This window comes from Psychrobacter sp. CX18 (assembly GCF_057396215.1).
Window position 1 is genome coordinate 115,344 of the sequence record NZ_JBXYJH010000005.1, and the last position, 190,559, is coordinate 305,902.

Below are 190,559 nucleotides of genomic sequence, written 5' to 3' on the forward strand. Positions count from 1 at the left end.
GACAACACACCTCGTTTTGATATCTTGATAGGTGCTGAAGGCGGGCTTTCTGAAGCTGAATATAAACAAGCCCGTAGCAGTGGCTATCTACCTTGGCAATTGGGATCCCGAATCCTGCGTACTGAAACGGCTCCAGTCGTTGCCCTGTCTACCCTCCTTTACATCAGCTCATACGTCCACTCACTTTAATTAATCTACAATAATTAACCTGCAATTTAAAATCCGTTATCCGACCTTTTGATTAAAACCCTGAATATATGGACTTTCTTATTTCAATATCCTTTTTGTGACCCATAAGTCTCTGCAAGTGCTTGTAAATTAACGGCTGACACTCTATCTTTTAAGTCGTTGAATTTACAGTGACAGCAATATTTTAAATGAGTTTTAACGTTTTCATTCCTTTGTATACCAAATCTATAAATTAACCTATTCATAAAAGCAAATACAACTGCTCACCATAGTAGCTTTAATAAGCTTAACTGAGCCTAATAAGGATAGGTTATTTTGAGAAAAGGTATGATATTGCCGTTCACTGCTTTCAAGACAAGTGTTACTGTTGCTCCTTGACCCTGCCTCATTTTAAAGTCAATTATGACTTCACAGTTGTGGTTACCAATGTCTACGTTATCTCAAGATACGTTGACGAACAACGAATGGGCAAATTGTCTCACTTGTTCAGCTCAAGTCAAAATCTATAAATAATCCTTAAGTCATAGGCAGATAATACCAAATCTAACCATTAATCTATCAAGAAATTCAAAGACTTCTTATAGTAGGTTCAATGAGTCAGACAAAGATACGTTATTTTATATAAGATACGTTATTTTATAGAAATCTATCGATTAAAGTTAAGGCAACCGAGAGCAAGTATGCCACTAGCAGACTTAACGAGGTGAACGCCGTGGCTTTTTCATCTAACTATGACCATACAAAACTACTAAACTAATAAAAGGACAATCAGATGCAATATAAAGCCCCCATTCGTGACATGCAGTTTGTATTACATGAGCTTTTGGACAGTACCACCCATTATAAAAGCTTAACGGAGTACCAAGAAGTCGAGAGCGATATCATTGACAGCTACATTGAAGCAGCGGCAAGCTTTGCTGAAAATGAACTGGCCCCTTTGAACCGCACTGGTGATGAAGAAGGCTGTCACTTTGATAATGGTGTCGTGACCACTCCAAAAGGGTTTAAAGAAGCTTACAAACAATACTGCGAGCTTGGCTTTCCAGCACTAGCAGCGGATGAAGAGTTTGGCGGACAAGCGATGCCATTTTCACTCAGTACCGTGGTAAATGAGATCGTTGGTACTGCTAACTGGTCTTTTTCAATGTACCCAGGCTTATCACATGGCGCCATTGCCACCCTTGAACATCATGGCACCGATGAACAAAAAGCGACTTATTTAGAAAAAATGGTGACTGGTGAATGGTCTGGTACCATGTGTTTAACAGAAGCACATGCAGGGTCTGACCTAGGTATCATTCGGACTAAAGCTGAGCCAAATGAGGATGGCTCATATAGCATTACTGGTCAGAAAATCTTCATCTCAGCGGGTGAACACGATATGACGGATAACATTATCCATATCGTATTGGCTCGCCTACCAGGAGCCCCTGCAGGTACTAAAGGTATCTCATTATTTATCGTACCGAAATTTAATATCAATGAAGATGGCAGCTTAGGAGACCGTAACACCGTCACTTGTGGATCTATCGAACACAAAATGGGTATCAAAGCGTCAGCCACGTGTGTCATGAACTTCGATGGGGCTAAAGGATTCTTAATTGGGCCTGAAAACCGTGGTCTTAACTGTATGTTCACCTTTATGAATGTTGCTCGTATCGGTACTGCGGTACAAGGTGTAACGGCGGCAGAGCTTGCCTTCCAAGGCTCTCTTGAATATGCCAAAGAGCGTTTGGCAATGCGGTCATTATCCGGTGCTAAAGCGCCAGATAAAGTGGCTGACCCTATCATCGTTCATCCCGCCGTACGCAATATGCTATTAACCGAAAAAGCGTTTGCTGAAGGTGGCCGCGCACTCGTGTACTACCTCTCAATGTTTGCCGATACCGTCTCAAAAGGCTCTGGTGAAGAACAAAAATATGCAGACCAAATGCTATCATTGTTGACACCTATCGCAAAAGCCTTCTTAACAGAAACGGGGTATGAAGCGGCTAATCAAGGTGTACAAGTTTATGGTGGACATGGTTTCATTCGTGAATGGGGTATGGAACAAAACGTTCGTGACACGCGTATTGCCTGCTTATACGAAGGTACGACTGAAATTCAAGCTTTAGACTTATTAGGTCGTAAAGTATTAGGTTCACAAGGTAAAATGCTTGCTAACTTTACTAAGGTAATTCACAAATTCTGCGAAGAACATGCTGAAGATGACGCTATGGGCGAGTTTGTACGTCCTCTAGCGAAATTAAATAAAGAATGGGCTGATTTAACGGCTCGTATCGGTATGCAAGCCACTCAAAACCCTGACTCAGTGGGCGCCGCTGCTGTCGATTATTTATATTTTAGTGGTTATGTGACCTTGGCTTATTTATGGGCACGTATGGCAGCGGTTTCTAAGCAAGCATTGGCAGGTGATACTACTGAAACAGAATTCTACGATGCCAAAATCAAAACAGCTCAATTCTACTTCAGTAAATTATTACCGCGTACTCGTACCTACTTAGCCCGTATTGATTCAGGTGCTGAGCCATATATGAGTATGACTGTCGAGCAGTTTGCTTTTTAATGACCCCGCTAATCGTTACCCCTGTCTAGCTAGCTTTATAAGTGCTACTATTATCAGTAGCACTTATATTTTAAACAAGTTTATCTTAACCTTAGTGACCAATTTAACCATCCGTTTGAAATAAAGTTATTCAAAATAAAGTCATTTAGAATAAACAACCAAACACCCTCTTTTATAACTTAAGGACTAATTATGGCAGTTTATAATCCACCTTTAGACGAAATGCGTTTCATGCTAAATGACGTATTTGATGTAGAGAAGTTTTGGCAAGCCAATGAAAATCTTGCCCATGTTGATATGGATACTGTCAACATGGTATTAGAAGAGATGGCTAAGCTTTCTAAAAATGTCCTACTTCCGCTCAACCGCTCGGGAGATGAAGAAGGCGCTACCTATCAAGGTGACGGTGTTGTGACAACGCCTGCCGGCTTTAAAGACGCCTTTAAGCAGTATGCTGAAGCAGGCTGGATTGGTTTAGGCGGTGATCCTGAGTACGGCGGTCAGGGTTTTCCTAAAATGGTCACTATGTTGACTGAAGAAATGGTCTTTACCACCAACCAAGCCTTTGCGTTATACCCTAACCTTAGCGTGGGTGCTTCTCTGTGTCTGTTGGCGTCAGCGTCAGAGGAGCAAAAGCAGACTTATCTTGAAAAAATCTATACTGGTCAGTGGGCAGGTACCATGTGTCTCACTGAACCCCATGCAGGAACTGATTTAGGTATCATTAAAACCAAAGCAGTGCCTAATGAGGATGGTAGCTACGCTATCTCTGGTACCAAAATATTCATTACGGGTGGTGAGCATGATCTGACTGAAAATATCATCCACTTGGTACTTGCTAAAACCCCTAATGCGCCAGAAGGCTCTAAAGGCATTTCATTATTTATCGTGCCTAAATTTATCGTCAATGATGATGGCAGCATCGGTGAACGCAATACCTTAGCAGCCGGCTCAATAGAACACAAAATGGGTATCAAAGGCTCAGCCACCTGTGTAATGAACTTTGATAACGCTAAAGGCTGGATGGTTGGTGAAGAAAACACAGGTCTGGCCTCTATGTTTGTGATGATGAACTACGAGCGAGTCACCATGGGCTTACAAGGCCTAGGGGGAACTGAACTGGCGTATCAAAATGCTGCTGCGTATGCCATAGATCGTGCTCAAGGTCGTAGTGATACACAGATCCAAAGTCCAGAACAACCTGCTGATAAAATCATCCATCATGCCGATGTACGCCGTATGCTGCTGAATGCACGCGCTAATGCTGAAGCGTCTCGTTGCTTTGCAATGTACGTAGCCAAGCAACTGGATGAGTCAAAATTCAGTGTAGACGCTGAAAATGCCAAAGCAGCGGCTGCTCGTGTTGCGTTATTAACTCCGATTGCTAAAGCGTTCTTAACCGATAAAGCGTTAGAGGCGACTATTGACAGTCAGCAAGTATTTGGCGGCCATGGTTATATCCGTGAATGGGGAATGGAGCAGATCGTTCGTGATACTCGTATAGCCCAAATCTATGAAGGTGCAAACGGTATTCAGGCGCTTGATTTGTTAGGTCGTAAGATCGCACGTAATCAAGGCAAATATTTAGAGAACTTCCTAGCTGAAATCCGTGACTTCGTGGCTAACATGAAAGCGGAGCATAAGATCAAACAAGCCACATTAGATGCTGCTAGCACCATTGAAGAGCTGACGACTACTGTATTGACTAATATTTCTACTCGTAAGAGTGAAATCAATGGCTGTGCAGTAGATTATCTACATGCAATGGGCTATCTGTGCTACTCATTCATGTTTGCTATGATGGTAGAAGCAGCTCATGATAAAGAAGGTGAGTTTTATGCTAATAAGCTAAAACTAGCGGATTATTTCGTAGGCCGTATCTTGCCACGTATTAAAGCCCATGCTGAAATGGTCAAAACAGGTAGTGACCCTATCATGGAGTTTGATATCAGTTATTTTGAGCAAACTATTAGTTAATAATTTATGACGGATATTGTAATTGACCTATCCACTTTAGGCTCGCTTAAGCACACTTAACCTACAATTCGTAGCGTTTGATTTGGAGTAGAGACTTGCCTTTCACGATAGGTGAATGTCTAGATTGGTTATTACCTTATTTAACATTATAATTAAAATTGTATTAAAGATATGCCAGACAATATTGTCTGGCATTTTTATTGCTTCATTTTATCAATTTAATTATTGGTCTATAGTCAAAGAACTCTAAAATGGTTACACGGTAACCGAGTGCAAGTACTACTGGAGTAAACTTAATGAGGTTAAAACCGTACCCTTTTAGTAGTTCGCTGACTATACTTATTGCATGATTTATTAGAGGCTGTTGCATAAATATTTTTTTATTCCGTAAACTTAAAAAAAATTTATATTTTAGTAAAACTTAGGATATGTTTGCAATTTTTAAAAAATTAGACACAATATAAATACGGTCATATGCCTTTATCTTATTAGGGTAAAAGGGTTTAAAATTATGACTACATCATCTTATAAATAAATGTTGTAAGTTATCATTAAAGTTATTGTATTTAGAACCAGTTTCAGATAAATTCTCAATATTCAAACTCTGAAGGGCTATAACGTGGCAGATTTACGAGATATTTTGGGCAAAATAAATGCACTTAGCGAAAGCCCTGAACCTTATTTACTAAAAAGACTGATTGATACCTTACGTGTATCAGAGACAGAGTATAAAAAAAATCCAGACTTTACTAATGAGCAAATACGGTCTTTAAATGCAATACTAAGAAATCATCCTGAATACGCCAATGGCTTGGCCGTGTTCGTTTTAAATTTGCTTAATCAATTTCACCGTATGTCGTTGTATACGGACACCGGCATATTCTCAGACCAAACCTTTTCAAGCAGCTTAATGCGCTTAATTGGTCATAGATTCGTGCCCCTTTTACCCGAAGAAGACTCTATTGTAGAGCTAGTCAACTATTTGTTTGACGGCAAACACGATGAATACTGGCTAGCTAGTATCGACAAAAGCTTATGGGATGAATTGGTAGACTTAATTAAGGTCGATCCTGCTCACTCAAACTTAGTAGCTACGGCAAAAAATAATATTTTAAATGCGATGGTTATTTTATCTTATCGCATTAGCGGTATTGGTCTGCATCCTGACTTAATGAGAGGGTATCCGCAGATGCTGGATTACTCAGCTGCCTTTGTCGCTCAAAATCAGGAGGCCGTTTTATTTGCCAATAATTACCGCGAGGCACATCAGTTAGATGATCATAAAGACATCACCCCTAGCCAAGATATAAATCTTGGTCCCCTATTGGTGATGTTAGAGCAGTGTGACAATATCGTAAATACGGTACGCAAACGTATTTATAAAACGGGTATTTCAATTCGTCTTACCAATATGTTATTGCGTTTAGAACAAAGTATAAAACGCATGCGTATCTTGAGTGAGCTGCTCGCTGACAATCACAAAAATCGTGACAAAGCATTAATCGAGTTAACCCAAGCGATTATTATCAGTGTTAAAAGACGCTATAGTATTGGTTATCTTATCAATAACAACACCAAGCTTTTGTCGCGTAAAGTGACAGAGAACTCTGGTAGGGTTGGTGAACATTATATAAGTACTGATAAGTCCGGCTATTTAAAAATGTTAAAAATGGCTGCCATAGGTGGATTCGTTATTGCCTTTATGGCAACTACAAAAATTTTGTTTTCTGACTTCGACCTAGCTCCAATGAGTCGAGCCTTTGTAAACAGCATGATATACGGTTTAGGCTTCGTATTTATTCATATTATCCATGGTACAGTTGCCACTAAGCAGCCCGCCATGACTGCTGCAGCTATTGCATCCACAATATCCGATATTTCAGGAAAGAAATCTCATCAATTAACAAAGTTATCTGAACTCATTGTTGATATTATTAGAACTCAATTTATTGCCATCATTGGTAACGTTTTTATTGCGATGCCATTGGCTTTTATTATCTCTATTATATGGATGAATTATAGTGGTACACCTATGATTACCACTGATAAAGCAGATCATCTGTTACATGACCTTGATCCATTCCATTCACTTGCGCTCTTCCATGCGGCTATTGCAGGTGTCTACCTATTCCTATCAGGTTTAATAACGGGTTATTATGATAACTTAGCGCTTTTTAATAAAATTGGCGAACGTATCGCGCGTCACAAGTATTTGTTAAAGATTTTTCCAGCCTATTGGCTAGAACGTTTTGGCGCATTTATTGATAAAAACCTAGGCGCAATAATGGGTAATTTCTTATTTGGTGTTTTCCTAGGTAGTACCGCAACTATTGGCTATATATTTGGTTTACCATTGGACATTCGCCATATTGCCTTCGCTTCTGCAAATTTTGCCCATGGTATTTTTAATATGTCCGCTGATGATTTTAGCGTTACTATCGTATTGATATCTCTTCTTGGGGTAGCTTCGATTGGTGTTATTAACTTATTGGTCAGTTTCTTCCTTGCCATGTTTGTTGCGTTACGATCTAAAGGTGTTAAATTCCCAGAATGGAAAACGATTGCTAAGCTGTTGTTTACCCATTTAATGACACAACCTAAAGACTTCTTCCTCCCTCGTTCTAAACCTATGAAATACGCTAAGATTGATAGTCAAGGGTACTTGATTTATGAAGATATCAATAAAGTGCCTAAAAACAAATTTTTCCCAAAGTACTTTGCAGTTCGTCGTTTAAATACGCTAACTGTTATTCCTGAAGGTGTCACTGTTGCTGCTAATAAAGAAGACGGATCGTCTAAACATTTAGATCGTCGAAGTTTAACAGGCTCTCAAATTGTTATTTATAGCAAAAAAACAGGTCAAAACAACTTGGTTATATTGAGTGAACTACAGTTTAAACCATTACGCGTTATTAAACCGTCTAATGAAGCTGATACTGAAACTGGTAAACCCGATAAGGTTGAAGCTTCTGAAAATAATGCTAAGACTGATAGCCAAAACAAAACTAAAAATGCAAAAACGCCGTTACCTAAGCCTGAAAAGCCGCCTAAATTACCTGAGTAGTTTTATCTAGACTTATTGATACCTACTCTAAAAAAATAACTTATGAATCAAGGTGGCTTGGTGTTGAGGAATAATACCTAATAAATTTATACTTTATAATCTTTATACCTTTTAATCATTCTGCAAAAAAACCAGCCAATAAAATATTGGCTGGTTTTATTATGCTGGTTTTGTTATGGGAGAATGATACTTTATCAAAAACCTTTATAAGGTCTAGATATTTATAAATTCTAGTTGTTAGTACAATGATCTGATGAGGTAAATATCTCACCATCTGATAGTCGGTAGGCGACCATACAGTTACCCCACACGCATCCACCGTCCAGCGCCCTAGCATAAGGTAAATCAATTTCAGCCTTTAGTGCTGCCCAATGACCAAAAAGTACTTTACGTTTTCTAGGGACGTGCCACTCAAACCAAGGTAGGAAGCCATCTGGCATTTCATCCGACAAACTAGATTTAAAGTTAAACTCAAGACTACCATCTTCTTTACACAGTCGCATACGGGTAAAATAATTGGTAATGGCTCGAATACGCGTAAAGCCATGTAAATCATCGGACCATAAATCCGCCTCACCATTGTAAAGCTTCGGCAACACTCTATCTAATTGATGCAGACTACTGCGTAGCTGAACTTCGACTTCCTGAGCATAGCCTTGCGCTTGTTTGATGCTCCAATGTGGTGGAATACCGGCATGAACCATCACTGTGTCGTCACTTGGGTAAACCATTAAAGGCTGTCGACGGAGCCAATTTAATAACTCATCGCAGTCTTCTGCCTCAAAGATTGACTCAGTATTGTCTTTCTTCTTAAGTGGGGCAAAGCCTCGCCAAACGGCAATTAAATTTATATCATGATTACCAAGTACGGTCTCTGCAGCGCCTTGCTCACATAAAGATTTGACATGGCGCAATGTGGATAATGAGTCTTCACCTCGCGCGACAATATCTCCGACAAACCATAGTTTGTCTTGCTTAGGATCAAAATCAATTATCTTTAATAAATCCTGATATGCAGCATAACATCCTTGCAAGTCTCCGATCACATATTCGGCTCGGTAATTCATATAGTTACTCAATCAGTTATCCAAATTTATTTAATTTATTGTTGTTGATTGGCAATGACTAAATTACTTAAATCCACGAACTCTTTTACTGATAAGGTTTCTGGTCGTGCATTGCCATCTATACCAATAGTTGCCAAGTCGTCATCTGTCAATGTCGGCATTAATGTTGACTGCTTAAAAATAGCTCGTAGGGTCTTACGACGATGGTTAAACGTTTCGCGGACAACTAAGGCAAACAGTTTTTCATCTTCCGCTTTAACGGGTTTAACTTGATGAGGGCGCAAGCGAAACACGGCACTCGTCACCTTCGGTGGAGGGTTGAACGCACCTCTGGGCACGGTTAACAGGTATTCAGTGTCACAGAAATACTGCATGATAACAGACAAACGTCCGTATATTTTACTGCCGACATCAGCGGTGATGCGCTGTACCACCTCTTTTTGCAACATAAAATGCATATCTTCAATGATATCAGCATATTCTAGCAAGGTGAACAGTAAGGGCGTCGAAATATTGTAGGGTAAATTACCGACAATACGCAATTTTTTTCCATGACTACCTGCTTCATTGCCAGCATGGGCAGTACTAACCACCTTTTCAGATTCTGCGTCTTCAGATTCTGGGTGGTTGTATAAAGTCGCATAATCAAACTGCATCGCGTTGGCATTGATAATGGTAAAGTTCGGATGGCTGTTAGCACCGATACGAATGCGTAAGCTACTCGCTAAGTCTCGATCCAGCTCAATCACGGTCATGGCATCCACTTGTTTGAGCATTGGCTCTGTCAAGGCGCCCATACCCGGACCAATCTCGACCAAATTGTCATCTCGATTGAGTCCGATTGAATCCACAATTTGGCTAATGATACTCTCATCGTGCAAAAAGTTTTGTCCGAACCTTTTTCTAGGCTGATGTTTCGCTCGTTTTATGGCGTCATTTAAGGGGTGCTTGCTAGAGTTTGATTGTGTCATAAGTGGATATATATCGCTTAGTGAAAAAGTTTATAATAATACCTATTCTATAAAATAACCTATCCTTGTTAAACTCGGTCAGGCTCACTGAACCTACTATTTGTAGCGTTTGTATTCGCCTTCCTCGATAGGTAAATTTCTAGATTTGGTATAACAAATTAGTTTAGCATAATTAGGGGTTAGACTTAGCCTTTAAGTCTTCTGTTTATTTGAGCCGCCATATAGATCTATTTTTAGAGAGCTTATCTACTTTTAGAGCAAAGAGCTACTATTAGAGCAAAGAGCGACTTATAGAAGCCACCATTTCATCTGCCATTGTTAACGCTTGCCACAGACTGCTACTACTTGCTTTAGCACTTGCGAGGTTGTTATCTGTATCATTGATGATGGATTGTCCAGCAAGATCTAAAGCAGTACCATGATCTACTGAGGTTCTAATATAAGGTAGTCCCAAAGTTAGATTGACTGTATCCCCAAACCCATGCGACTTAAGAACCGGTAATCCCTGATCATGAAACATGGCAATGACGACATCGCAGTCTTGCAAATGTCGGGGCGTAAATAAAGTATCCGCTGGCATGGCAGATGAGATATTAACGCCCTGATCTTGGAATGTTTTTAAAACCGGATTTATAATATCAATCTCCTCATGCCCCAAATGCCCACCTTCACCCGCGTGCGGGTTTAACCCGCAAACCAGTATACGCGGATTATCCAAACCAAATTTGGCCTGCATATCATCTAATACGATTTGTACTGTTTGACGCACATTGTCTGAGGTAATGGCATCAGCGACCTCTCTTAGCGGTAAATGGGTAGTCACCAGTGCCACTTTCATTGCCGTATTGGCTAGCATCATTACTACTTTGTCACAGCCACTTTGTTGCATAAAAAATTCAGTATGGCCGGTAAACATGGTGCCGTCTGCTAAGGTCAATCCTGCCTCTATCAGTATTGACTTTTGTAGCGGTCCGGTAATGATCGCCGAAGCGCAACCAGCGTAAGCCAGTTTATGCGCCAACTCCAACTGAGTAATGACCATACCCGCATTCTCAACATTGAGCTCGCCTGCCACTACTGGACTTGGACAATCTACCTGTATGAGATAAAACTGTGTACTTTGTGGTAACGTGTCACTATTCACTATCTGATTGCTTAATTGGCTGTTTAACTGACTGTTTAATAGTTTGTTTAAAACGGAATTATCTAGCGCCTGCTCTTCAAGAGTCATTAACTCATCTGCTGTCGCAATACGATGCCAAAGATCAGCATGATGCTCATGGAAATCTGAACCATATAGGCTATTTGCCCGTTGTATGAGAGCCTCTTCATTCGCTAACACTACCACCGGTCGATTGAGTGTCGTCAGCGAGCCCTGTATAGCCAGTTGTAATATAATATCCATACCTATTCCAGCCGGCTCACCGGTAGTGACTAAAAAGGGCGCATTTGAAGACGCATTTAAGGGCAAGTTCAAAGAGGACTTTAAAGGTTTCTCACCCTTATTATTCATTAAGATTTGCGGGTTTGGTGTCTGCTGCATCATTAAACTTATCCTTTTAAAGTTAATAATTTTTATTTTTTAGTCCACGATGTCATCTGTGCAATATGATAAACTTCTTAATACTATAATCTCAATGACGTTATAACGAATATCCGACAACTACCCTAGTTTCTTACTCAATCTCGAAATCAACCTATCGAGAAAGACAAGCACAAACAAAACAAACTAAAGTCATCAAATAGTAGGTCAAATTTGTCTGACAAAGAAAGGTTGTTTTGTAGAAATAGATTGCTTTGTGGAAAAGGTATTAAACCAATCGTTTTGACATCATTCTATATAGGCTAATTGTCTATAGGTTATTTGGCCTATAAGCTTTAAAAACTATAAGCTATTTGAAAAATATAATCGCCACCTTATAAACGTGCCACCTTATATAGATCGGCCACTCACCTTAAATATTTTGACATCCGATAAAGATACTAAAATTATGGCAGAAAGTAAGAAAAAAAATGAAAAAAATACCAATAATGATGCCGGCTTAACCGACTTATTAAGTCAGCAACCGCCTCATAATATTGATATTGAAAAAGCCTTAATTGCCTCTTTAATGAGTATTGAGGAGTCGTATGAAAAAGTCTCAGATATCGTCTCTAAAGACGACTTCTATGCAGGTCGCCACCAACATATATTTGCCGCTATCTCACACCTTGCCACGGTCGGTGAACCCTATGATACCGTTATGGTACATGATTGGCTAAGTGCTCAAAAGCTACTTAAACAGGCAGGCGGTGAAAGTTATTTGGCTGATATTTTAACTCAAAGTCCAGGTACTTTATTTAATTTAACCGCATATGCACAGCGAGTGCGTGAGCTGTCCACACTTCGCCAATTAATTACTACCGGTAATGAGATGCTAGCCCTCGCTTATGATCCCAGAGAGCGAGGTATCAGTGATATCTTGGATACTGTCGAGTCAAAAATATTTGCCATTAATGAGCAGCATAACAAACGAGCTGCGCAGCGTGGGCCAGTCGAGGTCAATGACGTCTTAGCCAATGTGATCGAACAAATCGATGAGCTTAAAAACAATCCCGATGGCATGATCGGTCTACAAACGCCCTTTACAGAACTCAATAATAAGACGCAGGGACTACAATCAGGTGATCTTATTATTGTCGCTGCTCGTCCCTCAATGGGTAAGACTACCTTTGCTATGAATTTAGCAGAAGGGGTACTATTTCATGAAAATCTGCCTGTGGTAGTATTTTCAATGGAAATGCCAGCCGAATCTATCGTAATGCGTTTGCTGTCATCATGGGGTCAAATCAACCAAACCAGTTTAAGATCGGGTCAAATGAACGAAGATGAATGGGCACGTATGATGAATGCGGTCACCCATTTGCAAGAAAAGCACTTATACATTGATGACAGTACGGCCCTACCCCCCTCTGAGTTACGCTCACGCTGTCGCCGTATTGCCAAAAATCATGATGGTCAGCTGGGTATGGTCGTCGTCGATTATCTACAACTGATGAAAGTACCTAGCTTAAGTGGCAACCGCGTTGAAGAAATTTCAGAGATTTCCCGTAGTTTAAAAGCCTTAGCCCGTGAATTAAACTGCCCTGTGGTAGCACTCTCTCAGCTGAACCGAAGTCTAGAAAATCGACCGAATAAACGCCCTATTATGTCTGACTTACGTGAATCAGGCGCTATTGAACAAGATGCGGATTTGATCACCTTTATCTATCGTGATGAGGTTTATAATGAAAACTCAGATCTTAAAGGTGTGGCGGAAATTATTATAGGTAAACAACGTAATGGGCCTATTGGTACAGTACGACTTGCCTTTGAAGGTCAGTATACCCGATTTATTAACTTAACTCCTGATCACTTTATGGCGGATGCCAGCTTTGAGAATGACGAATAGCCTGTTAAAGACCTGTATTTAAATAAAAAAACATAGAAACCTATTTTTATATACAGTCTGACCTTTAAATATGACTATCATAGTCAGTAACACATACTAAGCTACTTAATTCGTCCTTAAGTGGCTTATTTTTATTATAGGGCTTCATTATAGGGTTTTAAGATAGCCTTTTATTATACGGTTCGCGGTTTAAGGTGTTATACCACATTCAGCATTATCGTGCTTTATTACATAAGCCTCTATATCGAATCTTAAGGCCACGACTTTTGTTATTAAAATATAAAACCCTGTTCTCAACTTCTTAAAACTCATTGTAGGCTGGTGCTTTTAGCCCAGTAAATCAAAACCTTTAATCAAAAATGCTGGGCTAAAGCCATAGCCTACGTTAAGAGTTGAGAATGGGATATAAAGTAAGTCATTAAGTTAATAAGAGTGAAATACCATTATGTTCCAATTTTTAAACGATTATAGCGAAACGGCTCATCCTGATATCATTGCCGCACTACAAGACTCTCACTTAAAACAGCATAAAGGCTATGGCTTTGATGACTATTCGGAAAAAGTACGCCGTGACATTCAAGCTCAACTTGGCGATGACGATATAGCGGTACACTTTGGCATTACAGGTACTCAAGCTAATTTGGTGTGTATTGATGCCTTACTGTCCCCCATTGATGGGATTGTCGCTTGTGATACTGGGCATATCGCGGTAAATGAAGCAGGAGCGATCGAAGCCACGGGTCACAAAGTCATCGTTGCACCTTCTCAAGATGGCAAACTCACCGTTGAGGCTTTAGATAAAGTCAGAATACGCCATACTTTTGCGCCCCATGTGGTGAGAGCCAAAGCCGTCTATATCTCAAACGCCACTGAGCTGGGGACAGTGTATAGCTATGATGAGTTAAAAAGTCTATCTGACTATTGCCGTAAGCATGATATGTATTTATTTATGGATGGGGCACGTTTGGGTGCTGCGATTGCCAGCACAACTCATGCTAACCATGAAAACACTAACTCTAACACCAAAACTGGTATAACCCTAGCGGACTTTGTCGAGCTGACCGATATATTTTGGTTGGGCGGTACAAAAATGGGAGCTATGTTTGGTGAAGTACTTATTATCCCCAATAAAAAAATCGCAACTGATTTTAATATCTATTTGAAGCGTCATGGCGGACTAATGGCAAAAGGTTATTTGTTAGCACTACAATTTGAAGTGCTTTTGAAAGATAATAAATATCTAGAGCTATGTCATCATGCCAATACTATGGCAAAGAAACTAGCCAGCGGTCTACAGGACTGCGGCTTTGAGCTATTTGTGCCTACCGAAAGCAATCAAGTGTTCGCGGTACTGCCACAGTCAGTGATAGAGACCTTGAAGTCAGAGTTTGAATTTTATGAATGGGAACCGCTTGAAAACGATCGTAGTATTGTTCGACTGGTGACTTCTTGGGCTACCCCAGAGACTCAAGTGAATCGCTTTATAGAACTTGCTAAACAAAATTGACCTAATGCGACACCTTTACTTAATACCTAACTGTCTTTTATTGATTAGAATGAGATGACCTTTAATGAATTATGCTGGGCTAAGGTCACAGCCTACGTGAAGCGCATAGAATGATGAATGATGAATGATGAATGATGAATAATTAATGACGAATGACAAATGAGCTAAAATTCATTAATCTAACCCCCTAAAACCCAACTAGGACCACTACTATGACTCAGCCTCAAGAGCTTGTTATATATCGTGTTGAAAATAATGTCGCCACCATTACCTTGAATGATCCAAAAAGCCTTAACGCCTTTAGCACTCAAATGAAAAATAGTGTACTAAAAGCATTAGAAGATGCTGAAGACAACGACGAGGTGCGCGTTATTATATTGCAAGGCGCAGGCGGCAACTTCTCAAGTGGTGGCGATATCAAAGAAATGCTGTCAGATGGAGTCACCAAAGAAGCGGTCTCTAATAAACTAAAAAGCATGGTTGAGGGTGCGGGTGAAGTCAGTCTTATGCTGCGAAAAATTCACAAGCCAATTATCGCCAAACTCGAAGGCGCGGTTGCTGGTGCGGGTATGAACTTAGCCTTAACCTGCGACTTTCGTATTGCCGCTGACAACGCTAAGTTTGTACAGGCATTTGTACACATTGGCTTAGTACCTGATGCAGGCGGTGTTTATTTATTAAATACCTTGATTGGTCCGGCTAAGACCACGGAGCTGATTATGCTGGGTGATAAAATTAGCGCACAGGATATGGCGAACTTACATCTAGTAAATAAAGTGGTTCCAAGCGAGGAATTAGAAGAAGCTGTCATGACCCTTGCCAATCGCCTTGCCTCCCTACCTTCTGAAGCCTTAGCAACCATGAAAAATATGCTCAATGTGCATGCATATACCGGCCTTAATGAAGCCCTTGATATGGAAGTCCATCAGCAAGCGCGCATGGCTAAAACAGATGACTTTATTGAAGGGGTTACCGCCTTTATTGAAAAGCGTAAGCCCATTTATAATAAATAGTGGCAATTAAATGAATTGACTATTAAATGAATGGGTTGTGAAATATATTACCCCGTTCTCAACTTATTAAAACTCATTGTAGGCTGGTGCTTTTAGCCCAGCAAATCAAAACCTTTAATCAAAAATGCTAGGTCAAAGCCACAGCCTACGTTAAGCGTTGAGAATGGAATATATATTGATTGTGAAAAAAACTGACATGATGACATCATTCAATAATCGTAAGAATGCGATGTCAGCCGCTAGCCTTGACTGTAGCGGTATCCTTCTAAGATTGGTGGCTTTACAGGGGTTAGGTTGGGGGAGTCGACGCGGAGCAAGCGACTACCCCAACCCTAGCCCCTGTGCCGTCAAGCTTGGAAGATACAAGCGTAAGGCGAGAATAGCTACTAAATTATCTATTTATAGCTAAACCTGAATTGTAAAAGACATCTAGAAATCCGTGGGTTACGCTTCGTTACACCACACGCTACCGCTAAAAAAAGCCCCGCATCTTTCGATACGGGGCTTTTTGCAGAATAAAACTAGTCGTCTACAAGGTCAAATTATGACAGTTGTGCCACGTTAATTTTGTCCGCTTCATCAGAATAGGTGTCCATTCTATCGAAATTCATATAGCGATATACTTCATCGCCCATGCTGTTTAGCATGCCAGCGTATTGCTGATATTCTTCGTTAGTAGGCAGTTTGCCAAGTACAGCAGCCACCGCAGCAAGCTCTGCTGACGCAAGGTAAACGTTTGCACCTTGACCGAGACGGTTCGGGAAGTTACGGGTAGAGGTCGATACCGCAGTTGACTTAGGTGCGATACGCGCCTGGTTACCCATACAGAGTGAACAGCCTGGCATCTCAGTACGTGCGCCCGCTTGTGCGTAGACGTTGTAATAGCCTTCTTCCATCAATTGGCGTGCATCCATCTTAGTCGGTGGTGCAATCCATAGACGGGTTTTTAGACTACCTGATGGTACTTCTTGAAGCAGCTTACCGGCGGCACGGAAATGACCAATGTTCGTCATACATGACCCGATGAATACTTCGTCAATCTTGTCGCCTGCTACGTCAGATAAGGTTTTGGCATCATCTGGATCGTTTGGACAGCACAGCACAGGCTCTTTGATTTGACTCATATCAATAGTCATATCAATGGCATATTCTGCATCTTCGTCAGCACGCATTAAGCTTGGGTTTTTGAGCCACTCTTGCATGGCTTCGATACGACGGCTTAGCGTACGGGCATCGCCATAGCCTTCAGAGATCATCCACTTAAGTAGTGTAATATTTGAGTTTAGATACTCAGTGACTGATTCTTCAGATAAGGTGATGGTACAGCCTGCCGCACTACGCTCAGCTGAGGCATCTGATAGCTCAAACGCTTGCTCAACGGTTAAGTCTTCTAAGCCTTCAATCTCAAGAATACGACCGTTGAATTCGTTAATCTTACCTTTTTTATCAACGGTTAAGTAACCTTCTTTGATCGCTTGCAATGGAATAGCATGAACGAGGTCACGTAGAGTGATACCTGGCTGACGCTCACCAACGAAGCGAACCCGTACAGATTCAGGCATATCAAGTGGCATGACACCAGTCGCGGCAGCGAAAGCCACCAAACCAGAGCCTGCTGGGAATGAGATACCCATTGGGAAACGCGTATGTGAGTCACCACCAGTACCGACTGTATCCGGAAGAAGCATACGGTTTAGCCATGAATGGATAATACCATCACCTGGACGTAAGCTGACACCACCACGGTTCATGATAAAGTCAGGAAGCGTGTGCTGAGTTTCAACGTCAACAGGCTTTGGATAAGCGGCCGTGTGACAGAAAGACTGCATGACTAAATCAGCTTGGAATCCAAGGCAAGCTAAGTCTTTAAGCTCATCACGGGTCATAGGACCAGTGGTATCTTGTGAGCCGACAGTGGTCATCTTAGGCTCGCAGTACATACCTGGGCGAACGCCTTCCATACCACAAGCTTTACCAACCATTTTTTGAGCTAGGGTAAAGCCTTTATCTGACCCAGCTGGTTGTTCTGGTTTTGCAAATACATCTGAATGCGGCAGACCTAAGTAGTCACGAGCACGATTGGTCAACGCACGACCCACGATCAATGGAATACGACCACCGGCACGAACTTCGTCTAACAGGGTGTTTGAGTTAAGCTTGAAGGTTGATAAGACTTCGTCAGAATCATGCTTAGTGATTTTGCCTTCATAGGGATAAACATCAAAGATATCGCCCATGTTGATGTTATCAACTTGCACATTTTCAATTGGCAAAGCGCCTGAGTCTTCCATAGTGTTATAGAAGATAGGGGCAATTTTGCCGCCTAGTACTAGGCCGCCAGCTCGTTTGTTTGGCACGTTAGGGATGTCATCGCCCATTAACCAAAGTACAGAGTTGGTCGCAGACTTACGGCTTGAACCGGTACCGACCACGTCACCGACATACGCTAATGGATAGCCTTTTTCTTTTAGCTCATCAATCAGCTTCATTGGACCACGTACACCCTCTTCGTCGGCTTGAATGCCGTCACGAGAGTTTTTGTGCATGGCTAATGAATGTAGTGGGATATCAGGACGGCTCCATGCGTCTTGTGCAGGTGACAAGTCGTCTGTGTTGGTCTCGCCCGTTACTTTGAAGGCGGTATACGTGGTCTTTTGTGGGACTTCTGGACGGTTTAAGAACCATTCCGCATCCGCCCAAGACTGAATAATTTCTTTTGCTTTCTCGTTACCCGCTTCTGCTTTGTCCGTGACGTCATTAAACGCATCGAATACTAATAGGGTTTTCTTCAAAGCAGTGGCTGCATTATCAGCGACTTCTTCATCGTCTAATGCTTCAACAAGAGGCAGTACGTTATAGCCACCTTGCATGGTACCTAGGATATCAACTGCTTTCTTTTTATCAATCAAAGGAGACGTTGCTTCACCCTTTACAATAGCCGCTAAGAAGGCAGCTTTAACATAGGCTGCTTGGTCAACACCGGCTGGAACACGGTTGATCAACAAGTCCAATAAGAACTCTTCTTCACCCGCTGGTGGGTTTTTTAACAGCTCAACAAGATCAGCAGTCTGATGCTCAGAAAGTGGTAAAGGTACTGTACCTAACTGGGCACGTTCTTCGACATGTTTACGATATGCGTCTAACACAATAAGCGTCCTCTTTGATTATTATTTGCAGGTTGGGGGGCTGCCACATAGTTTGATAAAGCTTACGAGCATTGGCGTCTTAAATCTTGGCAAATCTTGGCAAAAACCAGTTCTGTATAATACCTACTGGATTTATAAAATATGCCATTCATGCTCGCTGGCGATATTATCAGCGACTTAATTTGTAGCGACGTTGCCAAATGCTCGTTTAAAAAGCGTATATTATCAAAAATGGTGGTGGCTTCCGTTACCTTGCAGGTGGGTTTAACTATCGCCACTAATATAGCCTAAAATGGCAAAAAAGTTAATCACCAAACTAAAATGACTGAGTCATTAAAAGCCATAATCACCATTTATTTTAAAAATGAGGTTTTGAATGAATAACTTTGGGAGATATTTAATAAGTTAATTAGGAATTACGCAAGCATACGTGATGTCACTATTAAAAAGTCGTTTTAGTCAATTTTGACTTAAGGTAGCCAAAGTTTAATAATGCGTCAGTTTTATCTTAATTTATTAATCCTGCTTTTTACGTATTCAAGCTTTAAACGTTTCCTTTTTCTAGAATTGATTCTGTCTATAATGACTTCTGCCTATAATAGCCTCTTTCTTTGATATCTTCTCTAAAGCAAATATACTAAGTCGTTGATACAGCAAACCGCTCAAACCAGACAGCTCAAACCAAACCACTTTATTTAAGGAAACCGTACTATGTCAGACAACAACTATGAAAATGGTCTAAAAGTCAGAACGGAGGTTATGGGAGAAGCGCATGTCAAACGCTCGCTCGATGCTGCTACGCCGTTTACCCAGCCTTTGCAGGACTGGATTATAGAGCACGCTTGGGGCAGCACATGGCGAGATGATCAAATCCTACCACGTAAATATCGCTCATTAATCACCCTCGCCTTTTTGATCGCGCAAAAAAGTCCCAACGAATTAAAAGGTCATGTCAGAGGCGCGATTAATAATGGGGCAACAGTCGAAGAGATTCGTGAAGTCCTGATGCACAGTCTACCCTATTGTGGTGCCCCTGCAACGCAAGAAGCATTTCGTGCCGCCATTGCCGCTTTGGAGGAGATGGGCATTGATCTGGATAAAGAGTAAGATGCTTAATGAATCATAAAGAATAAGGGTAATATTTAATTAGTCGCTCTAAAAAGGCATACAGAAATGCCAATCTCAACTTAAAGTATAAGTTGTAGCTTTTGCAAGGTTTAGCTCCCTTCCTTTTTCAAAGGAAGGGTTGGGGATGGATTTTCAGTAAAAATCCCCCTTTGAAAAAGGAGGACTTGCCACCCCTTATAGTATCTTTCAATAGATTGCATAATAAAGGTAAAATTTATGAAGGATAAAGGTTAAAGAAAATAATAGTTTGATTAATTTAGTCAGACACTAGACAAATACTAGATACACTCAGCGCCATTCAACACAGTTGATACGTTGAAGTATCCGATTTAAACCTCATATCTGATATAATAACCCACCAATTCTATTATTCATTCGACTAAGAAACCCCTTGCGAGTCATTGCCATAGATTTGACAAACTCTCGCAAGGGTTGGGACAGAAGCTGATTATGACGACAACAGTAGAAACTTTCGTACCAGAGGCCAAACCTAAGCCCAAAAAAGCAGTAAAAGGTGAGAAACTTCGTGGCTATGACAAAGTTGCGCGCATCCCAATTAAGGTCATTCCCACCGTTGAAGCGCCGAAAAAGCCTGACTGGATTCGGGTAAAAATGTCCTCGCCAGCGGAAGTTGACCGTATCAAGAAAACCCTTCGCAAACAAAAGCTATACACCGTTTGCGAAGAGGCGGCCTGCCCTAACCTACCTCAGTGCTTTGGCGATGGTACCGCAACCTTTATGATTATGGGCGATATCTGTACCCGTCGTTGCCCATTTTGTGATGTGGCACACGGTCGTCCTAATGAGTTAGATAAAGATGAGCCACGCCATACCGCCGAAACCATCTTAGGCTTAGGTCTTAAGTATGCGGTTATCACCTCGGTTGATCGAGATGACTTAAAAGATGGCGGCGCTCAGCATTTCGTCGACGTGATTAACGAATCAAAAGCGTTAAGTCCAAATTGTCTCATTGAAATCCTCGTCCCTGACTTCCGTGGACGTATGGAGGTCGCACTCGACTTATTGACCGAGACCGCGCCAGATGTATTCAACCATAATATCGAAACCGTACCTCGTTTGTATAAGGCATTCCGCCCAGGCTCAGACTATCAGCACTCACTAGATTTGCTCAAACAATACAAAGCCCGTCGCCCAGATATTGCGACCAAATGTGGCTTTATGGTGGGACTGGGTGAAACCGAAGAAGAGGTTTACACCTTACTAGATGACCTAAAAGCTCACGATGTTGACATGATTACCATTGGCCAATATTTACAGCCTAGTAAAAACCACGCCCCTGTCGACCGCTATGTGCATCCTGATGAATTCCAACGCTACATGGACTACGGCAAAAAGATTGGCTTCTTTAGTATTTGGGCCGGTCCTATGGTTCGCTCAAGCTATTTTGCCGACCGTCAGTTCTATGGCGAGGACTGCCCTGCCCCAATACGCAGTAAAAAAGCATTAGAGGCAGAAGGTAAACTTGGCTGCTAGCGCTAAAATGAAGTTTTAACTATTAACTAGCATATATGTGGAGCTGATCCAGCTTTACGCTACTATCTCCTTGGGTGAGCAAGGCAGGTGGCTAACGTATGTACTGTCTCCTGCTTCGCGAGTCAGTACATCCTAAGCCCCTGCAACTTGCTCACCCAAGCAGTATATCCGCTTCAATCTGGGCTAAACCGCTTTTAGCTCAACGTTCATAGTCAAATTTACACGATTTGCTGATAAGCACTAATTAAAGTTAAAGAGGTCTAATACTTGAGTATTAGATCTCTTTGTCTTTAACCGCAACAACGACAATTTATAATTTATAACGTTTGTACTTACCTTCCTCGATAAGCCTCGATAGGTTGCTTTTTAGCATTAATGGTAAACCAACCGAGCGTTAAATCGTTGTCACCATCACCGGCTTTTGCTTGTCCTTATTGGCCATACTATTCATCACAAAAATACCGACCACAATTACCCCTCCGATAATATCCGTCATTAATTCAGGATAAATGAGCAGTATAGCGCCAACGGCCAGTATCAGTCGGGTAATGGAATTCATTGGGCCTTTAAAGTAGCCTTCAACAGCGGCACTCAGACCTATAACACCTGTTACCGAAGTAAAGACCACGGTCACGATCTCAATGATTGGCGGTAAAGGAAACTCTTTAGCAGTAACCGCTAATCCAGCAGGGTCAATCATTAACATCGTCGGATTATAAATAAACATAAACGGCACGATAAATCCTGCCAATGCCAGTCTTAACGACTGAAAGCCTGTCTTCATCGGATCGCCACCGGCGATACCAGCCCCTGCAAATGCTGCCAAACATACAGGCGGGGTAATATTTGCAAAGATACCAAAATAGAAGACAAACATATGCGCCGCTAAAATAGGAATATCAAACCCTGCTAAAGCGGGGGCCGCCATCGTAGCCGTGATAATATAGGCAGGAATAGAAGGCAGTCCCATACCCAGTACCATTGACGCAAGCATCGTCAAAATAAGGGTTAGAAATAACGAACCCGCCCCTAGAGTCACAATAGATGACGTCATCACAGAGCCAAAGCTGGTTAAACTAACCACGCCTATTATTATCCCTACTACCGCACAAGCCGCCATCACCGCTAATGATTGACGTGTACCATCCTCCAACGCGCCTAGGACATCCTTAAAGCTCATACGGGTTTCAGCTCTCAGCATACTCATTACTACCGTAAAACCGATCGTATAGGCAGCCGCAAAGCCTACAGGAACAGACTTACCTAATAAGAAGACTAGAAATACAATGGGCAATAGCATATGACCTCGCGCTTTCATCACATCTTTTATGCGAGGTAAGCTCTCTTTGGCAATGCCTTTTAAGTCGCGACGACCTGCTCTAAAATGGACCTGTGCAATAACTCCTAAGTAATACAATACCGCAGGCAGTAAGGCGGCTAAAGCGATAGTGCTATATTTAACCCCTGTTGTCTCTGCCATAATAAAGGCACTAGCTCCCATAATCGGCGGTAATACCTGCCCGCCCACTGAAGCACTCGCCTCGACTGCCCCCGCAAAGTTTTTGTGATAGCCAACTTTTTTCATCAAAGGAATGGTAAAAGCACCAGTACCCACCACATTCGCCACAGCAGCCCCATTAATACTGCCCATAAAGCCACTAGATATCACCGCGACTTTGGCCGGACCGCCTTGTTTATGTCCTGCTATTGCAAGAGCCAAATCGTTAAATAACTGTCCCATTCCCGATCGAGACAAAAAGGCACCAAATAAGATAAATAAGAAGATAAAGGTGACAGACGCGCCAATAGCTGTTGAGTATAGACCTTCTGTTTTTAAATATAATTGACCAAAAATATCACCAATATCGTAAGCCCGTGTCAACAATCTATCCGGCATAAAGTCCAAATGGCTAAAGAAAGGGTATGCTAAGAATACCAATGCGAATAACGGTAAAATAAATCCAGTAATACGGCGTGTACCTTCTAATACACATAGCACCGTAATGATTGCAAAGATGATATCTAATTGGTTGGGTATGCCACCACGTATCGTCACAATGTCTTGGTATTCTGCCATCAAATAGACGACACCAGATAAGGACATGAGAAACAATACCCAATCATACCAAGCAATTCTCACTCTAGAAGATTTCTTAGTGGCAGGATAAATGACAAAAATCAGAGCAAAACCGACGCCAACATGAATGGCACGCTGCAATAAGGCTGGCATGGGGTTAAAAGTGATAAATAAATGGAACAACGCATAGGCTATCGCAATGGCACTAATTATCCATCCTGCTTTATGATGGCTTAATTTTCGGGTGATTGATTCACGATCAAATTTCTCGAGTATCTCTTGCTGTTTCTCAGCTGAAGGCGCATCTGACTCTATGATTTGAGAGTGAGTATCTGATTGGGACAACTTAGCGTCTATTGTATCAGACGATATCTTTTGATCGGCGTTGGGCGTATTCATTGCATGACTCCTGTCGTAGTAGCGTCCATAAACTTTGCGTCCCGGCAAAGATATAAATATTGGTATAGTCGGTTACCCACTGATGAATTGGTAAGGTTTTTTGTTCGGTAATGATTTCAGCATTAATATTGCGAGAAATCATCCAATTTAAATAAGGCAGTTGTATATTGACTTTATAATGAACATAGTCTGGGTAAAGCTCATTTTTTTCACCTATCGTGCCAGTAGAAGGCGTGCCAGCCCCAAAGGTTTGCAAGTAAGTATCCGTCAACAGTAACTGAGCTTTTTTTACTTGATATGATTCTATCCATGATTGCTTTTCAACGGAGTGCATCCACTTTAAGTCAAAATGGTCGCGTATGACACACTGTTGTTGATTAAATTGCACCGTTACAACGGAATAAGGTTTAAAAAATAAGGCTCTTACACCTAACACTATTGCTATAACAATAGCTGCAATTACAATGCCAAAAAAAAGACCAGATAAGCGAGACTGCTTACCCTGATCTTTTATCTTTACCAAAAAATGACTATCTCTCACTATTGACTAACTTTTACTATTTAGCAACGGCTTGCTCATCGTAGTATTTTTTCGCACCAGGATGAATCGGTGCAACCATCCCAGATTGCGCTGTCTCTAAACTAATATCAGCGGCTGCTTGGTGGGCTGTTTTTAGTTTATCTAAGCTCTCAAAAAATGTTTTGGTTAACTTGTAAACGTCATCTTCTGATAAGTCTGAGCTTACCACAAAGGCATTCATAATAGCGGCAGTAGGTATGGCCTCTTCATTACCGTAAGTACCTGCTGGTATTTCCTTAGCCGTAAAGTAAGTTTCATTTTTAGCAATTTCTGCCACTTTAGTTGGGTCAATACTCACTAATTGAAGGTCAAAACCTTGTTCTAGCTCCATCAGTGAAGAGTTCGGTAATCCGCTCGTTAAAAATGCAGCATCTAATTTACCAGACTTTAAGGCATCAGCAGCTTCTGCATATCCTAAATAATCCACATCAACGTCATCATAAGTCATTCCAAAACCTTGAAGTAGATTACGGGCGTTGACCTCGACGCCAGAGTTTTGCGCACCAACTGCGATACGCTTGCCTTTTAAGTCTTCGAAGTTTTTGATACCTGATTTCTTAGAGGTCACAATCTGAACATAGTTAGGGTAAAGTGCAGCGATTTGCTGAACTTTCGTGATAGGCGCGGTAAAGTTATTACGACCCAATACAGCATCATTAACCACATCACTCATTGCAAATGCCATTTCCACCTTGCCCTGATCAATTAGGTTCATGTTTTCAACAGAAGCACCCGTAGTTTGGGTTTTTGAGTTCACACCATAAGTTGAGTTGTAGGCTTCGGTCAATGACGTTCCGATTATATTGTAAGGACCTGAAGCACCCCCAGTCGCTAGCGTCGCAAATTTAGTTTCAAGCTTATCGCTTGAGGCAGCAGCTGTTGTATCGCCACCTTCAGTTGATGCTGTATCGTTTTTATCTGTGCAGGCTGTCATACCTAGGCATGACAGTAGAATGATTGATGCTAGAAGTGATTTTTTGGTAGTGCCAGTTTTAGTAAATGAAGAAGTGAATGACATAGCTATATCCTTATAAGTTTGATAATAATTCCATTTAAATGGATCCATGAATGATTATATCGTAACTGTGCAAAGGCACAATTTAATGAATGAAAGATCTTAAATGCATTCTTTAAGTATTCAATTGAAAGACTTAACATGTATTATAGTCACATTTATAACATAAAACTTAACATCCTGATACAACTTAAACCGCTAGTAACTAAATATTTCTCATTTTTACAATGTTATGACTCTCTTTTAATATTGAATTTCACTTAATTTATAGCGAGATTTATGACTGAATTAGACTATGTGTTAACGATAGGTATTATTTTTCAAAATCACGCCAGTATTCTATATAATGGAGATAATACTAAGAGTGCTAAATGGACTTAAAAATAAATAAATTGGACTCTTAAAATATCATTTTATATCTAAGATTCTAATTCATAATCTTATTCTAAAGGACGCATCATGGCTAAGACTTTGCTTTCATCTGACCACATTCATACGTTACATCATACCTTGTATGAGCCTGAACAAGAGGCAAAAGCAACCTTGCTTATTTTACATGGCATGTGTGAACACAGAGGTCGATATGATAAGTTTGCACAATTTCTTGCCGACCAAGGTATTGTTGTCATGACCTATGATCAACTCGGTCATGGTCATAGTATTCGAAATGCGGATGAACTTGGCTATTTTGCGCCGTCGCATCCAGTTCAGACTGTTCTGAAAGACGTGATCATCATGGCAAATAGTTTAATGCGACAGTACCCAGATCTGCCGCATTTTATTATGGGTCATTCGATGGGTTCATTTATAGTCCGTAATGTATTACAGGTACACAGTAGTGAGTTTGCAGGCGCTATTCTCATGGGCACTAGTGACTATAATCCGTTACTTAAAGTCGTTTTACCCCTGTCTAAAGTGCTCAATAAAGTTCAACCTAAGCGTCCTAACCCTGCCTTCTCAAAGGTAATGAACAGGCTTTTAAATAGTCAACTAAAAAGCAAATCCATCAATTCTGAATATGCATGGTTATGTGCCAATCCAGAGGCAGTGGCTGACTATGAAAAAGATCCGCTTTGTGGCTTTGACTTTACCAATAATGGCTTCTGGACTTTATTTAGCTTAATGGATACCGGGCTCTCAAAAGACTGGGCTGATACCATAGACCACGACTTCCCTATGTTATTCATTAGTGGTGAAAACGACCCTGTTGGAGATATGGGCAAAGGCATACGTAAGCTGAATAAGCGACTAAATAAACAGGGTTTTCATCATGTCGAGCAGCAGCTTTACCCATTAATGCGCCATGAGCCACTACATGAAGTTGACAATCAACAAGTCTATCAAGATATTGTAAACTGGATTGAAAATCGACTTAAATAGCCACTTTTTTTATAAGACTGACTTTAATAGGATTAACGTTAATAGTGTCATTTATAATAGTGTCATTTAGTGGTTTTCAATCTTGTTATTGGTTATTGGGCGAGTTAGATTCTAAATTGAAAATTTTAATTATTAAAAACTAACACGTTAATTTGCTAAATAAGTAGAAATTAGCGACAATATGTACCGCGAAAGCCTGACACTATCTTGCGTTTATATTCACTTTCATTAACTTATTTCGGGTAAAAATATGTCTTTAGAACAAATTATTGAACAAGCTTTTGAGAAACGTGCGGAATACAGCCCAACCACCATGCCCCAAGATGTCAAAGACGCTGTCAACAGTGTACTAGACCAGTTGGATAATGGCACTTTACGTGTGGCTGAAAAGAAGGATGGAGAATGGGTTGTCAATCAGTGGGCTAAAAAAGCAGTCTTGTTATCGTTCCGTTTAAATGACAATTACCCTATGCAAACCGGTGATCACCTGCAGTTTTATGACAAAGTCCCGACTAAGTTTGCCGATTGGACTGAACAACAGTTTGCAGAAGCTGGTGTTCGCGTTGTACCGCCCGCAGTAGCCCGTCGTGGCTCTTTTATTGCTAAAGGCGTTGTATTAATGCCAAGCTATACCAATATCGGTGCCTATGTTGACGAAGGTGCGATGGTTGACACTTGGGCAACAGTTGGCTCCTGTGCTCAAATCGGTAAAAACGTGCATCTATCAGGTGGTGTTGGTATTGGCGGTGTTTTAGAGCCATTGCAAGCTAACCCAACTATTATCGAAAACAACTGCTTTATTGGCGCGCGTTCTGAGATCGTCGAAGGGGTTATTGTTGAAGAAGGGTCAGTGATTTCTATGGGTGTTTATATCGGTCAGTCTACCAAGATTTATGACCGTGAAACGGGTGAGATCATGTATGGTCGTGTACCAGCTGGATCAGTCGTTGTTTCTGGTAGTCTGCCATCAAAAGACGGTTCACACAGCTTATATTGTGCAGTAATTGTTAAGAAAGTTGATGCCCAAACCCGTTCTAAAACCAGTATAAATGAGTTATTGCGTCTGGCCTAATCAGAACTGATTCAACGGTTTAATAAGTCGTAAAGCCGCTTTTATAATTTGGCTAGAATTAAGGAGCTAAATTGAAGGGCTAGACTAATAACATTTAAATAAGGTGCTTAGAAAATTTCTAAGCACCTTATTCGTTATATTTATTTACTCTATTAATTTTTATTCTTAATTAACTCTATTTATTCCTACTATTTAATACCCATTTAAAAATCAACCTATCGAAATAGACGAGTGCAAACACGACAAAGAGTACGTTTAATGAATCTGACCGAGTCTAAAAATATAGGTTGTTTTATAGAAAACGTATCTGAGAAAATGTATCAGTATCGCATCCCTTTAAAGGCATATCCTTATGACTGACAATGAGCCTATGAGTGAAAAAACGGTATTCCCAAACCTACGCAATACAGCCATTCCAGTAACTGATCCAGAGTCAGGTCTGCGTATGACAGAGATATTCTACTCTTTGCAAGGAGAAGCACTAACCTCAGGATTGCCGACGGTGTTCGTCCGCTTAACAGGTTGTCCTCTGCGCTGTGTCTATTGTGATACTACGTATTCCTTCACGGGTGGGGAGAGATTATCCCTTGATGCCATTGTAGAGGATATTGCTCAGTATCCATGTAAGCGGGTATGTATAACCGGTGGTGAGCCTTTAGCTCAGCCTAATTGCATCGCCTTAATACATCGATTACTTAACGATGATTATGAAATTTCACTCGAGACGGCTGGCGCATTATCTATCGCTAAAGTGCCAAATGAAGTCAGTACGGTGATGGATATCAAAACGCCAAGTAGTGGTGAGGCCGATAAAAACTTATGGTTCAATTTGAACTATCTGACGCAGCATGATCAACTTAAATTTGTGATTATGAACCGGCATGACTATGACTGGGCGAAAGAGAAATTAGCTCAATACGAGCTTGATAAAAAGGTCGGTACGGTTTGGTTTTCACCGATGTTCAATGTTTATGATTCTACTAGTGATGATGATATTACTGTTGGCGATAGTGATGGCTATAAAAATACTAGCCCTAATGTAGAGGTGCCGAATTTAGCTCGTGAGTTAGCAGAATGGATCTTAGCAGATGCGTTACCGGTGCGGTTGCAATTACAACTACACAAGATCATTTGGGCTGATGCGAAAGGTAAATGATGTGATAGGTTAATAAGGTGATTTACAATGCTATTCTTTATCCAGTGACTGATCTGTATTAAATAAAGTCATAATATAATGAATATGCTTATCGACTACCGCTTTAGAAAAGGGGTCAGTGCCTGACAATCTCTTATATTGAGGGGCAAAGGTAAAAATAGAGGTAACCGCACCAATAAATAAATAACGTATATGCAAGCTGTCCCCTTTGGGTATCAAGCCTAACCTTTGAGCTTGCTTTAATATATCGAGCTCTGTATCCGAGTAAGGACTGATATATTCGTCAGTAAACCAATTTAACAAAGCTAAATCTCCTCGATTTGCTTGAATCATAAACCGATGAAACTCAGGGAACTCGGCGCTAAATTCTACATAATGTTTGAGAAGTTCACGAACCACCTCATATTGATCAACCTCCCCTAACTCCTTAAGTCGTATTTTTGACTGTTCTGTATAGGTATCGAATATGGCTTTGGCAGCAGCCTTCCATAACTCCTCTTTAGAACCAAAATGATGAGTAATTAAAGTATGATTAACCCCTGCCTGACTGGCTATCGATCTCGTTGACACCCCTTCAAAACCTGCAGTAGAAAATTCAGAAATTGCTGCTTTAAGAATCTTACACTTGGTTTGTTTTGAACGTTTTTGTTCGGATCGTTTTTCGACTTTTATGGTCATCTTTTTTCAGTCCTGACTTTCTACCCATACTCAATGTTGGTTGCTAAATCTTGTGTTAATGAATCACAACTTATGATTATAGCAATAACTAACGGTGTAATCTTTACTCTTAACGTGCCTTGTGACTAAAAACTCTTAGGTCACTCTTAGCACAAAAAAACCCAAGCAGGTTGCTTGGGATTTTTAAACTTCTTGGGACTGATTACGTAACTTTATAAAATTACTGTTTTAATTTACTATTTTAAGTTACTGATTTCAAGTTACTGTTTATGAATAACAATCATAGGCAAACTTAGTTTTACTGATTAATGATATCGACGCCTTTAGGAGGTGTGAATTTGAACTGGCTACTTGGAATGCTGGTATTCATTTTAACATTGTTAAATTTGATCGACGTTACCTGCCCTAAAGAATCGTTCAACACCATCATCACCGGCTTTCCCCCATTGAAGCTTACTGATAAGCTTTTAAAGTTACCAGCACTACTTTTAGGATATAAGACATAGTAGTTTTTGCTCGCATTCGGTTGAGTAATTTTAAAGTTTTGAGCAATTTTACTTGGATCACCAGATAACAATAAGGCTGGCGTATCCCCTAACTGCTGACTGGCACTTTGTTTAGTAACTTGTTCTAAATCCTTATCATACACCCATAATGCACTACCATCGGTTACTATTAATTGCTCAAATGGAGAGGTAATATTCCAGCGGAAGTTATTTGGACGCTGCAAGCTCATATTTCCTGAGAATGTCCCATTTTTTGCACTTAATCTACTTTGATTACCATTTGCCCCTTTGGTAGTTTGGGTAAAATTAGCAGTCATACTTTTCGTTGCACTAAGTAATGTATTGAGACGTTTAGCAGCGGTTAGATTATCTGCAGCGCTAGCCGCCTGAGCAGCTTGTGATATCGCCATCATCGGCATACCCAATATAAGCGATGCAGACAATGCTGTGCCCATCACTGTTTTTAAGATAGGCGTTACTTTATTATTTGATTTTGAATGATTCGATTTTGTCGGGGTTTGCATAGTATTTTTTAAATTATTTAGCATAATTGGATTTTCCTTAAAGTATGACTTACCTCAAGATAGAGGTAATAGAGTAAAAATAAATTATCTAACTAAGTGTTTAACTTGCTAACTAGTGTGCCACTTCTTTTATTACGTGACTAGACGATTATTGCAAAAAAAACTTCTGGCTTGTTACACAGTTATACACTCCGCTTTAAAATTCACCTTTTATGTCATAAACGGATTTTTGAGACATTAATCTGTGATAAATAGCCATAAAGTTTGGCTAGTATTATTTTGAAATAAGTTTAAATCAACCTATTTGCAATCATGATAATGTCAAAAAGCCCTGATATTTCTATCAGGGCTTTTAAAACAATCAACGTGTTTTAGGACGGGACATTTAAATAGTTACCTAAATAAAATTACCTAAATAAAGTCACCGAGTTTCATTTTAAAAAACTAAACCTGTTAGTTATTAGGCTTCTTGAACAGAAACATAACGACGGTTAAATTTACCTTTTGTGTCGAACTTAACCACACCATCCGTTAAAGCGAATAAAGTATGATCACGGCCCATACCTACGCCAGTACCAGCGTGAAATTCAGTACCACGTTGACGGACAATGATATTACCAGCCACAACATCTTGACCACCAAATACTTTTACACCAAGCATTTTTGGGTTAGAGTCACGACCGTTACGAGTTGAACCAGCGGCTTTTTTATGTGCCATGAGAAATCTCCTTACTGAGACTAATTTATAAAACTTTATATTAACCAGAATATTACGAATAACTCATCATAAATCACTTATCAAGTGCTGTAAAATAATATCTGTTACTATTATCTATTAAAAATGGTATCCGAATATCTGTAAAGGTGACAACCAGCTATTAAGCAGCTATTAAGCATTAATCGCTTTAATTTTAAGCAATGTATACCACTGACGGTGGCCTTGCTCTTTATGATAATGCTTACGACGTTTATGCTTAACGATACGGATTTTTTTACCACGTCCGTGCTCTACCACTTCAGCTTCAACACTTGCGCCTTCAACAACGGGTTGACCGATTTTATAATTATCGCCATCAACAACCATTAAAACATCATCAATTTTAATCGTTTCGCCTTGCTCAGCTTTAAGAAGCTCTACTTTTAGTAGCTCATCAACGCTTACACGGTGTTGTTTACCACCACTTTTAATAACTGCGTACATCTTATGACTCCGTTTAACCCGTGTGCCGTGGTCCTTAAATTTGCAAAGTTAACCCAGTTTTAAAAAGGTTACTTCACAATTTAATGACACTTCAGCTTTTGCCTGATCAACGGTCACGACAGGGAAAGTTACAGAAAAATAGCCATCAAACAATTGAATACTGTTAATAGAGAAAATCACCTCTATTGTAATAGCATTTAACTCATTGTCATTAGCTTTGAATATGAAGACGGAATTCTACGCATTTATTCAATAAATTGCAAGGGATGATTGCAAATTAAGGCTATGTTATTATTCAGCTTACAGTTCATTTAAAAAAGTCAGTTCATATAAAGGTTGACTTAGTTGGCTGCCCTGTTCAATACTCATCATTGGCCTTACAAAACCTTATCTGATAAATAACCTTTATCTGTTAAATCCAATTAGGTTGCACTCATGAGTTTAATCCTTAAATAAGCATACCTAATTTTATAAAGCTTTATAATCTTCCATAACATACAGCTTTTCAATTATTTTAATTTTAGTTGATAATAATATGACCTCATTAAATACCGATATGTCCTCAAATCGTAGTACCAGTAATAATACTACTAGCACTAATGATATAAATTACAAAGATCATAGCAGTCATAATACCAATAGCTCCTCCCCTACTGCTACACTAACCTATTCCGATATACAACAAATTATTGCCAATGACTTTGAGATTATGGATAAGCAGGTTTTTGGTAGCTTAAACTCAAAAGTTCAGTTGGTCATGAATGTGTCTCAACATGTTATTAATGCTGGCGGCAAACGTATGCGACCTCTCATTACCTTGCTTTGTTCACGCTTATGTGTGGATGAGCAGTCGCAGAATGCGATGCATTTAGCAGCGATTACAGAGATGCTACACACTGCGACATTAGTGCATGATGATGTGATAGACGAGTCAGGTCTACGGCGTGGACGTCCTACTGCTAATGCAACGTGGGACAATCCAACGGCCGTGTTGGTAGGTGACTATCTGATAGCGCGCGCTTTTAACTTATTGGTAGGCTTTCAAAGCTTACCCTTATTGAAGCTGTTCTCTGACGGTACCTGTGATATTGCTGAAGGTGAGGTATTGCAGTTACAACATCAGCACAACCCTGAGGCCACTGAAGATGATTATATGCGTATCATTGATGGCAAAACCTCTCGCTTGTTTATGATGGCAACTTGTGGGGTCGCCATTTTACAAGATCGTCCTGAGTTTATGCAGCCCTTTAGCGACTTTGGTCAACACTTTGGTAATGCCTTTCAAATTATTGACGATGTTCTTGACTACAGTGGTGATAGTGAGGTGATGGGTAAGAATCTTGGGGACGATCTTGCTGAAGGAAAGCCAACTTTACCTACCATTATTGCTCTACAGTTATATAAAGAAAAAGATGAGGCAAAATATAACACTTTAAGAATTGCCGTACAGACAGGCAAAGTAGAGAATCCTGATGAACTCATCAAGCTGGTTCAAGAGTCTGGAGCATTAGAGTATTGTCGTGAACGTGCTTTAGAAGAGACACGTTTGGCTCAACATGCCTTAAAACAATTACCTGAAAATATTTATAGTCAAGGTCTGTGGCAACTAACTGAGCTTGCCAGCTCCCGTTTGGCCTAACCGTTTAGTTTGTAGATAGTTTAGTATTAAAAAAGAGATACAGAAATAAAAAAGAGACACATAAAATGTGTCTCTTTTTATTTAAGCCCTATTTCTATCTAACGACTGTCACCTAACGTTTCTTAAAAAGTATCGAGGCGATGAAAGCATCAATAAGAAAGTTATATTTCTAATTGTTATATTTTACACTTGTAATATATAATAGCTTTAAATTCTTCTATTAAAAGTTCTTCTATCAATATTTAAAAATAGAATATGAAATTATTTTTTAAATATTGAATTTTACAATTATAAAACAAGCAATAACTATTACATTGCTAAAGTACTCATATTTGTATTACCTTTTCGATAAAATTACCTCTCTGTTTCGGACTTATTGAGAGTATCATTAGTAGCGTTTGTAGTCGTCTCCCTGTCCGCACTCGCCTTTATTGATAAGTTAAATTATTGATAGGTTAATTTTAAGATTTGGTATATGGTTAATCTTTCTAATCAGCAATCCGCATCCTACTTATTACGCTATTAATTAATGCTTGTGATGACCCATAAATAAGGTTTTTTCATGAAACACACTCCTCTTTTTATCGCTGTTAGTTTGGCTGTATCAAGCCTATTTATAGCAGGCTGTGATAACAGAAATAATGACTCGCAACAAGCCTCAGAGCAGCAGAAAATGCCGCCAGCTGTCGTGAATGTTATGCCAGTCACCTTTCAGTCTGTGCCTTTAGTGCAAGAGTTTTCAGGGCGTACAGCAGCGTATGAAGTTGCTGATATAAGACCTCAAATTACGGGTGTCATCGAGGAGATCAGATATAAACAAGGCAGTATGGTGCAAAAAGGACAGCCTCTTTACAAAATAAGCCCAGAAAATTACCAGTCTAATGAGTATGCCAACCAAGCAGCGGTTAAACAAGCCATTGCAAATGTTGAGACTGCTAAAGCCAGTTATAACAATGCCGTTGCTAACGTTAAATCTCGTGAGGCTGAGTATGAGCAAGCGATAGCGGATCTAAATCGTATCCGTCCTCTATTAGACTTAAATGCCATCTCTGAGCAACAAGTTCAGCAAGCGGATACCCGTGTCAAAACAGCCGCTGCTGCTTTGGCAAGCTCCCAAGCAGCCGCCCAACAGGCTCAAGCTAATATAGGTAGTGCACAAGCTGCAGTCGACACAGCGCGCGCTCAGTTAACCAGTAGTGAGTTAGATATCAGTCGTACCATAGTGAGGGCACCTATTGATGGCATGACAGAACGCTCTAATGTCACCGCTGGCGCACTGGTTAATGCCAATCAAGCCGAGCCTTTGGTGACTATTTCTAAGATAAATCCCATTTATGTTGATATTAGCCAGTCGTCATCAGATCTGCTAAAGCTTAAACAGCAGCAAGCAAAGGGTGAGCTTCAGCCCGGCTCAAGTAAGGTTCAGTTGGTATTAGAAGATGGTAGCACTTACCCTGTTATTGGTCAGTTGTCATTAGCAGAGGCAAAAGTTGACGAATCAACTGGTTCTGTGACGTTACGTGCGATATTCAAAAATGACAACCAAACCCTATTGCCTGGGATGTATGTGCAGGCACGCTTAATACAAGGGGTTGTCAATAACGCCGTCTTGCTGCCACAAAGTGCAATGATTCGTACACCAAAAGGTGACACTCAAGTATATATTGTCAATGAAGACAATAAAATTGAAACCCGAAATGTTACGGTAAATGGCACTTATCAAGGCAATTGGATCGTCACTGATGGCTTACTGTCAGGCGAGAATGTGGTCATTATCGGTGGCTCTAAAGTTAAGCCTGAACAAGAAGTTGTCAGTAAACCCTATCAACCGACATTGAGTAACGGTGCTAACAATGCCGCAAAAGGTTCTAATGCCGGTCCAGCTCAAGGCCCTATAGCACCTAGATCAGCGATGCCAAAAGGACAAGGTCCTGTTGCACCTCCTAAAGCGTCACAATCAGCTGAAACTCAAAACGCAAACTAACTCAAAAATAGGCAGACTAGGAAATAATCATGTCACGATTTTTTATTAACCGCCCTATTTTTGCTTGGGTGATTGCAATTTTAATCATGCTAGTCGGTGTGATTTCGGTTATTAACTTACCCATTGAGCAATATCCACGCATTGCACCCCCAACTATTAATGTCAGTGCCAACTATCCGGGCGCCAATGCCCAAACTGTTGAAGACACAGTCGTTCAAGTTATTGAACAGCGTATGAAAGGGCTTGACGGACTGATGTATATGTCCTCAACAAGCTCTTCAAATGGCAGTGGTTCGGTAACCTTAACGTTTGAGAATGGTACAGATCCTGATACCGCCCAAGTTCAAGTTCAAAACAAGCTGCAATCGGCGATGAGTTCACTACCTGAGCCCGTTCAGCGGCAAGGGGTTAATGTCAACAAATCTTCCAGTAGTTTTTTGATGGTACAGGCCTTTATTTCTGAAGATGGCAGTATGGATCGGGTAGATATCGCGGACTATGTCGCCTCCAACATTGTTGATCAAATTAGCCGTGTAGAAGGTGTGGGTGAGGTGCGCTTATTTGGGTCTTCTTATGCCATGCGCATTTGGCTCGATCCGGCGCGTCTACGTAGCTATAACCTTGTGCCTAGCGATGTGGTCAATGCCATTCGTGCGCAAAATGCTCAGGTATCAGCAGGACAGCTAGGTCAGGCGCCCGCAAACAGTGAAGAACAGGTGATCAGTGCCACGGTTACTGTTCAAAGTTATCTACAAACGCCTGAAGAGTTTAGTAATATCTTACTGAAAACGGACAGTTCTGGTGCTCAGGTTCGAGTTGGCGATGTGGCAAAAGTAGAGCTTGGTAGTGAAAATTATAGTACCAATGCGCTATATAATGGTAAAGAATCAGCCGGTCTTGGTATTTCACTGGCGCCAGGGTCTAACGCTCTTGAGACCAGAACCCTAGTTGGTGAGCGTATGGCGCAACTGGAAGCGAACTTCCCACCTGGATTGACAACGGTCGTCCCTTATGACACGACGCCATTTGTGAAGCTGTCCATTGAGCAGGTTGTGCAAACGCTTATAGAGGCGATCGCGTTAGTATTCGTGGTTATGTTTTTATTCCTACAGAATTGGCGAGCAACCCTTATCCCAACCTTGGCCGTACCCGTTGTCTTGTTAGGTACTTTTGCCGTACTTTATATGGCAGGCTTTAGCATAAACGTTTTGACCATGTTTGCTATGGTTCTCTCCATTGGTCTTTTGGTCGATGATGCCATTGTTGTGGTGGAAAACGTAGAACGTATCTTAGAGGAATATCCAGAGATATCCGTCAAAGATGCCACCATTAAATCTATGGTTGAGATCAGTAAAGTGGTTATTGGTATCGCCTTGATTTTATCCGCTGTATTTGTACCCATGGCATTCTTTGGCGGCTCAACAGGGGTTATTTATCGTCAGTTCTCCATTACCCTAATCACAAGTATGGTACTGTCTGCTATCGTAGCGTTAGTCTTTACCCCTGCGTTGTGTGTTACTTTATTAAAACGTAATAAAAACCATGATAAATCTCATAAAAGAACGGGTTTTTTCGGTTGGTTCAATCGCTCGTTTGAAAAATTAAGTCATTCATACGAAAGCTTTATTGGTAAAAGCATCAACGTTAAATGGTTGTATTTACTAGGTTATCTGGCCATTATTGGTCTAATGTCTGCTATATTTCTGCGAATTCCCGGCTCATTTTTACCTGAAGAAGACCAAGGGATTATGATTACCCTCGTTCAACTTCCTGCCGGTTCAACCTTAGATGACACCCAACAAGTATTGGATAAAGTCCGAGGCTATTATGACAGCGAAGAGCCGGATAATGTCGATGCGGTGTTTACTATTGCAGGATTTAGCTTTGCAGGTCAAGGTCAAAATATGGGACTTGCCTTTATCCGATTATCCGATTGGGAAAACCGTACAGGAGCTGAAAACTCTGCGCAAGCTGTCTCCAAAAGAGCGATGGGCTATTTTTTCACCCAGATTAATGAAGCGCAGGTGTTTGCTATCGTACCCCCTGCAATTACCGAGCTTGGCAATGCCAGTGGTTTTGACATGATGCTACAGGACGTTGGTAATATCGGTCATGAAGGGCTACTTGCCGCACGAAATCAGCTTATTGGTATGGCGGCCCAAAGTGATCAAGTCACTGGGGTTCGCCCGAACGGTCAAGAAGATGCCCCTCAATTAAAAGTAAATATTGATCAAGAACAAGCCGCTGCTTATGGATTATCACTGTCGTCTATAAACAGTGTTATTTCGACAGCGTGGGGCTCAGCTTACGTTAATGATTTCGTAGATAGAGGTCGTATTAAGCGGGTATTTGTACAAGGCGAACCTGATAGTCGTACCAATCCTGAAGATATCAATAAGTGGTATGTGCGTAATGACTCTGGTCAAATGATATCTTTTGATGCATTCTCAAGCAGCGAGTGGGCATATGCCTCCCCTCAATTAAACCGCTATAACAGCTTGCCATCTATGAATATTCAAGGTAATGCAGCTCCAGGTTTAAGTACTGGAGAGGCCATGGCGGCTATGGAGGAAATGGTCAATCAACTTCCAGAAGGTGTTGGACTAGAATGGACAGGTATGTCCCTTGAAGAGCAAAAATCAGGTGCTCAAGCCCCTATACTATATGCCCTTTCAATTTTAGTTGTGTTCTTATGTTTAGCCGCATTATACGAAAGCTGGTCTATACCATTTGCTGTGCTATTAGTGGTACCATTAGGGGTATTAGGTGCTGTTTTATTCACTTGGTTTAGAGACTTTGCAAATGATATATACTTGCAGGTAGGCTTACTCACCGTGGTAGGCTTGTCCGCTAAGAACGCCATCTTAATTATTGAGTTTGCCAAAGATCACCAAGAAGAAGGCTACACCTTACGAGAAGCGGTAATGACAGCCGCAAGGCAGCGGTTGCGTCCTATCATTATGACGTCACTTGCCTTCGGATTTGGTGTTGTTCCTTTATACTTAGCGACAGGGCCAGGCGCTGGTAGTCAAAATGCCATTGGTACTAGTGTCGTTGGCGGCGTATTAACAGCGACCTTTTTAGGTATTTTCTTTATTCCGATGTTCTATGTTTGGGTTCGCTCTATATTCAAAATAAATAATTCTGGCGATGGTGACTCTCATAGTAACCCGAAAAATCTAGACAAAGGGACATCACTACCCGAGCAGAACGGCGCTGTCGTCACCACTACCCCATCGAATTTTGGAGACAATACTCAATGAGGACCTCTTCACTTTTACAGATGACTAAAAATAATCGAAACGCGAGTGCACCTTCTATGAACACGAGTAAACAATGGTCACGTCTGGTCGGATTATCTGCTTTAGCAGTTGCACTTAGTGCTTGTCAAAGTATCCCAACGTCTCAAAGCAACCCAGCAGTAGCTCGTCCCAATATTCCTTTAAATCCTGGTGATGGGTATGAATTATATGGTGATGTTCAAATGCCCTCTTCATTAGCAGGTGTTGGTTGGCAGAGCTTTTACACAGATCCGAAGTTAAAAGCCTTAATACAGTTGGGTCTGAATAATAATAAGGATGTTAAACAAGCGGTATTAGCCATTCAAAAAGCACAAGCTCAGTATCGAATCACTGACAGCAATGATGCGCCCAACGTTGGACTTAATGGCGGTTACTCACGTGGTGCTAACAATGTGCAAGATAGAAACCCAAGCGATAGCTACAATGTAGGATTGGGTTTGGCAAGCTATGAGCTTGATTTTTGGGGTAAGATTGCAAGCTTAAAAGAGCAGGCGTTACAAAGTTATCTTGCGACATCTGCGGCCAAAGATACAGCGCAAGTCAGCTTGATTGCAAATATTGCAAAGAGCTATGTCAACTATAGTTATCAACTAAAGCAACTTGAGCTTGCCGTGGGAACATTACAAACTCGTGAAAAAGCACTTCAAATCACGCAAGCTCGGCTTAACGCTGGCATTGACTCAAAAGCTCCTTCGCTTCAAGCCGCCGCTTCGTTGGAAACCGCTCGTATTGCCGCTTCAAACGCTCAAAGCAATGTCTTAAAAGCGCGAAATGCCCTTAAATACCTTGTAGGTGCGCCAATCACAGAGGATATGTTGCCATCGCCAGCCGTCACTTCCATTACCTCAAGTCAAGTCCTTAGCGCGGGTGTTCCAAGTGAGTTATTACGCTACCGTCCCGATGTGTTGCAAGCTGAACATCAGCTTAAAGCAGCAGGGGCAAATATCGAAGTGGCGCGTGCTGCTTACTATCCTAGTATTAGTTTGACGGGTAACTTAGGCTATCGAAGTAATGACCTATCAGACCTCTTTAAGTCCAGCGCTGCAAGTTGGTCCTTTGGTCCATCCATAAGTTTACCTTTGTTTGACGCTGGGCAACGTGATGCCAACTATCAAGTGGCTCAAATTGAACGTGATCAAGCAGTGGCAAATTATGAAAGTACAGTTGAGTCTGCATTCAGAGAAGTCAATGATGCATTAGTGGATCGGGCAACCTTAGATCAAAGATTGGCTTCTCAATATCGTTTACAAGACTATTATCAGGGCCTACTGGATATCTCTAATGCGCGCTACAAAGCTCAAGTCGATGATTACTTGGCAGTATTAGATGCTGAGCGCTCTTTATTCTCTACGCAACAATCTTTATTAGCTTTAGAACAAGAAAAACTGAATAATCAAATTGAGCTATATCAAGCCTTAGGCGGAGGTGTCAATCTTGATCCTATAGCTCTACCTGAGTCGCAGCATCGTAACCTGGTCAATGTACTTGATAATAAAGCTAATGCTAATGACTCAGCAAGAGCCGTACACGTAAATACTGGCCCAACTATCTTGACGCCAGCACAATCGTATTATCTAGAGAACAGTACCAATGACAGCCATGATACTAATACCGGTCTGCCCTTAAAGCAAATTGAACCTAGACAGATGGATGAAGAAGATCGTAACAGTGATGAGTATATCCCAGTAAATAAGTCAACTGAGGAGAAATCCTCACCTACTCCGCAAGGTCTTAACCCAACACCAAATAAATATGGCTTATTAGTACCGACACCCCAATAACTCTGTGTCGACTAAAAAATATGGCGCTAGTTAATAGCGCCATATTTTTATGAGAGATGATTAGCATTGTTGCAACTTAAATATCCTATCAAGTATAGGATTTACAAACTAAACCAATCTATTCTAACACCCTCACCTAATCAGGCAGTTCATGTTTAACATGATCTGGACTTAAGCCAAAAGAAAATACAAAAGTTGCCACTAAGCTATTAACGATGATAAAAGCGATATCTAGACTGTCATGACCCATGAGAAACCTACCGATTAAGGCAGATATTACCATCATAATGACAAAAAATATCGCCAAACAGGTCAATACTTTAGGATGCTTTAGGTTATAGGGCTGCTCGGGTTTTGGTCCACTTTCAAGATAGTATATTCTTACCGCCCAGCCAGCGGCATAAGCCAAAGCACCCATCAGTAAGTAATTTAAGAATCCCATTTATTGCTTCCTATTTATGGTTTACCTGACTTATAGAGTTTTAGCAGAGCAGGTTCTAAGGTTTTTCAGTATCAAGCGTATCATTTCTATTCGAGCAGTCTTTTATAGTGTACTGACTTCACAGCTCTGCAGTTTTAATCACTATGTTACTCAGACTTTCAGAGTTTTGATGTGGGTCTTGACTCGGCTCCCCAATCGGAGTGTCATCACACGCTACTTTATAAATCGTATTTGAGCCTTGCATAATATAACCAAGATACGGGCTGTCTAATAACGGATTGATATTGGCATAAGCTTGTTTGACTTGAGCCAACACGAATAAACGATCAGGGCGACCGACCATCGCGGAGATATTATGGTCATCAATTGAAAAATACTCAGGAACTTGATCAAGTCCCATTGGCTCTAACGGCTCAGGGTCGTCCCACACCCGCTTCGCAGACTTAGGCTCTTTCATTTGCATGACTAATTTATCTTGCTTCAGGCTTACTTTAATTTGTGCAGGTTCATCTTGACTGACTGTATAACAGCCCGAAAATAAGGCAGCGTGTTGTTGTATCACCTCGACCGAGTTAAGATTCCCAGATTTTAGTTCGGCCAGATCCGTTGGCGTCCGGCTAGCATCTTTACAGCTTGTTACGCTAAGGCTTGCTCCAGTGAGCATGATAGCTAAGGCGAAGTTTGTTACGTTGAATCTTTTCAATAGTGTTATCCATTCAGTAGTTAGATTAGATGGTGTTGAACCATGTGAGCCTGACACTCAATGTTAATAATCAGACCGTTTATATGAGTGACTTACATGTTTAAGTGACATTCATTTGTAGTGTCATTCATTTGTAAGTGGCAATCACTCTAGTTTAGCTTAGCGTATTACCAAGCCTCTATTTTAACAAAATTGATTTGCTAAAGGGCGATCTTATTCATTATAAATTGACTTCTGTTACGCATCAGCAATCTAAATTATCATGCTATTATTTGCTATACTAGTACAATTAACGACACACTATTGCAAAAGCGAGCTTTTATGTCCGTTCTACACCCCAAACCCAATACAACTCTTGCCTTTACAGACGGTGCTTGTAAAGGTAATCCCGGGCCAGGTGGTTGGGGCACCCTTTTGGTCAGTAGTGATGGTCAACATCATGAATTTTTTGGTGGTGAGACCCTAACTACCAATAACAAGATGGAGCTAATGGGTGCTATTATGGCACTTGAGAAAAGCTCAGATGACGACCATTTAGAAATATGGACCGACTCAAGCTATGTTAAAAATGGTATCACCTCATGGATTGATGGTTGGAAAAAGAAAGGCTGGAAAACGTCATCGAATAAGCCCGTTAAAAACCAAGAGTTATGGCAACGATTAGATGACTTACGACAAGGTCGAAATGTAAGTTGGCACTGGGTAAAAGGTCATGCCGGCCATGAAGGAAATGAAAAAGCAGATGAACTTGCCAATAGAGGTATATTGTCCACATCCGAGGGGGGCAAAATTGATGAGCCAACAGCCAACGACACGCCAATAAGTCATGATTTAAGTTTAAAAAAAAACTAAATAATTTATCAGAATCAGACATTGATCTTAATAAAGAACCGTCATCTATTCAATCAGATTCTGACCCTTTAATTGACTCTGACTCACACCCTCAACCCATTATAGCGACTGAAAACCTATCCTCAACACATTCTAAAAATACAGTTATTGTTGACATTAAGCAAAATTTGCAAAGCATGGATACTATGGAAAATACAGCAAACCACTCTGATGACTGGCTCCTTGATGATCCTTTAGGATTTAATGACTTGTCGCCTGAAGAAGACTCAGAATTAGACAAAACTCTACCATCGACTGCCAAACCAACTGTTAATGAGACAACTGAAAGGGGTGTCGCGTCAGGTATAGAGACTGACATTGAATTTGATGGCGATACCAGCCGAGCAAATCCTCATTTTAAGCCTTTATTGCCAGATCCTATTAACAAAGGAGAGTCAGGTCGCCAGCTAATTATGGATACCGAAACGACTGGTCTTGATGCACTCAAGGGAGATCGTATTATCGAGGTAGGTATCATTGAGCTGGTAGATCGTAAGTTCACCGGTGAAAAACTGCATGTCTATATCAACCCTGAAAGAGGCATGGATGAGGAAGCCATTCGAATACATGGTATCTCCGAGGCTTTTTTAGCAGATAAGCCTACCTTCGATAAAGTCGCACAAAAGCTTTATGATTTCATGCTGGGTGCAGAAGTTATCGCCCACAATGCCCCATTTGACATTAGCTTCTTAAGCATGGAGTTTGATAAAGTTGGTTTAAAAGGCTTTGCTGATCAGATCAAAGTCACCGACTCATTAGTATTAGCAAAGCAGCAGTATCCAGGACAAAAGAACACTTTGGATGCTTTGGTACGTCGTTTGAACGTCGGAAAAATGGACCGTACGTTCCATGGCGCTTTACTCGACTCCGAAATCTTAGCTGAAGTATATTTGGCCATGACCGGTGGTCAGGTAGCCCTCGCTATTGACGAAGACATTCAGACTGAGGGTGCGGGATCACATACTGATTTTAGTCACTTGGCTAGTAAAATCTTGACAGCCCAAGCTTCCTACGAGGATCATTTAAACTGGGTTGCAAAAATAATGAAAAAATACCCTAATGTTGCTAAAAATCAAGGCATAACTTGCTTTTACCAAACCAGTGAGGCGCCTAATTTAATTTTGCAAAAACAGGCTACAACCCTTCGTAGTGACGGTGACTTGCCATTTAACACTATCAATTTAGCGCAAGATTTGTTTATTGCGTCTTAAATTAAACAATTTAATTGAGATTATTTATAAATTGATTGATAGTCTCGATTATAATACAGTGAACACTATCTAATTAAAGTACGTTAATAAATTGACGTTTACCTATATCATTTAACTTAATCCTCGGTTCATTATAACTTGGTAACTCCTATGATCTCAGTAGCTCAAAACAGTACTACACCACAGGCGATCAGCGTCACTAACTTTGATTTATCTTCACTGTATTTGCTGCGCCCAGAAATAATGGTTACCTTGGACAATGCTGAAAAACATTTAAGTGAGTTTAATGATGACAATGAGCAAGCCCCGCTACTACTTGACTCAGTCGCTATGCTCAACCAATTGGCAAACGTGTTGACCTTAATTTCTCTATCTGGTGCGAGTGATTTAGCAGAAGTGTTGGCGATCAGTATGCAGCATCTTTATGATAGCGGTAATAATAGGGATGAAAAACTTATTTTAAGTATTTCTCAAGGGGTTATGACGCTGTCACGTTATATTGAGTTTGTATTATTGCAAGAGACTTTAGAGCCCTCCTTACTCCTACCCGTTATTAATCAAATGAAAACAACGCTTGGTCAAAAAGAGTTAGACCAAACTGAACTGATTGCCCATGATTTTACTTATATTACCCTAGCCAACCCTACTCGCAACTTTCAGCCCCTTTCAAGCTTAGATTTAGACAGTAGTTTATTAGCAACTGCGTATAGAGCTGGTCTGGCTGTGGCTCTATCTGCTCCAACCAATCAGGTAAGTGAGTCTGACCTACTCAAGATTAAAGCGATGCATCAAGCCTGTTCGATCATCGCAAAAGAATCTGACGCTTTATTTTGGCATGCCGCTGAAGCAGCCACTAAAGACCTACAGAAGCTATTACCTCTTGATGAAAAACATAAGCGTATATTTATTTTCTTAGATCAGCAATTTCATAACTACTTGCCAGCAGATGACAGTCGCTTCGCTGATTTAGTGAGCTTTGCCTGTTTACAAGACCATGAACTGGCAGCGCAAGTAAAGAAGCAACTGAATGATAATCAGCTTGATGACTCTCAGCTAATAGACTTCAAACGCTTTATGTTTGGACCTGATCAAGAAATAGTTACTACCTTGAATGACTTGATCCAATACGAGATTGACGCTATCAAATCCGACGTCAATGGTTTGGTAAATCATACTTCTGATGAAGACCGTACTGAACAGCTATCCTCAAAACTCGATTTTAGCTCTATTTCAAACAAACTTAATGCGCTGTCGTCTACTTTTTCACTATTGGACTTATCACAATCTGCGGAAACACTTAGTAAAAGCGCTGCTATCGTTGCTAATTGGCAGCATCCAAATTCAGAGGATTTAGATCAGCTTTTAGCGCATCTTATGGTCGCCGAAAACGCGGCTATCACCTTAGCAAAATCGCATACTCCAGGCGCTGAAGCTTGGGAGTTGACGAATGATAGTCTCTCAATTTACCAGCTTGATACTGCGTATCAACATCTCATGATTGAAATCCGTAATTTAATCAAACAACTTGAACGTAGCGCCAGTGACTATTTAGATAGCTTTGATTTAACGCATGTGGACGAGGATGTGCAAAATGAAGCCTTTATGCACGACGACATTCTAAATAATATCCCTCAAGTATTGAGTCAGATTGCAGGAACCTTAAGGTTTTTAGAGATGACCGATGCTGCCAATATTATCAGACGGTTATCATCGCATCTTAGCGCCAGTCTTAGTTTTGATGAAAACGGTCTACTGCACAAAGACGAAACAACCCATATTCAATTTTCCAAAGTAGCTGATATTTTACTCGCTGTTGATCATCAGTTGAGTGCACGACAAAAGCAGCATCCGCTTAGCAAGCATGCGTTGTATGTTGGTAATACCAGCTTATACAATCTTTTGAAAAGCGCCTAAACAACTTTAACCGTTTTTTATCCCTATTTAATAACACGAGAGGTATTTGTGAGCACTCATCGATTAAACGATTTACCCATTTTATTTAATCGCTTACAACTTGATAGCCTTACAAATACTCAACGTGAAAAAATAGTCGCCATAGATGCCACACTTCCTCAAACACAATGCGGCCTTTGTGACCATCCTGATGGCTGTCTGCCCTATGCGGCCGCAATCGTTGTTGACGGTGAGCCCCATAATAAATGTGTCCCTGGAGGACAGCCAGTCAGTGACCATATTGCCGAAATTCTAAATCGTGACCGACTGATAGCACGAGAGTCACAATGGCCTATTGATCCTAATACTCAGCGTCCTACAGAAGTAAGGGCTATTATCCGTGAGGATGACTGCATCGGCTGTACCAAGTGTATTCCAGCTTGTCCAGTGGATGCCATCGTGGGAACAGGTAAGCATATGCACACTGTTTTTACAGACTTATGTACTGGTTGCGAGTTATGCTTGCCTCCCTGCCCAGTAGACTGTATAGATCTGATTGAAATGCCACGTGATCCTTCATTTGAGACGCCGGAACATAGAGCCGATGAACAGTCTCATCTTAGAAAGCGCTATCATACTCACTTAAATCGCGTCGCCCATCAGATGTCTGACAACACCCATGCTAAACCTGTTACCAGTATGGTTGAAACGCTACTGGGCAATGCTTCACATCAAAGTTTAGATATTAATGAAGCTCAAGCGAAAGCCACCATTGCGGTCGCCAAGCTACGGACTAAAATTAAAAAGCTTGAGAAACAGCTCAGCGTTCGTCATCATGAGGCTAAACAGGCTGAACTTGATGAGTTAAAACAACAGCTAGAACAATTATCTGATTAATTCATTTTGAATGACGTCGAGACTCATTAAAACCAGACACCTATTAAAACCAGACACCTATTAAAACCAGACACTTATCAAAGCCAAACGCGCATTAAAACCAGACGTTATAAAACCTAACATTCATTGAAACCAGCTATTTATTAGAGCCAGACCAAAACCCTATGAGTAAAGTTGTTAAACACAAAACGGCAGAAACCCCACCTTCAAGACGACTGCCAAATAAAAATGTGCCAATATTTTTTGAAAAGCTAGCGGCAGCCATTGATGAGCCGGTGACTGAACTTGAATACAGTAGCAACTTTGAGCTGCTGATTGCCGTAATGTTGTCTGCTCAGGCCACTGATGTGAGTGTTAACCTTGCGACCCGTAAGCTATTTTCAGTAGCAAATACACCTGAAGCCATCTATGAGCTTGGCGAAGACGGCCTAAAAGACTATATCAAAACCATTGGATTGTATAACTCAAAAGCGAAAAACGTCATTAAGACGTGCAAAGACTTAATTGATAAACATAACAGTCAAGTACCAGATAATCGCAAAGATTTAGAAGCGCTGGCAGGCGTGGGACGTAAAACCGCTAATGTGGTTTTAAATACCGCATTTGGTCAGCCCACGATGGCAGTGGATACTCACATATTTCGTGTGAGTAATCGCACTGGATTGGCCACAGGAAAAACCGTATTAGCGGTAGAAAAGAAACTTATTGAGCGTATTCCTGATAAATATATCGTTGACGCCCATCATTATTTGATTTTACATGGTCGGTATACCTGTCAAGCACGAACCCCAAAATGTGATGCCTGCCCCGTTTATAATGAGTGTATGTTTAAAGACAAACATAAATTTGCAGAGTTATAAGGTCATCACAATGTTTATACCGCTGCTAACAAAATTTTAAATTTTATAACCCGTCGTTAATCTCTTTTTTGAGCCATAAAACTACTTAGTATAGTTAACTCAGTTTATTATGCCCTGTATCACTAGAGTTTTAGCTGACTTAAGGGTAAAATACTCTCTAATTCCAAGTTTACCTTGCTAGATTTTATCGGTGTTCGGCTATTAAAAAGCTTAGCACGGGTTTTATAAGCTTAATTGAATGTCTAAAAAGCTTAATAAATCAAATCGCAAGTTTCTGAATATAAGCTCCTGAATATAAGTGACTCCCTTGTTATGCATGACTATCAACTATTTACCTCAGAATCAGTCAGTGAAGGCCATCCCGATAAGATGGCAGACCAAATTTCAGATGCCTTACTTGATGCTATTATGCGTGAAGATTTACACGCGCGTGTGGCCTGTGAGACCTTAGTCAAAACAGGGGCAGTCATATTAGCCGGTGAAATCTCAACCACTGCCAATGTGGATATCGAGCGTATCGTCCGTGATACTGTCAATGGTATTGGCTACCATCATTCTGATTTAGGATTTGATGGCGACACCTGTGCTGTCATCAATATGATCGGTAAACAGTCACCTGAGATTGCTCAAGGTGTTGACCGCATGAATCCTGAGGATCAGGGCGCTGGAGACCAAGGGCTCATGTTTGGCTATGCCAGCAATGAAACAGAGGTCTTAATGCCAGCGCCTATTGAGTACGCACATCGATTGATGGAGCGCCAATCAGTATTACGCCGCTCTGGAGATCTGCCATGGCTACGTCCTGATGCTAAAGCTCAGGTGACCTTGCGATATAATGATGGTCTTCCTGCTGCCATTGATGCTGTAGTATTATCGACCCAACATGATCCGAGCATCTCTCAGTCTGAGCTAAAAGAAGCGGTGATGGAGGAGATCATTCAGCAGGTATTACCCGCTAATTTACTGCATAAGGATACCCGTTACCATATTAATCCTACTGGTAAATTTGTGATTGGTGGACCAGTTGGTGATGCGGGATTGACAGGTCGTAAAATCATTGTGGATACTTATGGCGGTATGGCGCGTCATGGTGGCGGTGCCTTCAGTGGTAAGGATCCTTCTAAAGTCGACCGCAGCGCCGCGTATGCCGGTCGTTATGTCGCTAAAAATATTGTAGCGGCAGGACTGGCTGAACGCTGTGAAGTCCAGATTAGTTATGCCATTGGCGTGGCAGAACCTACCTCAATTTCAGTGAATACCTTTGGTACCTCTAAGGTGAGTCGTGAGGTGATCATTGAGCTAATACGTACCCACTTTGACTTGCGTCCTTATGGTATTACTCATATGCTAAATTTGTTACAGCCTATGTACCAGCAGACGGCAACTTATGGTCACTTTGGGCGTCCAGGCAGTGAAACGGCATTTACTTGGGAAAAAACTGATAAAGCAGATATTCTACGGGCGGATGCCAATATTTAAACTTGAGCTTATGCCTGTTGACTAATTAAATGGTTAGCAGGTTGATTCGTTAACTGGGCATTTCTACTCCCCTTTCTAGCCAACATTCGAACCCAAATATTAACCAATTTTTTAAGCTAAATAGTTGAAAACTTATGACGACACCTCCGAATAACGCCGAAAATCAAAGTCCAGAACTGTCAAAAGACATAGAAGCATTTTATAAGCGCGCTGATGCCATTATTGAGCTTGCCAATAGCCAGTTAGGTCCTGAAGCACATTCAGGTCAAGTAGGAGCGTCATTACTTTATGCGGCAGCTCGCTATAGCTCTTCAGTGGCATCCATTGGCTTTGTTAAAGGCAGCGACTTAGCAAAAGAGAAGAATGAAATTATTGAGTTCTATGCCAAACAGTATCGTCAGATGTTAAGTGATAACTTAGATGATTATGCTGAGAACTTCGATAAGTATGTGCAAATCAATAAAGATGAGCAGTCATAACACGGCATAATAAAATATAGGTACAGTAAAAATTTAACTTTATTAAGATTCATCTTTATTAAATAATACCAATAAATACAACCTTAATTATAAAGACCAATAAAAAAGCCCCATAAGTTAGGTTAACTTATGGGGCTTACTTTTATTACTATAATAGACTCAAATAACGTTAGTGATGACCTATAGACAGCGAACTACTAAACGCTTACAGTGTTAACCTCGTTAAGCCTACTCCAGTAGTACTTTCACTCAGTTGCCTTGTAACCATTTTAGACTTCTTTGACTATAATTTATAGCTTGGTGAACACTAATGTATCGTTTTCATCCACATCAACTTTAATAGTATCACCCGCTACAAATTCGCCTGAGAGCAGCTTCAGTGACAGTGGGTTTTCTATCTGTTGCTGGATAGCACGTTTTAAAGGACGTGCGCCATAGACAGGATCATAACCCACAGCGACTAACATGTTCATTGCATCGGGCGATAACTTGATGTTCATTTCACGCTCTTTTAAGCGATCTCTTAAACGATCAAGCTGAATGTCAGCAATACCTGCCATTTGTGACATACCTAATGGATGGAATACCACTATCTCATCAATACGGTTCACAAACTCTGGACGGAAATGCTGACCTACTGACTCCATCACTGATGCCTTTATTTCTTCATAATCATCACCTGCCATCTCTTGAATCTTATGTGACCCTAAGTTACTGGTCATGATGATAACGGTATTCTTAAAGTCTACCACGCGACCTTGAGAGTCGGTTAGGCGACCATCATCTAGTACTTGCAGCAGAATATTGAACACATCGGGGTGTGCTTTTTCTACCTCATCAAATAAGAGGACACTATAAGGCTTACGACGAACCGCTTCGGTCAATACCCCGCCTTCTTCATAACCGACGTAACCAGGAGGAGCGCCAACTAAACGACTAACACTATGCTTCTCCATAAATTCACTCATATCGATACGAATCATCGCATCCTCTGAGTCAAACAAGAAGTTAGCCAATGATTTTGTCAGCTCGGTTTTACCCACACCTGTTGGGCCTAAAAATAAGAATGAGCCTGAGGGACGGTTGGGATCTGACAAGCCTGCACGGCTTCGACGTACCGCATTGGCAACCGATTGAACCGCTTCGTCTTGACCTATTACCCGTTCATGCAAGGCGTCTTCCATTGCCAGCATTTTCTCACGTTCACCTTGTAGCATTCTATTGACTGGAATACCGGTTGCTGCAGCAACCACCTCAGCGATTTCGTTATCAGTGACTTTATTGCGAAGCAGCTTGATACCACTTCCCTCACCTGACTGTTCTTTTTGTTCTGCAAGATCAGATTCAGTGATTCGTTTTTCTAATTGCGGTATGGTCTCATACTGCAGTTTACTCATTGTTTCATAATCACCTTCGCGGCTCGCTTTTTCATAAGCAATACGGGCTTTATCAAGCTCATCTTTAAGCTGCTGACTGCCTTTAACTAAGGCTTTCTCAGCCTGCCAAATTTCATTTAAATCAGCATATTCTTTTTCAAGCTCTTCGATTTGCTCGTCCAGCAAATTACGTTCAGCCACGGCACCTGCATCTTCTTCATTTTTAAGCACTTCACGCTGCATTTTTAGCTGAATTAAGCGGCTGTCAAGTTTGCCTAGTGACTCAGGTTTACTGTCCATCTCCATACGCAGACGGCTAGCCGCTTCATCAATTAAGTCAATCGCTTTATCGGGTAACTTACGATCGGTAATATAACGATGACTCATACGCGCCGCCGCAATAATGGCACTGTCTTGGATGTCTACCCCGTGATGAAGCTCATAGCGCTCTTTAAGACCTCGTAAAATAGCAATGGTATCTTCAACCGTAGGCTCGTCAACCAAAACCTTCTGGAATCGACGCTCAAGTGCCGCATCTTTTTCGATATATTGACGGTACTCATCCAGGGTAGTTGCGCCTACACAATGAAGCTCACCACGTGCCAACGCAGGCTTAAGCATATTACCTGCATCCATAGCACCATCTGTTTTTCCGGCACCTACCATCGTATGCAACTCATCAATGAATAAGATGACATTGCCTTCTTGTTTCGCTAAGTCGTTTAGAACCCCTTTTAGACGCTCTTCAAACTCACCACGATATTTAGCACCAGCAATTAAAGCACCCAGATCAAGAGATAATACTTCCTTGTTACGTAGTCCCTCTGGCACATCACCGTTGACAATCTTTTGAGCAAGCCCTTCGACGATGGCGGTCTTACCTACCCCTGGCTCACCGATTAAAACAGGGTTGTTCTTAGTACGACGTGATAGCACTTGTATTGTACGACGTATCTCTTCATCACGGCCAATAACGGGATCAAGCTTACCCATTTCAGCACGCTCAGTTAAATTAATGGTATATTTATTAAGCGCATCACGTTGATCTTCTGCATTTTGATCATTGACAGTTTGATTGCCTCGAAGCTGTTCAATAACAGCCTTCAGCTTAACCGCAGTAACCCCTGCTTGCTCGAAGATTTTTTTAGTTTCTCCTTGCTCAGCCAAAGCCAACATGACCCATTCAGTCGCAATATAGTCATCACCCGCTTTTTGCGCCTGACGATCAGCAAGATTAAGAACTTTGACTGAGTCTGGATTCAAACTGACTTCGCCAGTCGGATTAGCAATAGTCGCTTGGTTATCAAGCGCTTTGGCCACCCCATTTTTAAGGGCAGGAATACTGGCTCCTGCTTGTTGGCATACAGATAGGTTAGACTCATCTTCCAACAAGGTTGCCATTAAATGCAATGGACTTATACCCGTATGATCTCGCCCTATTGCTAAGCTCTGAGCTTGTTGCAGAGCGGCTTGTAATTTTTGTGTAAATTTATCGAATCTCATTGATGTATCCTTTAATTATTTTAATTTTATCAGCAAGTTACCCATTATTTTAATCGGTATCACTCGCTGTGTTGTTGGTTTATATATGTAGGCTTGACCATACTATTTCAAGCTAATTTCGACATTTATTAGTAGTGTCAATTTTTTTACATGACTATAGGGTCTGTTGAACATTCAAATATTAACCTTAGGGCGTGTGGAACATTCGCAAATTAGCACTGCTGATAGCTAAGCTCGAGTGAGGGCGGGACTCTTTTTTGTCAACATATGGCGCTTTTAAAAATTTAGGGTTCTAACTTAGAATGACTAGGCGTCAAAAATTTCACTGCAAATTGACTAAAAAAATAGTCTCCGCCAATGCCATGGTCTAATGTTACACACGACCTAGCTTAAAGTTAATAAGATCTCAATTTTTTAATCTCAATAAGATCTATAGTCAAAGAAGTCTAAAATGGTTACAAGGCAACCGAGTGCAAGTTGCGAGTAATACGGTAGTAGGCTTAGCGAGGTTAACGCCTTAACCGTTTAGTAGTTCGCTGACTATAGCTCTCAAATAAAGCGCAATAAAAAAGCAAGTCAATGGTGCTTATCACACCATTAACTTGCTTTAGTAATATTTAAAATAGTTGACTCTATGGCATTGAACAATACACCAAATCGTCTTCGACATTGACGACCGCCCCAGCCAAATGGCACTCTTTAACTAAATAAGAGCGACTGGCTTGCCAACCTGCATAAAAACTAACCGCACATAGCAATAGTATAAACAGTTTTAACTTTCCATTTTTAAGAAGCTCAGGTTTTGCTGACTGATCGACATTATGACTGTCTGTAGATACACGACTTTCTGGTTGCCGGCCTTCTTTCTCACTGTTTCGAATGCTGTCTTGAGTCCTCTTTTGAGTGTCGTCATGACGTTTAGAACTCAAGCTTTCCCCCTTTTTCAACTGCAGCTTGATAAGCCGGACGTGCTTGACATCTTTTTAACCAATTTAATGTATTGGTATAGCGTACTTGATCTAAGCCTGATTGAGAGTTGGCAGCCTCTATAAAAAACGCCATCTGAATATCCGCCGCACTGAATTCAGATCCTGCAAACCATTTATGTTGACTCAATTGAGACTCCACCAAATCTAAAGCTTTGGTGATATTTTTACTAATCATAGAGGCTTCTACCTGTTTACGAATGCCTTTTGCAACAGGTTTTAGTAAAGCAGGAGAGCGTTCGACGACTTTTGAGAATACCAGGCGCATAACTAGTGGTGGCATAGCAGATGCTTCTGCATAGTGCATCCAAAAATCATAATCACGCCATTGTTCGCTATCTGCATCAACCTTGGGATGAAATTTATAATCCGTATCATATTTTGCCATAAGATAATCAATGATATGACCAGACTCGATCATCGACATTGGCTGAACAGCATCATCGCTCTCTTTGATTTGCAGAATGGGCGCTTTACCCGACGGATGAATGTTCTCTAAGCTTTTAGGTGCTAAATATGATTCAGTACGCTGATACTTGGTCAATTGGTAGTCCAAGCCCAATTCTTCTAAAAGCCAAACAATACGAAAAGATCTTGAGTTTTCTAAATGATGTAAATGCAAGATAGACATGTCAAACCTTATATAAATGAATAAAAAATGCCAGCAAGTTTACTTCTTGCTGGCATTTTAAATGCTAATACTCATTGCGCATAGAGGTCTTTTGTTATCCTTTCTTAAAGCTTTCTATGCAAATAAAGCAGTTAAGCTTCAAAATACTTTAAAAGTCTTAATGGTCAGTATTGTCGTCTTCGACGTCGTTTACGCTTGAGTGGCTTAAATCATGCTCGTCAACCGTGTCAGAGACGCTATCATCAGAACCTATCGCTGGTGAATCAAGCTTTATTTGATCAGTAGGTTCTTGATCCGTGAGCGCTTCAACACGCTCATCATCAGATGACAACGCATCAAGCAAAGCATCTTCTTCCGACGTATCTTCTACACGAGCCATAGCAACCAGCGACTCATCTTCTGCCAGACGAATTAAGGTGACACCCTGAGTATTTCTACCCGAGGTCGCCACTTGTGCAACAGGAGTACGAACTAAAGTTCCTTTATTTGATATCAAAATAACATCATCTTCAGGCTCAACTTTGGTTGCTCTTACTAATGCTCCATTCCGCTCACTGGTTTTAATGGCAATAACACCGCTACCGCCACGATTTTGAGCATTAAACTCATGAATCGATGTACGCTTTCCATAGCCATTTTCACAAGCGATCAACACTTCTTTTAGATCATCATCAACGACTACTAACGACTTGATAGTGTCATTTTTTGCAATACGCATCCCGCGTACCCCTTTAGCCGTTCGACCCATCACCCGTGCATCATTTTCATCAAAGCGAATGGCTTTACCACTTGAGGCAAACAGCATGACTTGCTGTTGACCAGTGGTAATGCGGGCAGAAATTAACTTATCCCCCTCTTCCAAACCAATAGCAATCAAACCATTTGAACGGATATTCGCAAAGTGTCTAAGCTCAACCCGTTTAACCGTGCCCTTCGCCGTTGCGAAAAATACGTATGGCGGTGTGGTATCACTCACCACATCAGCATCTTCATTGGTATCACTCGTATCATCGTCCACTTGTGCCGTAAGTTGCGCAGACTTTAACTGTTTTGGTATCGGTAAAATAGTCGTGACAACTTCATCAGTATCCAAGCCGATAATATTAACCAAAGGTCGACCACGGGCACCACGGCTCGCGATAGGCACTTCAAAACCGCGTAGACTAAATACTCGTCCATTGTCAGTAAAGCAAAGCACTGTCGCATGCGTTGAGGTAACGACAAGATGATCAATGACGTCGTCTTCTTTCATAGCCGTCGCTGATTTACCTCTACCGCCTCTGTTTTGAGCAACGTAATCACTAATTGGCTGAGTTTTTGCATAACCAGTACGGGATACAGTCAGTACAACGGTTTGCTCAGGAATAAGATCTTCACGGCTGAAATCAGATCGTGAGTCGACAATATCTGTCCGACGCTCATCACCAAAATCATCGCGAATTTGAATCAGCTCGTTTTTGATAACCATCATTAATTTATCAAAATCACCTAAGATAGATTCTAGTTCTGCGATTTGACGCAGCAGATCTTGATATTCTTCAGTGAGTTTTTCTTGTTCCAGACCCGTTAAACGATGCAGTTGCATCTCTAAAATAGCATTAACCTGCTCCAGTGATAAGCGGTAGTTATTGCCGTTGTCAATTAGCCCAAACGGATTTCTTAAATCCTCGCCCTCAATAAATTCAGGACGTACTGAGCGCAAATCGCCGCCTTCAAGGGTGCCCCGATCAGCCGCTGTCAACATTGCCACCACAGTACCTGAGTCCCAGGTTTGTACTAGTAACTTTTCACGAGCTTCACCGCGGTTTGCAGACTCTTTAATAGTCGTAATAATATCGTCAATATTGGCGAGTGCAACCGTTAGACCTTCTAATAAGTGACCCCGTGCTTTGGCTTTATTCAACTCATAAATAGTACGACGCGTCACCACTTCTTGACGGTGACGAATAAAGGCGGCAATAAGTTGACGCAATGTCATCAGCTTAGGCTGACCATTATCGAGCGCCACCATATTGATACTAAAGCTTGACTCAAGCGGCGTTTGTAGGAACAAGTTATTGACAATGACTTCCGCGACTTCACCACGGCGTAAGTCAATGGCAATGCGCATCCCATCTTTATCAGATTCATCCCGTATCTCTGAGATACCTTCGATTTTCTTATCTCGAACCAGCTCTGCTATGCGCTCTATAAGCTTCGCTTTGTTTGACTGGTAAGGTATTTCGGTAAACACAATGCGCTCGCGGTCACGGTTGGCGCCTGTTTCACTCATCGGCTCTATATGATAACGACCTCGAACATGCAAACGACCTTTACCCGTTCGATAAGCATCAACGATACCAGAGCGACCATAAATAATACCCCCAGTCGGGAAGTCGGGACCTGAAATGTAATTGGTCAACTCTTCACTTGATATATTCGAATTTTCCGCATACGCCAAACACGCGTTTAAGACTTCAGTCAGGTTATGGGGCGCCATATTGGTCGCCATACCGACGGCAATACCTGTCGCCCCATTCACTAATAGGTTGGGAATACGAGCAGGCAATACGCTTGGCATACGTTCAGAACCATCGTAGTTGTCTTCCCAATCGACCGTATCTTTATCAAGATCTGCCAACATCTGATGGGTCAGTTTGGTCATACGAACTTCGGTATAACGCATGGCTGCCGCTGGGTCATCATCGATAGAGCCGAAGTTACCCTGACCATCTACCATCGGATAGCGCAAACTAAAATCTTGAGCCATACGAACTATGGCATCATAAACCGCTGTATCGCCATGTGGGTGATATTTACCAATCACATCACCAACCACACGCGCAGACTTTTTATAAGGTTTATTATAGTCATTTGACAACTGATGCATGGCATACATGATTCGGCGATGCACAGGTTTCAGCCCGTCTCGTACATCAGGTAGCGCACGTGAGACAATAACGCTCATCGCATAATCTAGATAGGATTGCTTCATCTCTTCGATGATGGCAATAGGACTGACCGAATCACTCATAAATACGTCTCCATGTTGGCAATGGCCCTCTTAACGTGTAGAAATTACCTTTAATAGCATTCAATATGAACGCTATCAAATTAGGTGTTAATGACCTGAAAAATAAAGGTTATTTTGTCGCGGTCATTTGCTATTCTAAGATGGCTTACTGCGAACTTACTTTAAGTTGTTATACTGATACCAAATCTAGAAATTAATCTATCGAGGAAAGCGAGTGCAAACACTACAAATAGTAGGTTCAATGAGTCTGACAAAGATAGGTTGTTTTATAGAAAAGGCATAAAAATAATATGCCGCATTTTAGCATAAATAAGCCTTAAGCGGGCGTTTTGTCTGCCAGTAACTATAAACCCGTGTTTAATGTTCACTAGCACAAATAATTAAAATAAAGTGCCCTGTTATTGCCCTTAATACACACCCATTTATCTCGCTAAAGCATTCTATGGGACTGGCAATTTATGGATAATAATCGCCCGTGATTTAGCATTTATAAAAATTTACTGTATTTTGGATTTTGAAATGACCTCTCATGAAGATCGAAACTTTGACCCTATTACTGACCACTTCGCCAAAAAAGTATATGGTGGATTAAAGGGAGATATCCGCTTAGCCGTCTTAAAACAGGATCTTTACCCTATAATTAGTGAGATGGCATCGACGTTAAATCGTCCATTACGCATATTGGATGTGGGTGCAGGCTTAGCACAGATAGCCATAGAGCTAGCCACAAAAGGTCACTTATTAACCATTAATGATATCTCGCAAAATATGCTTGCCGAAGCAAAAATAGACGCCAAAGCGAAGGGAGTACTACAGGACATTAATTGGCTAGTCTGTCCCTACCAACACCTCAATGAGAAACTACAAAATCAGGGGAGTGACGGCTATGACCTAATATTATGTCACGCTCTACTAGAATGGTTGGCTGAACCCCAGCAAATCATGCCTTTTTGTGAGAGATGGCTTGTGCCAAATGGGAAATTATCGCTATGTTTTTATAATCCAGTTAGTTTTGTGTATCGCAACTTAATTATGGGGAACTTCAATCTACTGAATAATCCTGATTATCGAGCAGATAATAAAAAAAGCCTAACTCCTAACAACCCTGTCAGCTTCCATGATGTCGAAGGATGGCTTAAAAATGATGGATTTATGATTGACAAGGTGAGTGGTTTACGCGTCTTTCACGATTATGCACCGCTTAAACGAGGGGGCCATAACCACCCTGAGGCAGTCATCGAAATGGAGCTACGCTACTCATCACAAGAGCCTTACAAATGGTTAGGTCGCTATCTGCATATTTTAGCCTCTCGCCCCACCCTCACGACACAATAGCGATATCAATTAAGTAACCGTATTAAACATCGAGATTAAGAAAATAGGCCTAGATACGCTGCCAAGTCGTCACGTCTAAATCATCACCTTGGAATAGCACCACATGCGCCATGAGTGGTCGAAACCCAATCGAAGATCCTATAGGATGATCATGATGACTTGAGATCAGCGACAGTACCTCTTCTCCATTGTCTAGTCGTAGCCGATACAGAAAGTTGGCCCCTCTAAATACACGCTCAACCACTAAAGCTTTTTGCGAACTATGATCATCATGGATAATATCATCTGGACGTATTAATACTTTAATTTTGGTCCCATTCGGGAAGTCATACGCACATACTTCGCCTTGACTAAACGCGTTCTCACCATCAACTTGATGTTGATCTGCATGAATAGGCTCTGGTCTACGCTTGATGTCACCCAGAGCTGTTTTAATAACGCCTTGGTCAATGACGCCATCAATCATTGCCCCTTCACCGATAAACTCCGCCACAAAAGGACTGTTTGGCTCATGATATAGCACATCTGGCGTCGCCCATTGTTCAAGCCTACCTTTATACATCACGCCAATTTTATCTGCAATTGCAAAGGCCTCATGTTGATCATGAGTGACCAAAATTGCGGTCGTATGGGTGCGTTTTAAGATAGCACGAACCTTAGCCGCTAAGGACTCTCGAAGCATCATATCTAAATTTGAAAATGGCTCATCTAACAGTAGTAAGTCAGGTTTTGGCGCCAATGCACGAGCTAGTGCCACACGCTGCTGTTGACCACCTGACAGTTGGTTAATTTTTTTATCAGCATGACCGGTGAGCTCAACCAGTTCAAGCATTTCTTTTACCCGTGCCACTTTTTCGGACTTAGACCAACGATTGAGACCAAATCCAATATTTTCACTGACGGTTAAATGAGTAAACAAAGCATAGTCCTGAAAGACCATTCCCATGTCGCGTTTGGCAGGTACTACTTGTTTATTAATTTTGCCAGATGTCATCTCGGTCAAGACCTTTCCGTTTAAAAAGATGCTACCTTGCACTGGATGTTCAAGTCCTGCAATTGCCCGCAGTGCCGTTGTTTTGCCGCAGCCACTAAATCCTAACAAGCACCCTATTTCACCTTGTTCAAGTGTCATCGACAAGGATTTAACCACCTCAGTACTGCCAAAACTAACGCTGATATTCTCTAATGTAAGGTAGGCCACATTAGGGTTTGAGTGCTTATTGGAAGTTTTAGGTGTAGATTCGAATGTTTGTTGGTTTTGATTGGGTTGCATGTCGTTCCACCGTTTAACGCTTAGGCTATTTTATCACTTTCATAAAATAGACGGATTAAAATAATAAACTCTTAAAACCTTGTATTCTTAAGCTCACGTTAGGTAAATTTTAGATAATATGTGACTTATCAAAGGGAATAAGAATTGATTATAGGTTGTTAATACAAGGTATTAGCTTTTGTCCGACTGTCGAATTAATAAAATAACAGGTATTAAACCGACCAGTACAATCGTTAAACTTGGTAATGCGGCGCGTTCATACATACCCTCTGACGTCATTTCGAACACTCGAACGGCTAACGTATCCCAGCCTTGCCGACGGGTCATCAAGGTTATCGGCATCTCCTTGGTCACCTCGACAAATACCATTATCAAAGCAGTAAAGACCCCAGGACTGATCACCGGTAAATAAACCTCTCGCCATCGTTGCCAACGATTGGTCGTTAGTAGTTGAGCTGCCTGCTCTTGACTAGGCGTTAAACGATTCAATTGCCGATCAATAGGCTGAAAACCAACGGTCAAAAATCGAGTGGCTAACGCGGCCAACATCACGAGCACACTACCACTTAACACTTGTGAGGTCGTGATTTGGTTAGCGATTAAGGTATTGTCCATCCATGCAATCGGAATAAATACCCCGACGGCCAGCACCGTACCTGGCACGGCATACCCTAGATTCGATAAAGAGACCAATAGTTGATTGCCACGACTGGGGAACTGACGCAACAACCATGCCATCAGTAGGGTTATGAAACCAATAACCACAGCCGTAGAGCTCGCAATTACTAGAGTATTTGTCACAAATTCCCAGTAACGACTGTCTAGATCTATTTTATAATTGTCAATAACCCAAAGGATTAACTGAATCATAGGTAATAAAAAGGCTAACGTAAATATAAACCCGCAAAACAAAAATGCCCATAGATTACTCAGTCCTTTCAAGTCTTCACGTTGACGGTTGCCCTCACTAGGCAGATAACTGCGTTTATTTTGCCAGTAACGCTCTAACAATAAAATGACTAAAACAGTGACTATTAATAACGCCGCCAATTGAGCAGCCGTTGTTAGACTAAAAAATCCAAACCACGCTTTATAGATTGCCGTCGTAAAGGTGTCTAAATTAAAGACAGATACTGCCCCAAAGTCTGCTAAGGTCTCCATCCATGTGAGTAGTAAGCCGCCCACTATCCATGGCATCGCTTGTGGTAACGCCACTTTAAAAAAAGCTCGCTGGCGAGTCAGACCCAGCATTTGACCGGCTTCAAGTGCCCGCCTTCCTTGAGATAAGAAAGCTTGACGAGCTAATAAATAAACATATGGATAAAAAACTAAAGATAAAATTAAGCCTGCGCCCCAAACACTTCGAATTTGAGTAAATGATCCGTTTATACCCAGATCACGAAGGCTTGATTGTATGACCCCACTATAATCAAACAGGCCAACACTCACAAAGGCTAAGACATAAGCCGGTATAGCAAATGGCAACATTAGGGCCCAGACAAAAAACGTTTGTCCGGTAAACCGATACATACTCGTCAACCACGCCAAGTAAGTACCAAGACTACCTGCAATAACAGTAACTAAAATAAGAATGAGGGCTGTATTTTTTAATACCGAAGGCAGGACATAATCTAATAAATGTCCCCAAATATCTGCCATAGGCTCAAGCCAAGAGCGCATGACGATAATAATAGGTATTAACATAAATAGCGAAATCAGCACAAAGACTGATTTCGCTACTAAAGAAGATTTAGAGTAATGATATTTCATAATGCCCTATTGCTAAGCGATAGGAAAGGGTATAAATAATGGATCATAAGGCTATGGTAATATTCACTAATTTTTATGAACTCGCACTAAAATTAAGTTATGCGTACTCAAAATTTATTCGTAACCCGCACGATCCATTAACTGTACGGCTTCCGCTTGACGTTGTCCAAATATGCTGACATTGATATCGTCTTGTTTAAAAGAACCCCATGACCGTAGCATTTCAGATTCATCAATACCTTCTTTAACCGGGTACTCTTTATCGCTGCTGGCATATTGACCCTGCGCCGTATCAGAGGACAACCATTCTATAAGTTTGCGTGCGCCCTCTACATTGTCCGAATTTTTAATAATTCCAGCACCAGATACATTGACATGTGTTCCTGTAGCGTCAGCACCTTCCCCTTGATTTGCCCAAAAGATTTTAACGGGAAAGTCAGGATTTTCATCTAGAATACGACCATAGTAATAGCTGTTCGCAATCCCTACTTCGCACTGTCCTGAAGCAATGGCTTCAAGCAGTTTGGTATCATTACTAAAGACTGGGGCGGCAAGGTTAGCAACCCATCCTTTTACAATTTCTTCAGTCTTTTCAGGACCATAATGCTCAATCATACTGGCAACCAGAGACTGATTATATACTTTTTTAGACGTACGTAGACATAATTTACCTTTCCATTTAGGATCGGCTAGGTCTGCATAAGTTGACAGATCCGAGGGTTCAACTTTTGCAGGATCATAAAAAATGGTACGCGCACGTAGTGATAATCCAGTCCATAAGTCTTTGGCTGAGCGATACTTTGCAGGCACATTCGTATTAACGACTTCTGAATTCAGCGGCTGAAGTAGACCTTGCTCGCCGGCTTGCCACAAGTTACCAGCATCAACAGTTAACAACATATCAGCAGGTGTGTTGGTGCTTTCAGCTTCTAATCTTGCGATTAACGGACCAGATTTATCGGTGACCAACTCTACTGGTATACCAGTTTCGGCGGTGAACTCATCTAAAAGAGGTTTGATAAGCTGCTCATTACGAGAAGAGTATATGGTTACTGGCTGAGCATTGGCAATTGGCGTTGCTTTAGTAGCTTCAGAGTCAGTCGCTTTAGCATCAGTGGTTTGAGCATCAGTGGCTACAGTGCTATCGGCTTCTGTTGTCTCAGTAGAATTATTACACGCTGTTAGTGCTAATGCGGTCGCTAGGGTTGTACTTAATAAAGTCAGCTTTTTAGTGATTGAATTTCCATTATTAAACAAAATTGTTGAAGCCATATATCCCTCAATAAGAGTTAAGCGTAAATGGATTAAGTACTAGGTTTTTGAAGGTTACAAAACTATAATACTTAACAGTAATACGCATCTTAATACAAATAATAATAATTATCAATACCAATTAAACACATCCTTAACATTCACATGACCCTATTCATCTCTTTGATTGCTTTGAGATTGTACCGCTTGTCGCGAATTAATAACCTGATCTCTACTTGGTTCTATGACTGTACGATTAGTAATAATATCTGATAATGGCGTGGCGTCTGCATCAAATATCGACCACTGAGGTCGAATCGCAGAAATATTGACACGGTTATCTTTGATCGTCACTACTGGAAAAGTACTGGTGTTAAATGCCAGTAAGGCTTGTCCTTCATCACTAGCTAACCACTCGATAAATCTTAATGCATTTCCGACATCTTCGCCTGCGTCAAGCAGACCAGCACTTATCACATTCGTAATAGCACCTCTGTTAATCTGATTGGCCCACATCATACGAATTGACGTCTGCGGATGTTGCTTGGCATAATGCCAGTACACATCGCTATCGACAATACCGACATCGCATTGTCCTTGTTCAATCTTAGTAATAATGGCTTCATTGCTGGCTGAAGGACTGCCCATATTTCTTTGCCAGTTTCTTAATACGTCAGGTGTTATTTTACTACCTCGGTAAGCCAGCATTATTTTGGCGATCGCCTGATTTTCAGGTGTATTAATATCTGTCATACACAGCCGGCCATACCACTTATCATCCGCTAAACCTGCATAATTGATCAGCTCCGCCTCATTGACCTTATTTTTATTATAAACCAACGTACGTGCATACATGCCTACACCGAACCAATAACCCTCTATATCTTGATACTGTAGAGGCACTGAAGTTGCTAATATCTCGGAGCCTACAGGCTGGAGTATATGTCTTCTTTTAGCATCATCAAGGGTATAAGCGCTGTGCATTAAAAGCATATCAAGCCCTGTGGGCAATGTTATTTCAGCTTGAGATGATGCCTCCTCATTGTCATCGATACTAAATAGTTCTGGTTTTATGGGTATCCACTCTACTTTAATGCCCGTTTCATCCTTATAAGTTTGGCTAATGGCATTTAACATTGAAACGTCTAAATCCGTACCCACTTGTACGCTTTCATGAAGCGTTATTGACTCACCTGATACAACTTCTTTGTGTTTAACGTCATCAGAGCACGCGGTTAAACTCAGACACACTAACCATAAAGTAGCGATGATTTTGACCATAAATTCAGAGTTTAAATCGGCATTATCTTGCATTGGTTTAACCTAAATATTTGAGATTAGCTATTGATGATACTAATTAAGAGGTTCCTGCTATATATACCGTCCGCATAATACATTGACGGCAGCTTCAGTACGCAAAATCCTATTGCCAAGATGAACCGCTTGACAGCCAATACTGGATAACAAATCGATTTCATAGTCAATCCATCCCCCTTCGGCGCCGATACAAAGAATGCTTGGTAATCCATGATTGTCTGTAAACTGTGAGAAAGATAGCTGTGCGTAAGGATGAGCAACTACAGCCTTTTGATGTGTAACGAGCAGACTTAGCTCATCTTGCACATAAGGCTTAAAGCGTTTTTTTAGAGTGACTAAAGGCGGTACCGTATCAATAGATTGTTGCAAGCCTTCTAGGATAAACTCGTCGATTCGATTTAGCATGGGACTTTGCCAATAGCTCTTATCGCTTCGATAGCTATTGACTAACACAATGTGACGCACCCCAATTGCCGTCATATCTATCATTAAACGACGCAATACTTTGGGTCTAGGCAGAGCTAACACTACCGTTAAATTCAACTTATCTGGCGCAAGGTGATTTAAGTCTAACTCTGAAAGCTCAATCTTATCCACCTGAACGTCCGAAATACGAGCCGTGCCGACCTTACCATATAAGCTACCAACCTTTAGCGTATCACCGACGCCTAATCCTAATACTTTTTGGATATGTTGAATCTGTGAAAGCGTTGATAGCACTACCTTGTCTTGTGTTGCCGCAGACTCATCTAGTAAAACTATATTCACGGCAAGCTGCCCTTATCTTCCTTGTTATAAGAGCTGTCACTGTCAAAAGAGCTGTTACTGTCAAAAGAGCTGTTACTGTCAAAAGAGTTATCAGACTTTTTATTTAGGTTGTTTTCTTTCGCATCGAGCGTTAACGGGTTATTAAACTTAACGCTACTATGAGAATCATTAGCATATGAGCGAACTTTGAAATGATCAAGATCTACTTCTTCTAATCTTGGATCATTTATTGTTTGTGGTCTTAAATGATCTAACAACAAAGCCTCAACCATCTCCATTTGCTTTTGCATCGCACTGCTTTTCTCGGCCACAAGACTTTTGCCTTGCTCACCTGCCTGCTGAGCAATATCAGGGTATCTAAGCCAAAACTCAATCGCCTTAGTAAGACTGTTGGAAGATGAATCTACATCATTGTTTAATCGTTTAATGGCTCTCTTGTCTTTATTAGTCTTATCTTTATTAGTCTTATCTTTATTAGTCTTGTTTTTACTTGGTAAGTCTTGAGAGCTCTCAACGACTTTCAGTGCACCGACCTCTTCTAACGCCGTGACAAGCTCCTGACAAGATTGAGTATAGACTCCCATGATAATAGGCTTCGCCAAACTTGCGGCTTCAACGGGATTATGCCCCCCAATATTGACTAAAGACCCACCAACAAAGGTCACGTCTGCCAACTCGTAACAGTCAATCAGCTCGCCCATGGTATCTGCTAAATATACTTGGGTAGCCGGTTCTATGAGCTGTCCGAGACTGCGTCGCTGGTAAGACAACCCAGACTGATCAATCAATTGAGCAACAGCATCGAAGCGTTCAGGATGGCGCGGTACGATAATGAGTAAGGTATCCGTCAGACCGGATATTTCAATCAACTGCTTGTGGGCCTGTAGCAGTAAACGCTCCTCTCCTTCATGAGTGCTACCCGCCACCCAAACTGGCCTATTTAGCGCCTCTGCTTGAGTGCAAAATTTAGTCTTTATTGCGTCTAAGTGTTTGGTGCGCTCGCTTGTTGATGAGTTGCTTATGTTAATGGGACTGGTAGACCACTTTAAAGAGTCAGCACGGCGAATCTTGGGGACATCAGTGCCAAGACGACGAAAACGTATGGCTGAGTCTGCATCTTGAGCGATAATCATCGTAATATTGTGCATCATACTTTTACTGATGGCTTCATATTTGGCATAGCCTTCAAAAGATTTTTGCGATAGCCGAGCATTGACCAATACAGATGGAATATCTTTGCCACTCAGAACGGCTAAGCTATTGGCCCATAATTCAGTTTCAACAAACATGGCTAAATCTGGTTGAACATGGCTTATGAATTTCTCAATAACCTCTTTGTCATCCACCGGCACAAAAGTATGCACCATTTGCTTCGATGAGATGACGTTAGTAAATAACTTTTCGGCACGAGCATACCCTGTTTGCGTGGTATTGGTCAGCCAAATCTTAGCCCCCTGTTCTAGCATGTTGGTGAGCATGGGTGCAATAGTATTGGTCTCACCTAAGGATACGGCATGACACCATATCGTGCTGTCTTTGAAAGGATTGTCTTCTATTAATGAGAGTTTCGCGGCGGGTAGCTCCGGAGAGTCAGGATATTCACGGCCAAATCTGACATCTATTTCTTGCTTATAATCTGCGATAGGTAATCCTAACTTTTTGGCTTTTTTATGCCGGCGCCATAATGCCACTCTGTACAAGGGCTTCAATACCTTAATAGCGAGTCTATAATACCAAGGCGGTTTAAAACCATGAGATGGTTTTGGTATATCAGACAGTAATACATAGGTTGATTCAGATGTATTGGTCGTGTTTTTATCTGGCATGGTCAACCTATTTGCACCTTGTTAAAATAGAATACGGAAATAAAAAATATCCTATTCTACCGCATTTCACCTCTTTAAAATAGTTTTGCCATTTATTGAATGATATGAAATAAAGGGGAAGCGTGTTGAATGTCATTGCCAATTAAGAATTTAGGCAGAATTAGAATTTGTTGCAGCTACAGGGTACAACATTTAAAGGCCGATATTTTCTAAAGTCCTATGATTAATTAATGTTCAGTAGTTATTGGATAAAACTTAATGATGAATAACACTTAACGGATAATCATTAATGAATAAAGGTGACCACCCTGATAGACATTATAATAACGGGCTAAATAAACGAAAGCCTGAATCAAAGAGCTTTTTATAATTGGGTCGACGATTCCATTGTGTTAAATCTAGCAGCTCACACTGTGACAGATAAGCCGCTTGACACGCACTAATTTGCTCAACTATTGCGGGGGTGTACAACGCCAAGCTAATCTCCATATTGAGATAAAAACTGCGCATGTCCATATTGACCGTACCAAATAAGCAATAATCATCATCAATAACGACCGTTTTAGCATGTAGTAACCCACCTTTAAATAGGGCAATTTTTACTCCCGCTTCCATCAAAATCGTATAGGATGCTTGCGAGGCATGTTGTACCAAAAATGAATCTACTTTTTTCGGCAGTATAATCGTCACATCAATACCGCGTTTTGCCGCAGTAGTAAGTGCTGCCAACAGCGCTTCATCGGGCACAAAATATGGCGTTGTGATTTGAATTCGGCGATTTGCTCGATGAAATACTGTCAATAAGGTATTATAAATAACATGGTCAGTAATGCGCGGTGCAGAGGGGATCAATTGAGCCATCACATTTTCAACTACTGGCATCTGCGCAATAGAGGTCATGTAATGATCTTTTGCCATACCGATTTCATTGTCTTCAGCCTCTACCGATACCTTCTTAAAGCCCGGCTTGAAATCGTGCCCATATTCATCACTTAAACTAAAAGAAGAAATTTGTCTGGCAAGATAGCCTGTTGGCTTGTCATTCACATCGTTTAATTTCGGCTTTGGTCGATACAACTTACGCGTATAAGTATTAATACTATCATCTATCAGTATGCCTAGCTCCTTTAGGTTGCGAGAGCTTTCTGCCCCTATGTCGGTGACATTAACAGCCGCCAAAGCAGTGACCACACTGACTTGCTTATCGCTTTGAATCCGCATAATAAGGTCAATCCACTGACCGACTGCTTTGTCTTGCTTAAAAAACTCAGGATCGACTAAATTAAAACTACCGGTATAGCCTATGTCATCGTCTATGACCACTATTTTACGATGATTCCGCAAGTCTGTACGCTGAAACAGCGTTTTGAATAAGCCGACCGGTAACGATTGATGAATGCTCACCCCAGCCTGTGTCAGCCTCTCGTGCCAATCATCGGTAAAAAAGCTAAAGCTGCCCACACTATCTGCTAATATCTGACATTCAACCCCTCTGTTAGCTGCCTCCATCAAAGCACGAAACACCTCTTGCACCCGCCCTTTAGGGTAAATAATATAAAACTCCATCAATATCAATGAAGTGGCGTTTGAAATGTCTTCAATAAGCGCATCAAATGTGCTTTGAGCAGAGGTCAATAGCTGCATTCTATGACTATCATATACCCCAAAGCCGGTATCGTAAGTCCCAATACGACTCACCCCTTGATAATGCACTGGCAATCTATCGTCAACTTTAGCTAACTGAATCGCCTCCCTTTCTGCAACGCTTCTTAATAGCTTTTGTGCTTCAGAATTACGGGTTTTATAACTTTTACCCAAATACGGTTCACCGACTAATATATAGGCCACTATACTAATAAATGGAATGGCAAATAAAAGAACCAACCAAGCGATTGCAATGCCGGTATTACGCTGCGTGGACAAAATACGCACAATCATAAATACCGTCAAGATCACATGAACCGTAACCCCCACCCATGCCCAATCCCCAGCTGACACACTGTCTAACCATGACAACTTACCCTCAAGCGTTTGCATGAAAGGTGAGTCAGAAACACTGGCAACAAGGACAACAGCTAGGGCGGTCATAATCTCATAACGTCATGGCTCAAGGATTTAGGGGTTAAATGATTTAAAGTTTTGGGGTTAAACAACTTAAGGCTTAAAGCTTAAAAGGTGCACGCTTCGATTAAAGTATCGATTAAAGTATAGGTATTTTAGATGACTGAATAACCAATAACGACAACGCTCAATAAAATAACACATCGTCACTCTTAGTTTTCTACTAGTCTTCTGTTAATCTTCTGCCGTTAAAAAACCTAACAAGGCTTTTTCACTGGGCTGTTGAAACTTTTGAGTACGTCCACGACGACCTGCTTGATAACGCTCACAAAACTCGCCTTCAAGAAAACTCTCGATTATTTTAGGATGAATATAGGAAGCACGGCAGACGCTCGGCGTATTGCCTAGATTTTCTGCCACCGCTTTGACCATATCGACGACCAATTGCTGGCGTTGTTTACTATTTGCTGCACTAGATAACACCTCTTCGCTCGCCTGCTCATATAGGCACTCGGCGGCAAGCACCGAGGCCATCCACGTTCTAAAATCTTTTGCGCTATATTCTTCGCCTGTATGCGCTCTTAAATACTCATTGATGTCTTGGCTTTCAACCACTTGTTTCTCGCCATTGTCATCAAAATATTTAAAAATTCGGTAGCCGGGTAGCTCTGAGCAGGCCTGTACTATTTCAATTAAACGCTCATCTTGCAGCTCGATATGATGCTCCTTAGCACTTTTTCCGACAAAGTCAAACGCTAAGCCCTCATCTGTTTCACTGACATGCTTACTACGTAAAGTACTCAGACCATAGCTCTTATTTTGTTTAGCGTAGCGATCATTACCGATACGAATAAGGGTTATTTCTAACAATTTAACCACAGCCGCCAACACATGATTTCGGCTTAGATGCTCCGAATCAAGATCTTTTTCAATCTGAGCTCTTAATTTTGGCAACTTTTTACCAAAGCCGATCATAGCATCAAACTTTGCCACTTCACGGGCTTGATTCCAAAGCTCATGATATAAATATTGCTTTCGACCTTTCTCATCTCGCCCTGTACACTGCAAATGACCATTGGCATATTGGCATATCCATACCTCAGACCACATGGGCGGAATAGCCAATGAGTCAAAACGCGCCTTTAACTTTTTATCCTTTACCGTATTGCCTAACGCATCTTTATAGCTAAAGCCTTTTCCCCAGCGTTTGCGTGAATAACCAGGCTCGTCATCACTGACATAACGTAGCTTGACACTTTTAGCAAGTGCCTCATAATCGTGACGAACATCGTCCTGGGTATCTTGATATTTTTGTGCTTGAGAGGGGGTTTGTTTTGAGTTACTCATGACACATCCTAAATGCACTGCCTAATAACAGTGTGATCTTAAATAAATCAATAAAACTACTATTAAAATATAATAATTACCCTAGTTTGCAAGTTCCGATTATAACCATTGCTTGCCCTGATGTGCCATAAAATTATGATTATTTAGGGTAGCACTGACAACCTAACTATTTAACCCATTTTATATGTTAATATTAATTTAATACTTTCTTTCATTTATATTAGGAAATATAAATAATGTCTTTTGTAAAGAATACGTTAGCATTATATGTTGCCTCTGGATTAGGCTGCTTAGTCACTGTCGGCTGTTCTAATACAGCTTCTAACTCAAGCCCTTCAGCCTCAACAACAGTAACTAAAAATACTAACTCTATATCGCAAATACTGGGATCGTCCAACTCAAGTACACATAATACTCGTAACTTTGAGCCCATTGAGAAACCTAAAAAACCCACTAAATATTCTCTTAAAAAAGAGACTCATCTTTTATTAGACACCATCAATCAAGCAAATGATGCCGTCATAGAACGCTATATTAAAGATCTTAATCCCTATTATATCTATTATGATGCGGTACCAGAGATTGTTGTAGATAGTGCCGAAGCCGTAGCCGCAGATGCATCTGAAACGATTAATGACGTGATGGCTACTAACACCGAGTTTTCTCAAACCAATCTTATTGAAAAAGACGTTGATGAGGCTGATTTTGTCAAACAAAATGCCCAATACATTTTTTTGTATGGTAATAAAGGCAATAATACTGAAACCACTGACAAAGATAATGATTTACGCATATATGACAAATCTAAACTTGCTCAGAACGCTATAAGCAAACCCCTCTCCGAAGGTGCGGGCAACGACACTCTCTCAAAGCATCTTGTGAGTAGTATCTCATTTCCCGATCACACCTATTTTGAAGGCTTATTTCTCACTGCAAATAAGCTTTATACCTTAAGTTTACCTGAGTTTGATCAAAGCAATAGCTATCAAAGACACTCTTTTAATGATAACTCATCAAACCCTATTAGGATTAATAGCTATAATATAACCGATATTAAATCCCCTAAGTTGACGGATACTTATGAGCTAGAAGGTGGTTATAAGCAAGCGCGTAAGGTAAAGGACAATTTATTTGTCGTCACCCAAAGCACTATTAATTCAGCAGACTCTATCGAGTGCGATAGTCATCTATCTCAAAAAAACCGTATTAAAAAATGGAAACAGAACCCAGAGGACTCTATCACCCAATGCCAAGCAGAATACAGACTGACCGAAGATGAGTTATTGAAGCGTATGCCAAAAGATGTCAATGGCAAACCCATAGACCCTGATGACTGCTATGTACCGCCTTTCGAGGAAGGTATTAGTCCTTTTTTACAGTCTGAAATTCAACTGACCTTGATTCATAACATCGATCTCAGTGGCAATAATCAGCAAACCACTTGTGTGGTCAGCGATACAAATGGCTTTTATATGAGCGATAAAGCAATGTATTTTGCAAAAGCTGATATTGACCCTGCTTATCTTAGTGAAACATTCAATAACGAGTCCATAGAGATAGCGGATACCGCTTCTTCAACCACACCCTCTGCTCCGATACAAAAATCTACTATCCATAAGTTTGGTATTAAAGGGGACAGCCTTACCTACGCCGGATCTGGCCGAGTGGAGGGGGTTATCAACCTTGACGTCCCAAGCTTTAGCATGAATGAGTACAAAGGCGTATTGAGGGTTGCCACCACTGCTCAAACCCAAGACGGCCAAAACGACATTATAAATATGCTTCACACACTAAAAGAGTCTGATGACCGCTTAGAGCTGGTCAAACTTGCCACCTTACCCAATCAAGACAATCCTCAATCCATTGGCAAACCTCAGGAACGAATTAAAGGGGTTCGTTTTATGGGAGATCAAGGTTATATCGTAACGTTTAAAAATGCAGATCCTCTTTATAAAATTGATCTGTCAGATGCCTACCACCCAAAAATGGTTGGCGAACTTGAAATGCCTGGCTATTCGGCCTACTTACATAGAGTCAATGACGATTATTTAATGGGTATTGGCTATACTGTCAATGAGCGTGCACAGCCCAATGGCATACAGACCACTTTATTTGATGTTACCGACGTACCCAAAATAGTGGCTCAAGACACTGTACCCATTAAAGATGGTGAGTTTCAGCCTGACTTTAAACTATTGGTAGATACTGACAATAAAGCCTTATCAACCGTATTTGATAAAGGCATCTTTAAGGTCACCATCCCCTACATCCAAACCCTTGATGACCTTCTTTATCAGGATGGACAGCCTCATTACAGCACACAAACTAAAGCGTTAGAGTATGAAGTTAATCCAAACACCGCTGAGTTTTTGCACCGATATCGCCGTGATGGACAAAAGATGCAAGCCAATATTTATCATCAACCTCGCTTTCGAGCTTTGGTAGATGGCAACGACGTATTTTACACCACCGATGATGGCAAAATTAATGCCTACCAATGGGGCAAACCATAATCCCTAATATAATCGCGAACAATAGCAAAAGACAAAAAAAGCTGTCGTCACCTAAAACGTGACGACAGCTTTTATAATCTTTAATGGATCCTAATAACGGCTATGGAGGGTATTAACCCCCCCTACTAAATTAGGTCATACGAATCGCGCCATCTAAACGGATCGTATCAGCGTTAAGATACGCATTTTCAATAATATGTGCTGCCAGATTAGCAAACTCAGCAGGCTCACCCAGACGCTTTGGATAAGGCACACTGGCTTCAAGTTCTTTACGAGCAGGCTCTGGAATTTGTGACATCATTGGAGTCGCAAAGACACCCGGCGCAATTGTCATCACACGGATGCCATGACGGGTCAGCTCACGAGCTAAGGGTAACATAAGACCAACAACCCCTGCTTTTGAAGAGCCATAGCTGCCCTGACCCACTTGGCCATCAAAAGCTGCAATAGAAGCTGTATTAATAATAATACCCTGATCTTTATTATTTGGACCCCCTTCTTCTTTAACGCGTTTAGCAATACTAGACGCCACAAGACGCGCCACATTGAAGCTACCGACTAAGTTCACTTGAATGCCCTTATTGAACTTATCAAGATCGGCAGGGTTGTTATCACGATCAAGTAGCTTCTGTACAATGGCGATACCGGCACAGTTAACACTACCTGATAAGCTACCAAACTCTTTTTCAGCGGTGTTTACAGCTTCTTGTACTTGCTCACCGCTGGTCACATCACAACGCACAAATCGTACAGTGTCACCAAGCTCTTTTGCTAAGGCTTGACCCGTTTCTTCATTTAAGTCTGCAATGATGACATTTGCGCCACGCTTCACCAATTCCCTCGTCGTCGCTTCACCCAGTCCTGATGCACCACCGGTAACGATAAATGTGTTTGATTCTATTTTCATATAAAAATCCTCTTGTTGATTTGGTTTATCATTTATGCTGCCAATCATTGACCGCTTTGTTTTTTATTATAAACATTATTCGCTTGATTGACGCAATAAAAAACGTTGTATTTTACCACTAGGTGTTTTCGGAAGGAGCTTTACAAACTCAACATAACGTGGATACGCATGCGCAGATAACCGCCGTTGGACTAAAGACTTAATCTGCTGTACAAGCTCTTCACTACCGTTAACACCCTCTTTCAGTACCACAAACGACTTAATAACCTGACCTCTCATCTCATCAGGCACTGCCACCGCCGCTGACTCCGCAACAGCTTCATGTTCCATCACACAGTTTTCAACCTCAGTCGGTCCAATACGGTAGCCTGCACTAATAATAATATCATCATCTCGTCCAGCAAACCAAAACGTACCATCTTCATGGCGCTCTACCATGTCTCCCGTGAGATAATAATCTTCAACAAACGCTTGTTTTTCATCCCAACTATAACCCTTAAAGTAGAAGGCAGGCGACTGACTAACCACAATAGCCAACTGTCCTTGCACCCCATCTGCCACAGGTTGAAAGTCATCATCGAGCACTATTAGCTGATGACCCGGTAATGGCAACCCCATGGATCCTGTTGGGGTGACGTGTTCTAGAGCATGGTGCATACAACAAGTCATGCCAGTCTCAGTTTGTCCATATTGGTCATAGACTGGACAACCGAGATTATCATTTATCCAGCTCACTACCTCTGTATTTAACGTCTCGCCAGCAGAATTGGCAACTCGCAGCGACAATCGGTCAGCTACGCCGTCAAACAGACCGCTGGATTTCATCATACGATACGCTGTAGGAGAGGAGGCAAGATTGGTTATCTTGTGACGGGTTAAGAAATCGAGCGTATTTTGGGCATCAAACCCTGATTCATTAAAATAAGTGGTGATCCCCATTAATAAAGGACCGGTAATCCCGTAATACAAACCATAAGCCCAACCGGGATCGGCCATATTCCAGAAGTGATCACTGTCTCGTAAATCTATGGCATAGCGCATGTATAAATAAAATGCCGATAAGGCGTTAAGCGGCACACTCACCCCTTTTGACTTGCCCACTGTGCCTGAGGTAAACATCTGCAAAAATGGATCGTCCGCTGACAAAGTCACTGGTTTTACAGATTTTGCATCTATAGTCTCACCTTGCTTAAACGCCTCGCTAAAGTTTGCATCCTCATAGTCATGACCAGTCCCACTTTGCTGTTTGGTGACCAATACCATCTTCGGTAAGTTATCTATGTCATTGAATTTATGACGATTGTCTATATTGGTAAAGACCACTTTGGTATGCGCTTTATCCAGTCTATAAGCAATTGACTCGACACCAAAAGCGGTAAATAAGGGTTGGTAAATGGCGCCAATTCGCCAAGCCGCTAATACGATAATCAATAGCTCAGGGGTGCGTGGCAGCATGGTAGCGACTCTATCGCCTTTGGTAACGCCATACTCTTTTAGCATATTAGCGACTTGATCACTTTGTTGATCCAAGTCATTAAAGGTCAGCTTGGTCACCACACGATGCGTATCTTCATGTACTAAGGCTATTTTATCGCCTAGTCCTTGTCGCACATGACGCCCGCAACACGCCATATAAGCATTGAGACGATCTTGTGGATTATCCTGAAAGATATCTTTCAATAGAGCCTCTTGATCAAAGTTTTGATAAAAATCTGCATAGCTTTGATTGACGGCGTCTGTATTAAGTGACTCTTTAGAAGGGGTAGAATGCTTAGTCGTGGCGGTGTTTGTGTTTGGCATGATCGCTATTCCTTTAGCTTGCACAAAAATGAGTATGAATGTCGTATGTTAATTTAAATGAGACGTTTATTCCGTTTTACGTCTGTTATTCGGCTTTAGGTTTTTAGCTTTACTGTTTAGCCTGTATTTTTTAACCCTTCTATTAATACCCGATTTTACTCACTTATTCAATACAAGTTGTATCACTTATTATGGCTATCCTATAAAACAACCTATTCGACTGAATAATCTATTTTGTCAGTCCCCCTAAAACTAAAAAAGCAGTAATAGAAAAACTATCACTGCTTTTGCTTAGGCTATTTAAATCTAATCGTAGCATCAACCCTTTAAATAATAGAGTTAACTTACTACGTTTAACTGATAGCTACTTGCCATAAGTACATAGATAAGCCGTTTCAACCTCTACTTTAACTTGAAACTTTTGATTTGCCTCAACTGTAAAGCTTTGACCGGCATCATAGGTTTTGAAGTCATCGGCATCGGGTAACTTAACCGTTAATGCCCCACTCACCACAGTCATGGTTTCAAACTCACTGGTACCGAATTCATACTCACCGATTTCCATTACGCCTACTGTGGCAGGTTTTGACGCTGTTTGAAAGGCGATTGAGGTTACTTTGTTATCGAAATATTGATTAACGCTTGGCATGGTTACTATCCCTTAGGTTGGTTTGAAAAAGTTTTGAAAGATTAGGATTTATTTAATTTTATTAAATTTAAAGATAAATTCACATTATCTCAGTAGACATTCTATTATACTGACGACTAAGCGTACTCAAAAGATATAATGTATCTTAAATTTGATAGCTTTTAAAACATCTGCTCTATTGTGTTATTTATGAATAAGATATTTATGAATAAGATATTTATGAATAAGATATTTATGAATGAGATATTTATGAATGAGATATTTATAAACGAGATATTTATAAACGAGATATTTATGAATGTGATATTTATGAATGTGATATTTATAAACGAGATATTTATGAATCTGATAATTAGAGTATTGCCCCATTTATATAGCACCTTTTTAGCCTAATGAAGCCTTTGGAGAGCTCTGTGTCTGAGTCTAAACCTATTTATACTGTGTTATTTGTCTGTAAAGAAAACTCTGCTCGTAGTTTAATGGCTGAAACCATTCTAAACCATCTCGGTGAAGGGCGTTTTGAGGCCTATAGCGCAGGCACTCATCCTGCTGAAACTGCCAATCCTATCGCATTAGAGATACTTGAAGAAGCTGGATTTTCAACTGAAACGCTTAAACCTAAGCATTACAGCGTATTCTTGGATGACGATGCCCCCTATTTGGATTTTGTGATCACGTTGACCACGGACATTAAAGAAGAAGCTGAATTAAATATTTGGCAGGAATTACCTAAGGGCAGCGTGACAGCTCACTGGCATTTTGATGATCCAAGTGAGCAACATCTCGATGATCGTACTGAACATGAAGAATTGAAACGAGTCGAATTAGAACTGACTCAGCGTCTGACGCTATTTATCATGTTGTCTGATGAGAAGTTGCGGGATTTGATAGATAATCCGCCAGCGAGACCACAAGCTTAAATACGATTTCACCATATAAAACCGATGCTCACTTTAGCTGAACATCGGTATTTCTTAAGTGTAACAAAGATCTATAGTCAAAGAAGTCTAAAATAGTTTCAAGGCAACCGAGCGCAAGTAGCAAGTAATACGAGAGTAGGCTTAACAAGGTTAACCCTCTAACCGTTTCATCGTTCGCTGACTATATCGTGATGTTCTCATCATAATAGCTAACGCTTAGACCGTGGGTTTTGCTTGGCTACACCGCACGCTACAACACTCATAACAAATTGTACCTACCAAAATATAGGTCTGACTATATCAGCTTATATTGCCTAATTTATCCATAAATCTGAGCGTTTGCCGAGGGACGAGGTGCGCGACACTGCGTAAAGAAACAAGGCGCATGAAGAGGCATATTTGGTAGGGCGTCAAGATTCCAGATGTTGCGGCCCTGCTTTTGCTCTTTATGCTTTGCTCATTATGCCATACAGTTTACCCCTTCATGCTGTTTATCCCTTGATGTACAATACTTGTTTTAGGGTATGTACTACTCCAACAAAGTCTATTTGGTTGTCTATAACCTCGTCAATGTCTTTGTATGCGCCGGGAATTTAGACAATTAAGCTCATGTCTTTGCGGCACTCTACCCCTCCACAACTTAAAAATGTTTTACACTCTTCAAATATTCAAAATCTAAATACCCATTGCCCATTTTATTAACTTAGCAATAGTGAGGATGGTAAGCAATCCAGCCAAATATAACCCAACAAACCATGCCCACTGAGATTGTTTCTTAGTGAGCCTTGTTTTGGTTTTATGCGGTTGAGAAGGCTGATTTCTATTGGTCTGACTCATAGGGTTAACCCCCTTATATGGCATTTAACACTGATTAAAGCCTAAAACGATTCAAAGCTAAGCCCTAATACTGGACACTTAATACATATGCTCGTGCGAGCTTTTACCTTTAAATACATAATAACCATACGCGGTATAACTTAAGATAATAGGCAACATAATGGCCGCACCAATGAGCATAAATGACAATGACGTATCTGCTGCTGCGGCTTCATGCATAGTCATCGCATAAGGCACGATGTAAGGAAAAACAGCGGAACAAATACCAATATAACCCATTAAAAATAATAATATGGTTAGCAAAAACGGTCGATATTCACGCTCACCATGCAAGTCTTTACGCATAAAGAAAAACAAAGCAATGGCAATAAGCGGAATAGGCGCTAGATACAACAAGGTTGGGAAGTTAAACCAGTGCGAGGTCGCTTCAACATCCAAAAAGTACATAAAGACAGTAACGACAGCCATGGCAGCCATTAGGGCAATCAGCAACCAATACGCTACTTTTCGCGCCCAATCCTGTAGTTTATCTTCAGACTTAATAATCATCCAAGTAGCGCCTAGAAGTGCATAGCCGATAATGACGGCGATACCGCAAACAAAGGCAAATGGGGTTAACCAATCAAATTGACCACCCGCAAACAATCTATCTTTTACTTCTAATCCTTGAACTAAAGCCGCCAGCATCACCCCTTGCATAAAAGCAGCCACTACTGAACCGAAATGGAAGCAGATATCCCAGATATAACGGCGCTGCTCCGCTTTAAAGCGAAACTCAAACGCTACCCCGCGCAATATCAGACCAAATAGCATGAAGGTCACTGGCAAATATAGTCCGGTCATAATGATGCCATACGCGGCTGGAAACGCGGCAAATAAACCACCGCCGCCCAGCACTAACCATGTCTCATTGCCATCCCAAAACGGTGCGATTGAGTTCATTATACGGCTGCGGTTTTTATCAGAGCCGGCAAAGGGAAAGAGGATACCACAGCCTAGATCGAAGCCATCTAACAATACATACACAAAGACAGCCAGAGCAATAAGGCCACCCCAAATGAGTGGCAAATCAAGTACGTCACCAAAATTCATCATTAGCGTAATCCTTTTTCAGAATCATCAGAAGGGGTAGATAAATCCTCGGACTCTTTAACATTGGCCTCTGGATTGCTATCACCACTCAACGAGCGACCTTGACCTTCAGTAACAGAGTGCTCAAAGAAGTTGTCATCATCCACCTCTTCAAAAGGCTGTGGCCCTTTAGCAATTAGGCGTAGGATATATATGGTAGCCGACCCAAAAATAAAGGTATAGACGACAATAAACCCAACCAAGGTGGTGGCAATTTGCGAACTTATCAAAGGCGATGCGCTATCAGCAGTACGTAGCACCCCATACACGGTGTAAGGTTGGCGCCCTGTTTCGGTCACAAACCAACCCGCCAGCAAGGCAATAAAGCCAAGTGGGGTCATCGCCATCCACGCATAATGAAACAGTTTATTATCAGTATCAAAGTGGCGTTTTTTATAGTAGTTATACGCACTCAAGATGCCAACAATAATCATGAGTAAACCGATGCCAACCATGATGCGAAATGCCCAGAATACAACAATCACCACGGGCTGATCCTCACGAGCCCAGTTTTTGAGCCCTTTCACCTCGCCATCTAGCGAATGGGTTAATATAAGCCCAGACACATAAGGAATGGATATCTCATAATCATTGCTTTGAGTTTCTTGATTAGGAATCGCAAACAGACGCAGCGCTGCCCCCCGCTCATCCTCCCAAATACCCTCCATCGCTGCTACTTTAGCAGGCTGATGCTCTAGCGTGTTTAAGCCATGTTCATCACCGATAAACGCTTGTATTGGTGCTACCACTGCTGCCATGATCATCGCCATACCCAGCATGACTTTGCCGTGTGACCGATGCTTGGCATGTTTTTTGGATTGCAGATAATAAGCGCCAATACCGCCAACCACAAAGGCAGTGGTTAAAAATGCGGCGGTCATCATATGCGCATAACGGAAGGGAAACGAAGGGTTAAAGATAATCTGCATCCAATTTTCAGGATATAGCAAGCCATCAGCACCGATCGAATAGCCTTGCGGGGTTTGCATAAAGCTGTTCGCTGACAGAATCCAAAAGCCAGATATCCAAGTCCCTATCGCGACAATAGTCGTGGATGCAACGTGCATTTTTTTACTAACCCGGCCCCAACCAAATAGCATGATGCCTAAAAACGAGGCTTCTAGGAAAAAGGCGGTTAGTACTTCATAAGCCAATAAAGGCCCTAACACGTTGCCCGTTTTGTCCGAAAATACTGCCCAGTTGGTACCAAACTGGTAAGACATGACAATGCCCGATACTACCCCCATACCAAATACGACGGCAAATATCTTTGACCAATGCTTATAGACTTCCGCATAAACGGGATTGCCTGTTTTTAACCAACGAAATTCAAGCACCGCAAGCCAACTGGCAAGCCCGATACTAAACGCGGGAAATACAATGTGGAAGGACACCACAAACGCAAACTGGATGCGTGCAAGAAGGATGGGGTCTAACTCTGTTAAAAAAGAGAACATGGTTATCACCGTTGTGCAAAATAAGTTGCAAATAAAAGTGAAATAAAATGTGCAATAGGATGGATGTCAACCTACTATTGATTATTTACCCTAATTCAGTTGCTCATTCGGTCGATCATTTAGTCAAGCCGATAGGAGTATGCTGACCGATAAATGAACTATAAATAAAGTTGGAGGGATAGAGGGTTTAATAATAATAGGATATGACACTGAGTCATTATTTAAAGAAATAGGATATAACAATAGGTGGATTTTAGATATTGGATATCGGTTGTAGACTCGTTACTAAATTGCAAACTCAAACGTTTAAAACTTTATTAGACATATGCCTGTAAAAATGGTAAACAAACTGGTGCTGGTGAGTCTACAGTTCATCGTATTGACCGACTTAAAATTCATCACCTAACTATCCTATGGACTGCTACCCTTTGGACTTCTAACTTGAAACGCTTAATATAAAAAAGCAACGGTCACTTTAATAACGTTCACTTTAATCATGGTTAGGTTAAATACGAGGTAAACCCATTTAACAGCATCTGCACTGAAATTGAGATCAGTATCATTCCCATCAAGCGTTCAATAGCTTTTAGACCGCGGTGACCTAATAGTTGGTATAACTTCGTCGATGATAGCAAAATGATAGAGGACACTAACCAAGCCAGTATCAAAGACATTAACGCTTTGAGTATGCTTTCTGGATTTTTTTCAGTTAATAATATTAGCGTTGCTAAAATAGAGGGGCCTGCAATCAGAGGTATGGCCAAAGGTACAATAAACGGCTCTCCCTCTTCATCGTCCTCATCGCTCATCACCCCGCCCCGATTGGGAAAAATCATTCGGATAGCGATAATCATCATGACCAAACCGCCACCAATAGCGACAGCTTCTGTCGTTAGGTCAAGCGTATGCAGAATACTTCCCCCTGCAAATAAGAACAAGACCATTAAACCAAGGGCAATAAGCAATTCTCTAATAATAATATAGCGACGACGCTCTTCAGACACTTTGTCCAACACGGACAAGAATATTGGAATATTCCCTAACGGGTCCATAATTAAAAACAAAGTGAGTGCAGTTGCGAATATTTCCATCAGTGATTGCCTTTTTAACTGAACAGCCGCTTTTTCTTAATGAAACGACTGTTAAAGAGTATCGGTTGATTAAATATGAATCATCTATTGTTATCAATAAAAATGGGCTTATTTTAACAACGTCAAACGTATAACGATACCCAATTACCCTATTTTTTAATTATGCGAAAGACTTATGGTTATCTATATTCTCTTTATTCAGCTTGCAGCTTAGCAAGTAATGTATCAATCTCTACCTTAAATTCTTTATCTTCAATCTTATTTGCACTGGTCTTTGCAAATTTTAAGCTTTCGATTGCCGCCTCTTTTTGACCTAACTTATGTTGCAGTTCAGCCATCGAAAAGGCAATGGAAGCCATATGATCTTTAGAATTTATCGCTTTGGCTTTCTCCATTGCCTTATCATAAATAACGAGTGCTTCTTCTAAATCTTCAGTAAAGTCTGCTAGCGTTTCCCACTGTTCGGGATGGTCTTTACCGTTACTTTCATTATCATAGCAGACCGATTTTAGCTCATTATACAGGGCATCAAACTCTGCTTGATTGCCTTTACTGTCTGCCTCTAATAGCTTTTCTGCTAGAACGTAAATGGACTTGTACAGTTTGGTATTTATCATGGGTGTGTCCTAAATCGTCAAGTTGGAAGTAAGTGTTAGAGTTGAGACTTGTTTGTAGGATTAAGGGAGAAGATAACTTTATTGAGAATTATAATAACTAACCCACTCTGAGCTTAATAGATGGCAATATTAATAACTGAATTATAAACAGCAATTTTAGTGTAGTTACTGAAATATACTGAAAAGGGTGACAAGTCCCCCTTTTGCAAAGGGGGATTTAGGGGGATTTTTACCGGAAATCCATCCCCAACCCTTCCTTTGAAAAAGGAAGGGAGCTAAACCTTGCCAAATCTACAGCTTATACTTAAAGTTGAGAAGGGAGCTAAACCTTGCAAAGTCTATAGATTATACTTTAAGTTGAGATTGGCGTAACAACTATCATTAATAATCAATCTTGCCCCGCAGTGCTTTTGTCCTTCCGCGCTGTACCTTACTATCCACCCGTTTACGTTTGGCATTGCGACTCGGTTTGGTGGGTCGTCTGGTGGGGTTTACATGCGTTGCTGACACGATAAACTGCTTTAGGCGCTCCATGGCGTCGATCTTATTCCGCTCTTGAGTACGGTGTTGTTGCGCCTTAATAATTAACACGCCCTCTTTGGTAATACGATTGTCTTTGCTGTCTAATAAGCGCTGTTTTAGCTCATCGCTTAAGCTTGAGGCATTAATATCAAAGCGTAGATGAATGGCAGAAGAGACTTTATTGACATTTTGCCCGCCAGCACCTTGCGCGCGTATAGCGGTCAGTTCCACATCGGTGTCATTGAGTGTAATGCTATTATTGGTACTTTCGATAGATATCATGGTTTTTAGTATTCATTTTAGTTATTTGAATTCTTTATAAACACTATGCCCAAAAATTAAGAAAGGTATATAAAACAACCTAAAAATATTTTCGCCTATATGTAATCAAGATTTGAGCAAATGCTAAGCGCTTAGCTTCTTATCAAGCATCAAACGAATAAACTGCTTAAATTTAGCAGGATTAGAGAGTAAATGTTCACTCATCCCTTGAAAGGTATCCTGCGCTTCAAACATTGCATCCATTGCTGCCGTTGGATAAGTACCTAGCATAATCTGATCGGTGGTATTATTTTCAAACTGCTTCACCACTATTTCGTTCTCATTGATCTTATCCCAAATAGTCTGTTGGAAATTTACCATATCATCATCAGTAAACCCTTCTCCTGCAAAAATATCATTGAGCTGGCGAATAATCTCTGACAGATAGTCTTCTTTAGAGTCTTTAGGTGCCGCTGTGCCAAGTCCGCTAGCAGGATCTAACTGATACTCCTCAGCATGCTCTTGTAGTTTTAAGTCTTGCTGTTTTAATTTAGACACACGGTAATGGGTCATCTCAATATTACTCAGGTCTATCTCATCCTCTACGTTAAAATCCTCTCGTAGCAGCGGCAACAAGTGACGGGCATATAAGCTTAACTTCTCTAAATCACGATCATCATAGTCAACAATCTGCGACATAAACTCATAGAAGCGAGCAAAGCTGCCTAAGTCTTTTTTAAATAGCACCAACTCGTCTTTAGCCTTCCTAGATTCTTTAAGCTCATTCTCAGCGTTGCCAACGAGTACGGCATCATTAGATTTCTTAGCACGCTCAAACAGTTCCTTAGTACGCTGTACGTTCTCACTGGCACGCTGATACTGATGGCGCCAGCGCTCAACGGCTGGCTTACAGATGTTACTGATAGCTGCCTGACTCTTATTCTTGCTATAAAAAGCGTCTGCTAGATTATTCACTTCACTCCATCGAATAATATCACTGGCACGCAGCCTTTCAGCCAAATCAAACACTTTATCAGGGTCGGTCACATCGGCCAGTTCTGCTGTCTCATAATACGGCTGGAAAGCAGCTAAGATATCTTCAGGGTCATTAAAGAAGTCGAGCACAAAGGTACCGGTTTCTTTTTTACCCGGATAAATTCGATTGAGTCGAGAAAGGGTCTGCACGCAGTCCACACCTGCCAGCTTCTTATCAACATACATCGCGCATAGCTTAGGTTGGTCAAAGCCTGTCTGAAACTTATTGGCCACTAGCATCACTTGATAGTCGTCAGAGTCAAAGGCTTTACGCATATCACGACCTTTAAGGTCTGGATTCATATTAGATTCAGTGAAGCTCTCTCCTAACAAACCACTGCTATCAGGATCAGACTCATTAAATTCTACCTCACCTGAGAAAGCCACCATAGCGTTGATGTTTTTGTAGCCTTGCTCTACCACATACTTATCGAACGCAAGCTTATAGCGCACCGCTTCTTTACGAGAGCCAGTAACCACCATAGCTTTGGCTTGACCACCCAGCAGTCCTTTAATATTTTTATTAAAGTGCTCAATAATTATTTTCACTTTTTGCGAGATATTATAATCATGCAAGCGCACCCAATTATTAAGCTTAATTTTGGCACGCTTCGCATCGACCTCTGTGTCTTTCTCAAGTTTTTGATTGAGCTGATAGGCCACTTTATAACTTGTATAGTTTTTGAGCACATCTAAAATAAAGCCTTCCTCTATCGCTTGGCGCATGGAGTACACATGGTACGCTTCAGGCTTGTTATCGATTGAGGCAGGCAAATCTGGATTGGGCAAGCGTCCAAACAGCTCTAAGGTCTTAGACTTAGGTGTGGCGGTAAACGCATAATAATTTAAATTATCACTACTCAATTTAGCTTCAATCTTGGCATCAATCAGCGCATCTGTGAAATCTTTGCTGGTGCTATCGGTATCACTATTAGTATCTTTAGCTGTATCATCGAAACCAGCAAGTACAGCTTTAAGCTTACCCGCAGTCGTACCCGACTGAGATGAGTGCGCCTCATCAGCGATAATGGCATAGCGCCGTTCTTTTAGTACGCTAGAGTCTTCAATGGCTTTAAGCACATAAGGGAAAGTTTGAATGGTCACGATGATAATGGGCTGAGAGTTCATTAAAGCTTCAGCCAGCTTCTCAGATTTAGACCCCTCACCTTCTTTACGGTTAATACGCCCTACCACCCCATCGGCATGTTCAAACTGATAAATGGTATCTTGTAGCTGATCATCTAGTACCGTTCTATCAGTCACCACAATCACCGAGTCAAACAGCTTAGATCCTGCATCGTTATATAGCGTAGATAGTTGGTGCGCCGTCCACGCAATCGAGTTTGATTTGCCTGAGCCGGCACTGTGCTGAATCAGGTAGCGGTTTTGAACCTTTTTATTTAAGTTCGGATTGTCTTTCTTCGCTTGTCTGACTTTATCTTGCAGCTGATACTGAGCCACGGCATCATTAACCAACTTAGTCACCACATCCCACTGATGATAACGAGGGAAAATCATGGTTTCTTTTTTGGTTTTGTGACCTAACGCATCCTCAACCTCTTCTATCTGTAGGTGCATAAAGCGACCTAAAATATTAAGTAAATTATCAGGCGTTAATACCTCGTTCCACAAATAATCGGTAGCATAGCGGCCTGGATCATCAGGTATGTCGTTACCTGCACCGCCATCACGAGTCCCTTTGTTAAAGGGTAAGAAAAAAGTATCATCACCTGCAAGCTTAGTGGTCATAAACACATCATATTGACTGACCGCAAAATGAACCAAAGCACCACGCTTAAAGCTAAGTAGTGGCTCAGGCTTACGGCTTACAGGATCAATAGGCAGTCTGTCACGCTTGTATTGTAGTTTAGCGTTTTCAACGGCTTGTTTAAATTCAGATTTAAGTTCCATGGTCACCACGGGCAATCCATTAACAAACAACACCAAATCGATGCGATGCCGTTTGGCAGACTTTCTAGTATTACCTGTCGCCTCATCAGCGTCTTTAGGGCTTAAATGAGCGCTATAGACTACCTCAGGCACGACACGACAGATATTCCCCTTATATCGAGCCAATACTTCGGGGTTTAGTCCATGCTCCGGCTTAAATTGACAGAGACTAAAACGAGTATTTCGAATCTTCAATCCATGACGCAGCACACCCAAAGTACCGTAAGTACGTGACGCTCGATCGGTTGTTTGTTCATTGACTTTGCCTAACTGTTTGACCAATTGCTTAATAAACTGACTTTCTGGATCTTGCGGAAACAGACGGCAAAACTTATCCCATTCATCCGCTTGCGTCTGCTGTACATAATCAAGCGCTTCCCGCTCATACAAGGCAGTCTCACGTTGATAATTGGCGTTTGTCCCTTGCACCCAGCCATTAGCCACCATCTCATTAATGATGTCGTTTTGAAAGGTTGATTCCCGCGTGATATCCGTCATGGTTCGTCCGTTTGGTTGTTTTGTTTATCGCAAATGCGTTAAATCGTATTTTCAAGTGACAGCATATTCATAATTAGCTTAATAAGCGTCTCTTTTTGGCCGGGGTCAGACTCTGCAACAAGTAATGTCAGTGCAGCAAGTCCTGTATCATTAATCACCATATCGCCCTGACTATTAAGCAGGCGATGATTGCGGTGTAAAAAGTCCACAAACATAAACGCACCACTTCGCTTGTTGCCATCGGTAAACGGATGATTCTTAACCATAAAATACAATAGATGTGCTGCCTTGCTCTCAATAGAGGGGTATGCAGGCTCGCCAAATACCGTTTGTTCAAGCGTACCTAGCACACTTGCCAGCCCATCACCCCGAGGGTTTGCAAATAGCTCGGTCGCCTCACCCTTATCTATAAGCTGTGCTTTTAACTCATTTAACATTTCCATTGACTCATTAGGGCTTGGCAACACACCGCCCACCTCAACATCTGGCTCATCAAGCAAACCCTCATCATAACGCTGCAACCACAAAAAGGTTTGGGTATAACGGCTGATAATCTCCACCAGCCCTCGCCCCTCATCCGTCTTTAACACTGGGCTTTGTGCTGTCTTCTTAATCAATGCCAACGCTTGCTGCAACTCATCTGCATTTTTCTCAAAGCGCTGTTTGTCTATGATATAACCTTGAATTAAATAATTACGCAACCGCTGCGTTGCCCAGCGTCTGAACTGCACGCCTTGTTGTGACTTTATTCGATAACCCACTGATATAACAACATCTAGGTCATAAAACACAACAGGTTTATCAGAATTTGCAATATGCATTTTTTGCATATTGCTTTTTTCAAAGATTTCTTCTTCTTTTAGAGCATTACGAATATGACGTGAAATAACAGACTGGTCTCGACCAAATAATTCAGTCATTTGAGCTTGGGATAACCATGCCGTATCTTTATCAAAGCGCACATTAACTTCAGTTTGCCCATCGTCCAGCTCATAAATTTCAATGCTTGCGCCATCCGTGTAATTGTTATTGATCATCCTTTACACCTTTTTTAGAAATTATAAATATTGTTCTGTCGACAGCTGTGATTTCATTGATAGTTATTGATACTTTTAAAAAGCCTTATCCGTAGCCAATCCCGCTTTTCGTTGCTATCTTGGCTAGCATGGGCGCAGGCACTACAGGCAATAGTCGTTCCTGTTACCTCGATAACGCCTCTTGCCAAGTGCCTGCAATCCCATGCGTTGCCAAGTATATCCACTGCAATCGGGGCTAAACCGCACCTTCAAGTAGAGGTTACTATAGTTGTAGGGTGCGCCATGCACACCAATGAAACCAATGTGGGTAATTGGTGCGCGGGGCGCACCCTACACCTACTCACTCAAACAACGTTCAAGTGTTTTTTTGCCAAAATCTTCTAAATATTGAAATTGCTCGTCGCTAAAATCACCATCGGGATTTATAGTTATATTAGGTAGTTCGTAAGCCTCATCTATCATGGACTTTAACTTTAACTCTAATGAATTATTTACGGCATATTCATTTGTAGTTAGCAGCCTTTCTCTTAAGTGTTCCTCTAACTCATCGGGCATATCACTGAAAGATTCAATCAGTTCTTGTTTACCCATACCATTAAAACGTCCCATTAAAATTTGAACGGCAATATTCGCTTGAGTATGGCACATTTTAAGCTTGTCTATATCTACCTGTTTAGGTGATTGGGTGTCTCTAGGTTGTGAAGACATGGAAGGTGTGGTTATAGAGCAAGCGCTTAACGCTAACATTGCAATGATGGATAAACGCTTCATAACGGTTCTCTCATATTTGATTTGTCTTTCATTGAGTCAATGCCCTTCTAATCCCGAACACCAATCTTACCCGTCACCATAGAATGCTTTTAAAGCATTAAAACTATAATTACTTAGTAAATTGACAGGGGTGTCAATAGTAGATATAATTATATTTAACAACTCCCCTAGTTTTACCAATCCATGTGGTTGGAGTCTAAGACTAGGGGCTTTTTAATGTCTAATTACTTTGCCATAATCTCCACAGCTTAGGGTCTCGCTCAACTCCCATTTGATTCAAAGTTACTGCACCATTTTCTACTTCTGGAAAATCACTTAATACTGCTAAAAAACGTTCGTTCCACCTCGAGTTAGGACAAATGACGTCTAACATCCTTTTCATCAAACAAAAATAAACAAATACTTTTTTGACCGATAAGTGTTGCCATTCTGCATCACTTAGTCCTTTCAGGCTTGCTTTAAATACTATTGCTTTATTCCATAATCGGCTATGATGTGCTGATACATTTCGAATAAAGTTAAAGGCATGCAAATGTGATTGTAAGTGACTGCCGCTTTTAAGATGATAAATTTTCGCAATTTTATCTTTGTCATTGTCTTTCATACCCTTAAACAACGTCGACATCGTACCAAAATCCCAGGTTTCACTACTCACCCATACAGGTAGTGCAGGATAATACTTTGAATGATGACTAACATAGGTGTTTTTCTTCTTTTTTTCACGTTCTATAACATCTAAATGTCGTTTAAGCCATTCATCATGTTTAAAGTCAGCATCAAAATAGTGACTATCAAGATAAGCCGTTGGACTATATTTTCCCAACTCATAAGCAATATTAACTCGTATTGCTATTTCAATTCTCTCCAAGGCATCTAAGGCAAGCTGTCTTAATTTTTTATCAAACATATACAACTCTTTAATATCTTCAAAACGACTGCCTTCAATGAAGCTATCTAGCTTGCGATTAGAGTTGTTTGAATCTATCTGCCTGAAAGAATAAAAATATCCACTCAGGCGGTAGTAACCAATGGTTTTTAAATAGCCAAGTGCATTTTGTTCATCATCAATAATCAGCCCACGTTTTTTAAGTAGCTCTAATTGTTGGTTAAAGCTTGTCCATTCTTTTATGGGCTTTTTATTATTCATGTAGACTTTATTCCATTTATTATATTTGATAAGGATTAGATTCAGGCTTCACCCAATCTCGAACATCAATCTTACCCGTTACAGCTGCGGAAATAAGGGCGGTACGGCGTTCTTGCATAAGTTGGATTTGTTGGTTAGCTTTAGATATTAATGTATCAAATCTTTTGTTATGTTTACTTAAATAGCTTGCGATTTTTTCTGCTTCTTTTAAGGGCGGTAAGGCAAACTGAAAGTTATTAATGAAATCAGTTGGTACTCTCTGTAATCCGCCTGCACCAGTCATTGCACCAATACCCATTTGCATAAAAATATTTTCTTGCAACCGATAGAACATAAAATAATTGAGCCCAATATTTTTGGTTCTTAAAACAAATATCTCAGATGAACCAAATCCAATTCCATTAACAAGATTCTTAGCAACAGCAATGTTTTGATTTTCAAAACATGGAGTTACTTTAGCTAATAAAAGGTCATTTTCCTTAAAATAGGTATAACCTTGATGAACATCTTTAACAACTCTAGTTTCATCTAAGGTTAGTGAGTCACGCTTTAACTTTTCCATTGGCACAAAACTACACTTCTCGTCTAAACGGGAAAGTGCTTCTGATTTAGATGGTGTTAATTCGGCAATATATTTTATCTTAGTTACCTCCCAATGCGCAGGAAGCTCACCCAACCATTCAACACCCGACTCTTTCATCGGTACATCAGGGTTTAACCCTTTGGTCACTGCATGGCTAATTACCGCTTGACGTTTTTCGGTTAATAACTCGATAAGGCATTGCTTTTTTTTGATAAGAGTATCTATTTTAGCGGTTTCGTAGTCTAGGAAGTTTACAACCTTTTTTTGCTCTTCTAAACTAGGTGTGCTTACTCGCAATGACGCCACTTTTTCCTGATTAATATTAGGCTGACCACCACCAGAAGAAAGCCTTACAATATCTTCTTTAAATGACTGTAACCAATAGAATAAGAATTTATTTAATAAAGTGTTTGAATTAGATAACACACAACAAGCTTGATTTGTTGTTGCTTCAACTCCTAATATACCTAACCTACCAATAGTTGCACCGTACATGGCTATGGCAATCGAGCCAGCAGGATGTTTTTTTAGTGCTGAGTATTTTTGTAATGTTCTATCTGAAACTTTTTTACTAGTGTCTAAAATAACTGTTTCTCTTAGCTCACCAGTCGTAATCCATGGTATATCACCGTCAAAAGCATTTTCATCATTAGTAGACGGTGTTGTTCCTGAGCCTATTGAATCGTATGCATGTGCTAACCTCCACATTCCCCAACCACTAGGTATCTTCCCCAACCACTCAACACCAGAGTCTTTATACTCAGGATACGCTTTATACCGCCCCACTTGTTCGACTTTATTACCATCAATCCTGTATTCAAATGCCACTTCATTAACCTGCTTACCCGCCATTACGAATGTACCTCGCTAAGCAGTTGCATAATCTCCGCACTCACCTTATCCAAATCGGCATCAATCTCGCTAAGTGGTCGTGGTGGCTTATACACATAAAAATGTCGGTTAAACGGTATCTCATAGCCAACAATACCAATCTCATCGTCAATCGCATCACGCTTGCCTGCGTCAATCCACGCATCCGCCACATGCGGTTGTACCTCACGTTTAAAATAGCTTTCAATCAGCGAATTGGTACTCACACTTGGGTCTAGTGGTATGTTTTCATAATCACGTAGGTCGCTATCCGTCTCATATTCGACGACTTTTAATTTACCCTTACCTTTTAAACCACTATCCGTAATCTCAAACGCTCCATATAATGGATTGGCTTCTTTAACCGTCTTTTTAATTACCCGCTTAGCATCAGGATTCTTCCATGTGACGGCGTCAATGATCTGCTTTTTAGTCTTACTATCTACGGCAAAGCCACTGTCTTTTATCGCTTGCTTAAATGCTTTATCAAACTCATTAAAGTCATCATATTTCTTAGCCCCCATCTCTTGTTGTAGAGATTTAGCCGTTTTCATAACCTCTAACTGATCTTGCCATAGCTTACTCGCCAGCACTGTTTTTACTTGAGCTTCTTTGAGTTCACTAAAGTCAGACTTTATCATCGCTCGAGCTTCGACCTGAATATCGCTATCTTTACTCCCGAAGTCGCCATAAGTCTCCTCTGTCCACTGTGAGCCAAAGGACTCATACAAGGCTTGCATCACCAACTCATACGGCTTATTAGCAAATCGCAACGTTTCAATATTGGCATCACTCATTTGTGCTGATAGTCGTAGCGGACGTTCGATGGTCACTCGGCGATAGCCAAACTCATGAGTGGCAAATATCTTACTGGCAAACGTTTTGGCACTCTCAGTTTTAGGAGTGGCCGATTGTCTGCCACGATTTGACTTCACATCGGCAGGCTTATCAAGCTCACGGGCATCGACCACCTCAAAGGCACCAAATGTGCGTGTGATAACCTTGATATCCTCGTCACTCATCTCGTTGCGCTTAGACCCAAGTGACTTGCGCATTTTGCTATATAAATTGCTACCGTCGATAAGTTGCACTTTGCCTTTTCGCTCTGGCGCTTTTTGATTGGTCAATATCCATACATAAGTCGCAATACCCGTGTTATAAAACATATCTGTTGGTAGCGCGACAATCGCCTCCAATAAGTCAGACTCAAGAATGTAACGACGAATTTCACTCTCACCACTACCCGCCCCACCGGTAAATAAAGGTGAACCATTTAAAATAATACCAATACGGCTGCCTGACTCTTTTGAAGAAGTAATGGGTCGATCCAATGATAGATTGGACGACAACGAATTATCGTCTTTTGATGTGACAGAGTTAGAAGTGGCTGACGTAAAAGTGATAGGACGCATTTTACTAATCAGGTGTAATAGAAATAATAGCGAACCATCTGACACCCGAGGTAAGCCCGCCCCAAAGCGACCATTAAAGCCTTTTTGCTCATGTTCACTTTTAACCTCTTGAGATATCTTTTTCCAGTCCACGCCAAATGGCGGATTTGACAACATATAGTCAAACTGTTGCCCTGCTAGCTGGTCATCCGACAAGGTATTTCCAAGCTTGATGCGGCTAACCTCTTGCCCTTTAATCAGCATATCTGCTTTACAAATAGCATAAGACTCAGGGTTAAGCTCCTGCCCAAAGGCACGCATGACCGCATTTGGGTTTAGCTCTAGCACATACTCCATCCCTGAGGATAAAAATCCGCCCGTTCCTGCTGTCGGGTCATAAATAGTACGGATAATGCCCTCCTTGCTTAGGACATCATCATCTTCCATAAATACAAGCGAGGTGGTTAGGCGTACGATATCGCGCGGGGTGAAATGCTCCCCTGCTGTTTCATTCGAGCTTTCTGCAAAGCGGCGGATGAGTTCTTCAAACACTAATCCCATCTCATGGTTAGAGACTGTCTCAGGACTTAAATCAATATTTTGAAACTTCTGAACCACTTTATAGAGCAAGTTCGCATCATTTAACTGACCAACAAACTCTTCAAATTTAAAGTGGGCAAATATTTCACGCGCATCTTTTGAGAATGACTGTACGTAATGACTTAAATTTGCCTCAATATCACTTTGTCCCATTTTCGCAAGCGTTAACGGTGAGGTGTTATAAAAGGCAAGGCCATCCGCCTTACGCAGTAAATAAACCGCTTCCGCTTCTTCAGTCTTTGGTTTTTTGTCATTAGGTAAGTCAGCCAGACGTTGCACCTCATTAAGGACATCATCCTTTGAATGTTCTAATACGCATTCTAATCGGCGTAGCAGGGTAAACGGCAAGATAATGCGACCATATTGCGATTGCTTAAAATCCCCGCGTAACAAGTCAGCGACTGACCAAATAAAGGCCGCTAGATTGGTAGAGGTACCAGTAGAGGTTGTAGTGGGCTGAGTATCTGAAGAGGTTAGAGTCATAGAAGTCTTATCGTTATATTATTCGTTTAAATAGGATTAAGTTTAATGGGTTTAAGTTCAATTGCTATACGTTCAATAGGGTTAAATAAAATGAAGAATAACCATTAAGTCTGTGATTAATGGCCATATTTAATAAATGCTTTGGTTAGAGTTTCAGTTTAGAGTTGTCCTACAATTTTGTCCATAGGTGGCATTTATCGCTTAGCTCAAGTGTATCAGATACCCAGACGGATAATAAATAAACAAACAAATTAATGAGGGGTTAAATGATGACTCACTACTGAACCCCTCAAAACCTATAAAACCAAGCCAACTGACGTTACCCAATCGCTCATGAAAAACATCTACTCATTGGATTGAGTTATACTTAAAGCATAGGTAATAAAAGTGATAATTTATTGATGTGTTTAAATATTTTGAATCGTCCATTAGATATAGTATCTTTTGATACAGTCTCTATTAATACAGTCTCTATTAATACAGTCACTATTGATAACCCCTTATGATAAGGACATTTACACTAACGTTCATTGTTACTTTCTCTATCCTGATATTAACTTGAGGAACCTTCTATGACTGACGCCATCTCAAAGGTTATGCTACCATTGTTAGCTGTATTCACCTTCTCTAGCATCGCCCTACCCGCTTATGCCGAATATGAGTGCCATCCTCCAAAAACAAATTATCCGAAAGTTAGCTGCACCAATGATGCTAACTATTTCGTTGCTCATGATAAAGACTATAACCTGCAAGGATTATTAAACGAGCAAGGAACGTTAATAGTGAATCTTAAAGGTTATGACTCTATAGATTTTTGGAACATAAGTGACGGTGTATTCGCAGTTAGTAAGAATGATAAAGTCGGTTATATGAATACTCAAGGTAAATTGGTGGTGCCTGTTATATATGATTATTTAATTGATCCTAATGACAAATATAATGAAACATGGGCTAATCCTGTCTCAGGCGGAAGAATACTCGTCGAAAAAAATGGCAAAGTAGGCATTATTGATACAAGCAATCGAGTTGTCATGCCTTTTACCTCCAAATATTTAAGAGTCGGTTCATTTAGTGAAGGTTTGGCTCCTGTCATGTCGATATCTGGCAAATGGGGCTTTATTAACCAAGACGGCCAAGAGGTCATTCCTACTAAATATGAAGGTATAGATGGTCACTTAGGGGGCCCCTACGGGTTTTCACAGGGTTTAGCCGGGATGTACAATGGTAGGAAATGGGGGTATATCACCAAGACTGGTAAAGTTGCGATACCTTTTATCTATGATGAAATTCGTCCCTTCAGTGAAAATCTCGCAGGGGTACTCAAGGATGGCAACTGGGGATTTATCGATGGTGCTAACCGGACGGTTATTCCTTTCAAATACTCTGATGAAAATGTCAAACGCTATAGTGTGAACTCTATGGGCGCAAATTACTTTGTCTTTATAGATGGCGTTGCAGAAGTCGCCACTATCAATAACAATAAACAGTGTATTAATAGATCAGGCAAGACTGTGGCTTGTCGTTATTAAAGTATCTTGGACTGACTGTATTAAGATAACGCTATTGTCTTTAGAATGCAGAGTCTATTAAAGTATTAAAAGCACAGCTATATTAAAAAGTTGTGCTTTTTTATTAACCTGTTTTTAATCCTGACGTTTAGCGTCACTATATAACTTTATGGCTATCTTTATCTACTAATGCTTGAGTTAAGGTTTCAGTTAGAGCTTAAGGTTTTTATATTAAAAGTCACCCATAGTCAGTCCACTTTTTCGCATCTTATGGTATGGTAGCGATTAACTATAGTTTGCTTATATAGCTAAACCTGAATTAAAAGAGACATCAAAAAATCCGTGGGTTACTACTTCGCTTCACCACACGTCACAACGATTGCTCATTAAAATACAGTTTTGACTATATATTGCATAAATGACAAATAGTTTGTTAAATAAGGTCTGAACATTCGTAATAGACCTTAACATTTGATTTTAGGAATGCCATGATTGAGACTGACATAAAATCCCCAGTGTTTAGACCGAAAGTTATCTTCTTTGATATTGACGATACCTTAAGTCGAGACGGTATTATCGCGCCGCATAACCAAGCGACATTAGAGAAACTTGCTGCCACTGATATTAAGCTAGTTATTGCCACTGGTCGCTCAAAGTCCATCATTCCTAAAGATATTTATCAGTTACTGGACGCAGACGTCCTCGATGCCATTGTCTGTACCAATGGTCAATATAGCTTTGATAAAAAAGGCATTATCAGTCACTATCCGCTGAGCCGTGATCAAGCCAGCCGAATACATGAGCTATGTATCCAAAAGGATGTAGTTCATAAGTTTGACTCTGACCGTCATCTGGCATGGTCGAATGATAACGCAGCGATACGTGCTTTTATTGCGAAAAATCCAAACGCCATCATAGATCCAGACTATTACCAATCTAATGATGTGTATCAATGCTCTGTATTTTTTAATAGTGAAACAGAAAGGCTGGAAGATGTTGACTTTGCTAAGCGGGGATTAAAGCTTGTCTATTGGCATCATGTTGGCGGAGATATTTTACCTATAGAAGCATCGAAAGCGCGCGGCATACAAGATATGTGTGAGTATTTAAATATTGATATCAAAGATGCCATGGCCATTGGCGATGGCTATAATGATTTGGAAATGTTTGATGCTGTGGGCTTTGCGGTCGCCATGGGTGACGCCCAGCCCACGTTGAAGCTTAAGGCAGATTTGATCACTGGTACTATTGAAGAGTATGGCATTCAAAGTGTGTTAGAGCCCTTATTATCAAATTAAAAACAGATAAAACCCATTTTTATTGATGTCGTTTTATCTGTTTTAACCGAGAAAGCTACAGTAATGCTACAGTATTATGGTCACTAAGCTAAAGACTATAATCCCGCCTTTAAGCTGGCTTCAATAAACTGATCCAGATCACCATCCAATACTGCTCCAGTATTAAAGGTCTCAACACCTGTGCGTAAGTCTTTAATGCGTGAATCATCGAGTACATAAGAGCGAATTTGACTGCCCCAACCGACATCAGACTTATTGTCCTCAACCGCTTGTTGTTTCTCCATACGCTTTTGCATCTCTAGCTCATACAGCTTAGCACGCAGCATCTTCATCGCGGTGGCTTTGTTGCCATGTTGGCTACGCTCATTCTGACACTGTACGACGATATTGGTCGGCTCATGGGTAATACGTACCGCAGAGTCAGTAGTATTAACGTGCTGACCACCGGCACCGCTTGAGCGGTAAGTATCAATACGCAGATCTGCAGGGTTGATATCAATGTCGATATCATCGTCAATTTCAGGCGACACAAATACCGCGGCAAACGAAGTATGACGACCATTATTGCTATCAAAAGGCGACTTACGGACTAAACGATGCACCCCCGTTTCGGTACGTAGCCAGCCAAATGCGTAATCGCCTGATACCTTAAAAGATGCCGACTTAATGCCCGCTACACTGCCCGCAGAGACTTCGGTGATATCGACCTTAAAGCCATGTGCTTCACACCAGCGCGTATACATTCTAAGTAGCATTTCTGCCCAATCTTGCGCCTCAGTACCGCCACTACCCGACTGAATATCAACGAAGCAGTTATTGGCATCCATCTCGCCGTTGAACATACGTTTGAATTCTAGATCTTCAACTTGAGCCTGGGCAGCATTTAATTCACTTTGCACATCGACAAGTAGACTCTCTTCATCGGCCTCTACTGCCAGATCTAGCATGGCGGCCGCATCTTCTAAGGTGGTTTCTAACCCTGTAATGGTATTAATCACGCTGTCTAACTGGCTTTTTTCTTTACTGATTTTGGTCGCCCGCTCTGGATCATTCCAAAGATCAGGGTTCTCCATTTCAAGGGTCACTTCCTCTAGACGCTCTGACTTCCCATCAAAGTCAAAGATACCTCCGCAGATCCTGCGAACGGTCGGTTAAGTCTTTGATTTGCTCGTGATATTGATTGATTTCCATTGATATTCCTAAGGTTATAACAAATTGTCAGGATTAAAACTTTGTAAAAAGATTATAAAAAGTACTTCATTCTCAACTCTTAACGTAGGCTGTGGCTTTAGCACAGCATATTTGATTAAAAGTCTTAATTTGCTGGGCTAACAACACCAGCCTACCGTGAACTTAATAAGTTAAGAACGGGGTAACAGAGTAATACATTAAAATAAGTCTAACGCTAATACATTAGAGGTTATGACTAGATATTCTTAATTTCGCTATTTAAAGTGACTAGTTTAAAGTGCCTAGTTTAAAGTGACCAGTCTTCAACCGCCCAGCGGTGCGCTAAGGCATGGGCATGAAGTACATCGTCTGGCGTGACTGCGATAGCCACATCCGCCCACTCAAGCAAGGGCAGATCATTTTTTGAATCGGAATAAGCATACGTTTTATCATAAGTGATGCCTTGCTCTTGCTGTCTATCCAGCCACTTTTTGAGATGATAGAGCTTACCATCTTTGAAGTTTGGCTTGTCCGTAAGCTTACCGGTATAGCGGTTATTTTTGACTTCAAGTGGCGTTGCCAATACATTTGCCTGCTCGATACCGAAGCGTTCAGCAATGGCACACACCACAAAGTCATTCGTCGCCGAAATGATAACCACATCATGACCAGCCTCCAAATGGTGACGCAAGGTACTGATCGCTTGGGGGCGCATATGTGGTTCGATCTCCGTTTTGATATAGTCTTCGCGTAGCTCACACAGTCTGTCCATCGGTAAGCTACTTAAAAACTGCGCCACAAATTCATTGTATTCTGTCGCATCTAAGGTGCCTTCGATATACTCTTCATAAAAGCGCTGGTTCGCGGTGCGATACTCGGCCTCATCAACCAAACCGTTTTTAACAATATATTCTCCCCAAAGATAATCACTATCGACATCCAATAACGTATGATCTAAGTCAAATAAAGCCAATTCTTTTGATTGCATAAAATACCTATTTAAAAACACTTTTATAAGTGATTAAAGTTTTAGGGTCTGTTAACCCTTAACCTGAGTGTGAAAGGGGTGCGGTTTAGCCGTGATTGCAGCGGATATACTTGGTGACGCATGAGGAAGAGGCGTGAGCTTTAGACCGTTCTCGCGGTAGCAGGAACGGGATAAAGCCACAAGCCTCGCCTTGTGCTAGCCAAGATAGTAGCGAAAAGCGCGATAAGCTCCAAACTCTAAGCGTGATATCTTTAAGCTTTAAAAAGATTAATACAATACGCCTAATCAGGCAGTGGCATCTCTTCAAGACCTGTCTTAAACTCTTGACACTTATGAGCGTAATGTAAGGCGGACATCTTAAGCATCGCCACTTGCGCATCACTTAATGTTTTGACGACTTTGGCCGGTGACCCCATCACCAGTGAGTTATCTGGAATCTCTTTGCCTTCAGTGACCAATGCTTTTGCGCCGATGATACAGTTTTTACCGATTTTCGCATTATTGAGTACCACGGAACCAATACCGATTAGGCTGTTTTCACCAATGCTACAGCCATGCAACATCGCCAAATGACCAATGGTCACATAATCGCCGATAGTCACTTCGATACCTGCATCGGTATGAATCACTACATTTTCTTGCACATTGCTAAAGTCGCCAATATTAATGCGCGCATTATCACCTCGAATCACCGCACCAAACCATACGCTGGCTTTATGACCGAGTGACACGTCGCCAATGACTCGGGCACTATCGGCAACCCAACCTTCAAAGGGTGTCGCAAACTGAGGGGCTTTATCCAAATACTTATATATCATGTTGAAAATCCTTTTAATTGCTTTATGACTTAATAGTTAGGTCTTAATTGCTTTACGTCTTAATAGTTGCGTATTAATAGTGAAGAGTCTCATTTGGTCATTTATTATATTGTATACTATCTTTTTATGAGCATTATCCAATCATTTGTCATAAAGTCAATTTATTGTCCGTTGTACTCGTGCTATTATCTGCTCCTTCTATCAAAACACTTTTTCATTGCCTTTTTATAGTCATATTTTTATAGTCATATTATTAATGTTTAAAACACTAAGAACTAAATTGCTCTAATTAGAACGGCTAAAACTTCTGGATACCCTATGCGTCATTTTTTATTCGATTTTATTTTTACTATTTTTTGTTTAATCGTCGCAGCGTGGTGGGGCTTCTCACATGGTGGCGTCCCCGGATTGGGTAAAGCGCTTGCCATAACGGTCATCTTAGCGATTATGGAAATATCGTTGTCTTTTGATAATGCGGTGGTCAATGCCTCTATTTTAAAAGGCTGGAATGACTTCTGGAAAAAGATATTTTTAACAATCGGCATTCTAGTAGCCGTCTTCGGTATGCGCTTGGTATTCCCTATCGTTATTGTAGCAGTGACCGCTAATTTAGGCTTCTTCGAGGTCATCCAACTTGCGTTAAATGAGCCTGCGCAATATGCAGAACATCTCAACGCACATCATGCTGAGATTTCTGCGTTTGGTGGTATGTTCTTGTTACTGGTCTTCTTAACCTTCCTGTTTGGAGATAAAGACGTCCTTTGGTTTAAATGGTTTGAGGGCAAACTGAGACGGTTTAGCAAAGTGGATGCCATGAGTACCTTTGTGGCCATAGTGGTATTGATGATCTCTTTAAGCTGGGTCGATGACGCCCATCAGTCGGTTATATTAATGGCCGGTATCTGGGGTATTTTGGTGTATTTGGGGGTCAATGTACTGTCAACCATGCTTGAGGGTAGCAGCGATATGGATGACGGCGAGGTGCTAACGGATGCGAAAGGCAACATTATTACCAATACCTCGGGCGTGTCATCGACAATATTGAAGGGCGGTATTGCAGGCTTTATTTATCTTGAAGTATTAGATGCTTCATTTAGTTTTGACGGGGTGATTGGTGCCTTTGCGATTACCAATGATGTAATCATCATCATGTTGGGCTTAGCAATTGGTGCGATGTTTGTACGCTCTATGACGATTTTCTTGGTTGATAAAGGCACGCTGAATGAATTTGTTTACTTAGAACATGGCGCCCATTATGCGATTGGGGCATTGGCAATTATCATGCTATTGTCCATGAAGTTTCATGTACCTGAGCTGGTAACTGGGCTTATTGGGGTGGCGTTTATTGGATTGTCATTATTTAATTCGATCCAATATCGCAAACATGAACAGGCCAATGATTAAAAAGTCTATCAAAATTTAAGCCAACCCTTTTAAGTTCGAGTCTTGTTGAGTTGACGAGCCTTCATTTTTGGAACGAGCCTTCATTTAGGAACGAGCCTTCTTTTAGAAACTAGTTTTTAGGAAATAGTTAATGCGTTACACATATTCTTCCGCCCTATTATTATCAGGTGCCATGATGGCGACTTGCCCTGCTCATGCCGGCAGCTCAGACATCGAAACGGCGGGTGATATCGTGATGGTTGCCATCCCTGCTGTCACCTATGGGTCGACCTTTTATATGAACGACGAAGAAGGACGCAACCAGTTTTATAAATCTTTTGCGACCAATGCGGTGGCGACCTATGGTCTAAAAGAGCTTGTTGATAAAGAACGTCCTGATCACAGTGATAATGACTCTTTTCCATCAGGTCACACCTCTATCGCCTTTCAGGGTGCCAGCTTTATTCATAAACGCTATGGCTGGGAAGTTAGTATTCCAGCCTACATTGGTGCAACCTTTGTCGGTTATAGCCGGGTTGAGGCAGATAAGCATCATACTTCTGACGTACTGGCTGGTGCAGCGCTAGGTGTGGCAAGTAGTCTTTATTTTACCAAAAGCTATGACAATGATAATCTACACATCAGTGCCAATCTCGCACCTGAGGCATACCAGCTAGCCGTACACTATAAATTTTAGCGCTCAAATTTTAAATTTAGAGTATAACGTTTAGTTTTAGAGCTCAGCTGTTAGCTTATGACGTCAGTCTTAAATCTTTTGATGGCTATGATTTATTCTTTAAATAACTAATTGAATAATTAATGTAGCCATTTAGGGTCAGTTTTTGTATAATATGCAAAATCTGTACCTAAGCGAGTAGACATGACACAGTTTGCAACACTCACTAATAACGTTACCTTTAGTGATATTGTTGTTTTCTGTTATTGGTCTACTCGCTTTTTTGTGACTAAATTTTGTTAGCCTCAAAGTCTCGATACAATTTTAAATAGTTAAATCGAGTAATTTTATCAGCAGTTAATAGCAGCAATTAAATAGTGGCACAGAACCCTATCCATAACTATATATCGAAGCTAAATAATCACTAGCAGTTTTAGCAAAATCAGGTCATGACAAATACGAATTATAAAGGTGAGAATATGGGCGCACATCAAGACACAGCAAACACAACCTCAAATGACGTTGAAGCCGTTTTAGCTTTGGCAAATGGTAATATTTTTCGTGGTATTTCAATCGGTGCCTCTGGCAATCGTGTTGGGGAAGTCGTCTTTAATACCTCAATGACCGGCTATCAAGAAATACTCACCGATCCCAGTTATGCCAAGCAAATCGTTACCCTCACCTACCCGCATATTGGTAATACAGGAACCAATAGCGAAGATGCAGAATCAGGCGATATTTATCAAAAGCATCAAATTTGGGCTGAAGGTTTGATTATTCGTGATGCGACCCTGACCACCTCAAACTTTCGAAATAGTGAAAGCTTATCCGATTACCTGATTCGCAATGAGACGGTTGCCATTGCAGAGATTGATACCCGCAAGCTGACCCGAATCCTACGCGATGAAGGCTCTCAAAATGGCTGTATACTGACTGCCAGTAATGGTGAATCCTTGACCGATGAGGATATCAATAAAGCGCTTGAGCTAGCCAAAGGCTTTGCCGGTCTAAAAGGAATGGATCTGGCAAAAGAGTGTTGCAATCAACAAGGCTTTGAATGGACTGAAGGCACATGGGAGCTTGCAGACCGCGGCGTACACGGTGTAACCGAAAGTGACACTGGCGGCTACTACAAACAACTAGGCGAGCACATCGAACATAAATATGATGTGGTGGCGTATGACTTCGGCACCAAGACCAATATCTTACGTATGTTGGTAGACACGGGTTGTAAAGTTACGGTCGTGCCTGCCACTACCCCGATTGCCGATGTATTAGCTATGAACCCAGACGGTATCTTCTTATCTAATGGTCCTGGTGACCCAGCTGCGTGTGGCTATGCCATCGATGCGGTGCGTCATATTATTGAAGAGACGGATATTCCAACCTTTGGTATTTGCTTAGGTCATCAGTTGGTTGGTCTTGCAAGCGGTGCACAAACCATGAAAATGAAGACCGGCCATCATGGTGCCAATCATCCTGTGCAGGATTTAGAGACTAAGCACGTAATGATTACCAGTCAGAACCACGGCTTTGCGGTCGATGAGTCGACGCTTCCTGATAATGTCAAACCAACTCATCGCTCTTTATTTGATGGCACTAATCAGGGTATTGAGCTGACCAATAAGCCCGTATTTAGCTTCCAAGGTCACCCAGAAGCCAGTCCTGGACCTCATGATGCTGCCGAATTATTTAATAAGTTTGCAGAAATGATGGCAGTGAAAATATAATAATTTTTTAGAACATTTATACCCATATCTTCAACTCCAACCACATTAAGGTGAAACTATGCGAAATTTTTTGACAGTGAGCTCTCTTCTTCTTTTAAGTGCTTGTGCATCAATAGTACCTGCAAGTAACTTTTATCAAGGTAATAGTACCACTTATGGTAATGATAATATTCTTCGCAACGATGTCGTGAACCAAATTAAGAAAATTGAGATGTTGGGTCACTCATGCCGTAATGTGGACTCAGTAAGTCCTAAGATTGTAGATCTTAAAGAAGTAAATGGCTTAAACCATGTTCAAGAAATATGGACGGTGCAAGCTTGTGGTAAAACACATCGTTACCCAGTATCTCTTCGAGAGTCTGCTTCTGGCGGTGTCGACTTTACCGTTACTTTCAACGGTAAAGAGCAATAATTAAGAATGGCAGCGGCTGATACATCAAGACTTTTGTTCAATTAATAATTTAAATTATATCAAGGCATACCAACAATTAGCGTGGGTTAATAATGGATAAACTATTTATCAATCATCGAGTCATTACATTCAATAATGAGCTTTACAAGAATGTTTTTTATCTTCTTTCTCAAAATGAAAGTCTTGAACAAAACTATCTGCTTTCTGAAAGACTCCGTGAGCAAATTCTAGATTTTGATTCTGAATAAATTGGTTTTGATGGGTTAAGCAGTACTTATTATGAGAATTTTGGAGACAACAGCTTATTAGCTGGAGTTATCGGAGAGGAAATCATAAAGTGTCTATAGTCTGAGATATATTATATCCATCCAGATATTCATTTATGATTCAGACATAATATACCATTATTCATTCAACTAATAATTCATCTAGGTTTAAAACTTATACAGAATCAAATGTTTGATAAAATACTTGTACCAAATTAGCTTTAATCCCGATTTTTAAGTTTTTATGATTAGCTATAACAGTTGATAGTATCAGCAAACAACAAAAACAAAGCATATGATAAGCAAGGTTATACATAATGAATGACTACCACAAAGCAAAACTTTTTTTGTTTAAGTACTTGTCTACTATTTGCCTTGTTACTACATGTTATTCTGCCATGGCGGCGCCATCATATTGTGAAAAAATCGATTTAGAAATAGCTGAAGCTTACGAATCAGTTTGGGATTACTCGACTTACGCTGGTCATGTCAGTGAAGACGGTGAATTCGAAGCAGCCACTGACAAATTTTATGATGCCATTGGGCGCTATAGTATGCTCAATGACGGTATCTCATGCCCGCTGCCCCTTGCACGTGAACAGGGCGTCCGTGTGCATACTTCAGATGATGGTAACTTTCGGGCTATTTCTTGGGATGAGTATACTGGCGGAACGATGCATTTTTATGATGGGTTGATTCAGTATCAGGATCCTGAAAATAAAGATGGTAGTACTTTACACACTCTTACCCACGGTGTGATATCAAACGTTTTAGGTATTTATACCATTGATTTACCTACAAATTCTTCAAGCAAAACAACTAAGCCCCGTAGATTATATTTGATTAATTACGCCTTTAGAGGCTCCAACATATATCACGCCCAATCGATAAGGTTATATGAAATAGCTGAAGATAAATTGTTGTACCCCAACTTAATTCAAACCTCAACCCAAAAAACTGACAGGTTAGAGTTTGAATACAATGCGTTTTCTTTGCATGACAAAAATCGCCATGCAGACTCGTTATTCCACATAGATAATCGCAACAAAACAATTCTTCTACCTGTGGTGATTAACACCAAAGACTATCCCTATGGAGAGGTTACCAACCGCAATATCCAATATCGATTCAGTAATGGTTACTTTAGGAAGGTAAATAAGTGATGATAGAGTATCCGAATAATAGAATCAGTTAGAAAATATTATTAAATAACTAATCAAAACTTAAATAGCTTTAAATTAAATGCTTCTAAATCAAAACACTCTCACTAAAAGAGTTTCAAAACCGTTAAACCATTGAATATATAGTTTATTTATACAATAAAATTTAAGGTCAACTTTATGCCAAAACGTACCGACATCAAAAGTATCCTAATCATCGGCGCAGGTCCCATCGTCATTGGGCAGGCGTGTGAGTTCGATTACTCAGGCGCTCAGGCGTGTAAAGCATTGCGGGAAGAAGGCTACCGAGTGATCTTGGTTAACTCTAACCCAGCCACCATCATGACCGATCCTGTGATGGCAGATGCCACATATATAGAGCCCATTACTTGGCAAACCGTCGAACAAATTATCGACAAAGAACGTCCAGACGCCATTTTGCCAACCATGGGTGGTCAAACGGCATTGAACTGCGCCTTAGACCTTGACAAACATGGGGTGTTAGAGAAATACAATGTTGAATTAATCGGGGCTACCAAAGACGCCATTGAGATGGCAGAAGACCGCGACCTATTTGACCAAGCGATGAAACGTATTGGTCTTGAGTGTCCGCGAGCTGAGATTGCCGAGACTATGGATCAAGCTTTTGAGATTCAAGCAAGCTTAGGCTTCCCCTGTATTATCCGTCCCTCGTTTACCATGGGTGGCTCTGGCGGCGGTATCGCCTACAATCGGGATGAGTTTATCGAAATTTGTGAGCGCGGTTTTGACCTATCCCCTACTCACCAGTTATTGATTGATGAATCGCTGATTGGTTGGAAAGAGTATGAAATGGAAGTGGTACGCGACAAAAATGACAACTGTATCATTATTTGTGCCATCGAAAACGTTGACCCGATGGGCGTGCACACTGGTGACTCAATCACTGTTGCCCCAGCACAAACGCTAACGGATAAAGAATATCAGATCATGCGTAACGCCTCTTTAGCGGTATTACGTGAGATCGGTGTCGAAACGGGCGGTTCTAACGTTCAGTTTGGGGTCAATCCGCAAACCGGTCGTATGGTCGTGATTGAGATGAACCCTCGGGTATCACGCTCCTCTGCGCTTGCTTCTAAAGCGACTGGTTTCCCAATTGCAAAAATTGCTGCAAAACTTGCAGTAGGCTATACCCTTGATGAGCTTAATAATGATATTACTGGTGGCAAAACGCCAGCAAGCTTTGAGCCATCTATTGATTATGTAGTGACTAAGATACCTCGGTTTAATTTCGAGAAGTTCCCTCAGGCAGAAAATATCTTATCCACTCAGATGAAATCTGTGGGTGAAGTCATGGCTATCGGCCGTAACTTCCAAGAGTCTATGCACAAAGCATTGCGCGGCTTAGAGACTGGTGCTGACGGCTTTGATGAGCAAATCGATTTCGCAGCGTTAAAAGCTGGTAAGATCAGCGAAGATAAAGTCAAAGCTGAGATTAAACAGCGTCTGACGGTACCGACACCTGAGCGTATCTTCTATTTAGCAGACGCTTTCCGTTTGGGTATGAGTGTTGATGACGTCTTTAAATTTACCAATATCGACCCCTGGTTCTTGGTACAGATAGAAGATATCGTCAACACTGAAAAACAAGTAAAACTTTTAGGATTTGGTGGATTGACTGCGAAAAACTTACGTCAGTTTAAACGTAAAGGATTATCAGATCTTCGTTTGGCTAAATTACTTGGCGTATCACAAAAACAGTTGCGTAAAAAACGTTGGGACCTTGACGTTTTCCCTGTGTATAAACGAGTAGATACTTGTGCGGCTGAATTTGCAACCTCTACCGCTTATATGTATTCAACCTATGATGACGAGTGTGAAGCTAATCCTACTGATAACAAAAAAATCATGGTTATCGGCGGTGGTCCAAACCGTATTGGTCAAGGTATTGAGTTTGATTACTGCTGTGTACATGCAGCTCTTGCCATGCGTGAAGATGGATATGAGACCATCATGGTCAACTGTAACCCTGAAACGGTATCGACAGATTATGACACCTCAGATCGCTTATATTTCGAATCTATCACGTTAGAGGATGTACTAGAAATCGTACGTATCGAAAAACCAGACGGTGTTATCGTGCAGTTTGGCGGTCAAACACCGCTTAAGCTTGCGCGTAGCTTAGAAGCTGCTGGCGTTAACATCATTGGTACCTCTCCTGACGCTATCGACCGTGCAGAAGACCGTGAGCGCTTCCAACATATGATACAGCAGCTTAATCTTATCCAGCCACCAAATGCACTTGCCACAAGTATGGAAGATGGACTGGTGAAAGCTAAAGATGTCGGCTATCCTTTGGTCGTCCGTCCCTCGTATGTACTAGGTGGCCGTGCGATGGAAATCGTCTATAATGAGGATGAGCTTAAGCACTATCTGCGTACCGCTGTCCAAGCGTCAAATGAAGCACCTGTATTGTTAGACCGCTTCTTAGATGACGCTATTGAGGTCGATGTTGACTGTGTTAGTGATGGCAATGAAGTCGTTATCGGCGGTATCATGCAGCACATTGAGCAAGCTGGTGTGCACTCTGGTGACTCAGCCTGCTCGCTACCCCCCTATTCACTGTCTCAAGAGATTTGTGATGAAATGCGGGTTCAGACTATTGCTATGGCTAAAGAGCTTGGCGTGGTCGGTCTGATGAACGTCCAGTTTGCAGTGAAGGATGGCACGGTTTATATTCTAGAAGTGAACCCTCGTGCAGCGCGTACAGTACCTTTTGTCTCTAAATGTATCGGTACATCATTGGCGCAAGTGGCAGCACGTTGTATGGCAGGCACATCGTTACAAGACCAGAAATTTACCAAAGAAATTAAGCCAGCCTTCTTTGCGGTTAAAGAATCGGTATTCCCCTTTGCTAAGTTCCCAGGAGTTGATCCAATCTTAAGCCCTGAAATGAAATCAACAGGTGAGGTTATGGGCGTCGGTAAGACCTTTGGGGAGGCCTTCTACAAAGGTATTATCGCCACCAATGAGCGTCTACCCGGATTGCCAAAAGAAGGCGAGACCAAAACGGCCTTTGTCTCTGTGCGCGACAGTGACAAACCAAACTTAGTGCCTATCGCTCAACAGCTTCTTGATTATGGATTTAAGCTGGTCGCGACGGCTGGGACACAACTGTATCTTAGCGAACAAGGTATTGAGTGTACTCGAGTCAACAAAGTGACAGAGGGTCGTCCTCATATTGTTGATGCCTTGAAAAATGGCGAAATTGACCTTATTATTAATACAACTGAAGGCAAACAGGCGCAAGAAGACTCATTTTCCATTCGCCGAAATGCCTTACAAAGTAAAGTATTCTATGTGACGACGCTTGGTGCGGCCAATGCGATATGTAAGTCTTACGCTATTGACTTACCCTTTGAGGTTTATAAACTACAGACCTTACATGAGCAAGCCGAACTTGCTAGATAGGAATATCCTTTCATTTAGAGTAAGCTTAAATACTTAGAGTTGTCTAAAAGAGTTAGTGCTCATAATGGCTATGTGATCTAAAGTATAAGGTATTTTTAATCATTTAAGGTTAGCGTTCATAGGATTTAAAACTCTGAACGCTAACTTATATCATTTGCTTTTTACTTTGATTTTAGATATTGTGAACATTAACTAAGTGTTTAATATGTCGGTCATTCTGATGAAACCGTACTTTTTTAAAGTCTTAAATGGTTTTGATTGGCTTTTATTATTTACATAGCCTCTTTTATATTTCATTAGCCAATTTATTTATATATTTAATCGGCTGAATTTAGTGAAAGTCAAAAGTAAAGCCAATAGTCTATTATATTTTATATTGCTAATCGACGATTTCGGTTAGCAATTTTTATTATAAGCAGGTTTTGTAAGCATTTTATTTGTTTAAGTTTTTATATAGTTATAGGTATCTAAATGAGATACAAGCCAACCAAGCCCAAGTACTACTCTAGTAGGCTTAGTAAGGTTAACGCTGTCGCTCTTTAGTTTGCCTAAGGCTATAGTGGTTAATTTTAGTACACTATCTTTAGTACGATAGTCATCACTTTCTTTATTCTTTATTTTTAATTCACATAGGACCCAAATGAAGGGTGCTGTGGGATTTTTTTACTTATTAATTTTGTTCATCTATATGTATATGAGGAAGATGATATGCAACGTTACCCTATGACACCCCAAGGTCATGCTGCGTTAGAAGCAGAGCTTAAACAACTTAAAACGGTTGATCGTCCCCGTATTACCGCCTCTATTGCAGAAGCTCGTGAACATGGCGATTTAAAAGAAAACGCTGAATATCATGCTGCTCGTGAGCAACAAGGATTTTGTGAAGCTCGTATTCGTGATATAGAAGCTAAGTTATCCGCCGCCCAAGTTATCGACCCTTCTACACTACCTCGTGAAGGTCGAGTTGTCTTCGGTGTGACTGTGGTGATTGAGAACTTAGATACTGAAGAAGAGAAACGCTATCAGATAGTCGGGGATGATGAAGCGGATTTTAAAAATAACAAAATCTCAGTTAACTCACCTATAGCTCGCGGCTTGATCGGCAAGTCCGAGGGTGATGAAGCCCGTATTCAAACGCCAAGCGGTGTCGTTGAGTTTGAAATTGTCGAAGTCATTTATGATTAATCTTATAAATATCGAAAATTTTGAACTAATTTAAAAATAAGGTATTTTTAACTTTTAATACCTGTTTCAATTACCTAGAGTTCAGTATTTTTATAGCCTGAAGCGGTATTTTTAAGTCATTAGTAAAGAGGGGCTGAACTCTAGCGTCACTTGCAATATTAGTGCCATTGATGTTAAGTTACAAAAACACAACACTGACACATTTCTTTGTGACACTTGTTGTGTATCTTTAGCACTCAAGGTTTTACAGTCAGTATTAATAATCTCTGTAATCTTTTATTCAATTAGTTTTAATCTTTAATTTATTTTTCAATTAAAGGTATATTTTAATAGTAAATGCATAATCTTTTGAGTTCTATGACATTAGATAAATGCTTACGAGGCAATTATGAAGAAATTCACATCAGCTTTATGTGCGCTAGCATGCATAGTAGGAGCGAGTAATTTAGCTCTTGCTACTGAAACTAAGCAAACTATCAGCGTTAAAAGCCCAAGCGATATCGACAGTGTACTCAATGAGTTAGCACGCAAACAAAACCAACCGACTTCTTTACTTCAAACATCTTTTGAACCTACTTCACTTGCTACCAATAGTGCTTTGATTAAATCAAACGCTAACATGGTAACTACAGATGATGAAGATGTGCTTTCACATCTTACTTTAGTGGCTTCAAACTCGGTCAATAATTTCAAACAAAGTGGTCGTGCTTCTTGGTATGGCGGCAAATTTCATGGCAGAAAAACTGCCAGTGGTGAACGTTTTGATATGCATTCCATGACTGCTGCACATCGCTCTTTACCTTTTAATACTTATTTAAAAGTAACCAATAAGTCTAATGGTAAAAGCGTTGTGGTTAAAGTAAATGATCGTGGTCCATTCCATGGTAACCGTGTTCTTGACTTATCTTACGGTGCTGCCAAAAAGATTGGTCTAGTTAGCCGCGGTATTACGAATGTTACGATTGAGAAAGTGGGTTCGCCATAGTTATTATTAATGGTATCTTTGACAATTAGTCATATTAAGACAACCTACTCTAAATCTACATTAAAATAAAATAATACACCCTTCTCTGTTTTCTAAAGAGTATGGATAAAAAAAGATCTGCATTGCAGGTCTTTTTTTTTGTCTTAATGTTAGGCACTTACATTCTAATTTCGTTTTTATAGTCTGCGAACTAAACGACTAAACGATTACAGTGTTAACCTCGTTAAGCCTACTGTAATAATACTTGCACTCGGTTGCGTTGAAAGTATTTTAAACTTCTTTGACTGTATATTCATCAATTAGTCGTTTCTTAGTTTTATAAAACGTAACCCCTTAATTTTCACTTAAATGACATTATAAGTTACTATACTTCGGTAACTTATTAATAATAAATAATTTTTTCTTAGCTATCGCATTATTTAAGGTTTTATGAGAAACTTATAAAAATACTGTTGACAGTATATTTTATCAATTAACAAACAAATGTCTTATTTTAATGTAAGATAGGTTTTATTTAACATGATATTAAGCGTATTCTTTGAGATAGACATGGGTCTGTAAATTAAAAGTTATTAAATAGCGCAGTCCGTCACTAACATGTGTTTAGCGAGACAATAAAACTATGAACTCTATTGATAGTAACCACCGATGTTTACCAATGTATCCAAAGGCTAAGAATGCTGATTCGCTGACATTGTATTTAGTTACTGATCATAATATGTGTCAAGGAAAAGGACTTATCGATACAGTGTGCGATGCCATAGAGGGCGGGGTGAGCTTCGTACAATTGCGGGACAAGATATCTGATGATGACACCTTGTATAAGGTAGCCTGTGAGCTCAAAGAAGCCATTGATGGCCGTGTACCATTGATCATGAATGATAAAGTTCATATCGCTAAAAAAGCCAAACTCGATGGCGCACATATCGGTCAGAGTGATCTGAACGTCATTGAAGCACGAGAGATTTTAGGGCCAGAGGCATGGTTAGGCCTGTCCATAAATACAATAGATCAATTGCAGTATGCTCATACTCACTACCTAGATCTGCTAGATTATTTTGGAGTTGGTCCAATTTTTGCTACAAATACCAAGAGTGATCACGCAGCACCTATTGGCATAGAGGGATTACGTCATCTGGTTGAGGTCAGTCAATTACCTACAGTCGCTATCGGGGGTATTAATCTTGATAACGCTCAAGCAGTTTACGGAACAGGATGCAACGGCATTGCGGTGGTGTCAGCGATATGTGCTACCAATAGTCCTAAAGACGCCTCAAAACGATTAATTTCTGCGCTAACGCCTAACCTTTAATTCATTTATATATTCTATAAACTTCAAACAGTAATAAATAAGTGTAAGAGTTGCCAAACACAATGTCATTGTTATTAATCTTCATAATAAATAAGACGATGATATAAATTATGTTGGTTTTTTTTGGTAAGACTTAAATAAGGAAAAATAAAATGATAACAAATATTCTCACTATAGCCGGCACAGATTGCACAGGCGGCGCAGGTATTCAAGCCGACATAAAAACCATCAGCGCTAATGGCAGTTATGCCCTGAGTATTATTACCTCAGTTGTCGCCCAAAACACCCAAGGTGTTCAGCAAGTTGAAATCATGCCGATTGATTTAATACGCGCACAAATCGATTCCGTGTTCAGTGATGTTAAGATTGATGCAGTCAAAATTGGTATGCTGGGTACAGCGGACGTGATTCAATGTGTCGCAGAAGCTATCGATAAGTACCAACCCAATAAGGTTGTCTTAGATCCAGTGATGGTGGCAAAAAGCGGTGACAGACTTTTAGATAGAGAGGCTATAACAGCGTTACGCGATATCCTAATCCCTAAAGTCGGTCTGATCACACCCAACTTACCGGAAGCAGCTGATTTACTTAGTGAAACCGAAGCCATTACTAGAGAAGATATGATTCACCAAGCTAAACTTTTGGTAGTACCAACCTTTTTAAAAGGAGGACATTTACAGCAGGATGAGTCGCCTGACTTACTGCGCATTGATGACAGTTATCAATGGTTTGAAGGCAAACGTATCAAGACTAAAAATAGCCATGGTACTGGGTGTACACTATCTGCCGCTATTGCCACTTATTGGGGTCAAGGTGATAGTCTTGATAAAGCCTGCTGCAAAGCAAAAGAGTACTTGACCGGTGCCTTAAGCCATGCCGATGATTTGCATGTGGGTAAAGGACATGGTCCTGTGCACCACTTCTATAAATATTACTAAACGGCAACGTTTTTAAATTAGCTTAATCAAATGACATGAGTAATAAAATTTTAACTTTTAACACCACATTTAAATAGTTGCTTTTAAATAGCTGCTTTTCAAGACTAAAGCTCAAAAGCTCTGTCAATGGCATCATCTAGACGATCTGCGGTAATAACGTTTATGCCCTTAAATTGTCCCATCAGACTTTTCGGGGCATTGGCTTTAGGTACGATAGCATGTGTAAAACCATGCTTCATCGCCTCTTTCAATCGCTCCTGTCCATTAGGAACTGGTCTAATCTCTCCAGACAATCCTACTTCTCCAAATACAGCCAATGAGGATGGAAGGGGCTTCTCTTTGATACTTGAGGCACACGCTAACAATACAGCCAAATCAGAACCGGTTTCCATCACTTTGACACCGCCAACCACATTGACATAGACATCTTGACCACTGGTGTGAATACCTCCATGACGATGCATGACAGCGAGTAGCATTGCCAATCGCTGCTGATCTAACCCTAACGCCATACGTCTTGGCTGACCGGTAGAGTCATCTACTAAAGCCTGTACCTCAACCAGTAAAGGCCTTGTACCCTCACGACTTACCATAACCACAGAACCTGATATCGGCTTGTCATAACGACTTAAAAATATGGCCGAAGGATTGGCGACTTCTTTTAAGCCTGTATCCGTCATACCAAAAATGCCTAGTTCATTCACTGCTCCAAAGCGATTTTTAACCGCCCGAATCATGCGAAACCTTGAGTCTGACTGCCCTTCAAAGTATAAGACAGTATCTACCATATGCTCTAATACACGAGGCCCTGCTAACGTGCCCTCTTTAGTCACATGACCCACTAAAAATAAAGCGGTGCCGGTTTGTTTGGCATAACGCGTCAACATCGCAGCCGACTCACGGATTTGGCTTACCCCACCAGGCGCAGAATTAATCGCATCCGTATATATCGTTTGAATAGAGTCAATAATGGCAACAGCGGGCTGTTCTTGAGTCAATGCAGAACATATGGTCTCAACATTGGTTTCGGTCATCACTTTTAGATAATCACTAGATAGACCCAACCGCTGAGCTCGCATTGCCACTTGTGACAACGACTCTTCTCCAGTGACGTACAATGCACTACCTGATAAAGATTCTGGTTCCGCCATATTTGCGGCAGTTTGCAATAGAATAGTTGACTTGCCTATACCGGGATCACCACCGATCAGTACTACCGAGCCTGCGACCAATCCGCCGCCTAATACCCGATCAAATTCGCTAATACCTGTTGGTAATCGGGTGTCAAATGTCACATTCACAGAGCCTAAAGACACTACCCCACTTTGTGATCCTGAATAATTAAGCCGATCCGAGCTACCTCCTCCTCCGCCCTTATTAGCACTCGTACCACCCACCGCAGCGCGAGATGAAGATACGGGTGACTTATTTGATGTCTTATGATGCGGTAAACTGACATTTGGCGCTTCTACTAGGGTATTCCATTCGCCACAATCCGAACATTGTCCAGACCATTTACCAAAGTATGCCCCGCAGTTTTGGCAAACGTAACTGGTTTTAGATTTTGACATAAATGGCGCCCCTGTTTAGACAGTTGATCAATAATACGAACGAATGGATAATTATAGTGCTGCTCTTAGTCGTTAAAGCTTACGGTAGTGGTCAAAGCTTACAGCGTTAATTTCGCTTCGCTCCAGCACAGGTAACATATTCTGCATAAACATTTGACTATAACAGTTGACAATATTTGAGGTGACTGGCTATTAATCTATTAATAGTAAGAGTAGTTTGAAAGTTAGGGGTTTAGGAGTCAATAATTAGGAAAAATGCAGTTGCGGTATCGCAGCGCTTGAAAACAAAAAGAAATAGCTAACCCATTTTAAAGTCGGCTAGCTATTTAGTCGGTATATCACTTAAAAAAATACAATAGTAAGAATTGAGGACACACCCTAACACAATGCTTGGAAATCTCTACCTAAATAAACCTCTTGTACCAACTCATTATTCAAGATTTCTTCAGAAGTCCCATGAGCAATGATCGATCCCTCACTGACAATATAAGCATGCTCACAAATTGCTAACGTTTCGCGCACGTTGTGATCAGTTATCAATACCCCTATACCGCGATATTTTAGAGCAATAATCACGTCTTTAATATCACTCACCGAGATAGGGTCTACCCCTGCGAATGGCTCATCGAGCAAAATAAATTTTGGATTAGCCGCCAGTGCACGTGCAATCTCACAGCGGCGACGCTCACCACCTGATACACTCATACCCAAAGAGTTCCGCACATGACTTAAGCTAAAGTCAGATATCAACTTTTCAAGCTCTTGTTGTTGAGCGGCTTTATTTAAATCACTACGGGTTTGCAATATCGCTAGGATATTATCCTCAACCGTTAATTTACGAAAAATGGAGGCTTCTTGTGGTAGATATCCAATACCGGCACGCGCGCGTTCATGCATCGCATATTTTGATAAATCTTGGCCGCCAAGTCTTACCACGCCTTTATCCATATTAACCAAACCCACGACCATATAAAAGCTGGTTGTTTTACCGGCGCCATTAGGACCTAACAGCCCTACCACTTGACCTGGTTCAACGCTAAAAGAAACGTCTTTTACAACCCATCGCTTACCATAGCGTTTGGCGAGATTTCGCATCGTCAAGGCAGTTTCAGAAGCTGAGGGAATATCACCTAAATCTGATACGTGTTCTAAGGATTGAAAACCCTCATCTACCTTATTATCTAAGCTTATGTCTGAGTCTGGGTTTGCATCTACCGTAACATTAACATCTGAATCAGGGTGTTCATTCTTTGGGTTACTCATGGCCTACCTAATTCCTGTTCTATTACCCGAGGTTGAACTGGGTGGGAAGATTAGCTCAACGCGTTGACTGCCGCCAGCAGTGGCTTCTACATCCCCCACCTTGAGACTATAACGTATCACGTTACCAGAAAAACTAGCGCCATTTTGAGTTAGCTTTGCATTCCCCGTCAACGTCACGATACCATTTTGTGCATTGTAATCAATTTTATTGGCTTGCCCTTTCGCCAACCCTTTTTCTTGAGTGACTATTTGTTGCATAGTGGCAGGACGACCAGTAGCAACTGCCGACTGAATACTACGACCGTTTGATAAGTTAACTGTTATATTGTCAGCAGCTAATTTTAAGGTTCCTTGGGTAATCGTTACATTTCCTGAATATGAGGTTACGCCCGTACGCTCACTATAGGTTGCCCTATCCGCTAACAATCTTATGGGTTGTTGGGCATCAGAAGGAAGAGCCGAGGCAGTTATCGAAACCGTTGATGCCGCAAAGGTCGCCGATAGTACTGCTAAAGCAGTTAACCCTTTCGAATATTTATTTGAACAAATTTGCGCTAGGATTTTAGAGCGTTGATTCACAGTATGTTTCCTAAAATTATGGCGTTAATGTATGGCTGATAATAGAAGCTTAAATAAGCTAATTGGGTTAAAGCTAATTAGGATCAAGCTATTAGGGGTTATAAAATCATTTTCTAGATAAACCGTAAGTTTAAGCAAGTATAGAAATTAACCTATCGAGTGAGGATACTGCAAACGCTACAAAAAGTAGGTTCATTTCAAAAGCCTGACCAAGTCTAATAAGGATAGGATAACTTGTATAAAAGGTATAAGTTCACTCAATATAATCCATTATATGGATATCTGTCAGTCTATTTTGTTAATAAACCTATCGGTTCGCAAACAATACTAGAAATTAAGTATTGATTCAATCAATCACTTAGGCTGTTCTTTATATCAAAAAAGTGGCTCATCTTTACGGGTTGGGGGCATAAAAGTGACCGCTACTTTTGCAAACTCATAGTCGCCAGTTGTTAAATCAGCGTTAAAGCTTTGCGATTCAAAGCTATTATCAGCTTGAGTTACCTCAATGGGTTTTTCGCTATAAACTCTTTTTTGTTCCAAATCACCAATTAATTCAGAAGCCACCAGCTTTAAGGGTGGTTTGACTGTTCGGGCGGTCTGATAACCATCCGTTAATGAAGGGTTCGCCTGACTTGAAAACATCACATTATTGGTCATCACTACTTTAGACAGCTCATGATACATTTTGGCTTCGTCTGCATTAATCACCACATTTTGTGAGGCACTAGGTCGCCAATTTAACGTCATAGAAACTAATTTATCAAGATTGTCATCCGAATAATGCGTTAAATTATCAGCAGTTAGAGAATACTCCGCCACCCCCTCATCATTCGTCTGGACCGCTAAAATATCGGTCGCTTCATATTCAATATTAGAGGTGGATAAATTTATTACAGAGTCAAGATCACCTTCATTACGATAAAACCATACCGCAAAAAGGGCAACAATCAAGGATAAAATAAATAAAAAACGAGTATTCATGACACCTCTTTATGCCCTTAAATAAAACTAGCGTAAATAATACTTAATATTCACTTAAAATTATGTTGCCAATGATAAATATGAGTATGACAATGAAAGCGTTCAAATACTACTTTGAATCACCCAATAACGACTATAAAATCATACTAAGCCGACACTATTTATCCAGTATATACTCGATAAGGTGTTGCTCATACTTACCATGACCCTTTAAGATTAAGTCACACACTTCTCGTACCGCTCCCTCACCGCCTGCTTTGGTTGTTACCATCATCACACGACTTAAGACTTCTTGATGAGCATTAGGAACGGTTGCCGAAAACCCGACTGACTGTAGTGCTTTAATATCAGGTAAGTCATCGCCCATATAAGCACATTCTTCTAGTTGGATAGATAAGTCAGACAATAATTGATTTAGAGCGTCAAGTTTATCATCTCGACCTTGAATAACGTAATCAATTTCCATCTCCTTGGCACGCTTACTCACCATAGGACTTGAACGACCAGTAATAATAGCCGTTTTCACGCCAGCTAATTTTACAGACTTTACCCCTATCCCATCTTTTACATTAAAAGACTTAGTCTCAATGCCATTGTCATCATAAGTAATATGACCATCAGATAAGATACCATCGACATCTAATACCAACAGTTTGACTTTACTTGCCGCTTTCACTAAATCTTGCATATTAAACCTCTAGTTTTTAATTATAATACGTACTTACCCACATGATTCTATTATTGACAGGCATTTCAGAAGCTTTGCGAAACTTCTAAATTTATATAATCTTGTAGACCCTGTGAAGACTCAACTAACCCCAGCTTGAAGTAAGTCATGAATGGTAATCACTCCTTCTAAATGCTGTCTGTCATCGACTATCAGTAACTGATTGATAGATTTCTCATTCATCACACTAAGCGCATCTGATGCACGCAAGTCCTTTGAAACTTGCTTGGGGTTAGGTGTCATAATTTCCGACATAGGGGTATCTAAGTCGATGTGTTTTTCTAAAGCGCGTCTAAGGTCACCATCTGTAAAGATACCAATGACTTTTTGTTGACTGTCCACAACCACTGCCATACCCAGACGACCACTGGTCATTACAAACAGTGCCTGATGTAAACGGGTATCTTTAGAGACAATGGGTAACTCTAAATTTGTTTCCGCTTGATGCATTAAATCACTGACTCGCATTAATAACTTACGGCCTAAAGTGCCAGCAGGATGTGATAATGCAAAATCTTCAGAGGTAAAATGACGAGAGTGAACTAAGGCTACCGCTATGGCATCTCCTAGTGCTAAAGTAGCCGTTGTACTTGATGTAGGTGCTAAACCCAGTGGACACGCCTCTTCGAATGCACCTAAGGTTAAGGCAACATCAGCTGACTTAGGCAACATACCTCGTTTATCACGGCTAATACTAATTAGGGGAATCTTTAGGTGCTTCACAACAGGCAATAATGTCTTAATCTCATCAGATTCACCCGAATTTGATATCGCTAGCAGTACATCTCCTGAAACTAACATGCCCAAGTCACCATGCCCAGCTTCACCAGGATGCATAAAGAATGCAGGAGTGCCAGTAGAGGCGAAAGTCGCGGCTATTTTTCGTCCGATATGTCCTGATTTTCCCATACCGGTTACGACTACTCGACCTTGACAGTTTAGGATAAGCTCGCAGGCTTGTACGAACCGCTCATCCAACTGTTCAATTAAGAGCTCTAAAGCCTCTTGTTCGGTACGTATGGCGTCAATTGCATATTGAATATACTGTTCGGGTGGCGATGAAGAAGTAGAAGGTTTCATAGATAGCTAGGTCTGTAGTATATGATTAGGGGCATTACAACGGATAATAGTTTAGCATATTTCGCATCATTCAGATGCATTCAGACATGTCATCATAACTTTTAAATCGTAAAAAAACCTGCATTTCAGCAGGCATAAATATATAAAATTAATCTAAACATTCGTCATATGTATAAGCGATAAAATGAATCCCTAGAAAGAAAGAGCTAAATTAACTCTAATTTTTAATCATCGCCAAAGTCATCATTACTATCGTCATTATGATGGGGTTGTGTCGGGGCATCAAACCCACCCTTTTCAAAGCTACGTTCCTCAAAGCCACGTTGTGGACGGTTTGCACCAAATGTTCTATCAGAGTCAAACGATCGATCGCCTTCAAAACCGCGCTCTACACCAAAGCCACGCTCTTGGATAAAACCTCCACGCTCTTGATTAAACCCTCTATCTGAAAATCCGCTACGGTTAAAACCTGTACGCTTGCTTGCAAACCCACCTGGCTCAAAACCGGGCGCACCGCGCTCAAAACCACCAGATACCGCTGGCGTAGCGCCAAACCCACCTTGGTATCCAGCCACTGGCTTAGACCCACTTGTAGAGGCACTACTACTGCGTGGATTTCGAGCAGGAACGACGGTTGAAATAGCATGCTTGTACACCATCTGACTGACAGTGTTTTTGAGTAAGACAACGTATTGATCAAATGACTCAATTTGACCTTGTAATTTGATACCATTGACTAAAAAAATAGAGACTGGAATACGGTCTTTTCGCAAAGAATTCAAAAATGGATCTTGTAATGTTTGTCCCTTGGACATGAGGTGTCTCCTTAATTTTAATTTATTATAAGTGGATGACAATAATAATTAGGGTATTACTTATAATTATACTTTTAATGTATTTTCCAATAATAATTTACGTTTACTTACTAATTAACAACATTAAATATATGAAAGTAGATACTCTTTTGCGTCATTAATTGATTTAAATTGTTGAATAGACTTGTTTCTCGTTTCACTCAAAGGAGCATGATATATCTTACGATCCCTCTGTGAATCACTGCTATCAAGCGTATTGCTATCAAGTGAATTGTTATCGAATAAAGCAGGGTCTGAATGAGTTGCCACTAGGTTTCTAAGCCATGTAAACTGCCTTTTTGCAAGTTGCCTTGTCGCATATAATGCCTTATTTTTCATGTCTTGACAAGCAAGGTCAAGGTCGGCCGCCTCCCATTGATGCCCACTATTTTCAACAGCTCGATGAGATAATACCATCCTATCTGTCATAGGATGAGCCGTTTCGATTAAATAGTCAATTACCTGTCTGTACCCGACACAGCGCATCGATGGCATATCTGGTGATAAAGGATATTTTTTTAATAAAGAGATAACCTCATCAAAGAAGCCTTCCTCCCACATGAGTTGTAACCGTCGTTCAATGCGTTGATGTAGCCATTGCCTATCAGGCATGACAGCTACTCCAAGCCAGTATTGATCTGGATTATCTGATAGCACCTGTTTAGGAAGTTGTTGCCAATAGCTTAGAGGCTTACCTGTTTGTTTATACACCTCTACTGCACGCGTAATTCTTTGGGTGTCACCTTCAGGTAACCGCTGCGCGATGACAGGGTCGACGTCGGTCAAGTAGTTATGCAATACCTCAATGCCCGCTTGTTGGCGCCAAGACTCGACCTCTTCTCGTACCTCAATGTCTGTGTCTGGCACTGGAGACAACCCTGTAAACAGCGCCATATAATACATCATCGTACCACCAACCAATAACGGTATTTTGCCTCGGTTATGTATCTCCTCAATTAAACGCTCTACATCTGCGACAAAGTTTGCAACACTGTAAGTATCGGTAGGATCTATAATATCGACCAAATGATGTGGATATTGTTCCAGCTCTTCAGAGGTAGGTTTTGCCGTGCCAATATTCATGTCACGATAAATCAGCGCTGAATCCACTGAGACAATTTCAAATCGACCAGTATCGTAAAGCTCATAAGCCAAAGACGTTTTACCACTGGCTGTTGGCGCCATCAAGCAAACCACAGCATTATCTGGTAGCTTAGACTGACTTAGAGGCTTTATGCTCAAATTTGGACTCATTGTATTAAACTCTTTTGGATAAGCGAATATAGGGACTGGTTAACATCAACTCAATAAGTTGTTTAAAAGACATCTGAGTGAGGGCATAATCACTTAATTGCTGCTTCAAATTTGACGCCTTATTTGAGAATATCCTATTCTCATCATTAACTTTTTGATCTATTTGTCGTGTTTCTATATTTTCATTTTCACTTTTGTCATGCAAATGACGATGTTCCAGTTGACTCTGTTGAATATGAGATAAGAGTGCCATATTTATCCAATTAATTTTGTCAGTAATATCTGTGCACTGATAATAGTCATTGATGTCCATTGATTGATCACTTGAATCTGTTTCTAACCAATCTTCTAACAGCAGATCTTCTAGCAAAGTTTGCTCTTCAATCACAAACACATCGCTTTTATACTGTATTAAAACTAAATTAAAGCTAGCTTGAGCCTCTAGCTGATCTTCTGCATCACTTTCTATCTGAGCTTCTAGCTGAACTTCTACCTGAACTTCTAATAGGCGCTTTTGACACTGTTTGAATAAGTGTTCATTTAATTCACTATTTTGAATTAACTCACTACTTTGAATAATATAAAGGCATTGTGCTTGTGAGCCTGTATGTACTAAATTTGACTCATCTTGTTTGTTATTCACCCTATAATAATGACGTGTATACGGGTTATTAGGGTGCCTGTTTTCGAAGCTACTGTTTTGAAAGCTGCTGTTTTTAAAACTGCTTATCTCAAAGCCGCTTAATTCGGGATTATGGACATTTCTTGATTCTAATTCATGCCCCTCACCAGTCGCTAAATAAGGACGGTGGCCTTTTGACTGACCGTCAGGCTCATAAGGGGTATACGATTCATTTACCCCCATATTAACTTTGCCAGCGTTTTCTATACCTTTAGAATCAATGCTGTGTGTTAATGAGCTTTGTTGCAATGTGCTGTGTTTTAACGAGCTTTGCTGAGGGGTTAATGACGACGAGCTTCTAGACTGGCTAGATCTCGTATTGGATTGTTGCGATTGTCTTTTTTGCCACAGTTGTAGAGCATCTCTAACCCCCACTTCTAAATGAGCTGTAATGTTAGCAAGATTCTGAATTTTGATGCACTGTTTTGAAGGATGAACGTTTAAGTTAAGCCAGTCCTTGGGAAGATTAAAGAACAGCACATATCCTAAGCTGCTTATAGTATTAGTATTAGCATTGGTTTCACTAAACATTGTCATTGACGCACTCTCTCGCAAGCTTTGCGAAATACGTCTGTCTTTTACCAATCGCCCATTGATATATATCAGCTTGTAAGCTGGGTTAATAATAGGCACAACACTGGGAATTAAAAAGCCATTAATACCCAGCTGTTGACTCTCATAGTCAACTGCTCCGTGTGATTGCAAGCCTTCAAGACTTATATCAATTGGTTGTAGGTTAGTATCATCAAGTAAGTTAGCTTGCTGATGTGACCCCGGTAATACCGCTTTTAATCGAGCCAGCACAGATTGCATTAGCGCTGACTTTAGGACCTCTGGCTGACTCGTATCATGTCCATGGCTAATATGCTGGGCAATATCCGTTGGATGAATCGCCGTAAAATTATAACGGCGCTTGTCATTGTGCCAAAGACTAAAGCTGACATCACTTGCCACTAACGCCAACTGCTTGACCACCATTTCAATATGGGCGTATTCAGTAGAAATAGACTTTAAGTTCCCACGCCGCGCAGGAACATTAAAATATAAGTCTTTGACGGTTACTGTCGTCCCTTGAGGATGAACCACCGGTATAAGCTCTGGGGTATCCTCTAATATTCCAGCGACATTCAACTCTCGACCGATACCCTGATGGTCACAGCAACTTTTCAAGGTCATTCTCGACACCGCTGCGGTGGCTGCTAATGCCTCCCCTCGAAAGCCTAACGTCGCTATGCCTTGTAAGTGTGCCACATCTGCTATCTTGCTGGTAGCAAAGCGCGTTACCGCCATTATCATGTCATCCGGATGAATGCCACATCCATTATCAGCCACCTCTATAATACCCATGCCCCCTTGAGTAATGCGAATATCAATAGAGGTTGCCCCCGCATCAATCGCATTTTCAATCAGTTCTTTCACTACTGACGCGGGGCGAGTGACCACTTCACCTGCAGCCAGTTGATTGACCAGTAGCGGCGGCAGTTTTCTAATCCGATTATTGGTTTGAGCAGAGTTTTCGCTGACGGTCATTAGTTACTTATATCTTATTGTTAAGGGAGTTTTATATTTATTAGGAGCGCTTAATAGTGGAAGAGAATGATAGGTTGGCATAGTCTATCACCACCTCTCTTACCTCAGCCCCATCCTGTAGCGCCACTGTGATATTAATCGTCATGACTGGATCTGGTAGGTAGTCCTGTGCACGACTTGCCCACTCTATAATGACCAAAGCTTGAGGGTCATCAAGATACTCTTCAAAGCCAATAAAAGACAATTCCTCAGGATCTTGTAAACGGTATAAATCTGCATGATAGACACGTCTAATCAGTGGATTGGTAGACTGCGCTAGCTCATAAGGCTCCACTAACGTATAAGTGGGACTTTTAACCGATCCCTCATGACCCAGTGCTCTGAGCCAGTAACGGGTTAAGGTCGTTTTTCCTGCACCCAAGTCACCTGATAGCCAGACACTCCCGCTTAAAGAGGACGTTGCTAATCGTTTGGCAAGTGCTTGCGTATCAGCCTCAGATTTTAAAATTAGGGTTTCAGTTTGGTTTGCCATATTACTTTGGTCACGAATCCATAAAATGAAGTTTATTAATAAAAGGGTTGAGCTTAAGGGTTGAAGCAAAAAAGACAGTTAAAACGGGTTAAACAAAAAGAGCGAGAACAAGATTGATGTGAAAAGAGGTCATTTTACTTGTAGAGTTACTTCTGGATTCTCAAAGCACTCGCCAGCGATAAGCTTATCGTACATTTTTGGATCATGCCACTCTTGACGTACTTGCTCGCTAAACTCAAACTGCTCTAATTGCAATTTACCCATATGTTCATTAGCAACATCTTCAGCGAAACACTGCGCGTATCCGGTTGCCGTTTCATGAGCAATGACCGAATACACCGATACATCTGCTTCCCCATTGGCCATTTTGGTTTGATTTAAAATACTTTGTGCCCAAAAAAATATAATTCGTGAGAACTGCTCAGCAGATGGAGAAACAGGCAGGCTGATCCAACGTGCACTAAATTTTTTGCACATTGCAATGTACTCTGGATCGTCTTTATTCCAAAAACAAATCGCATGATCAAAGCTGTCAATGATATCTTTTATAGATGATTTCAATAACCCAAAGTCATAGACCATCTGCCCATTGTCCAATCTATCGGCTTGCAATATCAGTTCAATTTGATAGCTATGACCATGTATTGAACGCTTACATCTATCTGAACTGCAGTTACGCACGATATGTGCGTTTTCGAATTTAAAAAGCTTACGTATACGCATGAATATTCCCACTACGACTAAAAATATTTGAACCAAATCTAGAGATTAACCTATCGAGTCAGGTAAGTCCAAACGCAATAAATCAAACGCTACAATACAATAGATTCAGCGAGCTTAACTAAAAACTGACAATGATAGGTTATTTTATAGAAAAGGCATTACTATCTGCTATAAGCATAGTTTAACACTATAGACAACAAACAAAATGGATAACACAATGCAGTGTTACCCATTTCTAATCAGAATAACAATAAGATCTCATTATTAATATTAAACGTTAATTGAGCGTTAACATAGTTGAGCACTAAATTGTAATCAGCAATCAATTAGGGGTCATATCGCTTATTAAAATTATAAAAGTTATTAAGGTTGTACACCATTTATTATAACGCTTACAGATTTCATAACGCTCATAAAAGCTTAATAATATCTGCCTCAATCGCTTCAGGCTTAGTTGTTGGGGCATACCGATCTATAACGTTACCGTCACGACTAATTAAGAATTTAGTAAAATTCCACTTAATACCATCGGTTAAAAAGCCGCCTTCTTGCTTCTTAAGCCAAGTATAAATAGGGTGCTCATTTTTACCATTGACGTCTACTTTCTCCATCATAAGAAAACTAACGCCATAATTTTTTTGACAAAATGCCCCAATCTCTTCGTTGCTACCCGGATCTTGAGCGCCAAATTGATTGCAAGGGAAGCCAATAACCACCAAGCCCTGATCTTTATACTGCTCGTGCAATTTCTCAAGCCCTTCAAATTGTGGGGTGAACCCGCACTTACTGGCCGTATTGACTATTAACAAGACCTTATCTTTAAAGGTACTAAACTCAACTGGCTTACCGTTTAAGTCATTGGCACTAAAATCATAAATACTCGTCATAATTCTTCCTTGATAGCGGTTAACTTAAGAATGTATGTATTATCTCGTTAATTAATTCATTAAAAGTTAAGAGATTAAAATGGGGTAATGATGTCTGTAATCTAAAATATTGTCTGTCGTCTAAGTCGATAGCTATTTAATCAAAAGCAAAAAACTACTTGTCATCTAAGCCTATGGCTACTGAATTGATACAATAACGAAGACCCGTCGTCTCTTTAGGTCCATCAGGGAACACATGACCTAAGTGACCGCCACAGTTGCTACAAGTCACTTCTACTCGGCGCATACCATGTGACGTATCTAAATGCTCATCTACCGCCGACTCATCCAATGTGGCATCAAAACTTGGCCAACCACAACCCGAATCAAACTTATTGTTCGAATCAAATAATTTGGCGCCACACCCTTTACAACGATACACCCCTTTTTCACTCATGTCATTATGAATACCGGTAAAGGGACGTTCGGTACCTTTTTGACGCAATACGGCATACTCTTCATCAGTCAGACGATCTCGCCAATCTGCTTCCGTTAGTTGTGCAATTTCTTCTTTGGTGAGCTGTGAATCTTGCATATTTTATCCTTAATGTGCCATTTTTACTCAGTCGTGTTTTGGCTCAAATATCATTACTTCAAAGCCTAAGTCAGTATTTCAAAAACCTAATATGTAGACTTGAATAACCATATGTCATTTGACCTGATATTAATTTATGAAGTGTTTTAATAAGTTATTTAATTATGCGGTTTAATAATAGTTATTCAAAGGATTAACCTAATCTACTTACCAAAAAGATAGCAAAGATTACATAACCTTAACTTATCTCAGTTTAATAAATTCAAGGTACCTTATTAAACATGCGTTATCTAGTAATCGGATTGCATAAAATCGAGTTATTTAATAATCGAGTTATCAAATACAGTTTGAATTTATAGTTAGAATTTAGATTCACAAAAAAAATGAACCAAATCAAAATAAAAATATAAGCACTAGCATAAATGCAAGTTATACTTGCATAAATATAAATTACATATAAAATCAAAATGCAATAATATCTTGCATTAAAGCAAACTCTTTTAGTAAACTATCTGGCATATTAGACCTTTATGAAAACCATACTATTTACAATTCATTTATTTCGTTTACGTTTTTAAGTCAGAACACCCGCAAAAAAACTAAATTTAATAGTCCATTTCGTTTAAGCAAAGTGAATCTAAATAATGAGTGAGCAATTAGAACATAAATCCCAAGGCGAACGGCTCAATAAATTGCGTAAAGCGAAAGGGCTGACCGCAGAGCAGCTTGCCAATGCCATGACGGAGGCTGGCTCTAAAGTCAGCCGTGGCGCCATCTCTAACTGGGAACGGGGTATTAATGGAATCGTTTCTTCAAAACTGCCGACCTTGGCCAAAATTTTAGGCTGTAGCGAAGGCTACTTATTGCGTGGTGAGAACACGGAGGTTAAATCAGATTATGAGCAATCTGACTTAGTTCAAAAAGATCAAGAACGCGCTCCTAACCCTAATCGTGTGAAAAGTGTAGACCAACCCCATTCAAAACACTCTGACCAGTTGAATCAGTCATACCAGAACCCTCAAGCAACTAGCCATCACAACACTTCTCCTATTTCATCAAGTATAAGCGATAGTACCATGACCCTTCCAACATCCCCACTTAACCGTAATCCTCTTAAAAAATCTGAAAAACTGCAAAATGTTTGTTATGACATCCGTGGCCCATTACTTAAAACTGCGATGCAGATGGAGGCTCAAGGGCAGCGAATCTTAAAGCTAAATGTCGGCAATCCTGCTCCGTTTAATCTTGAAGCACCGCATGAGATCCTACAAGATGTAGCATTGAACTTGCATAAAGCGACGGGCTATTCTGATTCACAAGGTATCTTCTCAGCTCGAAAAGCCATCTTACAATATTATCAATCAAAAGGCTTGTTATCGGCAGTCGATGTGCGTGATGTCTATCTGGGTAACGGGGTATCAGAGTTAATTGTTATGACCATGCAGGCCTTGATGAATGATGGGGATGAGGTCTTAATACCTATCCCTGATTATCCATTGTGGACTGCGGCCGCAAACCTCGCTGGCGGAACGGCAGTCCACTACCGCTGTAATGAAGAGAATAATTGGCAACCTGATATTGAGGATATTCGCTCAAAAATTACTGATAAAACCCGCGGCATCGTTGTGATAAATCCAAACAATCCAACGGGTGCTTTGTATTCTAATGAAGTACTTTTAGAGATTATTAAGCTTGCTCGCGAGCATGACTTAGTGCTGATGGCAGATGAGATATATGATCGTATTCTTTATGATGATGTGGTACACACCCCGTTGTGTACGTTGGCTCAAGATGTGCTCATCTTAACTTACAATGGCTTATCCAAGTCACACCGTATTGCAGGCTTTCGCGCAGGTTGGCTCATGTTATCAGGTAACAAGGAGCATGCCAGCGACTTTATTGAAGGCTTGGATATGTTAGCATCGATGCGCTTATGTGCCAACGTGCCAGCTCAATATGCGATTCAGACAGCAGTCGGTGGCTATCAAAGTATGCAAGAGTTGACCTCTGAATCAGGGCGTCTGTATAAGCAACGCCAATTAGCGGTCGAACGCTTAAATGCCATCCCTGGTGTTTCGTGCACCATGCCACAAGGGGCATTTTATTGCTTCCCAAAAATAGACCTTGATATTTATCCTATTGAAGATGATATGAAGCTAATGATGGACATGCTCATTGAAGAAAAAGTATTGATGGTCCAAGGTACTGGCTTTAATTGGGACAGGCCAGACCACTTTAGAGTAGTATTTTTACCAAATTTATTAGACTTAGAAAATGCCATGGATCGATTAGATCGCTTCTTTGCCAATAAACGCAAACAGTATGGTACAGAAGCCATTGCAAGCTAATTAACGTCATAGAAACATCTAGTAAATATAGACTAGAGTCTGTATTGATAAACCAACATTATCCTTATTCTCAACTATTAACGCAAGCTGTGGCTTTAGCCCAGTATTTTTGATTAAAGGTCTTGATCTGATGGGTTAAATGAACCAGCCTACTCTGAATTTTAATAAGTTTCGAGCGGGGTAACATTAGCAAAAGTTAGGCTAAGCGGCAGGGGTCACTTAGCCTAACAATCGCTTAGTCTAATAAACGGTTAATAAATCAATACACTTTTTTTCTACTCATAGCTACGATCTTAATTGCTGCATTTAACTATTATAATTGCCTTTCAGTTAAATAGTGCAATATCTCATTCTTATTAGGACGAGTCACCAGCCACTGCGCAAACGCTTCTGCTTTATCAAAGTCTTCACCTAATTTTTTTTGATATAAGCGTTTAAAGTTATTTTCACGCTCCTCAGCTTTTAAACGATTTTGCCAAGGGTCACTGATAACCTTAGTGAGTTTATTTTGCATTTTAAGATACTTAAGAAGTTGCCACTCTCCCTTGTCTAACCAAATATCATTACAAGTGTGGCAAACATTGATGGTGTTTTCATGTTCATTATCCATCAAATATTTAAGCGTATACCTACCACATCCCTGACAAATCAATGCGCCATCGGTGTTTTCTACTTCCATAAAATTAAACTCTGCAGGAAGTTCGGGCTTTCTTTGTCTTAGATTATTTATATGATTGATGGTTTGCTCTTCTAGCCATTCAGAATATGCAGAAAGATAGACATGCACACCATTACAAGTACGACATTTTAAAGCCTCTAAGCTACCATCGAGTAACGTGGGCTGTAAGGTATCCGTTTTACATTTATAGCAGTTCAATTGCATGAGATTTCCAATTTCCATATCTGTTATGTATAGAATACACGAAATGACGCTTAAGTATAAAAAAACCCACCTCTAAATTTAGAAATGGGTCTTTTGAGTGTTTGAATGTCAACTTACCTAATATCGAAACTTGAAATTAACCTTTCAAGGAAGTACCTACCATCTCTTCAGATAACGTCCTTACTATTCAGGTTTAAAGCTGTCTCGTAAAGTGACGGTACGGTTAAACACCGGCTTATCACTGTTGTGTTCAACTGCATCAGAGACAAAATAACCTTCACGTTCAAACTGGAAACGCGTTCCAGGTTCAGCATTTGCAAGAGACGGTTCAACCACCGCATCTAACTCAATTAACGAATCAGCATTTAAGGCATCATGCACATCGTCCACGGCACCAGGGTTATCGACACTAAATAAATGCTCATACAGACGAACTTTAGCAGGAATACCTTGATCGGCTGATACCCAGTGAATGACGCCTTTTACCTTACGGTCTTCAGGGTTATTACCTAAGGTGGTCTTATCAATAGTTGCTTTTAGCTCAACCACATTACCAGCGTCATCTAACACATGCTCTGTCACCGCAAGCACATAAGTATTGCGTAAGCGAATTTCAGACTTTTCTGGAGATAAGCGTTTATAGCCTTTTGGCGGCTCAAGCTCGTAATCGCTCTGATCAATATAGATGGTCTGCGTAAACGGTATTTCACGCTCTCCCATATCGATATTAGGATGGTTTGGCTGAGTAAGCCATAACGTTTTATTGGCATCATCCCAGCGCGCATTGACGCTATCTGCCTTTAAGCTTTCCCACTCACTCACTGCCTCTTCGAAGTTAGTAATGGTGACTTTTAGGGGTCTCAATACAGCCATCCCGCGAGCGGTAGTATTCTCTAAAGACTGCCGAATACTAAACTCAAGTAAACGAAAATCGACAACACTGTCCGCCTTGGTGACACCAACACGATCACAGAAGTCGCGAAGACCTTCAGGCGTATAGCCACGACGACGCATACCCGCGATAGTCGGCATACGCGGATCATCCCAACCTGTCACAACACCTTCATCGACCAGTTGCTTCAATTTACGTTTACTGGTCAAGGTATGATCAACATTTAAACGGCTAAACTCATATTGATGCGGCGGCAAGTCAAAGCCGATCTTCTCAATTGCCCAATCATAAAAAGGACGATGATCTTCAAACTCTAAGGTACATAGAGAATGGGTTACCCCCTCTATCGCATCTGATAACGGATGCGCATAGTCATACATCGGATAGATGCACCATTTATCGCCCGTTTGATGATGGGTTTGCTTCATGACGCGGTAAATAACAGGATCACGCATATTCATATTGGGGCTTGCCATATCAATTTTGGCACGTAACACTGCTTCACCTTCTGCATAATGACCGTTTTTCATATCTTCAAAGCGTTGTAGGTTTTCTGCTACGCTTGCATCTCGCTGAGGCGATGGTTTTCCCGGTTCATTAAACGAGCCACGGTTTTCTTTGATTTGCTCAGGCGTCTGTAAGTCAACGTAAGCATCGCCTTGCTCAATTAATTTAATGGCCCACGCATACAACTGGTCAAAATATCCAGACGCATGATGTGGCTCACCGCCCCATTCAAAGCCTAACCATGTCACATCATTTTCGATATTATCGAGGTAATCCTGTTTTTCTGCTGTGGGATTGGTATCATCAAAGCGCAAATTACAAACACCGCCAAACTCTTGCGCCACACCAAAGTTTAAACAAATAGACTTCACATGACCTAAATGCAAATAACCGTTTGGTTCGGGCGGGAAACGAGTGACAATCTGTTTATATTTATCTTGAGACAGATCTTCTCGAATAATATGACGAATAAAATCGTTTTTTTGATCGTCAGTATGTGCCGCTGCATCACTAACTGTATTATTGGCTTTATTATTGTTACTGCTCATTCAACTACTTCTCCTATGATAAAACCTGGTTAACCTATTATACTTTTGCCATAATTGCCATAATTTTGACCCATTCTATCAGGTTTACCAAATTCTGTAACAGCTAGACACATGACAACCTAAAAAAAAGAGGTTAGACTGACTAAAATTTTGATTATCCCGATTTGATCCCGATTCGATTGACTCGAATTTAAATCAACTAAGAAACGGGTCATTGGGTCGATAATATCTATAATTAGGTTGATTAATAAATTTTCATACCCATCTAAATGTGCAAGGAATTATTGTGAAATCTAGCCAAACACTTAAAACGATAGGATATGGTAGTTTGATATTGCCATTATTTTTAATGGGTTGTACCAATACTACGTCAACTCAAACGCCTAACACCACTATAAATAAACAAACTAAGGAAACACAAATGAGCGATATGCCAGTAGTTCAACTTAATACCTCAATGGGTGAGATCGTTATTGAGCTTAACAAAGAAAAAGCACCAAAAACGGTCGATAACTTCGTCTCATATGTTAAATCAGGTCAATATGATGGCACTATCTTCCATCGTGTTATTCCTAACTTTATGATTCAAGGTGGCGGGATGGACGCTGAGATGAATGAAAAGCCTACCAAAGCTCCTATCGAAAATGAAGCAGACAACGGTCTTAAAAATGACGAAGGTACGATTGCTATGGCACGTACTCAAGACCCTCATTCAGCGACCAGCCAATTTTTTATTAACACCACAGACAACGCTTTCCTAAACCATTCGGGTAAAAATATGCAAGGTTGGGGCTACACCGTATTTGGTAAAGTAACGAGTGGCATGGATGTGGTTAAGAAAATTGAAAGCGTCCCAACGGGCCGCTTTGGTATGCATGCTGATGTACCAAAAGAGCCTGTTATCATTAATTCTGCCGTCATGGTCGATGAATAATCGCTGTTTCCCGAGATAAACTATTTAAGAGCTGTTTAAGGTAATTAACGGAATAAGTCATAATAATGAATGACCAAGATGTCAGTACGACACTTCAACAGTATACCCACTTGATCACCACTCGCCCGCACGATATCACTCGAGTGGTGATCAGTGATTTACATTTGTCTGCCGACGAGCCTGCTTTAGTGCAGGCTTTTTTGGCTTTACTCGATGACTTAGTGGCACTGCCCAACCTTACCGAGCTATATATATTAGGCGACTGGTTTGATGCTTGGATTGGTGATGATGCCTATTTGACGCTCTCTGACTCTGAAAAACAAAGCCACTGGCTTACCCCGTTGATACATAAATTGACCCAGCTTACGGCTAAAAGTTGCCAAATTTTTGTCATGCATGGCAATCGCGACTTTCTAATTGGACAGCCTTTTTGTGATGCGTTTGGTGGCCAATTAATCTCTGAGCCTTATTTGATAAAGACGGGAGGATGTACCTTTCGCCTTGAGCATGGCGATGCCCTTTGTACTGATGATAAAGCTTATCAACGATTCCGTAAGATTATGCGTCAGCCCATTGTTCAATGGCTCATCCTCAAAAAGTCTTTAGACAAACGATTGGCACTGGCAAAACGTATTCGGCAACAAAGTGCACAGGGCAAATTGACCAAATCTATGACCATTATGGATGTCAATCAACCAGCGGTTCACAAAGCATTACAACAGGCCGACGGCTTATTACATGGTCATACCCATCGTCCAGCGATACACCCCGTTCGTCAAAATAGTGACAGCCCGGCAAAGTCACAAGATGAGATGCCTACATTAGATCAAAACGATGATTCTTTAACCAAAATACGATACGTTTTGGGGGATTGGCGGGTGCTAAATAGGTCGGGCTCAACCGAACAGGTGGAAGCTGTTATCGGAATCTTTATACATACTGAGCAAGCTTCTGCTCGCCACTCAATTTCTAGAAGTCTTGTAGATATTAATAAGACTGAAAACTTCCAATTGGTAACCTTTCAGTTTCCAGTCTAGAGGCTATTTATTAAACGTCTGTCTTTTTTTAACTCTGAGTTTTTAATTCTTCGGTTTTAATTCTGCGTAAGACTTAATATTTATGAAAAGCATCACTTATAAAAGCATCACTGTTAATCGAGCAGTTTAAAAAAGTGCTGACGATAATGCTTAAGCTCACGAATTGAATCTCGAATATCATCCATGGCTAAGTGACTGCCTGTTTTTTCAACGCCTTTTAGGATATCGGGGCGCCAGCGATAGCATAGCTCTTTAATAGAGGACACATCCAAATTCCGATAATGGAAGAACTTCTCTAATTGCGGCATCTGCCGTGCTAAAAAGCGGCGGTCTTGGCAAATAGAATTACCACACATTGGCGATTTTCCTTCATCTACCCATTTGCTTAAAAAGGCGATGGTTTCTTTTTCGGCTTCCTCTAGAGTGACACTACTCCGACGTACTCTATCTATTAAGCCAGACTGACCATGCTGTTTGGTATTCCAGTCATCCATCCCATTTAACTTTTGATCAGATACTTTAATCGCAAATACGGGACCTTCTGCCAATACATTTAAATCTTCATCTGTCACTATTGTCGCAATTTCAATAATATCGTCATTCATAGTATCCAATCCGGTCATTTCAAGATCAATCCAGATTAGACCTTTCTTACCTTGATTTTTAATTCTGATTTTATTGGGGTGATCACTCATATTTTTTCCTAAACAACTTGTAATACCGATTTATTGATAATACCCTTTTTTTAAATCAACCTATCTTTATTAAACACGCTTTGCCTATAAATATTAGGTTAAGGCAATTGACGCTCGGTAGATTAACTCTTAAAAACGGTAAATAATTAAATTAAATTCTAAAAACGTTCTTGACGTTATACACATTCAAAAAAGCGTATAGAGGCTATAAAAATCAAAGCCTATGTTAACAAATTTAAATACATTCGCAGCAACTATTACTGACATGGATGTCTTAAACTGTGACTATATTGTACACTCTACTATTTAATTTTATTCTATTAAGTAAACGATATCCTATTAAGCAATGATTGGTTGCTATTATAAACATGAAAAATGAATAAACATGAATGGACCACTTACTAATTTATACCAACCCTTTTTTGAACGTAATTTAAACAAAGGTAAACCATTTATATGGCTTTAATAAGACAACGTAAACTCACCAAACAACAATTAAGACGCATCGACAAACAGCAGGCTGAGCAACAAGAATCGCTTGACGGGAGTCTAATGGACGGGGTTGTCATGGCCCATTATGGCAAACAGCTGGAAGTACAAGTGACTTCCCTGCCCGCTATTATACCGGATCCACCGAGTGTCGCTGACGGTGATCCCGAGCCGTTTTGGCAGTCTATCGAATTGGGTGATATTTGGCGTTGTCATGTGCGTACCAACTTACCGATGATTGCGACTGGCGATAAAGTACGCTGGGTGGCAGACCCCAATACTGGATTTGGTCGTATAGAATCGGTGCAACCGAGAACCTCTTTAATTTCACGTCCTGATCGCTACCATAAGTTAAAACCGGTCGCTGCCAATGTGGATATTCTGGCAATTGTCTTTGCGCCTTTGCCTGCTGCTGCCCCCACTTTAATAGACCGTTATTTAGTCGTTTGTCACCATGCTGACGTACAGCCATTATTGGTGCTAAACAAAGCCGATTTATTATCGATAGAAAGCTATGCCTTTACCGAACAGTTATTAACCGATTACCAAAAACTTGGCTATGATACTGTGTTAACTTCTGCACCCTGCCCCGAGAATATTTTACAGTCTGATTATAATACCAAACGTACGACAGACGTAGAGCCTGCGCTCGGGTTGAATCATTTACAACGACACATTAAAGATAAGTTGGTCATATTCGCTGGACAATCAGGTGTGGGAAAAAGCACGCTTGTCAACGCGCTACTTCCTAACTCTGACCAAAGTGTTAATATCATTTCCACCAACTCAAAGCTTGGTCAGCATACCACGACGACCAGTCGACTATTGCCCTTTAATCCAGAAAATTTAACACAAGGCGGTATTGTCGATACGCCTGGCATTCGAGAATATGGCATTTGGCATCTAACCCCTGATGACATTGTAGCGGGATTTGTTGAGCTATATCCGCTCGCAGGCGATTGTCAATTTCGTGATTGTAGACATACCCATAACAGCAAAGGCTGTGCATTATGGGCAGCCGTTGCGGAGGGTAAAGTGCTACAGCGTCGTGTCGAAAGTTTGGTTACTTTGCAAGCAGAGGCGGATACGCCAAGTTATTAATGACGATACTGGGTTTAATGACATCGTAACCCCTTATTATCCACTTAATTAATATAGTCGGTTAATGCATTCCTAACGTTATCACGTTATAATATTCGTCATTAAAATTTTTATTGGAGAAGTGTTTTGTCACTAGATCGTTGGTTTGAATTTATGGGGCACCACCCTTTTTTATTCGGTATTTTGGCTGTCCTTATTGTATTGTTTTTTACGCTAGAAAATAGACGTAGTGGAAAAAAAGTCTCCCCCAATACGCTTGGGACTATGGTGAACTCGCAAAACGCAAAGATTATTGATATTCGTAGCAAAAAGAAATTCGAAACGGGCTACATCCCAGGTAGTCGTAACATACCTTTTACTCAGCTTAAAGACCACTTAACTGAGATTCAAGCCATTGAAGAACCTGTCGTGATTGTCTGTGATATGGGTGTACAAGCAGGCGCTGCTGTACAATTAATCAGTAAGCCCAACGTCTATCGTTTAGAAGGTGGTATTGGTGGCTGGCAAGCGGCAGGTATGCCTTTAGTTGGCGGTCCGAAGAAAAAAGGTAAAACCATCGATGGCAAAGCTAAAGCTCGTTAAGACTTTTAGTTAGAAGATTTTATAACGGCTTTTTTTATTCATCGTTTTACAACCTTATCACTTACCTTATCAATTAATAGCTCTTTGAATGAGTACACTTTCAACTAACAAGCTTTAAATTAGTACCCTTTTAATTAATAACCATAAGGAACCTTTATGACTGCTACAGTTACCGTTTATACCACGCCAATTTGCCCATATTGCTCAAATGCTAAACAACTTTTGAAATCGAAAGATGTCGCTTATGAAGAAATCGGCATGCACGATATCAGCTCTGATGAACGCATGGCATTAATGAAGAAAACCAATAATTATAGAACGGTGCCACAGATCTTTATTGGTGACACTTTCATTGGTGGGTTTGATGAACTCAATGCGCTAAATCAAAGTGGTAAACTTGACGAAATGCTTAACGCTTAATTTTTAAGCCTAAGATTTTATATCTTAGGATGTTTCAATTAAGCATTAGTGCTTATTCAATACAAATTAAGTGAGCATCTAAACTATCATTAACGACAAACATTAATTAAGGACAACGATTATGGCAGAACAACAAGCACAGCCTCAACTTGCTCTAGAACGCATCTACGTAAAAGATATGTCTCTTGAAGTACCTGGAGCTGAAGTATTTACTAAAGAATGGCAACCAGAGCTTGATATCAACTTAGCGACTAATGCTGAAAAACTTGACGACGATCATTATCAAGTGGTTTTAACGGTTACTGTAAACGCTAAAAACTCAAATGAACCAGCATTTATCGCTGAAGTTCATCAAGCGGGTATTTTCTTAATCAAAGACATTCCAGAAGATCAAATTGGCCAAATTTTAGGTGCTTATTGCCCTAATATCTTGTTCCCTTATGCCCGTGAAGTGATTAGTGACATCGTGACTCGTGGTAGCTTCCCTCAGCTATTATTAGCCCCTGTCAACTTTGATCAGGCTTATGCTCAAAGCCAACAGCAAGCCGCTGATGGTCAAGGAAACGCTTAATCGTTTCAGTGCTTATAACATAAGATATTTGATAGCTTAAAATTAACAAACCTCGATTCATAGGAATCGAGGTTTTTTTGACTGTTCACCACTCAAGAATATTTTAACACTCAAGGTTCAAAATCAGCCTTTTAATGACGTTAAGATTTTTTCTTTAACCACATCAATATCTTGAGTCCCATCGAACTGATGATACTTAGGGGCATTAACATCTTTTTGAGCTTTTTGCTGATAAAAATCTACCAAGGTAGAAGTCTGTTCATGATAAGTAGAAAGACGCTCTCGAATGGTCTCTTCTTTATCATCTTCACGCTGTATCAAAGGTTCACCCGTTACATCATCCACACCTTCTTGTTTAGGTGGATTGTATTTAAGGTGATACACACGTCCAGACCCTGGATGCTGACGACGGCCTGATAAGCGAGAAACGATTTCGTCGTCTGGCACACTAATTTCAACCACATGATCAATATCAACGCCCGCATCAACGAGCGCTTCTGCTTGAGGAATAGTGCGTGGAAAACCGTCAAATATACAGCCATTAACACAATCTGGCTTAGATATGCGTTCTTTTACCAGATTGATAATCAAATCATCTGATACTAAGCCACCTGCCTTCATGATGCTCTCTGCTTTTTTACCTAACTCAGAGCCTTCTTTAATAGCTGCACGAAGCATATCGCCGGTTGATATCTGTGGTATATCAAACTCTTTAGATATAAATTGCGCTTGGGTGCCTTTACCTGCCCCTGGAGGCCCTAGCAAAATAATACGCATCATAGTTATAATCCTCTTTAATTATGGAGATGAAAATAGTCATCCTTAAAAATATCAAAACTGCTTAAATAACTGCTTTAATAGGTATCACCCAAGACATTTAATGGGGTTTTATTTAAGGGTCATATAATACTAGCAGTAATTATAAACGTTTCTATAAAAATTCTGTCTTATCATTATTAAGCTCAAATACCTTACATTGTGAGGTAAAAAAGCTCAAGTCATTTTAATGATAAATACCTCTATTACGCAAACCTATGAGTCAAAATAAAGGCTATTTTATTTAAATTATTTAATCAGGGTACCTGTTGGTTTATCTCAATAGCAACGTTTAAGGTACCTGATTTGTTATTGTTGGTGACGGCCTCTTTATAATTTAAAGCAACCTCATTAGAGCTCAAGTCGCCTGCCGTAGCAATCGCGTCCCCTGATTTACTAACCCTTGCTTTAATGACTAATGATGCACCCTCATTCATCGCTTTAGAAAGGGTATGCGTCGGCATCATGGCATCACTATCTGATAGCATGATAGTAATACCTTTAGGGGCGTTTGCAAGCTGAGTCGCTGATATACGTTTCACTGCCAATGGCGCTCCACCCGCTGCTTGTTGAATAGTAACAAATAAAGTGTCACTTGAGGTGATCAGCGGGATTAAGCTACTATTTAAGCTGACGGTGACCGCGACTTCTTTTATGGATTCTGGACTATCACTTATTGGTCGTTTGTTGGCACTCATACTCGCTTCTTGTTGCGCGGCTATATTTTTACTCAGTTCATCCAAGCTATTTAATGCAGCCGTATGATCGCCTTCTCGTGCAGATATTCCTTCACGTAGTTTATTGACCCATGCCTGTGCTTGATCATAATTACCAGAACGCGCCTCTCCCATCGCCATCAACATTTGAGCTCCTTGATGATTAGGATTCGCTTGAAGTACGCTTTGTAGCGCTTGATAGCTTGAGCCATCTAAAAAGCCACCACTGGTAAAAAACTTAGTTTGTGCATAGCTTACCGCGATTTCTTCGTTATCAGGCTCTAAACGATAGGCTCTAGATAACGCCTCAAGTGCTTGATCTTTGGCATCAAACGCCAAAAATATATCAGCCAACCGCATCCACCTCATTGCATCATGAGCATGATGATGTACGTTTGCTTGGATGGCACCCATTAATCCTACAGTGTCCTTAGTCGCCCATTCTGGTGGCGCATCGATTTTACCGGTCAGTAAATCATCAGCAACTTGCGATACCTCATCTTGTGTTTGCCAGAAGTTGACAACAGGACTTCTATCTCCGGATAAAAAATATCCCAAAATAATTAATACCGGCACACAAACTAATATGGTCAAACGTGCCTTCGTACTTCGTGTGAACTGTAACTCTCGTCTCGCTTTATTAAGCGCCGTCGCTTCACCCTCATAATTGCTGTGGCTATTTATATTACCTTTAATAGCATTGTCTTTAATGGCATTGTCTGTACTGTTGCTGACTTTGGCTGAGGAATAATCGCCCGTCAGAGTCTTTTCGTCGATCACTTGGTTTTTATCATCGCTTGCTAAAAGCAGCTGACGTTCTAATTCCGTTTTTTGAGCATTAAACTCAGTCTCACTAATTTGTCCTTTACGATAATCCTCACCAAGCTCATCAAGACGCTGTTTGAATATCTCAACATTAAGCGCAATTAGCTGACTGTTTTGAGCGGATTTATTCACTCGCAGCCATGGCATCAAAACAATGATTGCCAAAATGATTGCTAATAAAATTGCCAGCGCGATAAAAATCACTAACGTTGGCATGATTTGACTCCTTACAAGTTGAGATACACACGGAATAATAAGGTCGGTATGAACAATCTAGCTTCTAATTTAAATCAATAACTTAAATCAATAAATTAAGCCAGTTAATTAAGCCAATAAATTATTTAAGAATTCAGGGCAATATAATGAGCGACAAAAACAGTGACTAGTCGCACACTTTGGGCTTTTAGCTATATTTAATTGACTTAGCTATATTAAATTGACTGAGCTATGTTCATTTATCTGATTTATGTTTATCTAATAAATTTTTGAGTTTTGCCGCTTCTTCACTAGATAAGTTAGCCCCTACTTTATCAAGGTCTTCATTTATGTGATTATTAGTCTTAGGATCGGATGACACTGATTGATGATTATGTCTTATCTTATTTCTAGCGTTGGTCCGCCACAACCATCCCGCAACCAACATAAGCAAAATTAAGGGTGGGAAATACCATAAAATCCAAGTAGAGGGACGTACAGGCGGCTTATAGCTAATAAAGTCTCCATAACGCTCATACATATACTCACGTATTTGGGCATCTGTTTGCCCCGCCTTGACCATTTCATAGGTTTTACGTTTTAAGTCTTGTGCAATCTGAGAATCTGAACCCGCTAAGTTTTGATTTTGGCACTTTGGACAACGAAACTCTTCTATTAAACCTCTATATTGCGCTTCTTGTTGTGGGCTATCAAACTCATAGACCTCTATGGCAGCATTTGCCACAGACGCCATTGAGGCGATAGAAAAAACCAGAGTTAGTATTCTTATCGTAATTTTAAAGAGTCTCAGCAATCGCTGTGAGCAAGTTAGAGAAGTCAGTCCATCTACATAATGTGCGTTCATTTGCATACCTCAGAAATCCTGTCAGTAGCTTCAGAGCTATTGAGTTTGGATTGTTGTACGCCTGATTGCTCGCTTAATTGAGTCAATAAAGACATACAAGGCTCAATTCTTGCTTGCCAATTTTCAGTATTCACCTCTCCGATAATATGCTGACGAATATTACCGTTAGAATCGACCACAAAGGTTTCAGGTGCACCGGTTAAACCTAAATCAATGGCGAAGCTACCACTAAAGTCTCGGAAACTAAATAAGAAAGGATCCCCACCATCCGCCAAATACTTGGCAGCATCTTCGACGTCATCTTTATAATTAACACCGACAATAGGCACACCTTGATCGTGCAGCGTCATTAAAAAGGGATGTTCAATAACACATGTCGGACACCACGAACCCCAGACGTTAATTAAATAAGGCGTATTTGGTAAATCTGCATTGGTTATATTTTTAGAGGGATCGGACAACAGTGGTAGCTCAAACTTTGGCACTGGCCTATTTAACGATTCATTTATGACCACTTCAGTAGGCTTGCCCAGTCTGGCAAAGAACATAATAATTAGCGCGGCAAACACAATGAGAGGAATTAAGAACCAAACCTTAAACTGTGATCGACGCATAATAGGATCTGACATCTTCTACTTCCTCCATAACCTTTTCGAATCAAAGGACAAGACCTTTCATACCCTTTTAAACTGCTTCAAGTCAAACAGTTAAAGTCAAACAGTTAACTTAGCTATTTATAATTCAACCTATTTACCAGTCAATTATAGAGTTTAATGATAACCTAACAGGGCAACTGGCAGTACTTAAATTTAAGCGTATCGAACAAGTTGTTTATGGTTTATTTAATCGATAACGTCGATCAGATATGCTGACTAGTGCGCCCAATGCCATAATAATTGCACCAAGCCATAACCAAGCAATCATAGGCTTAACATAAATACGCACCGCCCACGCACCATTTGGCTCATTGTCATTAATCGGCTCACCTAATGCCACATATAGATCACGCATTAATCGAGTATTGATCCCAGCTTCCGTCATCGGCATACTGCTTACCACGTAATTGCGTTTTTGCGGGTAAAGGGTGGTCACATATTTATCATTTTTCTCGACCCTGATTTCAGCTTGTGTGGCATCATAGTTTTGTCCACGCACCTCATCGAATGTGACCAACGTAAAGTTGTAGTTGTTTACCTGTACTGTCTCGCCCGCTTTCATCGCAACATCTTTTTCAACACTTAAGGCACTGGTTACTCCAATACCTAACGCTATAATTAAGATACCAATATGGGCAATATGCATCCCCCAGTAGTTTGGTTTAAGACGACTGACGCCTTGTAGCGTGCTCGGCGCATTACGCGTTTTATCTTTTATATCGTATCCTATCCAGCCCAACACCCAAAGGCACAATAAGCCAGTAATGATAATCTGCACATTTAGGCTATGTGTAATAAAATAAGTAAGAATCCCTGCTAATAACGCACTGCTTACTATTATCGTTAGCGCAACGCCTAATAAGGGTCTTTTTTCTTGTTTCCATCTTATATTTGAGCCCATGCCCATGACCAAAAGCAGCAACCAAGATAAGGGGACAAACAAAGCATTAAAATAAGGAGGCCCTACAGAGACTTGCCCTAAATTAAAGGAGTCGGCGATAATTGGGTAAAGTGTGCCCAGTAAAACCACTAACGTTGCCACTAAAATGACGATATTATTGATCACCAATAAAGTTTCGCGGGACTTCAAACCATACTGACTTTCAACCGTTAAGCGCCATCCTCGAATGGCAAACAGCAGTAAGCCTGACCCTATCACAATACCTAAAATAGCCAATATGGCTAAACCGCGAGTAGGATCTGCGGCAAATGAATGAACTGAGGTAATGACGCCAGAACGAACCAAAAAAGTACCAAGTAGGCTCAACGCAAAGGCAAAAATAGCCAGCATAATGGTCCAAGCTTTAAATACCCCTCGTTTTTCAGTGACAGCTAACGAGTGAATGAGGGCGGTACAGGCTAGCCAAGGCATTAATGAGGCATTTTCTACTGGGTCCCAAAACCACCATCCGCCCCAGCCTAGCTCGTAATATGCCCACCATGACCCAAGCGCAATACCTAACGTTAAAAATGACCAAGCTGCCAGCGCCCAAGGACGAGACCAACGCGTCCAAACAGCATCTAGTCGACCGGCCCATAACGCTGCCATACAAAAGGCAAAAGGCACAGACATACCGACATACCCCATATAAAGCATAGGGGGGTGGAAGATTAGACCAGGATCTTGCAATAGTGGATTTAAATCAGCCCCATCGACAGCCAAATTGGGTAGAGTACGGTCAAACGGTGATGAAGTGAAAATCAGCATCGCCAGCATCATAAACTGGATTGCCGCCATGATAACCAATACTCTGGCGCGCATATTTAGGGGTAGTCCACGACTGAACCATGCTACTGCCGCCGACCAAGCCGCCAAAATAGTCACCCACAGTAGCAATGATCCTTCATGCCCACCCCATGTGGCAGAAAGTTTATAATACCAAGGCAATAGCGAGTTTGACTGCTGAGTGACATATACCAAGCTAAAATCATTGTAATAAAAGCCTGCCATTAATGACAAAAAAGACACCAGTACAGCAACCAGTTGCGCCCATGCTAAACTAGGCGCCAACCGCTGTAAATGCGTTTGATTTCGCATGATGCCAAATGTCGGCAGTACGACTTGCAATAAAGCCAATATCAATGATGCAACTAATGCAAAATAACCTAGCTCGGTGATTAACATATTCGTTCGCCCTAAAACTACGTCACTATTGTTTGTTTCTTCGTAATGACGGTTATACAAAGCTATTGATGAATATAAACTGCCATTTACGAATGAAGCCACTCATGACTAGAGTGGCTTCAATGGTATCTATTACTTAAGAGGCATATTTTACCACTTTATCCACTAACTGGGTAAAAAACTAGTATTAAATGCAGCCAACCTGCCAAAAATCCCGTCACGCCTCCTAATATAATCAACGTCGTTTCATCTTCTCTGAACGCGGGACGGAGTAAGTTTTGAAACTCATGCGGAGTTAATGCTTTAATACGCTCACAGAATAAACCATATATTTTACTGGCTCGGCTCTCATTGAGCACAGGATCACGAATCGGAACCATGGTTGCGTCGATGGATTTATCGATAATGGTATTTTTAAGTTGACCAAATTCTCGTCTACCTAGCCCTACTCTTAGGGTTGTACTGACAATTGGCGACTCTAGTAGACCATATAAGTGTCGCTTCATGAGGTTTCGAGTTTCAGCAGCTTTATACCCATACATCATCTCATTCATAATATTTTCAAGCGTGACCAACTCTTTGACCACGATCCCTGCAAACACCTCGGAGACTTCAGGCTGGCGCTTCATAAAGCCGCCCTGCCAATTATAGTGACCGATATGAGGTATAACGGGTACGATAAATGGAAACGATTTTGTACGTTTAAATAGCTTTAAAAACTTGATGGGCACAGGTTCGACGGGATTGAACACCATCCATATGGCTATCCAATTGGTCAAAAACCCCCATATCGCTGCAAAAAATGGAACCGTCCAATGCTGAGGTACCAACAAATAGATAAACATTTGCAGTATGCCAAATACAAAGCCTATTAAGGCACTAATATGCCAAATGAAGTTGATTTCTTTTTGACCCACTTTTAAAAACATATTAACCATCAGGCGGCGGTCATTTTCCATCGTACGCACGATCATTTGACGCATATCGACTAAGTCTTCAACATTATGAGTCAGATCGACAACCAGTTCACGCATGATGGTGGGCAACTGCTCGTGACCATACGCATATATTCGTCGCTTTAGAGAATAAGGTAAATTGCTCCACAATGAGGCTGAACGCTCATTCATAATCTCGTCAATGAGTTGCTCTAAATTGACATCGACAGTATTGGTGATGAAGTCCGCCATCTCTTCAGGCTCCATTGCCTGAAAAAATTCATCTAAAGATCCAAGCTTTGACAAGGTTTGATCAACGATTACCCCTGAAATTTTACCTGCCTTTGCAGGCACAATGCCCTGCCAACCTATGCCTTGCCAACCATAAGGTAGGTTTGGAATTTTGATACCCCAAAACTTGATAGGGTAAAATAGCATCTTTAAAGCCATCCACACATGCGCCCATGTCACAAATGCGGTGACAAAAGGGATGGTCAGCATTGCTAAAAATTCTGGATGGGCGCTTAATATTTGCCAAATTGATGAGAACATGTCGGATATATCACTTATACTAAGGCTTGGGTAACCTATTTCCATGTTTGTTACACCATTCTCAACGCCTGCATTAAGGTTAAGGATGATGTGTTTATTGTCATTTTCGTGTGTTGGATTCTAACACACTCAATACAGATTTACTTAAAACCTGTATACACATCTTATAATTAGCTATTTCATCTACATTAAGCTTTTAGTTTGACAAGTAAGGATGCAACAATGCAAAGCTATCAATAATAGTTTGCGGATAATAACGTGATATTATCCGTTATTTCAATAGTCAGGATATCAATAACTAGGATGTCAATAGTTCGCTTCATATATTAAACGCTATTATTTAAGTCTGATGGTTTACTAAGCCAGTTTTTCAATATTCCAATTGGTTCATTAAGCCAATAGGTTCAATGATGACACTACCAGTGTGATATCTATGTCAAGATGTAGCGTTCATTGATGAGAAAATATTTCCTAAAGCCACAGCCAATTTGAAGCTATTTTAACTTGTTATGATATAATTCTTAAATTCGCTTGCTTAATCTTACGAGAGAAACTTTGACTACTTTAACGTTTATCAGGATAATCAAGATTATAAAAGTGTCATTTATGCGTTTATCGATATAACCCCGCCCTTTTTATTTCCTTCAAAGTATACTAATTTAATGAAACAACCCCTGTCGTCAGATATACGCCAAGAAAATCGGGTATTTATAAGCCGTATTTTATTTGCTGCCCTATTTATATTTATTGGGTTAGGTATTCTATTGGCTCGTTATTGGTATTTGCAGGTTTATTCGAATGATAAATATACCACTCAAGCAGAAAACAATAGGGTTAAGCTTATTTCTGATCCGCCGTCACGTGGCTATATTTATGATAGAAATGGTGTTTTATTAGCGGATAATAAGCCTGTATTTACAGCGATGCTGAGTCCTGATGAGGTAAAAGATCCAAAGCGCACTTTAACCTTGTTAGCGCCTATTTTCGACCTGACAGATGAAGATATTAACGATATTCTGGCACGTATAGATAAAAATAAAAACGACCCAGTGACAGTAAAAATCGACGTCAATGAGGAACAAATGGCGCAGTTTAGTGAGCGTCAACCCTTTTTTAGAGGGGTCAGTATTCAAAGCAAATTGACCCGTACCTACCCCTATGACGAGTTATTTGCACATGTCATTGGTTATGTCGGTCGCATTAATGATAAAGAATCTAAACAGATTGATAAAGAGCGATATGCAGGTACTGACCTTATTGGTAAAATTGGCATCGAGAAATATTATGAAGATCTGTTATTAGGTAAGCCCGGCTATCAAGCGGTTGAAACCAATGTGCATGGTGACATACTGCGTAAGCTTGAAAGCATTCCGCCTACGCCGGGCAATGATATTTACCTCAGTTTAGATTATGGCTTACAAAAAGTCGCTCAAGATCAATTAAACGGGCGTCGTGGTGCCATAGTTGCTATTGATCCTCAAAATGGTGATGTTCTCGCCTTTGTGAGTAACCCAAGCTTTGATCCCAATCCTTTTATTTCTGGAATTTCATTTAAGGATTATGCGGCGCTACGTGATGATCCTGATCAGCCGCTTTATAACCGTGCGCTGCAAGGTATGTATCCTCCAGCTTCTACCGTAAAACCCTTTGAAGGACTCGGTGCAATTCATTATGGGTTAATGAGGTGGGAGGATACGATATATGATCCTGGTTATTTCACCCTTCCAGGTGACAGTCACCGCTTTAGGGACTGGAAAAGAGGTGGGCATGGTACTGTTAATCTAACCAAATCAATCGTCATGTCGGTAGATACTTATTATTATAAACTGTCCTATCAAATGGGTATTGAACGCCTTCATGATTGGATGGTTCGTTTTGGTTTTGGTCAAAAAACGGGGATTGACTTACCGAGTGAGAAATCTGGGGTGATGCCGTCTCCAAAATGGAAGATGGATACCTATGGTAAAAAGTGGCTGCCGGGTGAGACCATTTCAGTGAGTATTGGTCAAGGTTATTTCCTAGCGACGCCTTTACAAGTTGCTAATGCCACCGCCATGACCTCAAACCTTGGCAAAAAGCTAACACCGCACATGCTCAAACGAACCGATGGTGCGGCTCAAGTTAACTTAATTGACAAGCCTACTGGTGAAATAGAGTTTAATGGCACATCTGCTGACTGGCTAAGAATGCGCAGTGCGATGGAGCAAACCGTTAAAAGTGGTACGGCGCGCCGCATTTATACGCCTAGATACCGTATGGGCGGAAAAACAGGAACTGCACAGGTAAAATCTATTGCTCAAGGTAAAAGCTATAATAAAAGCTTGCTCGATAAGCGTCATTGGGATCATGCGTGGTTTACCGGTTTTGCCCCGGTTGAAGACCCTCAAATTGCCATCGCTATCTTAGTTGAAAATGGGGGTGGCGGTAGTACTACAGCTGCCCCTATTGGCCGTGCTTTATTTGATTATTGGATGTTACAACGCCCTACCAATCCTATTTTGCCACCGACTGCTGAAGAGCTCGCTGAAATTAAATTAAAAAAAGCAGAAGAAAAAGCACGTTTGGACGCTGAACGTGATGCCGAAATGGCACAAGAAACTCAACAATCAGAGCAGCCTACTCAAAATGAAGCGCCCAGTGATTAAACCTAGTGATTAAACCTAGTGATTAAACCTAGTGATTAAATAAGCTTGTAATGTGGTCCAATAAACTAAGATCCTAATACAAACCAATTTATCAAAGTAGAGCCAAAAGGTAACCCAATGTGCGCCCAACGTCATCGACCTACTAATGCTAAACATGGCGCTAAAAAGACAAAACCCAAAGTAAATAAGAGCCCTAAGACAACCAAGTCTTCAAAGATGTCTCATAAAACATCCAATAAGGTTCGAATCATTGGCGGTCAGTTCAAACGCCAATGGGTTTCCTTTATTGATGCGGAAGGGTTACGTCCGAGTCCAGATAGATTAAGAGAAACCTTATTTAATTGGATACAATTTGAGTTATATGGTGCCAGGGTGTTAGACATCTGTGCTGGAAGTGGGGTATTGGGGTTTGAATCACTGTCTCGTGGTGCGGAGTTTGTGACGTTCATTGAGTTACAACCTAGCCAAGCGACATTAATCGCTGAAACGTCAAAAAATTTAAGGTTGCCCATCGATCGCTTTGAAATCCATATTGGGGATGCCCTACATATACTACCGAGCTTGACGTCAAAGTCAGACCGTCACTACACTTTAGTTTTTATTGACCCCCCTTATGACCTGAACTTATGGGTACCTTTGATAAATCACCTGATTGAACAGGATTTGATCACGAGTGAGACTCTATATTATATAGAAGACAGACGAGAGCTCTCTCAAACCTTGCAAGGTCTCACTCATAGTTATACGTGCTTAAAATCCACGAAAGTGGGGCAAATTTTTGCGAGCCTTATTCAAGTCAATATTTAAAATAAAGACTAGAGTGAATGAGTTGAGTTAAAGAGTTAAGGCATATTTAAACGATTTTAGGTCTGTTTGATTATGCATTTTCAAAGCAGAATTTAAGTGTTACTTTATTCTCACAGTCATACCCTTCATTACAAATATGGAAAATCTAAACAGACCTTAAATTAATTAAGAAATACTTTTGCATCTTTACATTATAAGGTTGCTTTTTTTCTGGCTTATGACTACAATGTGCGTCTGTTTTTTGAGAGCCCCGTTTCCCCTAACACTCTCAACGACAGTGAGGTAAAAGCCTCAATTGTTGGACTTTTATCTCACTCGATAACTTAAGGTTAAATCATGAAAACACAAAGTGCAAAGCCCGCTGAGGTCACTCACGACTGGTATATCGTCGATGCTGAAGGTAAAACTTTAGGACGTCTTGCCACTCAAATCGCTCATCGCCTACGCGGTAAGCATAAGCCTTCTTTTACGCCGCATGTCGATACTGGCGATTATATCGTTGTTATCAATGCAGACAAAATTACGGTGACTGGTAAGAAAGCTAAAGATAAAAAATACTATCGTCATAGTGGCTATCCTGGCGGCATTAAAGAGACTAACTTTACTAAGTTAATTGCTCATAAGCCTGAAGAAGTTCTTTTAAAAGCCGTTAAAGGCATGTTACCTAAAGGCCCTCTTGGTTATGCTACCATCAAGAAGTTGAAGCTATATGCTGGTACTGAGCATCCCCACGCCGCCCAGCAGCCTCAAGAACTAGACATTTAATCGCATAATCAGGAGTAACTTATGGAACGCAATTACGGAACTGGTCGTCGTAAAACGTCAACTGCCCGTGTCTTTTTATCTAAAGGTACTGGTAACATCGTTGTCAACGGCAAAACGCTAGATGAATATTTTGGTCGTGAAACTTCACGCATGGTTGTTCGCCAGCCACTAGAACTACTTGACGCCGCTGAAACTTATGATATCTACTGCACCGTAAAAGGTGGTGGTATCAATGGTCAAGCGGGTGCTATTCGCCACGGTATCACTCGTGCTTTAATTGAGTCTGATGAAACGTTAAAACCTGCCCTTAAAGAAGCCGGTTTCGTAACTCGTGACTCACGTCAAGTTGAGCGTAAGAAATTGGGTCTACGCAAAGCGCGTAAACGTCCACAATTCTCTAAGCGTTAATTTATATTTTAAGCGGAGTAAAAACCGCTTATTTGTATTAAAAACCCTTGTTGACTCAAGGGTTTTTTTATTTTTGCAGATGCGAATTTATTTTATTACTAAAATAGCTTAGAATAGACACAATTAGTAATATTAGGCAAAGCCAATGTAAACCAAATAATCATAATGTAAGTTGACATGATTCATCTAAGTCATTTGCATTTTTATTAAATTGGGTTTTACATACCAGTATGAAACGGCGTAGGTAACCTATATAGTAAGTAACTTATGCAAGCAAATACCCTGCAAATACATAGATACTTATCTTCATAATAAACCAACCAAGTTTCATGACTTTTATCTGGAGGAAGTTTTTAATGAGCCATGCCGAAGGCGTCAACATAAAACGCCGTAGAGTTCTGATCGCTTCTACTGCTGCCATAGGCGCAGTAGGGGTAGCTTCGGTGGCAACACCATTTGTACGCTCTTGGTACCCAAGTGCAAAAGCTGAAGCTGCAGGTGCTGCCGTCACTCAAGACATTAGTGCCATCGAAGATGGCCAAATGATTGTGGTTAAATACCGTGGTAAACCGATATTTGTGGTCAAACGTACGCAAGAGATGATCGCTAACTTAGAAAAAGTAGCTCCTCAACTAAGCGATCCACAATCAGAAGCGTCTGTGCAACCTGAGTATGCTAAGAACCCAACCCGTTCTCGCGAACCTACTGTATTAGTGGTAGAGGGTGTCTGTACCCACTTGGGATGTGCCCCTAACTATCGTCCAGAAGTTGGTGCAGCTGATCTAGGTGGTGATAGTTGGTTTGGGGGATTTTTCTGCCCCTGCCATGGTTCAAAATATGATTTAGCGGGTCGAGTTTACAAAGGCGTTCCTGCACCGCTGAATTTACCGATACCTGAGTACAGCGTCGATGGTCCTATCTTAACTGTTGGGGAGGCTTAATCATGAGTTTTGGTAAAAAGATGATGAGTTGGGTTGATGCCCGCTTCCCAGCTACTGAGACGTATGAATATCATATGTCAAAGTATTACGCGCCAAAAAACTTTAACTTTTGGTATTTCTTTGGTGTTTTATCGATGATTGTGTTGGTCAACCAGCTTGTTACTGGTATCTGGCTAACCATGATGTTTAACCCTAGTGCTGAAGGCGCTTTCGCTTCTGTCGAATACATCATGCGTGATGTGAAAGGCGGCTGGTTAATTCGCTATATGCACTCTACTGGCGCTTCGGCATTCTTTGTGGTGGTCTACCTACATATGTTCCGTGGTATGCTCTATGGCTCATATAAGAAGCCTCGTGAGCTTATTTGGCTTATCGGTATGGGTATCTACCTATGCTTGATGGCTGAAGGCTTCTTTGGTTATCTATTACCATGGGGTAATATGTCATTTTGGGGTGCTCAGGTTATTCTAAACTTGCCTGCTGCTATTCCTGTTATTGGTGACGGTCTTGCCGAATGGGTACGTGGTGACTATCTAATCTCTGGTATCACTTTAAACCGTTTCTTTGCGCTACATGTGGTTGCTATTCCATTGGTATTAGTAGGCTTAGTCTTTATTCACTTAGTTGCGCTTCACCATGTGGGTTCAAATAACCCAGATGGAATCGATATTAAGAAGCTTAAGGATAAAAACGGAGTGCCTTTAGATGGCGTACCATTCCACCCCTACTACACTGTACATGATATGGTCGGCATTGTTGTCTTCTTCATTATCTTCTTTGCAGTTGTCTTCTTCTTCCCAGAAGGCGGTGGTTTCTTCTTAGAGAAACCAAACTTTGAAGTCGCTAACTCATTGAAGACCCCACCCCATATTGCACCTGTTTGGTATTACACGCCTTTTTATGCCATTTTACGTGCAGTGCCTGATAAATTAGGTGGTGTCATTGCTATGGGTGGCGCTATTGCGGTATTGTTCTTATTGCCTTGGTTAGATCGTTCGCCAGTGAAGTCCATCCGCTATAAAGGGATTTTATCTAAGATTGCATTGGCTATTTTCGTTGTCAGCTTCGTTGTCCTAGGTTATTTAGGGGTTACTCCTTCTACACCAACAGCGGTTATCTTAGGCCGTATCTTTACTGTATTGTACTTCTTATATTTCCTATTGATGCCTATCTATACATCGATTGAGACTTGTAAGCAACCACCTGAACGCGTTACTGGAGGTCACTAATGAGTGCTTTAACTAAATCATTGACCGGATTTGGCTTTGGTGTTGCTATGGCACTTGCAGCCACCACCTCAGCTCAAGCAGCGGGTGGACATGGTTGTGGTACATTTACTAATGCAGAAGGTGTGGAAGAGCATCTAGCCTGTAGTACTGCTCCTATTGACTTCGGTAATAAAGGGTCATTACAACGTGGCGCTACGATGTTTATGAACTACTGTGCCGGCTGTCATACCGCAAAGTATGTGCGTCACTCTCGTATTGCTCAGGACCTAGAGATACCACCTGAATTAGTTGAGAAATACTTATTGGTCACCTCTGATCAAATTGGTGATCATATCGATAATGGTATTGATCCTGAAATTCAGGCTTCATGGTTTGGGGCGCCACCACCTGATTTGTCTTTAGAGACTCGCTTGCGTGGTGATGACTGGGTATATACTTATTTATTAAGCTTCTATGAGGACCCTAGTCGTCCATGGGGCGCCAATAATTTAGTGCTTCAAAATGCGGCTATGCCTCATGTTTTATTAAACTTACAAAATGAGCTAGGTGAAGAAGAGTATCGTAGCCGTGTTGGTGATTTAGTCAACTTTATGGCTTGGATGGCAGATCCTGTGCGTGAAGACCGTCATCGCTATGGATTTTTCGTTATCCTTTTCTTATTAGTATTGTTGATACCCGTCTATTTACTCAATAAAGAGTTCTGGAAAGACGTTAAATAGCAGATGTTAAATAGTCTGATTATTTAACTATAATTCAGGCATATTAATCCTAAAGAAAAAGGACGATAGACAATTCTATTGTCCTTTTTTAATACCTTTTATATTTATTCCTATCCGAGTTATCTTTTTAGGGTTCATTTATTTTTAGGGTAAGTTTATGCCTCTAAAAACCCCCTTCTAAATTTGGCCTTAATTGTTTAAACTAAAGAGGTTATTCTTACCGCTTTTATATCCCGCATTTGACATTCAACTGTTGATTAAACTCTACAGTTTAGTTACGATGCTAGTCTATTTTTAGTACTTTGTAGTCTATGATTGATCCCAATGACATTCCCGATAGCCAACTGGTATTGTATGCCGATGACGGCTATGATAGCCATGTTGTCAGATTTCTATTGGCTGAAAAGCAAGTGAAGTACTATTTGTCTATACTGGATAGCGAACGGCCAGAGGATTTAAGGGAATTAAATCCATATAACACCCTGCCCGTATTGGTACATCGTGACTTTAGCTTATATGAACTCAATGTCATATTTGAATATCTAGAAGATAGATATCATGGACATAAACTGTTACCTGATACTCCTAGGCTAAAGGCTATTCAGCGTCAATTAGCGTGGCGTATTCAACAGGACTGGCTTAAGTTAGGCCGTATCCTTCTCACCCATAAAGACAGTATGAATCCTAGTCAAGCAACATTAGCGCGACAAAAGCTATCAGATGCCTTGGTCACTTTATCACCAATATTTGGGCAGTCCTCATACTTTATGTCAGATGAGTTTGGGTGGTGCGATGTCTTACTAGGTTCGATGTTATATCGACTAGATGAGATGGGAATAGAATTACCGACACATCTATGTCGTCCTTTAATCGACTACCAAAAGCGGATATTCGAACGAGATAGTTTCATCAACTCAATCTCTTAAATCTACGCAAGGTTGATCTACTCATTGGCGCATTAAAATACATTTAAAATAACCCTGAGGTTATCATGTCAGAAGACTTACAATTAACACCTACCCGTCCTTATATGATACGAGCATTTTATGAGTGGCTGGAAGACAATGCATTAACACCTTACTTACTCGTGGATGCCACACAAGATAATTTAATTATACCGACTGAGTACGTTCAAAACGGACAAATCGTATTAAATATCGCCAGTAGAGCCACGGGTAATATGAATATTGATAATAACTACATCAATTTTAATGCGCGCTTCAATGGCGTCTCTCAGGAATTATGGATACCGATGCAGGCTGTCTTGGCTATTTTTGCAAAAGAAAACCAAGCCATTGTGATGCCCTTTGATCCTGCTGAATATGATAACTTCAGCCCAGAGGAAAACGACTCCTCAAACATTCCTTCTAAATCTGACTCTAGTAATAAACCCAAACCCAAACCTAAAAACAAAGCAGGACTTAAGATATTAAAGTAGATCATCTTTAAGACTAAAATCATTTAGGCTATCTTCGTGACTGGGCTATCTTCGTGACTTGACTATCTTAATAACTAGTCTATCTTAAAGACTGGTTATTTGAATAAAGACATTAAGACTGGGCATATTATTTAACTAAAGGTCTTTACTAAGAGGCCTTAAACTTTACAAAGAAAAAAGTACCTTTTAAAGCCTTTTATTATGACTCGATGACGATATGCCCAATTACTTTATTAGCCCTGATATTCTAATTTATCTATTTGATATGATAGGGATTATTGCCTGTGCGATTGCAGGTACCTTATTAGCCCAGCATAAAGGATTTGATATTGCAGGCTGTATTTTAGTCTCTTTGGTCAATGCTATTGGCGGCGGTACCATTCGAGATATTATGTTGGATCGGCATCCTCTATTTTGGATGATAGATTTTAACTACGTCATTGTTATTACGATCACCTCCCTGACTTTACAGATATTTTTTCACTTATATCATAAAATAGATACCGCTGTTAAATTATTTGATGCCATAGGATTGGCCGCCTTTAGTGTTATTGGACTAAAGGTGGCATTGTCACAAGGTGTTGCACCGGCTATTGCCGTATTGATGGCAGTATGTACTGCTATAGTAGGTGGCTTAGTGAGAGATATGATCTGTAATGAAATCCCCTTAGTGTTGCAAAAAGAAATTTATATTACTGCCAGCATCTTGGGGTCTTCTTTTTATTTGCTACTCGATGCTTTAGGCGTTCATACTGGAATGAATGACTTAATTACATTGGCCGTGATTTTCTTCATTCGTATATTGGCGCTCACTTTTGACTGGCACCTTCCCTCTATACGACTTGTGGATTAAGCCCTATCATTTAAGACGTCGTTAGTTAAGTTGACTGAGTGGATAACAGGTCTAAATCTTTGATCATTAATTGAATATTCTGATTGCCATTCCACTCATTAATATCAAGCTCAAATAAAATATGGACCTCTTTAGCCCGATAATCCCATTTATCAGCATCATAATTAAACCAAATAGCATCAATGGGATACATCACCTCAGGATACTTTAAAGACAGCTTTAAATGCTTATCTTTTAAGATACGACAATTGAGAACTTCAAAGATTCCATCAAACTGAGGGGGCTCAAACCCATGACCCCAAATATTAGTATTAGTAAGAGTGTCGACAAACTGTAAGCTAAAGTCTTGTGCAAGTAACTCACCGTCGGTTAGTTTCTCCTCTTCAAACAATGAGCCATCTAGGGTTTGCATTAATTCATCAAACGCAGTCGCAAACGCCTCAAAGTCTTTTTTCTTTAAGGTAAGACCGGCAGCCATAGCATGTCCACCAAAGTGAGTGATCAGCTCTGGATGACTTTCTGCAATAGCTTCGATAGCATCGCGTATATGAATCCCTGGTATAGATCTTGCCGACCCTTTTATCGCATCCTCAGGTCCGACTTTGGTCTCATTGGCAGGTGCAAAAACAATGGCAGGCCGATAATGAGTTTCTTTGAGTCTACCTGCGACAATGCCTATTACGCCTTGATGCCAGTCATCTTGATAGACAATTAAACTGCGTCGCTTTTGATTATCAGACGCAATATCAGTCGACTCTTGGGGTTGGCGCTCTTTCTTGAGTACATTGAGACTATTATTGTCCTCTAATGGAGGATGACTCTCGGGCTTATTTAATGCTTGAGTATCATCATTGTCATTGTCATTGTCATTGGCATTGGCATTGGCATTGTTATTGGCATTGTTATTGTCGTTGGCATTGGCCTTGTCATTGGCAATGTTACCTTGCTTAATAGCGTCTTTTTCACCCTGTAACAAACGTAAAATCTCATCGGCTTGTTCTCGCATTCCCCCTTCTACGTGTCGTCGCTCTTTATTTAATGTATCCAACTGATAGGCCAAACGTTTGGCAGTTTCCATATCATCAGCCAGCAAACATTCAATACCTATTTTCATATTGTCCATGCGACCTGCGGCATTTATTCTGGGCCCTAAAACAAATCCAAAGTCTTGCACACTCATTTTATGATAATCACGACCCGCCATCTCTAAAATAGCCAAAATACCCAGTGAACAGCGACCTGCGCGTATTGCCGCTAAGCCATGACTGACTAAAGTACGATTGTTATGATCCAATACTCCGACATCAGCTATCGTTCCTAATGCGACAAGGTCAATATATCGACTGACCTGCGCACTTGATCGCCCTGCTTCACGGCGAAATTTGGATAATCGACCTAACAAATAAAAGGCCACCCCTACCCCAACTAATGCCTTACTCGCAAAGTTGCAATCAAGCTGATTAGGATTGACAACGGCATCAGCGTTAGGTGTCGGTTTTGTCGTCAAATGATGGTCAGTAATAATGACTGTAATATTGTTGTCTACTGCTTTATTGACGCCTTCGTGACTCGAAATACCATTATCGACAGTCACAATGACGTCTGGTTGATACTCATCTATTCCTAACTGGACAATCTCTGGCGTCAATCCATACCCATATTTAAAGCGGTCTGGTACCACAAAATTAACCTGAGCACCCATTTCTGTTAATACCCGCATCATAAGCGCTGTGCTGGTAGCACCATCACAATCAAAATCACCCACGATTAATATGCGCTGCTGTGTTTCGATAGCGTTATCTAACAACGCTACTGCTTTATCAATATCTCTCAGTCCTTCAGCAGGCAATAGAGAGGACAGAGAATAGTCCAGCTCATGTGTATCTTCTATGCCCCGCGCGAGTAATAATCGAGTCAACGTTGGGGCTTGTTGATATAGAGAAGTAAAACAAGAAGGGAGGTCCGACGGCAAATTGCCTGTAAAACGAGGGGTTAAATTCAACATAATTATGAATAGTTTCTTTTTAAGTTTATTAGGGGTTAAGCTTATTAGAGGCTGTATGGAGTTTATTACTCTAAATCAATTTCTATAGCTCTTAGTTTTTAGCCTTTTAATTTTATTTAGTGTGCCGGTTTACTTGGGCATGGAACTCTGGATATGATACTTAAGGTTTAAAGTCATAAACAGTGTTAAAACAAAAAGTCAAATCAATACCTTAAGCACTATACATGACTTTAACATAAGTTTGCGACACGACGATTCTAGATACAAACTGCCACTTGTGTGATAAATTGAATTCTTTAGAATATGTTTTACATTAGGGTTTGAAAATTTTAAATTAACTGCCTATTATACAACTTTTTATAAGGACACTTTATGAAAACCATTCCTGCTGCTGAAAAACTGCCAGAAACCATTGATCCAGATCTAGATTTAGAACAGATTAAAAAAGAATGCCAACAATTAGTTAAAAAGCGTGCAAAGTACTCGGCGGGTGCCGCTGTGATTCCTGTGCCATTTGTAGATGTGGCTATTGATGCTGGTTTGTTAACCCAGCTATTACCAGAGATTAGTGAGAAGTTCGGTCTTATCTCAAAAAGAGAATCTGCTATTGATTTAAACTCTAAAGAAGTACACTGGAGTGAGATGAAAGACCGTGCGGTAGATTTTGCTGGTCTTATGGCCACTCGTGGGGTGGTTAATAAAACCATTCAAGGCTTTGGTGGCAAAATTTTAGCTAAGCAAGTCACTAAATTTATACCATTAGGCGGACAAATGGTTGCCGCGACGATGGGATATATGATCTTTAAGAAGATTGCCAATGATCATATTAATCAGTGCTACAACTTAGCCAAAGACATTCAACAAAAACAGCATTCTAGCAATGTCTAATTGTTAACACTTTATTTTGAAAAGATAGCACACGATACCAAAGAGCCCTCAATTTGAGGGCTCTTTAATTTCATAATCATATCTACAAAGCGTTTACGGCATCAGAACGTATAGAGTGTTTAGGGAGTTTACAGTACATTACTTAGGATTAAATAACTAATCATAGACATCACGGCTGCAGCAGGTAAGGTAATTACCCACGCTAATCCGATAGGCTTCATGAAACTCCAGTTAGTATTTTTATTGACCATGCCAATTCCCAAAACGGCACCAACTAATACATGGGTACTCGATACAGGTAAGCCTAACATTGAGGCTCCCATGACGACAGCTGCTGCCGACAACTCGGCTGAAAATCCTGAAGCAGGATGCATTTGCGCCAAATTAGTACCAACCGTTTGAATCACTTCTTTTCCGATAAACCACAATCCTACAATGAGTGCCACCCCAAAGGTAATCATAACCGCACTAGGCACGGCGGCCTCAGTTGCGATAGTATTGGTACGAATGACGTCCATAATAGCGGCAAAAGGGCCAACCGCGTTGGCGATATCATTGGCGCCATGACTAAAGGCAAACCCTGCTGCGGTAAAGACTTGCATCCAACTAAACAAAATAAAAGTTGCTCGTGTTAAGTTCTCTTTTTGTTTTCCTTTGATACTCTTGGTATAGATAAATGTCGACAACCAAATGAGTGCCCCAACCATAGTCATGAGTAAAAAACCATGCAAGGTTGACAAACTAACATCGACATTGCTAAGTCCTTTAAACACCACCATTGCAGTCATTACCATACCGCCAAAGGCAGCGATAAAGGGAACCCACAGACGCAACGCTCTTAAACTATCGATTTGACTTCTTTCCTGCTCAATATCAAATAGCTGCTGATAATACTCTGTCTCTAGATCTTCACGCTCGGTATCTTCATCCTTATAAATCTCCTGATCACGAACCATTTTTGAGGTGTATGAGAACTGTAAGGACTCTGCCAAACTATTGACCCATTCTTTATGACGTTTTTTAATCTGTTTTTTTGCGGCTTTCAGCTCCTGGATACGCTGCTCTGCACGATCGTTATAAGCCAAAATATTTAACTTAATTTGGCTGTAGAGCATGTAGGCTAACAACCCTCCCAATAAAGGAGATAATACCCATGACAAAGCAATCTGCCCAATCTGGTCCCATTGCACCGTTGACAATGCCAGCTCCGTACCACCTACTTGAACTCCCATCACTATTGAGCTACCAACCACACCGCCAATAATAGAGTGAGTAGTCGATACCGGTAATCCCTTTTTAGTAGCAAACAACAGCCAGAATGCAGCGGCAATCAGCGCCGATAACATCACGTAGATAAACTGATTGGGCGTAATAGCCAAACCATTTAAGTCAACAATACCTTTTCGAATGGTATCCGTGACTTCCCCGCCAGCGATAACCGCACCTGAGACTTCAAAAATAGCCGCAACGGCTAACGCCTGAGGAATGGTTAACGTTCCCGCTCCGACAGACGTACCAAATGAGTTGGCGACATCATTACCACCAATATTGAAGGCCATAAATATGCCAAATACGGTAGCGACAATAAATAAAGTCGTTTGGTGATGGTTGGTATAATCTAAGCCCCACCAAATAAAATAGGCAGTGATTACTAATAGCAAAAGACCAAACAGCACACTGGCAGTGTTAGAGCCCTGATAGTTTGAGTGATTAGGTGTTGATGAGTTTGGAAGCATGATGGTAGAAGGCTTATCAATAGTGAAAAAACATAATACCCCGAATAGTCGGGGTATTATGGTCTAATGAGCAATCAATATTATAACTTAAAACCATTTTTTTAACAAAATTGTCATACTTTAAAGCACCGTCTAAACTTTTATATATTTTTCAAGTTGAGCAATAGCATGGTCTAATACTGCCAAACGTGCTGTTCGCTTATCATTGGTCGCTACGACATGCCAAGGAGCGTGCTTAGTATTGGTTCTTGCCAGCATATCAGAAGCTGCTTGAACATAGTCGTGCCATTTGTCCCTATTACGCCAGTCATCCTCGGTCAGCTTAAACTGCTTATGCGGGGTATCTTTTCTGTCTTCAAATCTCTCAAGTTGTTCTTGCTTATCAATGGCCAACCAATATTTTAAGATAATTGCGCCCTTAGCCGCTAAGTCACGTTCCATACGGTTAATTTCTTCATATGCTCTCTGCCACGCATCTTCACTAGCAAATCCCTCTATACGCTCCACCAATACTCGTCCATACCAGGTTCTATCAAATATTGCGATGCGGCTTAAGCGCTCTTCTTTTAAGTCCGGAGAAAACATCGGTAACCGTTTCCAAAACCGCCATAAATAAGGATGTTGTAGCTCAATTTGATTGGGTGCTGAGATATTATAAATTTGATACTCACGCGGATCTAACGGAGATACCAAACGCTTTATCGCCCCACCTTTACCGGCAGCATCCATCCCTTCAAAGGCGAAAATAACATGATGATGATCACCGGTGTGTTCGCCTTTATCACGGGCTTTAGAGGTGCGTCCACGGAGCAATTCTGCCAAACGAGTTTGTTTTTTTACTAATGCTTTTTGATATTCTGACTTATCTATATCCTGATCATCGATATTGGTTAACTTATCAGGCACATCTGCCCATGAAAAAGCGGCATTTATATGACGGGATACATCCGTTATTAACGGGTGTTTACTATCATTTTGCTGACTGCTCAGCAAAGCTGCCTGCGTCGCATGCAATACCTCATGGCAAAAATGTATATTAGCCTCTTCACTGTAGTCCTGATCCAGATTCGATTTCTTTTTAGATTTTTTATTATTAGGTTCACTACCGTCAATGATCACCCAATCGGAATGTTGACTTAAAATAATTTTGGCTATTTTGTTAAATCGCTGTACCTGCTTTTTATCATGCCAGTCCATATGGTATAACCATCTAGGTTCTTCAAAGTCATTTTTTAGGCGATGCTTTAACGTATCTTCATCGATATGGAACCAGCATTTTAATAACTTGGTATGGTTATTGGCTAAATCTGTTTCAAATTCAGCTAGGATATTTAACTGCTCACGCAGATATACTTCCCATGGTTCGGGAATATCGGATTGCTTAGCCTCTTTATTCCCGTCTTTATTACCGTCTTTCATTAGGGCTAAAGCCCCTCGAATTAAGTCAGCATACCAGTTGCCAAAGTAAGTGGTTATATTGCCATGTCTAGGTAACTTTGGGGCATGAGACTGCCATATTGGCTCATAGTTACTAGGGACAACACCAACTGTAGCCTCTACATTTAATAACCTTGGATCGACCCATTGTCTTAGCTGAGTGACTGCAGCGCCTTTTCCCGACAACTCCATACCATTGACCAATACTAGCAACCCTGTGGCTTGACCCACATTGCGGGTTTCACGCAACGCGTATTGAGCCTTTACCAACTCTAAACGCAATGCATCTTCGTCCATATGAAACTGACTTAATGGATCGGCTTCAATGCGTATCTCTTTATTGTTATTATTTTCAGACATTTTCATTCCTTTTTTATTTATAATTAGGGTCTTTCATATAGATTCTCTTATATAGGGTCTCTTATATAGGGTGTTATAAAGCTCTACCATGACATAAATTTAAGACAACATCTACTAGGTTTCAACATAAATTTAAGTCAATTATAGTAGTAGTAATTATAGTAGAGGTAATCATAATTAAGTTAGGGCCTGTTAAAGATTTGATTTGTCTTTACCAGCGTTTTTAAATTTGGTCTCCTAAGTATCAGTGCTGATAATAAACGACACTCTGCAATTTAGGACTTTATCATTATCCCTACTTGATTATATGCCCCAGAACAAACTACACTCTCTACTGAAACGTCAACCCGAATATTTTTATCTTAAATTTTTTCTACCTTATATTCATTTTTAAAACTTTGGAGTCTTTAAATGTCTGCATTATCAGAGCTAAGTGTTCATCTTAAAGAATATTGGCAATTACCCCACCATAATAATCCAGAGCTTGCTACTAAATTAACACAAGTGCAGTCTTGGCAAAAAGATCGGATTCGTCATACTCATGCAGAACTGTTCTCTGAACCCAAAAATAAACCAATGGCTGAGTATTTTCTGAATCATCTGTATGGTGGTGATACGCTTAACCAAATCGTCAGCCAACTTGAAAAGATTGTGCCTAAAGCCCGAAAATTAGAAAAATTAGCCCCTACTGCTGCTTTAGAAACGGGTACTATGGGCATTGAAACGGCTATCACCTCAACCAAATTAGATCTAAAATTAGCCGAGTGGTTGCTTAACAATGATTTAGAGGTCAATGAAGCGAATATGCATGCCGCTTATTTAGCGGTGGATGATGAAGCAGCGCGACGTCAACAGATTGAAGATTTAAAGCAAGTTTGCTACCGTAGTGATAAATATCTTAACTCTTTTATTTTACAAAAAGGGTTTAAACTGGCTAAGAAAAAGGCATATAAGTATAATCTGCAACCTTTATATGATTTCATTGGGTCAGGTTTTGATGCGATGAAACCTCTTAAAAGTGTTGCCAGTTTTATTGATCCATTTTGCAAACGTGAACTTGAAATTATCTCTGACGTTCATTCAGACTAAGAACTGCAAATAACACGGTTAATTCTTTCAAAAATACCCTATACACCCAATACCAGCGACTGTCCTCTTAGCGTTGGTATTGTATTATAATGGTTTATAAAGCATGCTATTAAAAGTGATTAATAAGCACGATTTATCAACATCATCAATAAGCATGCCTTACTTATTTCATGTATTATTATAGTTATAGAGACTTAAGTTTTCGAGACACTAGTTTTCGACTTTAGTTATAGAGATTATCAATTATCTAAACTATTGCTTATTTACTATCTATTTACTCTTATCTCATTACCCCTTATCCTCTTCTCACTGTCTAATCCATAATTAAAATCAGGACTTATAATGAGCCAACATCATAATCAATCCGATAACAAACCCGATAATCAGGCAGAAAATACTGCCAACCTTCAAAATGATTTGGTTAAAAAAACGATCAATGACCATCAGCAAACCAATGCCAAAGTGCAACAATCACTTCAATCTACTGCTCAATCTGAGCTAAACAACTCTCAGACGAATAGCTCTCATACAAATAGCACATCTACCAATCCTAACGGCAAAAATAATACAGTGCTAAACGATCAATTCAGCGATATTTCTGACTTGCCAGCAGGCACGCCTCAAGGCCAACTAACGACTCTACCGTTCACTAACTCAAACACTCAGACCCAAGCCAACTCTAATAAAAGAGCAACCCATCAAGCACCTTCTGACAACGGCTATGGTACTGGTCAAAAAGAATTACCCCGCTTTAACCCAAAGGACGATATCAATAACCCCCATACGCCTGACACTGATGGGTTAGAAGAAACCCACTTTGGCTACAAAAAGGTCAAAAAAGCTGAGAAACAAGCCCGTGTCGCTGACGTATTCACCTCAGTCGCTAAAAAATACGATATCATGAATGACCTCATGTCCTTTGGTATCCACCGCTTATGGAAGCGCTATACCATTAGCTTATCGGGTGTGCGCGCCGGACAGCATGTGTTAGACATTGCAGGCGGTACGGGTGATTTGGCCAAAGCCTTTAGTCGTGAAGTTGGACGCACTGGTAAAGTAGTGTTATCAGATATTAATGCCGCTATGCTTGATGTCGGCCGTGAACGTCTGATCAATGCTGGCTGTAATAATGTCGACTTTATATTGGCAAATGCTGAGACCCTTGCGCCATTTGAAGACGAGAGCTTTGATTTATTAACCATTAGCTTCGGACTCCGCAATGTTACTGATAAAGATGCGGCGCTACGGTCTATGTACCGCGTCCTAAAACCAGGTGGTCGTTTGCTGATTTTGGAGTTCTCAAAGCCCCTATTTGAGCCCTTGTCAAAAGCCTATGACCTTTATTCTTTTACTGCCTTACCGCTTATGGGTAAACTGGTCGCCAATGACTCAGAAAGCTATCAGTACTTGGCCGAATCCATTCGTATGCACCCAGATCAACAAACATTGAAAAACATGATGGAAAATGCAGGGTTTGTGAATTGTGACTATCACAATCTGACAGCAGGTATCGTTGCGGTTCATCGTGGCTTTAAAAAATAGCGGATTTAGAACGTGTATCTAGAAGCCATATTTAATTTACAACAACAACGTACTACTGACTCACTTAGAACCTATATTCACAACCTACTTACTGGGTAAATGTCATGATTACAGTGTTACTTTTAACCGGTGTTGAAAAGCTTGTCAATTTTGCACTTCTTAGCGATCAAATCACCCAAGCAGGACTTGCCCCTTTGGCAGGAAAAGTACTGCGTCTCTCGATTGCTGTACCCAATTTTAATGTCGATATTCACTTTCATGACGATCATATTAGGCTTGAGCCTGTCAGTACGATACAAAACAGTGTCTTTGAGTCGCCATCGCATCCTGATATAGAGCGTCAACAAGCGTGGCAAGAGTATGCGTCTATCGGCAGCAGCATACCGGACTGCACGATTAAAGTGAATAATATCGCTGAGCTTTTAAATTTATTGCGTGACAGCAGTGGTAACCTGCCTATTGAGGGTGACTATAAGGTACTTATGCAAGTCAAACAACTGATGTCAGGCTTTAATCCTGATATCGCTAGTCAACTTGAGCCCCTTATTGGGAGCTCAGTGGCGATGCAACTCGGCTTACTTATCAATCACCTCAAAGGCAATGTCGGTAGCACCGCAAAGCATGCATTTAATGATGTTGCTGACTGGGCCAATGATGTTGCGGGGAATGTGGCGCCTGACCCAGAGATGCAGGCTGAGGTCAATGATCTTAAACAGCAATTGCTTAAGCTACGTGCCGATGTCGAGCGTGAAGAGGCGCGGTTGGCAATGATCAAAGCCGAACAAGCACGATTACAACAGCAGTCTTAGTAATCAATATGCAGTTACAGGACTGTTTTTTCTAGAACCCATTGATAAATGACATTCATAACAAAGTAGCCATTAAATAGATGACCTATCTATTTAATGGCTTTTTTGATGCCTTAAAGATATGAACATTGCTTAAACGAATATAAACCTCACCTTGAATTAAAATACTCAAGTCCTGTTAGCTGCGTAAAATTTTACAGGGTCTGTTTATTCTTAAATTAGGCGGGGCATGGTATGATATTCGTTATCTTAATGACTTGAGTGAATCCACCACACTATGCTGTTATCTCATCGCAAACGTCTGCTTGAAATTTGGCGCATCGCCGCCCACTATCGTCTAGACACTCACCTGCCTTTAGAAGATGCGCCGCAACTGCAATCTGTCGTGCGATTGATCAAATCGCATCCCGCTGCCTGGGGTCAAAAGCATCATCCTAATGGCGTGAAGCTCGCGCTTGAAGAAATGGGCACGCTATTTTTAAAGCTGGGTCAATTATTATCAACCCGCCGTGATTTAGTGACACCTGATATCATTAAGCAATTAGTACAGTTGCAAGACCGCGTCAAGCCCTTCGATGTAAGTATCGTTATTGCACAGATTGAAGATCCTAAACAGGGGTTGGGACAAAGCATTAAAGATCTCTTTGCACGCTTCGATATCAAACCCTTAGCGGCTGCCTCTATTGCCCAAGTTCATACCGCTGCCTTACATGATGGCCGTGAAGTGGTGGTCAAAGTAGTACGACCTGATATCAGAGAGTCTATTGTCGCTGACTTTGAGCTACTTCGAGATATGGCACAATGGGCGTCTGCGCGTATTGAGGCGGCTCGAGCAGTTCGTATTATCGATGTCGTAGAAGATTACCGCCAAATCATGCTCAATGAGCTTGACTTAACCTATGAGGCGGATAACACCACTAAGATGCGAAATAACTTCTTAGGCTCAACGATGATGTATGTGCCAGAAGTATATGCAAACGCTAAGAATGTGATGGTTATGGAGCGCATTCATGGTGTCCCTATCTCACAGACAGATGTTTTCGATGAGTTGGGCTACGACCGAGCAGCGCTTGCTGAAAAAGGCTTGACCATCTTCTTTACTCAAGTATTTCGAGATAACTTTTTTCATGCGGATATGCATCCAGGTAATGTCTTTGTAGAAACCTTGCCAAAAGATGCCCCCGAGCCTTATCGCTACTATCCAAGATACATTGGACTTGATTGCGCCATCATGGGAGAGCTGTCAAAAGACGATCAAATGATCGTTGCCCGTATGTTGTTAGCAGTGATGAACAATAACTTCTCAAACTTAGTGGACATCGTTAGCCGTGCGGGCTGGATACCGCCTAATACCGATAAGCATGCCCTAACCCGAGACATGCGCCGCACTGTGGCACCCATGGTATTAAAGCCTATCAATGAGATAGACTTTGCTGGCGTATTAATGCAGATTTTAGATATCGCACGCCGACATCATATGAGCATTCCGCCTCAGCTGATGCTATTGCTTAAAACCTTAGTGCATGTCGAAGGACTTGGACGTGATCTATACCCTGAGTTAGATATTTGGTCATTGGCCAAACCTATCCTAACGGGCTGGGTCAAAGAGCAGTTAGATCCAGCACGCAATATGCGTGAGCTTAGAGAGCAGCTGCCAGAGCTTATGCTCTCGACCGTACAAATACCAAAACTGTTGGATCAGAGCTTACAAAGCATGGCTTCTCAAGGGGCACGTCAAGATCAACAACTGCGTGAAATACAACAAATCCGTGCGGATATGCTAAACGATAGACGCCGAGACTGGATTGCCTTAGCAGGATTTGTCATTAGTGTTGCGATAGCCACGCAAGTATTTGGTTGGTTAGCGCCGTTATTTTATATTTGTGCCGTTTTATTTGTACTCTGGCGCATACTGGGTTAGCCTGTAATGACCAGTCGTGAACTCCCTTGAGCCAATCCTAATTAATAGCATGAATGTCAAATTAATACCAATAATAGCCTTATCGTCTATAGCAATTGAGTAAGTAATCACTATGCGTAAAGCTTCCATCACCATTGATCGTAACGCCCTAACCCATAACCTCACTCAGGTTAAAAACGCCCTCTCTGGGTCAACCAAAGTATTGGCAATGGTCAAGGCTAATGCGTATGGTCATGGTATTGAGGCATGTATACCGGCTCTTGAACAAGCTGATGGGCTAGGCGTGGCCTGCTTCAGTGAGGCGCTACGTATTCGTCAGTTAGGCTGGGAAAAAACCTTGGTGCTCATTGAAGGTGTATTTAGCGAAAGTGAATGGGTTGAAGCGATTGCGGCGCACTGTCAGAGTGTGATTCACGATCTACAGCAAGTCCAGTGGGCTGTCAATCACATCCCTGAGGGTGATTCTGCAAGTCGTACACTATGGCTAAAAGTCAACACGGGTATGAATCGTCTAGGGTTTGAGCCTGCACAACTGATTGAGGTGGCTCAGCGTTTGGTAAACGCTGGATACAAACTGATTTTAACCAGTCATTTCGCCAATGCAGACGTCCCCTCCCATCCGTCAAATGCTGAACAAATTAATATATTTAAAGCGTCCTTAAAGCAGCTTCAAGTTAACGTTGATCCCTCCATTCAAGCATCACTGTGTAATTCTGCAGGCTTCATTAACTACCCTGAATGTCACTTTGATTGGGTGCGTCCCGGCATTATGCTATATGGCAGCTCACCTTTGGACAATATCACAGCTGAAAGCCTGCACTTAAAACCCGTGATGACGTTTGAGGCTTGTATTATGACAATACATAATATATCGGCCGGTACCCCTATTGGATATGGTAGCCGCTATGTCGCCGATCGACCTTTGGTAAAAGGGGTTGTTAGTATCGGATATGGGGATGGCTATCCAAGGGTGGTCGATAGTACAGCTTGGGTTAGTGTACACTCTGAGTCAATTAATACATCAGATGCTACAGCCGACTTGAACCAAATAAACCCGCATACTACCTATAAGTGTCCTGTCATTGGCAGAGTTGCTATGGATATGATTACTGTCGATCTAACAGATATCCCTCATCCAAGAGTGGGGGATAATGTTACCTTATGGGGAGACGCTACTTTTGGTGTGCCTAGTGTCGATGAGGTTGCCCTTTCAGCAAACACTTTAGGATATGAGCTTTTATGCAGAATGACTCAGCGACCTAATAGACATGCTATTTAGTGTCTTATTAAGTGTTTTCGTTTTACCGTCAACTGTCTAAAAACAGTGTAAGTGTTTTCACATCAGTCAAAATTTCGCTATACTGACAGTTTACAGGTTTGCTTTTATTTGCAGTGTATTGCCCTAATAGATTGTTATTCATAATTATTTAAAGAGATTCTCATGAGTGTGCGACATTTTTTAACTCTCCTTGATTTGTCACCAGCCGAGCTTGAAGCTTTAATTAAGCGGGCAAGTGAGCTTAGAAAAATGCAACACGCCGGCGAAGTCTACCAGCCATTTATTGGACGTACGCTTGGAATGATTTTTGAGAAGTCATCCACACGCACGCGCATATCATTTGAAACAGGTATGGGTCAATTCGGTGGACATGCCATTTTCTTATCGCCAAAAGATACACAGCTTGGCCGTGGTGAGCCTATTGAAGACTCCTCTCGCGTGATATCAAGTATGGTTGATATCGTCATGATACGAACCTTTGAGCATGAAAAGATTGAGAAATTTGCTGAATACTCCTCTGTCCCTATCATTAATGCATTGACGGATGACTTTCACCCTTGCCAGCTTCTAGCGGATATGCAGACGTATTATGAACATCGGGGCAGTATTAAAGACAAAATCGTCACTTGGGTCGGTGATGGCAATAATATGTGTTCATCATTTATGACAGCAGCCAATCAATTTGGCTTCGAGTTAAGAGTAGCGGCGCCTTATGGGTTTGAGCCCGATCCTGATTTGCTTGAGAAGTTTAAGCACTGTGTCAGTCTGGTAGATGATGTACAAGATGCTGCCAAAGATGCGCATTTAATTGTCACAGATGTATGGGCCAGCATGGGCCAAGAAAGCGAACAAAGCACACGTGCACGCCGTTTTGCGCCCTATCAAGTGTCGCCTTCTATGCTTGATAAAGCTGATCCAGAAGTGTTATTTATGCACTGCTTGCCTGCACATCGTGGTGAGGAGATCTCTCATGATATGTTAGATGACCCTCGTTCAGTTGTTTGGGATGAAGCAGAAAATCGACTGCATGCCCAAAAAGCACTGATGGAGTTCTTACTTAAAGATAAAATCAAACTCAGCTAATGTATGTTTGAGTTCTATAATATTTTTTAAATGCCATAAAAAAGCTGAGTATATGATAACTTCTCAGCTTTTTTTATTTTTGAACTTTACACATTCAAAGGGTGACTTTTCAGCTTTTTAATTAAAAGTTCACCCATTAAAATAGTGACTCTTTACTGCCTTACTTAGGCTAAGACGTTTGCAAGCTTAAAAACCACTCTATATTTTTATTAACCTGATCGGGTGCCTCGACCGTTGTGGTATGTCCAGAGCCCTGAATGATAGCAAGCTTAGAGCCTTTAATAGCAAAATGTAACCGCTGCGCCTTAGGATATGGTGTTGCTACATCTTCATCGCCTACCATTATTAGTGTTGGTATGGAAATCTGACCAATTTTACTTAACACCTCATCGCGCTCAATCACCCCTCGTGTTGCTAGAATGGCACCTTTCTTATTATTTTTCTGAAGATAGGCAACCCATTCATTCAACTCATCTCGACGGGTTTTGTCCTTCAACACCGTTTTACCAAACATAATCGGTAATATTTTTTTGGTTAGTCTTTTGAGACCTATCCACTTTATTGCTTTAAGAAGTTTTTTGTATTGAACCAGTTTTTCAGGATCTTCAGCGTCTGCTGAGGTATCAAGCAATATCAGAGAACTTAGCAATTCAGGTGACTTTAGAGCAACACGCTGAGCCACATAGCCCCCCATGGATAATCCAATGAAGTGACATTTGCGAATGTTCAGTGACTTTAATAGGGCGATGGCATCATCGGCTAAGCTGTCCATATCATAGCCGGATTTGGTTATTTCAGACTTGCCCTGCCCTCTAAAATCAAAGGCGATACAGCGATAATCTTTTGAAAAATAAGCCACTTGATGATCGTATAACGGCGTACCCCAAAGTAGTCCGTGTGCAAAAACCATGACCGGTTTACTATTATCCTTGGGCGCGCTGTCTTCATAATATATCTGAGCGTTATTGATATTAATATGTGGCATAGTAATGACTTCCTTGTCGTTTGATAAATGATGATTTAATGATAAATCTTAAGGTTTACTACTCTTAATGCTTAATGGCATTCATTTTACTAACACTACTTATTATAGCCTTTAATAAGGCCATAGAAATAACTAAAATAAGATTAAAACACTAACGCTGTAATGTCTCTACACCGCTAGATCTTGCTATTAATAACGTATCTGCTTGTTGCGCTGCAAAGATACCATTACACACCACCCCAACGATATTATTCAAGGTCTGCTCCATCTCACTGGCGCTTGCGATGTCTAAGTGATAAGTATCTAAAATCAAGTTACCATAATCGGTGACAAAACCCTCCCGATACACGGGCTCTCCACCAAGCTTCACCAATTCGCGAGCGACGTAAGAACGTGCTTGAGGAAGCACTTCAATGGGTACAGGAAACTCACGACCCAGCTGTGTCACCCACTTACTTTCATCCACTAAGCATAAAAACTGTTTGGAGGCCGCGGCGACAATCTTTTCACGTGTTAAAGCGCCGCCACCCCCTTTGATAAGCTGCAGATTTGGATTAACCTCATCTGCGCCATCTATATATAAATCAGGCTCACCGACAAAGTTAAGATCCATAACATCAATACCGAGCGCTTCAAGCTTATCCTGAGTCACTTTTGAGCTGGCAACGGCTCCTTTAAGTCTGACTTGAGGCAACAGCTCAATCAAGCAATTGACGGTACTGCCCGTTCCCACACCCAATATCATACCATCATCAATGTAACGTAATGCCGCTTTGGCAACGTGTTGTTTTAGCTGAAGCTGCTGACTCATAAATGCCCTTATTATTCATTAATATGTAACGCTAACTTGGCTTGAATTTGACTTAAACTTTAAGTGCTAATCATAACAAATCTAGCCCGAGTTTTGGTCTATTTTCGAACTAAAAACTAGACTAAATACTAGGCTCTGTGACACACGCCAATGCTTTAAAAGTTATTGTAATAATAAAAGTTATCAATGCAATAACCTATTATCATCAATAATTTAATATCTAAAACTTGCAGTAACAAAAAAAACAGCATACGCTAAACAGCTAACATTATAATCTTTCAACATTTGAATCTTTCACTACTTAATTTCTTAAATACCTGAACAAAACAGTTGAAAAAACCATTCATTAAAACTTTATAGGATAATCTATGCTTTCGAAATGGGTTCGTAATATTCTACAAGCTACCGTATATGATACTGCCATACAGACACCTCTTGACTTTGCACCTAAGTTGTCAGCCCGTTTCAATAGCGATATTCGTCTCAAGCGCGAAGATTTACAACCTGTTTTTTCCTTTAAATTACGTGGGGCTTATAACCGAATTAGTCAGTTGTCTGATGAACAAAAAGCGCGCGGCGTTATTTGTGCGTCAGCGGGTAATCATGCTCAAGGCGTTGCTTTTTCTGCCAGTAAACTTGGTCTAAATAGCATCATCGTCATGCCCACCACAACCCCTGAGATAAAAATACAAGCCGTAAAAGCATTAGGAGGAATTGTCGACTTATATGGTGACAGTTTTGATATTACTAACCAATACGCTATTGAACGCTCTAAAAATGAAGGACTAACTTATATTCCGCCTTATGATGATGAACTGGTCATTGCAGGGCAAGGCACTATAGGGCTTGAAATAAATCAACAATGGCGTGATGTTGATTATGTTTTTGTACCCGTAGGTGGCGGTGGGTTAATAGCGGGTGTTGCCGCCTTTTTAGGAGATGTGGCACCCCACGTTAAGATCATAGCCGTAGAGCCAGAGGGTGCTGCCAGTTTAAAAGCAGCCATAGAGGCTAACGAGCGTGTCAAGTTGCCCCAAGTAAGCTTATTTGTTGATGGAACAGCCGTGGCGCAAATTGGAGAGCTGCCCTTTGAGGTAATGAATCTTTTAAAAAGTGATAACTCAGGAAAGTTAGTAGAACAAGAGGTCGTCACTTGCTCTAACGATGAGGTTTGTGCTGCGGTCAAAGATGTATTTGAAGAAAATCGAAGTATTATCGAACCGTCAGGGGCATTAGCGCTGGCAGGCTTAAAGAAGTATTTAACCGAAAAAGAGCTGACTCATAAAAACTGTGTCGCCATCGTCTCAGGCGCCAATATGAACTTCGATCGATTGCGCTATATTGCCGAACGTACTGAAATTGGTGAGAAAAAAGAAGCCATCTTTGCGGTTACTATCCCAGAGCGTATCGGTGCATTTTTAGAGTTTTGCCGTGATTTAAAAGGTCGCAATATTACGGAATTTAACTATAGAGCGCGTAGTAAAACATCGCCAGACTCGTTAGAGCCTGCTTCGATATTTGTGGGTATTGCCCTTAAAGAAGGGGATAAAGAGCGACATGTCATCGCCAACTCTTTGGCTGAATCTGGATATAATGCCCATGATCTGACCGATGATGATATTGCTAAGTCGCATATTCGATATCTCATTGGTGGTCATACAGGTCTTGAAAATGAACAATTATTTAAGGTAAGTTTCCCAGAACGTCCTGGCGCATTGCTCAACTTTTTAGAGAAATTAGGGTCAGACTACAACATTACTTTATTCCATTATCGTAATCATGGGGCTGCTGATGGCCGAGTATTGGTTGGTATTCATGCCACTGACTCAAGCTCACGTGCGGTTCAGGACACTCTAAAAGACATTGGTTATGAGTGCACCCCTATTACTGACAACATTGGCTATCAATTATTTTTAAAATAACTTATCATCATAGTTATTAACTCAAATATAGAAGAGATTGCCTATGACTTTTCAAAATGGAACAAGATTATCCCTATCTAAATATCTAGCGGCAATAGGGTTGTCAATAGGGTTATTCACAGTTGTAGTCAGTACTGTGACCTCTGCGCATGCCGAGCTAATAGATAATTCTGAAACTCGCATTATGACCGAAGAGCAGGATGAGGAATACTATTTACAAGATTTCGATAATGCTGCGTCATGGAGAGTGATGCCGCACTTTAGGCTTCCTTCACATATTTATTCTAGACTTAAAACTGGCACTTATACCCTGTCTTTAAAACTTTTGGTTAACAAACAAGGCGAGATTGATAGCATTAGTATTGTTAAAAGTAGTGGTGATCAAAGACTAGATCAACTTATGATCCGTCAGATGCGCGTTGCTAAGCTCAATCCCTTTGAAAAAAACGGTAAAGCCATTGCAGGTACAGTGATTGTCCCCATTCAATATGAAATAGAAGGAGCCCCTGAGCTAGAGGGTGAGACAAATGTATCCAATCCCTAGTATTTTAAAGTAGCGCTGGATGATCAAACCCACTCTCATACTTATCAGACATGTCATCATTTATTAAGGTGAGTAACTATGGTAAAAAAATCCGATACGACTTCCCCCTCTAAAGTTCGTTTGGACAAATGGCTATGGGCCGCTCGATTTTTTCGCACTAGAAATCTAGCCAAACAAGCCATTGAAGGTGGGAAGGTTCACTTCGCTGGCAGCCGGGTTAAAACCAGCAAAGAGATTAGTGTCGGTGATGAGTTGACCATTCGTCAAGGCTCTGCCACTGCCATGACTGAGAAAACCATCGTCGTAAAAGATCTATCGACGCAGCGCGGCAATGCCACAATTGCCCAAACCCTCTATGAAGAAACAGAGGAAAGTATTAAGCAGCGTGAATACTTTGCCCAGCAGCGCAAACTAGCCAACCTTGCCCGCCCAGATACCAAACCTAATAAAAAACAACGCCGAGAACTGCAACGTTTTAAATATCAATCAGATTAGGAATGGTATAGGACTCATTCATAAGTCACGATTGAGATCATTTAAACTGATCTGAATATTGAAGAATTTGACGCTATCGTTTCAAGCTTAAGATTGTTAGAATAAGGAACTCAACTTAAAAAGGGCAATTACCCCTTTTTGACTACCTTTTCTTACTCCTTTATTTATGATGATAGGTTATGTTATGCCGAAGTCAGATTCTATACCTAAATCTGTATTGTTAGTTTGCCTTGGAAATATATGTCGCTCGCCCACCGCTGAAGGTATCATGCGACAGCGCACTGCTATTGCTGGTCTTACGATGAAGATTGACTCTGCGGGTACCGGAGACTGGCACATTGGCAAGCATCCCGATCCTCGTGCTCAAACCCGTGCTAAGCGACATGGTTATAACATTAGTAAACTGACCGCTCGTCAAGTTAGTGAACAAGATTTTTTAGATTTTGATCTTATTTTAGCGATGGACGCTAAAAATTTAAAAGATTTGAACGTCATAAAAGAGTCTGTATCAAAGCAGTCAAATCCAGATGATTTAGCTCAACTTGCCTTAATAAGTGAGATCGATACCCGCTACTTTAAGCAAGACGTCCCAGACCCTTATTATGGGGATAAAGATGGCTTTGAGGAGGTTATCGAGCGCCTTGAGTCCTCAGTAGATGCTTGGATAGATCACTGGACTGTTTAAAACATCACCTGCTACTTCATGAGTACTAAGCATACTTGAGTATCGCGACGTTAAATCCTTCATCGACATGTCTAATGTTTTAGCAGTTTAGTGGTTTACTGATACTTCCCCCCTATCATTCAATTTATTCAATCGATATAAATGGCCTTTTGACCCCTATGAGTACACCCAATCTAGCCTCTAGTGCCTTGCAACCTGATGACCAGACGTTAGGTACTTCCAAGCAAATCCGCTTGAATGATAATGAGCAAGATGAACCTACCCCCTCATTATTCACTTCCTTAACATTTTTAAATGAGGCAAGTTTAATCGAGCAGAATACGATGCAGCTTGAATGCACCGCTGATACCTTAGTTACGCTACATTCAGAGTCAGAGGTTGCACCGGTAGTGGCGACATTGATGGATAAAGGTGACCCTATTTTTGTACTGTCAGGGGGTAGTAATGTCATACTGCCACACCAGCTACATGCCAGCGTTATTCGGCCAGTCTTCAAAGGGCTAACCGTGTTAAATGAGGACGATGATGGGGTGGATATAGAAGTCATGGGCGGTGAAAACTGGCATAAACTGGTCACCACCACGGTAAATAAAGGCTGGTATGGTCTTGAAAATCTGGCGTTAATTCCAGGACTGGTTGGCGCCTCTCCGGTTCAGAATATTGGGGCGTATGGCGTGCAGCTTGAAGACTGTTTGACCTATGTTAAAGCCTTTCACTTACCGAGCCAACGTTGGCATCATTTTACTAACGCCGAATGTGAGTTTGATTATCGAGACAGTAAATTTAAGCGTGAAGCGGGTCAGTGGTTTATTACTAGAGTCGGATTCAAGCTACATAAAGACCCGACTAAGATTAATGCTAACTATGGGGACGTTGCTAAACTGGCTCAAACTTTGACAGACGATGACGACTCTGCCAATATAACACCAGTTGAAGTCATGCAAGCAATCATAGAGATTCGTCAATCAAAGCTCCCAGACCCTAAACAATTGCCTAACTGTGGAAGTTTCTTTAAAAATCCTATCATAGACACAGAACAATTTTTGAGCCTGCAACAAAAGCACCCTAATATAGTTGGCTATAAAGTAGATGATCAACATACCAAAGTCGCTGCAGGATGGCTAATTGATACAGCAGGACTTAAGGGTAAAGGGGTCGCCCCTATTTTGACCCATGCTAAACAGGCCTTAGTGTTAGTCAATCATAGTCCATTGCATATTACCACCCCTGCTACTCAACAAGACATCTTAGCGACGCAACAGCTTATTCAAAACACTGTCTTTGACACGTTTTCAATTACCTTGGAACGAGAGCCAGTGTGGTTAAATAGCTCAGCCAACTATGTGTTAAGCTAGGTAGACAGATTACAAGACCCATAGACTATTACGAGGTATGGAGGTAAGATCGCTAAATCGGGTAAGAAAGACTGTTGGGTGCGTTTATATATAACTGACTATCCGTATTAGGTAGTCTAATCTGAGTTTAATGTGAAAATAATGACGCCGTTTTTAAAAAGCTTTTATAAAGGAGTGATAAAAAGCATTCTCATAATTTTAATGCTATTACTTCTTATGGTGGTCAGCTTTTTTACCCCTGTGTTTTCATTCGTTGGACTTTGGGTGCTCAACCATCTACCGATACCAGAAGTTACCCACTATCCTGTCTCCTTTGTGGACAATGTCACTGATAAATCTAAGATAGAAACCCCACACCCCTATTCTAAGCTTGTTCTCAACCTAAGAACGGAGCATAAGCCTACCGCTTATGTCGTTCTAGGTGGTGGACTTACTGAAGCTGACCATACCTATAACTCTAAGCCTTCTTCAACGGACAGTATCTCATCTGATAATACATTGAAGTCGGATCATACCCAGACAGCACTAGACCATAAGCCTAATTCCCAAAGGGAGAGCCAGCATACCGAAAACAGTGACGAGCAAAGTATTATTGCTGAACAAGTAAATAATAGTCTGGCGGCTAATAATATTGTTTTGAATAAGTATAGTCTGAATAGAATGATTACTGTAATCAGACATTATAAACGCACGCCTCTTCCTATCGTGCTCACAGGTGTTGAGTCTGCTTGGATGCGAGACTGGTTATACAGCTATGGTATTGACGATGTCATTACTGAAAATGCCAGTATGAATACGTGTGAAAACGCCCGATTTACTGCAAAACGCTTAAACTTATCTGATGTCTATCTGATTACAGACGCTTATCATATGACCCGAACTCGGCGACAATTTGCATTGAATCATATTCATACCACGCCAATACCAGCCCCCTTACCTATGCAAAAAAGTTGGCTAAGTCCAAAAAATAATGCCCAGCACTCACGACGCGCGCTATATGAGATTCTCGCTTATACCCGAGACGTCTTTGCCCCCCAGCAAAATTGCCGAAATGCCAAAGAGGTTAGTTTCGATACCTTATTACGCAGTCGCAAGCCAGCGGACAGTTGAAGAGAACTATCACCAACGACATCAGGGCAATAACCTGCCAAAAAGAGTATAATATAACGTTTAATGACACTCCCTTAAATATCCTTAAAGGATTAGGAAGGTCATGCTAGCCAATTCTATTGAAAGAGGAGCCTGGTTATGACCAGTATGTATTTACTGATTCCGCTAAGTTTAATGCTATTTGTCATTGGTATTTGGGCCGTTCGCTATGCGGTAAAATCTAATCAGTTTGAGGATTTAGACAATGAATCACAACGGGTAATATTGGATGATCGTCAAGAACGCCGTGAGGCTTTAAAGAAAACGTCTAATGTGTCTACAGAGACATCCAAATCTAAGATGAATCACAATGTAGGCTCTGATAATGGGGTCTGTTGAACATTCAAATATTAGGACTGCTGATAGCTAAAATTGTTCCAAACTAGGCGTAAACCGACGATAATGTCTAGACCTTAGCTAGGTTTATAACAACGTTTGGGGCAATTTTAGCATCAGCCCTCTCTCGAGCACAGCTCTCGCCTTGCAAACGGGCAAAGCAGTGCTTTGCTTAATCCGCTCTCAGGGGCAGGGCTGTTTTTTGTCAATATATTGCGAAATTTTTTAACTTAGAATGACTAAGCGTCAAAAATTTCCCTGCATATTGCGTAAAAAACAGCCTCCGCCAGTTCCACATTTGAATATGCAACAGACCCAAAGTAGACCTCTTAGGGCTTATCTTAAGACTTTATCACGCTATTATCCAAATACTTGTTTGTTGATATTATTGACTTTATTTAGTGAACATAATTTATGATAACACCGCTTCTTCTCGCTGCCTTAGCGATGGGTTTTTTTGGTTCACCGCATTGTCTGGGTATGTGTGGTGGTTTAGTAACTGCTTTTGGTTTCTCCATGCAAGAGGTAAGCCCCGCTAAGAAGCGGTTGCTAATAGCGACTTATCATTTTGGGCGTTTAGTAAGCTATTCCTTATTAGGTGTGATAGCAGCATTGATTGGCACGACAGTGCTTGCACCTTTGATGACGGGTAACCATCTTCCTAGAATTCTTTTAGGGGCGGTTTTGGTCTTTATCGGTCTTAATATGATCGGGCTTCCCTTTTTAAATAAACTTGAAAAAGTGGGAATGGGTGTTTGGCGACGACTGGCGCCTTTGCGAAAAAAAGTATTTCCAATCACTACTTTTCCGCGTGCACTTGCGGCAGGGCTGTTATGGGGATTTTTACCTTGTGGGTTGGTGTACGGCGCTTTATTAATGGCAGCCGTTGGCAATCATGTCGTCACTGGTGCCTTACTCATGTTCGTTTTTGGCTTGGGCACTGTGCCAATGCTAGTTGCCACACACGAAACAGTAGGCTGGTTGCATAAACAAATTGGACGTTTTAGATTGCGCCAATTAAATGGAATTATTATGATGATATCGGGTCTTGCCGTTATCTTTGTTCCACTTGCGATGAATCATTTAGGGGGTCATGCTGGGCACACCACTCATCAAGCTCACAGTGAAAATACCTCAGCACCTGCTCACTCACCTGATATGAATAATATGCCTGACGCACACAACAAGCATGACGCGCACAGCAGGCGTGATATGGATAGCAGACATCATACCAATGGAGAGGCATTAACAGACATGGAGCACAATGAGCATCAACCTATGTCTCATGAGACTCATTAACCTGTACTTGTACCCTAAATCTAAGAACCTATATTTGTACCCTAACTCTTGGAAACTCAAACCTGAGTTAAAATGTTAGTCTAACTGCTCAAGTTTTAATTTAGTATTTAAATGTGCTTCTAAGGCTGGCAAGTTAAAGGCATCATCTTCGCTCACAAAGCTGATGCTGATACCTGTTTGACCGGCCCGCCCTGTACGTCCTATTCGGTGGACGTAATCATCAGGCTGATCTGGTAGCGTATAGTTCACCACATGACTGATATCGTCCACATGAATGCCCCGCCCCGCCACATCTGTCGCTACCAAAACTTTCGCGTTACCATTTTTAAACTTATCTAGATAGCGTTCGCGCTTTGATTGATCGACATCACCAGATAGCATGACCACGTTGTGCTCGGCACCTAACCGGTTGTAGAGCCGCTTAACTTGATCTTTTCGATTGGCAAAGACAATCACTTTTTTGGTCTCTGCTGCGTCTAAGATACGGTTAAGCGCATTAAACTTATCTTTCTCCGTCAATAAATAGAAATGCTGCTCAACCAAATCGCTGGTTTTGTGTTCCGGTTCAATTTCTACAAATACGGGATTAAGTAACCATTTATACGCTAAATTCATCACATCTTGATTAAATGTGGCCGAGAATAACAAGCTTTGTCTGTCGGTATTTGGCGGCATATAACGTATAATTCGTTTAATATCAGGGATAAACCCCATATCCAGCATCCGATCTGCCTCATCTAGCACAAAGGCTTCTATACGATCTAAAAATACATGACCCTTGTGTATCAAATCTATAAGGCGTCCTGGGGTCGCAATCAAAATATCGGTGAATGCCAACTCCAAAGCAGAGGTTTGTTGGTCATAATCAACCCCGCCCATGATGCAGACGCTGTGCAAATCAGTATGCTTGGTTAGGGCAATAGCATCATCAAATATCTGGTTTGCAAGCTCACGTGTTGGCGCTAATATCAAAGCTCTTGGCTCTCCTAGATAGCGTGCCTCATCAGCGGCAAAGGGTCTGTTTAATAGGGCTTCTATGATAGTGATTAAAAAGGTAGCTGTCTTACCCGTACCGGTTTGTGCCTGACCAATAGCATCTTGCCCCGCCAACGTATTGGGTAATATCTTGGCTTGAATAGGCGTCAACTCAGTAAAGCCCAAATCATTGATGGATAATAAGGTACTTTTGCTTAGTGGCAAATCACTAAATGTAATAAAGCTATCCATAAAACGTCCTATTTCTATCTTAATGAGTGCTAAGGTCTATATCTATATCTATATCTTTATTTGTAAAATGATAACCATTTTAGACTAGTTAGACTTCAAAAAGGGTTATTTTAAAATATTGAACCTAAATGACCTAAATGACCTAAATGAATTGAACCTAAATAAATTGAACCTAAATAAATTGTACCTTAATGAATCGGACCTAAACCAATAAAACCTTTTATAAACGACAAAAACCAATATGCTAAATCTAAACCAGCACATTTGTTATGCTGACAGATTTAACATATTGGTTTTACAGATACACCTAACGGGCCTTTGCCGTCACTTTTATATCAACCTTAAAGCCTTAGAGTAAAAAGCTTAACGCGAAGAACAAAAGCTCCCTATAACCTAGTCTTGTCTAAACTGGTCATACGTATAAAGATGTATAATAATTTAATACTATACAACTAAAGCCGTCATAAAAACGTTATAACGTTCGTTAAAACGATAACTTTGTAAGCTTTTTTAGTGTAAGCTTATTCGTTAAATTTATTCGTCTACTTTAGTAACTTCTTCAGCTTGTAAGCCTTTTTCACCTTCAGTAACAATAAATTCAACTTTTTGGCCATCCTGTAACGAGCGATAGCCGTCACCTTGAATAGCACGGAAGTGAACAAAGATATCTTCGCCACTTTCACGTTGAATAAAACCAAAGCCTTTTGCATCATTAAACCACTTAACAGTACCTTGCTCACGAGCTGACATAATTTACTTCCTAAAAAACTAAATTTACGAAACTTCAAGTTGACCCATCAAAGCATCCAAGCTAAAGGCTGTAATGCGAATACTGGGTATAATAGAGTGGCAAAAGGCCACTTAACAACAAAACAGAGGTAGAGTGCTATAATTAAAATATAAATTCTAAGATAAAAGCCTCTTAGTTACACTACAGACATGTTTGTTATCTAAAACTAATCATAGCATGACTAATAATTAACACAAAGTGTTTTAACACAACTTTCATACTAGAGAGCTAAATTGTGTGATCAATTATTATCATTTTAACCTTTTGGCACTATATACTGATAATTAAACACTATAAATATCGAGTTTAGCAGTATAATATTATCGACCATTCTACTGTTTATTTTTTTCAAAAAACTATTTCTATTCTTAAAAAAACTATATTAATCGAGTTCATTATGACAGACATAACCGAACAGTCTACTGCCAAAAGCTTTATCCCTAAAGCGCTTGACACACAATCTTCTTCAAAAAATTCCACAGACTCGATAAATGGTTTGCACCGTCGATTATTATTAGTCAATGGCCCTAACTTAAATCTATTAGGGGTTCGTGAGCCAGAACTCTATGGTTCAACCACATTGCATGATATAGAAAGGCGTTTGCTATCCACAGCTAAGGCTAAAGGTATCGAGCTAGTTTGCGTACAATCCAATCATGAAGGCGAGCTAATAGATGCTATTCAACATCATGGTCTACTCGGGGATAGTGAAGACTTGGTCGATGCCGTAATTATCAACCCTGCGGCTTTTACCCATACCTCTGTTGCTCTGCGCGATGCCCTCCTCGGTATTAAAAAACCCTTCATCGAAGTACATCTATCCAATATACATAATCGAGAGGATTTTAGAGCTCATTCTTATTTTAGTGATAAAGCGGTCGGTGTCATTTGTGGTTTGGGGCATCTTGGTTATGATATGGCTTTAAGTTATTTTCTTGAACATTATAGTGAGTAAACTGAGCTGTTTTTACTCTTTAAGACATTCCCTTTTAAGACATTCCCTTTAAAGCTAAGGCATTATTTATTATGGCATCATCCGGCAAACGTTTTATGAAACTGGCGAGCATGACAGCAAGTATTGCTGGTAAGGCGGCTAAAAACTCATTTAAGAACTTATCGAGTGATGAAACTAAACGTGCAGAAGCCCGTTCACAAATGCTGCAAGATGTTGGAATTCAGATAGCAGACACCCTAGGTGAAATGAAAGGGGCGGTAATGAAAGTTGGACAAATTGCGTCTCAATACAAAGAGGTCTTTCCACCAGAGGTCGCCGCAGCCTTAGAAAAACTACAAAACGATGCCCCAGCCATGCCTTATTCCGTCATTAAATCCCAAGTCGAACGTGAGCTTGGCAAACCTATTGACGACGCTTTTGACCACTTTGAACACAACCATTTTGCAGCAGCCTCTATCGGTCAAGTCCATAAAGCCATACTACCCAGTGGCCAACATGTCGTCGTAAAAGTGCAATATCCAGATGTGGATAAAAATTGCGACAGCGACTTAAAACAGGTACGGTTAGCACTAAAGATGACGGGTGTATTAAGCATGAGCCGTGAGCTACAGGATCAGATATTTAACGAGATCCGTGATAGCTTAAAAGATGAACTAAACTATATTAAAGAAGCACAGAACCTGGCTATATTTGGCGCATTCCATGCCGATGATGACGGTTTAATTATTCCTAAAGTCATAAAAAGCCATTCTACCCGCCGAATTTTGACCTTAACAGAAGAGCTAGGCGAGCCATTAAGCGTCGCCTCTACTTGGGACAATGAGATTAAACAGAAGATTGCTACTCGACTGTTTAAATTTAGTGCCGGTCAGATATTTGAGCTATACCGTATGCATTGTGACCCCCATCCCGGCAATTTTGCGTTTCGGCAAGATGGCAGTGTTATCGCCTATGATTTTGGTGGCATTCGTACTTATAGTAATGCTGAAGTAGAATTGTTTAGACGGTTTGCTAGGCACGCTTTAAAAGGGGATGTGACCGCATTAGAGCAAGATCTTATCGCTTTAGATATAAGACGCACAGATGATGTATTGATACCCGGTTCATTCTATCAAGAGTGGTTGCAAATTGGACTCAAACCCTTATCGATTGAACCTTATCATAGCGGATCGTTTAATTTTGCAGACAGTCAGGTTCATCATGTGGCTATCGCTCAAGCCAAACAAGGATTAAAGTATTTTAAGCAATTCCAACCTTCTGCGACAACTATGATGTTAGACCGTACCATCTCTGGACAGTATTGGAATCTAGTCAACCTCGGTGTTGATATCGATCTTAGTCCCTTGGTGAAGCACTATATTGATTTCTAACATTATTTATTGATACCACAGACTGGACACTGCTTATCTTGCCGATAGCGTATTTTTTGCTGAGTCATATTACGTCCGTTCCAAATGAGTAATTGCCCGGCTAATGGGTTATGACTTAGCCCTAAGTATTGTAGCGCCGCATTGGCTTGTAAGTTACCCATCACTGTCGTGGTACTGGCCAAAACCCCAGAATTAGTGCAGTTTTGAGTGTCATTGGAGGATTCTAAACCTGTAGCTGAACCTGTAGAATGTGAACCTTGACTATCTGAAATAGTAGTGCCGAAAATGCAATGATAACATCCACTTTGCTGAGCAGGCTCATATAAGGCAAGTTGGCCTGTCATACCGATGGCGGAAGCTGATAGCAATGGCAGGCGGTGACGCACACTCATTTTATTGAACAGCTCACGAGTCGCAAAGTTGTCCGTACAATCTAACAGTAAAAAAGGGCCTGACTGTTTTGAGTGATCAATAAGTAATAATTCCTCAGCGTTCGTATAATCTAAGCGCTTTGCACTAAAACTTACCTCAACAAACGGATTGATTTTTTTTAAAGCGGAATACGCCGTTTCTGCCTTGTTTTGACCGACATCCTTATCTGTGAATAAGGTTTGACGCTGTAAGTTGCTCGCTTCAATCACATCATTATCGATAATATGGATGGCACCAACACCTGCACGTGCTAAAGTTTCTGAAACCGGACATCCTAATCCACCCGCCCCTAAAATCACTACCTTGCTTGACTTTAAGCGTAGCTGCGCATCAATATCCCAATTTTCAAGCAATATTTGGCGTGAGTAACGTAGCAACTCTTCGTCAGTTAAATTCATTTAGAAACACCTATTCTCATTCAAAAACCTCTCTACTCTCACCCAATAAACAAATCAAGGTTATCCACCCCTTAAAGTTTCAGTCTATCGTTACTTTAAATGTTATGACATACCCTTAGCAAACTCATCAATTTAGTTAGTCGTGATATATCGGTTTATGTTTATTAATTTAGAATCCACCTTTTAATTATTTCTTTAAAATTTTGGTACGTATAATGAGTTACGTACCCATTAGTAATTAAAAAAACCTTAACAATGTTGACATTGTATTACTTTTAAGGGTTAAATAGTATTACAAACAGTGATAAATAACATTTAAATCAATAAGTTATGTGGATATATTATTTTTAAAATGGCATTTTATATCAAATCGATGGTTCTACCATAGCCTATTGTTATACATTAAGAATCATAGACTACGACATAGACTAAATAGTGATACACAAACTAAAGGTAGACTGATTAAAATTTATAGTATTTACCTTGTTTCAACTTATTAAAATTCATCGTAGGCGGTGCTTTTTAGTCCAGCAAATCAAAACCTTTAATCAAAATCCTGGGCTAATAACGCAGCCTTGCTAAAAGTAAAGATGTAAGAATTAAGAGTTAAGAGTGAGGTAGTATTTATATTTTTTTCAAAATAGCTACGTATGAGAGATAACAAGATTTATTAGCAGTAATAAAATATAGCATCGTAGCTATTAACAAATATGATAGTTAACACTCTAGGATAATAATGGTCAATATCTCAAATTTAATAATTAGAAAATGGTCTGATGAAAGAATGACATAGTTTATTTTTATAAAAGCTTTTTATATTTTAATTCAATAGGGGAACTTATGCGCCTTACCGACTATAGCGATTATGCTCTAAGAACACTGATGTATTTAGCTCTTGATTCTAACCGTAATACATTAGCGACTATTAGTGAGATTTCAAATATATATAAAATCTCGAGAAGTCATCTGACCAAAGTTATTCATAAATTAGCACAAATAGGTTACATAGAAAGTATGCGGGGTAAGAATGGCGGAATACGACTGGCTAAAGATCCTAAACTGATAAAATTAGGAGAAGTTATGCGTCAGACCGAACCTGACTTTAATATTGCCTCTTGCTTCACCGACTCTAATATAACACACCATACAAACAATAAAGACGATAGAGATAAGAATAACTCAGCAAATAACCTACCTGACTTTCAGGATATTCAGCAGGATATTCAGCAGGATAGTCAGCAGGATAGTCAGGATACTAAAAAGGCTAAAATTGAATGCGTAATAACACCTGTATGCAAACTCAAGCATGTTTACTTTGAAGCAAAACAGGCCTTTTTACAGGTTATGGACACCTATACCTTAGAAGATATCATCGAAAATAAAGAAGATATATGGGATGTTCTCAATCTTAAGTTAAATCATTAAATGCACATTTAAATTTTAAAGATCTTAAGAGGGCTGTAATGTAGCCTTCTTGATACTACAACACAAGCCCTCTATCACCTCAAATAATCACTAATAAAAAGTGGATTAAACTTTAGTCTTTAATCACCATAAGCCGCAACTCACTCATATCCTCAATTGCATACTTAACCCCTTCACGCCCAAAACCTGAGTCTTTTACACCGCCATAAGGCATATTATCGACACGGAAAGTTGGAATGTCATTGATAATGACGCCACCTGCTTCGATACAATCCCAAGCTTGCATGGCTTTATTAATATTAGAAGTATAAACCCCGACTTGTAAGCCAAATCGACTATCATTAGCAAGCTCAACACCTTTATCAAAACTGTCATAGGCTTCCAATATCATAACGGGACCAAAGGCCTCATCTTTATAAAGCTGACAATCATGACTAACGTTCTCTAATATAGTAGCATCCATCACCAAGCTCTCACTACCTCCTCCGCAGAGCAATGTAGCACCGTGATCGACCGCCTTGTTAATCCAATCTTGTAATCGCTCAAGCTCCCCTTTATCTATCATCGGTCCAATAAGCACCTCTCCCTGACTAGGATCTCCAGTTTTAACCTGCTTCGCCAATTCAACCAGCTTATCTTTGACCTCATCATAAATATCACGGTGAATCAGTACCCGCTGTACGCTGATACAGACTTGCCCTGCCTGAGTAAAACCGCCTGTAATAATACGGGGCAGCGCCGTATCTAGATCAGCATCAGGCTCCACTAAGACAGCTGCATTGCCACCAAGCTCTAAGACCACTTTCTTCTTACCAGCACGTGCTTTCATATCCCAACCTACTTTATCAGAGCCCGTAAATGATAAAAGCTTGATTCGTTCGTCTGTCACTAAAACATCTGCAATTTTCGATGACATGGGCAATATTGAAAATGCGCCTTCGGGTAACTCTGTCTGAGCCAATACTTCTGCAATCAATAACGCACTAATTGGCGTAAAGCTTGCAGGCTTTAAAATAAACGGACACCCTGCTGCAATCGCTGGCGCAATCTTGTGCGCCACTAAGTTTAAGGGGAAGTTAAAGGGGGAAATAAAACCACATAGACCTATCGGTACGCGTTTACTAAAACCTCGATAGCCCGCGCTGGCTTCAGTGACATCTAGGGGTATTACCTCTCCTTCTGCTAACGTAGTGACGGCATCCGCTGCAAGCTGGAAGGTACTAATTAAGCGATTGACTTCCGCTTCAGCAGCGCTTTTTGGCTTACCGCCTTCAGCAACCAAAGCTTCGGTAAACTCATCAAAGCGCTCTTTAAATTTAGCAACGCAGTCTTGCAGAATTCGCTGTTTTTGATAAGGCTTGAGAGCCTGCATCGCAGGTATGGCTTTAATACCCGCTTGTATTGCTTGCTCCAGCAGCTCGCTATCTGCACGTGCAACTTCTGCAACCGTTTCTTGACTGAATTTATTGATAACTTCTAGCTCATTGGCACCTTCATGGGCTTGATTGGCTAAATAGAGAGGATAAAAATGTTGCATAGATCACCTTTTTTTTATTGAGTTGAATTACTTATTTAATCATTAAAAGTCTTTTAGCGTGTAAATCATCATATAAGGTGTTAGGTTTTGCTTACGAGAGGATCATTCGCTCATTTTAGACTTCCATTTTTTTAAGATATTCCCTGTTTTTTGAGATATATGATTGATAGGATAATCAAAGTCTCAAGTATCTAGTATTAATTTTTGTTGTTCATTATTATACAGGGTTGAAAATATTCCTTTTATAACAAAAAACGCCCTCATGAAGAGGACGTTTTAAATTTTACTTGACTAGTCTATATCCTAGATTAGATAACGTTAATAGTGTCTTCAATGTATAAGGTTCCAGTAACCCCAGCATTATTGTAGACATACAGATCATAAGTATGTGTATTACCCAAAGCATCTTGCGTCGTTTGTGTACCACCTGTACTAAAACCTGCACCTTCTAAATCAATTTCAGTAGTTGAGTTATTGGCATTGATATAGGTCTTATTGTTGGCTCCAAACTTGAAGTCGCCATTACTAGCATTTAAATTATAGCTATTATTAGCACCTTCAAACTCAATGACTTCAATATTATGAGTGACTAAATCATTAGCAGCGCCATCTTGATCACTGCCTGTGATAATAAGCTTATCGGTACCTTCACCGCCATCAATCACACGGTTATCAACACCTAAACTATTAATGTTACCTATAGAAATTGTATCGTTGCCACCGCCTAAGAATATAGACTGGTTCGTAGAGCTTTGACCAAAGACATCAGAGATGGTAATGGTATCTACACCGTCACCCGCGATTAAAACGGTATCATCTCCAGTAAAACTAGTGACTTCGATAATATTATTACCGTTACCAACATTTATCTTACTACCACCGGTAAACTCTTGTGCAATAATGGTATCATTTCCACCAAGTGTAGTGATAACTGAATTTGACTGAATACCACCGTCTTGTAGTTCAATTTTATTATTACCCGCTCCCAAATTAACCTCAGAACCTGAAATATCTTTATCATTAGTCTGACCAGGAGTACCTAATATAGTAAGGGTATCATCACCAGAACCAGTAGTGATTTTAGTACCGTTAAAGATATCATCCCCTGCATTCAACTCATTGTTACCATTCCCTAATTTAATGATTGAACTGTTTATCATTCTATCAATATCGATAAGATTGTTACCATCTCCTGCAACTATAGTTGCAGAATATAATGAGTAAATCGGACCATTATTACCCAAGATAACTTTGTTATCGCCCTCTCCCAAGTCAACGACTGTTTTATCTGCTGAACCAGCACCAGAGAGTTTTTCACCAACGAAGGTGTCATTTCCGTCACCCATTCGAATATCCACATTCAAGCTTATATTCCCAATAACGTTCATAACATCATCCCCGCCTCCTGTATCGACAGTAAAATAGTCCGTTTTGGTAGTGCCTATAGTAGATATATTGCCATCAACTATTATTACCTGTGACGCATCACTAAATACCGTGTTGTAATTTGGCGTGCCATCTCCATTGGTATCAACCATTCCACCATCTCTAAAGTTTAAACCTGTCAATGGGCGATCACGGGGGTTTAATGACCCAATGCCTTCTCCAGAGCTGGTATCAAAGTGATAAAGCTCTATATCTTTGCCATACACATTACCCGCTTTGTCCATAAATCCTAATGGTAAAAACTCATCGAAATTGCCTGTTGGCGTGGATTGTAGTCCAACACCATAGTTATCAACATCATTTTTGCTTTCAAAGGCCGCTTGCTGCTCTGGGGTTAATTGCAAAGTCCATGTTCCATCAGGATTTACCACGGCAGCATTACCTACAGCATTGCCATTAGCGTCTTTAACAAATATGGCTCCTTCTTCAGTATATATACCATTAATAATACCGGTTCCAGAATCATAACCTGTTACAACCGGCATCTCTACTAGGGTATCAAGCGTCATATCCGCTGATTGACTAGATTGATCTGATGAAGCTAAAGTACCACCTGTAATATTATCAATCGTTGCTTTATATTGATATACAGCATCGGGTTGACCTACAGGTAGGCTTTCAGTACTAAACGTATATTGAGTATCAGTATCTTTCACCAGATCCGCGTCAGCAACCACAGCATCAAGAACAAACTCACCATCAACTTGGATATAACGTTCCAATTTTAGGACTTGATAATCTTCTACTAAAGGATTATCTAAAGTTATAGTGATAGTTGGTGTGACATCATTTGTTAAACCGTTTAAATTATCAGTTGTGGCATCATCAGCGTCTGAAACAAGCCCTTCGTATAAATAGTCAGACCCAAATATACTACTCTTAATATTGACGATAGTGTTTTCGTTGCCGTCAGCTGACTCTGCACCATCAATCAGATCATCCACATTATCTGTGATCGAAATATTGGTAACTTCTGCTAATGGTGTTACGTCAAGTGTAAAAGTACTGGCCGTTGGCGTACTATTATCTTCGTTGCCATCTTCAACAGTGACATCAAAGCCTGCAGTACTATCAACAGTAGAATCAGATCCATCATGGACAAAAGTTACAAGGCCTGCGTCTAGATCAGCGCCTGTAAAGGTTGTCGCTACCACACCATCAACTTCTACATTGCCTTTTGTAAGATTAGTAACTGTAAATGTCACATTTTCAGCTGTGTCAGCGCTATCCTGATCGGTAAAGTATAAATCTTCTTTATTGATTACGGTAGAATAGTTCTCAACCACAGTAGATTTAAGATCACCAGTTATAACGGGTGCTTCATTAACATCTTGTACTTCAAGAGTAACCTTTTCAGACCCTTTATTTCCGGCAACATCTATTACCTCTATAGTTAAGTCGAATGAATTAGCGCCCGTTTCGAAATCATTAGCGGCTGCTGCTTCACCAGCTGCAGTTAATGTGATATTGCCATTAGCACTATCGATTGCAAAGTAACCCTGATCGTTACCAGCTGTAATACTATATTGCGTAATCGCACTGTCATCAGAGGCAACTACGGTACCCAACTGAGCATCTACAACTTGATTTTCGTTGTACTGAATCGTCGTTGTTGTAATAATCGGTGCTGTCGCGTCAACTGTAAATACTTCACCTTCAGCGGTTGCGACGTTACCTGCAGTATCTGTTGCGGTGATAGTTGGGGTGTATTCGCCATCTGCTAAGGCAGTCGGTGTCACTGTCCAGTTACCCTCAGTATCTGCTGTTGTGGTTAAGGTTTGATCCCCAATCACTACAGAGATTGCGGCGCCCGCTTCACTAGTACCACTAATCTCAGGAGTAGTATTGCTAGTGATATTATCGCTAGCAGATGACCCTGTGTCGTTAGTTGCATCTTCAGGAAGCTGAGCGGTTGGTGCAGCTGTTACGGTATCTACTGTAAATACTTCACCTTCAGCGGTTGCGACGTTACCTGCAGTATCTGTTGCGGTGATAGTTGGGGTGTATTCGCCATCTGCTAAGGCAGTCGGTGTCACTGTCCAGTTACCCTCAGTATCTGCTGTTGTGGTTAAGGTTTGATCCCCAATCACTACAGAGATTGCGGCGCCCGCTTCACTAGTACCATTAATCTCAGGCGTAGTATTGCTAGTGATATTATCGCTAGCAGATGACCCTGTGTCGTTAGTTGCATCTTCAGGAAGCTGAGCGGTTGGTGCAGCTGTTACGGTATCTACTGTAAATACTTCACCTTCAGCGGTTGCGACGTTACCTGCAGTATCTGTTGCGGTGATAGTTGGGGTGTATTCGCCATCTGCTAAGGCAGTCGGTGTCACTGTCCAGTTACCCTCAGTATCTGCTGTTGTGGTTAAGGTTTGATCCCCAATCACTACAGAGATTGCGGCACCCGCTTCACTAGTACCACTAATCTCAGGCGTAGTATTGCTAGTGATATTATCGCTAGCAGATGACCCTGTGTCGTTAGTTGCATCTTCAGGAAGCTGAGCGGTTGGTGCAGCTGTTACGGTATCTACTGTGATTGGTCCTGTATTTGCTGTAGCAGTATTACCCGCAGCATCACTGGTAGTTACTGTGACATCAGTGTATTCGCCTTCTGGTAGCACATAGTTACCTTCTGCGTTCTTAACGGCGTTAACTGTCGTGCCATCTGCTAAGGTACCAACCACTGAGTCAATGGTGTCGCCATTGTCATTAATGGTTAGGATACCGCTGTTGGTAATGCCATCGGTTGCATCGGTACCTGAGTCAGTGGCAAGTTTAATCGTCGGATCAGTAATAGAGCTGTCTACGGTAATGGCACCAGTGCTTGCTGTCGCTGTGTTACCTGCAGTGTCCACGGTGGTGACAGTGACATCAGTGTACTCGCCTTCTGGCAAGACATAGCTACCATCAACTAGGTCAATGGTTACTTCACTACCGTCCGCTTTGGTCGCTATCACTGATTGAATAGTATCGCCATTGTCGGTGATGCTTAAGGTGCCATCAT

At 40.7% G+C, this 190,559-nt stretch carries 148 protein-coding genes and 3 pseudogenes (1 of these 151 only partly in view); 75 read left to right on the forward strand and 76 right to left on the reverse strand.

Annotated elements, in window-relative coordinates; translation table 11 throughout:
- From AC2SLT_RS05735 to AC2SLT_RS05750, 4 genes are all read left to right on the forward strand, one after another.
- Positions 1–189 carry the 3' end of a 16S rRNA (uracil(1498)-N(3))-methyltransferase gene (locus AC2SLT_RS05735; protein WP_486546680.1) on the forward strand. Its footprint begins 726 nt before the window's first position, so only the last 189 of its 915 coding nucleotides appear in the window; its start codon lies off the left edge, out of view; it ends in the stop codon at positions 187–189.
- A gap of 772 nt (positions 190–961) precedes the next feature.
- Entirely contained in the window at positions 962–2,755 is a 1,794-nt protein-coding gene (locus AC2SLT_RS05740; RefSeq protein ID WP_486546681.1) for an acyl-CoA dehydrogenase C-terminal domain-containing protein, read from the forward strand.
- 192 nt (positions 2,756–2,947) lie between these two features.
- Complete coding sequence (locus AC2SLT_RS05745; protein ID WP_486546682.1) at positions 2,948–4,732, forward strand: acyl-CoA dehydrogenase C-terminal domain-containing protein; 1,785 nt, start codon at positions 2,948–2,950, stop codon at positions 4,730–4,732.
- A gap of 619 nt (positions 4,733–5,351) precedes the next feature.
- Positions 5,352–7,796 (forward strand): site-specific recombinase, encoded by a 2,445-nt coding sequence (locus AC2SLT_RS05750; RefSeq protein WP_486546683.1) that lies wholly within the window; start codon positions 5,352–5,354, stop codon positions 7,794–7,796.
- Positions 7,797–8,026: 230 nt separating this feature from the next.
- Here AC2SLT_RS05750 and AC2SLT_RS05755 read toward each other — a convergent pair whose 3' ends face one another.
- From AC2SLT_RS05755 to pdxA, 3 genes are all read right to left on the reverse strand, one after another.
- Complete coding sequence (locus tag AC2SLT_RS05755) at positions 8,027–8,863, reverse strand: symmetrical bis(5'-nucleosyl)-tetraphosphatase (RefSeq protein WP_486546684.1); 837 nt, start codon at positions 8,861–8,863, stop codon at positions 8,027–8,029.
- Between the two features lie 35 nt (positions 8,864–8,898).
- A complete protein-coding gene (gene rsmA / locus AC2SLT_RS05760) occupies positions 8,899–9,834 on the reverse strand; it encodes a 16S rRNA (adenine(1518)-N(6)/adenine(1519)-N(6))-dimethyltransferase RsmA (protein ID WP_486546685.1) in 936 nt (311 codons plus the stop codon).
- A gap of 271 nt (positions 9,835–10,105) precedes the next feature.
- Positions 10,106–11,347 (reverse strand): 4-hydroxythreonine-4-phosphate dehydrogenase PdxA, encoded by a 1,242-nt coding sequence (pdxA, locus tag AC2SLT_RS05765; RefSeq protein WP_486546823.1) that lies wholly within the window; start codon positions 11,345–11,347, stop codon positions 10,106–10,108.
- Between the two features lie 451 nt (positions 11,348–11,798).
- Between pdxA and dnaB the strand changes: the two genes are divergently transcribed.
- From dnaB to AC2SLT_RS05785, 4 genes are all read left to right on the forward strand, one after another.
- Positions 11,799–13,265 (forward strand): replicative DNA helicase, encoded by a 1,467-nt coding sequence (dnaB, locus tag AC2SLT_RS05770; RefSeq protein WP_486546824.1) that lies wholly within the window; start codon positions 11,799–11,801, stop codon positions 13,263–13,265.
- Between the two features lie 445 nt (positions 13,266–13,710).
- Entirely contained in the window at positions 13,711–14,772 is a 1,062-nt protein-coding gene (locus AC2SLT_RS05775; protein WP_486546686.1) for a threonine aldolase family protein, read from the forward strand.
- A gap of 212 nt (positions 14,773–14,984) precedes the next feature.
- A complete protein-coding gene (locus tag AC2SLT_RS05780) occupies positions 14,985–15,785 on the forward strand; it encodes an enoyl-CoA hydratase/isomerase family protein (protein ID WP_486546687.1) in 801 nt (266 codons plus the stop codon).
- A gap of 181 nt (positions 15,786–15,966) precedes the next feature.
- The gene (locus tag AC2SLT_RS05785; RefSeq protein ID WP_486546688.1) at positions 15,967–16,194 is read left to right on the forward strand and encodes a hypothetical protein; all 228 of its coding nucleotides are present in this window, start codon (positions 15,967–15,969) and stop codon (positions 16,192–16,194) included.
- 133 nt (positions 16,195–16,327) lie between these two features.
- Here the strand turns inward: AC2SLT_RS05785 and acnB are convergent, their stop codons facing one another.
- Positions 16,328–18,931, reverse strand: coding sequence for a bifunctional aconitate hydratase 2/2-methylisocitrate dehydratase (gene acnB / locus AC2SLT_RS05790; protein ID WP_486546689.1), 2,604 nt, complete (start codon positions 18,929–18,931; stop codon positions 16,328–16,330).
- Positions 18,932–19,072: 141 nt separating this feature from the next.
- Here acnB and AC2SLT_RS05795 point away from each other — a divergent pair, with 141 nt between their 5' ends.
- From AC2SLT_RS05795 to lipA, 3 genes are all read left to right on the forward strand, one after another.
- Positions 19,073–19,222, forward strand: coding sequence for a hypothetical protein (locus AC2SLT_RS05795; RefSeq protein WP_486546690.1), 150 nt, complete (start codon positions 19,073–19,075; stop codon positions 19,220–19,222).
- A 420-nt stretch (positions 19,223–19,642) separates the two neighbouring features.
- Positions 19,643–20,038, forward strand: a complete 396-nt coding sequence (locus tag AC2SLT_RS05800; RefSeq protein WP_486546691.1) for a carboxymuconolactone decarboxylase family protein — start codon at positions 19,643–19,645, stop codon at positions 20,036–20,038.
- Positions 20,039–20,509: 471 nt separating this feature from the next.
- Entirely contained in the window at positions 20,510–21,553 is a 1,044-nt protein-coding gene (gene lipA, locus AC2SLT_RS05805; RefSeq protein WP_486546692.1) for a lipoyl synthase, read from the forward strand.
- 394 nt (positions 21,554–21,947) lie between these two features.
- Here the strand turns inward: lipA and AC2SLT_RS05810 are convergent, their stop codons facing one another.
- From AC2SLT_RS05810 to AC2SLT_RS05820, 3 genes are read right to left on the reverse strand one after another with little or no spacing between them, the layout of a single operon-like run.
- Complete coding sequence (locus AC2SLT_RS05810; protein ID WP_486546693.1) at positions 21,948–24,029, reverse strand: TRAP transporter permease; 2,082 nt, start codon at positions 24,027–24,029, stop codon at positions 21,948–21,950.
- Entirely contained in the window at positions 23,992–24,552 is a 561-nt protein-coding gene (locus AC2SLT_RS05815; RefSeq protein WP_486546694.1) for a DUF1850 domain-containing protein, read from the reverse strand. Before AC2SLT_RS05815 ends, AC2SLT_RS05810 begins: the two co-directional genes overlap by 38 nt.
- Before the next feature lie 34 nt (positions 24,553–24,586).
- The gene (locus tag AC2SLT_RS05820; RefSeq protein ID WP_486546695.1) at positions 24,587–25,627 is read right to left on the reverse strand and encodes a TAXI family TRAP transporter solute-binding subunit; all 1,041 of its coding nucleotides are present in this window, start codon (positions 25,625–25,627) and stop codon (positions 24,587–24,589) included.
- Positions 25,628–26,083: 456 nt separating this feature from the next.
- On the opposite strand from AC2SLT_RS05820, the gene AC2SLT_RS05825 reads away from it, so the two are divergent.
- The 3 genes from AC2SLT_RS05825 (at position 26,084) to AC2SLT_RS05835 (ending at position 29,232) form a co-directional block, all read left to right on the forward strand.
- Positions 26,084–27,004 (forward strand): alpha/beta fold hydrolase, encoded by a 921-nt coding sequence (locus tag AC2SLT_RS05825; RefSeq protein ID WP_486546696.1) that lies wholly within the window; start codon positions 26,084–26,086, stop codon positions 27,002–27,004.
- Between the two features lie 250 nt (positions 27,005–27,254).
- A complete protein-coding gene (gene dapD, locus AC2SLT_RS05830; protein ID WP_486546697.1) occupies positions 27,255–28,076 on the forward strand; it encodes a 2,3,4,5-tetrahydropyridine-2,6-dicarboxylate N-succinyltransferase in 822 nt (273 codons plus the stop codon).
- Between the two features lie 352 nt (positions 28,077–28,428).
- The gene (locus AC2SLT_RS05835; protein WP_486546698.1) at positions 28,429–29,232 is read left to right on the forward strand and encodes a radical SAM protein; all 804 of its coding nucleotides are present in this window, start codon (positions 28,429–28,431) and stop codon (positions 29,230–29,232) included.
- Between the two features lie 30 nt (positions 29,233–29,262).
- Here AC2SLT_RS05835 and AC2SLT_RS05840 read toward each other — a convergent pair whose 3' ends face one another.
- The 4 genes from AC2SLT_RS05840 to rplU all read right to left on the reverse strand — a co-directional run bounded on the left by AC2SLT_RS05840 (position 29,263) and on the right by rplU (position 32,141).
- Positions 29,263–29,910, reverse strand: coding sequence for a TetR/AcrR family transcriptional regulator (locus AC2SLT_RS05840; RefSeq protein ID WP_486546699.1), 648 nt, complete (start codon positions 29,908–29,910; stop codon positions 29,263–29,265).
- A 298-nt stretch (positions 29,911–30,208) separates the two neighbouring features.
- Positions 30,209–30,871, reverse strand: coding sequence for an outer membrane lipoprotein periplasmic chaperone LolA (lolA, locus tag AC2SLT_RS05845; protein WP_486546825.1), 663 nt, complete (start codon positions 30,869–30,871; stop codon positions 30,209–30,211).
- 529 nt (positions 30,872–31,400) lie between these two features.
- On the reverse strand, positions 31,401–31,658 hold the full coding sequence (gene rpmA, locus AC2SLT_RS05850) for a 50S ribosomal protein L27 (protein ID WP_486540789.1): 258 nt from the start codon (positions 31,656–31,658) through the stop codon (positions 31,401–31,403).
- Between the two features lie 171 nt (positions 31,659–31,829).
- Positions 31,830–32,141, reverse strand: coding sequence for a 50S ribosomal protein L21 (rplU, locus tag AC2SLT_RS05855; RefSeq protein ID WP_486546700.1), 312 nt, complete (start codon positions 32,139–32,141; stop codon positions 31,830–31,832).
- A gap of 709 nt (positions 32,142–32,850) precedes the next feature.
- Between rplU and AC2SLT_RS05860 the strand changes: the two genes are divergently transcribed.
- The 4 genes from AC2SLT_RS05860 to AC2SLT_RS05875 all read left to right on the forward strand — a co-directional run bounded on the left by AC2SLT_RS05860 (position 32,851) and on the right by AC2SLT_RS05875 (position 40,847).
- Positions 32,851–33,780 (forward strand): polyprenyl synthetase family protein, encoded by a 930-nt coding sequence (locus AC2SLT_RS05860; protein ID WP_486546826.1) that lies wholly within the window; start codon positions 32,851–32,853, stop codon positions 33,778–33,780.
- Positions 33,781–34,342: 562 nt separating this feature from the next.
- Positions 34,343–35,764 (forward strand): efflux RND transporter periplasmic adaptor subunit, encoded by a 1,422-nt coding sequence (locus tag AC2SLT_RS05865; RefSeq protein ID WP_486546702.1) that lies wholly within the window; start codon positions 34,343–34,345, stop codon positions 35,762–35,764.
- A gap of 29 nt (positions 35,765–35,793) precedes the next feature.
- Complete coding sequence (locus tag AC2SLT_RS05870) at positions 35,794–39,027, forward strand: efflux RND transporter permease subunit (protein WP_486546703.1); 3,234 nt, start codon at positions 35,794–35,796, stop codon at positions 39,025–39,027.
- Between the two features lie 56 nt (positions 39,028–39,083).
- The gene (locus AC2SLT_RS05875; RefSeq protein WP_486546704.1) at positions 39,084–40,847 is read left to right on the forward strand and encodes an efflux transporter outer membrane subunit; all 1,764 of its coding nucleotides are present in this window, start codon (positions 39,084–39,086) and stop codon (positions 40,845–40,847) included.
- A 136-nt stretch (positions 40,848–40,983) separates the two neighbouring features.
- Here the strand turns inward: AC2SLT_RS05875 and AC2SLT_RS05880 are convergent, their stop codons facing one another.
- Together AC2SLT_RS05880 and AC2SLT_RS05885 are read right to left on the reverse strand one after the other, a co-directional pair.
- Complete coding sequence (locus tag AC2SLT_RS05880; protein WP_486546705.1) at positions 40,984–41,289, reverse strand: hypothetical protein; 306 nt, start codon at positions 41,287–41,289, stop codon at positions 40,984–40,986.
- Between the two features lie 118 nt (positions 41,290–41,407).
- Positions 41,408–41,992, reverse strand: a complete 585-nt coding sequence (locus AC2SLT_RS05885) for a hypothetical protein (protein WP_486546706.1) — start codon at positions 41,990–41,992, stop codon at positions 41,408–41,410.
- A gap of 321 nt (positions 41,993–42,313) precedes the next feature.
- On the opposite strand from AC2SLT_RS05885, the pseudogene dnaQ reads away from it, so the two are divergent.
- The 6 genes and pseudogenes from dnaQ (at position 42,314) to AC2SLT_RS05915 (ending at position 49,702) form a co-directional block, all read left to right on the forward strand.
- Positions 42,314–44,094, forward strand: a pseudogene (dnaQ, locus tag AC2SLT_RS05890) (DNA polymerase III subunit epsilon).
- A gap of 150 nt (positions 44,095–44,244) precedes the next feature.
- On the forward strand, positions 44,245–46,008 hold the full coding sequence (locus tag AC2SLT_RS05895; protein WP_486546707.1) for a hypothetical protein: 1,764 nt from the start codon (positions 44,245–44,247) through the stop codon (positions 46,006–46,008).
- A gap of 48 nt (positions 46,009–46,056) precedes the next feature.
- Positions 46,057–46,884, forward strand: coding sequence for an RnfABCDGE type electron transport complex subunit B (locus AC2SLT_RS05900; RefSeq protein ID WP_486546708.1), 828 nt, complete (start codon positions 46,057–46,059; stop codon positions 46,882–46,884).
- A 164-nt stretch (positions 46,885–47,048) separates the two neighbouring features.
- Positions 47,049–47,744: an endonuclease III gene (gene nth, locus AC2SLT_RS05905; RefSeq protein ID WP_486546709.1), complete on the forward strand. Its 696-nt coding sequence runs from the start codon at positions 47,049–47,051 to the stop codon at positions 47,742–47,744.
- Between the two features lie 312 nt (positions 47,745–48,056).
- Entirely contained in the window at positions 48,057–49,223 is a 1,167-nt protein-coding gene (gene metK / locus AC2SLT_RS05910; protein ID WP_486546710.1) for a methionine adenosyltransferase, read from the forward strand.
- Between the two features lie 134 nt (positions 49,224–49,357).
- Entirely contained in the window at positions 49,358–49,702 is a 345-nt protein-coding gene (locus AC2SLT_RS05915; protein ID WP_486546711.1) for a DUF3144 domain-containing protein, read from the forward strand.
- A 290-nt stretch (positions 49,703–49,992) separates the two neighbouring features.
- Here AC2SLT_RS05915 and clpB read toward each other — a convergent pair whose 3' ends face one another.
- The 4 genes from clpB to gyrA all read right to left on the reverse strand — a co-directional run bounded on the left by clpB (position 49,993) and on the right by gyrA (position 57,211).
- Positions 49,993–52,581, reverse strand: a complete 2,589-nt coding sequence (gene clpB / locus AC2SLT_RS05920; protein ID WP_486546712.1) for an ATP-dependent chaperone ClpB — start codon at positions 52,579–52,581, stop codon at positions 49,993–49,995.
- Positions 52,582–53,213: 632 nt separating this feature from the next.
- Positions 53,214–53,510, reverse strand: a complete 297-nt coding sequence (locus AC2SLT_RS05925) for a hypothetical protein (protein WP_486546713.1) — start codon at positions 53,508–53,510, stop codon at positions 53,214–53,216.
- Positions 53,500–54,198, reverse strand: coding sequence for a glutathione S-transferase (locus AC2SLT_RS05930; protein ID WP_486546714.1), 699 nt, complete (start codon positions 54,196–54,198; stop codon positions 53,500–53,502). Before AC2SLT_RS05930 ends, AC2SLT_RS05925 begins: the two co-directional genes overlap by 11 nt.
- Before the next feature lie 157 nt (positions 54,199–54,355).
- A complete protein-coding gene (gene gyrA / locus AC2SLT_RS05935; RefSeq protein WP_486546715.1) occupies positions 54,356–57,211 on the reverse strand; it encodes a DNA gyrase subunit A in 2,856 nt (951 codons plus the stop codon).
- A 519-nt stretch (positions 57,212–57,730) separates the two neighbouring features.
- Between gyrA and AC2SLT_RS05940 the strand changes: the two genes are divergently transcribed.
- On the forward strand, positions 57,731–58,546 hold the full coding sequence (locus tag AC2SLT_RS05940; RefSeq protein ID WP_486546716.1) for a methyltransferase domain-containing protein: 816 nt from the start codon (positions 57,731–57,733) through the stop codon (positions 58,544–58,546).
- A gap of 49 nt (positions 58,547–58,595) precedes the next feature.
- Here AC2SLT_RS05940 and AC2SLT_RS05945 read toward each other — a convergent pair whose 3' ends face one another.
- The 8 genes from AC2SLT_RS05945 to AC2SLT_RS05980 form a co-directional block, all read right to left on the reverse strand.
- Entirely contained in the window at positions 58,596–59,819 is a 1,224-nt protein-coding gene (locus AC2SLT_RS05945) for an ABC transporter ATP-binding protein (RefSeq protein ID WP_486546717.1), read from the reverse strand.
- A gap of 171 nt (positions 59,820–59,990) precedes the next feature.
- Complete coding sequence (locus tag AC2SLT_RS05950) at positions 59,991–61,589, reverse strand: ABC transporter permease (RefSeq protein ID WP_486546718.1); 1,599 nt, start codon at positions 61,587–61,589, stop codon at positions 59,991–59,993.
- Between the two features lie 114 nt (positions 61,590–61,703).
- Positions 61,704–62,861, reverse strand: coding sequence for an extracellular solute-binding protein (locus tag AC2SLT_RS05955; protein ID WP_486546719.1), 1,158 nt, complete (start codon positions 62,859–62,861; stop codon positions 61,704–61,706).
- A 150-nt stretch (positions 62,862–63,011) separates the two neighbouring features.
- Positions 63,012–64,154, reverse strand: coding sequence for an extracellular solute-binding protein (locus tag AC2SLT_RS05960; RefSeq protein ID WP_486546720.1), 1,143 nt, complete (start codon positions 64,152–64,154; stop codon positions 63,012–63,014).
- Between the two features lie 57 nt (positions 64,155–64,211).
- Positions 64,212–64,925 (reverse strand): 16S rRNA (uracil(1498)-N(3))-methyltransferase, encoded by a 714-nt coding sequence (locus AC2SLT_RS05965; RefSeq protein WP_486546721.1) that lies wholly within the window; start codon positions 64,923–64,925, stop codon positions 64,212–64,214.
- On the reverse strand, positions 64,922–66,751 hold the full coding sequence (locus AC2SLT_RS05970) for a 3-deoxy-D-manno-octulosonic acid transferase (RefSeq protein ID WP_486546722.1): 1,830 nt from the start codon (positions 66,749–66,751) through the stop codon (positions 64,922–64,924). The genes AC2SLT_RS05965 and AC2SLT_RS05970 overlap by 4 nt, the downstream gene beginning before the upstream one ends.
- A gap of 318 nt (positions 66,752–67,069) precedes the next feature.
- Positions 67,070–68,839 carry a cardiolipin synthase gene (locus AC2SLT_RS05975; RefSeq protein ID WP_486546723.1) on the reverse strand — a complete coding sequence of 590 codons (1,770 nt, stop codon included), beginning with the start codon at positions 68,837–68,839 and terminating at the stop codon, positions 67,070–67,072.
- Positions 68,840–69,046: 207 nt separating this feature from the next.
- On the reverse strand, positions 69,047–70,159 hold the full coding sequence (locus AC2SLT_RS05980; RefSeq protein ID WP_486546724.1) for a DNA topoisomerase IB: 1,113 nt from the start codon (positions 70,157–70,159) through the stop codon (positions 69,047–69,049).
- Between the two features lie 236 nt (positions 70,160–70,395).
- On the opposite strand from AC2SLT_RS05980, the gene AC2SLT_RS05985 reads away from it, so the two are divergent.
- Positions 70,396–72,672 (forward strand): beta-propeller domain-containing protein, encoded by a 2,277-nt coding sequence (locus tag AC2SLT_RS05985; protein ID WP_486546725.1) that lies wholly within the window; start codon positions 70,396–70,398, stop codon positions 72,670–72,672.
- Between the two features lie 130 nt (positions 72,673–72,802).
- On the opposite strand, the gene AC2SLT_RS05990 is transcribed toward AC2SLT_RS05985, so the two are convergent.
- From AC2SLT_RS05990 to ppnP, 3 genes are all read right to left on the reverse strand, one after another.
- Positions 72,803–73,579 carry an SDR family NAD(P)-dependent oxidoreductase gene (locus tag AC2SLT_RS05990; RefSeq protein WP_486546726.1) on the reverse strand — a complete coding sequence of 259 codons (777 nt, stop codon included), beginning with the start codon at positions 73,577–73,579 and terminating at the stop codon, positions 72,803–72,805.
- A gap of 75 nt (positions 73,580–73,654) precedes the next feature.
- Entirely contained in the window at positions 73,655–75,379 is a 1,725-nt protein-coding gene (locus AC2SLT_RS05995) for an AMP-binding protein (protein WP_486546727.1), read from the reverse strand.
- Positions 75,380–75,743: 364 nt separating this feature from the next.
- The gene (gene ppnP / locus AC2SLT_RS06000) at positions 75,744–76,028 is read right to left on the reverse strand and encodes a pyrimidine/purine nucleoside phosphorylase (RefSeq protein ID WP_486546728.1); all 285 of its coding nucleotides are present in this window, start codon (positions 76,026–76,028) and stop codon (positions 75,744–75,746) included.
- A gap of 413 nt (positions 76,029–76,441) precedes the next feature.
- On the opposite strand from ppnP, the gene AC2SLT_RS06005 reads away from it, so the two are divergent.
- Positions 76,442–76,948, forward strand: a complete 507-nt coding sequence (locus tag AC2SLT_RS06005) for an arsenate reductase ArsC (protein ID WP_486546729.1) — start codon at positions 76,442–76,444, stop codon at positions 76,946–76,948.
- A 491-nt stretch (positions 76,949–77,439) separates the two neighbouring features.
- Here the strand turns inward: AC2SLT_RS06005 and AC2SLT_RS06010 are convergent.
- The 13 genes and pseudogenes from AC2SLT_RS06010 to AC2SLT_RS06070 all read right to left on the reverse strand — a co-directional run.
- Positions 77,440–77,580: pseudogene (locus AC2SLT_RS06010) on the reverse strand (RtcB family protein); the annotation flags it as partial.
- 43 nt (positions 77,581–77,623) lie between these two features.
- The gene (locus AC2SLT_RS06015; RefSeq protein ID WP_486546730.1) at positions 77,624–77,785 is read right to left on the reverse strand and encodes a hypothetical protein; all 162 of its coding nucleotides are present in this window, start codon (positions 77,783–77,785) and stop codon (positions 77,624–77,626) included.
- A gap of 78 nt (positions 77,786–77,863) precedes the next feature.
- Positions 77,864–78,880 (reverse strand): cytochrome d ubiquinol oxidase subunit II, encoded by a 1,017-nt coding sequence (gene cydB / locus AC2SLT_RS06020; protein ID WP_486546731.1) that lies wholly within the window; start codon positions 78,878–78,880, stop codon positions 77,864–77,866.
- Entirely contained in the window at positions 78,880–80,373 is a 1,494-nt protein-coding gene (locus AC2SLT_RS06025) for a cytochrome ubiquinol oxidase subunit I (protein WP_486546732.1), read from the reverse strand. Before AC2SLT_RS06025 ends, cydB begins: the two co-directional genes overlap by 1 nt.
- A 500-nt stretch (positions 80,374–80,873) precedes the next feature.
- Positions 80,874–81,464, reverse strand: a complete 591-nt coding sequence (locus tag AC2SLT_RS06030) for a YhgN family NAAT transporter (protein WP_486546733.1) — start codon at positions 81,462–81,464, stop codon at positions 80,874–80,876.
- A 194-nt stretch (positions 81,465–81,658) separates the two neighbouring features.
- Complete coding sequence (locus AC2SLT_RS06035) at positions 81,659–82,081, reverse strand: tetratricopeptide repeat protein (protein WP_486546734.1); 423 nt, start codon at positions 82,079–82,081, stop codon at positions 81,659–81,661.
- 381 nt (positions 82,082–82,462) lie between these two features.
- Positions 82,463–82,885: an alternative ribosome rescue aminoacyl-tRNA hydrolase ArfB gene (gene arfB, locus AC2SLT_RS06040; RefSeq protein WP_486546735.1), complete on the reverse strand. Its 423-nt coding sequence runs from the start codon at positions 82,883–82,885 to the stop codon at positions 82,463–82,465.
- Positions 82,886–83,008: 123 nt separating this feature from the next.
- Positions 83,009–86,347 carry a type I restriction endonuclease subunit R gene (locus AC2SLT_RS06045; RefSeq protein ID WP_486546736.1) on the reverse strand — a complete coding sequence of 1,113 codons (3,339 nt, stop codon included), beginning with the start codon at positions 86,345–86,347 and terminating at the stop codon, positions 83,009–83,011.
- A gap of 38 nt (positions 86,348–86,385) precedes the next feature.
- Positions 86,386–87,384, reverse strand: a complete 999-nt coding sequence (locus tag AC2SLT_RS06050) for a virulence RhuM family protein/type II toxin-antitoxin system death-on-curing family toxin (protein ID WP_486546737.1) — start codon at positions 87,382–87,384, stop codon at positions 86,386–86,388.
- A 336-nt stretch (positions 87,385–87,720) separates the two neighbouring features.
- Positions 87,721–88,155, reverse strand: coding sequence for a hypothetical protein (locus AC2SLT_RS06055; RefSeq protein WP_486546738.1), 435 nt, complete (start codon positions 88,153–88,155; stop codon positions 87,721–87,723).
- A gap of 220 nt (positions 88,156–88,375) precedes the next feature.
- The gene (locus AC2SLT_RS06060; protein ID WP_486546739.1) at positions 88,376–89,302 is read right to left on the reverse strand and encodes an Abi family protein; all 927 of its coding nucleotides are present in this window, start codon (positions 89,300–89,302) and stop codon (positions 88,376–88,378) included.
- A 19-nt stretch (positions 89,303–89,321) separates the two neighbouring features.
- The gene (locus tag AC2SLT_RS06065) at positions 89,322–90,737 is read right to left on the reverse strand and encodes a restriction endonuclease subunit S (protein ID WP_486546740.1); all 1,416 of its coding nucleotides are present in this window, start codon (positions 90,735–90,737) and stop codon (positions 89,322–89,324) included.
- Positions 90,737–93,229: a type I restriction-modification system subunit M gene (locus tag AC2SLT_RS06070; RefSeq protein WP_486546741.1), complete on the reverse strand. Its 2,493-nt coding sequence runs from the start codon at positions 93,227–93,229 to the stop codon at positions 90,737–90,739. The genes AC2SLT_RS06065 and AC2SLT_RS06070 overlap by 1 nt, the downstream gene beginning before the upstream one ends.
- A gap of 572 nt (positions 93,230–93,801) precedes the next feature.
- Between AC2SLT_RS06070 and AC2SLT_RS06075 the strand changes: the two genes are divergently transcribed.
- Positions 93,802–94,758 carry a WG repeat-containing protein gene (locus AC2SLT_RS06075; RefSeq protein WP_486546742.1) on the forward strand — a complete coding sequence of 319 codons (957 nt, stop codon included), beginning with the start codon at positions 93,802–93,804 and terminating at the stop codon, positions 94,756–94,758.
- 467 nt (positions 94,759–95,225) lie between these two features.
- Positions 95,226–96,035: an HAD family hydrolase gene (locus AC2SLT_RS06080; RefSeq protein ID WP_486546743.1), complete on the forward strand. Its 810-nt coding sequence runs from the start codon at positions 95,226–95,228 to the stop codon at positions 96,033–96,035.
- A gap of 95 nt (positions 96,036–96,130) precedes the next feature.
- Here the strand turns inward: AC2SLT_RS06080 and prfB are convergent.
- The 3 genes from prfB to AC2SLT_RS06095 all read right to left on the reverse strand — a co-directional run bounded on the left by prfB (position 96,131) and on the right by AC2SLT_RS06095 (position 99,011).
- Positions 96,131–97,226, reverse strand: a protein-coding gene (gene prfB, locus AC2SLT_RS06085) for a peptide chain release factor 2 (RefSeq protein WP_486546744.1) whose coding sequence is annotated in 2 segments (ribosomal slippage) — positions 96,131–97,153 and positions 97,155–97,226 — 1,095 coding nt in all. Because the reading frame shifts where the segments join, the coding sequence is not laid out codon by codon here.
- Between the two features lie 286 nt (positions 97,227–97,512).
- Entirely contained in the window at positions 97,513–98,193 is a 681-nt protein-coding gene (locus AC2SLT_RS06090) for an HAD family hydrolase (protein ID WP_486546745.1), read from the reverse strand.
- A 281-nt stretch (positions 98,194–98,474) separates the two neighbouring features.
- Positions 98,475–99,011: a gamma carbonic anhydrase family protein gene (locus AC2SLT_RS06095; protein ID WP_486546746.1), complete on the reverse strand. Its 537-nt coding sequence runs from the start codon at positions 99,009–99,011 to the stop codon at positions 98,475–98,477.
- 318 nt (positions 99,012–99,329) lie between these two features.
- On the opposite strand from AC2SLT_RS06095, the gene AC2SLT_RS06100 reads away from it, so the two are divergent.
- The 10 genes from AC2SLT_RS06100 to thiD all read left to right on the forward strand — a co-directional run bounded on the left by AC2SLT_RS06100 (position 99,330) and on the right by thiD (position 112,508).
- Positions 99,330–100,415 carry a DUF475 domain-containing protein gene (locus AC2SLT_RS06100; RefSeq protein ID WP_486546747.1) on the forward strand — a complete coding sequence of 362 codons (1,086 nt, stop codon included), beginning with the start codon at positions 99,330–99,332 and terminating at the stop codon, positions 100,413–100,415.
- A gap of 130 nt (positions 100,416–100,545) precedes the next feature.
- The gene (locus tag AC2SLT_RS06105; RefSeq protein WP_486546748.1) at positions 100,546–101,091 is read left to right on the forward strand and encodes a phosphatase PAP2 family protein; all 546 of its coding nucleotides are present in this window, start codon (positions 100,546–100,548) and stop codon (positions 101,089–101,091) included.
- A gap of 458 nt (positions 101,092–101,549) precedes the next feature.
- Positions 101,550–102,800, forward strand: a complete 1,251-nt coding sequence (gene carA, locus AC2SLT_RS06110; RefSeq protein WP_486546827.1) for a glutamine-hydrolyzing carbamoyl-phosphate synthase small subunit — start codon at positions 101,550–101,552, stop codon at positions 102,798–102,800.
- 58 nt (positions 102,801–102,858) lie between these two features.
- Entirely contained in the window at positions 102,859–103,212 is a 354-nt protein-coding gene (locus tag AC2SLT_RS06115) for a hypothetical protein (RefSeq protein WP_486546749.1), read from the forward strand.
- A gap of 583 nt (positions 103,213–103,795) precedes the next feature.
- Positions 103,796–104,641, forward strand: coding sequence for a hypothetical protein (locus tag AC2SLT_RS06120; protein WP_486546750.1), 846 nt, complete (start codon positions 103,796–103,798; stop codon positions 104,639–104,641).
- Between the two features lie 177 nt (positions 104,642–104,818).
- Positions 104,819–108,088, forward strand: a complete 3,270-nt coding sequence (gene carB / locus AC2SLT_RS06125; protein WP_486546751.1) for a carbamoyl-phosphate synthase large subunit — start codon at positions 104,819–104,821, stop codon at positions 108,086–108,088.
- Positions 108,089–108,796: 708 nt separating this feature from the next.
- Positions 108,797–109,273, forward strand: coding sequence for a transcription elongation factor GreA (greA, locus tag AC2SLT_RS06130; protein ID WP_486546752.1), 477 nt, complete (start codon positions 108,797–108,799; stop codon positions 109,271–109,273).
- Positions 109,274–109,661: 388 nt separating this feature from the next.
- Positions 109,662–110,258, forward strand: a complete 597-nt coding sequence (locus AC2SLT_RS06135; protein WP_486546753.1) for a septal ring lytic transglycosylase RlpA family protein — start codon at positions 109,662–109,664, stop codon at positions 110,256–110,258.
- A gap of 622 nt (positions 110,259–110,880) precedes the next feature.
- Positions 110,881–111,570, forward strand: a complete 690-nt coding sequence (thiE, locus tag AC2SLT_RS06140) for a thiamine phosphate synthase (protein WP_486546754.1) — start codon at positions 110,881–110,883, stop codon at positions 111,568–111,570.
- A 152-nt stretch (positions 111,571–111,722) separates the two neighbouring features.
- Positions 111,723–112,508: a bifunctional hydroxymethylpyrimidine kinase/phosphomethylpyrimidine kinase gene (gene thiD / locus AC2SLT_RS06145; RefSeq protein WP_486546755.1), complete on the forward strand. Its 786-nt coding sequence runs from the start codon at positions 111,723–111,725 to the stop codon at positions 112,506–112,508.
- 104 nt (positions 112,509–112,612) lie between these two features.
- Here the strand turns inward: thiD and radA are convergent, their stop codons facing one another.
- The 13 genes from radA to msrB all read right to left on the reverse strand — a co-directional run bounded on the left by radA (position 112,613) and on the right by msrB (position 125,748).
- Entirely contained in the window at positions 112,613–114,079 is a 1,467-nt protein-coding gene (gene radA / locus AC2SLT_RS06150) for a DNA repair protein RadA (protein ID WP_486546756.1), read from the reverse strand.
- Positions 114,080–114,457: 378 nt separating this feature from the next.
- Complete coding sequence (gene lptB / locus AC2SLT_RS06155; protein WP_486546828.1) at positions 114,458–115,174, reverse strand: LPS export ABC transporter ATP-binding protein; 717 nt, start codon at positions 115,172–115,174, stop codon at positions 114,458–114,460.
- A gap of 171 nt (positions 115,175–115,345) precedes the next feature.
- On the reverse strand, positions 115,346–115,813 hold the full coding sequence (lptA, locus tag AC2SLT_RS06160; protein WP_486546829.1) for a lipopolysaccharide transport periplasmic protein LptA: 468 nt from the start codon (positions 115,811–115,813) through the stop codon (positions 115,346–115,348).
- Between the two features lie 483 nt (positions 115,814–116,296).
- The gene (gene lptC, locus AC2SLT_RS06165; protein WP_486546757.1) at positions 116,297–116,905 is read right to left on the reverse strand and encodes an LPS export ABC transporter periplasmic protein LptC; all 609 of its coding nucleotides are present in this window, start codon (positions 116,903–116,905) and stop codon (positions 116,297–116,299) included.
- Between the two features lie 157 nt (positions 116,906–117,062).
- The gene (locus AC2SLT_RS06170) at positions 117,063–117,593 is read right to left on the reverse strand and encodes a KdsC family phosphatase (RefSeq protein ID WP_486546758.1); all 531 of its coding nucleotides are present in this window, start codon (positions 117,591–117,593) and stop codon (positions 117,063–117,065) included.
- 120 nt (positions 117,594–117,713) lie between these two features.
- Complete coding sequence (locus AC2SLT_RS06175; RefSeq protein ID WP_486546759.1) at positions 117,714–118,712, reverse strand: KpsF/GutQ family sugar-phosphate isomerase; 999 nt, start codon at positions 118,710–118,712, stop codon at positions 117,714–117,716.
- Positions 118,713–118,936: 224 nt separating this feature from the next.
- Positions 118,937–119,527, reverse strand: a complete 591-nt coding sequence (gene hfq / locus AC2SLT_RS06180; protein WP_486546760.1) for an RNA chaperone Hfq — start codon at positions 119,525–119,527, stop codon at positions 118,937–118,939.
- A gap of 123 nt (positions 119,528–119,650) precedes the next feature.
- Positions 119,651–120,820 (reverse strand): tRNA (adenosine(37)-N6)-dimethylallyltransferase MiaA, encoded by a 1,170-nt coding sequence (miaA, locus tag AC2SLT_RS06185; RefSeq protein ID WP_486546761.1) that lies wholly within the window; start codon positions 120,818–120,820, stop codon positions 119,651–119,653.
- A gap of 4 nt (positions 120,821–120,824) precedes the next feature.
- Positions 120,825–123,032: a DNA mismatch repair endonuclease MutL gene (gene mutL, locus AC2SLT_RS06190; RefSeq protein WP_486546762.1), complete on the reverse strand. Its 2,208-nt coding sequence runs from the start codon at positions 123,030–123,032 to the stop codon at positions 120,825–120,827.
- A 40-nt stretch (positions 123,033–123,072) separates the two neighbouring features.
- Entirely contained in the window at positions 123,073–123,564 is a 492-nt protein-coding gene (gene tsaE / locus AC2SLT_RS06195) for a tRNA (adenosine(37)-N6)-threonylcarbamoyltransferase complex ATPase subunit type 1 TsaE (RefSeq protein WP_486546763.1), read from the reverse strand.
- Positions 123,565–123,693: 129 nt separating this feature from the next.
- Positions 123,694–124,287 (reverse strand): 6-pyruvoyl trahydropterin synthase family protein, encoded by a 594-nt coding sequence (locus tag AC2SLT_RS06200; RefSeq protein ID WP_486546764.1) that lies wholly within the window; start codon positions 124,285–124,287, stop codon positions 123,694–123,696.
- A 410-nt stretch (positions 124,288–124,697) separates the two neighbouring features.
- Positions 124,698–125,174, reverse strand: a complete 477-nt coding sequence (locus tag AC2SLT_RS06205) for a glutathione peroxidase (RefSeq protein WP_486546765.1) — start codon at positions 125,172–125,174, stop codon at positions 124,698–124,700.
- Positions 125,175–125,328: 154 nt separating this feature from the next.
- Positions 125,329–125,748: a peptide-methionine (R)-S-oxide reductase MsrB gene (gene msrB / locus AC2SLT_RS06210; protein WP_486546766.1), complete on the reverse strand. Its 420-nt coding sequence runs from the start codon at positions 125,746–125,748 to the stop codon at positions 125,329–125,331.
- Positions 125,749–126,392: 644 nt separating this feature from the next.
- Here msrB and AC2SLT_RS06215 point away from each other — a divergent pair.
- A pseudogene (locus AC2SLT_RS06215) lies at positions 126,393–126,566 on the forward strand (helix-turn-helix domain-containing protein); the annotation flags it as partial.
- A 258-nt stretch (positions 126,567–126,824) separates the two neighbouring features.
- Positions 126,825–128,096: an aminotransferase class I/II-fold pyridoxal phosphate-dependent enzyme gene (locus AC2SLT_RS06220; protein WP_486546830.1), complete on the forward strand. Its 1,272-nt coding sequence runs from the start codon at positions 126,825–126,827 to the stop codon at positions 128,094–128,096.
- A gap of 313 nt (positions 128,097–128,409) precedes the next feature.
- On the opposite strand, the gene AC2SLT_RS06225 is transcribed toward AC2SLT_RS06220, so the two are convergent.
- Both AC2SLT_RS06225 and AC2SLT_RS06230 read right to left on the reverse strand, forming a co-directional pair.
- A complete protein-coding gene (locus AC2SLT_RS06225; protein ID WP_486546767.1) occupies positions 128,410–128,979 on the reverse strand; it encodes a TFIIB-type zinc ribbon-containing protein in 570 nt (189 codons plus the stop codon).
- A 183-nt stretch (positions 128,980–129,162) separates the two neighbouring features.
- Positions 129,163–130,926: a glutamine--tRNA ligase/YqeY domain fusion protein gene (locus AC2SLT_RS06230; RefSeq protein ID WP_486546768.1), complete on the reverse strand. Its 1,764-nt coding sequence runs from the start codon at positions 130,924–130,926 to the stop codon at positions 129,163–129,165.
- A gap of 421 nt (positions 130,927–131,347) precedes the next feature.
- Here AC2SLT_RS06230 and AC2SLT_RS06235 point away from each other — a divergent pair, with 421 nt between their 5' ends.
- A complete protein-coding gene (locus AC2SLT_RS06235; protein ID WP_486546831.1) occupies positions 131,348–131,860 on the forward strand; it encodes a peptidylprolyl isomerase in 513 nt (170 codons plus the stop codon).
- A 65-nt stretch (positions 131,861–131,925) separates the two neighbouring features.
- The gene (locus AC2SLT_RS06240; RefSeq protein ID WP_486546769.1) at positions 131,926–132,897 is read left to right on the forward strand and encodes a UDP-2,3-diacylglucosamine diphosphatase; all 972 of its coding nucleotides are present in this window, start codon (positions 131,926–131,928) and stop codon (positions 132,895–132,897) included.
- A 113-nt stretch (positions 132,898–133,010) separates the two neighbouring features.
- Here AC2SLT_RS06240 and orn read toward each other — a convergent pair whose 3' ends face one another.
- Positions 133,011–133,592: an oligoribonuclease gene (orn, locus tag AC2SLT_RS06245; RefSeq protein WP_486546770.1), complete on the reverse strand. Its 582-nt coding sequence runs from the start codon at positions 133,590–133,592 to the stop codon at positions 133,011–133,013.
- 456 nt (positions 133,593–134,048) lie between these two features.
- Between orn and rsgA the strand changes: the two genes are divergently transcribed.
- The 4 genes from rsgA to secB all read left to right on the forward strand — a co-directional run bounded on the left by rsgA (position 134,049) and on the right by secB (position 136,755).
- Positions 134,049–135,182 carry a ribosome small subunit-dependent GTPase A gene (rsgA, locus tag AC2SLT_RS06250; RefSeq protein ID WP_486546771.1) on the forward strand — a complete coding sequence of 378 codons (1,134 nt, stop codon included), beginning with the start codon at positions 134,049–134,051 and terminating at the stop codon, positions 135,180–135,182.
- A gap of 153 nt (positions 135,183–135,335) precedes the next feature.
- Positions 135,336–135,764, forward strand: a complete 429-nt coding sequence (locus AC2SLT_RS06255) for a rhodanese-like domain-containing protein (protein ID WP_486546832.1) — start codon at positions 135,336–135,338, stop codon at positions 135,762–135,764.
- A gap of 156 nt (positions 135,765–135,920) precedes the next feature.
- Positions 135,921–136,184 carry a glutaredoxin 3 gene (gene grxC, locus AC2SLT_RS06260; protein ID WP_486546772.1) on the forward strand — a complete coding sequence of 88 codons (264 nt, stop codon included), beginning with the start codon at positions 135,921–135,923 and terminating at the stop codon, positions 136,182–136,184.
- Positions 136,185–136,305: 121 nt separating this feature from the next.
- The gene (gene secB / locus AC2SLT_RS06265) at positions 136,306–136,755 is read left to right on the forward strand and encodes a protein-export chaperone SecB (RefSeq protein WP_486546773.1); all 450 of its coding nucleotides are present in this window, start codon (positions 136,306–136,308) and stop codon (positions 136,753–136,755) included.
- 123 nt (positions 136,756–136,878) lie between these two features.
- On the opposite strand, the gene adk is transcribed toward secB, so the two are convergent.
- From adk to AC2SLT_RS06295, 6 genes are all read right to left on the reverse strand, one after another.
- A complete protein-coding gene (gene adk / locus AC2SLT_RS06270) occupies positions 136,879–137,532 on the reverse strand; it encodes an adenylate kinase (RefSeq protein WP_486546833.1) in 654 nt (217 codons plus the stop codon).
- A 296-nt stretch (positions 137,533–137,828) separates the two neighbouring features.
- Positions 137,829–139,328, reverse strand: coding sequence for a c-type cytochrome biogenesis protein CcmI (gene ccmI, locus AC2SLT_RS06275; RefSeq protein WP_486546774.1), 1,500 nt, complete (start codon positions 139,326–139,328; stop codon positions 137,829–137,831).
- Between the two features lie 235 nt (positions 139,329–139,563).
- Positions 139,564–140,061, reverse strand: a complete 498-nt coding sequence (locus tag AC2SLT_RS06280) for a cytochrome c-type biogenesis protein (protein ID WP_486546834.1) — start codon at positions 140,059–140,061, stop codon at positions 139,564–139,566.
- Between the two features lie 107 nt (positions 140,062–140,168).
- On the reverse strand, positions 140,169–140,801 hold the full coding sequence (locus AC2SLT_RS06285; protein WP_486546775.1) for a DsbE family thiol:disulfide interchange protein: 633 nt from the start codon (positions 140,799–140,801) through the stop codon (positions 140,169–140,171).
- A gap of 202 nt (positions 140,802–141,003) precedes the next feature.
- Positions 141,004–142,953: a heme lyase CcmF/NrfE family subunit gene (locus AC2SLT_RS06290; RefSeq protein WP_486546776.1), complete on the reverse strand. Its 1,950-nt coding sequence runs from the start codon at positions 142,951–142,953 to the stop codon at positions 141,004–141,006.
- A 158-nt stretch (positions 142,954–143,111) separates the two neighbouring features.
- On the reverse strand, positions 143,112–144,440 hold the full coding sequence (locus tag AC2SLT_RS06295; RefSeq protein ID WP_486546777.1) for a DUF445 domain-containing protein: 1,329 nt from the start codon (positions 144,438–144,440) through the stop codon (positions 143,112–143,114).
- 662 nt (positions 144,441–145,102) lie between these two features.
- Between AC2SLT_RS06295 and mrdA the strand changes: the two genes are divergently transcribed.
- From mrdA to AC2SLT_RS06345, 10 genes are all read left to right on the forward strand, one after another.
- Entirely contained in the window at positions 145,103–147,085 is a 1,983-nt protein-coding gene (gene mrdA, locus AC2SLT_RS06300) for a penicillin-binding protein 2 (RefSeq protein ID WP_486546778.1), read from the forward strand.
- Positions 147,086–147,202: 117 nt separating this feature from the next.
- Positions 147,203–147,892: a 16S rRNA (guanine(966)-N(2))-methyltransferase RsmD gene (gene rsmD / locus AC2SLT_RS06305; RefSeq protein ID WP_486546779.1), complete on the forward strand. Its 690-nt coding sequence runs from the start codon at positions 147,203–147,205 to the stop codon at positions 147,890–147,892.
- Positions 147,893–148,228: 336 nt separating this feature from the next.
- A complete protein-coding gene (gene rplM / locus AC2SLT_RS06310) occupies positions 148,229–148,657 on the forward strand; it encodes a 50S ribosomal protein L13 (protein WP_486546780.1) in 429 nt (142 codons plus the stop codon).
- Between the two features lie 21 nt (positions 148,658–148,678).
- Positions 148,679–149,065 (forward strand): 30S ribosomal protein S9, encoded by a 387-nt coding sequence (rpsI, locus tag AC2SLT_RS06315; protein ID WP_486546781.1) that lies wholly within the window; start codon positions 148,679–148,681, stop codon positions 149,063–149,065.
- 356 nt (positions 149,066–149,421) lie between these two features.
- Positions 149,422–150,006 carry a ubiquinol-cytochrome c reductase iron-sulfur subunit gene (gene petA / locus AC2SLT_RS06320; RefSeq protein ID WP_486546782.1) on the forward strand — a complete coding sequence of 195 codons (585 nt, stop codon included), beginning with the start codon at positions 149,422–149,424 and terminating at the stop codon, positions 150,004–150,006.
- A gap of 23 nt (positions 150,007–150,029) precedes the next feature.
- Positions 150,030–151,235, forward strand: coding sequence for a cytochrome b (locus tag AC2SLT_RS06325; protein WP_486546835.1), 1,206 nt, complete (start codon positions 150,030–150,032; stop codon positions 151,233–151,235).
- A complete protein-coding gene (locus AC2SLT_RS06330) occupies positions 151,235–151,954 on the forward strand; it encodes a cytochrome c1 (RefSeq protein ID WP_486546783.1) in 720 nt (239 codons plus the stop codon). Before AC2SLT_RS06325 ends, AC2SLT_RS06330 begins: the two co-directional genes overlap by 1 nt.
- Before the next feature lie 311 nt (positions 151,955–152,265).
- Positions 152,266–152,880: a glutathione S-transferase N-terminal domain-containing protein gene (locus tag AC2SLT_RS06335; RefSeq protein WP_486546784.1), complete on the forward strand. Its 615-nt coding sequence runs from the start codon at positions 152,266–152,268 to the stop codon at positions 152,878–152,880.
- Positions 152,881–152,945: 65 nt separating this feature from the next.
- Positions 152,946–153,392, forward strand: coding sequence for a ClpXP protease specificity-enhancing factor (locus AC2SLT_RS06340; protein WP_486546785.1), 447 nt, complete (start codon positions 152,946–152,948; stop codon positions 153,390–153,392).
- Positions 153,393–153,609: 217 nt separating this feature from the next.
- The gene (locus AC2SLT_RS06345) at positions 153,610–154,245 is read left to right on the forward strand and encodes a trimeric intracellular cation channel family protein (protein ID WP_486546786.1); all 636 of its coding nucleotides are present in this window, start codon (positions 153,610–153,612) and stop codon (positions 154,243–154,245) included.
- A gap of 25 nt (positions 154,246–154,270) precedes the next feature.
- Here the strand turns inward: AC2SLT_RS06345 and AC2SLT_RS06350 are convergent, their stop codons facing one another.
- A complete protein-coding gene (locus AC2SLT_RS06350) occupies positions 154,271–156,250 on the reverse strand; it encodes a single-stranded-DNA-specific exonuclease RecJ (RefSeq protein WP_486546787.1) in 1,980 nt (659 codons plus the stop codon).
- A 372-nt stretch (positions 156,251–156,622) separates the two neighbouring features.
- Between AC2SLT_RS06350 and AC2SLT_RS06355 the strand changes: the two genes are divergently transcribed.
- On the forward strand, positions 156,623–157,138 hold the full coding sequence (locus AC2SLT_RS06355; RefSeq protein ID WP_486546788.1) for a hypothetical protein: 516 nt from the start codon (positions 156,623–156,625) through the stop codon (positions 157,136–157,138).
- A gap of 128 nt (positions 157,139–157,266) precedes the next feature.
- Here AC2SLT_RS06355 and AC2SLT_RS06360 read toward each other — a convergent pair whose 3' ends face one another.
- Both AC2SLT_RS06360 and AC2SLT_RS06365 read right to left on the reverse strand, forming a co-directional pair.
- The gene (locus AC2SLT_RS06360; protein ID WP_486546789.1) at positions 157,267–158,874 is read right to left on the reverse strand and encodes an inorganic phosphate transporter; all 1,608 of its coding nucleotides are present in this window, start codon (positions 158,872–158,874) and stop codon (positions 157,267–157,269) included.
- 132 nt (positions 158,875–159,006) lie between these two features.
- Positions 159,007–160,671 carry an ATPase gene (locus AC2SLT_RS06365; RefSeq protein ID WP_486546790.1) on the reverse strand — a complete coding sequence of 555 codons (1,665 nt, stop codon included), beginning with the start codon at positions 160,669–160,671 and terminating at the stop codon, positions 159,007–159,009.
- A gap of 411 nt (positions 160,672–161,082) precedes the next feature.
- On the opposite strand from AC2SLT_RS06365, the gene AC2SLT_RS06370 reads away from it, so the two are divergent.
- The 6 genes from AC2SLT_RS06370 to argF all read left to right on the forward strand — a co-directional run bounded on the left by AC2SLT_RS06370 (position 161,083) and on the right by argF (position 168,394).
- On the forward strand, positions 161,083–161,760 hold the full coding sequence (locus AC2SLT_RS06370; protein WP_486546791.1) for a DUF8198 family protein: 678 nt from the start codon (positions 161,083–161,085) through the stop codon (positions 161,758–161,760).
- A gap of 342 nt (positions 161,761–162,102) precedes the next feature.
- Positions 162,103–163,302: a bifunctional demethylmenaquinone methyltransferase/2-methoxy-6-polyprenyl-1,4-benzoquinol methylase UbiE gene (gene ubiE, locus AC2SLT_RS06375; protein ID WP_486546792.1), complete on the forward strand. Its 1,200-nt coding sequence runs from the start codon at positions 162,103–162,105 to the stop codon at positions 163,300–163,302.
- 104 nt (positions 163,303–163,406) lie between these two features.
- Positions 163,407–164,111: a ubiquinone biosynthesis accessory factor UbiJ gene (locus AC2SLT_RS06380; protein WP_486546793.1), complete on the forward strand. Its 705-nt coding sequence runs from the start codon at positions 163,407–163,409 to the stop codon at positions 164,109–164,111.
- A gap of 277 nt (positions 164,112–164,388) precedes the next feature.
- Positions 164,389–166,032 carry an ABC1 kinase family protein gene (locus tag AC2SLT_RS06385; protein WP_486546794.1) on the forward strand — a complete coding sequence of 548 codons (1,644 nt, stop codon included), beginning with the start codon at positions 164,389–164,391 and terminating at the stop codon, positions 166,030–166,032.
- A gap of 112 nt (positions 166,033–166,144) precedes the next feature.
- Entirely contained in the window at positions 166,145–167,311 is a 1,167-nt protein-coding gene (gene alr / locus AC2SLT_RS06390; RefSeq protein ID WP_486546795.1) for an alanine racemase, read from the forward strand.
- 162 nt (positions 167,312–167,473) lie between these two features.
- Positions 167,474–168,394 carry an ornithine carbamoyltransferase gene (argF, locus tag AC2SLT_RS06395; protein ID WP_486546796.1) on the forward strand — a complete coding sequence of 307 codons (921 nt, stop codon included), beginning with the start codon at positions 167,474–167,476 and terminating at the stop codon, positions 168,392–168,394.
- A 169-nt stretch (positions 168,395–168,563) separates the two neighbouring features.
- Here the strand turns inward: argF and AC2SLT_RS06400 are convergent, their stop codons facing one another.
- Both AC2SLT_RS06400 and rpiA read right to left on the reverse strand, forming a co-directional pair.
- On the reverse strand, positions 168,564–169,379 hold the full coding sequence (locus tag AC2SLT_RS06400) for an alpha/beta fold hydrolase (RefSeq protein ID WP_486546797.1): 816 nt from the start codon (positions 169,377–169,379) through the stop codon (positions 168,564–168,566).
- Between the two features lie 151 nt (positions 169,380–169,530).
- Entirely contained in the window at positions 169,531–170,190 is a 660-nt protein-coding gene (gene rpiA / locus AC2SLT_RS06405; RefSeq protein WP_486546798.1) for a ribose-5-phosphate isomerase RpiA, read from the reverse strand.
- A 368-nt stretch (positions 170,191–170,558) separates the two neighbouring features.
- Here rpiA and ilvA point away from each other — a divergent pair, with 368 nt between their 5' ends.
- The 8 genes from ilvA to AC2SLT_RS06445 all read left to right on the forward strand — a co-directional run bounded on the left by ilvA (position 170,559) and on the right by AC2SLT_RS06445 (position 177,975).
- Positions 170,559–172,112, forward strand: coding sequence for a threonine ammonia-lyase, biosynthetic (gene ilvA, locus AC2SLT_RS06410; RefSeq protein ID WP_486546799.1), 1,554 nt, complete (start codon positions 170,559–170,561; stop codon positions 172,110–172,112).
- Positions 172,113–172,155: 43 nt separating this feature from the next.
- Positions 172,156–172,656 (forward strand): energy transducer TonB, encoded by a 501-nt coding sequence (locus AC2SLT_RS06415; protein WP_486546800.1) that lies wholly within the window; start codon positions 172,156–172,158, stop codon positions 172,654–172,656.
- A 78-nt stretch (positions 172,657–172,734) separates the two neighbouring features.
- A complete protein-coding gene (locus AC2SLT_RS06420) occupies positions 172,735–173,151 on the forward strand; it encodes an RNA-binding S4 domain-containing protein (RefSeq protein WP_486546801.1) in 417 nt (138 codons plus the stop codon).
- Between the two features lie 184 nt (positions 173,152–173,335).
- Positions 173,336–173,836 (forward strand): low molecular weight protein-tyrosine-phosphatase, encoded by a 501-nt coding sequence (locus AC2SLT_RS06425; RefSeq protein ID WP_486546802.1) that lies wholly within the window; start codon positions 173,336–173,338, stop codon positions 173,834–173,836.
- A gap of 158 nt (positions 173,837–173,994) precedes the next feature.
- Positions 173,995–175,191, forward strand: a complete 1,197-nt coding sequence (gene murB / locus AC2SLT_RS06430) for a UDP-N-acetylmuramate dehydrogenase (RefSeq protein WP_486546803.1) — start codon at positions 173,995–173,997, stop codon at positions 175,189–175,191.
- Positions 175,192–175,392: 201 nt separating this feature from the next.
- On the forward strand, positions 175,393–176,301 hold the full coding sequence (locus AC2SLT_RS06435) for a YdcF family protein (RefSeq protein WP_486546804.1): 909 nt from the start codon (positions 175,393–175,395) through the stop codon (positions 176,299–176,301).
- Between the two features lie 138 nt (positions 176,302–176,439).
- Entirely contained in the window at positions 176,440–176,679 is a 240-nt protein-coding gene (gene ccoS, locus AC2SLT_RS06440) for a cbb3-type cytochrome oxidase assembly protein CcoS (protein ID WP_486546805.1), read from the forward strand.
- Positions 176,680–177,090: 411 nt separating this feature from the next.
- The gene (locus AC2SLT_RS06445) at positions 177,091–177,975 is read left to right on the forward strand and encodes a sulfite exporter TauE/SafE family protein (RefSeq protein ID WP_486546806.1); all 885 of its coding nucleotides are present in this window, start codon (positions 177,091–177,093) and stop codon (positions 177,973–177,975) included.
- 75 nt (positions 177,976–178,050) lie between these two features.
- Here AC2SLT_RS06445 and AC2SLT_RS06450 read toward each other — a convergent pair whose 3' ends face one another.
- Both AC2SLT_RS06450 and AC2SLT_RS06455 read right to left on the reverse strand, forming a co-directional pair.
- Entirely contained in the window at positions 178,051–179,202 is a 1,152-nt protein-coding gene (locus AC2SLT_RS06450) for a DEAD/DEAH box helicase (protein WP_486546807.1), read from the reverse strand.
- A gap of 534 nt (positions 179,203–179,736) precedes the next feature.
- Positions 179,737–179,952, reverse strand: coding sequence for a cold-shock protein (locus AC2SLT_RS06455; protein ID WP_486546808.1), 216 nt, complete (start codon positions 179,950–179,952; stop codon positions 179,737–179,739).
- 437 nt (positions 179,953–180,389) lie between these two features.
- Here AC2SLT_RS06455 and aroQ point away from each other — a divergent pair, with 437 nt between their 5' ends.
- Positions 180,390–180,947, forward strand: coding sequence for a type II 3-dehydroquinate dehydratase (gene aroQ / locus AC2SLT_RS06460; RefSeq protein ID WP_486546809.1), 558 nt, complete (start codon positions 180,390–180,392; stop codon positions 180,945–180,947).
- Between the two features lie 71 nt (positions 180,948–181,018).
- Positions 181,019–182,317 (forward strand): AarF/UbiB family protein, encoded by a 1,299-nt coding sequence (locus tag AC2SLT_RS06465; protein ID WP_486546810.1) that lies wholly within the window; start codon positions 181,019–181,021, stop codon positions 182,315–182,317.
- A 2-nt stretch (positions 182,318–182,319) separates the two neighbouring features.
- Here the strand turns inward: AC2SLT_RS06465 and AC2SLT_RS06470 are convergent, their stop codons facing one another.
- Positions 182,320–183,147 (reverse strand): HesA/MoeB/ThiF family protein, encoded by an 828-nt coding sequence (locus tag AC2SLT_RS06470; protein ID WP_486546811.1) that lies wholly within the window; start codon positions 183,145–183,147, stop codon positions 182,320–182,322.
- Between the two features lie 840 nt (positions 183,148–183,987).
- Between AC2SLT_RS06470 and AC2SLT_RS06475 the strand changes: the two genes are divergently transcribed.
- A complete protein-coding gene (locus tag AC2SLT_RS06475) occupies positions 183,988–184,572 on the forward strand; it encodes an Rrf2 family transcriptional regulator (protein ID WP_486546812.1) in 585 nt (194 codons plus the stop codon).
- Between the two features lie 112 nt (positions 184,573–184,684).
- On the opposite strand, the gene AC2SLT_RS06480 is transcribed toward AC2SLT_RS06475, so the two are convergent.
- Positions 184,685–186,109: an aldehyde dehydrogenase family protein gene (locus tag AC2SLT_RS06480; RefSeq protein ID WP_486546813.1), complete on the reverse strand. Its 1,425-nt coding sequence runs from the start codon at positions 186,107–186,109 to the stop codon at positions 184,685–184,687.
- Positions 186,110–186,417: 308 nt separating this feature from the next.
- The coding region (locus AC2SLT_RS06485; RefSeq protein ID WP_486546814.1) for a beta strand repeat-containing protein at positions 186,418–190,559 on the reverse strand (4,142 nt) is incomplete at its 5' end.

Coding starts and splice junctions, on each gene's coding strand:
- AC2SLT_RS05740 (WP_486546681.1), top strand. CDS start 962: ATGCAATATAAAGCCCCCATTCGTGACATGCAGTTTGTATTACATGAG.
- AC2SLT_RS05745 (WP_486546682.1), top strand. CDS start 2,948: ATGGCAGTTTATAATCCACCTTTAGACGAAATGCGTTTCATGCTAAAT.
- AC2SLT_RS05755 (WP_486546684.1), bottom strand. CDS start 8,863: ATGAATTACCGAGCCGAATATGTGATCGGAGACTTGCAAGGATGTTAT.
- rsmA (WP_486546685.1), bottom strand. CDS start 9,834: ATGACACAATCAAACTCTAGCAAGCACCCCTTAAATGACGCCATAAAA.
- pdxA (WP_486546823.1), bottom strand. CDS start 11,347: ATGAATAATAAGGGTGAGAAACCTTTAAAGTCCTCTTTGAACTTGCCC.
- AC2SLT_RS05775 (WP_486546686.1), top strand. CDS start 13,711: ATGTTCCAATTTTTAAACGATTATAGCGAAACGGCTCATCCTGATATC.
- AC2SLT_RS05780 (WP_486546687.1), top strand. CDS start 14,985: ATGACTCAGCCTCAAGAGCTTGTTATATATCGTGTTGAAAATAATGTC.
- AC2SLT_RS05795 (WP_486546690.1), top strand. CDS start 19,073: ATGCCATTCATGCTCGCTGGCGATATTATCAGCGACTTAATTTGTAGC.
- AC2SLT_RS05800 (WP_486546691.1), top strand. CDS start 19,643: ATGTCAGACAACAACTATGAAAATGGTCTAAAAGTCAGAACGGAGGTT.
- lipA (WP_486546692.1), top strand. CDS start 20,510: ATGACGACAACAGTAGAAACTTTCGTACCAGAGGCCAAACCTAAGCCC.
- AC2SLT_RS05810 (WP_486546693.1), bottom strand. CDS start 24,029: ATGAATACGCCCAACGCCGATCAAAAGATATCGTCTGATACAATAGAC.
- AC2SLT_RS05820 (WP_486546695.1), bottom strand. CDS start 25,627: ATGTCATTCACTTCTTCATTTACTAAAACTGGCACTACCAAAAAATCA.
- AC2SLT_RS05825 (WP_486546696.1), top strand. CDS start 26,084: ATGGCTAAGACTTTGCTTTCATCTGACCACATTCATACGTTACATCAT.
- dapD (WP_486546697.1), top strand. CDS start 27,255: ATGTCTTTAGAACAAATTATTGAACAAGCTTTTGAGAAACGTGCGGAA.
- AC2SLT_RS05835 (WP_486546698.1), top strand. CDS start 28,429: ATGACTGACAATGAGCCTATGAGTGAAAAAACGGTATTCCCAAACCTA.
- AC2SLT_RS05840 (WP_486546699.1), bottom strand. CDS start 29,910: ATGACCATAAAAGTCGAAAAACGATCCGAACAAAAACGTTCAAAACAA.
- lolA (WP_486546825.1), bottom strand. CDS start 30,871: ATGGGCACAGCATTGTCTGCATCGCTTATATTGGGTATGCCGATGATG.
- rpmA (WP_486540789.1), bottom strand. CDS start 31,658: ATGGCACATAAAAAAGCCGCTGGTTCAACTCGTAACGGTCGTGACTCT.
- rplU (WP_486546700.1), bottom strand. CDS start 32,141: ATGTACGCAGTTATTAAAAGTGGTGGTAAACAACACCGTGTAAGCGTT.
- AC2SLT_RS05860 (WP_486546826.1), top strand. CDS start 32,851: ATGGATAAGCAGGTTTTTGGTAGCTTAAACTCAAAAGTTCAGTTGGTC.
- AC2SLT_RS05865 (WP_486546702.1), top strand. CDS start 34,343: ATGAAACACACTCCTCTTTTTATCGCTGTTAGTTTGGCTGTATCAAGC.
- AC2SLT_RS05870 (WP_486546703.1), top strand. CDS start 35,794: ATGTCACGATTTTTTATTAACCGCCCTATTTTTGCTTGGGTGATTGCA.
- AC2SLT_RS05875 (WP_486546704.1), top strand. CDS start 39,084: ATGAACACGAGTAAACAATGGTCACGTCTGGTCGGATTATCTGCTTTA.
- AC2SLT_RS05880 (WP_486546705.1), bottom strand. CDS start 41,289: ATGGGATTCTTAAATTACTTACTGATGGGTGCTTTGGCTTATGCCGCT.
- AC2SLT_RS05895 (WP_486546707.1), top strand. CDS start 44,245: ATGATCTCAGTAGCTCAAAACAGTACTACACCACAGGCGATCAGCGTC.
- nth (WP_486546709.1), top strand. CDS start 47,049: ATGAGTAAAGTTGTTAAACACAAAACGGCAGAAACCCCACCTTCAAGA.
- metK (WP_486546710.1), top strand. CDS start 48,057: ATGCATGACTATCAACTATTTACCTCAGAATCAGTCAGTGAAGGCCAT.
- AC2SLT_RS05915 (WP_486546711.1), top strand. CDS start 49,358: ATGACGACACCTCCGAATAACGCCGAAAATCAAAGTCCAGAACTGTCA.
- clpB (WP_486546712.1), bottom strand. CDS start 52,581: ATGAGATTCGATAAATTTACACAAAAATTACAAGCCGCTCTGCAACAA.
- AC2SLT_RS05930 (WP_486546714.1), bottom strand. CDS start 54,198: ATGTCTATCTTGCATTTACATCATTTAGAAAACTCAAGATCTTTTCGT.
- gyrA (WP_486546715.1), bottom strand. CDS start 57,211: ATGAGTGATTCGGTCAGTCCTATTGCCATCATCGAAGAGATGAAGCAA.
- AC2SLT_RS05940 (WP_486546716.1), top strand. CDS start 57,731: ATGACCTCTCATGAAGATCGAAACTTTGACCCTATTACTGACCACTTC.
- AC2SLT_RS05945 (WP_486546717.1), bottom strand. CDS start 59,819: ATGCAACCCAATCAAAACCAACAAACATTCGAATCTACACCTAAAACT.
- AC2SLT_RS05950 (WP_486546718.1), bottom strand. CDS start 61,589: ATGAAATATCATTACTCTAAATCTTCTTTAGTAGCGAAATCAGTCTTT.
- AC2SLT_RS05955 (WP_486546719.1), bottom strand. CDS start 62,861: ATGGCTTCAACAATTTTGTTTAATAATGGAAATTCAATCACTAAAAAG.
- AC2SLT_RS05960 (WP_486546720.1), bottom strand. CDS start 64,154: ATGCAAGATAATGCCGATTTAAACTCTGAATTTATGGTCAAAATCATC.
- AC2SLT_RS05970 (WP_486546722.1), bottom strand. CDS start 66,751: ATGCCAGATAAAAACACGACCAATACATCTGAATCAACCTATGTATTA.
- AC2SLT_RS05975 (WP_486546723.1), bottom strand. CDS start 68,839: ATGACCGCCCTAGCTGTTGTCCTTGTTGCCAGTGTTTCTGACTCACCT.
- AC2SLT_RS05980 (WP_486546724.1), bottom strand. CDS start 70,159: ATGAGTAACTCAAAACAAACCCCCTCTCAAGCACAAAAATATCAAGAT.
- AC2SLT_RS05985 (WP_486546725.1), top strand. CDS start 70,396: ATGTCTTTTGTAAAGAATACGTTAGCATTATATGTTGCCTCTGGATTA.
- AC2SLT_RS05990 (WP_486546726.1), bottom strand. CDS start 73,579: ATGAAAATAGAATCAAACACATTTATCGTTACCGGTGGTGCATCAGGA.
- AC2SLT_RS05995 (WP_486546727.1), bottom strand. CDS start 75,379: ATGCCAAACACAAACACCGCCACGACTAAGCATTCTACCCCTTCTAAA.
- ppnP (WP_486546728.1), bottom strand. CDS start 76,028: ATGCCAAGCGTTAATCAATATTTCGATAACAAAGTAACCTCAATCGCC.
- AC2SLT_RS06015 (WP_486546730.1), bottom strand. CDS start 77,785: ATGAGTCAGACCAATAGAAATCAGCCTTCTCAACCGCATAAAACCAAA.
- cydB (WP_486546731.1), bottom strand. CDS start 78,880: ATGATGAATTTTGGTGACGTACTTGATTTGCCACTCATTTGGGGTGGC.
- AC2SLT_RS06025 (WP_486546732.1), bottom strand. CDS start 80,373: ATGTTCTCTTTTTTAACAGAGTTAGACCCCATCCTTCTTGCACGCATC.
- AC2SLT_RS06030 (WP_486546733.1), bottom strand. CDS start 81,464: ATGGAAATATTCGCAACTGCACTCACTTTGTTTTTAATTATGGACCCG.
- AC2SLT_RS06035 (WP_486546734.1), bottom strand. CDS start 82,081: ATGATAAATACCAAACTGTACAAGTCCATTTACGTTCTAGCAGAAAAG.
- arfB (WP_486546735.1), bottom strand. CDS start 82,885: ATGATATCTATCGAAAGTACCAATAATAGCATTACACTCAATGACACC.
- AC2SLT_RS06045 (WP_486546736.1), bottom strand. CDS start 86,347: ATGACGGATATCACGCGGGAATCAACCTTTCAAAACGACATCATTAAT.
- AC2SLT_RS06050 (WP_486546737.1), bottom strand. CDS start 87,384: ATGATCAATAACAATTACACGGATGGCGCAAGCATTGAAATTTATGAG.
- AC2SLT_RS06055 (WP_486546738.1), bottom strand. CDS start 88,155: ATGAAGCGTTTATCCATCATTGCAATGTTAGCGTTAAGCGCTTGCTCT.
- AC2SLT_RS06060 (WP_486546739.1), bottom strand. CDS start 89,302: ATGAATAATAAAAAGCCCATAAAAGAATGGACAAGCTTTAACCAACAA.
- AC2SLT_RS06065 (WP_486546740.1), bottom strand. CDS start 90,737: ATGGCGGGTAAGCAGGTTAATGAAGTGGCATTTGAATACAGGATTGAT.
- AC2SLT_RS06070 (WP_486546741.1), bottom strand. CDS start 93,229: ATGACTCTAACCTCTTCAGATACTCAGCCCACTACAACCTCTACTGGT.
- AC2SLT_RS06075 (WP_486546742.1), top strand. CDS start 93,802: ATGACTGACGCCATCTCAAAGGTTATGCTACCATTGTTAGCTGTATTC.
- AC2SLT_RS06080 (WP_486546743.1), top strand. CDS start 95,226: ATGATTGAGACTGACATAAAATCCCCAGTGTTTAGACCGAAAGTTATC.
- AC2SLT_RS06090 (WP_486546745.1), bottom strand. CDS start 98,193: ATGCAATCAAAAGAATTGGCTTTATTTGACTTAGATCATACGTTATTG.
- AC2SLT_RS06095 (WP_486546746.1), bottom strand. CDS start 99,011: ATGATATATAAGTATTTGGATAAAGCCCCTCAGTTTGCGACACCCTTT.
- AC2SLT_RS06100 (WP_486546747.1), top strand. CDS start 99,330: ATGCGTCATTTTTTATTCGATTTTATTTTTACTATTTTTTGTTTAATC.
- AC2SLT_RS06105 (WP_486546748.1), top strand. CDS start 100,546: ATGCGTTACACATATTCTTCCGCCCTATTATTATCAGGTGCCATGATG.
- carA (WP_486546827.1), top strand. CDS start 101,550: ATGGGCGCACATCAAGACACAGCAAACACAACCTCAAATGACGTTGAA.
- AC2SLT_RS06115 (WP_486546749.1), top strand. CDS start 102,859: ATGCGAAATTTTTTGACAGTGAGCTCTCTTCTTCTTTTAAGTGCTTGT.
- AC2SLT_RS06120 (WP_486546750.1), top strand. CDS start 103,796: ATGAATGACTACCACAAAGCAAAACTTTTTTTGTTTAAGTACTTGTCT.
- carB (WP_486546751.1), top strand. CDS start 104,819: ATGCCAAAACGTACCGACATCAAAAGTATCCTAATCATCGGCGCAGGT.
- greA (WP_486546752.1), top strand. CDS start 108,797: ATGCAACGTTACCCTATGACACCCCAAGGTCATGCTGCGTTAGAAGCA.
- AC2SLT_RS06135 (WP_486546753.1), top strand. CDS start 109,662: ATGAAGAAATTCACATCAGCTTTATGTGCGCTAGCATGCATAGTAGGA.
- thiE (WP_486546754.1), top strand. CDS start 110,881: ATGAACTCTATTGATAGTAACCACCGATGTTTACCAATGTATCCAAAG.
- thiD (WP_486546755.1), top strand. CDS start 111,723: ATGATAACAAATATTCTCACTATAGCCGGCACAGATTGCACAGGCGGC.
- radA (WP_486546756.1), bottom strand. CDS start 114,079: ATGTCAAAATCTAAAACCAGTTACGTTTGCCAAAACTGCGGGGCATAC.
- lptB (WP_486546828.1), bottom strand. CDS start 115,174: ATGCGAAATCTCGCCAAACGCTATGGTAAGCGATGGGTTGTAAAAGAC.
- lptC (WP_486546757.1), bottom strand. CDS start 116,905: ATGAATACTCGTTTTTTATTTATTTTATCCTTGATTGTTGCCCTTTTT.
- AC2SLT_RS06170 (WP_486546758.1), bottom strand. CDS start 117,593: ATGCAAGATTTAGTGAAAGCGGCAAGTAAAGTCAAACTGTTGGTATTA.
- AC2SLT_RS06175 (WP_486546759.1), bottom strand. CDS start 118,712: ATGAAACCTTCTACTTCTTCATCGCCACCCGAACAGTATATTCAATAT.
- hfq (WP_486546760.1), bottom strand. CDS start 119,527: ATGTCCAAGGGACAAACATTACAAGATCCATTTTTGAATTCTTTGCGA.
- miaA (WP_486546761.1), bottom strand. CDS start 120,820: ATGAGTCCAAATTTGAGCATAAAGCCTCTAAGTCAGTCTAAGCTACCA.
- mutL (WP_486546762.1), bottom strand. CDS start 123,032: ATGACCGTCAGCGAAAACTCTGCTCAAACCAATAATCGGATTAGAAAA.
- tsaE (WP_486546763.1), bottom strand. CDS start 123,564: ATGGCAAACCAAACTGAAACCCTAATTTTAAAATCTGAGGCTGATACG.
- AC2SLT_RS06200 (WP_486546764.1), bottom strand. CDS start 124,287: ATGCGTATACGTAAGCTTTTTAAATTCGAAAACGCACATATCGTGCGT.
- AC2SLT_RS06205 (WP_486546765.1), bottom strand. CDS start 125,174: ATGACGAGTATTTATGATTTTAGTGCCAATGACTTAAACGGTAAGCCA.
- msrB (WP_486546766.1), bottom strand. CDS start 125,748: ATGCAAGATTCACAGCTCACCAAAGAAGAAATTGCACAACTAACGGAA.
- AC2SLT_RS06220 (WP_486546830.1), top strand. CDS start 126,825: ATGACCCTTCCAACATCCCCACTTAACCGTAATCCTCTTAAAAAATCT.
- AC2SLT_RS06225 (WP_486546767.1), bottom strand. CDS start 128,979: ATGCAATTGAACTGCTATAAATGTAAAACGGATACCTTACAGCCCACG.
- AC2SLT_RS06230 (WP_486546768.1), bottom strand. CDS start 130,926: ATGAGCAGTAACAATAATAAAGCCAATAATACAGTTAGTGATGCAGCG.
- AC2SLT_RS06235 (WP_486546831.1), top strand. CDS start 131,348: ATGAGCGATATGCCAGTAGTTCAACTTAATACCTCAATGGGTGAGATC.
- AC2SLT_RS06240 (WP_486546769.1), top strand. CDS start 131,926: ATGAATGACCAAGATGTCAGTACGACACTTCAACAGTATACCCACTTG.
- orn (WP_486546770.1), bottom strand. CDS start 133,592: ATGAGTGATCACCCCAATAAAATCAGAATTAAAAATCAAGGTAAGAAA.
- rsgA (WP_486546771.1), top strand. CDS start 134,049: ATGGCTTTAATAAGACAACGTAAACTCACCAAACAACAATTAAGACGC.
- AC2SLT_RS06255 (WP_486546832.1), top strand. CDS start 135,336: ATGGGGCACCACCCTTTTTTATTCGGTATTTTGGCTGTCCTTATTGTA.
- grxC (WP_486546772.1), top strand. CDS start 135,921: ATGACTGCTACAGTTACCGTTTATACCACGCCAATTTGCCCATATTGC.
- secB (WP_486546773.1), top strand. CDS start 136,306: ATGGCAGAACAACAAGCACAGCCTCAACTTGCTCTAGAACGCATCTAC.
- adk (WP_486546833.1), bottom strand. CDS start 137,532: ATGCGTATTATTTTGCTAGGGCCTCCAGGGGCAGGTAAAGGCACCCAA.
- ccmI (WP_486546774.1), bottom strand. CDS start 139,328: ATGCCAACGTTAGTGATTTTTATCGCGCTGGCAATTTTATTAGCAATC.
- AC2SLT_RS06280 (WP_486546834.1), bottom strand. CDS start 140,061: ATGGCGTCTGTGGCAAATGCTGCCATAGAGGTCTATGAGTTTGATAGC.
- AC2SLT_RS06285 (WP_486546775.1), bottom strand. CDS start 140,801: ATGTCAGATCCTATTATGCGTCGATCACAGTTTAAGGTTTGGTTCTTA.
- AC2SLT_RS06290 (WP_486546776.1), bottom strand. CDS start 142,953: ATGTTAATCACCGAGCTAGGTTATTTTGCATTAGTTGCATCATTGATA.
- AC2SLT_RS06295 (WP_486546777.1), bottom strand. CDS start 144,440: ATGTTCTCATCAATTTGGCAAATATTAAGCGCCCATCCAGAATTTTTA.
- mrdA (WP_486546778.1), top strand. CDS start 145,103: ATGAAACAACCCCTGTCGTCAGATATACGCCAAGAAAATCGGGTATTT.
- rsmD (WP_486546779.1), top strand. CDS start 147,203: ATGTGCGCCCAACGTCATCGACCTACTAATGCTAAACATGGCGCTAAA.
- rplM (WP_486546780.1), top strand. CDS start 148,229: ATGAAAACACAAAGTGCAAAGCCCGCTGAGGTCACTCACGACTGGTAT.
- rpsI (WP_486546781.1), top strand. CDS start 148,679: ATGGAACGCAATTACGGAACTGGTCGTCGTAAAACGTCAACTGCCCGT.
- petA (WP_486546782.1), top strand. CDS start 149,422: ATGAGCCATGCCGAAGGCGTCAACATAAAACGCCGTAGAGTTCTGATC.
- AC2SLT_RS06325 (WP_486546835.1), top strand. CDS start 150,030: ATGAGTTGGGTTGATGCCCGCTTCCCAGCTACTGAGACGTATGAATAT.
- AC2SLT_RS06330 (WP_486546783.1), top strand. CDS start 151,235: ATGAGTGCTTTAACTAAATCATTGACCGGATTTGGCTTTGGTGTTGCT.
- AC2SLT_RS06335 (WP_486546784.1), top strand. CDS start 152,266: ATGATTGATCCCAATGACATTCCCGATAGCCAACTGGTATTGTATGCC.
- AC2SLT_RS06340 (WP_486546785.1), top strand. CDS start 152,946: ATGTCAGAAGACTTACAATTAACACCTACCCGTCCTTATATGATACGA.
- AC2SLT_RS06345 (WP_486546786.1), top strand. CDS start 153,610: ATGCCCAATTACTTTATTAGCCCTGATATTCTAATTTATCTATTTGAT.
- AC2SLT_RS06350 (WP_486546787.1), bottom strand. CDS start 156,250: ATGTTGAATTTAACCCCTCGTTTTACAGGCAATTTGCCGTCGGACCTC.
- AC2SLT_RS06355 (WP_486546788.1), top strand. CDS start 156,623: ATGAAAACCATTCCTGCTGCTGAAAAACTGCCAGAAACCATTGATCCA.
- AC2SLT_RS06360 (WP_486546789.1), bottom strand. CDS start 158,874: ATGCTTCCAAACTCATCAACACCTAATCACTCAAACTATCAGGGCTCT.
- AC2SLT_RS06365 (WP_486546790.1), bottom strand. CDS start 160,671: ATGTCTGAAAATAATAACAATAAAGAGATACGCATTGAAGCCGATCCA.
- AC2SLT_RS06370 (WP_486546791.1), top strand. CDS start 161,083: ATGTCTGCATTATCAGAGCTAAGTGTTCATCTTAAAGAATATTGGCAA.
- ubiE (WP_486546792.1), top strand. CDS start 162,103: ATGAGCCAACATCATAATCAATCCGATAACAAACCCGATAATCAGGCA.
- AC2SLT_RS06380 (WP_486546793.1), top strand. CDS start 163,407: ATGATTACAGTGTTACTTTTAACCGGTGTTGAAAAGCTTGTCAATTTT.
- AC2SLT_RS06385 (WP_486546794.1), top strand. CDS start 164,389: ATGCTGTTATCTCATCGCAAACGTCTGCTTGAAATTTGGCGCATCGCC.
- alr (WP_486546795.1), top strand. CDS start 166,145: ATGCGTAAAGCTTCCATCACCATTGATCGTAACGCCCTAACCCATAAC.
- argF (WP_486546796.1), top strand. CDS start 167,474: ATGAGTGTGCGACATTTTTTAACTCTCCTTGATTTGTCACCAGCCGAG.
- AC2SLT_RS06400 (WP_486546797.1), bottom strand. CDS start 169,379: ATGCCACATATTAATATCAATAACGCTCAGATATATTATGAAGACAGC.
- rpiA (WP_486546798.1), bottom strand. CDS start 170,190: ATGAGTCAGCAGCTTCAGCTAAAACAACACGTTGCCAAAGCGGCATTA.
- ilvA (WP_486546799.1), top strand. CDS start 170,559: ATGCTTTCGAAATGGGTTCGTAATATTCTACAAGCTACCGTATATGAT.
- AC2SLT_RS06415 (WP_486546800.1), top strand. CDS start 172,156: ATGACTTTTCAAAATGGAACAAGATTATCCCTATCTAAATATCTAGCG.
- AC2SLT_RS06420 (WP_486546801.1), top strand. CDS start 172,735: ATGGTAAAAAAATCCGATACGACTTCCCCCTCTAAAGTTCGTTTGGAC.
- AC2SLT_RS06425 (WP_486546802.1), top strand. CDS start 173,336: ATGCCGAAGTCAGATTCTATACCTAAATCTGTATTGTTAGTTTGCCTT.
- murB (WP_486546803.1), top strand. CDS start 173,995: ATGAGTACACCCAATCTAGCCTCTAGTGCCTTGCAACCTGATGACCAG.
- AC2SLT_RS06435 (WP_486546804.1), top strand. CDS start 175,393: ATGCTATTACTTCTTATGGTGGTCAGCTTTTTTACCCCTGTGTTTTCA.
- ccoS (WP_486546805.1), top strand. CDS start 176,440: ATGACCAGTATGTATTTACTGATTCCGCTAAGTTTAATGCTATTTGTC.
- AC2SLT_RS06445 (WP_486546806.1), top strand. CDS start 177,091: ATGATAACACCGCTTCTTCTCGCTGCCTTAGCGATGGGTTTTTTTGGT.
- AC2SLT_RS06450 (WP_486546807.1), bottom strand. CDS start 179,202: ATGGATAGCTTTATTACATTTAGTGATTTGCCACTAAGCAAAAGTACC.
- AC2SLT_RS06455 (WP_486546808.1), bottom strand. CDS start 179,952: ATGTCAGCTCGTGAGCAAGGTACTGTTAAGTGGTTTAATGATGCAAAA.
- aroQ (WP_486546809.1), top strand. CDS start 180,390: ATGACAGACATAACCGAACAGTCTACTGCCAAAAGCTTTATCCCTAAA.
- AC2SLT_RS06465 (WP_486546810.1), top strand. CDS start 181,019: ATGGCATCATCCGGCAAACGTTTTATGAAACTGGCGAGCATGACAGCA.
- AC2SLT_RS06470 (WP_486546811.1), bottom strand. CDS start 183,147: ATGAATTTAACTGACGAAGAGTTGCTACGTTACTCACGCCAAATATTG.
- AC2SLT_RS06475 (WP_486546812.1), top strand. CDS start 183,988: ATGCGCCTTACCGACTATAGCGATTATGCTCTAAGAACACTGATGTAT.
- AC2SLT_RS06480 (WP_486546813.1), bottom strand. CDS start 186,109: ATGCAACATTTTTATCCTCTCTATTTAGCCAATCAAGCCCATGAAGGT.